This window comes from Streptomyces sp. NBC_01320, from assembly GCF_035974375.1.
GTDB classification, from domain to species: Bacteria; Actinomycetota; Actinomycetes; order Streptomycetales; family Streptomycetaceae; genus Streptomyces; species Streptomyces yanii.
The window spans coordinates 917,796-1,148,481 of sequence record NZ_CP108390.1 but is presented as its reverse complement, the minus strand read 5'-3'; the positions used below and the strand labels follow the sequence as shown (position 1 = coordinate 1,148,481).

Here is a 230,686-nt window from a genome sequence, read left to right as displayed (position 1 = left end):
GCGAGCCCGCTCCTATCGTCGCCCCGCGGGCCGACGGCAGGGCACCGGCCACCACCATTCCCACGGTCGACGCAGAGGAGTCGATGTGAACGCACTCAACGGAATTCGTGTTGTGGTCACCGGCGCCGGACAGGGCATGGGCCGGACACACTGTGAACACCTCGCGCGCGCCGGAGCGCTGATCGGCGCGCTCGACATCGACGCGGACGCCCTCGCAGAAACCCGCGAGCGTGTCGTCGGCCGGGGCGGACAGATCGAGGCCGTCACCTGCGACGTCTCGAACCGCGCGCAGGTCGAGTCGGCCGTGGCCCGGGTCGCCGGGCGTCTGGGAGGCATCGACGCCGTGGTCTCCAATGCCGGGACCATCCACACCGAGCAGGGGCTGGAGGACACCGACGACGAGGACTGGGACCGCACGATGGCCGTCCACGTCGGTGGGGCGCGCAACCTCTGCCGCGCCGCGCTTCCCTGGCTACGGAGAAGCGCGCACCCCCGCATCGTGATCATCTCCTCGCTATGGGCGCAGCGCGGTCCCGGATTCGGGTACGCCTACTGCGCGGCGAAGGGCGCGCTCCTGTCGTTCACCCGCAACCTCGCGGTCGAACTCGGGCCGGAACAGATCCTCGTCAACAGCGTCACGCCCGGCAGCGTGCCCACCCGGATGGCGGCCGACTACGGACCCGAGGAGATCGCCGAAGACTGCAAGGCGATTCCGATGGGCCGTTGGGGCGAGGCGGAGGAGGTTTCCAGGCTCGTGGCCCATCTCGCTTCACCGGAAGCCTCCTACGTGACCGGGCAGAACATCGCCATCAACGGCGGCCAGCACTTCAGCGGCGTCTGAGCGCCGGCACTCGGGTCAGGAGAAATACGATGCCGGTTCCTCTCAGAACTCCGGTGAGCGACGCGCTCGCCGCCCGTCGTCCGCTCGGACGGACGGGCCAGAACGTCTGCCCCGTGGCCTTGGGAACGATGCAGTTCGGCTGGACGGCCAGTGATGTCGACGCCATGCGGATTCTCGACGCGTACATGGCCGCCGGCGGCAACCTCCTGGACACCGCGAACATGTACGGCGGCGACCAGAGCGTCGAGTCCTTCGAGGTCAACAAGGCACACGTCGGGGTGTCCGAGGACATCCTGGGCCGATGGCTCGCCAGTCGCGGCTGCCGCGACGACGTCGTCGTGACGACCAAGGTGCGAGCCCGCATGTGGGACGGCCCGGACGGCGAAGGGCTGAACCGTGCCCACATCATGAAGGCCGTGGAAGCCAGTCTGCGCAGGCTCCGCACGGACCACATCGACGTGCTCTACGCTCACTGGCCGGACCCTGCCGCGCAGGCGGAGGAGTGGCTCACGGCATTCGCCGACCTGGTCGGTGCGGGCAAGGTCGCGGCCGTCGGGACCTCGAACTTCTGCGGCTTCGCCGGGTACGGCGACCTGTTGAGCCCGCTGCTCGAACTCGCCGATCGGGCGGGCCTGCCACGGATTCAGGTTGAGCAGCCCCGATACAACCTGATGAACCGGCACGAGTACGAGGAGACCCTGCAGCGCATCACACTCCGCGAAGACCTCGGCATCGTCACCTACTCCAGCCTCGCCGGTGGCTTTCTGAGCGGCGCGGTGGATCCCGGCAAGCCGCCCACCGGAGCCCGCGCCCGGCACCTCTCGCAGTACTGCACGCCGGAGGGGAGCGCGCTCCTGGCGCGATTGCGGCAGATAGCCGCGGCTCACCACGTGCCGGTGGCCTCAGTGTCCCTCGCGTGGACCCTCGCCCAGCCCGGTGTCACCGCGGCGCTGATCGGTGCGTCCACAGTCGACGACGTGGCGCAGGCCTCCTTCGCCCCGGCGGTTCGGCTCACCGACGAGGAGTCCGCCGCACTGAGCGCGCTCTCCTGGCGCGCCTCGCCACCCGAATTCGTCGACTGGTGACGCACACTCTTCTTTCCGAAAGGACGCCATGCCCCCGATCACCTCGGACACCGAGATCCTCTTTCACGGCGGCACCATTCTCACCATGACCTCGGACGGTCGTGCCGACGCGCTGCTCGTACGCAACGACCGCATAGCCGCTACCGGCACGGTGCAGGAGTGCCGGGAGCTGGCGCGGGCGGAACCGGCCGAGTTCGATCTCGCCGGAGCCACACTGATGCCGGGCTTCGTCGATGCGCACTGCCATCCCCTGATGTTCGGTCAGTTCACTTCCTGGGTGGACTGCGGCTGGGAGGCGGCCCCGGACATCGCGACGGTGATCTCACTGCTCGGATCGCGTGCGGAGCGCACCGGCAGCGGGCCCGTCCGGGGAAAGGGCTTCCACCACGGCAACGTCGCCGACGGCCGTATGCTCACCCGCCATGACCTGGACCAGGTCGCCACCGACCGTGAAGTACTCGTGTTCCACTCCAGTGGCCACGGAGTGATCGTCAACTCGTTCGCCCTCCATCAGCGAGGTATCACGAGGGAGATGCCTGACCCCCGAGGCGGGCACTTCGGACGCGAGTCCGATGGGACCCCCAACGGTCAGGTGTGGGACGCGGCAGCCGACGCGCTGACGCACCGCGAGGGGGTGAAGATCGGCAACAACGGCCCGAACTTCCATCTCGACGACGACGTCGACGTGCTCGCCGACATGCTCGCGAACGCCCAGAGCATCCTGCACTCGGCCGGCGTCACGAGCGTGGTCGACGCGCAGGTCACCTCCCGGGAACTGCGCACGTACTTCAGGCTCCGGGAACGCGGTGAGCTCACCCTGCGAGCCGAGATGCTCGTCATCTCCAGCCTGCTCGAGGACCTCGAACGGCTGGGGCTCGGCTCGCGACTGGGCGACGATCACCTGGCCTTCGCCGGAATCAAGCTCTATGTCGACGGGGCGCTCACCGGCGGCACCGCCCGGTTCAAGGAGCCGTACTGCTGCGACCCCAAGGATCACGGTTATCTCTACCACGAGCCGAACGAGCTCGCCGACATGGTTCTGCGCGCCGACCGTATGGGCCTGCAGACCGGGACCCATGCCCAGGGCGATGCCGCCATCGAGATCGTCCTGGCGGCACATGCGGCAGCCCGCTCCGCCGGCACCCGGTCCGACGCACGGCACCGCATCGAACACTGCGGGGCACCCACCAGCGAGCAGGTGAAGCTCATCGCCGCGTACGGAACCTGGCCGGTCACCCAACCCCAGTACTTGTACCGGTACGGCGACGAATTCGTCCGTGCCCTCGGCGACCGCGCCGCCCGGCTGACTCCGCTCGGTGAATTCCGTGATGCCGGCGTCCCACTCGTCCTCTCATCCGACGCACCCGTGTGTCCGCCCTCGCCGTTGGAAGCCGTGTACGCGGCGGTCACTCGCCGCACCCTCTCCGGCACGGCGCTCGCCGAGAACGCGGAGCCGTTGTCGGTCCAGGACGCGCTCACGGCGCACACCTGGGGAGCGGCGGCATCGGTCCACCGCGAGCACGCCGTGGGATCTCTCGCCCCAGGCCTGCTCGCCGATCTGGTGGTTCTGTCTGCCGACCCCACCGCGGTGCCCGTCGAGGAACTGCTCGAGATCGTGGTCCTGCGGACCTGGGTCGGCGGCCGACAGGTGTACTCACAGCACACGAGCGAGGTGGCCCCATGCTGAAGGGTGTGCCGAACCTGCCGGGCTTCCCCTGGCCGGACGGCAAACGAGCGGCCGTGACATGGTCCTTCGATCTCGATGCCGAGTCACCCGTCCTGCATGACGAACCCGCTTCGGCAACCCGGCTGGCGACGATGTCGCATCAGATGTTCGGTCCGCTCGTCGGCGTGCCCCGCTTCCTCGATCTGCTGGAACGCCACGGTCAGCGCGCGACGTTCTTCGTGCCGGGCTTCGTCGCAGAGCGCTACCCCGACATGCTGCGGGCCGTCATCGACGGCGGTCACGAGGTGGGGCATCACGGCTATCTGCACGAGCCGCTGCGCGGGATGACTATCGCCGAGGAGGCGGCGATCCTCGATCGTGGCCTCGACGCGCTGCAGCGGGTGGGCGATGTCCGGCCACGAGGTTTCCGGGCCCCGCTCGGCGAGCTGTCCTTTCAGACCCCCGCGCTCCTGGCGGACCGCGGCTTCCAGTACGACAGCTCGCTGATGGACGAGGACCGCCCCTACCTGCTGGACGTCGGCGACGGCAGCTCACGCACTCTGGTCGAACTGCCCTTCCACTGGTCGACCGACGACTGGGAGCAGTACGCCTGGATGCCAGGCTACGACGACGGCCGGCCGATCGAGACCACGCGCAAGGTCCACGAACTGTGGTGGACCGACATCGAGGCGCACATCCGCTATGGAGGGCTCTTCAATCTCGTCAATCACCCCTTCGTATCCGGCCGCGCGGCCCGCGTGGTCGCCATGGAGGAGATGCTCGAGCGTCTGCTCTCGGACGAACGGATCTGGTTCACCACCCTCGGAGAAATCGCGAACTTTGCCGCATCGCTCCCATTGCCTCCGAGGCACCACCGGCCCTACACGGTGGATTGACCCGAGCCTCCTCCAGCCGGACACGTGGCGGACAGAGCGCCGGAGCCTTCGCTCTCGGGGAATGAACGTGGGCTCCGGCGCCGGGAGCCGGCTGATGGCTCGCGTCACGCCGCTGTCCCTGCCCGCATCGGCCGAGCTGGGCGCCGCCGCCCTGGGTCCCGCCGGGCCGGACCACCCCTGGCACGGCCGCCGTTTCTCCCCCGGCTGGGGCCGCTCCGAGCCGCGTCACGATCGGGGCTCGAGTTGCCCGGCTTCGGTACGGATTACCGCCTGCCGTGCCTGCGCCGCAGACGGCCGGGCTTGTGTCAGGTTCCGAGCCAGGCGAGGGCGGCCACGGTCATGGCGCTGACGCCGGTGTCCAGGGTGGGCTGGATGACGGGGGCGAAGGTCGGGCTGTGGTTGACCGGGATGTCCTGGGCGATGGTGCCGTTCTTGGCGGCCTCGGCGTAGCGGTCGGGGTCGATGCCGCCGATGCCCCAGTAGGTGAACTGCGCGCCGAACGCGTTGGGGATTGGTAGTCGGATACGTCGCCCTGGCTATCGCGGGTGAGGTCACCGCGGAGTACGTCGCGCTTATCGGTCCGGTGCTCGGGGCTGTCGCGCTGATGACGCGGCTCGGGAAGCAGGACCAGGTCCTCGGTGAGATCCACGAGAACACCAACGGGGTGCTGAAGCAGAAGATCCGGGATGCGGTCAGCGAGGCGCTCAACGACCGAGACGGTAACTGACCACCACCGGACACGCCGCCCCGGTCGCGGCCTCATGACGGATCGCCCGCCCCCACGGCTCCGGGGGCGGGCGATCCCTTGCCCGGGGCTGACCACGGCCAGTTACCGAGGCCGTCCAGTCTCAACCCCAGTGCCATGCACTGGGACCGGGCCCTACTATCCCGGCATGAGCGACAGACCCGTACGCACCATCGTGATAGCCGCACTTCTTGGCGGCATCGTTGGCTCGGCCCTCACCATGGGGGCGGCACTCCTCTTGATGCCTTCGCAGGGCCCGCGCGGTCCCGAGGGGCCCAGCGGAGCAGTAGGGCCGGCTGGCCCTCCCGGGGCTGCCGCACCACCCGCGCAGTCCCTCACGGAGGCTGACGTCCGACGGATCGCCCCCGATCTCACGGGTTCGTATGTCGTGAAGGGTGGTGCGTCATGCCCGGACGGCAGTCAGACGAGCCGCGTGGTGACGATACCCAGCGGCGAGGCCACCATCGGCGAGACCCTGACGCTTTGTTACTTCGGTCTGGGAATGCGATAGACGCTCTCGTGCTCCGGCGGGATTCGAGCCTGTGATGCCCGTGGTAACACTGCTCGGAAAATGCGCCGCAATTGAGCAAGGCGTAGCCTGGGAGAGGGAATTACGATGCGGACACTTCAATTTCGAGGGTCGGCTGACGGGCACGACATTCAACGAAGCAGACCCGGAAGAAGCGGCCACTTGGTTTGCGACAACAGGCTGTTCGCCTAGTTTTCGGCGACACAACGCGGTTCGACCTGATTCGGCGATCAGATCTCCGTCAGTCTCCTGCGCCTCTGGATCACGGACTGATCCTTGTGCTATGGCACCGGCCAGGGGCTGCTGTCGGACCCGGCCGATACGTTGGTGGGGTCCTTATCCAGCTAGTGGCTCGTCACGCAGCCTTGGCCGGGTAATCAACGGTGATGCTGATCGGAAAATCGAGGTTCGGGAGGGCAGGCGCAGACCGAGCTGCTCAACCGCCGCCGGTGGCGCACCCGCCTGGAACTGGCCAACGCGATCTTCGAATACCTCGAAATCTTCCACAACCGGCAACGTCGGCACTCCCCGCTCGGCATGCTCACACCGATCGAGTTCGAACTGAGGGCAACCCCCTCCATCGCCTAGACTCCAACAACTCGACTCCACACAAGCCGGGGCACATCACCTTCACCGATCCCGGAGCGGTTCAGAGGGGCGGTCCGGTCTTTGGTTGTTGGCCTCAGCTATGCGATCGACGCCGGGTGAACCGGGGCCTCAGAGGCAGCTCAGAGTCTTACCCACCTCGTAGATGGTTGGCCGATCCTCGGGAGCATGGCTGAGCATCGCGTCGATCAACTCGCCCAGCTCACCGGACGCCTTCACAGGGCGGCGTTTTCCGTTCGCCACGGCATCTCTCTGCACTGGGCGCGCAGCGTCGTCCGGGTACTCGACGGCCCGCCAGCCGGTGGCGGAGATGAGCAGCGAGGCGCCCAGCGCGTAGATGTCGGCTTCCTGCGTCGGCTCGGCTTCTCCCATGGCGAGCACGCTGCGTGCGATCTCCGGCGCCTCGTAGTGGACGAGGCAGCCGCGGAACGGGAAGTCGTACCCTTCGGGCACGTGTCCGCCCCGGGCAAGGGCGAGGTCGATGAGGCGTGTCCGTTCCAGCCCGATGATGAAGTGGGCGGGCTGTACATCACCGTGGGCCCAGCCCCTGGCGTGGAGTTCGGCCAGCGCCTCGACACAACCCAGCGCCACGCTGGCCTGCGGTTCGATGGACGAATCCTGTCTACGGCAGGGCTCCCACAGTCGGTACAGGTCCGGCCCTTCATGCCACGGCTGGAAGTTCCACGTCCCTCGCTCCCACTCGCCGTACGCGATGTCATCGAAGCCAAGGCGATGCAGCACGGCCCCTTCGCGTGCGGGTGCGAGCGCGGTCCAGGGCTGGGCGGGCCAGTCGGCCGTGGCCTCGATCGGATAGCCGAGTTTCACGGCGTAGTGGCCCCGATGGCCCTCCACCTCCCAGACCATGGAGCCCCGGCGATTCACGACCAGGCGCTGAGCCGTGGGCATGAGCGCGTCGAGCACCACGATCGGCAGTTCAGAGGGTGACCCGGACAACGTCTCTTCTCCTTCCGAGCGAGCGCGGCCGACCGCGAATCGAGGCCAGCCGCGTCGCTGCTGTCGTGTGCTACGCCTGACCGTACGGTCGGCCGCAGTCCGAGTCGCACTGCGCGAGGTTCGTGCCGTCCACAATCCATAGACCGTCGAAGACCATGAGCCCGGCCGCCTTCGTGGCGCGGGCTGAGGCGGCGACCTTCTCCGGGTCGCGGGCTCCTCCGCCCGGCATCGGGTTGTGGTGCAGGAAGCGACCCGCGTACCGCTCGCACAGTGCGGCGTACTGATTCGTGTGCAGGATGAGCGCGTGCAGGCCGAGGTCCACGTCGTCCGACGGAACCATGGGGTCGGTGGCGGTGGCTGCGGTGACCACGAAGGCGACCGCCTGGTCCGCGATCTGCTCGGCACGCTCGGGCGACTGGCCGTTGTGGACGACCATGAAGTGGGCGAGGCTTTCGAACAGCTCCTCACCAGCCATCGCGCGACCGGTCCATTGACCGTTCGCCGTTGCCGTCATGCGACTACTCCTTCTGTGTGGTTGTGCGTGGGTTGGATGGCCGGCCCCGAACGGGGACGGGGGAGCCGGGGAACTGGCACCCGTTCGGGGCGGCCCGTCTACTGGCCCATGGCGAGAGCCATGCCGATCACCAGGCCGCACGACCCGCTGATCATGACGATGAACAGGACTCCTGCGAACCGGCCGATGGCGCGCATCACAGCCCATCCCGACTGTTGCCGTTCTTGATGGCCAGGCGTGCGCTCAGTTCCTCCCGCGCACTCAGCGCCACCACGTTGTCCGGCATGGCATCCCACTCCGTGCCGCCACCGATCGGCCTTATCTGCACACGGCCGCCGATCTCACCCATGACGACGCCGATACGTCCCCTGACGCTGTCCTTCGCCAGTTCACCGATGCCTGGTCTGGTCTGCTGGTTGCTTGCCATGCACAGGAGCATCGCGACCCGGGGAGGGTCGCCAAAAGGCCAGGCTGATTACCCAACTTGGGTAACATTGCAGCAAGTAGAGACCCAGCAACGTTGCGTAGCCCTCGCAGTGGGGAGCCTGCCCAATGCCCGACGCCGATCGGCCGCAGGAACTGCCTGCCAGGCTGCTCACCGATCCCGAGATGATTGATGCCTGTCGGGTACGAGACTTCGCCAGAGTCTTCCGGCTGGCGAAGACCAAGGCGGGCATCTACCCCTCCATGATCGCCAGGCGCTGCGAGCTGACCCCCAGCCGTGTCGGAGAAGTAATCGCAGGGCAGCGCCAGTTGCAGCACATGGACGTGATCGAGCGCATCGCTGACGGCTTGCGCATCCCAGGACACATGCTCGGGCTTGCCCGCCGAGCGTGGGAGACGCCTCAGGCCCTCGTGGTTGCCGAGCGAGAGGCACCGCAAGTGGTGGAGCCCGAGCAGCAGACGCCCCCGTCTTTGCCGGGGCCTGACGTGGACAGCATCTTGGCCCTGGCCACCCGAACGAGCCTGAGCGCAGCGACACTTGAGGCGTTCCGCTCCTCGATCGAGGACTACTGGCGACGGGACGACCAGCACGGTGGCGAGGCGCTGAGGCCGGCCATCGTCGGCCAGCTCCGGTATGTCGCTGGGCTCCTGAAGGAGAATCGGCCACCGTCCATCCAGAACGGCCTGTACGGCATCGCGGCCGAGCTGGCACGCCTCACAGGTTGGACCTACTTCGACGCCCGTCAGTACAACCAGGCCCGCGCCTACTTCACCGAGGCGCTGCAACTGGCCAAGGAAATCGACGATCGGCAGTTCATGGCCAACGTCCTGGCCTGCATGAGCTTGCAGGGCACGTACCAGGACAAGCCTGCGGACTCTCTGGCACTCGTGACCGCCGCCCAGGATCAGGCCCGCTCAGCACTCGACACCATCCCACGCGTCCTGTCGATGCTATCCATGCGCGAAGCCTTCGCTCACGCCACTCTCGGCAACCGGGATTCCACTCACCGGGCGATCGGGGAGGCGCACCGCCATTTCGAGCAGATCCGGGCGAGCGACCGGGACCCGTCCTGGGCCACGTACTTCGACGAGACGAAGCTGATCGTGGACACGGGCATTGCGCACGGCCGACTGGGCGAGGCTGCTACCGCCGAACCCCTGATTGCGGACGCACTGCGGCACGAGGCCCGCACTAATCAGCGCGGCCGGGCGTTTCACGCGTTCTGGCTTGCCCGTACGCAGCTTGACCAGGGCAAGCTTGATCAGGCGTGCCACACCGCCACGCAAGCTCTGGAGCCCGCGTCGGTCGTGGCGTCTGAGCGCGTGTCAGGCCACCTGAGGGAGTTTTACGACCAGTTAGCCCCTCACAGGCAGCAGCCCGTAGCCCTGGCCTTCGAGGCGCGGCTACGGGAACTCCTCCCACCGGTCAGCGGATCGCTTCGTCCATGAGCAGGTACAGGAGACCGACGAGCGATCCACTGCTCACGATCTCGCCGCGGTCGATCATGCCCCGCACCTGAGAGAGGGGAATCCACTCGATACGGTCGGACTCGTTCTTCTCAGTGGGCGGTCCGGCATAGGTCGCGCTGTCCACGCGGAAGACGTGGTGCTGCGAGTCGGTGATGCCGTTGGCCGGCTCGGCGTAGATCAGAGGCTTGATGGGGCCAGGACGCCAGCCTGTCTCTTCCAGGACTTCGCGGGCCGCGGCTTCCTCCGGAGTCTCGCCGTCCTCGACCAGCCCCATGGGCAACTCCCAGGCCCACGAGTCGGTGATGAAGCGGTGCCGCCACATCATCAGGACCTCTTGGCGGTCATTGACCACGGCGGCCACGGCCAGGTGCCGGAGGCGTACGACGTGGTACTCCCACCTGCGCCCGTCAGGCTGCTGGACGTCGACCAGACTCAGATTCACCCACTTGTTCGTGTAGATCTGTCGCTCACCATGGGTCTTCCACTCCATACCTGCGGCCCCTCTCGATCGGTCTCCAGGATCTCAGACCGATCCAGAAGCGGACACAGGTTCGGACTTTTTCGCGTCAGGCTGACGAGATGGCCCATCCAGGAGACCCGTGTTCTGGTGGTGGTCCGCTCTGGCGCCGGAGCAGCCGACCTCGCAAGATCTGGACCTGTGGTGGACCACAGCCCCCGCGCAACGCGTGAGGCCGGTTCGCTGTACCCGCTCCGCCCCTGGTGGACGGGGCAGGAGGTGGGTTGCCCGAGCCTGCTGGGCGCGGGCCAGGACGGCGATGGCCTGGGCGAGTTCGGTGTCGTCGGGCCACGAACGGCTGATCGGATGCAGGGCCATCGAGCCCTTCCATTAGGGAGACACGTGCCCCGGGGTCGAGGTGTACCGGGGCCTGATCGCGGCCGCGAACGAGCGGGACGCGCCTGCCTCCGCGCCACCGGCCGGCCCGTCTACGCACTCCCTACGGCGAACTCACCGCGTTCCCCATCCCACCAGCCCCGCACCCCGCACGACCCAGCGGCCCGCAGGACCCTCGGTCTGCTCCAGAGCTCGGCGGCTCCAGGCGTGGTGAGAGGTGACCCCTGTGGGCGGCTGAACCTCTGGGGGTGTTTAGCCGCAGTCGTTTCGGTTGATTTTCAGGGAGCGGGTCTGGTCGTTGAGGTTGTAGCCGCGCAGGTCGTGGATGGAGCCGCCGCTGCGGGTGACGCAGACCCAGCGGCCGCTGTAGTTCCGCTTCTCGTAGACGCGGGCGGTGCGGTCGGAGTTGTTGCGGATCGAGCTGCCGCGGTCACGGATCGCGGATGGCAGGTCCTTCACGTCACCGTCCACGGCACGCCGTACCCATGGTTGCCCGCCGAAGTTGATCTCGGGGTAGATACACACGTAGCCGGACGGGCAGTCGATACCGGCCCGTACCGTGCCGGTGCTGCCGGAGGCGGAGGCGGGAACGGCCGGCGAGGAGAGGGCCAGGGCGGCGACCGTCGCGGCACGCATCACGATTTTGATCACGGCAATAGACATGCGGGCTGCCGGGCGCAGGAAGAAGATTTGGCTTGCGGGTTCACTCTGGCGGAGGAGCGCAGCAGGGGGTGCGACCGGCGTGAGCACGGGCGTTACTGGTGACTGGGGTGGCGAGCAGGGCCAGCGAAGTGTCCCACAGCTGGATGGCTGCGGTGGTGTCCAGCGCCCATTCGTGTACGCCGCGGTGGTCGTTCGCCGGTGCGTCGTTCGTGATGGTCGGTGATCGGTAAGGGGTTGGAGTAGAGCCCGGACCCTGGTCGGCGTGGCGTGGTGGTGGTCTGCGGCCTGGACGCGGCCGGGTGGTGCACGGGAGCACGGGCGTGGCATGACGGATGGCTGGCTACTACTCGGGGTTGTCTCCTTCCGCTTCGTCGGCGTTGTAGACGGCACACAAACAAGCGGCTCTCGGGACAGAGCTGGCTGCGTCTGCCTGCCTGCCCGCGGTGGCCTCGATGCTTTCTGTCTGCGCCACCAGGCTGATGACGAGATCGTCCAGGTATGTGATGACGGCAGCAGGCAGGGGCGAGGAGGGCGTTCAGCAGAAGGTGGGTTGGTCGGCAATGTTGAGGGCGACCTTTCCAAGGGTCTTTTCGACGAAGTCGATGGCGGCGCGCCAGGCGACGTCCGGCGTGAGCGTGGTGGACACGACCTCGATCAGATTCGTGATCGGCGCAGGGGCGAAGAAGTTCAGACCTACGAGATAGCGTGGATCGCGTAGCTGGGTGGCCATGTTGGTGATGGGAAGTGCCGAGGTGCTGGTCACCAGTAGGGTGCCGGGACGGGTTACGTCCTCGACGGAGCGCAGGACAGCGACTTTGAGGTCCAGCAGTTCCGGCACAGCTTCGATGACGATATCGCTCCCCGACACGTCGGAAAGGCCGGCGGCGAAGGTCAGACGCCCGAATCGGACATCGCGTCCTGGACCGCCCCGCTCGTCTGGAGCAGTGGCGGGTCGGTGGGCGGCGGTGATGCGCTGGATGGCCGACAGCGCGGCATAGATGTTCGCGTCGTAGAGCACGACGTCGGTCCCGGCCGCAGCACAGACTTCCGCGATTCTTGTGCCTGTTGTGCCGGTGCCGACAACGGCTACCTGAGCCATGGGGGCGTACCTCCTGTTACCTGATCGGTGCCAGCGACCAGGTCTCTGGCCGAGCCCGTCCGGGGCCCGTCCGCGGTGCTGTGTGGCCGACGGTCAGTCCTTGATCTCGCAGATCACGGCGCCGGACGAGACCGAGCCGCCGACCTCGGCGGCCAGACCCTTGATCGTTCCGGCGCGGTGGGCGTTGAGGGGCTGTTCCATCTTCATGGCTTCCAGGACGACGATCAGGTCGCCTTCCTGGACCTGCTGGCCCTCCTCGACGGCGATCTTGACGATGGTGCCCTGCATGGGTGAGGCGAGGGTGTCGCCGGAGACCGCGGAGCCGGTCTTCTTCGCCGCGCGGCGCTTGGGCTTGGCGCCCGCGGCGAGTCCGGTGCGGGCCAGGCTCATGCCCAGCGAGGAGGGCAGGGAGACCTCGAGACGCTTGCCGCCGACCTCGACGACGACCGTCTCGCGGCCCGTGTCCTCCTCCGCCTCCGCGTCGGCGGGAGCGGCGAAGGGCTTGATCTCGTTGACGAACTCGGTCTCGATCCAGCGGGTGTGGACGCGGAACGGGTCGCTGGTGAACGCCGGGTCGGTGACGACCGCGCGGTGGAACGGGATCGCGGTGGCCATGCCCTCGACGTTGAACTCGGCCAGCGCGCGCGCCGCCCGCTGCAGCGCCTGCTCACGCGTGGCACCGGTCACGATGAGTTTGGCCAGCAGCGAGTCCCACGCCGGACCGATCACCGAGCCGGACTCGACGCCCGCGTCCAGGCGGACACCCGGACCGGTCGGCGGGGCGAACACCGTCACCGTGCCCGGGGCGGGCAGGAAGCCGCGGCCCGGGTCCTCACCGTTGATCCGGAACTCGAACGAGTGCCCGCGCACCGCCGGGTCGTCGTAACCGAGCTTCTCGCCGTCCGCGATCCGGAACATCTCCCGGACCAGGTCGATACCGCTGACCTCCTCGGTCACCGGGTGCTCGACCTGCAGACGGGTGTTGACCTCCAGGAACGAGATCGTGCCGTCCACACCGACCAGGAACTCCACGGTGCCCGCACCGACGTACCCGGCCTCCTTCAGGATCGCCTTCGACGCCGCGTACAGCTCCGCGTTCTGCGCCTGGGACAGGAACGGCGCGGGAGCCTCCTCCACCAGCTTCTGGTGGCGGCGCTGCAGCGAGCAGTCACGCGTCGACACGACCACCACATTGCCGTGGGAGTCGGCCAGGCACTGCGTCTCCACATGCCGCGGCTTGTCGAGGTAGCGCTCCACGAAGCACTCCCCGCGCCCGAACGCCGCGACCGCCTCACGGACCGCGGAGTCGTACAGCTCCGGGATCTCCTCCAGCGTCCGGGCCACCTTCAGCCCGCGACCGCCACCGCCGAACGCCGCCTTGATCGCGATCGGCAGCCCGTGCTGCTCGGCGAACTCCACAACCTCCGCGGAACCCGACACCGGGTCCGGGGTGCCGGCGACCAGCGGCGCACCGGCACGCTGGGCGATGTGCCGGGCGGCGACCTTGTCGCCCAGGTCGCGGATCGCCTGCGGCGGCGGACCGATCCAGGTCAGCCCGGCGTCCAGCACGGCCTGGGCGAACTCGGCGTTCTCCGACAGGAAGCCGTAGCCCGGGTGGATCGCGTCCGCCCCCGAGTCCTTGGCAGCCTGCAGCACCTTGGCCATGTCCAGATAGCTGGCGGCCGGGGTGTCACCGCCCAGAGCGAATGCCTCGTCGGCCGCACGCACATGCAGAGCGTCCCGGTCCGGGTCGGCGTAGACGGCCACGCTCCCGATCCCGGCATCCCGGCATGCCCGAGCAACACGGACAGCAATTTCGCCACGATTGGCGATGAGGACTTTCTTCAGCATGCCGGCTCCAGTGCGGTGTCGGTGGTGGTGAGCAGGCGGTCGACGGTCCGGACGATGCCGCCGATGTCCGCGCCCGGGGTGAAGACGGCGTGGACGCCCAGTGCCTCCAGCGCGGTGATGTCCGCTTCGGGGATGATGCCGCCGACCAGGACGAAGGTGCTCCCGGCGTCCTGCTCGCGCAGCAGGTCGATTACCCTTCGGGTGATGGTCAGATGAGCACCGGACAGGATGGACATCCCCAGGAGGGAGACGTCCTCAGCGATGACGCTCGACACGATCTGCTCGGGCGTCTGGTGCAGGCCGGTGTAGATGACTTCATAGCCGGCGTCGCGCAGGGCTCGTGCGATGACCTTCGCTCCACGGTCGTGGCCGTCGAGCCCGGGTTTGGCAATGACCACGCGTCCGCGTGGTGCGACAGGCGTGGTTCGGGGGTGCCGCGGGTGCAATGGTGTCTCCGGTCGGATGGATCAGCGGGGCCAGGCGGAAGTGCGCCAGGCGGTGGGCCCCGGGCGCGGGATGCGATGCATTGGTTCGCCCCGGCTGGCCCACGCGCAGGTGCGTGAAGTCGCCTGAGCCTGATGGGAAGCCGCCGCCCGGGCAGCCAGCAGCGCCATGACGGCGGCAAGTTCCTCGGGGGTGGGCTGCCCGTGCAGCACACGGATCGGTGTCATGGCGGTGGGTTCCTTTACAGGGGGATGTTGCCGTGCTTCTTCGGGGGCAGGGATTCCCGCTTCGTGCGCAGCTGGCGCAGCCCCTTCACCACGTGTGCCCGGGTGTCGGACGGCATGATCACCGCGTCCACGTAGCCGCGTTCGGCCGCCACGTACGGGTTGAGCAGCGCGTCCTCGTAGTCGGCGATCAGCTCGGCGCGGGTCGCCTCCTGATCCTCGGCGGCCGCGATCGTGCGGCGGTGCAGGATGTTCACCGCACCCTGCGCGCCCATCACCGCGATCTGTGCGGTCGGCCAGGCGAGGTTGATGTCGGCGCCCAGGTGCTTGGAGCCCATGACGTCGTACGCGCCGCCGAACGCCTTGCGGGTGATCACGGTGATCAGCGGGACGGTCGCCTCCGCGTACGCGTAGATCAGCTTGGCGCCGCGCCGGATGATGCCGCCGTACTCCTGGTCGACGCCGGGCAGGAAGCCGGGGACGTCGACGAAGGTCAGCACGGGCACGTTGAACGCGTCGCAGGTACGGACGAAGCGTGCGGCCTTCTCGCTCGCGTTGATGTCCAGACAGCCCGCGAACTGCATCGGCTGGTTGGCGACGATGCCGACGGGGTAGCCCTCGACACGCCCGAAACCGGTGATGATGTTCGGCGCGAACAGGGCCTGCGTCTCCAGGAACTCGCCGTCGTCCAGCACATGCTCGATGGCGGTGTGCATGTCGTACGGCTGGTTCGCCGAGTCCGGGATGAGGGTGTCGAGCTCACGGTCCTCGTCGGTCACCGTGAGATCCGCCTCCTCCGGGAAGGCGGGCGCCTCGGAGAGGTTGTTCGACGGGAGGTAGGACAGCAGCGACTTGACGTACTCGATGGCGTCCTTCTCGTCCCCCGCCATGTGATGCGCCACACCCGAGGTGGTGTTGTGCGTACGGGCGCCGCCCAGCTCCTCGAAGCCGACGTCCTCACCGGTCACCGTCTTGATGACGTCGGGACCCGTGATGAACATGTGCGAGGTCTGGTCGACCATGACGGTGAAGTCGGTGATCGCGGGGGAGTAGACCGCGCCACCGGCGCACGGTCCGACGATCAGCGAGATCTGCGGGACGACACCCGAGGCGTGCACATTGCGGCGGAAGATCTCGGCGAACAGACCGAGCGCGGCCACACCCTCCTGGATCCGTGCGCCGCCGCCGTCGTTGATGCCGATGACCGGGCAGCCGGTCTTCAGCGCGAAGTCCATCACCTTGACGATTTTCTCACCGTAGACCTCGCCGAGCGAGCCGCCGAAGATGGTGAAGTCCTGCGAATACACGCAGACGGGGCGGCCGTCGACCGTGCCGTAGCCGGTGACGACACCGTCTCCGTACGGGCGGTTCTTCTCGATGCCGAAGTTGGTGGAGCGGTGCCGGGCGAATTCGTCGAGCTCCACGAAGGAGCCCTCGTCGAGCAGGAGATCGACCCGCTCGCGGGCGGTCAACTTGCCCTTGGCGTGCTGCTTTTCGACCGCGCGTGCGGAACCGGCGTGTGTCGCCTCGTCGATACGGCGCTGCAGGTCCGCGATCTTGCCCGCGGTCGTGTGGATGTCGATGTCGTCGGCCTGTAGGGGCTCGGCATTCATCACTCGCTCCCGTTCTTGTCCATCGGCACCGGACACCGGTGTGGCGGGTGGTCGCCAAGGGCCATGGAAGGTCTCCTGAGTCGTTGGGGAAATGTCTCAGCCCGGGGATCTCCCAGGTCAGAAGGTTTCGAGCGGGACGTACGCGCCCCAGACGTCGCGCAGGGCGTGGGAGACCTCGCCGCCGGTCGCGCGGAGCCGCAGGGCTTCACGCATCGGGAGCAAGATGTTGCCGGTGCCCTGGGCGGCGGCCCGTAGGTCGTCGAGAGCGCGCTGGACGGCGTCGTTGTCGCGTTCGTTGCGCAGGGCAGCGAGGCGTTCGCACTGGTCGATCTCGATCTGCGGGTCGACGCGCAGCGGCTCGTACGGCTCTTCCTCGTCGAGGACGAACTTGTTGACTCCGACCACGGTCCGCTCGTCGTTGTCGATCTCCAGCGCGACCCGGTAGGCGGAGCGTTCGATCTCGGACTTCTGGAAGCCCTGCTCAATCGCCGAGACCGCGCCGCCTCGGTCCTCGACGGCCTGGATCAACTCCAGTACTGCCGCCTCGAGATCATCGGTCATCGACTCCATGACGTAGGACCCCGCGAAGGGGTCGACCGTCTTGGTCACGTCGGTCTCGTACGCGATGATCTGCTGGGTGCGCAGTGCGAGCCGCGCCGCCTTCTGTGTGGGCAGGGCGATGGCCTCGTCGTAGGAGTTGGTGTGCAGCGACTGGGTCCCGCCGAGGACCGCGCCCAGGCCCTGCAGGGCGACCCTGACAAGGTTGACCTCGGGCTGCTGCGCCGTCAGCTGCACGCCGGCGGTCTGGGTGTGGAAGCGCAGCATCTGCGACTTGGGGTTCTTGGCCTTGAATTCGTCGCGCATGATGCGGGCCCAGATCCGGCGGGCAGCACGGAACTTCGCGATCTCCTCCAGCAGCGTGGTCCGGGCGACGAAGAAGAACGACAGGCGCGGCGCGAAGTCGTCGACGTCCAGGCCCGCGGCGATCGCGGTGCGCACGTACTCCTTGGCGTTCGCGAGGGTGAACGCGATCTCCTGCGCGGGGCTCGCACCGGCCTCGGCCATGTGGTAGCCCGAGATGGAGATCGTGTTCCAGCGCGGCAGCTCCCTGTGGCAGTAGGCGAAGATGTCGCTGATCAGCCGCAGCGACTGCTTCGGCGGGAAGATGTAGGTGCCGCGGGCGATGTACTCCTTTAGCACGTCGTTCTGGATCGTGCCGGTCAACTGATGGCCCGCGATGCCCTCTTCGGCCGCGACCAGCTGGTACAGCAGGAGCAGCGTCGAGGCGGGGGCATTGATCGTCATCGACGTCGACACCTTGTCCAGAGGCAGGCCCTGGAACAGCGTGCGCATGTCCTCGATCGAGTCGATCGCCACGCCCACCTTGCCCACCTCACCGCGCGCGATGGGCTCGTCGGAGTCGTAGCCCATCTGCGTAGGGAGATCGAAGGCCACACTCAGACCGCCCGTGCCGGCGTTGACTAGCTCGTGGTAGCGCTCGTTGGACTCCTTCGCCGTGCCGAAACCGGCGTACTGCCGCATCGTCCAGGGCCGGCCGGTGTACATCGACGGGTAGACGCCGCGGGTGAACGGGAACTGCCCCGGGGCGCCCAGATCGGCGTCCGCGTCGAAGTCCGTGAGCGCCCAGCCGTCGTAGATCGGCCGGATCGGTAGGTCGGACTCGCTCCGTGCAACGGAACCCACGCCGCATCACCTCTTCATCGGTACCTAGTCCGTCTAGAACGGTACTCAGTACCATTGATGCGGGGCAAGTGGCGTCTGCGCAGTGAGACGGGGAAGGATGAGCGGTCATGAGTAAGCCACCTGCACGGATCCGACTCGCAGACGCCGCGTTCGCTCTCTTCGACGAGCGCGGATACGAGCAGACGACCGTCGATGACATCGCCGAGCGGGCGGGGCTCGGGCGTACGACGTTCTTCCGGCACTACCGGTCCAAGGAAGACGTCATCTTTCCCGACCACGACCGCCTCCTTGAGTTGATCAGAGACCGGCTGGCGACCTCGAGCCACAGCACCGCCCTGGTCGCCGTGTCCGACGCGGTGCGTCTTGTGCTGCTGCACTACCTCGATGAGGGTGATCTCGCGAGGTGGCGATACGCGCTCACCAGCAAGGTCGCCGCCCTCCGGGACCGGGAGATCGCCAGTGTGGCCCGCTACCAGCGACTGTTCCGGGAGTTCATCGCGGACTGGATGGGGGACCCGACGGAGTCGGCGTCGCTGAGGGCCGAACTCATGGCGGCGGCAGTGGTTGCCGCCCACAACCACGTGCTGCGCCGGTGGCTGCGGGGTGAGTCCTCCAACCCGGTCGCCGAGGTGGACGACGCGATGCGCGAGGTGCTCGCCCTCTTCCCGGCACCCGGTTCCCCGCCGGAGCCCGGCGGTGGCACCACCGTCGTCGCGTTCAGGACCGGGCAGGATATCGATGCTCTGCTCCCTTCACTGCGACGTCTCGTCGAGGGTGGCGCCGGGTAGCGAGAGTCCGACGCTTGATGGTTCGTCTTCCATATCGGGCGCGGCCGGCACGCGCAGAGCGGAGGCGGTAGTTGACGCAGTGCGGCTGTCCGGACTCCCGGCGAGTGATCGAGTGATGCCGCGCACAGGGAGGCGGGGGCTGTGTCTTGGCGTGTTAGCGTCCGGCCGTGACTTCCCCGGCTCTGGATACCTTCGTACCCGGCAGCGGAATGGCCGGGACGGGCTCTTCAGCCTGTCCCGGAGCGCTCGGTACCTGTGATCCGCTCGGTCTGCTCGATCTGTTCGGCGACGGCTTCGTCCGTGACCCATATCCCTGGCTGGATGTCCTACGGTCCGAGTCTCCGGTGCACTACGACGCCGCCACCGGGCTGTGGTTGGTCAGCCGTTACGACGACGTGCGCCGGGTACTGCTCGACCCGGCCCTGTTCCATCCGGACAACGCCCTGCGCGCCGTCACTCCTCTGCCGTTCGCTGTTCTGCGGATTCTCGCCCGGGCCGGCTTCACGCTCCCACCCGCGCTCGCCAACAACGGCACCCCCAGCCACCGCGGACTGCGCCGCGTGGTGACCCGGTTCTTCAACGCCGAGGGCGTCGCGGCAGCTGTACCGATGATCCAGCGCATTGCCGAGGAGTTGCTGGACATGGCACGGTCGGAGATCGACGCCACCGGCCGTTGCGAGCTGTTCACCTCTTTCGCGCAAGTTCTGCCGTGCCGGGTGCTGATGGAACTCCTCGGCATCCAGGGGGTTGCCCCGACCACCCTGATTCGCTGGAGTGATGCCTCGCTGGAGCTGTTCTGGGGCAGGCCCGCACTCGAAAGGCAACTGGAACTGGCGGAGCTTGTCGGCGAGTTCCACCAGTGGTTGACCGACACGGTGCGCGGCGGTACTGCCCCGCCCAGCTCGTTCATCGGGGCGTTGGCCCGCCATCGCCTGCCAGACGGCGAGCCGCTGGACGTCGAGACCGCGGTGGCCGCGTGCTTCTTCGTCTTCATCGCGGGGCAGTCCACCACCGGGCAGCTGATCGCCACGGTGCTGCGGCGAGGGCTCGCCGAGTCCGGAGTGTGGCAGCGCCTGGCTCGCCAGGCGGGTCTGGCCGAGGCATGGGTAGAGGAGGTGCTGCGGCGCGAACCGCCGGTCACCACTTGGCGTCGGAGTGCCGCGTGTTCGACCGAGCTGGGCGGGGTGAGCCTGCCGGAGGGTGCCCAACTGTTGCTGATGCTGCTGGGCAGCGGATCCGACCCGGGGGTCTTCCCCGATCCGGAGCGGATGCGCCCGCACCGGACGAACGTCCGCCATCACCTGGCGTTCGGCGCCGGCCGCCATCGCTGCCCGGGCGCGTCCCTGGCACGCACAGAGGCGGCGGTGGCCTTGCGGGCGGCGGCCGGTCGCCTGCCAGGAATGTGGCTGGAGGAGGGCGGGGCCGAAACGCCGATGCTGGATCTGCTGTCCTTCCGTGCACCCTTGCGCCTCACCGCCCTTCGGTGAACTGGCAGCTTGCCGTGTGACCGACGGCACGACCGCATGAGTGAGACTCGGTGTGCATAATTGGGTACTGAGTACCGAAGTTGTCGGCTGACCGCCGTACGAGTGCTGAATCGCGTCGACGGGACCCGCATACCGAACACTGCAAAGGGGCGCTCGGTGAGTTTGAGGATCGTTGTCACTGTGAAGTACGTGCCCGACGCCACTGGCGACCGGCACTTCGCCGATGACCTGACCGTCGACCGGGACGACGTGGATGGTCTGCTCTCCGAACTCGACGAGTACGCCGTCGAGCAGGCGCTGCAGATCGCGGAGAACGCGGACGACGCCGAGGTCACCGTGCTGACCGTGGGTCCGGAGGACGCCAAGGACGCGCTGCGCAAGGCCCTGTCGATGGGTGCCGACAAGGCGATCCACGTCGAGGACGACGACCTGCACGGCACCGACGTCATCGGCACTTCGCTGGTGCTGGCCAAGGCGATCGAGAAGGCCGGCTACGACCTGGTGATCTCCGGCATGGCCTCCACCGACGGCACCGTCGGCGTGGTCCCGGCGCTGCTGGCCGAGCGCCTGGGCGTCCCGCAGGTCACCCTGCTGTCCGAGGTCTTGGTCGAGGACGGCATCGTCACGGGCCGCCGCGATGGCGACACGGCGTCCGAGCAGCTCCAGGCGTCCCTCCCGGCCGTCGTTTCGGTCACCGACCAGTCGGGTGAGGCCCGGTACCCGTCCTTCAAGGGCATCATGGCGGCCAAGAAGAAGCCGGTTGACTCCTGGGACCTGTCCGACCTGGACATCGAAGCCGAAGAGGTCGGCCTGGAGGGTGCCTGGACGAAGGTCGAGGCCGCGGCCGAGCGGCCGGCGCGCACCGCGGGCACGATCGTCAAGGACGAGGGCGAGGGCGGCAAGCAGCTCGCTGAGTTCCTCGCGAGCCAGAAGTTCATCTAAGGCTCATCAGCCTGACTTCCCCTCAGGCTTCGTAACCCGCAAGGAGGTCCATTCCCATGGCTGAAGTTCTCGTCTACGTCGACCACGCAGACGGTGCCGTCCGCAAGCCCACCCTGGAGCTGCTCACCCTGGCCCGCCGCATCGGCGAGCCGGTCGCGGTCGCCCTCGGCGCGGGCGCGGAGAACACCGCCGCCACGCTCGCCGAGCACGGCGCGGCGCGGGTCCTGACCCACGACGCGCCGGAGTACGCCGACTACCTGGTCGTCCCGAAGGTCGACGCGCTGCAGGCCGCCTACGAGCAGGTGTCCCCGACCGCCGTCCTGGTCCCCTCCTCGGCGGAGAGCAAGGAGATCGCGGCCCGTCTCGCGGTCCGTATCGGTTCCGGCATCATCACCGACGCCGTCGACCTGGAGGCCGGCGAGGCGGGTCCGGTGGCCACCCAGTCGGTGTTCGCCGCCTCGTTCACCACCAAGTCCCGTTTCATCAAGGGCACCCCGGTCATCACCGTGAAGCCGAACTCGGCCGCGGTGGAGGCCGCCCCGGCCGTGGGCGCCGTGGAGACGCTGAGCGTTTCGTTCTCCGAGAAGGCGACCGGCACGAAGGTCACCGGCCGCACTGCCCGTGAGTCGACGGGCCGTCCGGAGCTGACCGAGGCCGCGATCGTGGTCTCCGGCGGCCGTGGCGTCAACGGCGCGGAGAACTTTGCGCTCATCGAGGCGCTCGCCGACTCCCTGGGTGCGGCCGTCGGTGCCTCGCGTGCCGCGGTCGACGCGGGCTGGTACCCGCACACCAACCAGGTCGGTCAGACCGGTAAGAGCGTGTCCCCGCAGCTGTACATCGCCTCGGGTATCTCGGGTGCGATCCAGCACCGGGCCGGTATGCAGACCTCGAAGACCATCGTGGCGATCAACAAGGACGCCGAGGCCCCGATCTTCGACCTGGTCGACTACGGCGTGGTCGGCGACCTCTTCGGCGTCGTCCCGCAGCTCACCGAGGAGATCAAGTCCCGCAAGGGCTGACGGCGTAGACGGACTCCGCCGGCGCCACGGGACCGAAGGCGGCACCGAGCAGAGCGCGGGTGCCGGTCTCGCAAAGCGCCACGAGTTTCAGCATGGGGTAGCCCTCCTGACCGTAACGATGCTTGATCTTGCCGAGCCAGCCGCAGACGCGGGGCCGGGCGGGGGCCTTGGCGGAACTGCAGCCGTCGAAGGCGACCGTCCGCCAGCGTCGGTAACGCACTCCGGGAGTCTCTGGCCGGGCCACCGAGCCGGCCAGAATGGTGAAGAGCAGCTTCAGTGGGGCCGGCCCCAGTCGGCGGCGTATGTCCCGCAAGGCCTTCTCCGACGGTCGGCATGGGCATACCTGCTGCAGTCCGGCCGTGAGTTTGTCCCATACCCGCATGTACCCAAGGCGCGGGAACAGAGCCATGGCCAGCACGAAGTAGATGCCGACCCGTGAGGGCAGCATCCGTAGCCTCGCCTGCGTGGTCCCGGTCCGCTCCAGGACGTCGTCGACAAGCTCGAAGGGGACCTGCTGGGTCAACTCCCCGAGGTGTCCGGGGGCATAGAGGCCCTCGGCAACGATGACCGTGTGGGTGAGCTGGGTGGTGGCAGACTGGTCGGACAACGGGACCCCTTCGGGCAGGAAGACCTTGGTCGGCTTCCTCGCTCTACCAGGGGTCCCGTCCTCGTGATCAACAGTTGCCCGAATCCCACGGATCCGCTTGACAGACCCGTCATCAGGCTAACTACGCGGCATTGGAAGTACGCACTCGTGCGCCACGAGGCGCCACTACCCGAGCGGGGGTGAAAGGACCCCGCCGCTGCTGGTCTGTCGCAGCAGGCTAGTCGGTGACTTCGCACATGGGGATTTAGGTCTCCAGCCAGCGGGGTCTGGTTTCATCGATGCCGAGGAGTTCGAGCAGGTGTGCTTGGACTCCTTGGCTGATGAGGATGGTGGGCGGGTCGGTGGCGGTGCCGGGGCGGAGCATGAGGCTGTCGAGGTGGTAGAGGATCATGCGTCCGGTGGGGCGGACCCTGCGGTTGTCGGGGTAGAGGCCGCTCATAGTCTGCTCGGGGCCCAGGGCCTGGCGTACTTGGCGTTCGATCAGGCAGAACACCAGCAGCGCGAGGCAGATCACGCTGATCAGGGCGGCGATGCGTCGATTGTGTTCCAGGAAGACCGGCGCGACCGCGAGCGGGCCCTTGAAGTCGCTGTAGCGGCGTTCGACTACGCCTTGGCCCTTGTAGCGCCGTAAGGCCTCGGCGGCGTCGGCCTGCTCGGGAGTGAGTCGGGTGACCAGGGCGTACCAGCCGTCGGCGGTGGCCTGCGCGTCCAGGACGTCCTGGTCGAAGTGCCAGGTCAGCGACGGGCGGCCGTCGGTATCGGTGGTGACGGTGGTGCGCAGGCAGCTCGCCACGCGGCGGGTCTTGGCGATCACGCCGATCCGGGCCTCGACCTTGGCGGCGGTGTTGTAGTAGCGGCCGCCGGCGGAACACTGCAGTTTGTCCAGGTCCTCCGCCGCCCTGGCCAGGCGTTTGGCACGGGCGGCCTGCTGGCCTTTGGCGTTGCCGGTGGAGTGGACCAGGATCCGCCGCAAGGTATGTACGGGATCACGCTTGCGGGGCCCGGCCATGACGTGGACGTCTTCCAGAACCCGGTAGGACTCCCGCTGATCGGCGGGGGTATTCCGCTCGCGGTCGCGGTCGTTGACGTAGCCGACCAGCTGAGCGGAGTCCACGTCCAAGGCGGCGTAGACCTCGTCCTTGACCTGGGCGGCCGGGAGCGGGGCGATGAAGTCGACCTTCGCGTCCAGCAGCGCGGTGATGTTCGGGTACGACACGAGCTTGGAGTCCGCGACCAGCAGGAAGTCCTTGCGGTCGGCGATCTTCCGCAGGGCCTTCATCGCGCCGACGACCTGGGCGACCTCGCCCGCGCCGCCGTCGTAGACCCGGTGGAAGAGCGGGATGCCGCCGTCGCGGCTGACGGCCAGCCCGGCCTGGATCTGCTTCAGGTCCACTCGCCGGTCCTTGGGGTGACCGTACCTGACCTGCGGGAAGCCTTCTTCCTGGTCCTCGTAGGCACCGAACAGCGACAGCGAGGTCATGTCCCAGTGAATCTGAGTGACATCGACGCCGAACTCCGTGATGGCCTGCGCGCCGACCGAGCCGGTGATCTCCTCCAGATTCGGCGCGATCGCGTCCAGCGCACGGACGAGCCGATCATCGTTGAGCAGCCCAGGCTCCACGCCGAAGACTTCCTCCACGGCCCACTTCCGTGCCCAGTCCTCCACCCGGACCATCGACGTGGGCGAGGACAGACGGTTGGCGACCAGCACCTCGATGACCTGCCCGTGGGTCAGATGCGCCACGTCCCGCACCGGGCACAGTTCGTCGATGATCCCGGCCACGTCCAGCCGGCGCAGAAACTCGGCAGAGGCAGGCAGAGCGCCCAGACGCCTCTCCACCACAGAGGTCAACTCCACCGCCATGCGGGGACGCTGGACCCGGGAACGACGTGTACGAGATATCGGCACATCCCACTCAACGAACCACACCCGTCCAGGTACCGGCCACATGACCGGATCATCCGATCCGGTCATGTGCGGAGGATGGGGCTAGTGCAGCTGAGGGCAGCCTGAACGCGGAGACGCGCGGGAGGGTGGCAAGCAGCCCTGACAAAGCCGGGACGTGTCGGCACTGCCAGACGGTGCGGGTCCGGCAAGCGAGACGAGAAGCCGTACGAGAGGAACCAGTGCTTGAAGCCCCGTAATACTTCCACCGGCTCGAATCTGGCAGATCTGGGCCGGGTGCAGTGCTCGCCACCTGGGATTGCGTTGGTGGCGTCTCCGAAGTCGGTTAAGTGTGCCGATCAGGAGGCCATGCCGAAGGTCTGCGGCGTAGGCATGGCGATGCTGTCGGGGCACAGCTGGGCGGCTCACTCGACGATCGGGTGGTGGTGAACGTGGGAAGCGGCCGGGTGTCGCCCTTCCCGTCCGGCAGCCAGTCGGACGGAGGGCAGGTTCGTCGTCGGCTGACGACACCGGGTCGTGGCGGAGTCCTCGTAGTAGTCGGAGCGCGCGAGAGGCGCGTACGTGGCGAAGGAGGACAGCAAGTCAGCAGTGGAAGGACTGGAAGGCCAGGAGGTTTTCGCCGGTGAATACTGACGAGCTGGAGTACGTCCTGATGAGGGCGGAGCGCCGGGTACTGGAGATCCAGACGAAGCTGCACCGTTGGGCCCGCGAGGATTCTCATCGCAGGTTCGATGATCTGTTCAACCTCGTTACCGATCCCGCGTTCTTGCTGGTTGCGTGGGTTCGGGTGCGGGGCAACAAGGGAGCCCGCACTGCCGGAGTGGACGGTGAGACCGCCTACTACGTGGAGAGCGTGCGGGGCGTCGAGAACTTCCTCGACGGGCTGCGGAACTCGATCAAGGACCGCAGTTTCTGCCCGCTTCCGGTCCGGGAACGGATGATCCCCAAGGCGGGCGGCAAGAAGCGCCGTCTGGGGATCGCGACCGTCCGGGACCGGGTGGTGCAGGCGTCCCTGAAGCTGGTGCTGGAGCCGATTTTCGAGGCGGAGTTCCTCCCGTGTTCCTACGGGTTCCGCCCGAACCACCGGGCTCATGATGCGGTGGCCGAGGTGCGTCATCTCACCTCCCACTCCTATGAGTGGGTCGTGGAGGGCGACATCAAAGCCTGTTTCGATGAGATCTCGCCTCCGGCCCTGATGGACCGGGTGCGCAGGCGCATCGGTGACAGACGCGTCCTGGCCCACGATGGGCCTGCGCCTGTCGCAGGAGAAGACCCTGATCACCCATATCGACGATGGCCTCGACTTTCTCGGATGGCGCATCCAGCGTCACCGCAAACGAGGCACCAACAAGCACTACGTCTACACCTATCCGGCCCGCAAGGCCCTCAAGGCCGTCACAGGCAAGGTCAAGACGCAGTGTCGCAGGACAGGCACGGACCTGCCGTTCGATGCCCTGCTCATCTGTCTCAACCGGATGCTGCGGGGCTGGTGCGCCTACTTCCGGCCCGGGGTGTCCAGCACGGCCTTTCAGTACCTGAGCTCCTACACCTGGGGCCGGGTCATCTTCTGGCTGCGGCGGAAACACCCGGGACTGAACTGGAAGCAGCTGCGACGCCGCTTCTGCGGCGGCGGCTGGTGGCCGGTCAGCGAGGAGAGAGAACTGTTCAACCCGGCTAAGGTGCGCACTACGCGCTACCGCTACCGGGGTTCAGTGATTCCCTCGCCCTGGCCGGTCACGGGATGAGACATCGGGCGGAACCCAGGGCGGGACTTGTGGAGCGCCCGTTGCGTTGAGAGGCGCACGGCGGGTGCGGGAAGCGGTCCGGAGAAACAGGCCGGTCGAAAGGCCGGAGCCGCGCTCCGGGCCGACTTCACGAGTTGCGTGAGCACGCGGGTCCGGATGTACCGCGCCGCCGAGCCGAAGCCGGTCATCCGCCGCATGGCCGAGGAACTCGGGGTGCATCACGAGGCCCTGCGTAACTGGATCCGTCAGGCCGAGGCCGACGCTAGCGAGCGGGACGACCTGCTCACCACCGAGGAGAAGGAAGAGCTCGCCCAGCTTCGTCGAGGGCGACCGGCAAAGCCGACGCGCGATCTCACGGACCCAATGTCCTGAGCACGTCACGCGGCGATGTCCTCGCGCTCTGAGAACGACAGATAGCGTCCCGACACCGTCGGCGAAAGGATCGGTCCCACGCCCCCAGCGTGGCGGAACCACCGTGTCCCGACCGTGAGCGACACCCCGACTTCGGCCGCCGCTTTCTCTGACCGAACCCCCCGGGCGATCGCAGCCCAAAACCGGACGCGATCCTCACGCCACGCGATCGTCGGCCGGCCCGGCGACGGCATCTGCCCCGGTATTCACGAACCCTGCGCTGCTGCGGACCAACACCCACGGTTCATCAGTCAGCAGCGCGCACGGGTCAGTCAGAAGGCCGCATAAGGGAGGACTCCACGCTTCCAGGGGATTGACAAGGTCGAAGTCCCCTCCGACCGGGAACACCTTGTCTGTCGGGACCAGCGCGACGGCCCGCACGGAACGGGTCCTCGTTATCTCGCGCAGGACCTCGGAAAGCGCAACGTGCAGTTCGCGGTCGACCCGGTTGAGCACCTCCGGTCGAGAGCAAGGTGATCTGGACGACCCTGTCGCTCGGGTACGTCAACTCCAGACAGCCACTGACCGACTCATTCGCGGATACCTCCATCATTGCGCATTGCCTTTATTGAGATTGCGCGTCTATTATTTCATAGGCAGTGCCCCGTGGCGAGACCCACCGATGAACGAGAGGAACGCCGTGAACGAGTCCTTGCAGGTCCTGGGATACCCGGAGCACCAGCCTTTCCGCCGCACCACCGATATGGCCACTCTCCCCGAGGCATTCCAGCGGACGGTCAACTCCTACCCGAAAGCAGTGGCGCTGCGCACGGCGGACGACTCCGTCCGCCTCACCTGGCGGGAGGCAGCGGACCAGGTCGAGCGCCTGGCCGGCTCGCTCACGAACCTCGGTATGAAGCGTGGTGACACCATCGCCCTGCTCCTGACCAACCGGCCGGAGCACCAGCTGATGGACCTGGCAGCCCTGCACCTCGGCACGGCCTCGACCTCGGTCTACTCGACCCTCCCCCCGATCGACCTCGCCTACAACATCGGCGACTCGGGCTCCCGCATCGTCATCACGGAGCCCTCGCTCGAGGCCGGGCTGCGCGAGGCGGTGACGAGTCACGGCCTGGCACTGGACCACGTCATCGTCCTCGACCGCGACGAGGTCGAGGCCCTCGACGGCGTGGAGGTGCACACCTACGCCGAGTTGCTCGACCTGCCGGCGCCGGCTGGCTTCGACTTCGAGCGCAGTTGGCGCGCGGTGTCGGCCGACGACGTCGCCACCGTCATCTACACCTCGGGCACGACGGACCTGCCCAAGGGTGTCGAGCTCCAGCACTCCGCGGTCCTGCACACGGTGGACACCTACCACGAGGCAGCACCGCTGGAGACCGGGCGCCGCCTTCTGTCCGGAATGCCCATGGCCCACATCGGGGAGCGCATCATCTCCTACTACCTCGCGGTCACGCAGGGGCACTGCGTGACCTTCTGCCCGGACCTGCGGCAGCTCAACAGCATGTACCTCCGGGTCCGGCCGGCGATGATCTTCCTGGTCCCGCGCTCCCTCGAGCGCTTCCGCAGCCTGATCGAGGCGCACATCGAGACTCAACCCGATGCCGACCGGCGTAAGCGCCTCCATCGGGCGGGCGAGCTCGGCCAGCAGCTCACCACCGCGAACCAGGAGGGCACCCCCCTGCCCGACGAGAAGCAGCGCGAGTGGGAGGACCTCGCCGAGGAGCGTTCGGAGCTGCTCTCGGTTGTCGGCCTGGACGGCGTCGAGTACGCGGTCGTCGGCGGCGCCTACGTCGACATCAACCTGCTCCTCTACTTCCTCGGCCTCGGGCTGCCCATCCGTGAGGGCTACGGCTCGACGGAGTGCTGCGCGCTGGCCACCCCCGGCAGACTCTCCGACGAGTACCGCATCGGCTACGCCGGGCCGGTCGCCACCGGGATGGAGCTCCGGATCGCCGAGGACGGCGAGATCCTCGTGCGCGGACCGCGCCTGATGCGCGGCTACCGCAACAAGCCCGAGGCGACGAAGAAGGCAATCGACGCCGACGGGTGGCTGCACACCGGCGACATCGGCGTGCTCAATGAGCTCGGCCAGCTCCGGATGGTGGACCGCAAGAAGGACCTCATCATCAACACGAACGGCAAGAACATCTCACCGGTCCGCATCGAGAGCCGCGTCGTCCTCGCCGGCTCGCTCATCGGCACGGCGGTCGCCACCGGCGACTCTCGGGAGTTCGTCTCAGCACTGCTAGTGGCGAACCCGGAGGGCGTGGCCAGCTACCGACGTGAGCACCCGGAGCTGTCCGAGTTCAGCGACGACCAGCTCGGCGAGGACCCCGGCTTCCGCGCGGCGGTGCAGGAGCAGGTGGATGCCGCCAACAGGGACCTCTCCGCCGTCGAGCAGATCAAGGCCTGGACGCTGATCATGCGCCCCTGGGGGTGGGGGGGCGACGAGATCACCGCGTCGAACAAACTCAAGCGCCGCGCGGTCCTGGCCAAGTACGAGTCGACGATCGACGCGATGTATCACTGAGGCCGAATTGGCCCCAGATCTCTCGGCCAAACCAGCAGGCTCTTGATACTTATCGTTTCGATAACCAAGAGAAGACGACATTTACGACCTGCCACCAAGGGAGTTACCCGTGAGCCCCACCAGCGGCGGAGCCGTTAAAGTCCAGCGGGCCGAGGTCGACCCCGAGTTCGAGCGCCAGCTCGTCTGGGCCCTTGAGGCCGCCAACCTTCCGACGATCCTCGCGGTCCTCGTTCACCTGACCGGCAACCGGGAGTATCTCGAGGGCGAGTTCCAGCTCGGCCCCATGCGCGGCTCCGGTGACCACGATGACGGCGGTCTCCCCGAGGCCACCCAGGAGAAGCTGCGAAGGGCCGCGTCTGAAGTCATCCTCGGGCACCTTGGCGGCACCCTCCCTGCCGTCGCGGACCCCTCGCCCGAAGACGTCGTGCAGATCCTCAGCATGGTGCTCGGCGACAAGGTCCCGGTGGACGCGGCGGGCCTCCTGGCCGAGGAGCTGGGGACCCTCAGCCGGGCGCCGACGCCGCTCCCCAAAGATCATCGGGACGAGGCTCCGCACACGCTCATCGTCGGGACCGGGTTCTCCGGTCTGGCCGCGGCCATCCGACTGGGAGAAGCCGGCCTGCCCTTCACCATCATCGACAAGAACGACGGCATCGGCGGCACGTGGCACGAGAACGTCTACCCAGGCTGCGGCGTCGACACCCCCGTCCACCTCTACTCCTTCGCCTTTGCGCAGCGGTCGGACTGGCCGAAGTACTTCGCTGGGCGGACAGAGGTGCGCGACTACCTCGTCGGCATCGCCGATCGCTACGAAGTCAACAAAAGGGTCCGGTACGGGATCGAGCTCACGTCGGCCGCCTGGGACGAGAGCACCCAGAAGTGGAACGTCACCCTCACGAGGTCGGGCGGCACGACCGAGCAGGGAGCCTACGACGTCATCGTCAGCGCCGTCGGACAGTTCAACCGCCCCAAGACGCCGTCGATACCCGGCCTGGACACCTTCCCCGGACCGGTCCTCCACACCGGGGCGTGGGACGACAGCGTCGACCTCGCCGACAAGCGGGTCGCGGTCATCGGCACCGGCGCGTCGGCGATGCAGCTCGTGCCTGCCGTACGAAGCATCGCCAAGGAGATCACGGTCTACCAGCGGTCCCCGCAGTGGATCCTGCCGAACCCCAACACAAACAAGGACGTCAGCCCGCAGAAGCAGTTCCTCATGGAACACGTCCCGTGGTATCTCGGCTGGTACCGCCTGCGTCTGGCGTGGAACTTCGGCGACCGGATGCACCCGATGCTGCGCATCGATCCCGAGTGGAAGCACATGGACCGCTCCGTCAACGCCATCAACGAGCGCCACCGCGTGTTCCTCACCAACTACATCCAGAGCCAGCTGGCCGACCGCCCCGATCTGGTCGACCGGTGCATCCCGGCCTACCCTCCGTACGGCAAGCGCCCTCTCCTCGACCACGGCTGGTTCGACGCGATCAAGAGCGACAACATTCACCTCGTTACCGAGGGAGTCGTATCGGTCGACGGGTCGACCGTCGTCTCGGCGTCCGGGCAGGAGCAGGAGGTGGACCTCATCGTCCTCGCCACCGGCTTCGACGCCATCAACATGCTCGGCCCGATGGAGGTCACCGGCAGGAGCGGGGCCAGCCTCAGGGACATTTGGGGCGCGGATGACGCCCGTGCCTACCTGGGCATGACGGTTCCGGACTTCCCGAACTTCTTCATGCTCTTCGGACCGAACACCAACGCCGGCCACGGCGGCAGCCTGGTCATGACTGTCGAGATGCAGGTCCGCTACCTCATCGAGATCCTCACCCGCATGGCGCAGAACGGCGTCACCGGAGTGGAGGTCCGTCCCGAGTCGTTCGAGCAGTTCAACGAGGACCTCGACAACGCGCTCGCTGGATCGGTGTGGAGCCATCCCGGGATGACGACGTACTACCGGAACAGCAAGGGCAGGATCGTGACCAACCTGCCCTGGACCAATACCGACTACTGGCACCGCACCCGTCATGTCAACGCTGACGACTTCTTCGAGGTCAGCGCGGCCACGGACACCCGGTCGGGCGCCCCACGCCGTGGGGGCCGGCGAGAGCCAGCCGTGATGTCGGAAAACGTCGCCACCCTTTCGACTTTCCTCGGCCGGTTGGCGAAGCGGGAGACGATGCGGCAGGCACTGGAGCTCGTGGACGACGACTTCGTGGCCCAGGAGCCGGCCAGCCTTCCCTACGGCGGTACCTACCGCGGGCCGGCCGGGCTCCTGGACATGCTGCGCGCGGTCAATGCCGTGGTCCGGCTGGACGTCAAGGACGTCCGGTTGAACGAGGTGGGCGAGTTCGTCATGGCCCGGGTCGAGGTCGACATAGTCGCCCGCGAGTCCGGCGAAGCGTTCCCGACCCGAGTCGTCGAGCTCTACACCGTGGCCAACGGGTTGATCAAGAAGCTGGACATCTTCTACCACGACACCGCCGCGATCCATCAGCTCATCGGGGCCGGGTCATCCGGGGGCCAACTCCTGTGAGCATCGCAGCGAACCGGTGCCGACACCCCGGGCCAGCCCAGCAGGAACACGGCCGCCGTGAGGCAGGCCACGCCGTCCCACCTGTGCCGCTCGACAATGCGATTCGGCGCTGTGAGCTGTGGCGATGCCTTTCGGCCAGGCAGCGTGGCGGTACTCATTGACAGCGTGGGCTTCGTTGTAGATCAGCAGGCGGTCGAGCGTCTCGCGGCGCAGGGGTGCCCACGGCTCGCTCGCAGATGTAAGCATTCAGCAGGTCGTGATCGGCTTCGCGACCTGACGATGTGACAGGTGGCGGGTGGGTGCGGCAGGAGAATCCGTGGTCATGTCGTCGGTTGGGAGTCTGCGTCGCGTGAGGATCTCCTCGCGGTACTCGGGTAAATCCTCGATGCTGAAGTTCCGCCCTGAAGTCGCGGCGGACCAGGTCCGGGGCGGTCTTGGCGTCCTGCCTGGTCAGATGGCGGCGCCTGCAGCGGGTGATGCCGCGGATGTCGCGCTCACGCGTGACTGCTCGACCTTCTTTCTGTTGATGCCGTGCCCCGCGCTCCAGTCGCTCGAACTTGCAGTGATGAGGCTGTGGCGGTGAGGGGCACCTCGTGGCCAAGGGCTTGGAGCCGCACACGTCTTCGGGTTCGGGTAGTCGAGTCAAGGGCACGGAGGTGGTAGTCGGCGCCGAGGTCGTGGAAACGGGTGTCGGGATCGCTGAGTAGGTGCCAGACGATGACGAGCATCGAGCGGGCACCCTCGCTCGAACGGGTCCTCGGCCGGCGTCTGGACCGTCCTGGCGGTGACCTGGCTCCTCGAACGCTACGAATCCCCGGCCGCTCTGCGGAAAGCCGGCCGCCGCAGATTCGTCGAGGTCATCCGGCCCAAGGCCCCGCGCATGGCCCAACGGCTGATCGATAACGTCTTCGACGCCCTCGACGAGCAGACCGTCGTCGTTCCCGGCACCAGCACCCTCGACATCGTGGTCCCATCGCTGGCACGCTCCCTCGCCGCCGTTCACGAGCAACGACGCGCGCTGGGGACCCAGATCGAGGCCCTGCCCGAGACTCACCCTCTGTCGAAGGTCCTGACGTCGCCGCCCGGCGTCGGCGTCAGGACCGCCGCAGTTCTCCTGGTCACGGTCGGCGACGGCAGCTCGTTCCCGAGCGCCGCCCACCTCGCCTCCTACGCGGGCCTCGCTCCGGGCCACGAAGTCGTCCGGGACCTCAATCCACGGCGAACACGCCCCCCGCTCCCAGAAGCGGAAACCGCCAACTGAAACGTGCGATGTTCCTCTCCGCGTTCGCTGCTCTGCACGATCCCGCCTCTCGCACCTACTACGACCGCTGCCGAGCCAGAGGCAAAACCGATACGCAAGCCCTCCTAGGCGTCGCACGCCACGCATCAGCGTCCTGTTCGCCATGCTCCGCGACAAAACCTTCTACCAACCCCGCCCCCCAGCTCACTTGACGAAGGACATAGAGGCCCCCGCCCGCGATCCGATGTGCCACCGGTTCACCTTCCGCGCTCGTCGGGGCCGATGCCAGGTGCTTTTGGATGCGGCAGCGGGTGATGAAGTTCGGGAGGATCCCAGCCCGCTACGCTCTTCACATCGTGGATCGCACGGCGGTAGGCGGCGATCAGCTTGTCCTCGCGGTCGTAGTCGAACGAATCGTTGAAGGCGATCTCCCGCTCGACGTCCGGCGGGTTCTCGGACAACCACGCGACCGTCTCACGGATCTGGTCCTTGGCGGATGTCGCCTCGGTGTACCCAAGCAGTACGCGTGCCTTGGTCATGTCGAAAAGCGTCTGCGGCGCGTAGTCGCGGAACGCGATGAGGCTCGCCTGCACCGCGCCGGCGATCTCCAGCGGGAGCGATACGATCTCCAGGGTCCCGCCCGCCGCATCGGCGACGACGTCGACCCACTGCCGCCACGAATACTGGATGTCGTCGGCGGCGTTGAACGCCTGCCCGTTGGCTGCCTCGGGGTGGTCGACGCAGCCCAGCAGAACCTCGGCAGCGTTGCGCGCCCCGCAGCGGGACATAATCCCCAGCCCGCCGTCGGGAAGGATCATGTGCTGCCGCCGATCGAGCAGCCGGCGCAGCACCATCCACTCGTGCGGATTCTGGTTCCGTGGCCCGTGGATAGCCGGGTAGCGCACCACGGTCCCGTGGAAGCGTCCCTCGGCTGCCCGGGACAGCACGGCCCGCTCCGCTGCAAGGATGCGGGCGGCGAAGACCGGTGCCTCTCCGTCGGCATCGGCCAGGGGGCCGTCCTCACGTGCCGGCAGCGCTGGGCCGTACGGGCGGAATCGCTCCGGTTCGAGGACGTTCTTGTACGCTGGGACCCCGCCGACGGCGATGAAGTGCCCGCACCGGTCTTCGAATGCCTCGGCCAAGAGCGCAATGCGGCCGTACATGCTGGCTACGACATCGAACTCCTCCCCCTTGAGCGCGGTCTGAATCGTCTCCGCGAAGTGTGGGTCGCCGTGGATATGCCGCACCTCGGGCAGGTCCGAGGGCTCGTGAACTCCCCGGTGGAACAGCGCAACCTCATAGCCGCGCTCCAGCAGACCACGGACGACGTGCGGGCCGGTGGGCCCCGTGCCTCCTACGACCAGTGCCTTCATGACTCGTGGCGGGCCAGACGTGCCCGCAGCGCCTCCATCGCGTCAATCGTGCGGGGATCGGTGAAAAGCATCCGCTGCGACAGCCACTCACGCTCCAGCTGTTCGAGCAGGGTGCTCTCCCAGCTCTGCCGCAGCAGGCGCTTCATCGAGCGGACCGATCGGTCGTGCACTGCGGCGAACGGCCGGGCCAACTCCAGCGCCGCCGGGAGCAGGTCCTCCGAGTCGACGACAGCGTCGACCAGCCCGAGGTCGAGCGCCTCCTCCGCCTTGATGGGGGTGCCTCGAGTCATCGTCCGGAAGGCCCGGGAGGGCCCGATCAGCCGTGGTAGCAGCCAGCTCAGCCCGAACTCCGCGCCCAGGCCGAGCAGCCCGAAGCTGGGCGCCAGCTTCGCGTCGCGCGACATAACGCGGAGGTCGTGCAGCATCGCCAGGCCGAGACCACCACCGGCGGCTGCCCCGTTGATGGCCGCGATCGTGGGTGTTCCCACTTCCAGGAAGCGGGTCACCCATCGACCGATGCCAAGGTGGTCCACTCTCCGGGCCTCCATCGGAAACACCCGCAGGCCGGTGCGCCCCGACGCTTCGTCTGTGCCGATCTCACCCAGGTCGATCATCGATCCCGACCAGCCGGTCAGCGTGTCGGCGTCGAGTCCGACGCAGTAGGAGGCGCCCGCCCCCGTCGTTACGATCGCGCGGATCTCCGGGTCGTCGTCGGCGGACTCGACCGCGTCGATGAGGTCGCCCAGCAGTTCGCCGCCGATCGAGTTGTGCTCTTCGGGCCGGTTGAAGGTCAGCACCGCGCTCGTTCCCACGGTGCGGACGAGAACGTCTGTCACAGCTCGCCCTTTCCTTAACGCGCTTTCATATGATGTGTCCGTTGTCGACGGGGCTTCGCGCTGTCCCACCAAAGCGTCGACTCATGCGGCTATTCCCTGTAGCGAGTGATGTCCGACCGGTAGGTCTCCGGCACCGCGAAGATCGCCACCGCCGCACTGATCAAATAGATGACGACGAGGAACAACGTGATGTACGTGGTTTTGCCGCCGCCCCATGCCATCAGGGCGCTCGCGATCAGCGGGCCCAGTCCGGCGACAGACGAGGTGAACTGGTAGCCGAGCGAGACGCCGGTGTAGCGGGCGTTCGAGGGGAAGAGCTCGGCGATCAGCACACCGTGCGCGCCGACCGCGAGGCCCAGGCACCCGTACCCCAGGATGAAGGCGACCAGCAGGAGGGCCGGTGAACCCGAGTCCACCAACGGGAACAGCAGGAACGCGGTCGCCAGCATCAGGACCATCCCGACGACATAGACCGGCCTACGCCCGAATCGGTCGGATAGCGCAGCCCCGATCAACGTCGTGACAGGGTTGACGAGGGACGCGATGAGGAGCGCGGTCAGCGCCGTACTGCTGCTGAAGCCCGCGCCAATCGCGTACGACAGGGTGAACACCAGCACCACGGTGCCGGTTATCGAGATGCTCAAGGTCAGCAGCACGACCAGTCCCAACGGCCGGCGATCACGTGTCAGCACCTGCATCAGCGGGATCCGTCCCCGCTGGACGGCCGGCTTAACCTTCTCGAACACCGGCGTCTCGTCGGTCCCGGCCCGGATCCATGTCGCGATCGCCACGAGGACGAGGCTGAGCAGGAATGGGATCCGCCAGCCCCAGCTCAGGAACTGCTCCTCTGGCAGGCCGGACACAAGTCGGAACACGAGCGTTGCCAGAACCACGCCCCCCGCCGGGCCCAACTGGGATGCCGCGCTCCAAAGTCCACGCCGATGAGCGGGCGCGTGCTCGACCGTCATCAGCAGCGCACCACCCCACTCGCCCCCGACCGACACACCCTGGATCAGCCGCACGACTATCAGAAGGATTGGCGCCCAGACGCCGATGGTGGCGTAGGTGGGCAGCACGCCGATGAGCGTCGTCGCGAGCCCCATGACTATCAGGGTCACGACGAGCACGCGTTTGCGCCCGATCCGGTCCCCTAGGTGGCCGGCGATCACGCCGCCCAACGGTCGGGCGATGTAGCCCACCGCGAAGGTCGCGAACGCCGCTATGAGGGCGGCGGCGGCATCCCCTTCCGGGAAGAACAGCGCCGCGAACACGATGGCCGACGCCATGCCGTAGAGGTTGAAGTCGTACCACTCGATCAGGCCGCCGAGGAAACTCGAGACGAGGACGCGGCGCTTCCTTGCGGCTACGACCGGCTCAGCCGGTCTTGATTGCGTCTCGGCCGGGGACTCCTCGTCCCTCGTTCCGTCGGCCATGTTCTGGGTCATGGGTGAACTCCCTGCGCCAGTGATGGGGCGAATTTTGAGCTCGCTGGTCGCAATACTAGCGACGGCGCCACACCATAACAGCAGTCACCCGGGTTGATACCTTTCGCGCGTCAGACTTTGCGGCCGGGCTCGTTTCTTGCGGGCCCTGCCGTGTGAAGGAGTCTGATCGATCATGGTGAGTCCGCCGGTCTTGCCGCCGGAGGAGAAGGTGCGGATCGTGCTGTCGATCCTGACCGGTGAGGTGACCGTCGCCGAGGCTGCGTGTCGGGCGGAGGTGTCCGAGTAGTCGGTTCGGGAAACGGAAGCGTCAGTCCCTGGAGTCCGGCCGGGCCGGGCTGGCGGCCGGGAAGTCCGGCCCGAGCAGCCGTGTGCAGCAACTCGAAGCGCAGATGGCCGACTTGACGCAGGCGTTGGGTGAGGCCGCGGTCGAGCTGCGGGTGTGGAAGAAGTCCGCCGAGGGTCGGCCGGATCCTTCGAGGGCCTCGAGATGATCCGCGTCGAGGCGGGCAGGCCGACCGCGAGGTTCTGCCGTCCGATCGGCGTGCCCGCGCGCACCTGAGCGCGTCCGCGATGCGGCGGCGAGGTGCACACACCTGAGGGCGCGATGGTGAGCTGGGACGCCGCTCACGGCGGTGGGAGGCGATGCCTCTCCCGGGGCTACGCCCTCGTGTCCACAACGGGCTGATCGTCGGCGGGTTCCGGCCCGGGCGTTCGGCAGCCTCGCCCAGGAGGGATTTACAGGCGCTCGATCTCAAAATGCTTGCGCCGTCGCGCACCGTCGTACATATTGTGAGACCAGGCGTTTCAGAACGGTGGGTTCTGGCTGACGCGGACGTCGATGGTGACACCCAGTGGCCCGGTGTCCCCACCAGCCCAACGAGGAGACACATGTTGCTCCCGATGCGCCAGGAGATGCGGTGACCGAGATCGCCGCCACGGGCGCGGATCAGCAGGACACCGCGCTCGAGGTGCGCGGCGTGGGTCAGAGGTACGGCGCGAACCAGGTGCTCAGCGACATCGGTTTCACGCTGCGACGCGGCGAGCTCCTCGCGACGGTCGGCCCGAACGGCGCCGGCAAGACGACGCTCTTCAACTGCATCACGGGCGTCTCCCGGCCCAAGGCGGGTTCGGTCCTCATCGGCGGGACGAACATCACCGGCCGGCGTCCGTCGGCCATCGTCAAGGCCGGGGTCGCGCGCACGTTCCAGCACCTGGCGTTGTTCGAGTCCCTGACGGTGCGGGACAACCTCCTCATGGGGCGCCGGCACGCGATGCACCCGGGACCCATCTCGACGACGTTGCGGCCGCTGCGCGCCCGGCGCGAGGAGGCCGAGAACCGCGAGGTCGTCGCGGACCTCATGGAAAGGTTCGCGCTGACCGGGGTGGCTGACCAGCTCGTCGAGACCCTGCCTCATGGTGTGGGCAAGGTCCTGGAGCTCGCCCGAGCCGTGGCGATGGAGCCGTCGGTGCTCCTGCTGGACGAGCCCGTTGCCGGGCTCAACCCGGAGGAGTCGCTCGAGTTCGCCGAGCACCTGAAGGTCATTCGCAGCGAGCGCCCCGATCTCGCGATCCTGCTCATCGAGCACGACATGCCCCTGGTGCTGACCCTCGCGGACCGGGTGCTCGTGCTCAACTTCGGCCGCGAGGTCGCCACGGGCACGCCATCGGAGATCCAGCAGGACCAGCGAGTCATCGACGCCTATTTGGGCCGAAGGAGCAAGGCATGACCCAGGCAGAGATCATCCAGGCGCTCGTATCGGGCCTGGCGCTGGGCGCCAGCTACGCGTTGCTGGCAGTCGGCGTCGTCGCGGTGTACTCGGCGACCGGGATCCTCAACTTCGCCCAGGGCGCATTCGTCCTCATCGGTGCGTACACGACGTACCAGGTCGGCGTGGTCTGGGGGCTGCCGTTCCTCTTGGCCGTCCTCAGCTCCCTCGTCATCGGAGCGGCGCTGTCGACGCTGACCGGGATGACGCTCCTTCGCCGATTCAGCAAGGACGCGCACTTCCCCGCCGTGATGGCGACGGTCGGCCTCCTCTTCCTCGTCCAGGCGCTGGCCGCGGGCGTGTGGGGCGACGAGGCTCGTGACCTCGGGGATCCCTGGGGCCTGCAGATCGTGAAGGTCGCCGGGGCCGTCCTGGCGCTTTCGGACGTGTGGACGATCGCGACCGGCGCCGTGCTCCTCATCGGCGTCTTCGCCCTCATCCGGTTCAGCCCGATCGGCCTGGCGATGCGTGCCACGGTCAGTGATGAGGAGGCAGCGGTGGCCCAGGGGATCAGCACCCGGTCGGTCACCGTCTTCGCGTGGAGTCTTGGAGGTGCGCTCGGGGCCGTCGCCGGCATCCTCCTCGCCACTGGCGCGTCCGGGGTCAACAGCACCTTGAGCGTCGCGGCGTTCGCCGCGCTGCCGGCGATGGTCCTCGGCGGCATCGACTCACCGTTGGGCGCACTCGTGGGCGGGCTCTTCATGGGAGTGGCCCAGCAGTTCGCGATCCTGCTCCAGCCGTCGGTGCTGGAGCCGCTTGGCGCAGGATTCCCCGGGGTCCTTCCCTACCTGATCCTCATCGTGATGCTGGTCGTGCGGCCCCAGGGCATCTTCGGCACCCAGTCCGTGCGGCGTTTCTGAGAGGGCAGGCATGATTCAAGAGCTTGTGGACACGAAGACGACGCCCTCGCAGGGGCGGCCCCGGTCGGGGCGGCGCGCACGACCGACCCAGCGATTCGGCAAGCGGGCGCTGCTCCTCGCTCTCGCCGTCGTCTACCTCGTGACCCCCTTCATCGTCCAGGACTACTTCCTCTTCCTCCTCTCCTACAGTGCGGTCATCGCACTCGCCGGCATGGGTGTGGTCCTGCTGGTCGGACGCGCGGGGAATGTCTGGATCGCCCAGCCGTTCTTCATGGGCCTCGGGGCCTACCTCGCCGTCGCGCTCGCCGACCGCTTCGAGACGAACTTCGTCGTGATCGCCCTCGGAGCCATCGCGTTGACGGCCGTGGTCGGGGCAGCGACCGGCTGGCTGGCCGTTCGGCTCGGAGGACTCGAGCTGGCGATCGTCTCGTTCGGGGTCGTCATCATCGGTGACTACCTCGCGCGACAGCTGAGCCCGCTGACGGGTGGCTCCGCGGGTACTGCGACCTCATCGGTCGAGATCGCCTTCGGCCCGATCAACTTCGAGCGCCTCGGGTCCTTCTCGGCCGAACAGGGCCTCTTCTGGGCCACCTGGGCCGCGGCCGCCGCCTCCTGTGTCCTCAGCACGTTCCTCATCCGCCGAGCGCCGGGCCGCACCTGGGTGGCGCTGCGTGACAACGAGCGGGCCGCCGAGGCCATCGGGGTCGACGTGCGACGGGAGAAGATCGGGGTCTTCGCGCTCGCCAGCGCCTTCGGCGGACTCAGCGGGGCGCTGCTCGCCGGCCTCCGGGAGTACGTCGCGCCGGAGGACTTCAGCTTCACGATGGTCACGTTGCTTATGGCGGTGGTGATCGTCGGGGGGGTGACCCGGCTCGCGGGCGCGGTCGTCGGAGCGCTCATCGTTCCCGGGCTCGAGTTCGTCGTCTCCACCTTCTCGGACAGCCCCGCGCTCGACTGGTTGATCAAGAGCACTGCGGAGGACAGCGGGTTCTTCACCGCCGGCTCCTTCAACCTCTTGGTCTTCGGCGCACTGATCCTGACGGTGCTCCTCGTCGAGCCGAAGGGCTTGATGGGCAGCGCCGCGCGGGCAATTGACTCAATGAAGAAGACGGCTGGCCACCAGTCCGTCCGCGATGAAGGAACCAGCACGTGATGCTCTCCACCAAGAAGACCATGCTCGTGGCGCTCGCCATGAGCACCACCCTCCTCGCCGCCGCGTGCGGTCGAGGTGACTCCGGAGGCTCGGATGGCACAGCGGCCACGGTGCCCGGGTTCGACGGCAAAACAATCAGCCTCGGCGTCCTGCACGTGACCTCTGGTCCGGCCGCTTCGTCCTTCGCCCCCATCGGCGCCGGCGCGAAGACCTACGTCGACGCCCTGAACGCGCGCGGCGGGATCGCCGGCAAGTACCCCGTCAAGCTGGTCACCCGCGACACCGCCTACGACCCGTCCAAGACCGCCCAGGCGTACGAGGCAACGAAACGCGACGTCACCACCTACGCCCTGGTGACGGGAACCTCGACCACCGACGCGGTGATGCCACAGGCGAACAAGGACGACATCCTGATATTCAGCGCGTCGGCGGACGGCAAGTTCTTCCACCAGAGCCATGCCATCTCGATCGCGATGCCGGCGCAGAGCCAGTTCCTCAATGGGGCCGAGTACCTCATCAAGCGCGACGGCAAGGACCAGAAACTCTGTTCAGTCGCCACCGAGGGGCCGCGGTTCGAGACGGCGACCGCAGTCGTCGACTACGCCGAGGAGACCCTGGGCATCTCGACCGGCCCGTCGCTGGCCGTGCAGCCCGGTGTGAAGCCGACGACGCAGGTCCAGCAGCTCAAGAAGGCCGGCTGCGACATGGTGATGATGAGCACTGCGCAGATCCCGGAGGCCCCCGACCTGCTGACGGCGGCCAATGAGCAGGACTTCGAGCCGACCTGGATCGCCAACGCCGGATCCTGGGGACCGTTCCTCAACAACGGTCCGCTGTACGACTACACCACCAAGCACATGGTGATCATCACCGAGGGACTCCCATGGGGAGCGGACAGCCCGGGGATGAAGCAGCTCACCGACGACCAGAAGAAGTACGCCCCAGATGCCACGCCGTCGGTGGGCTTCCTCTGGGGCTACAACCAGCTGGCGGCGGTCGAGGCCGTGCTCACGAAGGCTGCCGAGGACGGCGACTTCTCCCGCGCGGGCATCCTGAAGGCAAGTGAGTCGCTGACCTCCTTGGACCTGGCCACCTACTACCCGCGGTCGTGGGGAGCCCCGGCCGACCGCGGTCAGCACGAGCAGTACTGCGTCCTGGTGCCGTCGAAGTCGGGTCCAGGCGGGACCAAGGAGGTTGCGTGCGACCAGAAGGTTATCCCCGAGGTCCTGAGCTTCCCGTATCCAGAAGGAGACTGACGGTGGGGGCGAGTGCCATATCGTCGGGGCCGGCGGAGCTGCGCATCGAGGACCTGACGGTCGCCTACGGCCCGCGCAGCCCGGCCGTGCAGGGACTGTCAGCCCACGTGCCCGCGGGGACCACCCTTGCCCTCCTGGGCTCGAACGGCGCCGGCAAGACCACGGTGATGCGGGCGATCACCGGGCTGCTCGGCCAGCACGGCGGTCGGATGGTCTCCGGGTCCATCAGCCTTGACGGGGTGGACATCACACAGTCCACCCCGGCACAGCGGGTCCGGCTTGGTCTCGCGCAAACGATGGAGGGGCGCCGCATCTTCTCGGAACTGACCGTCGAGGAGAACCTCCGCACCGGAGCCTGGGCTCGTCCCGACCGGCCAGGTGTCGCCAAGGAGCTCGCCGCCGTCTTTGATCGGTTCCCCGAGATAGCCGATCGTCGTAAGGACAAGGCCGGGTACCTGTCGGGTGGTCAGCAGCAGATGATGGCGATCGGCCGGGCGCTCATGGCCCGGCCGCGTCTCCTGCTCATGGACGAGCCGTCGCTCGGCCTGGCTCCCAAGCTCGTCGACCGCGTCGCGGACATCATCGAGAAGATCGCCAACGAGGGCACGACCATCGTGCTGATCGAGCAGAACGTCGCCATGAGCCTCGCCGTGGCCGAGTACGCCATCGCGCTCGAGGCCGGGCGGGTGGTACTCGAGAGCGAAGCGGCTGCCCTCGCGGAGGACGACCGAATCCAAGCGGCCTACTTTTCGGCGGTCAGCTCGACGTGGCCGAAGCCTGATCTGAGCTGAGTGACCACGCCACGTGATGGAGCTGAAGAGACGAACGGAGCGCGCGCGGACCCGGTCCGCGCGCGCTCCATCTCGTGTGTCCCCGGCATGGACGATCGCTTGGGGGTGGAAGTCCCCTGGAGATCGTCGTCCCGGAGGCTAGACGGTGACCATTCCGCCGTTGACGTTCAACGTCTCCCCCGTGATGTAGGACGAGTCGTCGCTCACGAGGAACAGCGCTGCCCCAGCGATCTCATCCGGCCTACCCAGTCGGCCCATCGGGATGGCGTTCACCATGGATGCCGGTGCGCGGCTCAGCATCGGGGTGTCTATCGCCCCCGGGGCAATCGCATTCACCCGGACGCCGCGGCCGGCGACCTCCTTGGCGACGGCACGGGTGAGCCCAAGCACGCCAGCCTTGGCAGCGGAGTAGTGGGCGAGGCCGGGCTGGCCCACCACCCCCGCCGACGAGGCGATGGTGACGATGGAGCCCGACTCCCGGGGCAACATCTCCCTCAACGCGGCACGGACGACGTTGAAGGTGCCCTCGAGGTTGACTGACGACAACCGGCGCCACTGCTCGTCCGTGAGGTGGCGAGTGATGTCGATCGGCTTCCCTTGGGACAGCTGCTCACCGATCAGCCGCTTTGCGGCGGGATCGTCGATCGCAGCGGAGTTGACGACGCAATCCACCGGGCCCAGATCCAACGTGACCTGCTGGAAAGCGCGGTCGACCTCCTGAACGGAGGAGATGTCGACGCCTACCGCTATGGCACGCGCGAGGCCTTCCGCGTACGCCCGCGCGCCTGCGAGATCCCGGTCGAGGACTGCGACGGAGGCACCCTCGGCGCTCAACCGGCGGCAGATGCCGGCCCCGATGCCGGAGGCGCCGCCGGTGACGATGGCCACCTTCCCTTCAAGCCTCACCCTGCACACCCTTCCTGGAAAGCCTCGGGACCACGACCGACGGGCATCATTACTGTCGTCATCGCCCAGCTCAGCTCTTCGTCGGACCGGCATCGGTGCCGCCGACCGATCCGCGCAGTGTCGCGACGGCGACGGCGGCGATAAGCGCAACGCCCTGGAACAGCGGACCGACCCAGAACGCGCCCGCCCCGGCCTGAAGCATGAGGCCCTGGATGCCGAAGGCCAGCGCGAAGTACGCGATCAACGTGCCCCAGACATTGGGGCGCTGCCGCAACTGCGACGCCCCGAAGAAGACCGCGGCGAGCGCGGGGAAGAGGAAGCCGGAGCCGACGTCGCCCGAGTAGGGACCGACGTACGAGGTGTACATCACGCCCGCGATCCCCGCGACGACTGCGGACGCGATGAGCGAGGTCCAGACGATCCGGTCGGTGCGGATGCCAGCGAGCCTCGCGGCCTCCTTGTTGCCGCCGATGGCGAACATCCGTCGACCGACCGGGGTGTGCTCGAGGACGAACCACAGGACGACCGCGATGACGACCAGGTGAATGGCGATGTAGGGGACCCCAAGCAGGTCGCCGTTGCCGAGCTTGGTGAAGAACTCCGGGAAGGGTGCAGCCAACTGCTTGTTCTGCGAGATGAACAACTGCGCGGCAGTGAGCACCGAGAGCATGCCGAGCGTGGCGATGAGGGAGTTGACCCGGAGCCTGACCACGATGAACCCGGTCAGCGCACCGATCAGCCCGCAGATCAGCACGACCAGGGGAGCGACCATGGCGACGCTCAAGCCGGTGTTCAGGACGAACCAGTTCATGAGCACGATGGTGAGCGAGAGCATCGCGCCCACCGACAGGTCGAACGTGTCGGCGGTCAGCGGGATGAGGAACGCTAGGGCGAGCACCGCCGTGACCGCTCCCTGGGTGAACACGAGCTGGGCCATCGGCACGGTCAGGAACTCGTCCGGCTTGAGGACACCGAAGACCATCATGAAGATCGCCCACAGGTAGAGCGCGCTGTACCGATCGACACCAGGCAGGAGTCGCGCCAGGGACAGGACGGAGCGCTGCGCAGGGACCGAACTCCCCCTGTCCACGGAGCTGGCTAGTGCCCTGGTCTCGGTGTCATTGGACATTGCGGGTTCCCATTTCGTGGTCGTTACTTCGAAGGCGTGAGCAGGCCGGCATCGATGTCTCCAGCGGTCATCCCGTCTGCCCGGTTCAGGGAGTGCACGACGTGGCCCTCGGACAGGATCAGGACCCTGTCCGACAGGCGCGCCAGTTCATCGCTGTCGGTCGAGACCAGCAGGACGGCCATGCCATCTGCGGCGCATTTCTCCATCACTTGGTGCATCTGCTCACGTGCCCCTATGTCGACCCCCATCGTGGGGTCGTCCAGGATCAGCACCTTGGGGTTCAATCGCAAAGCGCGTGCGACGAGAACCTTCTGCTGGTTGCCCCCCGAGAGGCCCGTGATGGCCGCATCCGGGCCGGTGGTGACGATTCCGAGCTTGTGGATCCAGTCCCGGACCTCCTCGCGCTCCTGTGAGGGGCGGATGCGCACCCCGGAGCAGTGCCGGCTCAGGTCGGAGATGGTCATGTTGCCCCGAACGCCGAGGTTCGGGAAGAGCCCGTATTGCAGGCGTTCTCCGGGGACTGACGCCAGGCCCTGCCCGAGCGCGTGGCTCACGTTGCCCGGGGCCAGCCGCTGGCCGGCCACCTGGACCTCGCCGGAGAACCGCAGTCGTCCGGTGAGCAGAGGTCCCAGGGCCTCTCGGCCCGAGCCGGTGATCCCTGCCACGCCCACGATCTCGCCGGACATCACATCGAGGTCGATGCCGCGCAGCTTGGCTCCGGCGAGCCCACTGACCCTGAGCAGGGGTTCCTCGTCCTGACCGGTGGGCTGGGCCATGCCGCGCTGCGCCTCGCCCGTGACCAGCTTGTGGCCGACGATGAGCTCTGTCAGTCGGTCGTGATCGACCTCGGAGCGGGGCAGCGAGGCGACGACCTCACCGTCGCGCAGCACGGTGAGGTGATCGGCGATCTGCAGGACCTCGTTGAGGTGGTGGGACACGATGAGCACCCCGTGACCGTCCGCGCGCAACCGGTCCATGCTTGTCAGCAGCGCACCGACCTCGTCCGGTGGAAGCGCCGCCGTCGGCTCGTCGAGCACGATCATGAGCTTTTCGTGGATCGAGTCAGCGAGGGCCCGCGCGATGGCCAAGGCCGTGCGCTCGGCCAGACCAAGGGCCCTGACCGGGGTGGACAGCTTCTCGGTGATCCCCATCCGTCGGAGGAAAGGGCCCACGAGTTCTGCGGTCTTCCCCCACAGGATCCGCCCGCCGAAGCCGGTCTGGTACTCCCGGCCGAGCATGACGTTCTCGAGGATGCTCAGGTCAAGGACGAGCCCGAGATCCTGGTGCACGAAGCGAAGGCCCGCCTCGCGCGCGCGTTCCGCGCTGCCGAGTTGGAACTGCTGGCCGTTGAGTTCGACGACGCTGTCCTGGTCCGGGTGGTGGTAGCCCGAGAGGATCTTGATGAGTGTCGACTTGCCCGAACCGTTCTGGCCGAGCAAGGCATGCACCTCGCCATAGTTCACCGTCAGGTCGACCGACTTCAGGGCGGCCTGACCGGGGAACGTCTTGGACACGCCCACTAACCTGAGCGGGCCGGCCGAGACCTGCACATCGTCCTCCATACTGCGTCTGTCCTTTGAGACTCGTACCGGTGGGCGCGATGAGGGACCGGTTGCCGTGCTCAGCCCCTCGCCGAATGGGTGCGTGCAAGGTGCGAACGACTACTTCACGTTCCAGAGCTTGATGAACTGGTCCTGGTAGTCGGTCGGGCCCTCCCACACACCCTTGGTCGGCGAGTCGAGCAGTTCCTGCGCAGCCTCGGGAGCGTCGATGATGGGCACCCTGATCGCCTGGGTCTCCTTCAGTTGGGTGCCGGTGGGAAGCTCCTCGACGGAAACGCGAGCCGCATAGTCCACGGCGCTCCACGGAACTGTGAGTGGAACGGCGTTCCAGGCAGAGGAGGTCCCATCCACCAGGGACTGCATCTGCGGCTGGGCCTGCGAGTTGCCGACGGTCTTCACCTTGCCCTCCAGCCCAGCCGTCTTGAGCGCCGGGACCACGCCGGTGAAGAGGTCGGCGATGCCGAGGTAGAGGTAGTTCGTCTTGGGGTGGGTCTTCAGGTGACTGACGATGGCTCCTGGTACTGCGCCGGATGCCATCTGGTCAAAGCTGACGTCGAGCGTGGTGAGCTCACAGGCCGGGCAGTTCTGCTTCAGTCGCTCCTCGCTGCTCTTCTGGACGAGGTTCAGAGACGGGAGGGTCGGGATGTTCACCATCAGGACGTTTGCCGTGCCCTTCGAGTCCGCCGTCATCCAGTCGGCGAAGTCCTGACCCTCGAGGACGGGGGACTCATCGTTGAAGAAAACCGCGGACAGGCCGTTGCCGTCCCTGCCGGTCGGCTTGTCCAGCATGTACGTCCCGATTACGACGATGCCCTTCTCCTTGGCCTTGGCCATCTGCGGACCGACCGCAGCCATGTTGAAGGAGTTCAGGATGATGTACTCGTTGCCGCCATCGATCGCTTGCTGGAGTGCTGCACCGGGTGTGGCCGACTTGGCGGTGATCACCGTGACATCCCATCCCAGTGCCTTCCCTGCCTCCTCGACGGCTTGGCCCGACGGCGCGCAGCCGGGTGCCTCGCAGTTCAGGTAGGCCAGCTTGACACCCTTGGGCGGTGACTTCGTCAAGGGCTCGGTCTGAGTGATCGTCTCAGGCAGGGCGGTCGCCTTGTCCACAGCCGCTTGCGCGGCCTCGAGGTTGGCCGATCTGCCTGCGTCGGTGTTCGTTTCCGTCGAGGACGACGAACACGCGGCTAGTGCGATCAAGGGGGTGACGACCAGCGCGGCCAGAAAGCGCTTTGGAAGCATGGCAGTCTCCGGTCTGAGCAGGGGGATAGAGGGAAGGACCAACAGGGGTGGAGGCAACAACGTGCTGGGGTTCGTCAGAATGCGAGTTCGTTGGTGTGAGACCGGCTCGACGCGACGTCGACGTGACTCGCCTTCCGCGACGAGCCGACAGGTCGAGAAGGCGTCCGGTCGACGCGTCAGAGCCCAAGGCGACCTTGGAGGTCCGCGACCTCGCCCGCGATGAGCTGGTCCACACCGGCCTCGACTTCGGGATTGAGGACCGGCTGCCCCGTGGAGCCCTCGGCGAACGAGCGCCCACCCTCGGGCGCAGCAACCGTGCGGCGGTGGGTGAGCTCATCGAACCCGGCCTTGCCGTGGTAGGCGCCGTAGCCGGACTGCCCGACCCCCCCGAACGGTGCGCCGGGGACGGTCTGGTGCGCGAAGCAGTCGTTGCGGGTCACGCCCCCCGACGTGGTGCCCCGCACGAACGCCTGGAAGTCGTCGCCGTCTTCACCGTAGTAGTAGGCGCACAGGGCCGCCGGGCGGTGCTGGATGTAGTCGATCGCCTCGGAGATGTCGTCATAGGGGAAGAGCGAAATCACGGGGCCGAAGACCTCTTCGTCGTTGATCTTCGCCTCTGCCGGGACATCGGTCAGGATCGTCGGGGGGATGAGCCGCTTGTCCTGCGAGGGCAGCGACTTGGCCTCGTCCGCCGCAACGACCTGGAGCTTCGTCGCACCCTTGGCGGTCGCGTCGTCGATCAGTGCCGTAATGCGGTCGTAGTTACGGTCGTTGACGATGGCGACGGCTGCGGGGTTGTCCAGGAAGGTCGGGAAGAGCTTGCGGAACTCTTCCTCGAGCTTGGTCTTGAACGTGTCGAAGTTCGCGCGTGGCACAAAGACGTACTCGGGGCAGGAGCAGACTTGGCCACCGTTCATGGCCCGGGCGATGGCGAGGCGTTCGGCCGACTGTTCGAGATTCGCGTCGCGCCCGAGGACGACGGGGTTCTTGCCGCCGAGCTCGAGGGTCACGGGGACGAGGTTCTTGGCCGCGGCGGACGCGACTGCCTTGCCCACTGCCGGCGAGCCCGTCAGGACGATGTGGTCCAGCGGCAGGGTCGAGAATTCCTTGGCGGTCTCGAGGCAGCCAAGGAGGACAGCCACCTCGTCCTCGGCGAAGTACTTCGCCACGGCCTGCGCGAGGACCCTGCCGGTGCGCGGGTGGTTCTCGGGAAACTTCATCATGACCCGGTTCCCCGCGGCCAGGGCGGCGAAGGCGGGGTGAATCGTCAGGCTGATCGGGAAGTTCCACGCGCCCATGACGCCGACCACGCCCTTCGGCTTCTGCTCGATGAAGGCCGGGGGAGGACCCTCGAGGACGACCGGCTTCATCCACTCGTCGAGGTTCTCCCGGTTGACCTTTGCGTCACTCAGCCAGGAGAGCACGTCGAACATCTTCGACAGGGCGACGGGCCGCCTGCCGTAGTCCTGCTCGAGGGCCTCGGCGAGAGGGTCGGCGGCCTCCAAAATGGCCAGCATGAGCCGGTCGATACGGTTGCGGCGTACCTCCGCGCTCGGGGGGCCCTCCCGGAGGAAGGCCTCGCGCTGGACGGCGAGGATGCGCTCCAGTTCCTCCTTGCTCACGTGCTCAGCGGCGATAGTCCCAGCGGTCTGCGTGCTCATGGTCTGATGCCCATCCTGTCTGGGAAAGCGGGGTGTGGGTCCGTGGGTGGCGCGCCGCGACACTGGCGGTCGCGTGGTGGGCCAGGCGTCGGACCTGTCAGAACGACGTGATGACCACTCGGGTGACACTCGGGTCGTGGAGGGCCTGGTAGCCCTCGTTCACCTGGTCGAGGGAGATCTCCTTCGACACAAGGTCGTCGAGGTTGAACCTGCCGGCGAGGTAGAGCTCGGCGTACATCGGGAGGTCGCGCTTCGGGACGGTCGATCCCATGTAGACCCCTTGAACCCGCTTCTGCATGACGACGGCCTCGATGTTGGTGAAGGCGAGTGAGGTCTCGGGGTTGATCGAGCCGATCAGGTACAGGCCACCACCCTTGTTGGCCATCTCCCATCCCTGCTTCGTCGCCTCCGGGAGACCGACGAAGTCGAAGACGGCGTCGGCACCGTCACCGGTGATCTCCTGGACGGCGGCGACCGGATCGGTGGCCTTCGAGTTCACGACGTGGGTGGCGCCGACGCGGCGCGCGGTCTCGAGCTTTTCGTCGGCGATGTCCACGGCGATGATCGTCGTCGCGCCCGCCGTGATCGCGCCGCTGATCGCGTTGAGTCCCACACCGCCGCAGCCGATCACGACCACGGCGTCACCCGCCTGTACCCGCGCAGTGTTGATGACCGCGCCAGCGCCGGTCGCGACCCCGCAGCCCATGAGCGCAGCCTGGGGGAATGGCATCCCGTCCGGGAGGCGCACCAGCTGGCTCTCATGGATCAGGGAGCGCTCTGCGAACCCGCCGAGGCCCATGCCCTGGAACAGCGGCTTGCTGTTGAGGCTGAGCCGTGGCGGCTGGTCGGCGCTGCGCAGGGTGGCTTCGGGGTGGCGGCACTGATTGATGCGGCCCGACAGGCAGCGGTCGCAACGACCGCAGTACTGGACGAGGCAGCCGACGACGTGGTCCCCGATGGCGAACTCCGTGACCTCCGGTCCCAGGCCTACGACGACACCTGCGACCTCATGCCCGAGGACGGAGGGCACCGGGAGACCGAGGTCGTACTGTGCCGCGGCCAGGTCGCTATGGCACAGGCCGGACGCCTTTACCTCGACCAGCACCTCGCGACCGATCGGGTCGGCGAGATCGACATCAGCAAGTGTGAACGGGGCACCGAATGATTCGACCACCAGTGCTTTCATGAAGACTCCTTCTGTGCTTCGGGACGCGCCGGCTGGGGCGGACCCATCCACGAAAAAGCCCAGTACTAGGGACTTGAGTACCTGCCGATCGGTCGTCCCGTCCATAGCGGCACGGGTTGGTGCACCCCGACATGCGGGGGGTTGCGCGTAGAGATCGGCCACTCGTAGGTCCTCAATACAAGGCCAGCTAGTCGCGTGCGGCGCCTTTTTGAGGTATGGCGTCTCAGTATGCTCACGGCTTTCGCGGCTGTGTCAAGGAACTTCCACGGAGGAATGCACGAGCGTGCAGGCGGTGGTGATCCACTCGCCGCTCAAGTTCACTGTGCCCACGATGCGTGACACAGTCGGCCGGGGCGTCACGCGGGTGTGAATGCGGAGAGGCGAAGCTTCCCCGGTTTGAGGGACAACCTTTCGCTTTGGGACACCGGGTCCCGCAAGGAGGAGTTCATCGCGCCAGGACTACCAGCCTAAATTCCGTTGCCAGACAGTCGAGCTGGTCCGGGCCGACCGGTCGCCGGAGGAGCTGGCGAACGAGTTCGAGCCGTCTGCCCAGACCATCCGCACCTGGGTCAACCAGGACCGGGTGGACACCGGGGAACGCCCGGGGCTGACCAGCGCCGAAAAGGAGGAACTCGCCCACCTGTGCCGCGAGGTCAAACAGCTGCGCCAGGAGAAGGAGATCCTCCGCAAGGCCACGGTTCTCTTCGTCCGGGAGACCAGCCGGTGATCTGCTACGGCTGGTCGACGAGAACACGGCACACCACGACGTCTCCCCTGAAGTTCCGAACAGGGTGCCTGGTCGGGTGATCTTGACCGGGTGGGGGTATGAAGGCAGGGCCTCTGGTGCAGCACGAGGGCTGTTGAAGCCAACTCGTGGGACCGTAGGCCCTGTTGATGCAGTTGTACGCGGTTTCGTCCTACGAGTTCAACTCGGCGCCATCGGCGTGCGATTGCCTCGCTCACCGGTTCGGGAACGCAGCCGAGCGGCCGGAGAGGGTACGGAGGTACCCGTCGGACATGACCGACGCGGAGTGGGCGGTGGTGCGTGACGCGCTGCCGGTGCCGGCTTGGCTGGAGGGCCGGGGCGGCCAGCCGGAGGGCTATTGTCACCGGCATGCTGGACGCGGTCTTCTACGTCACCGACAACGGCGTCAAGTGGCGCTCCGTTCCCGCCGACTTCCCCGCATGGGACCGCGTCTATCCCTTCTTCCGCAGGTGGCGGAAGAACGGCCTGGTCAAGGAGCTGCACGACCGGCTGCGCGGCAAGGCCCGCGAGGCCGCGGGCCGCGACCGCCAGCCGACTGCGGCGATCATCGACTCGCAGTCGGTCAAGGCGGCCGCCTCGGTGCCCGTCGGCTCGCGTGGTTACGACGGCGGGAAGAAGATCAACGGTAGGCGCCGGCATGTCATCACGGACAGCCTCGGCCTGCTGTTGATGGTCCTGGTGACTGCCGCGGACGTCACCGACCGCCAGGCCGCCCGGGTCCTGCTGCCGCGGTTGCGTGAGCGGTTTAGGAAGATCACTCTGGTGGGCCGACGGCGGCTACACCGGCGGTTTCGTCACCTGGGCGAAGGGGAAACTCCGGCTCACCTTCGAGATCGTCAAGCGCAGTGATGACATGACCGGGTTCGTGGTGCTGCCGAGACGTTGGGTGGTGGAGCGAAGCCTGGGACGGCTGATGCGTTCGCGCCGCCTGGTGCGGGACTTCGAAACGCTGCCCGCCAGCAGCGAGGCGTTCATCCACTGGTCGGCGAGCGTGCTCATGGCCCGGCGCCCGGCCCGCACTGCCACCGGCAGGGCGGTCAACTCCCCGCAGCCGGCACAGGCGACGCTCGCGGCATGAACCGGCCCGACGGCGACGCCATCAGCCACTCCCGCTCGACCAGCCGTTTTGCCCTTGACCGCACTCCCTCGATCTTTGCCGGCACCAGCTCCAGCTCCAGTCGGGCCGCCAGTTCCTTCGCCGACACCCCCTCACCGTCGCCCGGTTCGGCCTGAACCAACACAACGATCCGCCGGTACTCCGGCGCGAGCGCCTGAACGGTCATCCCCTCCCGGCGCCGCACCACCGTCCCTCCGGCGACCGGCGCCTTGGGCATCCGACGACTACCGCTACGAGGGCGGGCGGATCTGCCCCAACAAGCCCTTCCACGCCGACTGCCTCGACGCGGTCGTCTGGGAGCACATCACCCTCTCCTCACCGACCCGCACCTGATCCGCACCGAGATTGACAAGCGCCTGGAGCGAGCCCGCACCTCCGACCCCGACCTACGCCAACGTGCCCGCCTCGAGTCGGCCCTGTCCAAGGCCGCCATAGCCATCACCCGCATGATCGAGGCCTACCAAGGAAAGCTGATCACCATCGACGAACTACGCACCCGGATGCCCGACCTACGGGCCCGCAAGTCCAACCTCCGCTGCCAACTCGACGCTCTCGAAGCCCAGCTCCCCGACCGTCGACACGCCTACCTCAAACGCCGCCACCGACCGGCACGAGCAACCGTACCTGGTCCCACACCAGCCCCTTGGCCAGGAACTTCAAGGTGAAACAGGCTCAATGCCGCCACAGGTCCCTTCCGCTGTGTCAGCCCGCGAGGTTGTCCGCCAGCTCCTCGCTGATGTTGGCCTCGGTGCCCGGGATACCGAGGTCCTGGGCCCGCTTGTCGGCCATGGCCAGGAGTCGGCGGATGCGGCCGGCGACCGCGTCCTTGGTCAGCGGCGGGTCGGCGAGCGCGCCCAACTCCTCCAGGGAGGCCTGCTTGTGCTCCATGCGCAGCTGGCCGGCCGCGGCGAGGTGCTCGGGCACGTCGTCGGCGAGGATCTCCAGGGCGCGCTGGACCCGGGCACCGGCGGCGACAGCGGCACGGGCCGAGCGGCGCAGGTTGGCGTCGTCGAAGTTGGCCAGCCGGTTGGCGGTGGCGCGGACCTCGCGGCGCATCCGGCGCTCCTCCCAGGCCAGCACTGACTCGTGGGCGCCCAGGCGCGTCAACAGCGCGCCGATGGCATCGCCGTCGCGGACGACGACCCGGTCGACGCCGCGCACCTCGCGTGCCTTTGCCGCGATGGAGAGCCTGCGGGCCGCGCCGACCAGCGCGAGCGCCGCCTCCGGGCCCGGGCAGGTCACCTCCAGCGAGGAGGAGCGGCCCGGCTCGGTGAGCGAGCCGTGGGCCAGGAAGGCCCCGCGCCAGGCGGCCTCGGCGTCGCAGGTTGCCCCCGAGACCACCTGCGGGGGCAGACCGCGGATCGGGCGGCCGCGGCCGTCCACCAGGCCGGTCTGGCGGGCCAGCTGGTCGCCGCCCGCCACCACCCGTACGACATAGCGGGAGCCGCGCCGCAGACCGCCGGGGGCCATCACGATCAGCTCCGAGCTGTGCCCGAAGATCTCGAGAATGCCCCGCTTCAGCCGGCGTGCCGCCATTGCGGTGTCCAGCTCCGCCTCGATCACAATCCGGCCACTCACCAGGTGCAGCCCGCCCGCGAACCGAAGAATCGCCGAAACCTCTGCCTTCCTGCAGCAGGTCCGGGTCACGGGAAGCCGAGAGATTTCGTCCTTCACCGCTGGCGTCATCGCCATGGGCCGATCCTTCCATGCATCCGAAAAATACGGTCGTACGCGGCGGCCGACAGCTCCGGATCGTGGATCGGAACGCCGTCGGGTGAGGCCACCGGCGCCAGCTCGACCGCGGCACCGAGCCGCTTGGCGGCATCGGCGAGGGACTCGCGATCGGGCACGGCGGCCTGTCGGCCAGCACCACGTCTTGGGCGAGTTTACGGGCGTGTCGCCCCAAAACCTCCGAATGACGTTGCGGGGAGACGCCGTCCGTTTCGCTCGGATACGGAGCGGGATTGAGTCCCCATTGCGAACCGGAACTCACCCGTCGCCCCCGAACCTCGGTGGGTTCAGACTGCCTGCGCACCACCGTCACCACCGGCCCCGACGGCCGCCGTCCCTGGCCTGGCACTTCGGCCTGGGCGTCCTGGACGCCCAGGCCGAAGCCGACGGCTGTACGCCCTGGTCACCAGTTGGTCTCCTTCGCGAAATACTTCGCGGCGGCCCGCCGCAGTATGTCCCGTTCCATCTCCAGCTCACGGACCTGCCGCCGCAGCCGGGTGATCTCCGTGTCCTTCGCCGACTGGGCGGGCGCCGCAGGTGGCGAGCTTTCGGAGTGCCAGGCCGTGTCCGTGGCCTTCTTCACCCACTGCCGCAGCGTCTCCGCGTTCACGCCCAGTTCCTCGGCGATGCGTGACACCGGTCCGCGTCGTGTTCAATGACGCGTTGCGTGCCCGCAAGGATGCCCACGAACAGGGCAGGGCGTATCCGAAGATCGGGGACCTGTCCAAGCATGTCGTCACCGAGGCGAGGAAGACCCCCGAGCGGGCATGGCTCGCCGAAGTATCCGCCGTGGTGTTGCAGCAGTCCCTGCAGGACCTGGACACCGCGTACTCGAACTTCTTCGCGTCGATGAACGGCACCCGCAAGGGGCCGAAGATCACCGAACCGCGTTTCAAGTCCCGTAAGGACAACCGGCACTTGATCCGTTTCACCGCGAACGCCCGGTGGAAGATCGCCCCCGGCGGGGACCTGTCGTTGCCGAAGATCGGTGATGTGCGGGTGAAGTGGTCCCGCGCTCTGCCTTCGGTCCCGTCCACGGTGACCGTGGTCAAGGACGCGGCCGGCAGGTACTTCGCGTCCTTCGTCGTCGAGACCGTTCCCCGGACGCTGCCCGGCGTGGAACCGGTCGTCGGTATCGACCTCGGTCTTGGACACTTCGCGGTCCTCTGCGACGGCACGAAGATCTCCGCCTGGCGCTTCCTGCGCCGGGCGGAGAGGAAACTCAAGCGGGAACAGCGACGCCTGTCCCGTAGGACCAAGGGCAGCAACAACCGGGACAAGGCCCGTATCAAGGTTGCCCGCGCTCACTCGCAGGTGGCCGACGCGCGGCGCGAGTTTCACCACCAGCTCTCCACACGGATCATCCGCGAGAACCAAGCGGTGGAGGGGCTCCCGGTCCTGAACCGCCACATCGCACCGTTGAACTGCCGGATCGGGCCGCGCTCGCCCACCGGCAAGAACGGCTCGACCAACTCCCACTCGGCATCCGAGAGATCACCACGCGCCACCTTCGACAACTACCAGGCCCAGGCAGCCGCGCACCGGCGAATCCAGAAACCGATGATCTGAACCTGGAACAGGCCTAGAAGACTCATGAAGATCTTGGTGAGGGGCTGTCCGGCCGTTAGGCCGGGCGGCCCCTTTGGTCATGCGCTGGCCGGGGCGAGGTGCCAGGTGCCGCTGGTGTGGGTGAGTCCGAGGTTGATCAGTCGGCGGAGGTTGAGGGCGGCGGCTCGGGTGTGGAGCCAGGCGTCGTTCTTGAGGGTGCCGCGGTAGCGGAGTTTGCGGTTGCCGTGGTGGACGAGCCAGGCGACGGTGCGTTCGACCGGGGGTCTCCAGCGGCGGTAGTCGGCCTGCCAGGCGGGGTCGGTGGCAGCCTGGTGGCGGGCGGCTGCTTGGAGGTCGTGGTGCGGGCGGATGGTCAAGATGCGTCCGGCCTTGGCTTTGGTGCACCGCTGGCGCAAGGGGCATCCGGTGCACAGATCCTTGAAGGTGGCCTTGCGCTGGTGGTGTCGGCCACCGGGCTCAGACAGGCCGACGGTGTGTCCGGCGAGGCAGGTCACGGTGGCGGCGGCGGTGTTGATGGGGAAGTCGTCGAGGGTGAAGCCGCCAGGGACGGCCGGCCGCAGCGGGGCGGGTTTGAGGAAGAGTTGATGCCCGGCCTCGTGGAGGGCCTGGCGGGCATCGCCGGTGGAGTAGGCGGTGTCGCCGAAGGCGTCCACCGGGGTGTCCTCGTCGGCGAGCAGGTCCAGGCCGACGGCCGCCTCGTGGTGCTCGGGTCCGGCGCCGGGCCGCAGGGCAACGGCGGTGTATAAGCCGGTCTCGGGCTCGATGGCCAAGTGGGCCTTGAAGCCGTCCTGCTGGTGGCTGCGGGTCTTGTGGACGTGCCGGGCTTCCGGATCGACGGTGGAGAGCATCCGGCCTGGGGCGGTGCCCCGCGTAATGCGCCAGCGGCCGTCGCGGCCGTCGGATTCATCGGCGGGCTCGACGTCCTGGCCGGCGACCAGGGCCAGGATGCCCACCGCGTTCGCGGCTTTCTCGCCGAGTTGTTGGTCGGGCAGGTGGCCCAGTAGCCGCAGCGCGTCCGTGACCAGCGCGTCGACCAGCCCGGCGCGGGCCTGTTCATCGTTCCAGGCAATCTTCGGTTTGCCCGGGTCGGTGTAGTCGTGGGCGGTGCACTGGGCGGCCGCGACCGTTTCGGCACCGGGAACCTCGCGGATCACCGCCCGGACGGCGGCGATGAGCTGGGTGACCGTGTCCTGGGTGGCGACCGCGTCGTCCAGCACGGTGGAGTCCAGCGCCCGGCGGTGCTTGCCCTTCAGGACCCCGGTTGCCTTCACCACCTCACGCACGGCCTCGAACACCCGGTTCGGTCGGGCGGAACGGGCCAGTCGGCGGCGGAAGTAGGCCAGCAGCGACGGATCGAACGCCATGTCGTGCAGGCCCAGACCGCACGCGGCCTTCCACCGCAGGTCGCACCGCAGTTCCTGGACCGTCTCAAAGTCCGACAGCCCGTGCAGGGCCTGCAGCGTGATTACGGCGGCCAGGATCTGCGGCGGCATACTGGGCCGCCCGTTCGCCGACGGATACATGTCCGCGAACATCTCAGCCGGAAACAGCCGACCCCGATGCTCGGCCAGAACGCGAACACGCTCCCAGCCGGAATCAGATCCCGACACGTCTCCCACACGTCCGGCCCGACGCTCTCGCCGATCCACTCGCCCATCGCCACAAGACGAGTCTGGCCCCGCCGCTCACGCGGCAGGGCCAGAACTCAAGATCTTCTGAGTCTTCTAGTCGACGTTCCAGCGCAGCGGCAGCGAGTTGAGGCCCAGCACCAGGCCGTGCTCGGTCGGCTCCTCGACCAGTTCGTAGTCGGGGATCTGCCGGTGCCACTCCTGCAGCATCACGGCCAGCTCTTGGCGACCCAGGTGCGAGCCGGGGCAGCGGTGCGGGCCGGCGCCGAAGGCGAGGTGCCGCGTCTCCTTGCGGTCCAAATCGACCTGTCGTGCGTTGGCATGCGCGTTCTCATCCCGGCTCGCCAGCGAGAGTGGGAAGTGCGCCACCTGTCCGGCCTTGACCGGGCAGCCATGGAAGTCCGCGTCCTGGGTGGCCTTGCGCGCGGTCTGCACGATCGGGTAGACGCGCAGCAACTCCTCTACGGCATGCGGGATCAGCTCGGGCTCGGCCACGATGCGGGCGCGGTCCTCCGGCTGCTTCGCCAGGTGGTACATGAAGTACGAGGCCTCGCCAGCCACCGTGTCCAGACCGGCCATGAACAGCTGCAGCAGGCAGTTGATCAGGTCGGTGTCAGGGATCAGCTCCCCGTCGATCTTCCACGTGATCGCGGCACTGACGATGTCCTGCGCATTCGGATCCGGGTTCGCCCGCCGTTCGGCGAGAAGCTCGCCGAAGTACTCCATTACCTTCTGTAGGGCGGCAGTCTGGAGCGACCGGTCTGGGTCGCTCTCGGTGTTGCCATGCAGGATCTGGTGCTCCCAGGCCATAAATTCGTCGAGCTTCTCCAGCGGCATGCCCATGATCTGCAGGAAGACGATCGACGGGAGCACCTGCGCGAACTCGCGGACGTAGTCGCATTCCCCCTTGGTGCGCAGCTGCTCGATCAGTTGTGCGGCCAGGCGGTGCTGGTTGTCCTTCAACGACTTCGTCCGTGCCGGCGTGAACCACGCACCGAGCAGTTGCCGCCACTTCGTGTGAAGCGGCGGGTCGAGCATGATCGGGATCCACATGTAGTCCGGGTCTTGTTGGGTCGGCTCGACGACCGCGCTGGACCACAAGTCGGGTTGCTGCAGCCCGTCGAGCAGCGTGTCGTGGTCGGTAAAAATCCAGTAGCCCTTGCCCTCCTCGGTCCACACGGCGGGCCGGGCTATGTCCTGGTACCCGTCCAACCGGTTGAACAGCCACCCGACCGGCGTTGGCGGCGGACTGTAGACGTATTCCACGACGGGACAGGTGGGAGTTTCGGTCGGTTGCCTCTGCGTCACCATAACTCCTCGTCGATACAACAACTGCTGTTTATGGACGTTGAATCTCATTATGCATGGGTCACGTCCGCGGATCAATGGGCCAGTGTCGTGCGGAAGCCGGGATCGTTGCTGCCTTGGGGGAAGTCTCGGGCCGGGGACTGGAAGGCACGGCGTGAAGCGGGTAGTAGAGGTTTTCCTCAGCCCAGCAGGTGGTCACGGTGACGATGCCGTTGTCGGTCTTGCCGGGCCGTCCCAGCCACTGGCGGCCGACGTGCGCGGCCGCGGTCCCGTCCTTACGGTCACCTGAGTCGTCAATCACCAGCACCCCGCCCGGATGCGGCGCGGTCGCAGGATCCGCCAGCAGCAACTCCAGCCGCTGGGCATTGATTTGCTCGTGGTCCCAGGCTGACTCGGACAGGAAGAACTGCAGCCGCTGTACCGAGGGGTGCTGGGCCCCGACCACGGGCTCGGTGCCGGCCAGGCAGGTCAGCGTCTTGCTGCGGTCCCGTGGCAGCAGCCCGGTCGGTACTCGCGGAAACCCCGGCGCTGTGCCAACGTGGACAGCAGGTCATCAAAGCGTGCGGCGTAGGCTTCCAACGGCCCCGGAGCGGGCGGACACGGCAAACGGCGGGTCATCACAGCCCCCAGTCGGCGACGCGACGTTCCTCTGCTACCGGCCTACCGCTGCCCTGACCCGCCGTCAGCAAACCACCGCTAGCGTGGCGCGGCGAGGGCCTGCACCTCGGTGACCGCCCCCTCGAAGCTCTCCTCGCGGGCCAGTAGCTTGCGGGCCAGCACGTTGGCCTTGGGCCAGTTGACGGTGGTCACCCCAACGAGGATGCCGGCGTCGTCGGCATACACGGCTGCCGCGCGTTGACGCTCGCCGACCGGCCCGTCGAGCACCTTGCAGCGCTGGGCCCGGGCGGGGCGTCCGACGACCTGCACCTTGTAGTCGTACTGGTCGCTCCACACGTAGGCGAGGGCGTCCTGACGAGTCAGCTGGTCCGGGTTGACGATGTTGTGGGCGACGGCGGCGGCCTGGTCGACCGCGTTGGTCCAGTGCTCGGTGCGGCGGACGTCAACGTGGTGGGGGCCGAGCCACCGTGCGACGTCGCCGACGGCGTGGATGCCTTCGGCTCCTACCGCTCGTCCGTGCTGGTCGCAGACCACGCCGTCGTCGACGTGGAGACCGGAGTCCATGAGCCACTCGACGTTCGGCACCGCGCCGATGCCGACGACGACGGTACTCGCCGGCAGGACGTCACCGTCGGTGAGGTGAACGCGAAGGTCGCCCCGCCGCCCTTCGACGTTCTCGACACCGACACCGAAGCGGGTCACGACCCCGCGCTGCTTGTGGACGTCGGTCAGCAGGGCGGCGATCTCCTGCCCGACGGACCGGGTCAGGGGCAGCGGCTCCGGGTCGACCACGGTCACCGAGTGACCGAGGCCGATGGCGGTCGCGGCCACCTCCATGCCGATGAAACCGCCACCCACGACCACGACCGGCCCGCCTCGTTCGAGGTCGCGTCGCAGGGCGACCGAGTGGGCGAGCTCGCGGATCACGTGCAGGCCTGACTCGACGCGCCAGGGCGCGGGGCGGGCTCGGCACCCCGTGGCGATGACGCATTGGTCGAAGGACAGGCTCTTTCCGTCAGCGAGCAGCACGTGCTTCCTGTGTGGGTCCAGGCTCTGGGCTGGGGAACCGAGGCGCAGCTCGATCTGGGCGTCCCGCGCTTCGTTCTCGGTGAGCAGGGAGAGCCGGTCGACGCCCCACTTGCCGGAGAGGAACTGCTTGGACAGCGGCGGCCGGTCGTAGGGAATCTCGGGCTCAGCCCCCACGAGAACGACCCTGCCCTGGAAGCCCTGCTCACGCAGGCCCCGGGCGGTACGCACCCCTGCGACGCTGGCCCCGACGACGACCGCGGTCCCGTCGTCCGCGGTCTGGAAACTGGTTGAGATCATGACGCGGGTTACGACTCCTCCGTGTCGACGACGATGACCCGGGCCGGGCACGCGTGAGCGGCGGAGCCAACGGCCGTCACATGCGCGACCGGGTTCTCGTCCAGGAGCACGACGATGCCGTCGTCATCCTGGTCGAAGACCTCGGGCGACTCGAGCACGCACTGACCCGCGCCGATGCACTTGTCGTAGTCAATCTCGATCTTCACCTTCATCACCTTTCACTTCCCCGCGTGACTGGTAGGGAGTGGACACCGTAGACGACCATGTCGCCACGGAAGTCGATCTTCTCAAGGGGCACCGCGAGGCGGAGGTCGGCGAAGCGCCGCAGGAGCGCCGGGTAGGCGGTCTGGAGTTCGATGCGGGCGATGGGCTGACCGAGGCACTGGTGGATCCCGTAGCCGAAGGCGACGTGGTGGTTCTGTTCCCGGAGGATGTCCAGCTTGTCGGGATCGGCGAACTGCCTGGGGTCGCGGTTCGCGGCGTCACCGGAGGCGATGACCCCTTCACCAGCCCGTATGAGGACTCCGTTGACCTCGACGTCCTCAACGGCCACCCGACGGCGTCCGATGTGGGTCACCGTGAGGAGCCGGAGCAATTCCTCGCACGCCGCGGCGATGGCCTTGTCGTCCCCGTCGCGCATGATGGCCGCGTACTCTGGATTTTCCAGCATGTACAGCACGCCGAGGGCGATCTGGTTCGCCGTGGTCTCGTGCCCGGCGACCAGCAGGAGGATGCCCAGGGAGGCGACCTCCTGCTGGGTCATCTCGCCCGTCTTGACCCGACGCTCGACGACCCGTCCGATGAGGTCGTCGGCCGGCTCCTTCATCTTCTTCGCAACGAGGTCGGTCAGGTAGGCGGTGAGCTCCTCGACGGCGCGCCCCGCCCTGGCCGGGTCGCCCTTGACGTCGAGCAGGGCATTGCTGTGATCCTGGAAGAACTCGTGCGCTTCCTGGGGCACGCCCAGCAGTTCACAGATGACCGTCGAGGTCATCGGCAGAGCGAACTCCGAGACCAGGTCGACGGGGCCGCCCTTTCTCTCCATCGCGTCCAGCAGCTCCCCGGTGAGCCGCTGGATGGTCGGGCGCAGCGCCTCCGTCCGGCGCACGGAGAACTCGCCGGTGATCATCCTGCGGTGCTTGGCGTGCTCCGGGTCGTCCATGGCGATGAACGTCGGGTTCGCCTTGTGCTGCTGCTTCATCCCGGCCGAGGTGACCGGGTAACCGTCTCGCCCCGCGTCCGAGCTGAACCTCGGGTCCGACAGGATCGCTCGGACGTCGTCATAGCGGGTGATCAACCACGGGATGCTGCCATCCCAGGTGCGCACGCGTGCGACCGGTTCCTCTTCCCTGAGCCGGCCGATCTCCTCCGGGGGAGCGAAGGGGCACTGCCGGGCCATGGGATACGGTGGTTCGGTGATCTTGTCGCTGATCATTCTGTTCACCTCGTCGTGTCGGACCAGTAGGGCATGGAGGTCTTCACCTCAGTCACCGAGGAGCGGGAACTCGTACGGGGGCGTCTGGACGTACCCGCCGTCCAGGTGCAGCACAGAGCCGGTGATGTAGGACGAGGCATCCGAGCAGAGCCACAGGTGGGCATTGGCGACTTCGCTCGGCTCACCGATGCGGTGAAGGTTGCTCATGATGCGTTGGTACGCGGCGATGTCGCGCCGCCGCATGCGAAGGCCCTCCTGGAGCATCGGCGTGTCGATCGCTCCCGGGGCCACGCAGTTGACCCGGATGCCGTACTTGCCGTAGTCCATCGCCGCGCTCTGGGTCAGCGACCACACCCCGGCCTTGGCCGCATTGTAGACGGGCGAGTTGCGGTTCGGGCGGAAACCGACGATGGAGGCGACGTTGACGATGGACCCTCCGTCACCCTGCGCGAGCAGCTGCCTGATCTGGTACTTGTTGCAATAGAACGTGCCCTTGAGGTCGACGGCCATGATGCGGTCGTAAGTGGCGTCCTCGAACTCGGCGACCGGCTCGTTGTCATTGGTCACGGCGGCGTTGTTGACCGCGCAGTCGAGCCGGCCGTACGCCGAGACCGTTGCTGCGACCATGGCCTCCACCTGCTCCGCCCGGGAGACGTCGCAGACGATGAACGTGGCTGTGCCCCCGTCTGCCTCGATCTCCTTGACGACCCGCCGGCCAGCCTCCTCGTTGAGGTCGACGACCGCCACCTTGGCGCCCGCTCGGGCGAAGAGCCTGGCGGTCGTCTCGCCCATGCCCTGAGCCGCGCCGGTGACGATCGCGACTTTGCCCGATAGGACCTGCTCGGTCATGTGCTGCGTCCTTCTGGTTCGAGGTGACGTGACTTGGGTCGGTAGGAACGGGTTGGCGGGGAGGGGTTCACCCGTCGGCCTGGCTGGCGCCAACCTCGTCCACGAGGAAGATGCGCTTCCTGCTCCGGTCGAGGAAGCTCAGCTCGTCTGCCCGCACCCGCTCCGCATGCTCAGGGTGTCGGAAGACCTCCATCGCCTGATCGAAGGCGGCCTGTTCCGCGTACCACGTCTCGGTGATGACGTCGAAACCCAGCTGCTCCTCCCCGGGTCCCGCGTTGACGCCACCCGAAGCTGTCGAGTGGTCGACGTAGCTGCGGCGGTAGTCGGCGAGGTGCGGCCCCACCAGTGACAGGATCAGCGGGACGTGGACCTGCTCGTAGTGACTCCGGAACTCCTCGACGGAGATACCGGGCTTCCGGGAGAGAACGGCAACCATCTTGATCAAGGGGCCCCTCGAGGTGAGATCCAGTCGATCCGGCTGGGTGATGGCGCAATTATGAGACTAAGAATCTCACTATAAATCCCGTTCCCCATAGGGTCAACAGGATCTGCCTGCACCCTGGTCAGAAGCGTCCGCCGTCGACGGAGATGACCTGACCGCTGATGAAGGCAGCCGCGTCGGAGGCGAGGAAGGTGGCCACGCCGACCAAGTCCTCGGGAAGGCCCCAGCGGCCCAGGGAGGTCCGCTCGAGCGCGGCGGAGAGCGCCACGTTCTGCGGGATCGTCTCGGGCGTGACGTACTGGTCGTCGACAATCAGCCCGGGGGAGAGACCGTTTGCCCGGATGTTCCAGGTGCCCCACTCCCTGGCCATGTACTTCGTGAGCATGATCAGGGCGCCCTTGGCGACTCCGTAGGCGTCAACTCCGGGGGAGGGGACGATCCCCGTCGGGGAGACGACGTTGATGAAGGATCCACCGCCGGTCTCAGCCATCCTCGGGGCCAGCTCCCGGCTCAGTCGCACCACGCCGAGGACCACGGGGTCGAAGAAGCGCAGCCACGCCTCGTCGGGAGTGGTGAGGAGGTCGCCCTCCTGCGGGCTCCCGGCAGGGACCGCCGAGTTCACGATGGTGTCGACGCGACCGAAGGCCGACCAGGCGTCCTCGACGAGCTTGGGGATCCCGCTGGCGTCCGTCAGGTCGCCCGAGACGTACCTGACGTCCCGACCGGTGTCCGACTGGATGCGCCGGGACATGGCCTCCAGTCGCTCGACGTTCCGCCCGCCGATGACTACCTTGGCCCCGGCGGCCGACATGGATCTGGCGAACTGCGAGCCGAGGTGGCCCGAGCCTCCGGTGACGAAGACGACCTTGCCTTCGGGGAGCAAGGCAGACGTCGTGCTGCTCATGGTTGCCTTCCGGTCGGTCAAGTGGGGTGGTGCGGGAGTCGATCTACTACCCGTCACTTGCCCTGGGCGTGATCCGAGACGGCCTTGGTGTCCTGGTAGAACACCTCGATCCGCTTGATCTTCCCGTCGACGACGTGCCACAGCTCGATGACCCGCATAGGCAGCACCTTGCCGGTCCTGCGGTTCCTCATGTTGAGGTCGGCATCGGCGAGGACGACGTCACCGGCGTCGCGGTACTTGACGTGGAAGGTGTTCACCGTGGACTCGAAGAGGTCGGTGATGTGGCCGATCATCCGGTCGAAGCCGTCGGCACCCTTCCATTCCCCGCCGTAGGGAAGGCCCTCAGCCTCCACGGTCACGCAGTCGTCGGCGAGCAGCTTGAAGGCGGCTTCCTTGTCCCCCTTGAAGAAGTACAGGTCGGAGAACTCCGCCACCACGCGGACGTTGTCCGTTGCCGAAAGGTTCTGGATGTTGTCGTTCAGGGCCATGGTGTCTCCCGGTGGTTCGACGTGAGTTGGCCGAGCGATGCTCAGGGCCGTCGCCGCCGATCGTCATCCGGCGGCATTATGCGACTAAGAATCTCAGATGAGGTGTGGCGGGTCAATCGTTACGAGGAGGGAGGTGGAGTTGCAGTCAGGCAGAGCCCCGGGGGGAGTCTCGCTCGTCCGGTTTGATCATGCAAGGCTCGGAGGAGTGCCGGACGTGAAGCGAGCACGGCGCTTGTAGATCATGGAGTTCTCGACGCTTCATGATCTGCAAGGTTGCCGTGCTCGTTGCTCCTTCATCCTCTATGGCCCTCGCGCCCGATGCGGCGCCCTCGCTCGTAGCCGCTGGGGAGACAGTGGTGCCGCCGGGGCTGCTGGACGCCTTGGCGCAGGTGCCAGATCCTCGCGACAGCCGTGGCTGGCGTGCGCTTCACGCCGGCGACACTGCTTGCCGTGGGCGTATGCGCTATGACGAGCGCGGGCCACAACTCCCGGACGGCGGCCGGCGAATGGGTTCGCCGCTGCCACCGGGATGTGCTGGCCCGACAGGGCTGCCCCTATGACCCCTTCAGCGGCCGTTTCCGGCCGCCGGGCGAACGGACCCTGCGCGACGTCTTCGCCCGGGTGGACCCAGCCGCATTGACCACAGCTGGCTTCGCCCGGCTGACCGCGCTAGGTGTTCTGTCCACGGAGGTTGGTGACAGGGTTCACGGCTGATTGATCTTGAAATGGGTGAGGGTCTTCTGGCCTGGTGTGGATTGCGACGTCTGCACCGGCGACCAGAAAGGCCCTCATGCCTCACCGTCATGCACCCCTGACCGAGACCGGACGGCTGCGTCTGGCCCGCTGCGTGGTCGAGGACGGCTGGCCCCTGCGCAGGGCCGCCGAACGCTTCCAGGTCTCCCCGACCACGGCCAAGCGGTGGGCCGACCGCTACCGCGAGCTGGGCCAGGCGGGCATGAGTGACCGCTCCAGCCGCCCGCACCACAGCCCGCGCCGGCCCCCGACCCGCACCGAGCGCAGGATCATCAAGGTCCGCGTCCTGCGCCGCTGGGGACCGGCCCGCATCGCCTACCTCCTGGGCCTGAACCCGGCCACCGTCCACCGGGTCCTGACCCGCTACCACCTGGCCCGCCTGACCCACCTGGACCGTGCCACCGGCCGCGTCATACGCCGCTACGAACGCAACCGGCCCGGCGAACTCGTACACGTCGACATCAAAAAGCTCGGCAACATCCCCGACGGCGGCGGACACAAAGTCCTCGGGCGCCAGGCGGGCCGCAAGACCCGCTCCGGCGCCGGCTACAGGTACCTCCACAACGCCGTCGACGACCACTCCCGCCTCGCCTACAGCGAGATCCTCGCCGACGAGAAGAAAGAGACCGCCGTCGCCTTCTGGCAGCGGGCCCACGCCTTCTTCACCGAGGCCGGGATCACCGTCGAACGCGTCCTGACCGACAACGGCTCCTGCAAGAGTCACCTGTGGCGCAACTCCCTTACCGCTCAGGGCATTTCACACAAGCGGACTCGCCCCTACCGGCCCCAAGCCAACGGGAAGGTCGAGAGGTTCAATCGCACCCTCCTGGACGAATGGGCCTACGCACGGCCCTACCGGACCGAGGCCGACAGACGTGCCGCCTACCCAGCCTGGCTGCATATCTACAATCACCACCGCGGACACATCGCGCTCAAGGGTCAACCACCCGCCAGCCGCGTCCCCAACCTCATGGGTCAGTACAGCTAGCACCCCCGGCCGCGGGCGCGCTGTCCCCGGGCGGCATTCCCGAGCGGGAACAGCGCCATGCCCATCAGGCGGCCGCCCGCGCCGCGGGGGCCGGATCACGACAGCCACGCTGTCGTGCCTCCGCCGTTGACGGCAAGTGCCTGTGCGGAGCAGCCCGGTCCGACGAGAGCCAGGTGTTCGTCCTGACCGCGGTACGCCATGACGGCGCCCTGACGCGGGCACTGCTGGACCGCTCTTCGGAATAAACCTACGTAAACGCCCTCTGGGAGTAGTCACGGAGGGCGAACATCGGCACGGTGAGGAATATCGTCCCGAGGCACATCGCTGCCGACGCCCAGAAAATACCTATGAGGGCGTCGGGGTGGGTGTAGCTCTCCGCGCCGACGCCGAGGAGGTAGGTCGTCGTCATGGCTGCGACCACCGCGCTGGCCAGTGACGTACCGACCGAACGGAGGAGGGTGTTGATCCCGTTCGCGGACGCGGTCTCGCTGCTCGGGACCGCGCGCATGATGAGGGTGGGCATGGCGGCATAGGCGAGCGAGGCCCCGACCGCTACGGCGACGGATCCGCCGATTACCTGACCCAGGCCGCTGCTGAATGCCGTTCTGACGAGCTAGGCGACACCCATGACGAAGGCGCCCGCCATCAGTGTCACCTGCGGGCTGAACCGTCTGATGACCGCAGCCGTCACCGGGGCCATGAGTCCGAAGGTGGCGGCGTTGGGGGCCAGCCACAGCCCCGCGTGGAGGAGGTCAAGGTCGAGGCCGATCCCGTCGTGGTTGGGCGCCTGGAGGAGCTGTGAGGTCACGAGGAGATCGGCGTACATCGCAAACCCCATGAGCATGGCGGCGGTGTTCACGAGAAGCACTGCGGGCCGCGCGGCGATGCGCAGGTCGACCACCGGCTGGCGCGCGCAGCTGCTGGGGCACCCACAAGGCGAGGACGAGCAACCCGCAGAGGGCCGAGAGGAGCGTGGGACGGGAGGCCCACCCCCAGCTCCCGCCCTTCGACAGGGCGAGCAGGAGGGCGCTCAACGCGACGGACAGCAAGATCGCCCCGAGGTAGTCGAACCTCCCGGCTGTCCGAATCGGGGACTCATCGACCACCAGGGCGATCGCGACGAGCACCGCTGCGCCGAGGCCGCCGGTGATCCAGAACAGCGCGTGCCAGTCCATGCGTGCCGCGACGAGGCCGAAGAGCGGCATCCCGACGCCGGCTCCCACCGCCATCGTCGCGCTCATGAGGGCGACCCCCAGCGGGACATGGTGCCGGGGGAGCATGTCCCGCATGATCGCGATGCCCACCGGGACGAGCGCCATGCCGGTACCCTGCAACGCCCGGGCGACGAGCATCGGCGCGAGCGAGTCGGCCAGCGCCCCGATGAGGGAACCTGCGACCATCGCGGCCAGCGAGACCAGCACCATCCGCCTCTTGCCGAACATGTCGGCGAGGCGGGAGATGTTCGGCGTGGCCAGGGCACCGGCCAGCAGGGTGGCGGTGACCAGCCACGAGGCGCTGGCCGCGCTCGTGTCGAGCAGTCGTGGAAGGTCCGACAACAGGGGCAGCATGATGGACTGATTCATGGCCACCGCTGTCCCGGCGAGGGACAGCACGACCAGCATCAGCACGGCGCGCAAGCCTGTCGTCTGCGTCATGTGCGTACCGAGTCTCCTGCACTGCGTCGTCTTCCCTCGCCGGGGGCCGTGGGGCGGTGGTGGGTCAGGCGTTCGTCCACGCGGGCGGACGCTTCTCGACGAAGGCGCGCGAGCCCTCGGCGGCGTCGGCCGACGACCGCACCCGGTCGACGTGACTCCGCTGGAGGTCGAACATCTTCGTCGCGGACCAGTCCTGGGCGGACTTGACGAGGAACTTCGCGGTCCGTACCGCCATAGGGGCGTTGCTGGCGATGGCACGAGCCACCTCCACGGCCCGGTCGCGGGCGGTCCCGGGCTCGACGACGCGGTTGACGAGTCCGAGGGAGTGGGCGCGCGCCGCGTCCACCGGCTCACCGGTCATGACCATCTCGAGGGCGATGGCGTTCGGGATCAAGCGGGGCAGGCGCAGGACGCCACCCGCGGCGGCCACGAGCCCGCGCTTGACCTCGGGGAGGCCGAATTGGGAGTCCTCGGAGGCGATGATGAGATCACAGGCGAGGGCGATCTCCATGCCGCCCCCGAGGGCCTTGCCCTCGACCGCGGCGATTAGCGGCTTCTCGGTGGCCCGCTCGCAGATCCCGAAAGCGCCCCGGCCCTCCACGAGGGGGCGTTCGCCCGTGGCGCTGAAGGCCTTGAGGTCCATCCCGGCGCTGAAGACGGGCCCCGCCCCGGTGAGGACCGCCGCTAGGACGTCCTCCCGCTGGTCGACCTCATCGAGCGCCGCCGCGATCTGCTGGGCGGTGGGGAGGTCGATGGCGTTGCGGACGTCCGGCCGGTCGATGGTGATGACCGCGACGCCGTTCTCGACCTCGACGGTGACGGTTCGGCTCATCGGGGGGCCATCCGGATGGCACCGTCTAGGCGGATGGTCTCGCCGTTGAGCATGCCGTTGTCGATGATGGCGACGGCGAGCCTCGCGTACTCGTCGGGATCGCCGAGGCGGCTGGGGTGGGGCACCGTTGCCGCGAGCGATCCGCGGACCTCCTCCGGCAGGCGCGCGAGCAGCGGGGTGTCGAAGGTGCCCGGCGCGATGGTGCATACGCGGATGTTCTTCGAGGCCAGGTCGCGTGCGGCCACGATGGTCATGCCGACGATGCCGGCCTTGGAGGAGGCATAGGGGATCTGGCCGATCTGGCCCTCGAAGGCCGCGACGGACGCGGTCAGGACGACCACCCCGCGGTCGCCGTCGAGCGGCTCGTTCCGCGCCATCCGGGCTGCGGCCAGGCGGAGCACGTTGAACGAGCCGATGAGGTTGATCTGCACGATCTCGGAGTAGGTCTCGAGCGACCCGGGGCTCCCGTCCTTGTTGACGAGGCGCACCGGCCCGCCGCGACCGGCGCAGTGCACGACGGCGCGCAGCGGCGCCGCGGCCTCGGCCGCGTCGAAGACCTGGCTGATGGCGTCGGCGTCGCGCACGTCGGCGGGGACGAACCGCACGCGGTCCCCGAGCTCGCCGGCGACCTTCTCGCCCTCGGATGCCGCCAGGTCGGCGATGACGACCGTTGCGGCGCCTTCCTTGAGCAGGCGACGAACCGTCGCCAGCCCCAGGCCCGACGCGCCGCCCGTGACGACGGCGGAGCTTCCCGTGATGTCCATGGCTGTTGTCTTCTTTCCGTCAGAGGCGTTCGATGATGGTGGCGTTGGCCATGCCGCCGGCCTCGCACATGGTGACCAGGGCGTAGCGGCCACCGGTCGCTTCGAGCCCGTGGAGCGCCGTGGTGAGCAGTCGCCCGCCCGAGCCGCCCAGCGGGTGACCGAGGGCGATGGCGCCGCCGCGCGGGTTGAGGCGCGCCGGGTCCGCACCGAAATGCTTGGCCCAGGCCAGCGGCACGGGGGCGAAGGCCTCGTTGACCTCGTAGTGGTCGATCTGGTCGATAGTGAGGCCTGACCGCGCGAGCACCTGCTCCGTGGCCGGGATCGGCCCCGTCAGCATCGTGATCGGGTCGTCGCCGGCCAGGGCGAAGGCGTGGAACCGGGCCCGCGGGCGGAGGCCGAGTGCCTGTGCCTTCGCCTCGGACATGATGAGCAGCGCAGACGCGCCGTCGGCCAGCTGTGAGGAGTTGCCGGGCGTGACCTTCCACTCCCCGATCTCGGGGAACCGCGCGCTCATCTCCGGGGTCTCGAAGGACGGCTTCAGGCCGGCGAGACCATGGACGGTCGTCTGCGGGCGGATCGTCTCGTCGATGCTCACGATCGTGCCGTCGGGAAGGGCCACCGGCACGATCTCGGCGCCGAGGTTGGTCTTTGCCGCGTTCGCATGCGAGAGAGTCGAGAACTCGTCGAGGTCCTGTCGGCTGATGCTCCGGCGGGCGGCGATGAGCTCTGCCGAAACGCCCTGCGGCACGAGCCCGGGTGCGTAGCGCTCGGCCACGGACTGCCCCCACGGGTCCTGACCGATGCGGGCGGTGAGCATCGGGATCCGGCTCATCGACTCGATGCCTGAGGCGACGATGATGTCGTGCACCCCGGCGATGATGGCCTGGGCCGCGAAGTCGGCAGCCTGCTGGCTGGAGCCGCAGGCCCGATGCACCGTAACGGACGGCACGCTCTCGGGCAGACCGGCCGCCAGCCAGGCCCAGCGGCCGATGGGTCCGGACTGCTCTCCGACCTGGCTCACGCAACCGGTGATGACGTCGTCCACGATCGCCGGGTCGATGCTGTTGCGGTCGATGAGTTGGCGCATGACCTGACCCAGGAGCTCGACCGGGTGCAGTGACGAGAGGGCCCCACCGGGCTTCCCATCCCTCGGCGGTTTCCCCTTCGCCATGGGTGAGCGGATCGCGTCGACGATCACAGCAGTGTTGGTCATGTCTTACTCCCCAAGAGGCTGTTCGGCTTGGTGGGTGACCCGTCGGGTCCGGCGCTCAGGCGCCCTGGCTGGTCAGTGCGGTGGTGTCCCAGTAGTAGGCGTCGATGGACTGGACGCGGTCGTCCCGGAACTGCCAGAGTTCGAGGGCTCTCGAGGGGAGCGGGCTGGCTTCGGGGGCGCCGACCCACTCGAAGGCCAGGCGTGCGACCGCCGTCGCTTCGTCCTGGACGACGCCGATGAGCCTGAGATTGTGCGGGCCGAGGGCGGAGCCACTTGTCGCTACGGCGGAGAAGAGGCGGGCGATCCTCGTCCGCCCCTCGTGTACGCCACCGTGTGGGAGCGGGGCGGGGACCGTCAGCACAGCGTCCTCGGCGAAGGCGTCGTTCACGAGGTGTGTGATCTCGGCGGCGTCCTTCTCGGCCACGGCCTTGTAGAAACGCTGGATGACGTCTCGTGGCGCGGGTGCCCAACTCAGGTCCAGGTTCTCGGTGGTCACGTCGCTCTCCATCCGTGGGCCATAGTTTTGAACTATAGTGTCTCATAAGAGCTCACGGCAAGATCCGTCGCGCTGCGGATTGCGGTCGGAGCCCACCTGGGACCCAACGGAAGGAGCGCCGTGAGCGCTGACACGAACCTTGGACGTGGCGAGCCGGCCACGAACATCTCCGAGCCCCCGCAGCCGGAGGCGGACGTCGAGGACTGGATAGATTGGGCCAACTCCATGCCGAGCCTGACCGCTCTCGGGTTGACCTGTACCGCGATGACCGAGCAGGCGACGGAGTTCTTCCTCGATCCGCAATTCTTCCCGCCCAACATCAACGGGGCCGTCAACGGGGGAGTGCTCGCCTGCGCCGCCGACCAGGCGATGGGCGTCATGGCCGTACGCGGTGCCCGTTCACACGCCTACGCGTTCACGATCAGCATGACGACACAGTTCCACCGGTCGGCCATGCCGCCGGTCGTCGTGCGCGCCGAGTTCGTGCCGGGGGGCAGCCGCATCGCCTTCGTCAACATCGAGATGGAGGGCGCGGACGGTGCCCGGTGTGCGTCGGCTCAGGGGGCCCTGCGCCTGAGCAGCGGGGGAGCGAGCTGATGGCGACGCGACGGGTCGACGTTGGTGATGGGGTCCTTCTCTTCGTGCAGGACCTGGGTGACGGTCCGGTCGTGGTCCTCGTCGGGGGCTTCGGGATGAGTCACCGGTTGTGGGACCGTCAGGTCCGGATGCTCACCGAGGCCGGCTTCCGTGTCCTGTGCGTGGATCAGCGCGGTCACGGCGCGTCCGATAAGCCCCTGGATGGGTACGGCATTGACGACCTCGGGGGCGACCTGACTCGGGTGTTGGACCGCGTGGACGTCGACCGGGCGACCGTGGTCGGGCACTCCTTCGGGGGTCAGGTGGCCTTCCGGCTGGCCGCGCGGTCCGACCGCGTGTCCGGGCTCGTACTCGTGAGTTCGAACGGCGTGCGCGCGAGCCGAAGCCAAGACTTCCCATTCGGGCTCGAGCCGGACGCGATGCTGCCGGGACTGGTGGAGGCAGAGAAGGGCGACCGTCTGGCGTCCCGTCGGGAGTCGATCGCCGGGTCGTTCGCCAGTCGACCCGACGACCTCACCGTGGACTGGCTCATGGCCTCGTCGCTCGAGATGCCGTCCTGGGTTGCGCTCGCCTGCTACGAGACGATGCTCACGACGGACCTCGTCGACGAGATCGCCGCCGTTGACGTCCCGGTTCTCCAGGTCATCGGGGACCGGGACCCCGTGCACTCGGCCCGGGGGGCCCGGTGGCTGAGCGAACGTCTCGCCGACACCCGGTTGATCTGGCTGGATGACTGTGGGCACTTCCCGATGCTCGAGGCCCCGGACGCCTTCGACGAGGCACTGCTGGGGTTCCTCGCAAACCTGTAGCCCAGGGGGCATCCTGAGCCACACTCAGCGGAAGTCCATCCAGCGGCCGTTGGGCGGGGGAGCCGAGGGCGAAGGGGAGGCCGATCGTGGGACTGGGCCCTTGGTGATGCCGTGGGTGCCGAAGATGAGGTACTGGCCCTTCTTCTCTGGATCCAGACGAAACCGCCTAGCTGTGCCGCGGGAGCAGGGCCAACGCGGCTTCCGTGATGACCTTGGCGGTGTACTTGCTCCGGGGTCGGTACCAGCGTGAGACCCAGAGGCACTGTCCGAGAAAGAGGCGGGCGGTGACCACTGGGTCCGCCTTCGCGAGGATGTCCTCCTCCATGGCGTCGGAGACCACCCCGACCCAAAGTTTTTCGTAGTTGCGGCTGAAGGTCCGCCACCGGGCATAGACGTCGGAGGGTAGTCCGCCGCCGCCGAAGAACACCGGTAAGTAGCCGCGCATCTGGATGGCCGCGTCGATCTCGAGCCGGATCAGTTCCTCGAGCTTCTCGCGGGTCGGCAGGTCGCTGTCGACGACGGATTTCGCGGATGAGGTGAGCGCGGCAGTGCTTCGTTCAAAGAGGACGCCGAGCAGGTCCTGCTTCGTGGGGAAGGCGCGGTAGAGCGTAGCCCGGGAGACGTTGAGCTTGTCTGCTGCGGCGGCGACGCTGACGCCCTGCTCGCCTTCCTCGGCGAAAAGCTGGGCAACTGCCTCCGCGACCTCGTCCGGATCGATGGTCAGCCGTGGCCGGCCCAACGGCCGCTTGTCCGGTGCGTCAGCCCTGTTGCTGGATTTTGGCATGGGCACCTCACCTTCGTAATCAGTGTTGCGGTTAATGATAGACGTCGTCTCTTCTCTCCACTCCATCTGTCCGCACCTGCGCGCTTGTCTGGCGTCGCGAGGCGGCGTGCCGCAGCAGGGTGCCCTGCTTGACGGCCCCCCCGCGTTATGAGTCAATGGGTCTCATAATCTGTGAGTCGGCATACCGTGTGCCTGGATCGTCGTGCCCAGTCGTGCTTGTAGAGGAGCCAGCGGAATGGCTGATCCAGCTGCCGACCGGAAGGGTTGGGAGCAGAACCAGCCCAGCGGACGTCACCGCCCGCTGCCCGAGCTCTCCGTCGTCGAACTGGAAGGAATCGGCCCCGGCCCATACGCCCCCATGCTTCTCGCCGACTTGGGTGCCGACGTCATCAGGGTGGAGCAGCCAGGCCTGCCGGCGTTCCGTCGATCCGATCACGGACGCCCTGCGAAGGAGCCGACGCTCCATCGCGGTCGACCTCCATGATCCGTCAGGTGGCGCGGCCGTCGAGAGACTGGTGGCCCGCGCGGACGTTCTCCTCGAAGCTACCGGCCGGGAGCCGCCGAGCGGCTTGCATGTCATCGGAGGCCAAGCTGGTCGCCGGCTTCGGGGCGCTCGGCCTCGGAGCCGAGTTCGGGCTGAGCTGGGTCCTGCCCCGCCTGGTCGGTTCGTCGGGTGCCCTGTGGCCCAATGACCCGCAAGGATCCCGTCGGCGCCGAGGAGGCGCTCGCCCTGGACGAGTAGTTCCGACGTTCGGGCCCCCGCAGGCACAGAGGATGTCCAAGATCCGTCTGTGACGACAGACCTGAACACCCTTTTGACTGCACTGCACATGAAGATCGACGACGAGATCGGAGGAACGCGATGGCTGGGCCGACCGCCGCAGCGCACGGTAGCCCAACGTGTCCTCGCCGTGGCGCAGCGATCTGGCACAACCACAAGATCGGCTCACCTGCCGTACGAATCCCTGATCGCATACGACCACTGAACACATCGGAACTACTCGTCCAAGGCTCGTCGACGAGGTCGTCGAAACCGCCGATCTCGTCCCGGCGGCGGGGGAGTTCGGGCACGGTTCGCGCAGGCGGAGGACAGGTCCGTGCGCTCGATGAAGCGACTGCTGCGGCAGTCCTGGGACAGCACGCTCCTCGAGTAGCCGGAGCTGGAGCGGGAGTGGCTGGCGCGGCGGCTGCTCTTCAGCGACCCCCGTACGAGCGGGACCGTCGACGCCTTGTGCAGTCGCCTCGGCCAACCCGGGGCCGTCTCGGAGAAGCCGACGGAACGAAACCAGCTGGAACCACTGCGGTCAGTTTGGCACCGACGTGCCGGTTGGCTCGAAACGAAGGGAACGGACCACATGACCACTGAGAGCAGCGCGATCGTGCCCGCACCGATCACGACCGAGTTCCTCTTCGACTACCTCGTCGAACTCAAGTCCCACAGCCGCCCGTCCTACCCCTTCGGGGCCACCCCCTACGGGCAGCGCATCGTGGGCGGCGTGGACGGGGGCTGGGTCGAGGGCCCCCGCATCAAGGCCACCATCCTTGAGGGGATGGACTACGGGATCCTCCGGACGGACGGCTACGTCGCGCCGGACGTGCGGCTGGTGCTGCGGACCGACGACGGCGAGCTGATCCTCATGACCTACACCGCCGGCCGGTTGGGCCCGTGGCCGAAAGTCATGGAGGCACGTGGGGGAGCGGGTTTCGACCCCGACGAGATCGACTGGATCCTGACCTACTCGTTCGAGACGGCGTCCAAGGAGTACGACTGGCTGAATCGCACCCTCGCCGTGGGACGCGGGGCGATCACCGAGGCGGGCTTCCGCTACCGCGTCGACGCCATCCGATGACCAGCGAGACCCTCTCGGCCTGCGGCTGCCCCAGGGGCCCGGTGGGCGAGGGCGACGACGTCCGCACGACGCGAGTCCACGCCGACACCGTGCTGGCCTGGGCCGATCGATGAGCGGGCCGTCCTCGGGCTCGGCAGACCTGTCGCGGCTCGGGCAGTGGGTGCCCTGCGCGCCGTTCACGATCGAACGCTCGCGGATCATGCAGTACGCGGCAGCGACGAACGACCTCACCCCCGCGCACCGCGAGGGCCGTGCGGCCAACCCGGTCTTCGCCGTCCTGCCTGCCTGGCCCACCCTCTTCCCGCTCCTGCGCTCGACGCTCGTCGGCCGGGACACGGCCAGGGCACTGCACGGTGCCCACGACATCACCCTGCACGGACCCCTGACCCCCGGGGTGGACCTCGTCACCCGGGCCGCCATCGTCGGGGCGGCACCGACGTCGACCGGCATGACGATCACGGGTCGGGCGACGAGCGAGGCCGCCGACGGCGGTCTCCTCGTGGACCAGTACATGACCGTGATCGTCCAGGGCCTGACGATCCCCGAAGCGGTGGGGTACGGAGCGCCCCCCCGTCCGGGCGAGGAGATCCCGCTGTTCGCGGAGCCCCGACCGCTGGGGTCCAGCACCCTCGACCAGGACCAGACGCAGCGCTATGCGCGGGCCTCGGGGGACCGCGAGGCGATCCACCTCGACCCCGTCGTCGCTCGGCAGGCCGGGTTTCCGGGCGTCATCAACCACGGGAACTGCACGTTCGCCGTGGCGGCGCAGCACGTCCTGAGCGCCACCTGCAGCCCGGACACCTCGCGGCTCCGGCGGATCGCGGTGCGGTACGCCCACCCCGTCCTCCCGCCGCAGACCGTGACGACGCGGAAGCTCGGCGAGGTGCACACACCCGAGGGCGCGGCCGTGAGCTGGGACGCCGTCCGCCGCGGCGGAAGGCCGTGCCTCTCCCGGGGCTACGCCCTCGTGTGCCCAACGAGCTGATCGCCGGCGGGGGCGCCGTGTATTGTGAGACATGGCGTTGCAGAATAGTGGGTTCTGGCTGACGCGGACGTCGATGGCGACACCCGGTGGCCCGGTGTCCCCACCAGCCCAACGAGGAGACACATGTTGCTCCCGATGCGCCAGGAGATGCGGTGACCGAGATCGCCGCCACGGGCGCGGATCAGCAGGACACCGTGCTCGAGGTGCGCGGCGTGGGTCAGAGGTACGGCGCGAACCAGGTGCTCAGCGACATCGGTTTCACGCTGAGACGCGGCGAGCTCCTCGCGACGGTCGGCCCGAACGGCGCCGGCAAGACGACGCTCTTCAACTGCATCACGGGCGTCTCCCGGCCCAAGGCGGGTTCGGTCCTCATCGGCGGGAAGAACATCACCGGCCGGCGTCCGTCGGCCATCGTCAAGGCCGGGGTCGCGCGCACGTTCCAGCACCTGGCGTTATTCCAGTCCCTGACGGTGCGGGACAACCTCCTCATGGGGCGCCGGCACGCGATGCACCCCGCAGAGACGCGGGTGGATGTCTTGATATTCCTTGGACGTTGAGAACAACGCGGACGGAGAGTGACCACGCGATGAGCACGGTGGCCCTGCACAACGACGGCGGGCAGTGGACCCTGACGCTGACCGACCCGGATCGGCGCAACTGCCTCGACGAGGCGATGATCCAGGAGCTCGGCGACGCCGTGTCGACCGTCGCCGGGGACGCGGGCGCCAGGACGCTCGTCGTGACCGGTGAGGGCACGGTGTTCTGCGCGGGCGCCGACCTGCCCGCCCTGTTCGGTGAGGCCGCGGACCACTCGGTCGCCGATCTGCGCCGTCACCTGCACACCGTCTACGACAGCTTCCTGAGGCTGCGGGCGCTGAAGATCCCGACCATCGCGGCGGTACAGGGCGCGGCCGTCGGTGCCGGGCTCAACCTCGCCATGGCGTGTGACGTCCGCATCGCCGGGCCGCGCGCATCGTTCGCGGCGACGTTCTCGAGGATCGGCCTGCACCCCGGTGGCGGCTGCACGTGGTTCCTCGTCGACGCCCTCGGCCCGCAGAAGGCGCTCGCGCTGTTGCTCGACGGCGGCGCCCTGGACGGCGAGGAGGCCGTCCGCCAGGGGCTTGCGCTCCAGCTGGCCGACGACCCGCTCGCCACCGCCCACGAGACGGCCGCACGCTGGGCCGGGCTCGACCCGGCGCTCGCCCGCGACATCAAGTCGGCGGTCGGCGTGGCGCGGTCCGGCGACTTTGGCACCACCTTGGAGTTCGAGTCGTGGGCACAGGCATCCTCGGCGACCGGGCCGGCGATCCAGGAGGCCGTCGCGAGGTTCCGCAAGCCGTGAGTCAGGTGAAGAGGCGGTCGAGGCGGTAGTCCACCGGCTCGACCGCCCAGTGGGCGGTGCCGGTGCCGATGAGGATGCCTGGCGCCGGCCCGTTGAACATCGCCCGTAGCCGGTCCAGCTGGCGCCGGATGCCGAGTCCCTTGTTTGAAGGTGCCGCGGTCCTGCGCCGCGGTGCGAACCGGAACGGGCCGGCTCGCGAGCTCGTGCGGGATTCGGTTGTCGAGCGTGGCGATCCCGGGTCGGTGATGCTCAGCGTCAGGCAGACGCCGTGAACCGTGCTCAGCTGGCAGCTGCGGGCGTCTGCCGGCAGCACGCCGACCAGGCAGGCACGCAGGATCGCCCTCGGATCCTCACGGGGCCGCCGCCGGCTCGGTCTGGATCCGCCCGAGGCCGATCGACCTCGGTCGGCCGGGTCAGGCGGCAGCGGACCATGGTTAGGGACGGGCGCGGCATCCGGTGGCGAGCACGCACCCGTCGACCGCACGTTGCGGGCCATCGGCGAGCTCGACCGTCCGATCGGCGCGATCGAGGCGGGTCGCGGCACCCCCCAGCCGCAGCTCGGTCCCGTTGCACTCCGCTTCCTCATCAACGAGCAGTCGTATGGCGCTCGCTGGCCGGCTGCCTGCCAAGGCGTCCGTGGACAGGGGCGGCTTGTCGTAGGGGCCCTCGCTCTCCTCGCCGACGAGTACGAGCGGGCCCTCGAAGCCCTTGGTTCGGAGGTCCTGGCACGTCCGGGACACCAGCGCGAGAGGAGCCGATCACAACGGTGGTCCGCAGCGGTCGATCGTTTACGGGAGATGCGTGTGCCGCCGCACGCACGGAGGGCGACAGTTCGTCCTCGGGCTGCCCATGGAACAGGACGACGCCGTCGTTCTCCCGGCAGGCCCTCGTCCCGCCCATTGATACCAAGTGTCGCAAAAATCATTGACCGGCCGGTCGCGCCCATTCATGCTGATACGCAGGTTCCCAATAAGGGTGACATGGAAGTCGCCGTGGAAGGACCGACGTGACTGACACGCAGACCAGCAGCGGCGCATGCCCCGTGGTCGACTACTCCATCCGGCAGCCTCCCGTTCCCGTGGGCAAGCTCTTCGAGCGTCTCGACGACCTCCAGGACATGTCGCGACCCGCGGTTCGTTCACAGGAGGCCTCTGGCTACTGGGTCTTCACCGACCACGACGCGATCCTCGAAGGCCTGCAGCGATCGGACCTCTGGTCGAGCGGGGTTGTCGACCCCACCGAACCCGACCCGGACTACAAGTGGATCCCGCTCATGCTCGACCCGCCCGAGCACGCGAAGTGGCGCCAGCTCATCTCCGCATGGTTCACCCCGGCTCGCACCAGGTCCGTGAAGGAGGACCAGCGCAGCCTGGCGCGAGAGATCGTCGAGAGGCTGCGGGACAAGGGCGAGTGTGAGTACGTGAGCGAGTTCGCCCAAGTCCTTCCGTCGATGGTCTTCCTCCGGATCATTGGTATGCCGCTAGAGAAGCTGGACCAGTTCATGGAGTGGGAGCACATGATCCTGCACCAGAACGAGGAGACCGACCCCGACCGGGCGACTCAGATGGCGGGTGTGCAGGCGGTGTCGGAGTACTTCGCCGGCCTCATCGCGGAACGGCGCGCACACCCCGACCCCGACGCGACCGACCTGATCAGCGCCGCGACGACCTGGCAGGTCGATGGCGAGCCGGCCTCCGACGCCGACATCATCGGCTGCCTTCTGACGCTTTTCATGGCGGGACTCGACACCGTCGCGGGCGAGATGGCCTACTTCACCTACCACCTCGTGACCCACCCCGAGGACCGGGCCCGGATCGTGGCCGAGCCCGAGTCGATCCCACACGCCGTGGAGGAGCTTCTGCGCGCCTACCCGATCGTGCAAACGGCGCGGCGGGCGACGCGGGACGCCGACTTCCACGGGTGTCCGGTGAAGGCGGGGGACGTCGCCCAGTTCCCGATCTCGGCCGCGGGGCGCGACGAGATGACCTATCCCGATGCGCGGCGCGTGGACTTCGACCGTGACCAGACGCGGCACCTCAGCTTTGGTGCAGGCCCGCACCGATGCCTTGGCTCGCACCTCGCCCGCCAGGAGCTGGTGGTGATGCTCGAGGAGTGGCACCGGGTGATTCCCGAGTACGAGGTGGTCGAGGAGCCGCTGGAGCACGGCTCGAAGGCGGTGCTCGGTCTCGAGTCGCTGCGAATCCGCTGGGAGGGCTGACATGCGCGCCCTTGTCAACCAGGGCCTGTGCTCCGGTCACGCCCAGTGTGCTGTCGCCGCACCGGACCTCTTCTTGCTTGACGACGAGGGCTATGCCCTCCCCGTCGACGGCGACCTTCCTCCGGATCAGGAGTCGCACGCCCGCGCCGGGGCAAGGGCGTGCCCGGAGCGCGCCATCACGATCCTCGAGGCGGACCTGGGGTCTGGAACCGGCTAGCTCGAGTCGGTTCAGCCGTGTGGCGAACCGGCTGAACCGCCTTGTCCCATCGACGTATCCGGATCTCACGAAGTCTCACCTCATCCGCCTCAATGGAGAACCCGTCCATGGACACCACACGTGTCGTTCCCACGACCTTCCGCATCGGTGACCGGACCCTGTCGGTCGCATCGGGCGGCGAGATGGAGCACGTCAATCCCGCGAACGGTGAAGTCACCGCCGCATTCCCCCTTGCCGCGACCGAGGAGCTCGACGAGGCCGCCAGTGTCGGGCGCAGTGCACTCGGCCAGTGGGCAGCCGTGCCCGGCGCCCGGCGGGCAGAGATCCCGCGTAGCATCGCCTCGACGATCCGCTCGGAGCACGCGCAGCTCAGCGCCCTGACCACCCTGGAGGCTGGGGCCCCCGTCGCGACAGCCGACTTCGTCACCGCGGGCAGCGCCGACTGGTTCGACTACTACGCCGGATGGGCCGACCGGCTCATCGGCGAGCAGATCCCGATGCCACGGATGCTCGACTACACCGTGCACGAGCCTGTCGGCGTGGTCGCGTTGGTGCTCACGTGGAACGCGCCCATCACTGGTATCGGCATGAAGGCGGCGGCCGCGCTCGTCGCTGGCTGCAGCGTCATCGTCAAGCCGCCGGAGCTCGCGCCGTACACCCTGCTCCGCTTCGCCGAACTCTGCAGCGAGGCCGGCCTGCCCGACGGGGTCCTCACGGTTCTGTCCGGCGACGGTCGGCTCGGCGAGGCACTCGTCTCGCACTTGGGAGTCGCCAAGGTGAGCTTCACCGGAGGTCCGGAGACCGGCCGGCGCGTGCAGGCGGTAGCGGCGTGCAACGTCACGCCGGTGCTGCTGGAGCTCGGAGGTAAGTCCGCGAACCTCGTCTTCGACGACGCCGACATCGAGCGTGCGGTCGGGGCCTCTGTTCGGGCTCATCACGATGGGCGGCCAGATCTGCGTGGCAGGGACCCGGCTGTTCGTGCAGCGTGGCGTCTACGAGCAGGTGGTCGGAGGCCTGCAGGCGTTCCTCGACCACGTCACGATCGGCGACGCCACCGACCCCGCGACCCTCATGGGGCCGTCATCTCCGAGGCTGCGGCAACCCGGCTGGCGGGCCACATCTCGTCTGCCAAGGAGCGCGGGGACGGCGAGCTTGTCTGCGGTGGCGATCGGCTGGAGCGAGCGGGGTCGTACCTGCGGCCGACCGTCTTCGCCGACGTCGACAACAACTGCTCCCTGGTACAGGAGGAGTTGTTCGGGCCCGTCCTGGCGGTCACACCGTTCGACGACGAGGACGAGGCCGTGGCGCTGGCGAACGACACGAAGTACGGGCTCGCGGCATACGTGCACACTAACAACCTGGCCCGCGCCCACAGGCTTGCCTCCCGGCTGGACGCGGGCTTGGTCTCCATGAACGGAGCGATGCCCGCCACCGCACCCCACGCACCTTTCAGCGGCTTCAAGGGCAGCGGCTACGGAAAGGAAGGGGGTCTGTCGGGGATCCTCGAGTTCTGCCGCACGAAGAACGTCTGCGTCGCGCTCTGACACGTGTCCGAGCGCTGACGATCCACGGGACACCTCAACGGCCCGTGGGCCCTCCGCAGCGCCCCCGGGTCGATCGGCGAGTTCCCCTGGACCCCAAGAGAATTCGGAGAAGTCTCATGTCCTCACAGAGGGTCAGCCTCGTCCTGCTCCTCAAGCGCAAGCCGGGCATCTCCATGGAGGAGTTCCGGCAGCACTACGACAACGTCCACGCGAAGATGGCCGAGAAGTGCTTCGACCACGTCTATGACCGGTACTCGCGCAACTTCATCACGGCGGACCCGGACCTCTGGGCCACGGGGGAGGAGGTCAACGAGGCCCCGTACGACGCCGTGACCGTCATCTCGTTCCTCAGCATGGAGGGGCTCGAGGAGATGCAGCGCCTCGTCCAGGAGCCGGAGCAGTTCAAGGCGTTCCTGGATGACGAGAACTCCTTCCTCGATCAGTCCTCGCGCATCTCGTTCCTGTGCGAGGAGTCCGTCTCCTGACTCCTGGGCTGCGAGAGCGAAGTTGTGCGACCCGTGAACGCCGAACGAAGCCGACGAGTCCTGCCCGGGCGGGCACTGACCGCCCGGGCGGTTCGAATGAGCAGACCGAAGGAGCCCTATGGCCTACGTGATCACTCAGCGCTGCTGCAACGACGCGAGCTGCCTGCCCCAGTGCCCCGTGGACTGCATTCGGCCGACCCGCGAGGACCCGGCTTTCGCGTCGGCGGAGATGCTCTACATCGATCCGGGCGCGTGCATCGACTGCGGTGCCTGTGTCGAGGCCTGCCCGGTGGGAGCGATCTACTCAGCCGACGAGTTGCCACAGCACCTCTTGCGGTACGAGGACATCAACGCCCGGTACTTCGAACGCCACCCGTTGCAGAGCAGACCCGAAGCCATCGGCGCCGGCCGGCCGAGGAGATCGCCCAGCCGACCTTTGCGGGTCGTGATCGTCGGGTCGGGTCCAGCCGCCTGTTACGCGGCCAACGATCTGCTGCGCCGCTCCAACGTCCAGGTCGACATGCTGGAGCGCCTTCCTACCCCGTGGGGTCTGGTGCGGGCCGGGGTGGCGCCGGACCACTCGGCGACGAAGGCCGTGTCAGGCATCTTCGAGCCCGCCTTCAAACGGGAGGCGATGCGGCTCCACCTGAACGTCGAGGCGGGCAGGGACGTCAGTCACGAGGAGCTCCTCGAGCACGCGCACGCGGTGATCTACGCCGTCGGCGCATCGTCCGAGCGCCGGCTCGGGATTCCCGGTGAGGACCTTCCCGGCAGCCACGCGGCCTCGCGTTTCGTGGCCTGGTACAACGGACACCCGGACTTCGCGGACACTGAGTTCGATCTCTCGGGTGAGCGCGTTGCCATCGTCGGGAACGGCAATGTGGCCCTCGATGCAGCGCGGATCCTGCTCACCGATCCCGACGTCCTCGCCACGACCGACATCGCCGACCACGCCCTCTACGCCCTGCGTGAGAGCAAGGTTCGGGAGGTCGTACTCCTCGGCCGGCGCGGGCCGCTGCAAGCGGCATACAGCAGTGCCGAGTTCCTGGCCCTCGGCTACCTCGACGACGTCGACGTGGTCATCGACGGCAAGGAGCTTGTGCTCGACCCGTTCAGCGAGCGGACGGCCGCCGACCCGGACCTTGATCCCGAGCTCGCACTGAAGCTCAGCCTCGCGGAGGAGTACTCCCGCCGACCCCTCGCCCTGGGCCGTCGCCGGATCGTGTTCCGGTACCGCGCGTCCCCGGTGGAGATTCTCGGGGAGGACAAGGTGGAGAGCGTCAAGGTCGTGAGGAACGAGCTGGTCGAGGTCGGCGGAGAGCTCGGATCGGTGGCGACCGACGACGCGGAGACCCTCGATGCCTTCCTGGTCCTGCGCTCGATCGGCTACCACGGTGAACCCGTCCCCGGTGTCCCGTTCGATGACACCCGAGGTGTCATCCCCAACCTGGCGGGGCGAGTCACGGATCAGGGGTCCCCAGTGCCCGGGGTGTACGTCACCGGATGGATCAAGCGCGGGCCCCGTGGGGTGATCGGGACCAACCGTGGTTGCGCGCTCGAGACCGTCGAGGCACTCATTGACGACTTCGAGGCCGGGGCCCTCGACGACCCGTCGACGGATCCCGGTTCACTCGGGGCGATGCTCAGGCAGCGACAGCCGGACGTTCTCGGCTACCCCGAGTGGAGCGTCGTGGACCGGCTCGAGAAGCAGCGTGGTCGCACGGTCGGCCGTCCCCGCGTCAAGCTGACCACCAAGGCTGAGATCCTGGACGTGATCGCAAAGTCCCGCGGTTGATGTCCGGCTGAGAGGCACTCGGCAGAACCGGAGCAGCCCGGCCCCGGACCAGGGTCATGGCGCCAGGCCCGCCAGCGGCGCATGGAGCCGCAGGGGTGCGTGTGAGACCGTCTCCGCCCGGCCTGCCGCCAGGGACAACCCCAGCCGGAGGAGCAAGAATTCTTCCGCCTCACCCAGCTCCAGCCCCGAGCACGCCGGGCCGGGCGGCTGTCTGCCCTGAAGCCCGCCCTCATAGGTGTGTCGACGCGGAATCCGGGCAGTGATCCCCGGGAAGGCAGACCAGGCGGCCCACCGCAAGAAGAAGGGCAGCGCAGGTGGCCGTCCGGTCTCCCACGACACCGAGCGGTACAAGGACCGCCACACGGTGGAGCGGCTGATCAACAAGAGGAAGGCGTGGCGGGGCGTGGCCACCCAGTACGACAGGACGCCCGACAGCTACCTGGCCGGACTCCGGCTTGGAGGCTCGAACATCCGGATCCGCAGCGTCCGCCCCGCCACATGATCACGTCTCCGGGCCGGCCCCGGTTGCAGTCTTCCTCGGCGTGAGCACGTAGTCGCCGAGATCCACGTGGCGGGTGCGGGTCCAGTACTCGGCGTTCGTCCAAGGGAGGTTCGTGACGATCCGGCCCTTGGCGTTCCGGTAGTAGCTCGTCATCCCCGGATGGCTCCACACCGCGCCCTCGAGGGCTTGGTCCAGCTCGGTCATGAACCGCTCAAAGGCCTCTGTACGCACCTCCGCACTGCCGATCCCCTCCACGCTCATGTGGGTGAGCAGTTCGAGGATGTAGCGGACCTGCATCTCGACGGTCATCACCAGGCTCCCGCCGTGGCCGGCGTTGGTGTTAGGGCCGAAGAGCATGAAGAAGTTGGGGAAGTCGGGCATGCTCATGCCGAGGTAGGCACGTGCGTCGTCGACGCCCCACGTGTCCCGCAGCGTGGCGCCGCTGCGCCCACGCAGCTCCATCGGGCCGAGCATGTTGATCGCGTCGAACCCGGTGGCCAGTACGATCACGTCGACCTCGACGTGCCGCCCTGACCTGGTGGTTACCCCGGTCTGGTCCACCTTCGCGACGCTCTCCGGGACGAGGTCGACGTTCTCACTCGTCAGGGACTCGAACCAGCCGTGGTCGAGCAGCGGCCGCTTGCCGTACGGGGGGTAGGCCGGGGTGCTGGCCTCGATGAGCTCAGGACGCCCCTTCAGCTGCCGCTCGATGTACCCCGTGAGGAAGACGCGGTGCCGTTCGTTGGCAGCGTTGACCGAGCGCTCGGGGTGCTCCCAACTGGGGTCGACGCGCAGGATCCGGTACATCCGGTCGCCGAAGTTCCAGACCTGCCGCAGTCGGTACCAGCCGAGGTACCAGGGCACGTGTGCCATGAGGAACTTCTTCTGCTCGCTGACGTCCTCGCCCGCGTTGGGGTTGGGCAGGATCCACTGGGGTGAGCGCTGGAAGACGGTGACGTGAGAAGCCTTTCGCCGGATGGCGGGCACGAGCTGCATGGCCGAGGCTCCGCTGCCGACGACCGCGACACGCTTACCAGCCAGGTCGAGCTGGGGGTCCCACGCCGCCGTGTGGACCACGGGCCCTGTGAAGGTGTCCAGCCCCGGGAGCTTCGGGCTTGATGGCCTGTTGAATTGCCCCACGGCGCTGACGATGACGCCGTAGTCGGCCTCCCGGCGGGTGCCGTCCGGCATGCGCAGCGTGACGCTCCAGTGCTGGGCCGTGTCGTTCCAGGTGGCCGACTCGAGCTCGGTACCGTACTGCACCTTCTCCCGTATGCCGTGCTGCTCGGCGACGCTTACCAGGTAGCCCTGCACATCCCCCTGCCCGGCGAAGTATCGCGGCCAGTCGGGGCGCTGCGCGAAGGCGAAGGAGTAGAGGTGGACCGGGGTGTCCACACCGCAGCCGGGATAGGTGTTCTCGTGCCAGGTCCCACCGACACCGTCGTTCTTGTCGATGATGGTGAACGGCAGACCGGCCTCCTCGAGTCGGATGGCGGCGGCGAGGCCGGAGAACCCCGTCCCGACGATCAGGGTGTGGGGTGCACCGTGGCGTGACGGCTCCGTGAGGGAGGCGGGCGTCCGGCTCGCTGTGCCGAGCTCTTCGGCAAGCAGTCCAGCCGTGTTCGCGGGCACGTCGTCCCCGACAACGAGACTGAGAATCTCGACGAGCTGCTCAGGGGTGGGAGCCGGGACCTGGGGGAGAGCGCCGCGCATATGGTCGAGGATCACCAGGTGTGCCGTCGCACGCAGCTCACGCTGGGACTCCTTCGCCAGCCCCGCGTCGTCATGGTCGCCTGGACCACGCATCGGCCCGGGCGCGAACTGGCTTTGCAGGTAGGACCAGTTGCCCGTGAGGTGCGTGAGGACCGCAAGGATCGTGGGCAGGTTGGCGTCCTCGAGGGCCCAGGCGAGTCTCTCCTCGAAAGCAGCGTCGTCGACGTCGTCGGTTCCGGTGTCTGGTGTCACAAGTGTCACGGTTCGTCCTTTGTCGATGAGGAGGCGCGCTGGGTGATGGTCCGTTCGACCCGCACTGGCCATGCGGCTGATGAGATAATAGACTGTGGGTCTCAATAAGATACCAAGACACTCGATACGAGAGGTCTCAGAATGGGTGAATCCAAGCTCGCTTGCATGCGGCTGAGTCGACCGGCTGATGGGGTTCTCCAGGTCACCCTGAGCCGGCCCGACCTGATGAACCGTGTCGACGAGGGTTTCCACAGTGAGATGATTGCGGTCCTGCGGGATGTCGCTGACGATCGCTCGGTCCGAGCGGTCGTGCTTGCCTCGACGGGGAAGGTCTTCTCGGCGGGCGGCGACTTCGATCTCATGCGGCTCGCCCACTCGAACGTCGCTGCGAGACAGCGGATTGTCGATGACGGACGGCGCCTCGTCGACGCGCTCCTGTCGATTCCCCAGCCCGTCGTCGCCGCGGTGCACGGGGCGGCGATCGGGGTGGGGGCAACGATCGTCCTGCTCTGCGACGCAGTCGTCGCGGCACGTGGCGCGACGATCGCCGACACCCACGTCGCAGTGGGACTTGTGGCCGGCGACGGGGGTTGTGTGGCGTGGCCTCATGCGGCCGGTATGCTGCGCGCGCGTCGCTATCTCCTGACCGGCGACTCTCTCGATGCGACCACGGCATACGGATTCGGCCTCGTCACCGACCTCGTGGACGCTCCGGAGGAGGTCCTGCCCCTCGCCCTCGACATCGCGGGACGGATGGCCGCTCGTGCCCCGCTCGCCGTCCAGGGGACCAAGAGGGCGCTGAACCGGCTTGCGGCGCAACGAGCCGGAGAGGTGCTCGACCTCTCCTTCGCCCTGGAGCAACAGACCCTCGCATCCGAGGACTTGTTGGAGGGGATCGCGGCCTTCCAGGAGCGTCGGGTGCCGGAGTTCCGAGGGCGTTGAGCACTGAGCGGGAGGCGCGCGCATGACACCCGGGTCACGCCCCCAGCCGACTACGTTAGGGAGACACCATGACCGATCGCAGGATCTCGACCCGATTCACTGAGCTCTTCGGAGTCACTCATCCCGTGGTGCAGGGGGGAATGCAGTGGGTCGGACGTGCTGAACTCGTGGCGGCGGTGGCGAACGCCGGCGCCCTGGGGTTCATCACCGCGCTGACCCAGCCGACGCCTCGCGATCTCGCTCGCGAGATCGAGCGCTGCCGCACTCTGACCGATCAACCGTTCGGTGTCAATCTCACGATCTTGCCGTCGATCACGCCGCCGCCGTATGCCGAGTACTGCCGGGCCATCATCGACTCGGGTGTCACTATCGTCGAGACGGCCGGCAACCTGCCGACCGAGTTCGTCGAGATGCTCAAGCCCGAGGGCATCAGGATTATCCACAAGTGCACAAGCATCCGGCACGCGCTCAAGGCCCAGGCGGTGGGCGTCGATGCCCTGAGCATCGACGGGTTCGAATGTGCCGGGCACCCGGGTGAGGACGACATCCCCGGACTCGTCCTCATCCCACGTGCGGCGAACACCGTGTCGATCCCGTTCATCGCCTCCGGGGGGATCGCCGATGCCCGCGGCCTGGTGGCCGCACTCGCCCTGGGCGCGGACGGAGTGAACATGGGCACCCGGTTCATGTGTACGGCGGAGTCTCCGATCGCCGGACCGATCAAGCAGGCGATCGTGTCGGCCACCGAGCGGGACACCGAGCTGATCTTCCGCCCCCTGCGCAACACGGCCAGGGTGGCGAGCAACAGCGTGAGCCGTGAGGTCGTGCGCCTGCTCGGGAAGGATCCACGCTTCGAGGTCGTCCGCGACCTCGTCGCCGGGGTGCGGGGACGCAGAGTGTTCGAGGAGGGGGATCCCGAACTCGGCATCTGGACAGCGGGAATGGTCCAGGGGCTGATCACCGACATCCCCACCGTGGCCGAGCTCATCGACCGGATCGTCGAAGAGGCGTGCGTGCTCATCGAGGACAGGCTTTCGTCGATGGCATCCGTCGGGCGGGAGGTCGCGGCATGAACGATGCGGTCATCGTCAGTGCGGTCCGGACACCCATCGGCACGGCATTCAAGGGGACGCTGAGGGACACCAGTGCCGCCGAGCTCGCCCAGCAGGTGCTCCGTGCGTGCGTGGAGCGCTCGGGCGTCGAGCCGTCCGACATCGACGACGTGATCCTCGCGGAGTCGCTCGCCGGCGGCGGGGTCATCGCTCGCCACGCCGCGGTGGCGGTCGGGCTGGCCGGGGTGCCCGGCCAGGCGGTGAACCGCCACTGTGCGGGAAGCCTCACCGCCCTCGGGAACGCGGCCGCTGCTGTGCGCTCCGGGGCCGCTGACGTCGTCGTCGCGGGCGGGACGGAGTCTGCATCGACGGCGCCCGCCCTGGAGTGGCGGGTCTCCGGCTCGAGCCAGCCACGTGTCGGGATGGCCCCCACGTTCCCCCACCACGACGGTGCCACGGACGACGTGACGATCACCGTCGGGTGGAGCACCGCGCAGGAGACGGGCTTGTCACGACGGGAGATGGACGAGTGGGCATTGCGCTCGCACCATCGAGCGGTTGCCGCGATCGACGGGGGCCTCTTCGCGGATGAGGTGGTCCCGCTCTCGGTGACGGTCGACGGGGGCGGGGCGCACTTCGCCCAGGACGAGCACCCACGTCGCTCGACGTCACTTGAGAAGCTCTCCGCTCTGCAGCCCGTTCACCCCGAGATCGAGGGGTTCTCGATCACTGCGGGCAACGCGAGCGGGATCAACGATGCAGCGGCCACGCTCGTGGTCGTGAGCGGCGACTACGCCCGCGAACACGGCCTCCAGCCGCTCGCGACGATCCGCGGATGGGACGCAGTCGGAGTCGAGCCGCACCGCACCGGTATGGCCGCGGTCGAGGTGATCCCCAAGATCCTCGGGCGCGCCTCCCTGGCGGTCTCGGACGTCGCCCTGTGGGAGATCAACGAGGCATTCGCCTCGGTGCCGCTCGCCGCCGTACGAGTGCACGGTATCGACGAGGAAGCGGTCAACATCCACGGATCAGGGTGCAGTCTGGGGCACCCGATAGCCGCCTCGGGTGCGCGCATGGTGACGACCCTCGTGCACGCCCTGCGACGACGGGGAGGTGGCCTCGGCGTCGCGGCGATGTGCGCTGGTGGAGGTATGGGCGGGGCGGTGGTCCTCGAAGTGTAGGCCGCGTCCGTGTCAGCTTGCTGTCCGGAGCCAATGCCCCGCCCTGGTGGTCGCGGTGCGGCCGAAGTCCCGGTTCCGGCGGCGGTGCGGTCTCTGCCGCGCCCGCTGCCCGCGCTACGACCACGGCGCGGGCAGCCGCCGGTGGTGGCACCTGGACGCCGCCCGCTGCCGCTGTTCCCGGAGGCGGACGTGCCGCATGGCCTGCCCGCGGCACGGGGTGGTGGTCGCCGCGGTGCCCTGGGCCCGGCACGGCGCCGGCCACACCCGCGACTTCGACCTGGCGCACCGTCGGCGCAGGTGGCCGGCCAGGCGGCCTGCTGGGCCCCGATCGAGCGCTCTCTCGCCCACCCGACCGCGCGGTCACCAGACACCGTCAAGGCGTATGCGCACGACCTAGGACCACTTCACCTTCCTCAGCCCTCGAGGAGACCCAGGAGGGCGTGGGTGTCGCGGTAGAAGACGTCGAGTCCGACGATTTTCCCGTCCTTGATCTGGTATAGCTCGAGCACCCTCGTAACGATCTCCGAACTGGACGAGCGTGACCTCACCCGGAGCTCGACGTCCGCGAGAGCGCGCCCGTCCCCGGCCCCGCTCACCCGGACGTCCTGGACCGTGAGTTCGAAGAGCTCGTTGATCTGCCGCAGGAGGGCACGCATGCCGCGCGGTCCGTGGTGCTCACCCCTGTACGGCAGGCTGTCGGGCTCGTGGGCGACGAACTCTTCAGCTACGAGGTCGAAGGCCTGACGAATGGTCGCCGGATCTCCGAGCCTGGTCATGAACTCCTGGAGGACATCTTGGGCCCTCGCCGTCACTGCTGGGCCTCCTCGCGCAGGACCCGGCGCAGGACCTTGCCGGTGGGGGACGTGGGAAGCACATCGAGGAAGCGGTAGCTCCGTGGGATCTTGTATCCCGCCAGAAGCCTCCGGCAGTGGGCGTCGAGCGCGTCCTGTGACGCGTCCCCGACGACGACGGCGGTCACCCGCTGGCCCCAGTAGTCGTCGGGCACCCCGACGACCGCGACCTCGCGCACGCCCGGCACCTCGAGCAGGACGTTCTCGACCTCGGCCGGGTAGACGTTCATCCCGCCGGTCACGATGAGGTCGGACCGGCGGTCCGCCAGGTACAGGTATCCGTCCTCGTCGACCCGACCCATGTCACCCGCGGTGACCCACCCGTTTCTGGCGGCGTTCTCCGGTGCGGGCACCGAGCCGTTGAAGCCGCTGGTCATGATCAGGCCCTGAAGGTAGATAGTGCCGATCTCACCTGTGGGGAGATTGTTGCCCTCGTCATCGAGGATGAGGGCCTGCGCGCCGAAGTGCGGGAGCCCTACCGAGCCCTCCCGGCCTGCGCTCTCCTCGCCGCGCAGCAGGGTGAGCATCCCCAGCTCGGACGTCCCGTACAGCTCGGTGAACTCGACGTGCGGGAATCGTCTGACAGCCGCCGACTTGAGCGTGGGGGGCAGCGAGGAGCCGACGAGGAAGACCGTACGGAGGCTCTTGGCGTCGCCGGGGTTCGGCAGCGCCGCCGCCAGCATGGTCGGCACCATGAACATCTGCGTCACGCCCTGCTCGTCGCAGTCCTGCCAGATGGTCTTCGGGTCGAACTTCTCGTGGAGCACCACCTTGGCCCCCACCTGCACCGCGGCCAGCGCGAAGTTGAACGCGGCGTGCGCGAGCGGGGCATTGACGAGGAACGTGTCGTCCGAGCGGTATCTCAGGTCGACTGCCATGTGGAGGGCCTGGAGGCTGATGTTGCGCTGGCTGTTCGGGAACATCCGCGGCAGGCCGGTCGTGCCGGAGGTGAAACGCACCCAGTAGGGTGAGGTCTCCTCGACGTCAGCCTCGTGCTCGACGCCACGCTCACCCCTGTCGATGATGTCGAGGACGGTGGGTCCCGCCGCTGAGATTGTCAGATCCGCCTCAGCCTCGGAGAGTTGGAACTCGATCTCCTTCGCGGAGCTCATCGGGTTCAGCGGGAGGACGACCATACCTGCCCGGGCGATGCCGAACATCATGGCGAAGGTCTCTGGCAGGTTCGTGGCACTGAGCGCAACGACAGAGCCCGGCTGGAGACCCGATCGCAGGAGCCCGTCCGCGGCCTGGTCGGCCAGCTGGTCGAACTCACGCCAGGTCAGCGACCGGTCCCCACAGATCACGGCGACGTCGGCCGGCCGGCGACGGGCGGCCAACCGCAGGATCCGCTCAACGAGCAGGCGACGCCACGGCGGCGGCTGGTTGCCGTACTCGGGGACGTAGTCCCACGAGGCGGGCTTCGAGTCACCGTCGAGCTGCTGACCGTGGTCCATGGCTCCAACTCCCCACTGTTCGCCTGCCTCAGCCACCCGTCACCTGGCAGGCGCCGCAAGTCAATCCATAACCGGCTCGGTGACCCACGGGGTGGTCATCAGTCGCCGTGGGCTCGCGGCGCCCCTCGACGCCGCATATTTTTGACTTCTCGAGTCTCATTATAAGTACCCGCAGCGCAGGGTCAACGGCGCTTACGGCTACATTTGACGGCCCGTTTAGACATTCAGAATCTCGGAACCATAGAATTGCCGTGGACAGGGGCCATGACCGTCGAGAGCGAGATCCCGAGTCCTCGTGAGGTGCCGAGCTGGGAGAGCTCCGGAACGAGACGTGGCCAAGCGTGTGCGAGGCCAGAGGTTCCGTCGTCCCGAGGACATGACTGGAGTCGTCACGGCGACCCACGAGCCGGAGGCACGCCACGCACAACACCACATCCGAGGAATATCCCCTCGTGCCGGTCGACGCGTCGGACGAGGAGTGGCGCACGTGGGCAGACACGCTACCCCTTGCGGCCGGCTTCGACGTCCGGTGCATCTGCCTCGCCCCGGGGTCGGGTGAATTCGTCGTCGAGAGCAGCCCCATCTCCGTCAACCCGAACGGCGCCGTCCACGGCGGGGTGGTCGCCGCTGTCATCGACCATGCGCTTGGCGTCGTGTGCGTTCGCATGGTCCATGCGGGTGACGGTGTCGCGACGGCGTCGCTCAACATCGACTACTACCGGCCCTGTGTTCTCCCTATGAGGCTGTCGGTGTCGGTCCAGCGATCCGGGCGCACCGTGGTCTTCGCACGGGTGCAGGTGACCGGTGCTGACGGCGAGCTCTACGCGGAGGCGAGCGGGGTGATGTCGGTGCGCCCGAGCCGAGAAGCCCGCCGCGCGCTGGAGCGCTCTCGTCTGCCATGACAGTAGCGCCAGCCGGCCGGACGTGGGCACTCGCCCCGTCGACACGTGCACCGAGTGGTCTTGACCTGCTTTGACGGACATCGAAGATCAGGGGCTTCGGCCCAGGAAGGACGATGTCCATCATGGAGAGCATGGAGAAGACGCAGCCGCATCCTCGCCGCGCCTTCACGCCGAAGTGCAAGGCTGAGATCGTCGAGCTGGGTCAGCGTGGTGACCGCTCTATCGGTCAGGTCGCCAAGGACTTCGACTTGACCGAGACCGCGATGCGCGACTGGGTCAAGCAGGCCGAGGCCGAGGCCGGCGAGCGGGCCAGCCTGACCAGCGCCGGGTCGGCACCGTAACACGATTCCGGATCCGCGGGCCGCCGTACGGCGACGTCACAGAAGCGAGACTAGCCGTATCATCTCATCACTACAGAATCGCTTCCAGCACGGGGGGTCTCAAAAGTGACAGAGTCAGGGCGTCAGGACACAAACGGCGATGGCAAGCGGCCGCTGGGCCGGCCGCGGCGGGTGATCGACCCGGACGCGCTAGCCGCCACCGTCGCCAAGCTTTACGAGGAGGAGGGGCACGATGGGGTCAGCGTTACCGCCGCGGCGGACAGATTGAACGTGTCCCGAGCCACGCTCTACCGCACCTATCCCACAAAGGAGCACATCATCGCCGTGCTCTTCGAACGGAGCACCAAGGAGCTCACGGCCTTGGCCGAGCAGATCGTCGGCAGCGACGACACGGCACGCGAGAAGCTCGAGGCCCTGATCACCCTCCAGGTGGACGCTTCGGTGCGCATGCGCGGCTACTTGCCCGTCTTCTTCGGCGGTGGGGGCCTGCCCCCGGACTCCTACGAGCGATGGCGTTCATTCAGCCGGCACTACGAGAACCTGTGGGTCAAGGTCCTCAAGGACGCCATGGCCAACGGCCTGCTGGCCGAGGCCGACCCGGTCGTCACGGCCCGACTGCTCCTCGGTCAATGCTTGTGGATCTCGAGGTGGTACCGCCCCAGCAGCAAGTACACGCGTAAGGCGATCACGGAAGCCGCGCTCGCGCTGCTCCCGCCCGCTCCGCGCCCGCGGTCTAGCCGCGCTCAGTCCCCGGGGCGTTCAGCGCGGTGAGGCTCGCCCGAGCCATCTGCAGCATCAACTCGGGCGCCGAGCCGAGTCGTCGGGTCTCCGGCGGGCGTAGGGCCTCCGACAGCAGCATGGTTTGAACGGCACGGGCGGCAACCACCAGCTCCTCGCGCGATCGCCCCTGGTAGCAACGGCCCAGACACTCGACCCACCGGTCGGAGAACCGGTGCAGGCGCCGGAAGTGTTCGCGCCGGTAGGGATCCGCCAACGAGCGCTGCTCCCGGACCCAGATCGCTGCGAGCTTCTCGTGGCTCATCGCGAGTTCGATGAAGCCTCGGAGCAAGGAGTCCAGCTCTTCGTACGGATCACTGCCGGGTTTGCCCGACTGGACGAGCAGCTCGTCGAGCATACGGCTGAAGAGCGCGGCCAGGATCTCGTCCTTGCCCGAGAAGTGCCGATAGATGGCCGAGCCGCTCGTCCCCGCGGCCTTGCCGATGTCATCGACCCCGACGCCGTCGAAGCTGCGCTCGAAGAACAGCTTCTCGGCGGCGAGCAGAATCTCTTGGTGACGGGGCATGACGGAGAGTCTACGAGACGCCCGCGCCGCCCCGCTCGGCACCATCAGAGGCCGAGCGACTTGGCGATGATGGACTTCATGACTTCCGAGGTGCCGCCGAAGATTCGGGTGACGCGCGCATCCGTGTAGAGGCCGGCGATCGGATACTCGTTGATGTAGCCGTACCCCCCGTGCACCTGAAGGCACTTGTCAACGACTCGCTGCTGCAGCTCCGAGACGAACAGCTTCGCCCGCGCGGCGTCCGCGGGGGTGAGTTCGTCACGGTCAAGCGCCTCGATCGCCTGGTCCACAAGCGCCTGTCCCGCCGCGATGTCGGTGGCGCACTCCGCCAGGACGAACTTGGTGTTCTGGAAGTCCTGGAGACGTTTGCCGAAGACGCTTCTCTCCTTGGCGTACGAGGTCGCCAACTGCAGGGCCCGCACAGCCGAAGCCATCCCTGCGACGGCTATCGTCAGGCGCTCCTGAGCGAGATTGTGGGCAAGGTACTCGAAGGCGCGCCCTTCTTCACCCAGCACATCCTCCACTGGAACCCGGACGTCGGAGAACGAGAGTTCCACCGTGTCCTGCGCCCGCAAGCCGATCTTGTCCAGCTTCCGCCCCACCTTGAATCCGGGGCTGCGTGAGTCGACGACAAGGATCGAGAGCCCTGAGCGCCTGTCGTCCTCCGAGGCCGGCGCGGTCCGGCACACGACAAGCACCCGGTCGGCGTTGGCGCCACCGGTGATGAAGGTCTTTGCCCCGTTGAGGACGTAGTGGCCGCCGTCGCGCCTCGCTGTCGTCATAACCCCTGCGACGTCCGATCCCGTCCCGGGCTCAGTGATCGCAAGAGCGAGGACGAGATCACCACGAGCGACGGCGGGGAGCCACCTGCGCCGCTGCTCCTCCGTGCAGTAGTGGAGCAGATAGGGCAGGCAGACCTCGGAGTGCACCCGCAGGGAGCCGAGGTTCGCGTCACCGAGGATCGTCTCCTCGATGAACACCGCGTTGAACTTGTAGCTCGTCGCTCCGGCTCCGCCGTACTCCTCGGGCACCTGGAGCCCTATGAGGCCCTGCTGGGCCGCCTTGGTGTACATGTCCCGGTCCACGAGGCCTCGCTCGGACCACTCGCGGTAGTAGGGCTGGATCTCGCGCTCCACGAAGGTGCGCACCGAGGCGCGGAAGGCATCGTGGTCCTCGTCGAAAAGAGTGCGTCTCACAAGTCCGCTCCTTGTATCCCGGCCGGATCCCCCGGCCACACGTCCTCGGGCCCTGCGTCCCAAAGGTCACTCGGTGGCTCCCACCACCCGGCCATTACGAGAGGGGTGCGACGTGGTTCCACAGACCACTACGGCTGGTCCGCACCGCAAACCTCGTCAGCTCGGCATCCCATTCGCGCATCGAACCGAAGTCGCTGCGCCATGCCAGCACCGGCGTGGTCAGAAGGTGCAGCGGGTGCTCCTCGGTCGTGCCGATCGCCCCCAGCACCTGGTGGGCCGAACGGACCACCAGCGACGAGGCATGCCCGACGCCCGAGCGGGCGGCCGCGATGAGGAACCGAGTGTGCTCGTCGCCCCATCCCCGCAGCATGACCGCCTGTGCCGCGGCGTCCGTTGCGGCGCGGGCGAGCGACACCTCGGCGGCGATCCCGACGACGAGGTGCTGGACGGCCTGGAACCGGCCGAGGGGTCGCCCGAACTGCACCCTCTCGTTCGCGTACGTCACGACCACGTCGAGGGCCGCCTCCATGGCTCCAGCCATCTGGGCGCAGCGAGCGAGGCTTCCGCGGAGGGCATACAGGTCCGCGACCTCGGGGGCGACCTCCGTGCCGGCCCTGAGGGCCTGGAGATCGAACTGGATGCTCGCGCGCGGGAGTCCCGAGAGATCTTTCTCCGGGGCCACGTGGAGGCCGTCTCCCTCGAAGTCCGAGACTCGCCACACTCCGTCGTGCTCGTCGTGCCACAGGGCGACGACGCCATCCGTCTGGCCTCCCCAGGGCACGGATCGGCTCATTCCGCCGGCGGCTGGACGAGCTGCGGTGCGGACTTCGCCATGGAGGGGGAGCCCGGCCTCCGCGAGGAGCCACGCGGCGAGCAGGTCGTGCTCCGCGAGAGGTACCGCGGCGCCCGCTCCAGCCGCGAGTCCGAGCAGCGCCACAGAGTCGAGGATGGTCCCTCCGCTGCCACCCTGCTGCTCGCTCGTCGACAGGAGGGTGAGACCGAGCTGGTCAAGCTGCTGCCAGAGGTCGCGGTCGAGGTCGACTCGGGCCGAGGGCACACATCGCGAGCGGTGCTTGTCCAGGAGATGGGTGAGCATGTCGACGAGGCCGGGATCGGCCGCAGGGCCCGTCGTCAGGTTCTCGTTGCGATGGGTCATCAGCGCAGCCCCAGTCCTCGGGCAACAACGCCCGTGAGAATCTCGTTCGTGCCGCCACGCAGTGTGTAGCCGGGACGCTGGAGCAGTGCGGCATCGAGCAGGACTCTCAACCCGTCGTCCAGGTGACCGTTGGCGGCGAGTGTCGCGACGTGCTCGGCGATGTCGCCCTCGGTCGCCGTCCCCAGCAGCTTCACGACGGCCGCTGCCGTGTCCGCGTCCTCCTGCGCCTCAAGGGCGCTCGAGACCGCCAACGACATCTGCCGCAGTGCGGCGACGCGACCGACGAGGCGGCCGAGCTGGGGGTCCTCCGGGAGGTCACCGCGCTCGACGGCCCCGACCGCAGCCGCCAGCAGCGCCCACGTGGAGAGGATCCGCTCGGGACCGCTGCGCTCGTAGCCGAGCTCGGACGTCACCTGCCGCCATCCGTCGCCGATCCGCCCGAGGACCCGGTCGTCGGGGACGAACACGTCTTCGAGGTGCACCTCGTTGAAGTGGTGGTCGCCACTCATGGACACGATCGGACTGATGGTCACGCCCTCCGCTCCCAGGTCGACAAGGTACTGGCTGAGACCCGCGTGCCTGGCCTGCGGGTCGAGCGGCGCACTCCGTGCGAGAACGATGAAGCAGTCGGCCCGGTGCGCCCCCGACGTCCAGACCTTGGTGCCGGTGAGAAGCCAGCCGCCCTCGGTCTGCGTTGCCCGGGTCTGGACGCTCGCGAGGTCCGATCCGGACTCCGGCTCGGACATGCCGATCCCGAAGAGCAGCTCGCCACGGCTGATTCCGGGCAGGAACGCCTCCTTGATCGACTCACTCCCGAACCGCAGGATCGACGGGCCGACCTGTCGTTCGCCGATCCAGTGCGCCGCCACGGGCGCCCCTCCGGCGAGGAGCTCCTCCGTCACGACGAAGCGCTCGAGGAAGGTTCTGCCCTGCCCGCCGTACCTCTTCGGGATGACCATCCCGAGCCAGCCTCGCCGTCCGAGCTCGCGGGTGAACTGACGGTCCCAGCTCGTCAGCCACGTGTCCACGTGAGGAACGAACATCCCCGCGGCGGCTTGCTCGGCTACGAATCCGCGCACCTCGGCCCGGAGCGCCTGCAGGCGTGGGCCCTCGCCCACGACGCGGGGAACGAGTGAACGCTGCACGGTGACCTCCCGTCACATTTCCTGTCAGTAGGCCGTGCGCTGCCTTCACGGGATCTGCGCACCGGATCGCCCGAACTATCTTTTGAATCATACAGTCTCATAATGATGGGTGAGGGCGGGCCTCAGAATCGCCTGGCTGCGGAGAGCACGTGCTCGGCGAGCGTCTCGATGATCTTCCTCCGGTCATCGGGCTCGGAGGCGGCAACCTGGAAGAGGACGTGCTCGACTCCGGCGTTCGCGAACTCCGCCAGGCGATCCAGCACTCGGCCGGGGGACCCGAGGAGAAGGTAACGATCCGCGAGCCCTGAGAAGTCCTGCCGATAGGTCGTGCTCACCGTGCCCAGGCCAGTCGTGCGTGCCCATTCACCGTCGTGATCAACCGCGGTCCAGGCCAGGAGGGCCGCACCGATCGCCTCCGGGTCGCGTCCCGCCGAGGCTGCATGGTCCCGGACCTTCTGGAGTCCCGTGCGCACCCGATCCGGGTCGAGGAGATAGGGCATCCAGACGTCAGCCCACCGGCCTGCCCGGCGCAGGGCTCCCTCTCCCCGGCCGCCCATCCAGATGGGCGGCCCGGCCTGTCGCGTCGGCGGCGGCTGGAGCGCGACACCGTCGAGCCTCGTGAACTCGCCCTCGAACGTGACCCGCTGGCCGGTGCTGAGCCGCCGGAGGACTCCCAGCGCCTCCTCGAGCCGGCGGAAGCGCTCGGTCACGTCCACGCCGGTCGCCTCGAATTCGGAGGCATACTCCCCACCGGCGCCGACGCCGAGGTCGAGCCGGCCTCCACTGACGACGTCGAGCGCCGCGGCGAGCTTCGCGAAGAGTGCGGAGGGGTAGACCGGCGCGAGCGCAATCGACGTGACAAGCCTGATGCGGCTCGTGGCACCCGCTGCCACCGCCAGGGCGACGAAGGCGTTGGGGGTCGGGCCGTGGAAGAAGACGTGCTCGCCGCAGCCGACGAAGTCGAAGCCTGCGTCCTCGGCATATCTCGCCTCGTCCGCCGTGTTCGCCAGCCCGCTGATGCTCAACCCGATCCGCATGGCTTCCCGTCCTTGGTCTCGTGGGTCACTCGAGCGTGGCCATGGCCTCCCGGCACACCCACGTCATGTCCTCCTTGGCGACGGCCGCCTCGACCCGTGCGAGCTCGGCCATCATCGTGCTGGCCCGCTCGTCGTCCTGCTGGGCGATCGCTCGCGAGACGGCAGTCCGGGCGTCGCGGTTGGCTGCACGGGGATCGGCAGGGTCGCTAGCCGTCCGAGGCTCACCCCAGGACTCGAGCAGCGCATTGAGGGCCGCGCTGTCGCGCACCACAGGGTCACCGGTCTCGAGCCGTTGCCGCAGCTCGAGCATGACGTGCGCCGCGGCGATCACCTGCACCCTGGCGAAGGGGTCCTCGACAGCAGGTGCGACGTTCTCGAGGAGGGACCGGCGCACGGTATCGATGAGATCCTCGGTCGTCATCCAGATCATCGTGCGCCCTCCTTGGCCCCGGAGACCAGGGCATCGACGAGTCGGACCATCGCGGGCTCGACGGCGGTCGAGGCGTTTGCGACGGACAGGAGCCGGAGATCCGTCGTCCCGCCCCGGGCCAGCGAGGCGGCTGACGCCATGCCCACGTACACCACCTTGACCAGCTCGACGAGCTGCCAGAAGAGAATGCGCCGGGGGTCAATCTCGTACCCGGTCAGCTCGGTGTACCGCTCGGCTGCCGGGCCCCCGATCCTGCACCATCCGGCAAGCGCCTTGTTGCGCGTGAAGGCAACGTCGGCGAGGGGGTCCCCGATGAACGAGCGCTCCCAGTCGAGCACACAAGCGATCTCGCCGTCCCGCCACAGCAGGTTCGACAGACGGAAGTCGCCGTGCACGAGGGCCTGGGGGTGGTCCCTCGGCGCGTGCTCCTCGAGGACGTCGAGGACCCGACGGATGATGGGCCGCGGCGACAGCTCCACCTCGGCGAAGCGCTGCCGCCAGTGCCGCACCTCGTCCCCGGCCCCCGTCCCGACCCCACCCGGTCCGCACGGCAGGCCCTCGACGGGGACGGTGTGGACCCGGGCGAGCATCTCCACGAACCGGCCGAGGACCTCCTCGCGCATGCCGGCGTCGTCAAACCTCGCCGAGGAGTGCACGAAGGCCTCACCCGGGACGAACTCTGCGATGACGAACGGACGGTCCAGCACGGCCGTGTCGGGCTCGTGGAGGTAGACCTCGGGAACGGGGACAGATGAGCCGGCGAGCGACCGGTAGATCTCGGCCTCGAATCCGATGTCGTAGGGAGCCAGCGGGCCACCCGTCGGCTCGCGACGCAGGATCAGCCGACCCGGTCCGTCCACCATCCTCGTGCTGACGGTGTAGGTCTCGAAGGAGAGGCCGCCAGAGAGACGGTCCACCGAGACGACCTCGCGCACCCCAAGCTCTGGGAGGCGCGTCAGGACGACCTCGCGGACCCGCTCGGTGAAGTAGGGCTCACCCATGAGGTCATGCCTGCCAACGCGGGCGCGGCGGGATCACGCTGTACTCGCACACGCCGACACCGCGCTCGCCGGTCTCCTCAACCTCGAAGGCCACGAAGGGCTCGTAGCAGTCGAAGCGGTTCTCGAGGTCGTTCTCGCCACGGTCCCAGAGCTTGATCGTGCCGAAGTGGTCCGTCGTCCGCACGTTGAGGACCTCGCCGGTGTCCAGCTCGATCCGGTACCCGAACTTCGACTGGGTCCGCAGGTCTCCCTCGACGGGGACCATGCTGGCCGACCTGACCTCACGCGAACCGTCCTTGTCGGCCACGAAACCGGCCACGACCGGCTCCTGCCCACCGGAGGTCCTCGTCGCGACGATCCCCATGAGGCTGATGTGCCGCTCGGGAAGGGAGATCGAGGGCCAGAAGTGGGCCTGCCGGTCAGGGCGGTTGGAATCCGCCCACGGCGACTCCTCCGAGAACCGAGTGGACCAACTGCGGTCACGGAAGCCGAACGAGTCGATCGTGCGCACGTCGCCACTATTCGGCCCGTGCCGGAGCTCGACCGTGCCGGTGACGGCCAGGGCCTGCTCCCAGTGACCTCCGTGCACCACGGCGGTCTTGCCGACGTTCTTCATCGGGTCACGCTCGAAGTTGTCGTAGTTGAAGGCCTGGAAGCGCCCGGTGAAGGTGAGGTCGAAGGCGAACCGGGTGCCGTCGAGCCGGATGCGGATCTCCTCGAAGGGCCGCACCACCTCGTACGAGATGCGCTCGTCGCCGAACGACGTGATGCCGCCCTGACCGGCGTCGAAGGGGACCTTGTTGCCGTACCACTGGTGCTCGCCGTCAATGACGTAGAAGGCGGTCAGCCGGGCGTACCCCTTGTTCGTCAGGTGGAAGTGGTTGACACCGTGGACGTTCGCCTCGGGGTCGACGACACTGACCCAGAAAGTGTCACCCCACAGCCCGTCGAACCCAGGGGGGCACAGGTGAGTTCCCTCGTCCGCGGGGGTCAGGCCCTCAGGAATCATCGTCGACATCGTCCGTCCCATCTTTGTGAGTCTATGCATCTCAATAATATGCCCGGGCTGCCCCACGGTCAACGGGGACCATCACGGCGCAGCGGAGATCGCGGTCACCGGGGTTCTTGCGAGGAGGCCCCGGCGTTCACCTGAGCCGTGAGGCGGCGGAGTTCTCTGCGTACTTGCCGTGACCTGTACTTTCGGGTGTTGTCAGTGGTCGGGGCTGGGTTGGAGGGGTGAAGATTGTGGTGCAGGTGAAGCTGCTGCCGTCGCCCGGGGTGGTGAGGGTTTTGGCTGTGACCCTGCCTGCGTGCAACCGGGCGGCCGATGCTGTATCGGTGGTGGCTTACGAGACGGGCACCACGTCCCGCAACGAGTTGCAGAAGCTGGTCTACGCTCGTGTGAAGGCCGAGTTCGGGCTCGCTGCCCAACCGGCCGTCCGCACGGTGAAGAAGGTCGTTGACGCCTACACGACGTTGCGTGCGAACATCCGGGCCGGGAACCTCGGCCCCGAGGGATCGAAGCGGCGCAGGCGTGCGGAGTCGAAGCCGATTGTCTTCCGTCCCGATGCGGCTCAGCCGTATGACGACCGGATCCTGTCGTGGCAGCACGACGCGCAGACCGTCAGCATCTGGACCGTGGGCGGGCGGATCAAGGGCATCCGGTACACCGGGCACCCCGGCCAGTTGGCGATGCCGGCGAAGTACCGGCGAGGCGAGTCGGATCTCGTCCACCGTGACGGTATGTGGTTCCTGATCTCCACGTGCGAGGTCCCCCAAGCGCCGCTCAGCACCGACCCGTTGGACTGGATCGGCGTGGACCGGGGCATTGCCAACCTTGCCACTACGTCCGACGGGGACAACTACCAAGGCCGCCGTCTTGGCCGTTACCGGCGCCGGCACGCCCGCAAACGCGCCGAACTCCAGGCGAAGCGGACCCGCTCCGCCACCCGGCGCGCCAAGCGGCGGGTCAAGCGCGAGTCCCGGCACGCCGCGCACATCAACCACAGGATCAGCAAGGAGATCGTGGCCGTCGCACAACGCACCGGACGCGGGATCGCCCTCGAAGAACTGAGCGGCATCCGTGACCGGGTACGGCCTTCCCGCGACCGGCGGGCCACGCTCTCCTCCTGGCCGTTCCACCAGCTCGAAGAACACCTCCGGTACAAGGCCCGGCGGGCCGGAGTACCGGTGATCGCGGTGGACGCCCGCTACACCTCGCAGATGTGCCCGCGTTGCGGACACACAGCGAGACACAACCGTCCCACCCGGGACGCCTTCTCCTGTCGTCGGTGCGGGCTCGCCGGCCCCGCCGATCACGTCGCCGGGGTCAACGTGCGCAACCGCGCACGCTCGGCGTGGGTTCTCGTCAACGGACCCGTACCACAAAGGGCTTGACCTCCCTGGCTGGTAGATGCGACCCGTGACCGCCCTGTCGTAGGGGGCAGTCGGGAGCGCGACAAGGTGTAAACGACTGAGCCAACAAACTCGGTCGTTCACGGCCGAGAAGTTGACAACACGCTCCAGGCGGGGTAGGGCATCAGTTCGATACCTCGACCTTCAGCTTCGCCAACCTGCCGTGCCGGCTCGTTTTCGACCAGCGCTAGTTCGAGACCTACCGCTTCCCCACGGGCGCGATGCCGTGCACGGTCCCGACATCCTGGCCCACCTCAGCCGACACCCTTGAGGATGTGGCAGCGACGATCGGCGTGCCCGCGACAGCCCTCACCGGAGTTGTCGCTCATTCCTGCCCCAGGGTTGACCCGCACACGCATGGCCGGCGGGGATGTCCCTGGAACCGTTACCCGCCGGCCGCGCCGCGTCGCCCGATCTGCTCCGTCAGCGGAAGTCGGCCCAGTGGCCGTGCGGGGTCCATCCCAGCGCGAAGGGCAGGTCGATGGTGCAGATCGGGCCCTTGGTGATGTCGTGGGTGTCGAAGATCAGGTACTGGCCACGCTTCTCGCTCCACCACGAGACAGGAACGATGATGTAACCATCTCCCTCGGGCGAGTCGGGCCGCCGGGGCGCGAACGTTGCCTCGAGCACCGCCGCCGGCTCGCCCCTGCGGATCTGGTAGACCTGCTCGCTCATGGTCCGCATGTTCGTCACCACAAGGCTGTTCATCGACATGCCCTGGCGCTTGACGACACCACCAACCTGGAAGCCGAACTCATACCCCTTGCCGTAGAAGCGCTCGTCGACCTTGGGCAGCTCGCTCGGCCGGTCGGACAGCTGCTCGGCCGACGTCACGCCGGTCTCGATGTCGACGGTCCACCGCCCCAGGAAGCTCTTGGCGACGGAGAAGAAGAGCGCGATCTCCTCGCCGACCTTCAAGTCCTGCTCGAAGGGGAAGGGCGGGCGGTTGAACACGGGGGCGTCGAGGATCAGTTTGCTCCCCTCGACGTTGGCCGACATCGTGTGCATGACGTACTGCGGCGGCAGATCCGTCTTGATCCACCTGACCTCTCCCTTGATGTCCGCCCGCGGGATGAGCGCGATGATGATCGGCAGTTTCTCGTCCCATCCCCAGATCCCCACCTGACGCTCGCGCACCTGCTCCTGCGAGATGAGGAAGGGCTGGAAGGGCATGACAATCCAGTCCGGAGTGAGCCAGATGTCGTGCGCCACGGTGTTGTACGGCGCATCGTGCAGGTCGCGGGACTCCACTCGACCGTCCCGGCTGATGACGTGGATCGTCACGTAGGGTGCGACGTCCCGGTAGTTCCAGCCGTACAGCGTGCCCGTCTCGTGATCCCACTTCGGGTGAGCGGCGAGGTCGGCGTCGCCGAAGGCGGTGGGCTCGTGGACCCCGGTGCTGAGCTTCGAGGACCACGGGACGATCCCTTTGGTCTCGAGCGTGATCGGGTCCAGGGCGATCGGCGGGCCCCCCTGCTCGCTCAGCGCGACGATCTCCCCGGCGAAGGGGAAGACGTTGATGTTGTTCGTGCCCTGCGGGACTCCGCAGGTGAGCGCATCCCGCTTCACGTCCCCGTACGCGAAGTCGCGCCAGTCGCCGAATCCGCTGTCGAGCCATTCGAAGACCCCGTGCTGGCGACCCTCCTCGAGGACGTACTTCGGGGTGCGGATCCAGCGGTTGCGGAAGTCGACCCGCCCGTTGTCGAAGACCAGCCCCTGGACCATGCCGTCCATGCTGAGCAGAGGGTTGGTCCCCTGTCGGGTCGGGCGTTTCCACGTCGGCCCGGTGCGATAGAACCCGCCGGAGAGTTCCTTGGGGATCTCACCCTGGCTGACGATGCACTCCTCGACTGTCGCCTCGAAGCGCATGGGCGCGAAGGGCCCCTTGAACGCGACCTCGTCCGGAAGTGGGTACCCCATGGCGTACCTCCAGGTTGTGACGGTGGGCCGTACGCGGCCCCAATCCTCGTGAACCTTGATGCCGCGAGGCTAGCACCGTGCGTCTCATGGCGTAAACGAACGTTCCGAATCTTCTTCCGAACAGTTGCCAATACCTGCTGTGCTGGTAGCTTCGATGCCAGTTAGTCGAGCATACTCGGCGCGAACGGTCGTTCTCATCGTCGTGAGTCATGTCGCGGCCGGTGGCGCCGCGACAACAGGAGGTGCCTTGACCACCCACGCATTCACCAGCGAGCAGCGAGACTTCGTGGACGCCGTGCGGGACTTCTGCCGACGCGAGTGCGGCACTCGCGAGAAGCGCGAGGCCCTCACGGATGGCTGGGAGGAGCAACACAACGCGGAGCTCTACGCCAAGCTCGCCGCAGTCGGCTACGTCGGAGTGTCCATCCCCGAGGAGTACGGCGGCAGCGGCGGCGGCCTGGTCGAGCAGGTCCTGCTCTTCGAGGAGTTGTGGCGAGGGCTCGCGCCGGTGCATGGCATGGGCCCGTCCCACACCGTCGCAGGGGTCTACAAGCGCTTCGGCTCCGAGACCCAGAAGGCCAGCGCGCTCGGTGCGATCTGCGAAGGGAAGGTCTACTCGATCAGCATCTCCGAGCCGGAAGCCGGCTCGGACGCCGCAGCCATCACGTGCCAGGCCGACCGGGTCGACGGCGGCTACCGCATCAATGGGCAGAAGACGTGGTGCTCGGATGCCCAGCATGCCTCAGCGCTCCTGCTCGTCGCCCGCACCTCTCGTGAGGATCGGCGGCATGACGGATTCACGATGTTCGAGGTCCCGGCGGACGCACCGGGTCTCGTGATTCGCCCCATCCCCACGCTGGGGGGGAGCGAGGTGAACGACGTCTTCTTCGACGACGTCTTCGTGCCGGACGAGGCAGTCGTGGGCACCGTGGGCGGGGCCTGGCACCAGCTGATGGCCTGCCTGAATGGCGAGCGCATCGTCTGCGCCGCCCAGCAGCTCGGGCTCGCCCAGCGCACGCTCGACGACCTTCTGGAGTACGTCCGCGACCGTCGGCAGTTCGGAGTGCCTGTGGGGAGCTTCCAGGCGGTGAGCCACCGCATCGCTGACCTGGCCATCGAGGTAGAGGCCACTCGGGCACTGGTGCACGACGTGACGCAACGGGTGGCTGCGGGGGTCGGCACGGAGAACGAGCGCGTGCGCGCCACGTCCATCGCCAAGGTCAAGTCGACTGAGACCGCCAAGCGCGTGGCGCTCGAGGGGGTGCAGCTCATGGGAGGCTACGGCTACAGCATGGAGTTCGAGATGCAGCGTCACCTCCGGCTGAGCATCGCTCCGACGATCTATGCCGGCACGAACGAGATCCAGCGGGACATCATCGCCGGCACCCTCGGGCTCCGGCACCGCTGATCTGGCCGGGCGGGTTGCCGCCCACCGACACTCGACCTCCAAGGGGATAGCCACGTGACACCAGGACGACACGACGGCGACGAATCCGCCCGACCAGCCGGGCCGCTCGCCGGGGTGACCGTGATCGAGCTCGCCGGGATCGGTCCCATCCCACACGCGGCCATGCTGCTCGCGGACATGGGCGCGGACGTCATTTGCGTCGAGCGCGCGGGCCCGCCGATCAGCTGGGTGACCCCGACGAAGGACGTCCTGCGGCGGAACCGCCGCTCGATCGTCGTCGATCTGCGCACACCGGAGGGTGTCCGCGTGGTCGAGGCGTTGGTTGCCCAGGCCGATGTGCTCCTCGAGGGCCACCGTCCGGGGGTCACCGAGCGCCTGGGCGTCGGGCCCGAGAGGTGTCACGAGCTCAATCCGCGTCTGGTCTACGGGCGGATGACCGGTTGGGGTCAGTCCGGTCCACTCGCCGCGCGCGCGGGGCACGACATCGGGTACGTCGCCGTGACGGGGGCGCTGACCCCGGGCATGGAGGGGACGAGACCCTTCCCGCCCGCGAACCTGCTCGGTGACTTCGGTGGGGGTTCCACCTACCTCGTCATCGGCGTCCTTGCCGCGCTCCTGGAGGCGACCCGGTCGGGTCAAGGCCAAGTGGTTGATGCGGCAATCGTCGACGGGGCGGCCTCGCTCACCTCCATCCTCCACGGCCTGATGGCCTCCGACCTGTGGACTGACAGGCGTGGGGCGAATCGGCTGGATGGTGCGGCTCCGTGGTACGACACCTACGAGACGAGTGATGGCAAGTACGTCGCCGTGGGAGCTCTGGAGCCGAAGTTCTATGCGGAGCTCCTGCAGGTGCTCGGCCTCGACGAGAAGCTCGCCGATCGGTCCGACCCGTCGTCATGGCGGGCGATCCGCTCGGCCCTCGCCGAGGCCTTCGCCTCGAAGACCCGTGACCATTGGGCCGAGGTCTTCATGGACAGCGACGCGTGCGTCGCCCCGGTGCTGACGCTCACGGAGGCACGCGAGCACCCCCAGCTACGCGATCGAGGAGTGTTCATCGAGGTGGGCGGCGTGTCGCAGCCGGCGCCTGCGCCGCGATTCTCCCGAACGCCTTCCGGTGCACCCCGAGCGCCCCGCGAGCGGGGTGCCCACACCCGGGAGATCCTGCAGTCCTTCGGGATCTCGGGGATTGATGATCTGCTTCGAAGCGGGGTTGTCACCGAGACGTCCGAGAAGGTCACGCGACCCGAGACATGAGACGCAGGGTTCTCACGTCATCGACGTGAGAACCCTGCACACCACGAGAGCGAGCGGCCCCGAGCTCGGGGGCCTCGTCACCGCGGCTCGGAGACGAACTGGTCGCACATGAAAGCGACCTTGGACGAACGGTCCAGGAAGGCCTCTTCGTCCTCGAGGAACCTTCTGGACGACCTGCTGCATCTCGGCGAGGTCGGCCCTTGTGCGGACCGTGATCGCGTCGTACGGCGAGTCGTCGACTGCCTCGCCGTCGGGCGCTGTACTCGCGTGGGTTCCCGAGGTCAGGATGAGGTTCCGGGTATAGCTGTCGAAGACGTGCCTGAAGCAGTCCTCGGCCATCTTCGCGTGCACCGAGTTGTAGTGGTCGCGGAACTGTTCCTTGGTCGTCCCCGGCTTCCGCTTGAGCAGGAGGACGATGCTGATCTTGTCTGCGTCTTTGCTCAGCATGGTGATGACCCTTCCTCGAAGCGCGTGTGTTGGCAGTCGTCCGAATGGGCCGTAGCGGTCCGCTGGGGCGTCAGGCTTCGCCGACGTCCACCGGAATCTGGTGGATCACCCGCCCTTGAGCCGCGCGGCGTTTGCTGCGTCCCGCGACGGCGTGGAGCAGACGAAGAGCGTCTGTCCTCGTCCCCCAGAGCGCAGGCGAAGACGTTGAAGGGGGTGAGGTGCTCGACGAGCATGTCTTCGATCATGGTGCTCGCAGCACCCGCTTGCGCGGCGGGTTGGTCAGCCAGATCGCGCCCTCGGAGTCCATGCAGATGCCGTCGGCGGAGACATCGATCTCCGCGAGCAGCTGTAGTGCGTCCGTCGTTGTCGGCACGGGCCCGAACTGGGCCCACGTCCTGCGGTTGATCAGCGCTCCGCCGTTGATGTCGAACGCCGTCAGGCGATTCGCGAACGACTCTGCGAGGACGAACGTCTTCCCGTCCGGTGTTATGACGCCCCCGTTGGGGAAGCCCAGGCCCTCAGCGGCTATCGAGACCGTGCCGTGGGGTGACACAACGACGAGGTTCGTGTTCGAGGCGGGCGCTCCGCCACGGAGGTCGAACCCAAGACTGCCGACGTATGCGCGACCGTCGGAGTCGACGACCATGTCGTTGAGTTCGCAACGTCACCGGGCTGCACCTTCGCGGCATCGATAGCCGAGCCCCAACCGGTGCCCACTCCGCAGCTCGTGAGTGCGGCGACGTCGAGCGGAATGTCCTTCGGGATCTTCACCCAGGAGTCCACACTCACCGTGCTCAGCTCCGTGAACGTGCCGATGCCGCTCATCTGGCCGACAGGCGTGCCGTTTGGCAGGCTCATCCGGAAGCTCGACGGGTCATCGAACCGGGCCCCGGTCAGGATGAGCGCACCAAGATGGCAGAGGTGCTGCATGTCGCTCGAGCACCAGTGGCACTGCCCGCACGCCGGCTGGAAGGAGAAGGCGACGTGGTCCCCCTCGCCGCTTCCATTCTCCAGGCCACCCTGGCCCGCACATGCGCCGGATCCCAGGGACTGGTGGTCACGAAATTGGCCAGCGCCTGCCGATTCCCGTCCTCACCCAGCCGGGCCGCCATCGGCTCGACCGGCTTGCGCCGCCCGTCGGTCAGCAGCCCCCGCAGGTAGACCTGCCCCCACCGACGCTGATCCTTCCGCGCGAACGGCTCGAACACCTCCGCCGCGAACGCCTCCAACTCACGGCTCCGGCTGTTAGTAGTGCTTGGTCAGGTTGGCTGTGATGGTGCGTGTCTGTCGGGTTCGGTTGGCGTTGGGGTCGGCGTCTCGCTGCATCTTGCCCATGACCACGCTTCGGCGGCGGTCAACTGGCGGCTGTTCCTGCCCGAGACATGGGACCCCCACTCGCCGAAGGCCGATCCGGACAAGGCCGCCCGGCGTGCCGTCTGCGGGATCCCCGAGGATGTCGGGCACGTGGAGAAGTGGCAGCTGGCTCTGGACATGCTCGATGAGACCCGCTCGTGGGGCATCGAGGTGCCGCTGGCCATCGCGGATGCCGGATACGGCGACGCCGCCGCGTTCCGGCACGGGGTGCAGGCCCGCGGCCTGAACTACGTGGTGGGAATCTCCAGCACGCTGTCGGCCCAGCCCGGCGACGCGGTGCCGGTGACCGAGCCGTACTCCGGGACCGGACGCCCGCCGGTGGCCAAGTATCCCGACAAGCCGCGGTCGGTCAAGGAGTTGGTCATCGCGGCGGGGCGGAAGGCCGCACGAGGGGTGCAGTGGCGGGAAGGCTCCCGGCCCGGCACCGGCCGCTCCGGCTTCAAGCGCATCTACTCCCGCTTCGTGGCCTTGCGCATCCGGCCCGCCGGACGTGAGGTCCGGCAGGCCACCGACGGCCCGGAGCTGCCGGAGTGCTGGCTGCTGGCCGAATGGCCCGCCGGCGAGCCCGAGCCGGTGCAGTTCTGGCTGTCCGACCTGCCCGCCGACACTGCGCTGACCACTTTGGTCCGGCTCGCCAAGCTCCGCTGGCGCATGGAGCACGACTACCGGGAGATGAAACAGGCCCTGGGCCTGGCCCACTTCGAGGGCCGAACCTGGGGCGGCTGGCACCACCACGTCACCTTGTCTCTGTTGCGCACGCCTTCTGCACCCTGCAACGACTGGCCCAAGCCCCAAAAGACGCGGCGCCGGCCTGAGCCTCTACCAAGTCGTCCGCGAACTCCAGACCCTGCTCGCAGTCTGGACCGGCGCCTGCCCCACCTGCCACCGCGACATACCCACCCCCATACCGACCTGACCAAGCACTATTAGTTCCCGCGGCAACAACGACGCCTACACCCTCGTGGCCGCCGCGCATCGGCAGCTTTCCTGCCGGGATGTACCCCGTGTCCAGGCGGTCGTCGGAGTGGCACAAGCCGGCCGCCGCCATCTTGATCTGGACCTCGTTCGGTCGTGGGTCGTCGGCGATGAGATCGGCCACCTCCCACTTCCCGGGAGACGTCCGCAGGATCGAACCTCTGGTGTTCACTGGCATGGGGAACCCATTCTCTGCGCCCTCACCGAGGAACGACGCCACACGATCTATATTGAAGCTTGCGTCTCATAATCTATAATGAGACTTTGAGTATCAAGAATTCCTCTGCTCCATGTTGGCCGCTCAATCCCCCTGAAACCAATACTCTTGGTACGCCGCCTTCTGCGCGCTGACCAGTGACTCCGGGAGGTACGCATCGAATGCGAGCAGTCGTGGCACGAGGCTGGGAGCCGAGTGAGTTCTCGACCGAGGTGGTGGACGAACGCGCGCCGAGGCCTGGTGAGGTGGCGGTCTCGATCACGCTGGCCGGCGTGAGCTTCGGAGACGCCCTCATCGCCACCGGCCGGTACCAGATCGTGCCGAAGCCGCCATTCATCCCGGGTTCGGAGGGAATTGGCGTCGTCACGTCGGTCGGCCCAGGGGTCACCGAGGTGACCCCTGGGGACAAGGTGATGTTCTACGGCTTCGTCCCTGGACCCCTTCGTCGGCGCTGCACCATCGGGACGTTTGCCGAACGGGCGGTAGTGCCCTGCACCAACCTCATCCGCCAACCGGAAGGGATGTCCGACGCTGCCGCGGTGCTGTTCCGTACAAGCTTCGAGACCGCCTTCTACGCGTTGACCCTGGGCCGGCTCAAGCCCGGTGAGACCGCGCTCGTTCTCGGCGCCGGCGGCGCGATCGGAAGCGCGGCCGTCCAGCTCGCGAAGGCACTCGGCGGGACCGTCATCGCCTTGGCATCGACCGAGAGCAAGCTCTCAACGGCACTCGACAACGGAGCCGACCACGCTGTCGACAGTCGCTCTCCGGAGTGGCGGCAGGAGGTTGAGGCCGTCGATCGAGGCGTCGACCTCATTGTCGACCCTGTCGGCGGCGACGTCACCGAGCGTGCACTCCGCACCCTGCGCTTCGGGGGCCGGCACCTCGTAGTCGGGTTCGCAGCCGGGCCGGTCCCTCGGATCCCGGCGAACCTACTGATCATGAAGGCGGCGACCCTGGTTGGCGTCAATCTCCTGCGCTTCAACGAGGAATTCCCGGACCAGGCCCGGGCCATGGTCACGGACCTTCTCGTACATGTCGAGCAGGGCAGGGTGTCCCCACCCACCGACTACGAGGAGTTCGGACTCGACGACGTCGCCGAGGTGCTGACACGAGCCGGCGACCGTGCAACGCCCACCCGGCTCGTGATCAACCCGGCTCCGTCACGGCATGTGCCGCGCCCCGGTCCGGGAGCCCCCTGATCAGGAGGGCAGCGTCGGCATGACGTTGCTCATGCCTCCGTCGACCGGCAACACAACACCGGTGATGTAGGCGCTCGCCTCTGACGCGAGCAGGACCAGCGCGCCAGCAGCGTCGTCGGCGGTGCCGGCGCGCCGCACCGGTAGGCCCGCGGTGAGGGCCTTGACGGCAGTCGCGGAGTACTCGCCGACGAATGAGTCGGTCGCGACAACTCCCATGAGCAGGGCGTTGACGGTGATGCCGCGTCGGCCGAACTCCGCAGCGCTCGACTTCGTGAACGAGTTGAGCGCTGCCTTCGACGCGGCATATGCGCTCTGCCCCAGCGCACCGAGAAGGGACGACGGTGAGGTGACGTTGATGATCCGGCCGTAACCGTGCTCGCTCATCAGGCGGGCGGCGTGACGACTGCACCGGAAGACCCCGGTGAGGTTCGTGTCGATCGTGCTAGCCCATGTCTCGTCGGACATCTTGGAAATCGACCCGGACGGGTAGATGCCGGCGTTGTTGACAAGGATGTCCAGGCGCCCGCCCCACTCCCGCACTTCCGCCATGACTCGCTGCACATCCTCCTCGGACGTCACGTCACCGGGGACCGCGAGGGCGCGTCCGCCCTTGTCCGTGATGGTCACCACCGTCTCGGCGAGCTGCTCCGCACGGCGCCCCATGACCGCGACCGACGCTCCGCTCTCGGCGAGAATGCGCGCGAAGTCCCGTCCGATGCCGCTGCCAGCCCCGGTAATGAGGGCGACGCGTGAACTGAGGTTGATCTCCACTGGTACTCCTGCACTGGGGCGGCCACGACTGTCCTCCAGTCATGGTGTCTTATGAGACAGGTCGTGTCTATAGTGGGGCGAGTAAGTCGCCCACACCGCAACAAGCCGCGCACCGAGACGAGTGCCGACCGCACACGCAGCGCGGAAGCCTAGGAGGAAACCGTGTCCGACGAGCCGGCGGTCCTGACAACAACGAAAGGGCACACGGCCATCCTCGAGCTCAACCGTCCGTGGCGGCGCAACGCCCTGGACCTGCAGGACCGGCGCGAGCTCATCGCCGCGCTCGACGGGGCGGCACAGGACTCCGACATCGTCGCCATCGTCCTAACCGGCGCGGGCCCGATGTTCTCCGCGGGGGGTGACATCCGGAGTATGCCGACAGACCCGGAGATCGCGCGGGTGCGCCTCCGCGTCCTGACCGAGCTCGTCAACAGGCTGGTCAACGGTCCGAAGCCGATCATCAGTGCGGTCGAGGGGGGCGCGTTCGGCCTCGGCCTCTCGCTCGTCGCAGCCACCGATTTCGTTGTGGCGAGCCGGGACTCGCGGTTTGCAGCCTCGTTCGGACGACTCGGCCTCGTGCCCGACACCGGACTGTTCTGGACGCTGCCACGGCGCGTCGGCTCAGCGCGCGCCCAGGAGCTCGTGCTCTTGGCGAACGACTTCACTGCAGAGGATGCAGTGACGATGGGCCTCGTGACCGAGCTCGTTGACCCGGGCACCGCTGTGGACCGCGCGCTTGATTTGGCTGAACGCCTCGCACAGGGCTCACCGGCGATGTATGCCGCAGCCAAAGGCATCTTCGCGCAACCGAACCAGGACCTCGCGTCAATTCTCGACAGTGAGGCGGAGACGCAGGTACGGATGCTGGCCACGGAGTACTTCAGCGAGGCGCAGGAGAAGTTCCTCAAGCGCTGAGTAGGGTCGGGGACTGGCGTAGGTGGCTGCCGCTCCGTTTCCAGTCCCCGCCGCTTCAAACCGGGCGTGCGTTGGTCCCGCACCCGGCTTTCCGCATCGTTCACCGGCTGGCATGCGCCGTCGCCCAGTGCACATTCCCGGTCAGACACCATCTTGGCGTCACTGCTCCACGGCTTGCCGCGAGAGGTGCTGCGCGGGATGCGACTGCTGGTGCGGCCGGACATGCTGCTGCGCTGGCGCCGTAGTCTCATCGCCCACGGGCGCGCGGCCCAGTCCCGCCCGAAGCGCGGGCGCCGGCCGCGCACCGCGCGCTCGATCCGAATGCTGGTACTGCGCCTGGCCAGGGAAAAGTCCAAGCTGGGGCTATCGGCGCGTGCGCGGTGAGCTGCTCGTGCTCGGGGTGAAGGTGGCGGCATCCACGGTCTGGGTGGCGGGCGGCAGAGATCGCGGAGCGGTCGGGGCAAGGGTGTGTACGGTTGACGGTTAGTTGGAGCAGGTCGCGAAGGAGTTCCTTGGCCTGCCAGGCCGCGTAAATCTGCCGGCCATAAGTGCCCATTTGGTCCAACTCGGCTTTAAAGATGGTGAGTTGGTCTTCGGGGAGATCTTCCTTGTTGCGTCGCAGGAGCTTGCGGACGGTTTAGATGACATCGCCCTTGCGGGCCCGGCGTCCGTACTGGCGCCATGTGAGGCGGCGGCGCAGGTCAGCGAGGTGACGCTGGGCGAGCTGAACGATGTGAAAGCAGTCCACGACCACGGCCACGTGCGGCAGGGCGCGCGGAAGGTGGCGCACATACCGATGGCGACGTAGCGGACCTGCGCGCGCCAGGCAGCGAGCTGGGCCATCAGCCAGTCGGTGACGGATGTCGCGTTGCGGCCCTCGACCTGCCCGAACAGACCGCGTCCGCCGATGGCGTCGACGAAGTCGATGTGCCAGGCGTCCGCGACAAGCTCCCACTTTTCAGTGTCCGGGTTCTGTTTCCAAACCGGCTTGCCGCGCCGGGTCTCGTCGATCCCGATCGCCGAGGTGTCCGGCGGGCTCTCGGGGAGCACCTCGGAGCCATAGGACTCGAAGCAGTGCTGCACGATCGGCCAGGACTGGCCCAGGTCGCGGCCGGCCTGCACCTGGCAGCGCACCTATGCGGGGCGGTCGGGGGGCGAGGGCACCGTGAGCGAACTCGTGCGAAGACCCACGTCGAGTATGTCCTGACCGCGATCGCCGTCGGCGTCGAACGTCTTGGTGAAGAGGGACCCGCATCATCGACCTACCGGACCCGCCCGCTGACGCCCTTTCAGCAGAATCTCGACGATCACGACCTGCCGAGGCCGCGCTGGTGACGTCAAGGGCTGCCCAGTGCAGGCTACGTGCGCATCCTGGTCGCCGTACGCGCTGCGGACCGAGCGCTTCACCACCGCCGCGCAGCGCGGGGCGACTGTAGAGCCGCCGGATCGTGTCGGTTCGTACGGTTTTGTCGCGCCTCCGACTCCGCGCCGACGTTCGTCATGTGTTCGTTACGTAAACCTGTTGACTCCTCAATCGTATCCCTTCTAAGTTTTGCAAACCGGTTTGGCAAACCGGTTTGCGTCCCCGGGGTCGAATACAGGGGGAGGCAGAGATCGTTCCTTACAAGTCCTTCCTTACAGGGGAGTCCGGGTGTCAGTCTCGATCGGTGACGTGGCGCGTCTTGCGGGCGTCAGCCGCACCACGGTGTCGCACGTGATCAGCGGCAAGCGACCGGTCAGTGACGCGGTTGAGGCCCGGGTGCGCTCGGCCATGGCGGAACTCGGCTACGCGCCGAGCCGGATGGCGCAGAATCTGGCCAGCGGCACCACCCGCACCATGGGACTGCTGGTCCCCGATATCGGCAACGGCTTCTTCGCAGACGTTGCCAAGGGAGTGGAGCGGACGGCGATAGCGGGCGGCTACAACGTGCTGCTCTGCAACACCGGCTGGAACCTCGAACGCGAACTCTTCTACCTGGAGACGCTCAAGTCCCGCGCCGTGGACGGAGTGGTGTACGCGGCGGGTGTCCCGGCGGCCACCTCGCAGCTGACCGGGCTGCTCGGCGGTCTCCCGGTGGTCGCGGTGGACGAGGAACTTGACGACGTGGCCCAGGTCACCGTGGTCTCCGACAACCTTGCCGGCGGCCGTCTGGCCGCCGAGCACCTGGCGGCGCTGGGTCATACCCGTGCGCTGGTGGCGGGCGCCACTCCGGGGCTGGCCTCCAGCCAGCTGCGGGTCGAGGGCTTCACCGACGTCTGGCGCGAACGGACCGGCCGGGCACCCCAGGTGGCCGAGGGGACCTTCGAAGTGGCCAGCGGTTACCGGCTGGCCCAGGAGCACCTGGGCGCGCTGCGCGACGGTGAGATCACCGCGATCTTCTGCCTCAACGACATGGTGGCCTTCGGCCTGATGCAGGCGCTGTCGGAGAGCGGGATCGACGTGCCCGGATCGTGCTCGGTGGTCGGCTTCGACGACGTGTTCGCCGCGCGGCACGTCGGCCCGGGGTTGACCACGGTCCGCCAGGACGCCGTCGGCCTGGGCGAGGTCGCCGCGCGACTGCTGCTGGAGATCCTGGAGGACGGCGAGGACCTCCCGCAGGGGGTGCGCGTGCTGCCGGTCGACCTGGTGGAACGGCACACCACGGGAAGCGCGGGAAGCGCGGGAAGCATGGGAGCCCGCCATGGCTGAGCCTCGCGCCGAGCTGAACGGAATATCCGTGCCAGCCATCGCGTCCGGCGGACCCGGAGCGCCCCGCGCTCGCGGCACGCCAGCCACCTCACCCCCGTACCTCCCTCACCACCCCGTACGCCGTGACACCCCTCCAGGGTTTCACCGCACGCAGCGTCGCACGGCCCCGGCTCACACGGCCCGGGATCGCGCCACCTCGGCTCGCACGGCCCCGGCTCACATGACCGCGGCTCGCATGGCCCCGGACCGCACCACCCGGCTCGCGCACGGCCCCGGCTCACAAGCCCCCCGGCTCGCACGGCATGGGCTCACACCACACACCGGGTCGGCCCGCACCATGCCCCCGGCTCCCGCGCGGAGCCGCCTCCCGCTTCCCTCGTTCCGCCCGGGCGTTTCTCACACCCAGGCCGGGGTCCTCTCCTTCTACCGCTCCGGTGTTCTCCGGACTATCGAAAGGCGCCACTGATGAACCGCATCCTTGCCCGCTCCGGCTCCCTGGCCGCCCTGCTGGCCGTCTCGGTAGGCGCGCTGACCGCCTGTGGCGGCGAGTCCGGTGGAGGCGCCAAGAGCGCCTCGGGTTTCGACGCCGTGTATGTGATGTCCGACAACCTCGGCGACAAGGGCTTCAACGACTCCGCCGCAGCGGGCTTCAAGAAGGCCCAGGGCGAGGGCGTGGGCACCAAGCTGCTCCAGGCCTCGCCGAGCGACCCGCAGACCTGGCGGCAGAACCTCGAAGAGGTGTCGGGCAGCGGGCAGTACGACTTGATCTTCACCGGCCCCGGCATGCACGACAACCTGGCCGCCGTGGCCCCCCAGCATCCCGACCAGAAGTACGTCTTCTTCGACGACGAACTGGACGCGCCGAACGTCCTCTCGGTGCGCTACGCCCAGAACGAGGGCTCGTACCTGGCAGGCATCCTCGCCGCGACCGCCTCCAGGGACACCAAGTCCTTCCCGCTCTCCAAGGACACCGACAAGGTCGGCGTGGTGGCCGGGCAGGACCTGCCCGGCATCCAGGACTTCATCGTCGGCTTCAAGCAGGGCGTGGCCCAGGTCGACCCCGCCATGAAGGTGCAGGTCTCCTTCGTCGGCAACTTCAACGACGCCCAGAAGGCGTACGACCTGACCAAGTCGATGTACCAGGGCGGCACCGACGTCGTGTACAACGTCTCCGGCCCGGCCGGCCTCGGCATCCTGAAGGCCGCCGCAGACACCGGCCACTACGCGATCGGCGTCGACTCCGACCAGAACGCCCTGTACCCGAAGAACGTCCTGGCCTCGATGCTCAAGCAGATCGGCACCTCGGTGCACGACTCGATCAACCAGGCCAAGACTGGCGAGATCGAGTACGGCAAGACCGTGATCTACGGCCTCGACAACGACGGCGTCGACCTGGTCTACAACGACGCCCTGGTGCCGGACAGCGCCAAGAAGGCCGTCAGCGACGCACGGAAGAACGTGGTCGACGGCAAGGTGAAGGTTGCCTCCGTCCTTAAGTGATCCCCCGCGACCTTCAGAAGAGAGACGCCTCCAGGCAGCGGAGCGGGGGTCAGCCCCCGCTCCGCCCGGCCCGGCGGAAGGAACCACATGGACAGCACGACCACCGGAGCCCCCGTGCTCCGACTGCGGGGAATCCGCAAGACGTTCGGCCCCAAGGTCGCCATCGACTCGATGGACCTGGAAGTCGCGGCCGGTGAGGTGCACGCGCTGTGCGGGGAGAACGGCGCGGGCAAGTCGACCCTGATGAACATCCTCGTCGGCATCCACCAGCCCGACTCAGGCGAGATCACCGTGCGCGGCCGGCAGGAGCACATCGACGGGCCCGCCGGAGCCTCCCGGCTCGGCATCGGAATGGTGCACCAGCACTTCACGCTCGTGCCCTCGATGACCGTCGCCGAGAACATCTACCTCGGCCGCCAGCCCCGCCGCTGGGGCCTGCTGGCCGACCGCCGCGCGATGCACAAGGCCGCCGGCGAGCTGCTGGAACGTTACGGCTTCCCGCTCGACCCCGGCCAGAAGGTGAGCGAGCTGACGGTCGGCCAGCGCCAGCGGGTCGAGATCGTCAAGGCCCTGGCCTTCGACGCGGAGATCCTGATCCTCGACGAGCCGACCGCGGTCCTCACCCCGGCCGAGGTCGACGAGCTGATGGACGTCATCGCTAAACTGCGCGAACGCGGCCGCACGGTGCTGTTCATCACCCACAAACTGCGCGAGGTCAAGGCCGTCGCCGACCGGGTCACCGTCATCCGGCACGGCCTCAGCGTTGGTACCCGTGACACCGACGGGCTGGCCGAGTCGGAGATCGCCGGACTGATGGTCGGGCGCTCCGTCTTCATGGCCGACCGCCGGCAGACCACCGCGGGCGCCTTCGACGCCGCACCCGCGCTGCTCGAACTCGACGGCGTCAGCTGCGAGAACACCGAAGGGCGCCGCATCCTCGACGAGGTCGCTCTCACCATTCGGCCCGGCGAGGTCCTGGGGATCGCGGGAGTCGAGGGCAACGGCCAGACGGAACTGGCCGAGGCGGTAACCGGCCTGCGCCGGGTCACCAGCGGCCGGATCCTCCTCGACGGCCGGGACGTCACCTCGGCGACGCCCCGCGAGCGCCGCGAGGCCGGCACCGCCTTCATCCCCGAGGACCGGCTCGACCGGGGACTGAGCCCCGAGATGTCGGTGGCCGAGAACCTCGGCGCCTCCAACTATCGCCGGGCCGGGCTCATCCGGCGCGGCATGGTCTCGCAGAGCGCCCTGCGGGAGTTTACGAGCGGCCGAATCACGGAGTTCGACATCCGGGGCGCCCAGCCGGACACCCCGGTGGGCACGCTCTCCGGCGGCAACATGCAGAAGGTCGTGGTGGCCCGGGAACTCGCCCGGGAGCCCAGTCTGCTGGTGGTCGCCCAGCCCACCCGGGGCGTCGACATCGGCGCCAGCGAGTTCGTGCACCGCCAGATCCTGGCCGCCGCCGCCCGCGGCACCGCCGTCCTGCTGATCTCCTCCGAGCTGAGCGAGGTGCTGGCCCTGTCGGACCGCATCGGCGTCATGCTCCAGGGCCGGCTGGTCGAGGTGATCGATACGGCGGAGGCCACCGAGACCCGTCTCGGACTCGCCATGAGCGGCGCGACCGGCGACGACGACGGCGGGCCCCGTACGGACGATCCGGACGGCACCGCGTCCCACCTCGGCGCGGGCACCGAGCGGAAGGCGGCGTCATGACGACGACCCTCACCACCAGCACGACCGGCCCCGGCATCCCGCCGGAGGCCCCCGGATCCGGGGGCCCGGCCGAGCCGTCCGCGTTCGCGCGCAAGACCCGCGAGACCTGGGCCTCGGTGCGCAAGCCGCTGTTCGCCGTCGCGCTGACCCTGGTCCTCGGCTTCGGAGTCGTCGTGCTCGTCTCCGACCAGCCGCTCCACGCGTACGAGCAGCTGTTCGTCGCAAACTTCTCCACGCCCGCCAACATGGGCAACCTGCTGATGCGTTCGGCGCCACTGCTGTTGATCGCCCTCGGTATCGTCTTCTCCTTCCGGGCCGGTGTCTTCAACGTCGGCGCCGAAGGACAGCTCTACGTCGGCGCGGTCGCCGCCGCCGCGACCGGACTGGCCCTGCCGGGCCTGCCCGGCCCGCTGCTGATCGCCGTCTGCATGGCCGCGGGCATCGTCGCGGGCGCGCTGCTCGCCTGGATCCCCGCCGTGCTCAAGGTCAAGTGGGGCGTCGACGAGGTCGTCATCACCCTGATGCTGAACTTCATCGCCGTCCTGTTCACCGGCTACCTCGTAGCCAAGCCGCTGCGCGACCCCGCGGCGTACGGCGCCACCAGCCGCATGCTGCCCGAGCAGTCCTGGTTGCCCGCGATCCCCGGACTGCCCACCGGCAACATCGGGTTCGTGCTAGCGCTGCTACTGGTGCCGGTCGCCTGGCTGGTGCTCTTCCGCACCGTATGGGGCGCCGATCTGCGCGCCGCCGGCACCAACCTTCGGTTCGCCGAGACGGTCGGCGTACGCGGCCGCCGCGAGATCATCCTGTCGATGCTGCTCTCCGGCGCCCTGGCCGGCGTGGCCGGCGCGGTGTACGTGCTCGGCACCGGGCACCGCTTCGAGCAGAACTTCTCCCCAGGTTTCGGCCTGATCGCGCTCACCGTCGCCCTGCTTGCCCGGCTGCACCCCGTCGGCGTCCTGCTCACCAGCCTGTTCTACGCGGCCATGCTCAACGGCGCCGCGTACATGCAGATCGCCACGAACGTTCCGCGTTCACTCGTCAGCCTGCTGACCGGCCTGCTGGTGCTGCTCATGACGATCGAGGTACGGCGCAGGCGCCGCCGCGGCCAGTTCAAGGAGGTTTCCGCATGAGCGGCTTCACCAGTGCCGTGCTGATCCAGACCGCGCCGGTGCTCCTCGCGGCACTCGCCGCGATGTTCACCCAGCAGGCCAGAATCCTCAACGTGGCGGTCGAGGGCATGATGCTGATGGCGGCGTTCGTCGCCATCGCCGTGGGCCAGGTCACCGGAAGCGTCGGTCTTGCCGTCCTGGCCGCCGTCGGCGCCGGGATCCTGATGTCCCTGCTGTTCGGGATCTTCACCCTGCTGCTCAAGGCCGATCCGCTCGTCGCCGGTCTCGGTATCAACCTGCTCGCCGGCGGTGTCACGGTCTTCCTGCTGGAACGCGTCTACGAGAACCCCGGCGGCCTGCGCCCGGACCGGTTCCCCGAACTGTGGACCGTCTCCGGCGACTGGCTGCGAGCCATCCCCTTCATCGGTCCCGCACTCGACGGCCAGAGCGTCATCGTCCTGCTCGCCCTCGCTCTCGTGCCGCTGTCCTGGCTGCTGCTCTACCGCACCCCGATCGGCTACGCGATGCGTGCCGCCGGCGAGGACGAGCACGCGGCTCGCGCCGCCGGCATCAGCGTGCCGAAGGCCCGGATGACGGCGGTCCTTCTGAGCGGTCTGCTAGGCGGTCTCGCCGGTGCGCAGCTGTCCATGGCGACCCTGCACTTCTTCCTGCCGGACATGACCAGCGGCCGCGGCTTCCTCGGACTGGCGGCCATGCTCTTCGGCGGGGCGACCCCGGTCGGCTCGCTCGGCGCCTCGGCGCTGTTCGGTGTGGCCGGCGCGGCGGGCGACCGTCTCCAGGGCGGGGCGATCCCCAACCAGCTGGTGCTCGCCGTTCCGTACATCGCGGCGATCCTGGCGCTCACCGCGGCGCGGATGGGGCTCTTCCGCAAGGTCCGTACCGCGCGCAAGGCCGCGGCCACCGCCGTCGTCTGATCCACCCCGCTTTCCCCGCTTCCCCCTCGCGGCCTCCACGGCCGCACCCTCACCCGGCGGCGCGCCGGTACCCACCCTCCGGCGCGCCGCCGCCCAGAAAGGCACCACCCGTCATGGCTGTCCCCCTCCTGTACGACTGCGATCCCGGCAACGACACCGCGCTGGCCATCCTCGCCGCCGTCGGCCACCCCGGGCTCGACCTGCTCGCCGTCACCACGCTGGCCGGCCACCTGCCCGCCGCGCGGACCACGCACAACGCCGCCGTGGCGTTGCACGCCGCAGGCGCCGACGGCGTCCCCGTCGCCCGGGGCAGCGAGCTGCCCCTCGTCCGCGACCAAGTGCTGGCCGGCGTTCTCGACCTCGAAAGCGGCCTGGACCGCCTCCGCGACGACCTTCCGGCCGTCGCTCCCGACCCGCGCCACTCCGTCGACCTGATCATCGACACTGCGCGGGAGAACCCCGGCTTGACCATCGTCACCACCGGCCCGCTCACCAACATCGCGTCCGCGCTGCGCCGGGACCCCGCCACCGGGCGGAACATCGGCCGGATCGTCAGCCTGGGTGGCGCCTGGGGCCTGGGCGGGAAGACTGCGGCAGCGGAGTTCAACGTCTGGTGCGACCCCGAGGCCGCCGCCGTCGTGCTCGGCAGTGAGGTTCCGGTCACGCTGCTGCCGGTCGAGGCCACCGGCGCCGTGCCCGTGGACGACGCGCTCGTCGAGCGGATCGCGGCCGGCCCCGCCGCCTGCGTCCCGCTCGCCTCGGAGCTGCTTGCCTCGATGCGCGGGATCCACCGCCCCGGCCCGTTCGGGCCCGTCCCCGTGCCGCTGCACGACCCGTGCGCCGTGCTCTACGCCGCCGACCCGTCGCTGGGCGAGACCCGCACCGTGCGCGTCGATGTCGAACTCGACGGCAGGCACACGTACGGCCGTACGGTCATCGACCTCGGCGGGCGCTCCGAGCTGGAGGCCCGTACCAGAGTCGTCGTCCGGCTGGACGCGCCCCGGGTGCACGCCGCTCTCACCGACGCGCTGGCCCGGCTGCCCGTCCCGGCCGCCGCCTGAGCCGCCGTCCCCCGACCACTGCCCACCCCGCCCCGGCCGCACCCGGGGTCACGCACCGAGGAGCCACCACAATGAGCCGCAAGTCCGTACTGATAGCAGGCGAGTCCTGGACCGTCCACAGCATCCACCAGAAGGGCTTCGACAGCTTCACCACCACGGAGTACGCGGAGGGCGTCCGCTGGCTGCGGGACGCGCTGGAGGCAGCCGGCTGGGATGTCACATACCAACCCGCGCACGTCGCCGCCACCGACTTCCCCTCCACCGCCAAAGAGCTGTCCGCGTACGACTGCGTCATCATCAGCGACGTGGGCGCGAACACGCTGCTACTGCACCCGGAGACGTTCACCAGGTCGGTGGCGCGTCCGGACCGGCTTGCTGTGCTCCGTGACTGGGTCCGTGACGGCGGTGGGCTGATCATGGTCGGCGGCTACCTCACCTTCCAGGGGGTCGACGCCAAGGCCCGTTACGCGGGTACGCCGGTGGAAGAGGCGCTGCCCATCACGATGCACCCCTACGACGACCGCGCCGAGAACCCGGCGGGTGTCGAGCCCAAGGTGGAGTTGGCCGGCCACCCGTCCATCGCCGGCGTCCCCGACGCATGGCCGCACCTGCTCGGCTACAACGCCGTCGTCGCCCGCCCCGAGGCCGACGTGGTGGTCTCCGCAGGTGGCGACCCGCTGGTCGCCACCTGGTCCTACGGCAAGGGCCGCTCCGTCGCCTTCACCTCCGACTGCGGCCCGCACTGGGCCCCGCCGGCCTTCACAGACTGGAAGGGTTACGGCCCGCTGTGGGACGGTATGGTCTCCTGGGCGGCGGGGGTCGACCGATGACGCCGACGACGCCCGTCACCCCCGGACCGGGCGCCGGTCCGGAGACCGTCTGGCTGAACCGGGCCTCCTGGGGCAGGCCCGGCGACCCGCTGGTCGTCTGCCTGCACGGCATCACCTCCAACGCCGCCTCCTGGACCGATGTCGGCCCCCGCCTCGCGGAGCTCGGCTTCCACGTCCTGGCACCGGAGCTGCGCGGACACGGCGAGAGCCCCCGGCCCGACAGCGGGTACGACACCGCCACCCTGCTGGCAGACCTGCGGCAGGTGCTCCCCGCCGACATGGACGTCCTGGTCGGCCACTCCTTCGGCGGCTACCTCGCGCAAGAAGGGGTCCTGCGCGGGATCTTCCGTCCGGGTGCCCTGCTGCTGGAGGACCCCGTCTCGCATCAGCCGGACCCGGAGACCCCCACCGACATGCTGGAGTGGGACCGGCTGAACCTGCCCCGAACCATCGAGGGCACGCTGGAGCTCAACCCCGGCTGGAGCCGCAAGGACGCCGCCGGCAAGATCCTCAGCCTGGAACAGGTCCGCTGGGACGGGGCGCGTGCGGCCTTCGCCGGGAACGCCCCCTGGGACCAGCGCCCGGCGGCGGCTCTGATCGCAGCCCGGCAGCCCACCGCCTGGCTGCTTCCCGGCACCAGCCGATTCGTGCCCGCCGAGGACGCAGCCGCGCTCGTCGCCGCCGTCGGACCGGACTCCGTCGTCACCGTGGAGAAGGCCGGACACAGCATCCACCGCGACGACCTCGGTGCCTTTACCGCGCTGGTCGTCCGGCTACACCGAAGGGCGGCCGGACGATGATCCGTATTGAACCCGGGCCGGAGGACTACGCCTTCACCGTCGGCGGCCGGCCCGCGTACGTGACGGTCCCGCTGTGGGAAGAGTTCGAGGTCTTCACCGAGGACTGCTTCTCCGGCCGGATCACCGCCGTCACCGACAAGCCCCGCGAGGTCGCGCCCTTCCCCCGGGTCAACCCGCTCACCGGCCCGGTGGAGTTGTCCGGGGTACGCGGCGGTGACATCGTCGCGGTGCACCTGGCCGCGCTGGAACCGGCCCGCACCTGGGGTGTGTCCACCCTGTCCCCGGGCTTCGGAGCCCTGTCCGGCACCCGCAACAGCCCCAACCTCCAGCCGGAGACCGGGGAACAGGTCTGGATCTGGCGGACCGACCCGGAGTCCGGCACGGTAGCGACCACCACCGAGGACGGGCGGCGGCTCCAGGTACCGCTGCGCCCCTTCCACGGCACCGTCGCCGTCGCCCCCGCGCACGGCGAGGTCCGCACCAGCACCGTGCCCGACGCCTACGGCGGCAACCTCGACATCCCCGCCGTGGCCGCCGGTGCCACCCTCTATCTGAAGGCCAACACAGACGGCGCGCTGCTCAGCATCGGCGACGGCCACTACGCCCAGGGAGACGGCGAGTTCGCCGGTACGGCGGTCGAGGGCGCGATGCGCACCCGGTTGCGGGCGGGGGTGCTCGCCGCCGCGCACCCGGACGCCGAGGGTTTCGACTGGCCCCGGCTGGAGACCGACGACGAGATCATCGCCATCGGCTGCGGCCGGCCGCTGGAGGAGGCCGTGAAGGTCGCTCTGAACACGCTGGTGCTCTGGGTCGCCACGGCCTGCGGACTGCCGCGGGCCGATGCCTACCAGCTGGTGTCCCAGGGCTGCACGACCCGCCTCGGGAACCTGGTCAACCCGTCGTACACCGTGACCGTCGCCCTGCCCAAGGCGCTGCTGCCCGGCGCTCCCCGGCTGATGTCGGGACTGCACGACCGGCTGCGCCACCCGGGGGAGGACCGATGAGCGGCTCCTTGTCCGCCGGTACGGCGGACTCCGTCGCCTCCGCAGGTCCGTGCGTGGTCGTCGTCGGCAGCGTCAACGCCGACCACCGCATCGAGACGGTCCGGCTTCCCGCTCCGGGAGAGACCGTACTGGGCGGCCCGCCGGCCGTACTCGGCGGCGGCAAGGGAGCCAACCAGGCCGTGGCGCTGGCCCGCCTCGGCCACCGTGTTGCGCTGGTCGGCGCGGTGGGCACCGACCCGGCTGGCGAGCGGCTGCGGCAGGACCTGGCCGCGGAGGGCATCGACGTCACCGGACTGACCGGCGCGGACACCGCGACCGGCCAGGCCGTGGTGCTGGTGGACCCGCACGGCGAGAACTGCATCGTGGTCTCGCCCGGCGCCAACACCCGCGTGGGCCCGGACACCGTACGGGCCCACGGCGGCACGGTCGCCGGGGCCGCCGTCGTGGTCGCCCAGCTGGAGATACCGATGGACGCCGTGGTCGAGGCGGCCCGGCTCACCGTCGGCACCTTCGTGCTCAACCCCGCCCCGGCCGCCGAGGTCCCCGAGGAGCTGTGGCCGCACATCGACGTGCTGGTCCCCAACCGGGTCGAGCTGGCCCAGCTCTGCGGAGCCCCGGTGCCACGGACCGCCGAGGAGGCCGCGGAGCTGGCCCTGCGGCTGCCCTGCCCGCGCGTGGTGGTGACGCTCGGCGGCGACGGCGCCCTCGTCGTCGACGAGGAGGGCACCCTGGTGCTCGCTCCGCCGGTGGTGCGCGCGGTGGACACCACGGGCGCGGGTGACTGCTTCTGCGGCGCCTTGGCGGGTGCGCTCGCCGAGGGGCGCACCCTGCGCGAGGCGGCGGCCCTCGCGGTCCGGGCGGCCGGATACAGCGTCCAGCACAGCGGGGCCCAGGCGGCGATGCCGACGCGGGAACAGGCCGGCCTGCCGGAGACGGCCGGACCACCGGCCCCGGTGGCACGCTGACGTTGTGGCTGTGGTGTCGGCGTGCAGGAGTACGTCCGGTGCTCCGGCAGGGTGCCTGGCCGCCGTGGATCCCTTGGCCCGGGTCGCCCGGCCGGTCGGGGCAGGGGTGTACGGGGCCGCCGGCCCGGAGGGCTGCCCGGTCCGCCCTCCTGGGCGCCCGGCCGGTCTAGAAGGGCTGCCTGCCCCCGCGGCCGGGTGGGCGGGGGCTTCTCCGGGCGGGGCCCTGAACGACAAGGGCCCCCTCGGCCGCCCGCTCGCCCGGCACCGGCCTTCGGCCGGAGGCAGCGGGCCGGATGAAGGGCCCGGCGGGGCGGGAGACCGGCCACGACCTCGCCGGCAACCGAACAGCGTTCCGACAGACTTTGTGAGGCACACGTGAGTACAACAACGGCAATCGAGGCGGCCACGAATCCCGGCCTGCCGGAAGACACCACCGCCGACGGCCTGTACGAGGTCACCGAGGCCACCACCCGCGCCGCCCGCACCGCCCCGGTGCTTGCGGCCCTCGGGCGGGCCGGCCGGGGCCGTCTGCTGGCGGCCATGGCGGACGCCCTGTGGGCGGACCGCGAGCGGCTGGCCGCCACCGCTGACGAGGAGACCGCGCTCGGCGTCCCTGCTCTGCTCGCCGAGGTCGCCCGCACCGCTGATCAGCTCCGGCTGTTCGGCCGTGTCCTCGACGAGGGCTCCTACCTCGGTGTAACCGTCGACGCCCGCAGCGCGGACGGCACCGCCTTCCCCCCGGTGCGCCGCTGGCTGGTGCCGCTGGGCCCGGTTGCCGTCTTCGGCGCCAGCAACTTCCCCTTCGCGTACGGCGTAGCGGGCGGTGACACCGCCTCGGCGCTCGCCGCCGGGTGCCCGGTCGTCGCCAAGGAACACCCCTCCCACCCGCGGACCTGCGCGCTGGTGCTGGACACCCTGCGCCGCGCCGCGACCGGGGCGGGGGCGCCCGCCGACGTCGTGACCATGGTGTCGGGGTTCGAGGCCGGCGCGGATCTCGTACGGTCCCCGCACCTCGCGGCCGTCGGGTTCACCGGCTCCGTCGGCGGCGGCCGCGCCCTGTTCGACCTCTGCGCCGCCCGGCCGTCCCCGATCCCGTTCTACGGCGAACTGGGCAGCGTCAACCCCGCCGTCGTGCTGCCCGGAGCGGCCCGTAACCGCCCCGTCGACCTGGCCCGCGTGCTGGCCGACTCCGTTCTGACCCGCGGCGGCCAGGTGTGCACGAAGGCCGGGCTGCTCTTCCTGCCGAAGGACGCCGACGGTGACGCCGTCCTGGAGGCGCTGCTGGCCCGGGTCACCGGGACCGCCTGGCCGGTCCTCCTCAACTCCTCGATTTGCGCCGCCTACGTCGCCGGCACCGCCGCCCGCGCCGCTCTTCCCGGCGTCCGGGTGCTGACCCGTGACGAGCCCAGCGCGGGGGGCCGTCTCGACCCCGTACCGCCGGTGCTGCTCACCACCGACGCCGCCACGCTGCGAGAGAACCCCGGGAGCGCCTTGTCCGAGGAGTGCTTCGGCCCCTGTGCGCTGGTCGTCCGCTACCGGGACACCGAGGATCTGACCGCCGCCCTCGCCGCCCTCGCCCCGTCTTTGGTGTGTGCCCTGCACGCCGACGACGCCGACGGGGACACCGCACGCGCCGTGCTGCCGCTGCTCGCCGCCGGCGCCGGCCGGGTCGTGTGGAACGACGCCACCTGCGGTCTGCGCGTCGGCTGGGCCACCCAGCACGGCGGCGGCTACCCCGCCTCCACCGCCTCCGGTACCACCAGCGTCGGCGCCGCCGCCATCGGCCGCTGGCTGCGCCCCGTCGCCTACCAGGGGGTCCCGGCCGGATTCCTGCCCGACGAGCTGCGGGCGGGCGACGAAGGAGACAGCGCGGGCGAACACGCCGTGCCCTTCCGCCTGGACGGAGTCCCGCTGCCCTCCCCCGAAAGGAAGAACCGATGAGATACGCGATCGCCGGTGCCGGAATCGTTGGCCTGGCCGTGGCACGGCGCCTCCTGCTGGACCGGCCGGGCTGCGAGGTCACCGTCCTGGAGAAGGAGGCGGAGGTGGCCGCCCACCAGACCGGTCACAACAGCGGTGTAGTGCACGCGGGCCTCTACTACACGCCGGGTTCGCTGAAGGCGACCCTGTGCCGACGCGGCGGGTCGCTGCTGCGCGAGTACGCCGCCGAGCACGGCATCCCGTACGAGGAGGCCGGGAAACTGGTGGTCGCCGCCGACGCGGAGGAGGAGCGCCGGCTGCGCCCGCTGTACGAGACCGCCCGCGCCAACCAGGTGCCCGGCCTGACACTGCTGGGCCCGGACGGCCTGCGCGACATCGAGCCCGAGGCCCGGGGCCGGGCAGCGCTGCACTCCCCGCACACCGCCGTGATCGACTTCCGGCAGGTGGCCCTCGCTCTGGCGCGGGACATCCGTGACCTGGGCGGCGAGGTGCGCACCGGCCGGGCCGTGAACGGCGTGCGCCAGGACGCCGCCGGTGTGCTGGTGACCACCGGGCCGATGAGCGCGGAACCGGCCGGTACCGGACCGGGGAGCACCGAACTGCGGGCCGACCGGCTGATCCTCTGCGGCGGGCTGCACAGCGACCGCCTCGCCCGCCTGGCCGGCGGATCGCCCGACCCGCGGATCGTTCCGTTCCGAGGCGAGTACTACCGGCTGGTCCCGGAGCGCGCGGGACTCGTGCGGGGCCTCATCTACCCGGTGCCCGACTCCCGCTACCCGTTCCTCGGCGTCCACCTGACCCGTCGGATCGACGGCACGGTCGACGTGGGCCCCAACGCCCTGCTTTCCCTCGCCAGGGAGGGCTACCGGCGACGGGACCTCGTGCTGAAGGACCTCGCCGAGACTCTGTCGTGGCCCGGCACCTTGCGGATGGCCGGCCGCCATTGGAAGGCGGGCGCCCGCCAGCTGCCAGGCGCCCTGGCACGCGGCCGGTTCGCCGCACAGGCACGCCGCTACGTACCCGCCCTCGAAGCCGCCGACCTGCGGCGGGTGCCGGCCGGGGTCCGCGCACAGGCGGTCGGACGGGACGGCGCCCTCATCGACGACTTCCGCATCGAGACCACGGGCCGTGTCACCGCCGTACGCAACGCACCGTCGCCCGCGGCCACGTCCTGCCTGGCCATCGCCGAGCACATCACGGCCCGGCTGGACGAGCCCCTTCCTTGACCGGACGGCCCCGCACCCGTACCCGCGTCACCACCGCACCGAACCAGTGAAAGGCCTCCGACATGGCCAGGACACCGGGCACAAGCATTCCGCCCCGCACGCGCGACGAGGTCCTCGTCGCGCTGCGCCGTACCGTGCGGGGTGAGGTGACGGCCGACGCCGGCCGCCTCGCGCAGTACTCCGCCGACGCCTCCAACTACCGCCGCACACCCCTGGCCGTGGTCTTCCCCCGGGACCGCGAGGACGTCGTCGCCGCCGTCGCGGCCTGCCGGGAGCACAGCGTACCGGTGACCAACCGCGGCGCCGGCACCAGCACATCGGGCCAGGCGGTCGGCTCCGGAGTCGTCCTCGACTTCTCCCGGCATTGCAACCGGGTCCTCGCCCTCGACCCCGAGTCCCGCACCGCCCGGGTGGAACCCGGCCTCGTCCTGGACGACCTCCAGGCCGCAGCGGCCCCGTACGGCCTGCTCTTCGGCCCGGACCCCTCCACCCACAGTCGCTGCACCATCGGCGGCATGATTGGCAACAACGCCTGCGGCTCGCACTCCCTGGCCTGGGGGCGCACCAGCGACAACGTCGTGGAGCTGGAGGTGCTCACCTACAGCGGCACTGTGCTGACCGTCGGTCCGACGACCCGCACCGAACTCGACGCCGCCGTCGCCGAGGGCGGCGAACGGGGTCGGCTGTTCGGCGCTGCCCGTGACCTGGCCCTGGGCAATCTCTCCCTGCTCCGTACCGAACTGGGCCGCTTCCCGCGCCAGGTGTCCGGCTACGCCCTGGAGCATTTGCTACCGGAGAACGGTTTCAACCTCGCCCGCGCCCTCGTCGGCTCCGAGGGCACGTGCGCGGTCATCCTGTCCGCCACCGTCTCCCTGGTCGAGCGGCCCGCCCACCGGGCCCTCGCCGTCCTCGGCTACCCCGACGCCTGCCAGGCCGCCGACGCCGTTCCGGCACTGCTGGAGCACGCGCCGATGGCGCTCGAGGGCCTGGACCGCACCCTGGCCGGTATGGTGCGCGGCGCCGACGCCAAGCGGGCCGTGGAGGAGCTGCCGACCGGCAACGCGTGGCTCTTCGCCGAGGTTGGTGCCGACACCCCCGAGGAGGCGCTCGCCCAGGCGGAGGCCCTGGCCGAAGCCGCCGCCCGTACCACCGGATTCACCGACTCCCGCACCACAGGTGACCCTGCCCGGCAGCGCTCCCTGTGGCGGGTCAGGGAGGACGGGGCGGGTCTGGCCACCCGGCTCCCCGACGGGTCCGAGGCCTGGCCCGGCTGGGAGGACGCCGCGGTACCGCCCGGTCAACTGGGCTCCTATCTCCGAGAGTTCTACGCACTGATGGACCGCCACAGCCTGCGTGGCGCGGTCTACGGGCACTTCGGCGAGGGCTGCCTGCACGTCCGTATCGACTTCGACTTCGCCACCCGCGAGGGGACCGCGGTCTTCCGGTCCTTCCTCGCCGACGCCGCTCGCCTGGTCGCCGCGCACGGCGGCTCGCCCTCGGGCGAGCACGGCGACGGCCAGGCCCGCTCCGAGTTCCTGCCCCTGGTCCACAAGCCCGCCACCATGGCCCTGTTCGAGAGGTTCAAGGACACCTGGGACCCCGCGGGCGGCCTGAACCCCGGCATCATCGTCCGCGCCCTGCGCGCCGACCACGACCTACGCCGGGACCCGGACCGACCGCTGATCCTGCTGGAGACCGTCCTGTCCTACCCCGAGGACGGCGGGGACTTCGCGCGCGCCGTCGGCCGCTGCGTCGGCGTCGGCAAGTGCCGCACCACGGCGGTCGGCGGTTCGGTGATGTGCCCCAGCTACCGCGTCACCCGTGACGAACGCGACTCCACCCGGGGGCGGGCACGGCTCCTGTACGAGATGGCACAGGGCGAGGTGATCACCGACGGGTGGCGTTCCACCGAGGTGCGCGACGCGCTCGACCTGTGTCTTTCCTGCAAGGGATGCAGCACCGACTGCCCTGTCGGGGTCGACATGGCCTCGTACAAGGCCGAGTTCCTGCACCACCACTACCGCCGCAGGATCCGTCCGCTGTCCCACTACTCGATGGGCTGGCTGCCACTGTGGTCCCGGGCCGCCTCGGTGGCACCCCGCGTGGTCAACGCCATCACCCGGTCCCGGCTGGCGCCGCTGATCAAGCGCGCGGGCGGCATCGCGCCAGAGCGGCCCATCCCGGCCTTCGCCGAGGGGACGTTCCTGAACTGGTTCCGCGCGCGCCGGGCGGTGGAAACCGGCGGGGAGCGTGGCCCGGTGATGCTCTGGGTGGACTCGTTCAACAACCACTTCAGCCCCGAGGTGCTGCGGGCAGGTGTCCAGGTACTGGAGTCGGCGGGCTTCGAGGTCCACGTTCCGCCAGGCACCCAGTGCTGCGGTCTGACCTGGATGACCACCGGCCAGCTGGGCGTGGCCCGCAAGGTCGCCGGGCGGGCCGTCGAGGCCCTGTCCGCGGCGCCGGACATGCCGGTCGTCGGACTGGAGCCGAGCTGCACCTCCGCGCTGCGCTCCGACGTGCCCCGCCTGCTGGACACCCCGCAGGCGCACGCCACCGCGGCCCGGGTACGGACCTTCGCCGAGTTCCTCCTCGAAGAGGCCCCGGACTACGTTCCGCCGCAGGTGGGCGCCCGATCCCTGAGCCAGACGCACTGCCACCAGCATGCGGACGGCGGCTCCGGCGCCGACGCGGAGCTGCTGCGCCGCGCGGGCGTGGACAACACGGAGGTGCCGTCCGCCTGTTGCGGACTGGCCGGCAACTTCGGCTTCGAGCGCGGGCACTACGACGTCTCGGTGGCCGCCGCCGAACAGGCCCTGCTGCCGGCGTTGCGCGCCGCCGACCCGGACACCGTGGTCCTGGCCGACGGTTTCAGCTGCCGGACCCAGATCCAGCAGCTCGGCGACCGCACCCCGGTCCACCTGGCCGAACTGCTGGCCGCCTCCGGTGACACTCCCGCCGTCCCCTGACCGGGCACCCGAGGCGCCCCGGCACCCGGGCACCACCGCCGGGGTGCCGGGGCGCCACGTCCTCGGCCGAGGAAGCCGACGCGCATGTGGTCGCGGATGTCGGCGTCCTCCGGGCTCAGGGGAGTCGCCGTGATCGGGGCTCCGGCGGCCGGTTCACCCTCGGGCTCGGGGCCCCTCGGGAGAACCCGATGACCCGTGGCAGCAGCCAGCTCACGCCGATGCGGCGATCGGCGCTGTCGTCGCCTGACCGCCATCCGCGCCACAGAAGGCGCGAACAAGACCTCATATCCATCAGTGCCCCAGAGATCCGCCGGTTGATGGGCCACATCGTCGTCACGCGCCACTGCCACAGCAACGAGCGCCATCTGCACTGGTCACGCTTCCGACGACGCAGCCAGGCCCGAGTCGCCGCTCCCACTACAAACGCCAAGGCCACATCAGTAGCGGGCGCCTCCGACCGTCGGCCCTGTGTGGCAAGGCTTGGCTGCTTCGTTGCCTTGGCCGGTAAGCAACTCCATCGGTGTCGCGGCTGGGGCAGTCGGACAGCCCGCCGTGGAAACGTGCCAGGCCAGAATGCTTGTCGGCAATCTATGAGCATGATAAGAATCATTCGAATCTGATTAACCGATGTGAGCTGAGGAGCTGAGCGCATGACGCAGCGGGAGTTCGAGGACGGATGGTTGGAACTGGATGGCTTGCGCATCCACTACACCGAGTGGGGGAATCCGGCCGCCGAGCCCGTGGTGATGCTGCACGGGTTGAACGTTCAGTGCCACACCTGGGATCCGATCATCCGAGAGCTGCCCGGGGACCCTCATGTGATCGCGATGGATATGCGTGGCCACGGTGACAGTGATTGGGCGCGTTCGGGCTACCGGGTGCGGTCGATGGCCCGTGACGTCCACGGATTGATCGACGCGCTTGGACTCGGGCCGGTCAACCTGGTTGGGCACTCCGCCGGCGTGCGAGTCGCCATCGCGGTCGCTGGGGAGCGGCCTGAGACAGTTCGCCGTCTGGCCCTCTCCGACGCGGGGCCTGCCAACTCGCCCTCGGGCGCGGTGGCGATGCGCGACTTCATCCAGGCCACAACCAACCTGAAGGGCTTTCGGAACGAGAAGGAGGCCCGCGAGTTCTACCTGGGCCACCACCCCGAGTGGCGTGAGGACTTCATCGATCTGCACGTGAAGTACCAGCTGCGACGCAACTGGGCGGGCAAGCTTGTCCCCAAGGCTGACCCCGACGTCCAGTGGATCACTGGATCGGTTTCGCTGCCGGATGTGAAGTACCTGTGGGAGATGTCCCGGCTGCTCACCATGCCCACGTTGCTCATGGTGGGCAGGACCAGCAACGTCCTCGACGAGGCCGTTGTCGACAGGATGCTGGCGACGATGCCCAACGCGACGACGCGCTGGTTCGACACCGGACACTACGTGCCGCGTGAGGCTCCCGAGGAGTTCACCGGTGTGCTGGGCAAGTTCCTCGCCGCGGAGGCGTGACCATGGCCACCGGGCGTGAGCTCTATGCGCGCATGCGCAGCGTTCTCGAGGTTCCGATCCTGAACGACAAGTTCTGGTCCAAGGTGCCCACGGTGCCCGCGGACGCGATCATGGTCGACCTGGAGGACTCCGCGACACCGACCACCAAGTCGCTTGTGAGGGAGCGAGTGATCGCGGAACTGGGCGATCCGAAGCATTTCGGCGGTCGGCACGTCATCGTGCGGGTGAACAACCTGGATACGCTCTGGGGCCGAGCGGACCTCGAGGCCCTTGCCGAAGCGGAGGGCGACTTCCTGGTCTGCTACCCGAAGGTTGACACGGCGGAGGAGCTCGCGGAGGTCTCCGCGATCCTGCGAGCCGGCCGGGCCCCCCGCGGGCTGCATGTGATGATCGAGACCGCTCGCGCCGTGCAGAACCTCGATGCCATCGCGGGGTCGGAGGGTGTCCACGGACTCCATTTCGGGTACGTGGACTACGCCTCGGACGTCGGATCCCGTGCCTTCGACGAGAGCGGGGCCGACCTGTACGGGCCGGCCAATCACTTCGCGCGGGCCGCGATCTCGGTCGCCGCCGCGGCACACGGACTCTTCCTTACCGGGGGGTCCCTCATCCCGGAGTACAAGGACCTGGAGAAAGTCGAGCGGTTCGTCAGGGTCTGGGCCGACACCGGCTACACGGCATGCATCGCCGTCTCCCCGGCACATCTCCCCGTCATCAACTCTGTGATGACACCGTCCGGTTCCGAGGTCGAGGCCGCACGCGAGGTCTGCGGCAGCTATGAGGACGCCGTGAAACAAGGCGCCCCTGCAGCAGTGCTCAACGGACGGGTCATCACCCTCCCCGACTATCGCGTGGCGGCCCGGCTGATGGCCCGGGCGGCGCACCCCGGTGACGGAGAAAAGTAGATGCGCAACATCATCATCGCAGGCGGAGCCAACGCCGGTCTGAGCGCCGCCCGGGAGCTGAGGCTCTCCGGATTCGACGGATCCATCCAGGTCGTCGATCGGGATCCCCGCGGGCCGTACCGCAGGCCCGAGACATCCAAGGGCATGCTCGACGGACGCACGACCAGGGCGAAGGCCGCCATCCCGTGGCCCGAGGAACTCCAGGTGGAGCGCTTCGTGGGTGTGACCCTGACGGCCCTCGACCCGGCGTCGCGAACGGTCCTGATCAAAACCGCAGCCGGGACAAGGGCGTTTCCGTTCGACGGACTCGTGATCGCGACCGGTTGCGAGGCACGCCCTTCTCCCTTCGGCCCGTCGATCGGTGGCGTACACACGCTGCGTGACCTCGAGGACTCGGAGGCCATGCGTCCCGATCTCGACACGGCACACAGGGTAGTGATCATCGGAGGCGGCTTCATCGGCCTTGAGGTGGCCTCGGTGGCGCGGGGGCTCGGCAAGGACGTGACCGTGGTGGAAGCGGCCCCGCAGCCGCTGGCCCGCCTGCTCGGCAGGGGGTTCGGTGAGTATGTCGCGCAGCGGCATCGCGACCGCGGCGTCCGGCTGATCACCGACGTGACCGTCAAGGGACTTGCCGCAGGCCCGTCGGGCCGGGTGGCCTCGGTGGTGCTGTCCACCGGTGAGTCACTCGACGCGGACGTGGTCCTGGTGGCCATCGGCTCGGCACCGGCGACGCGCTGGCTCGAGGGGTCCGGTATCGACCTCCACATGGGCGTGTCATGTGACCGGACCTGCGCGGTGCCCGGCGTCGCCGGCGTGGTCGCGGCCGGCGATGTCGCGAGCTGGATCAATCCGCGGTACGGCCGCCGGATGCGCGTGGAGCACTGGACGAACGCAATCGAACAGGGCACCTATGCGGCCCGCCGCCTGCTGGGGGTGCACGATCCGGACGGCTTCGCCAGTGTCCCCTACTTCTGGTCCGACCAGTACGGAGTCAAGCTGCAGAGCATCGGCTCCACCGTAGGCCATGACGAGGCCGTCGTCCTGGAGCAGACCGATGAGCGTCTGCTCGTCGCATACGGCCGTGAGGGCCGACTGGTCTGCGTTGCCGGCTGGAACGCGGGCGCAGTCGTGATGAAGCAGCGCCCTTTGGTGTTGGAGGGCGTCCCGCTGGACGAGGTGCTGACGGCCGTCACCGCGCCGCAGCGGAGCCACTGATTTCGAAGGGTGCTGGGAGGAGACATAGTGGACAAGGTTGTGGACAATGCCCGGGCTGCGGTAGCCGGAATCCGAGATGGTGCCTTCCTGTCGGTCGGCGGCTTCGGACTCTGCGGGATCCCGAGCGTGCTCATCGGGGAGCTGCACGCCGCCGGAGTGAGCGACCTCGAAGTGGCTTCGAACAACTGCGGGGTCGATGACTTCGGCCTGGGAATCCTGCTTCGGGATGGGCGGATCCGCCGGGTGATCGCCTCGTATGTGGGCGAGAACAAGGAGTTCGAACGGCAGTACCTGTCCGGTGAACTCGAATTGGAACTCACCCCGCAGGGGACGCTCGCCGAGCGGCTGCGAGCGGGAGGTTCCGGGATCCCGGGCTTCTACACCACCACGGGTGTCGGAACCGTCGTGGCCAAGGGCGGTTTGCCCTGGCTCTACGGGCGTGACGGATCGGTGATCAAGGCGTCTCCTCCCAAGGAGTCGAAGACCTTCCGCGTCGCCGGAACGGAGCAGGAGAGCATCCTCGAGCACGGCATCGTTACGGACTTCGGTCTGGTGCGGGCCTGGAAGGGCGATCGCCACGGCAATCTGGTCTTCCGTCAGAGCGCACGCAATTTCAATCCGCTGTGCGCGATGGCAGCCCGGTTCACCATTGCCGAGGTCGAGGAGCTGGTGGAACCGGGCCGACTGACCCCGGACGAGATTCACCTGCCGGGCATCCACGTGCACAGGGTCCTTCCGCTCACCGAGGAGCAGGCCGCCGACAAGCACATCGAGCGTCTCATGGTCCGCGGACCAGCCCTGAGGAAGGTTGCCGAACATGGCACTCACGCGTGATGAAATGGCGTCCCGTGCGGCACGCGAACTCACTGACGGCTCTTATGTGAATCTTGGGATCGGACTTCCGACCCTGATTCCGAACCATATCCCCGACGATATGGAAATCGTCCTTCAATCGGAGAACGGAATACTCGGAGTCGGACCGTACCCATGGGTCGGCGAAGAGGATCCGGATCTGATCAATGCAGGCAAGGAAACGGTGACACTGCACCGGGGAGCGTCATTCTTCGACTCTGCCGACTCCTTCGCAATGATCAGAGGCGGGAAGGTCGACGCGGCCGTTCTGGGTGCCATGCAGGTATCGGCCCGGGGCGATCTGGCCAACTGGATGATCCCTGGCAGGATGGTCAAGGGTATGGGCGGCGCCATGGACCTGGTGCACGGCGCCAGGAGGGTGATCGTGCTGATGGAGCACAACGCCAGGGGCGGGGAGTTCAAGATCGTCGATGAGTGCAGCCTGCCGCTGACCGGCAGGGAAGTGGTGCACCGGATCATCACCGACCTTTGCGTCATGGATATCGCCGACCGCACCCTTGTACTGCGAGAGCTTGCCGTGGGTGTCACCGAGGCGGAGGTCCGGGAGCGTACCGGCGCGCCGTTCGATGTCCGCCTGGACTGACATACCCCCTTCTTGAGTCGTTCGCGCCCCTTGGGGACGGATGCGAATTTGAGCATCGGCACACAACCCACCGTGCGTGGGTGCAACACAACCCCCGCATTCGGCATTGCGCCATGCGGCATGGGCCGGTCAGGTATGCCCGTCTGAATTCTGGCACTGGCCGACCTTTGTCGAAGATATCGGCCTTGTAAGTATCTGCGGACCATTGTTCTAAATGAAGAATCCGAGTAATGTCCACCGCCATGTACTGGATGTCCCATTCTGCTTGTGCGGGACGACCCCCAGAGCGCGGTAAATCACCGAAGAGGACTGAGAGTTAGAGATGAAAACGGATCCGGAGGGAACAACTGCCGTGCGAACAACTGCAGTTCGCGGATTGATGCATCTGATCGACGGTGAACTGAGTGCTGGCACAGGTACATTCGAGATTATCTCGCCCTGGACAGAGCAGACAGTTGCCGAGACCCCGTGCGCCACCCTCGACGAGGCTGAGCGGGCGGTCGCGGCGGCACGACGGGCCTTCGACGAGGGCCCCTGGCCCCGGATGAAGCCCGCGGAGCGAGCCGAGATCCTCCGGCGTTTCGCCGACCGTCTGCAGGTCCGGCGCGACGAGCTGGTCGGGATTGCCATCCACCAGGCCGGAGCCGTGCGTTCGCTCGCACAGGGGCTGCAGACGGACGCTCCGCTCAAGGCCGCCTTCGAGTACGCCGACACGGCCGCGACATTCGAGGAAGTCGAGTCCCACGTCGTCGACGGCCAGCCGATGTCGGGGGCCGTCGGTCGACGCAAGCTGCGTCTGGTGCAGCGGGTCCCCGCGGGAGTCATAGGCGCCATCACGCCGTTCAACTACCCCTTCCGGACAAGCGTCCAGAAGGTCTTCCCCGCGCTCGCCGTCGGTTGCACCGTGGTACTCAAGCCGCACCCGACCACATCGTGGGACTCGGCCCTGATGGCACAGGCCGCCCAGGAGGCTGGGCTTCCTGCCGGCGTCCTCAACATTCTGCTTGGCGCGGGCGCCGACGTCGGCGAGCTACTGGCCCGGGACGCACGCGTGGACAAGGTCAGCTTCACCGGCAGCACGTCTGTCGGGCGGCGGGTGATGGAGCTGGCTTCTGCCACCGTGAAGAACGTCGTCCTTGAACTCGGCGGCAAGTCGGCCAACATCGTCTGTGCGGACGCCGACCTGGACAAGTTCTTCGCAAGCGAGCCCGGAAACCTCAGGCACGCCGGGCAGGGCTGCGGCCAGCTGACCAGGCTGCTGGTCGAGCGGAGTATCTACCGCGAGGTGGTGGCACGGGTGGCGGAGCAGATGCAGCGGATTCCGCTCGGCGCACCCGAGGACCCCGCCACCGGGCTCGGACCCGTCGCGAACAGCAGCCAGTACAAGCGGGTGCTCGAGTACATCGAGATCGGGCGTCAGGAGGGAGCCACCCTCGTCTGCGGTGGGCAGCCGTCGCAGGCGCATGATGTCGGCTTCCACATCCAGCCCACGCTCTTCTCCGATGTCGACAACAGCATGCGGATCGCAAGGGAGGAGATCTTCGGGCCGGTGCTCGTGGTCATTCCCTTTGACGACGAGGCCGACGCCGTCCGAATCACCGAGGACTCCGACTACGGCATCAATGCGTCCGTCTGGAGCCGGGACACCGAGAAGGCGTGGCGCGTCGCCGCCAGGATCCGAACCGGAAGCGTGGGGATCAACTGCCTGGCCAATGTCACGGCCGGCCCGCACGGCGGGTTCAAGCAGACGGGCATCGGCCGTGAGTGGGGCAAGTACAGCCTCGACGAGTACGTCGAACTGCGCGCCTACGAAGTCCACGAATGACATGACGCAGCCGTCTGGGGGACGACTGCACTCCATCCGAAAACCATGCCCGAACAGAAGCAGGGAAAAAAATGAAGGAACTTGAAGGCCGGATCGCGTTCATCACCGGTGCGGCGTCCGGAATGGGGCGCGCCAGCGCCCTGCTGATGGCCTCCGAAGGGGCCACCGTGATCGTGTCCGACATCAACGAGGAGGGCGCCGAGGCGGTCGTCAAGGAGATCGAGGCGAGCGGCGGCTCGGCCGTCGCGAAGGTGCTGGACGTCACCAAGCCCGACCACGTCACCGCGTGCATCCAGTCCGTGGGTGACCAGTTCGGCCGCCTGGACGTGCTCTATGCCAACGCCGGGACTCCGGGTGCGACGGGAAGCAACGTCACCCAGGAGGAGTACGACTTCTCGACCGGCGTCAATCTCACCGGGGCCTACTTCGCGGCGCAAGCGGCGATCCCGCTGCTCAAGGAGTCCAAGCACACCGCGTCGATTCTCTTCACCGCGTCGACCGCCGGACTCGTCGGGTCCTTCCTGTCCCCCCTGTACTCGATGTCCAAGGGCGGCGTGGTGATGCTCGCCAAGGCGCTCGCTCTCTCCCTGGCGCCGAAGATCCGCGTCAATGTGATCTGCCCGGGACCGATCGACACCCCGATGCTGCCCAAGTTCTGGTCGCGTGAGCAGCAGGACGGCGTCGAGGAGCGGCTCGACAACTGGGTGACCAACGACATACCCCTGGGGCGCCGCGGACGCCCCGAGGAGATCGCCCAGGCCGCCCTCTTCCTGGCAAGTGACCGGGCGAGCTTCATCACCGGTGTCGCGCTGCCGGTCGACGGAGGCTTCGTCGCGCGATGACGTGCAGATCCGCTGAGCGATCCCGTCCGCCGAAGGACATCCACCACCGCCCACAACACCCATACCAAGCAGAGAGCTGGAAACGGTCACATGACGAAGGACCGAATAGCATCATCGAACGATTTCTCGCGTCGTAACTTCCTGCAGGTCGCCGGACTCGGGGGGATGGCCCTCGCAGGCATACCCGCCCTCGCCGCCTGCGCAGGTGATGCCACGATCAGCGGTGCGGCGGCATCCGCAGGCGCCGGCCCGATGCTGATGGATCACCTCATCGCCAACGTGGCAGCCTTCGACTCCACCGACCGGGCTTTCAAGCTGTCGGCGAAGGCCCTCCAGTGCGCGCACACGTTCACCTCACACGACGGTGACATGCAGAAGGCGTTCTCGCAGGAGCTGCTCTTCCCCTCGCTCAATGTCAAGGGCGTGCACTCCTACCTGGTCGCGGACGCCGCCCTGGACCGCTACACCAAGGTGCTCGCCGACGCGAAGATCGCGCACAGCAACCTGTCCAACCGGCTGCCCTGGTTCGCTCCCAACGACCCCAAGTTCAAAGGCTACTTCATCGGAAATGTGGGCGGCCCCTTCGCGGAGGAGGCCTACATCATCACCAAGCTGCTGCTCGAGCGAGGCGGCGGCAAGGGACAGGCCATTTTGCTCGGAGGCCCCAAGGGCGGCCTGTCGGAGACCGCGCGCAGGTTCGGCGTGAACCTCGCGCTCAAGGAATTCCCCGATGTGAAGGTCGTGGCCAACGCCTACACGGACTGGGACACCACCAAGGCGCAGACCCAACTGGCAGCACTGCTGCCGACCTATCCGGACGTCAAGTTCGTCGTGGCGCTCAACGACGGTGTGGCACTCGGCGCCCTCGCGGCACTGAACGCGGCCCGGAACACCACCGCTCTGGTCTGCGGCATGGACGGTGACCCCGCTTTCCTCCAGCGCATGCAGAAGGAGGAGCGCATCGTGGCCACGTCGGCCGGCCTCATCGCCTTCTCCGGAGTCCTTGCTGCGGTCCGGCTCTACGACTTCCTCAACGGTGTGAAGTTCCACCCGCTGGAGGTCTTCATCGACACCGACTCGGTGATCGTGGACACCCCGGAAGCGGCTGCTGAACTGCATAAGATCACCGGTCCGGACGCGCCCCTGCTCTGGGATGCCACCAAGATGTCGCGCCACCTCCAAGGCGACAAGTGGATCCTGCCGCACCAGTGTCTGGTCTCGAACCCCACGAACTTCGCGTGGGGCGACAAGCCCGGCACCAACCCCACGCCGCGTCCGAAGAACTTCAGCTGGCCCGACCCCTACCAGGCGGCGCTGGACAAGGGCGACTTGGACGTGGTCAACGCCGACTGGCAGAAGCGCTTCGTCGACCCGTACGCCTCCGTGCGAGCCAAGGCCAAGACCAAGGAAGGCGCTCTGGGCACCTTCAAACGGATCGGTCTGATCTGAACCGGTACCCGTTCCCGCGAACACAGAGAACAGTGAGGATTTCCATAATGCAGAAGCGGCTTGCAGGCAAGACCGCCCTGGTGACGGGGGCCGCGCACGGCCAGGGGCGGTCGCACTGCCTGAGGCTCGCCTCCGAGGGTGCCGACATCATCGCCATCGACCTGTGTGCGCAGGCCCTGGATGTGGCTTACCCCCTCGGGTCATGGGAGGCTCTGAAGGACACCGCACGGCAGGTGGAGGCGCTCGGCCGGCGCTGTTTCATCGCCAAGGCCGACATCCGCGACCGCGCCGCGCTCGATAAAGTCGTCGAGGACTCGGCGGGGGAGTTCCCCGCACTCGACATCCTCGTCGCCAACGCTGGCGTGGGTTCCTACGGACGCGTTCTGGAGACTCCCAAGGAGGTCTGGGACCAGGTCATGTCGGTGAACATGACCGGCACCTTCAACACGATCCAGGCATTCACGCCGCGCATCGTCGAGGGTGGTAACGGCGGATCAGTGATCATCATCAGCTCGGTCTCGGGAATCAAGGGGCTGCCCTTCACCGGTGCGTACGCGGCGTCCAAGCACGGGCTGCAGGGCCTGGCCGCGGTGCTCGCCCAGGAGCTGGCCGAGCACAACATCCGAGTGAACACCGTCAACCCTGGTCCGGTATCCACCCCGCTGACCAGCGACAAGACAGGGCCGGCCCTTCTGACGGGCGACCACCCCGACACCCTGCTCTTCAAGGGGTCCTTCTCCCCGATGCTTCCGCTGGACGGGGGCTTCATGGACGCCAAGGAGATCAGCGCCGCGGTCGCGTGGCTTGCCTCGGACGACTCGCGGTTCGTGACGGGACTCGCGGTGCCGGTGGACGCCGGCGTCATGGTCCGCTGATCCATCGCCGGCCCCGCCGCGGCGGCAGCCTCCTGGAACACGAAAGAAAACGAACAGGACAGGAAGAACGCGAATGTCGAAGATTGCTCCACGACTCTCTGCCTACGCAGACAAGTACCAGCGCATCCGATTCGAGCGCAACGATGCTGGTGTCCTCGTGGTCACGCTGCACACCGCCGGCGCTTCGCTGGTCTGGGACACCACCGCCCACGACGAGCTCGCCTACGCCTTCACCGACATCGCCTGTGATCCGGAGAACCGCGTCGTGGTCCTCACCGGTGAGGGCGATGCCTTCTGCGACGCGATCGACTTCTCGAGCTTCGTGCTCAACGGCCCCAGCGACTGGGACAACTCGGTCTTCGAGGGACAGCGCCTGCTCAACAACCTGCTGAGCATCCGGGTCCCGGTGATCGCCGCCGTCAACGGTCCGGTCAGCCAGCACTCCGAGATCCCGATCCTGTCGGACATCGTCATCGCGGCGGACACCACCTTCTTCCAGGACGCGCCGCACTTCCCCGGCGGCATCGTGCCGGGTGACGGCGTGCACATCGCATGGCTCTACACGCTCGGCCCCAAGCGCGCCAAGTACTTCCTGCTCACCGGCCAGAAGCTGGACGCGGCAGCGGCCCTGGCCGGCGGAGTGGTCGACGAGGTACTGCCCGCTGACCAGGTGCTGCCCCGTGCGCTCGCACTCGCCAACGAGATGGCGCAGAAGCACACCCTCGCCCTGCGCTACACGCGTGAGGTCCTGACCCGAGGAATCAAGGGCCTCATGCACGACCAGCTCGGCTACGGCCTGGCCCACGAGGCGCTCGCCGCCCTCGACTTGTAATCACGCTGCCAGGAACTGATAGGAGACGCATATGCGTGGCTACTCGGTGGAAGCGCCGCAGCCGGTGGGCGGTGACAAATGAGCACGGGCACCGTTCCGGCCGCTCCTGTACTCCAAGCACGCGGTATCACCATGGCCTTCCCAGGCGTCAAAGCGTTGACAGATGTCTCCCTGCACATCGATGAGGGGGAAGTCATCGGGCTCGTCGGGGAGAACGGAGCCGGCAAGTCGACGTTGCTGAGCATCCTCTCCGGATCGCTGAAGCCGAGCTCCGGTGAGATCCACGTCCGCGGCGAACTGTGCAACCCGTCGAGCTACTCCAAGGCCAATGAGGCAGGAATCTTCCGGGCCCACCAGGACCGCGGACTGATCGACAACCTCACCGTCGCGGAGAACCTCTATCTGGGTCACGAAAGGCGCTTCACGGTGTCCGGCCTCCTGCAGCAGCGCAAGCTGCGAGCGGCGGCCCGTGACCAGATCGAGGCGGACGACATGCTCCGGGGCAGGGTCGGGGAGCGGGACGTGGTCGCCGACCTGCCGTTGGACCTTCGGCAACTCGTCGAGATCGCACGCTCCTTCGCCGTGGCCGAGCTCCTGGACGTGGCCAAGCCGCTCGTCCTGCTCGACGAGACGACGGCTTCGCTCAACCAGGACGAGGTCATCGATCTCTACAAGCACATCCGGTCCCGCCGTGACCGCGCTTCCTTCGTCTTCGTCAGCCACCGGCTGAACGAGATCCTCGACCTCTGCGACCGGGTCTACGTACTCAAGGACGGCGTGCTCGTGGCCGAGCGCAAGGTCAGCGAGACGAGTGAGGACGAGCTGTACCGACTGATGGTCGGGCGGGACCGCGAGGAGAACCACTATTTCGAGAACCGCAAGCGCACCGAGTTCGGCGAAGTCCTCCTCAGTGTGAAAGACCTCGGCGCCGGCAGCGACTTCGTGGACGTCTCGCTCGACGTGCGTGAGGGCGAGATCCTCGCCGTCGGCGGGATCGCGGGCTGCGGCAAGTCGCATCTCGCCCGTGCCGTCGCCGGTGACCTGCGCTCGACCGGCGAGATCCGGGTCAAGGGTGTCCGCCTGCCCAACGGCCGCCCGGCGACCCGGGCCGGGAAGGTGGCGTACGGGCCACTGGACCGGCACGCCGAAGGGGTCAGCCTGCTGCAGAGCATCCGCTGGAACATGACCTGGTCGTGTCTGCAGAAGGTGCGCAGGGGCCCGTTCCTCGACACGGCTCGTGAACGCCGCATGGTCGCGGAGGCCATGGAGAGGTACCGCGTCGCCGCCCCCTCCATGGAGACCCAGGTCGGGTCGCTGAGCGGTGGCAATCAGCAGAAGGTGATGCTTGCCCGGCTGGCTCATTCGGGGGCGCGGGTTCTGATACTCGACAACCCCACGCGCGGGGTGGACGTCGGAGCCCGGCAGGAAATCTACGGGCACCTGCGGGACCTCGCGGACGAGGGTTTCTCCATCCTGGTGATCAGCGACGACCTGCGTGAGCTGATCGGTATGGGAGACCGGGTCGCGGTGATGCGTGACGGTCGAGTGGTGCACACATGGAGCCTCGAGGAATCCCGAGAGCTCACCGAAGAGCAAATCGTCGCGAGGATGGTGTAGAAGTGTCGAAGGTACTCACCGGAAACCCGGTGGAGGCTCCACCAGGTCCCCGCCGCATCGACAAGAATGCCTGGTACAAGGTCCTGGGATCGCGGCTGCTGCCCTATGCCCTGCTGATCGCCCTGGTTGTCTACTTCACTGCGAAGACCGACCTCTTCCTGACCGCGGACAACCTGAACACCATTCTGCGCTCCTCGGCCGTGCTGGCGGTCATAGCGTGTGCCTCCACGCTCGTGATCGTGGCCGGCAGCATCGACCTGTCGGTGGGCGGGGTCGCGGCCCTGACCGGAACGATCGCGGTCTACCTGACGACCGAAGGGCACCCCAACGGGGTCTGGCTGGCGCTGCCGATCGGCCTGTTGTGCGGCCTGCTGAACGGCTTCCTGGTCGCCTACGTCAAGCTGCCGTCGTTCCTGACGACGCTCGGGGTGCTCTTCATCCTCAACGGCCTCGCCCTCCGTATCACCGGAGGATCCTCCCAGATGCTGGCCAACCCCACTCTGGACGGCTTGATCAATGACTCCGACGTGCTGGGGATCCCCAACATCATCTGGTGGGCCGTCATCGCCTTCGTCATCGTCTCGATTCTCGCGTACCGGACCCCGTTCGGGCGTCATGTCTACGCGATCGGGGGCAACGAGCGGGTCGCCCGTCTGTCGGGCCTCAACGTGGAGCGGACCAAGCTGCTGCTCTTCAGCCTGTCGGGCCTGCTTGCCGGCGTGGGCGGTCTCATGCTCATCGGGCAGGGCAGCGGCTCGTCGCCCGGGATGGGTGACTCGTTCCTCTTGAACGCGATCGCAGCGGTCGTGATGGGCGGCACCGCTCTCAACGGAGGCAGCGGCGGGCCGAGCCGGACCATCGTCGGCGTCCTGGTTCTGGGGATCGTGACCAACGGCATGACGTTGACCCATGTGGACCCGAACTACCAGACCGTCATCTTCGGCGTGATCGTCCTGCTGGCCGTCGTCGTGACCGTGCGCCGCTCCGAGACTGGCGTCGTCAAGTAGCAGCGGGGCGCCCGACGGATCCGGGTACGACGCAGCCCCAAGGCACGCGTCACCGGTGACTGTGAGCAGTATCGAGAGAAGGAGTGAAGGATGACCGACGTACGCTTCGACGACCGCGTGGCACTCGTTACGGGGGCCGGCGGCGGAATCGGACGGGCGCACGCGCTGTCGCTCGCCGAGCGCGGGGCCAAGGTCGTGGTGAACGACTACGCCGTGAACATCAAGGGCGACTCGGAGCCGGACGACCGGGCCCAGGCCGTCGTGGACGAGATCAGAGCCCTCGGCGGCGTCGCGGCCGCCAATCGGGACAGCGTTGCCGACGCGACAGGTGCCCAGGCGATGGTGCAGCAGGCGATCGACGAGTTCGGCCGCATCGACGTGATCGTCAACAATGCCGGGATCAACGCCTCCGACAAGATCGAGAACGAACCCGGTCCGGCCTACCAGCAGCACATGTCGGTGCACCTGGAAGGCCAGTTGATGACTGTCCGGGCTGCCTGGCCGTACTTCGAGCGGCAGAACTACGGCCGCATCGTCAACACCAGCTCTGCGGCGGCGCTCGGTTTCGTACAGCCCGACGGCACATGGTACGGCTCCTACGCGATCGCCAAGGGCGGCGTGCTGGCGGCGACCCGCCAGATGGCCGGCGCAGGGGCCGGCCTCAACATCAAGGCCAACGCGATCCTTCCCCTGGCGATCAGCCGCATGGTCTCGCCCCTGATCCCGGGGACCTCGGTGCTCGACTACATGGAGCGGCACACCGGTCCGGAGCACGTCGCCCTGGCCGCGGCGGTCCTGGCCTCGGAGCAGTGCCCGTCGACCGGCCAGGCGTTCAGTGTCAGCGGCGGCCGCATGGCCGTGCTGGTCTTCGCATCTCCGCTCGGCTATGCGGACCCCGAGCTGACACCCGAGAAGGTGCTGGAGAACTGGGGACAGGTGATGGGTGAGCAGGACAAGGAGCACCAGCTGCTCAACTACTACGAAGCCGTTGACAACGCATTCGAGTACACCCTGCTGCAGCGCGCGGGCATCGGAGCGGAGATCGCCCTGTGATCCGGCACATCGCGGTGATCACACTCAAGCCGGAGTGTGCGGACGCACAGGCACAGCAGCTCATCGACATGATCGCCGACCTGGCCGAGCACATCGCAGAGGTCAAGTGCTTGAGCGTGGGGAGAAGTGTCGGCCTCGACGGGTCGGCTACCCATGATGTCGCAATGGTCGCTGACTTCGTGGGTGTCGCCGAGCTGAAGACCTACCTCGAGCACCCCCGTCACCGGGCGGTCTCCGCGTTCGTGGCGACCATCAAGGAGAAGGCGACTGGGGCTGACTTCGAGGTCGTCGGCGCCTGAACCGGCGCCTCCGGGATTCGGCGGCAGCACACCGGTCCCACCCACCGCACTGCAGAGACAAAGTCGACAGATTGGAAGAGGTTCATGGGAGAGAAGGTCGACCGACCCGTCTGGCCCTTCGAGCGGATGGATCCGCTCCTGCCGCCCCCCGAGTTCAACGAGCTCAGGTCGAAGTGCCCGATCAGCCAGGTGGAGCTCTGGGACGGTTCCACGTCGTGGCTGGCCACCCGGCACGATGACATGCGGGCGCTGCTGCGTAATCCGGTCATGTCCGCCGACTCCAGTCTCGACGGCTACCCGAACTCCAGCGCGAACCACCAGGCATCGCGTGGTGGCCAGAAGGGGTTCATCCGGATGGATGCCCCTGAGCACGACATCCAGCGGCGCATGCTGACGCGCAAGTTCTCCGTTCCCCAGGTCACGCGGATGCGCGGCTACCTTGAGAAGCTCATCGATGAACTCCTCGAGGAGATGGAGGCGAAGGGCGGGCCAGTTGACCTGCTCGAGACGTTGGCCGAGCCGCTGCCGTCCAAGGCGATCTGCGAGATCATGGGGCTTCCGCCCGAGGATGCGGCGTTCCTCCTGGACCGCGTCAACGCCTGGATGAACCTCGACAGCACGCCGGATAAGTCGGCGGCCGCTTCGGCCGAGCTGACCGCCTACCTCGACGACCTGATCACCCAGCGGTTGCAGAGCAGGGGAGATGACCTGGTCAGCCAGTTGGTGACCGAGCAGCTCGAGACGGGCTGCATCTCCAGGCCCGATCTCGTCGGCATGCTGAACCTGCTGATCGTCGGCGGATTCGACACCACCGCCAACATGATCGCCCTCGGCACAATCCTTCTGCTCCGTCACCCGGACCAGGCGGAGGACCTGCGTCAGAACCCCGACCTCGCCCCCGGGGCGATCGAGGAGATGCTCCGCTACCTGAGCGTCGCCCATCACGTGGCCTCCAGGGTGGCCAAGGAGGACGTCGAGATCCGCGGGGTCTGCATACATGCCGGCGAGGGGGTGCTGGCGCCGATCCCCGCTGCCAACCACGACCCTGACGCGTTCGAGGAGCCGCAGCGCTTCGACATCCGCCGCGATGCCCGGAACCACGTCGCGTTCGGCTTCGGTATCCACCAGTGCCTGGGCCAGAACCTGGCGCGGCTCGAACTTCAGATCGTGTTCACCAAGCTGCTGACACGTTTCCCGAGCCTGCGCCTGGCCGTACCGGAGGACCAGCTCGACTTCCGGAATTCGATGATCTACGGGGTGAGCGCACTCCCTGTGGTCTGGTGAAGGCCCTCACTTCAGGCGTTTCGTGGTGTTCGGCACTCGGGGCATGGCCACGAGGCCCCCAGCCGTCAACGGCAAACAGTCATCCGCTGCACCCGGTCCTCCCGGACCCCCAGCACTACCAGGGAACCATGATGATCGATATCGAGATCCTGCAGGACCGCTGCATCGGCGCGGGGAACTGCGCCGAGGTCGCGCCGAAGTACTTCGACCTTGATGACGAGGGCCTGGTCGTTGCCCTCCACAACCAGATCGAACCCGGCGACGAGGCAGAGACGGAGCGCGCGGTAGACATGTGTCCCGCCGTGGCGATCCTGCTCCACCAGTCCAAGTAGCGGGCATCCCGCCCGGTCGGCCTCCAGGGCAAGTTCCTGCTCAAGCCCCCGAGTGCCCCACCGGCAGGGCAATCCATGTCGGTCTGGGCTCCCGCTGCCCCAAATCTTTCCTGCCGTTGAATCTGTTCATGAATATAAATTCCAAAGGATGTCAGACATGGTTGCGCAGGGAGCCCTGGCCGGGCTGAAGGTCGTCGAGTTCGCTCATGTGATCGCCGGACCGCTCGCAGGAACCCTGCTCGCAGATCTCGGAGCGGAAGTCATCCACGTCGAGGATCCGAGGGCAGGGGATCCGCAACGCAACGCGGGTCCGGCCAAGAATGGTGCCCACCTGTGGTGGAAGGTCGCGGGCCGCAACAAGCGGTCCGTCACCCTCGACCTGCGCACCGAGGCTGGACGCGGGGTGGCCCGCGAGCTCGCCGCCTGGGCCGACGTGGTGATCACGAACTTCCGCGTCTCGACCCTGAACGAGTGGGGCCTGGACTACGCCAGCCTGCAGGCGGTGAACGACAAGGTCATCGTGCTGCAGGTGACGGGGTACGGAGCGAGGTCGAGTAAGCGGAACCAGCCGGGATTCGGCAAGGTCGGCGAGGCGATGAGCGGCGTCGTCAACCTCACCGGGTTCCCGGACGGCTCCCCGGTCCACACCGGTTTCTCCCATGGAGACTCGGTGACGGGCCTGATGGGTGCCTTCGCGATCCAGGCCGCGCTCTATCGGAAGACGACCGACCCGGACTTCGCCGGGGAGTGGATCGATCTGGCGCTCTACGAGAGCCTCTACCGCCTGGTCGAGTGGCAGGTCGTCTTCTACGACCAACTGGGCGAGGTTCCCCAGCGCGCCGGAAACCGCCTCGCCGCAGCGCCGGCCGCCGTCATCAACACCTACCGCACCGGTGATAACCAGTGGATCACGGTCACCTCGGGAACACCCCGCTCGGTGCGTAACGTCGCGGCTCTGGTCGGTGAACCGGCCGAGGACTATGCGACGCCGGCGGACCAGGTGGCGCGCCGGGAGCGCCTGAACACCCTGGTTGCCGAGTGGATCGAGAAGCGCTCCCTGATCGACTGCATGAAGGTGATGCAGGAGCTCGAGGTGGTGGCTTCACCGATCTTCACAGTCGAGGACATCCTCAAGGACGACACGTACCGCGAGAACGGCAACGTGGTCACCCTGGACGACCCTGACCTCGGCCCCCTGCGGATGCAGGGCGTGGTGCCCCGCCTTACCAACCACCCCGGGGCGGTGCGCCACTCCGCGCCGCCACTGGGGGCCGACAACGCCCTCGTGTATGGCGACTACCTGGGCAGGTCCTCCGCGGAGATCGAGATCCTGCGGCACGACGGCACCATCTGACTGCTGCCCACCGGCCGCGGGTGGCAGAACCGGACGGGAGCCCCGGCAGCCTTCGGGTATGCCGGGGCTCCCGGGTGTGTCAGAGGCCGCGGGCCTCCCGCCATCCGGCTGCCAGGGCACTGCGGTCCTCCGGGTGTGCCACAGCCACCAGAGCTGCCGCGCGTTCGTCGGCTGTGCGGCCACGCAGTCGCGCCACGCCGAACTCGGTGACGACGAAGTCGAGGTCGCCACCGGTGGTCGTGACCGTGTGAGCGGGCGGCAGCAGGGAGACCACACGCGGCCGGCCCTGGCGGGAGCGGGCGGGCAGCACCAGGACGGCGGCACCGTCACCGTTCGCGTGGGCGGCGCGGATGAAGTCGGACTGGCCGCCGCCGTTGGCGATCCGGTGGCCGCCCGCGAACTCGGTATTGACCTGCCCGGCGAGATCGATCTCAAAAGCGGAGTTGATCGCCCAAAGGCCCCGCAACTGCCGCAAGGAGACAGGGTCGTGGGTCTCCTGAACCGGAAGCAGGCAGACGTCCCGCTCCCAGGCCGTGGGGTCTCCGCCGAGGACGCCGGTGGCCACGTGGCAACCGGCATGCAGCCCTTTGCGGGCTCCGGTCACCCGTCCGCTCGCGAGGAGCCGCTGCATTGCCCCTGGCAGGATTCCTGAGTGGATCCCGAGATCGGACTTGGAGTCAAGTGCCTCGATCACTGCATTCGGGACCGATCCGAGCCCCAGCTGCAGGGTGGCTCCGTTGGGGACCAGGTCGGCGACAAAGTGGGCGATGCGTCGCTGATCGGCGTCGAGCTGGACCGGGGTTACTCCCCCGCCACTGCCGACGGGGGGTGCACCAGCGACGATCACCTGGGCCCGCTCGACCGGGACGCCAGGGGTGCCACGTGGCGCCCCCGGACTGTCCACGAGTTCGAACCCGGCTCGCGCGTCTGTGGCGAGCGCGGCATCGGAGTAGCCGACCATCTCGCCGTAGCCGACTTCGTCAGGCACCGCGCTCCGCGCCATCCGGGCCAGGAACACATCGATCCGCAGCTGCCCGGTACGGATGAGGCGCTCGGTGTCCCACAGCGAGTTTGGCAGGAAGTCCACCAGCGCGCTGAGGTCCCGAGGAACCGCCCCGGCGATGGTCACCAGCCGCAGTCGTCCGCGAGCCACATCGGCGCGCGCCGTCGAATCGAGAAACGGCCAGCGGCCGGTGAGATCGGCGGCCAACAGGGTCAGACGCTGATCACTGCGCCGCGATTCCCGAATGACGGCGGCGACGAGCTCGACGGGTAGCTGGGGAGACATCGCGGCCAGAACCACTGGGTCGGGTAGTCCGTGGAGCAGCTCATGGGCGGCATCGTCGTAACTGGGAGAGAGCATTTTGGAGTCCTTGTGCATCGGCTTGCAACTGTCCTAACGAATCAATATAATCATGCGCATGGTAAGAGACGCGCGAAGAGAGCTGGAAGCCGCCAGGTCCCTGCTGTTCGTGCCGGGGGCTGACCCTCGAAAGCTGGATCGGGCATGGAGCAGTGGCGCGGACGTTGTCGTCCTCGACCTCGAGGACGCCGTGGCGGCTGTCGCGAAGGATGAGGCGCGCGCCCTGGTCACCGCCGCGGTCCGCCGGCGCGCTGGGTCCGGCGGACCGCTGTGCGCAGTCCGGGTCAATGCGTTCGATACCCCATGGGGTCCAGACGACCTGGCGGCTCTGGTCAACTGCCGTCCGGACGCCGTCATGTTGCCGAAGGCGTCCGTGGAGGCCGTCGACGCCTGGACAGCCCATGGGCCGGACTCGGTTTCCGTGATCGCCCTGATCGAGACCAGCCAAGGCCTGCGGCAGGCCTATGAAATCGCGGCTCACCCGCCTGTCGTGGCGCTCGCGCTCGGTGGAGCCGACCTCGGCGCCGAGCTCGGCTGGATACCCACCGACACCGGGTATGAACTCATGCATCCCCGGTCCGTGCTGACCCTCGACTCGGCGGCGGCCGGGATCAGGGCACCCTTCGACGTGGTCCACCTGGCTCCGGGCAGGCCGGAGCTCGGACGTCGAGAGGCGATGCAGGCCCGGAGCCTAGGGCTGGCAGGCAAACTCTGCATTCATCCGGACCAGGTGCGCTGGGTCAACGAGGTCTTCTCGCCAACTCCCGACGAGCTTGCACAGGCCGCCCGGGTGGTAAAGGCCCTCGACACGGCGCTGGAGGCGGGCCTTGCCGTCGCCGTCGTCGACGGCAAGTTGGTTGATGCCCCGGTCGCTCGACGTGCGCGCGCAATGCTGCGCGCAGCCCAGCTGCATGCAGACCCGAGTAGTTGATGAATGGATTTCCCTTGAACGACCGTCCGGGTGTACCGGCGGACTATCCGAGAGAGGCAGAATAATAGTGCAGCTGACCGCAGAGCAGCGCGACATCCTGGCTGTTATCCGGGATTTCGTGGACGCAGAGGTGGCACCCCACGCTTCGGAATTCGATCACCGGGACGAATTTCCCGAAGAAATGGTGGCCAAACTCAAGGAAATGGGCCTGTTCGGCATCACCATTCCCGAAGAATACGGCGGGCTGGGGCTGGACCTACTCACCTATGCTCTGGTCGTGAAGGAGCTTTCGCGGGGCTGGATCAGCCTCTCCGGTGTGGTGAACACGCACTTCATGGCCGCGTGGATGATCCAGAACTTCGGCACCGAGGAACAACGGCGGTCATACCTCCCCCGAATGGCCACCGGCGAACTGCGCTCGGCGTACTCCATGACCGAGCCGCACGCGGGATCCGACGTGCAGGCCATCCGGACACGCGCCGTGCGCGACGGAGACGCGTATGTCATCGACGGCCAGAAGATGTGGGCCACGAACGGGCTCCGTGCCGGCATGGTGATGCTCCTTGCCGTCACCGACCCCGAAGCCAAGCCCCAGCACCGGGGTATGACCGCCTTCATCATCGAGAAGGAACCGGATGTGCACGAGCAGCCCGGCCTCGTGGTACCGCCGCAACTGCAGAAGCTGGGTTACAAGGGAGTCGAATCCACCGAGCTCGTGTTCGAGGGGTTCCGAACTCCCGCAGCCTCGGTTCTGGGTGGGCAGGACGGCCTGGGCCGCGGGTTCAAGTACTTCATGGCTGCCGTCGAGCTGGGCCGCGTCAACGTTGCCGCCCGTGCTCTCGGACTGGCCACGGCCGCCTTCGAGGCGGCGATCAAGTATGCGCAGGAGCGCGAGGCCTTCGGCCGCCCGATCTGTGACCACCAGGCAATCCAGCTGAAGATCGCCCAGATGGGCACGAAGATTCGTGCGGCCGAGCTGATGGTCCTGGACGCGGCTCGTCTGAAGTCAACCGGAGCGCGGGCCGACCTCGAGGCGGGCATGGCCAAGTTCTTCGCGACCGAGGTCGCGCAGGAAGCCACCCTCGAGGCGATGCGCATCCATGGCGGGTACGGTTACTCCCGCGAGTTCGTGGTGGAGCGTCTCTATCGTGACTCACCTCTGCTGATCCTCGGCGAGGGGACGAACGAGATCCAGCAGACGCTTATCGCACGTCGTCTACTGGAGCGGCACAAGATCTGATGCGCCCAGAGTCAACAAGCGATGGCAATCGATAGGGTTTGAAAATGACGAAGAATCCCAGGAAGACCGCAGATGACACAGTGGGCAACCGTCCGCCAATGCGGTTCCTGACCACCCCGTCGGAGCAACTCCGGCGCTCGGTCAAGACCTCCGAGCGCATTGCCGCAGCGCTCGTCGAGGACGTGATCCGCGAGGGACTCCAGCCAGGCGATCGGCTGCCCAACGAGGCTGCCATGACGGAGCGCTTCGGGGTGGGGCGCGGTTCGCTCCGAGAGGCCCTCCGGATCCTAGAGGTGTACGGCCTCATAAGCCTCAAGGCCGGGCCAGGCGGAGGACCTGTCCTGCAGGCCGTCGATCCGCGCGAGGTCGGGCGCACCTTTTCGCTCTACCTGAGCCTGCGCGGGGCCCGCATCGCCGAACTCATCGAGGCCCGTTTGTTCATCGAACCCATGGTGGCGCGTCTGGCAGCAGAGAACCGTGACCCGGAGGCGCTCCGCCGCTTGGAGAACGTCCTGAAGGCGGAGGCAGCCGCGGACGGCGAGGAGTACCGCTACCTCGATGCCGCCAACGACTTCCACTACGTGGTGGCCAGCATGACCGGCAACAACGTGTTTGACCTCGTCGCCACGGCGCTCAAGGAGTTGTACACGACCAAGGTGGTGGCAGCGGGAATCGCAGCGCTCACTGTCCAGCCGAGCATCTGTCTCGAACATCGCGAGATCGGTCAGGCCGTCCTTGATGGAAGAGCTGATGACGCCGAGCGTCTGATGCGCGAACACATGACCTTCTACCTCGGCAGTTTGAGAAACACTGAGCCGAACTTCACCCGCTCGCAGATTACTTGGGGGTGAGCACGTAGGGAGAGGCAACCGGAACCGGTTGCCTCTCCCTACGTGTTCGGAGCCCTCGACCTCTCAGTCGTCCAGGGCGAGAGGGCCGCTCTTGGCGACGGGAAAGTAGTCCTGACCTTCGCCGCTCTCTCGGCTGGGAAGCATCACGGACCTCCCCCAGGAGAGGATCTCATCCCCGTCCTGATTCAACCCACGGGTGTTCATCGAGACAATGCCGAAGCCCGGTCGACTGGTGCTCGCCCGAGTGCCGGTGCAGATGCTCTCGGCGTAGATCGTGTCTCCAACGTAGACCGGGTGCGTCAGTGACAGGTTCGTCATCCCGAGGTTGGCCACCGCGTTCTGGCTCATGTCGATTACTGACAGCCCGAGCACGAGCGCGATGGTGAACCCGGAGTTCACCAGGATTCGACCATTGGAGATCGGATTCTGCTGCGCCAGATGCGCGTTGAAGTGGAACTGGTTCGTATTGCAGGTCAGCAACGTGAACCAGGAGCAGTCCGTGTCGCTGATGGTGCGTCCGAACGGATGTTGGAAGACGTCGCCGGTTCTGAAGTCTTCGAAGAACCTGCCAAGTTGGGCCTTGTGAACGGTCATGTCTCGCTTCCCTCTAGCCATCGAAAACAAGATCTATCATACGATCTATGCGCAGAGATTCCAACTGTGTGGTGTCGTCTGTCACTGCGTCCGGGGGCCGGATCACCGCGTACAGCTCGACCTTCGACCAGGCCTGCTCGCCGATCTGGTGGTTCTGTCTGCCGACCCCACCGCGGTGCCCGTCGAGGAACTGCTCGAGATCGTGGTCCTGCGGACCTGGGTCGGCGGCCGACAGGTGTACTCACAGCACACGAGCGAGGTGGCCCCATGCTGAAGGGTGTGCCGAACCTGCCGGGTTTCCCCTGGCCGGACGGCAAACGAGCGGCCGTGACATGGTCCTTCGATGTCGATGCCGAGTCACCCGTCCTGCATGACGAACCCGGCTCGGCAACCCGGCTGGCGACGATGTCGCATCACACCCACGGGGCCACGACCGGAACAGGGGACCGGTCGCGGCCCCGCGCCGTGCTGCCCGCGCTGTGCACCACCCAGACCACCAGCTGGGGAATCGTCTACTACGCCTTCCCCGTCCTGAACCCCCAGATCACCGCCGACACCGGCTGGTCCACGGGCATCACGATGGCAGCGTTCTCGCTCGCCCTGGTTTCTCCGGCATCGCCGGAATCCGTGTCGGCAGGATCATCGACCACCGCGGACCCCGCACGGTCATGACCGCAGGCTCGGCCATCGGCACCCTGAGTCTCGTGATCGTGGCCCTGGCCCCGAACCTGCCGGTGTTCTTCGTCGGCTGGATCCTGGCAGGGCTCGCCATGGCCGCCACCTTCTACCACCCCGCCTTCGCCGCCGTCACCCGCTGGTGGGCCCCCGACCACGTCCGCGCCCTCACCATCGTCGCCCTCGCCGGCGGCCTCGCCTCCACCGTCTTCGCCCCACTCACCGCCACCCTCGCCGACCACCTGTCCTGGCGCACCACCTACCTCGTGCTCGCCGCGATCCTTGCCGCCATCACCATCCCCGCCCACGCCCACGCCCTCGCCCTCAAAGCCCACTGGCCCCCGGCCCCACCCGCACCGGCCCACACAGACGGATCGCCCCGGACAGTCGTACGCAGCCGACCGTTCCTGCTGCTCGCGGCCGCATTCACACTCTCCGCGTTCGCGATGTACGCCGTCGTCGTCACCCTCGTCGCGCTCCTGATCGAACGCAGCTACACCACCAGCCAGGCCGCCTGGGCCCTCGGCCTCGGCGGCGTCGGCCAGACCCTCGGCCGCACCCTCTACGCCCCGCTCGCCCGCCACACCGGTACGACCGCCCGCACGGCGGCCCTCATCGCGCTCGGCGGCTTGACCACCGCGGTCTTCGCCTTCACCTCCGGCCCGTACGGCCTCGTGATTGCCCTAGCGGTGGTGGCAGGCATGGTCCGCGGCAACCTCACGCTCCTGCAGGCCACCGCCATCACCGACCGCTGGGGCACACGGCACTACGGCAGACTCTCCGGACTCCTCAGCGCCCCCGCCATGACCGCATCCGCCCTTGCCCCCTTCGCGGCAGCCCTCCTCGCAACCACGATGGGCGGCTACCCACGGCTGTTCGGACTGCTCGCCGCCCTCGCCTTGCTCGCCGCACTCATCGCCACAGGAACATCCGTCCGCGCAGGACGGCGGAGAGCTTGAACCCGGGACCCGTCAACCTCCAAGTCGATGCGCCTGGGCTCGCCGCTGCGCACACCAACATCGGGACGGCGCGGTGCGCAGCCAGAAGGGAGGACCCGGGGCCGCGGTAGCCCGAAGCTTTCTGGGGAGCTGGCCGGCCAGCCCGGCCCTCAGGGCGGTTGGGGGCGGCGAACGCGGCAAATTAGCATCGTGTTTTCGCACACAGCGCCCATAACGCACACCATTCGCGTCACGGAGCCAGCCCCACAAGGCTCTGACCTGCGGTTTCCTTCCACCTGTTTCGAATGGACCTGTTTCTTGTGACCCACCACGTGGAGTGTGTCGCCATCCTCGAACCGGCCGCGAAGGGCTCCTGACCTGCGGTTTTGCCCGTGCGCATTATGTGCGGTGTGGGCGTTACGGGCGATATCTTGACGCTGAAATGACGCTCGTGACGCTCATTTGGCGCTCGTCCTGATGGGGTGTCAGGAGGTTCTGAAGGCAGGTCAGGGCTCGTGCTGCGGAGACTGAGGACAGTGCAGCGTTGGAGAACAGCAGCAGCGCGCGGGTGCCATCCTGGTCGGTTGTCCCGGAAGAGACCAGCCAACGCCGTGACCTGCGATGTCTGGCCGTCGCAGGTCGTTGACCTGCATGAATGCCCTTTCGGTTGTTTCACGCTCGTACTGGCTGATGCGGCCGGAAGTCCCAGGAAAGTCCCAGAGAACTCCCACGGGCAGGAGCCACTTTTTCGGCTCTGTATAGGGCATCTCGACTTTCGTCGTTCTGACCAACTGTCAGATAGGTAGCTCGCACGGGTGACCTGTGGCCATCGGCCCGGCCGGGAGGCAGACGCCAAGGAAGCATCGGCGGTGCTTATGTCGCCTGCTGTGAGGGACCCGCCGATGCTTCCGGATCCGACCGTACCCGCATCTCTGCTCGCTGTGCTGGGCGCTTTGCGCGGCAGTTTCACCTCGCCGACCTTCTCCACGTTCGCCGCGCTGGTCACTGGGCTGATCGCGAACACCGGTCGGGGCACGGTCACCGGGATGCTGCTGGGCGCGGGGTTGACCCGTTGCTGGTCCCATGACCGGGCCCACTCCTTCTTCGCCCGCGCCCGCTGGGAGCCGCAGACGCTGGGCGCGTCGCTGTCCCACCTTGTGGTGCGCTCTGTGGTGCCCGACGGCACCCCGCTGACGGTGGCGGTGGACGACACGCTGTTCAAACGGCGTGGGAAGAAGGTCTTCGGCGCCGCCTGGCAGCACGACGGCTCCGCCGCCGGCCGCGACGGGATCGGCTACGGCACCTGCTTCGTCGTCCTCGGCCTGATCGTGGACCTGCCGTTCCTGCCCCGTCCGGTGTGCCTGCCGGTGGCCGCCCGGCTGCACCGCCCGAAAGGCGAGCAGACCAAGGTCGAACTGGCCGCTTCCATGATCCGATTCCTGGCCGCCTGCCACTGGAGCCGACGTATCGATGTGGTCGCGGATGCCGCCTACCACGGCAAGGCGCTGCGTGACCTGCCCGTATCTGTCACCTTCACTACCCGGCTGCCGTCCCACGCGGTGCTCTACCGCCTTGCCCCACCGCCGACCGGACGGCGCGGTAGGCCCCGCCTGAAAGGCGACAGGCTCGGCACTCCGGCCGAGCTGGCCGCCACGCTGGCGTTCACCCCGCAGGCCGTGACCCGCTACGGCCGCACCGAGACCGTGTTCACCGCCGAGACCACCTGCCTGTGGTACGGCTCCTTCCACACCCAAACGGTGAAGGTGCTGCTGCTCCGCGAGGATGCCATCGACACCGGCTACGACCTGGCGTTGATCTCCACCGACCTGACCGCGTCGGCCGGGCAACTGGTGGCCCGGTATGCCGCGCGATGGTCGATCGAGGTGACCTTCGGCGAAGCCCGCGGCATCCTCGGCGTCGGCCAGGCCCACCACCGGACCCGGCGCGCGGTCCAGCGAGGGGTTCCGTTCGGCCTGTACTGCTACACGATCACCGTGGTCTGGTACGCGCTGCACGGCCACCACCCCCAGGACGCGGCCGAGCACCGGGCACGGGCCCCGTGGTACCTCACCAAGACGCACCCGGCGTTCTCCGACATGACCGCCAAGCTCCGCCGAACGATCATCGCGGCCCGATTTATGCCCATCGACGCCGGTCAGCCCACAGATACCGAAATCCGCGCCGTGCAAGAGGCATGGGCCGCAGCCAGCGCACACCTGGCATGACGATCAATCAGAACGTCGAAAGTCGAGGGGCATGTGAGTGCGTTGTGGGTTGGTGATCGTGGATCGACGGTCTGACCCGAATGAACGGCAACGCGCACTGCTCGAACGGCTCGCAGCCGGTGAGGAGCATCCCGCAGCCTGGGCGCCGGGGGATTGGCGGTCGGCTTATGCCTTGCGTGATCGAGGGTTGTTAGGGGGCAGTCGGAGTGGCAGGGAAGCGCTCGTGTGGAGGTCACCGAGTACGGCCTCTACTACCTTCGACATGGTCATCGTCCTGAGGGGTTGACGCCGACTGAAGGGGGCGACCAGGCGGCATCCGGCGGACATGCTGGGCGCAGGCGTAGCTCCGTGCCCTACGCCGAACGGCTCGTCGCTCGTGCGCGACGAGCCAAGGCGACCGAGTTGGTCGAACGGCTTCTCACCGAGGAGCGTGTCCGTGTCGCCGATGACAACCAGTTCGCCGAGTGGCGGAAGGTCATCGACTATGCGAAGCGGCACGGACTGGAACCTCCCGGCAAACGCATCGAGAAGGTCCGCCCCGGGGCAAGTGGGTGGAAGCTATACCTCGCAGAGGGATCACACCCCAACTCGCGGAGCCGGAAGCCGGCGGGTGACGCCTCGGTGGTTCCGGTTCCCGCGCGGCTTACTTCTCCTCATCCGATCGTCGCCGCGCTCAGAGACATGGAGGAGCGGCTCCTGATGCCTAGGCCCGTGATCCGCCGATTGCTGATGATCACCGCACGCGTCGAGTTCCCCACCACCCGACCATGATCAACCATCCAGGCCCGACGTCTCGCCGCCAACCGTGCACGAGCTCGTTGAACTTGACGTTCAACCCCGACTCATCTCGCGCTGGAGTTGAACGTCAAGGTCACAGCAGGTACGAGAAGCGCAGTGCCCCGCCCTCCTCGCGGTAGCGGCCCCGGCCGCGCTTTCCGTAGGGGTTGGGGAGCATCTGGATGGCCATCTTGTGAGGGGCGAGGACGTGTGTGACCACCAGGAGGCGCCAGCGGTCGTTGCCCGCGTGCTGGCGGGCCGCGCGGACCTCGCTTTCTCCCAGTTCGAAGCGGCCGCCTTCGCCCCCGGTCGCCTTCACCTCGTACAGGTAGGGCCGACTGCCGGAGCCGACCCGGAAGTCGAAGCCGAGGCCGTCGTCGCCGGACGGGCCGGGGAAGGCTTTGCGGCGGTTGCCCGACACCCAGCCGGTCTCGTCCATGCGGTCCGGGTAGCGCGCACACAGCCACTGGTACGCGTACCACTCGCCCACGTACCCGATGGCCTCCCGCTGGGCCGTGGTCAGCCCGCTGTCCATGCCGCCCCCGTACCGCCGCCCACGCGTGCGGCCGGTGGCCTGGGTGCGCCCGGTCTGGGGACGGGGGTCCGTGAAGCGGAGCGGCCCGGCGGCGGTGATGCCCGGCGCCGAGCCGCTCTGCAGGACCCGGTCAAGTTCGCGGGTGAGGGCGGTGAAGTCGCCGGAGGACACCTCGAAGTCGCGGCCGCCGACGGAGATTGACCGCCGTTTGCGCTCCCGTTCGCGGCGCTCGTGTTCCGCCGCGTTGCGCACCCGTTCCAGGTCGGCATCGGACAGCCCGTGCCGCTCGGGATCCGTCGCCACCGCCATCCCGTCGGGCCACTGGCCGAGGGCCGCCAGCCAGCCGACGACGTCGGCGGGGGACAGAGGTCGAAAGTCCAGCGCGCCCGCAGCCTCCAGCCGCGCGGTGACCTCCTCGGCGGGCTCGCCTCCGGTCAGGGCCGCGGGCAACGGGTGTCCCGCCGCCCTGACCAGGACCGCGAGTTCGGCAGCCAGGCCGGTGATCGTACGGAGGTTCGCGCCGCGTACCTGGTCAGGGGCGGGCAGGCGTTCGCCCGACCGGGGCAGCGGCACCGGGCGGCCCAGACGCAGGGCCAGCTGCTCCTCCACGTGCGCCTCCAGGCTCTTCGTGTCGGCCGTGTCCACGGTGTACTCCCATGCTTCCGGCGCGGTGATCCAGTCCAGGGCCCGGACCGAGGGCCAGTCGGGCATCGGACGGCGCGCGTCGAAGTCCTCCAGCACCGCCCAGCGCAGCCGGTTGACGAGCTCCTTCTTGCGCAGGTCCAAATAGGTGCGGAGCGCCTCCTCGTGCTCGGCGGCGTGGCTGACCGGGTTCAGGGGCGGGCTCATCGCGCGCAGGGTGACGTTCAGCTCGGCGAATCCGATGCCCAGGTCGCGCCGCAGCTCGTCCGTACCGCGGGCCGCGCGGGCTCTGGTGATGAACTCGGATACGGGGACCGGGAGCTCGGCGGCGTACTCCTCGAGGTGAGTCTGGAACTCCCGGGTGTCGCCCGGCGGCGGCAGGAACAGCGAGTTCGTCGTCTCCGTGCCGAGCAGGTGGACGAGGAAGGGCCGGCAGCGCTCCAGGACCACGCTGATGGCCCCGTCGATCCGGCGGCTCGTCTCCTCGACCTGGTGGACTGTGACTTCCAGGGCGTCGGCGAGCTCCTCCTGGCCAGGGTCGCGCAGGTCGGCGTGGCGGGAGGCGAGCTGGTGGGCGGCGAGGCGCAGCCGGTCGCTGAACTCCCGCCGTCCCAGCAGCTCGGCGACCGCCACCACGATGCGGGTGGTCTCGGGCCAGCCCGGCTCGCCTGCCGGGGTGAGGACGAGCGGATGCTTCGGATCGGGCAGCGGCAGCACTCCGCCGAGGCGGCCCGGCAACGTCACGGGCTGGCCGTCGAGTTCGATGTTCCAGGAGCGGTAGCGGTGCAGACGTACGCTCCGGACCAGGGACGTCAGCTCGCTCAGCTCGGCCTCGCTCGCCCGGGGGCCGCGCGCCAGGTGGTCGCAGAGGACGCCCACGGCCAGCGTGAGCCAGGGCAGCTGCTGAACCAGTGGCTCTCCCATGGCCGCGGGGTCCACCCGTGCGCCGTCCACGGTCACCGTGAACATCAGGTCGTCCGTGTGCCGGACGGTGGCGGGGTGTTCGGCCGCCAGCAGCTCGGCGGCCTCCGCCGAGACACCGGGAAGGGTGAGCAGGGGGCGCGCCATCTCCCGTACCAGCAGGGCCGTCAGGCCGTCCCGTTCACCGCTGACGTAGAGCACGGCCCCGGCATCACCATCGCCATCGCTCTCCCCGCCGTCCAGGGCGGACAGCGGTACGCTGATCAGCCGGTCCCCGGACTCAGCGAGCAGACTGGCGCCCTCGGGCAGTGCGGGACGGGGACGCCGTACGAGGTGCCTCCAGGCGCGTTCGTTGGCGCGCTGCGCGGCGGGCCTGTCCTCGGCCCCCAGCGCGCCCTCCGCCGCAAGCCGTCCCAGCGCGGCGATGAGGCGGGCGCTGTCCCGCGGGTCGTCCCAGGTCGGCAGCCGCATTTCCCGCAGGCGGTCGCCCGCCTTCCCGGGTTCCAGAAGGTGGCGCAGCCGATGGTCGACGGTCGGCGCGTACGAGGGCTCCTCCTCCAGCCCGGGCGGGCAGTGCCAGGCGTCGGCCGGCCGGACGAACCGGACGGCCCGGTCGCGGCCCCGCACCGGGAGCCACGGCTGCTCCCGGACGAAGGCGCCCAGCGGGGTCGGGACCCGTTCCCTGTCCGGGGAACTCTGGCTGCCGGCACTGGTCCAGACGCTGGCGAACCTCGCGTCCTCCCAGCTGGCCAGGCCATGCAGGACAAGCCGTGCGTACGCCAGCCGGGCCTCCTGCCCGAGGCGTCCGACGACGTCCTGGCCGGGGAGCCGCCAGGCGGGGGTTCCCCGGTACGGCGTCCGGGGGTAGTAGACACCGGGCCAGTGGACGTACGGCTCCCACTGCTCCCGCACCTCGGCAGACACCTTCGCCATGCGGACCAGCTGCCGAGCGCTGAGCTCCCGGCCTTGCTCTACCCAGCTCAAGGCGTCGGAGGACCTGACCGGGACCAGCCCGTCGGCCACCCCAGCCTCCAGCAGGAACGCCCGCCACCCCTCGGTCTCGCCCCGCTTGGCGAACTCCTCGGGCGCGGCAAGGAGGCGTCCAGCGATCGCCTTGAGGCTCTTCGACACGTCCTGCCCGGCGGCGACCACCGCCGCCAGGTCCTCACCGACGGACGCGCGGCCCCAGCCCCGGCCGAAGACGGCGTCGCTCGCCCTGATCAGCTGGCCGTCCGCCGACGGTACGTACAGTCCGAGTGAGGAGATCTCCGTCCCGCCCAGCGAACGCCGCGGCTGCCACAGCCGGAAGACGAACCGCAGGGCCTGGAGCCGCAGCCGGAGATCGGTGCTCGCGCTGAGCGCCTGCCGTACGTGGTCCAGCAAGCCCCTCGTGTCGTACGGCCGGACGAGCCCCTCCTGCTCGAGGAAGGCGCGGGCGGCCCGCCCGCGCGTACGCTCGCCGCGGTCCTTCCAGACCAGCCCCGGGTGTAGGGAGAACAACCGCTTGCCGAGCAGGAGGGGGACGGACGGGGCCTCGGTCTGGTTCGCCTCCGTACGCACCGGCTGGAAGAACGCCTCACGGCGGACACCCTGACCGCTCGGCTTGCCCTGTGTACGCGTGCTTGTGCCCGTACCCGCCCTGTCGAGTGGACGGTTGGCGTGCCGCAGTGTGCAGTCCTCCGCGAGCAGCAACTGCCTGCCGTGCAGGACGTGCCCGTCGTCCTCGAAGAGGGCGGCCAGGTCCTCGTACAGCGCGCTCCACTGCTCGGGGGACTCACCGGACCGGGGGAGGGGAAGGCCCCCGACGATCCGTTCCACGTACTCGGCGAGGATCTCCGGGCCCGGCTCCCACGGGCACGCGAGGGCCTTGCACAGGGTGGCCAGCCGCTTCAGCCGGTCGCCGCCGATCCCGGGGTCCGCCACCACGATCCCGGCCTCGTGCGCGCGGTGCGCCGTGAGGACGGTCAGGTCGAGGTCCGGCCACAGGACCGCGCCCCGGGGCGGGGCCCAGCCCGCCTCCGGCGGGGCGCCGTCCGCGGTGAGGACGGGCGAGAGCGGTACGTCGGCGAGTTCGCTCCCGTGCACGCGCAGGGCCGCCGCGCGGAGCCGCCCCGCCGAGCCCTTCTCACTCTCCCAGCTCACCAGGTCCACGGCCAGCTGCCGCATGGAGGGTTCGGGCACGGTACGCAGTACCGCGGCGGCCGCCAGACAGGTCTCGGCGACCACGTCGAGCAGCAGCACGTTGAGGGGGTTGTCGGAGGGGAGCCCGGTGCGGTCGAACTTGGTGAAGAACGGGGCGTTTACGTGCCCCGGGAACGGCGCGGCCTGGTCCTCGCCCATTGGCAGGAAGGTGTAGATCTGCCCGCGTCGCGGTCGGCGCGGGGCGGGCAGCGGGAGCGCGACCTCGACGACGGCGGACCGCTTCCACTCCTGCCACGTGTCGTCGAGGAGCCCTGAACCCACGGCCTCGGCGAGCGTGCTGTTCAGCCGTTCCTTCTCCACGGTGCCCCGGGCTATGAGAAAGGTGCCGGACGGCCCCAGGTCCACGGTCGCGCAGGAGACGGGGAGTCCGTGCCCGGCGCCGTCCTGCGCCACCGCGAAGCGCTCCTCGGAGCGGGTCAGCTCGTGCCGCTCGTGCGCCTCGTCGCGGTCGTCCAACTCGCCGTCGGCGGCCCGCCGTTCCAGCGTCAGGCCAGCGAGCCGGTCGAGGAACAGCATCACGGGTACCTTCGCCTCCGCGAGCTCGCGCATCCGCAGCCGGACCTCGGCCCGGGCAGCCTCGCTCAGCAAGGGCAGCCGAACGATGGTTACATACCCCTGGGCGGCGAGCTGCCGACAGGTCGCGGGCACATCGTCCAGCGGCAGGGGTGCCTGGAGCGGCGGATACTTGGCGGCAACCTCGTGGGCGTTATCCTCACCGGCGAGGAACTCCTCCACGTCGTCCTTCTGCGCGAAGCGGAAGCAGTACCCGTCCATTTCCGGGCCGAGCGGGCTGTCAGGGTCCGCGCTGTAGATCTCGGGCGCGTCGCTGATCAGCAGGATGCTGCGGAACCCGACGCCCTTGTTCCCGATGCCCTCTCCGACCTCCTTCGAGCTCTGCGCGAGCTCACAGACCCGCTCGACGTCCCGCCAGGTGAAGGGCGTGCCGCCATTGGCGACGTACAACGTCCCCCACTCGCCCTCCGCCTCGTCCAGCAGGACATGGACCCGTCCGCCGCGGCGGTTCCTCGGATGCGCGTCGTAGCCGTTCTGCAGCAACTCGAAGAGCGAGCGGCCGGCGTACTCCCGCGCGCTCGTGTACGACACGGCGTTCACCTGCCGTGCCATGCGCAGGACTTGCTCCGACCGGGCCCCCTCCAGCACGGACCGGCCGTACTCCCGCAGCTGCTCGGCCCGGGCGTTCCTCGCCATGGTTCTCCCCTCACCTCAGCGTGATGAGGACGGTATCCCGCCGCACTGACATCGGGGGGCGCGAGGACCACCGTGTGGAGCGCGGCTCGGAGCTGAGCTTGACGTTTTGGACCGCCGTCGAACGGGCTCGAATTTGTTCAAGGGTTCCCCTGTTCACGGCGTGTCCGTGAGGCCGGGGCCTGATCCTGCGAGGAGAGGCCGGCGCGGCGCGTAAAGGCCAGACCGTGGAACGGGTTGAGCACGGGGTTCAACGGGACGCGTTCGCAGCGGTGACGGCATTCCGGACCGAGTTGTACTCCTGCCTGCTTCGCGCGGCGATGCCCTGTTCGAGCTGTGCGACGCGTTGCTGTGCACGGACGGTCCGGTCCGCACGCTCGTGGACCTGGCCCTCGCCCCCGAGCACCGGCGTGGACACGGTGCCCTCTACTCCGAACTGAACCAGGGCCGGATCGATGTCGCTCGGCTGCGTCGGGCTCTGGTCGGGGTGCCGTTGCCCCGGGCAGCCGACGGCCGCCTGCCACGCCTTCGGCCGGGCCTAGCTAGCCACGGAAAGCACGTCTGCTGGCCTACCTAGGTGTGCCGGTTCAGCTTCGCCGTGCCGCGTCCGCTTTCCGCACCATCTTCGCCGCGTGGTCAGCCGAGTCGGCCAAGTTCCGGAGTGCGCGGGAGACCCGGCTGAGGAACTCCACAATGTGGTCGGCGAGGGTGTCCTGCTTGGTGCTGGTGCGGAAGGTGGTGCTCTGGGACACGGTCGGCTCCTCGAAAAAGGGGTGCTGGGTGTGCTGCGCCCACTGTGGCACTGGGGACTGACGTGTCGGGCGGAAACACGACACCTCCCACCCGAACCGGGCAGGGGGCTCTGGCACCAGGTGACGCAGCGAGGGGCGGTCAGCGGTGGCCGATAGATCACGCCTCATGCTTCCTGCGGCACGAGAAGTGCTCTGGCAGCCCTTCGGGTCCTGGAAGGCTTGCGGGCTGACCGCAGCCGAAGCGGCAGAGCGGGATCGCTTGACCCGACGCGTCGACCGGAACCCTGGCAGCCTCGGTTTCCCGCGGTCGGGACTCAAGGACGATCGCGCGGCTGCCACGTCTCTGCTTCGGTTCAGCCCGCACCTCTGAAGCCGGACGGTCCTCGGTGCACCTGTCGCGCCGGTCCCCCTGTCGTACGGATGGCTGGCGCTCCTTGTCGTCCAGGGCGGGCCCGTTCGCCTCGAGGTACTGCTGCCACTGCTGTGCGGGGAGCCAACCGTGGTGGCCGCCCCGCTGGAAGGGGATCCGCTCACCGGCCGCAGCTTCCACGATGAACCGGGTTAGGGTCAGGCCGCCTTCCCCTGTGAAGGTGCTCGACTGATGGGCGGGCATGAGGACGCGGTGCCACCCCCCGCAGTACCCGGAGTCGGTGGGGTTATCCGGGTCGTAGGGCTTCTCCGGGCACCGGGTGAGCGCGCCGTTTTGGCTGCACTGGCCCTCCTCCAGGACGAAGTTGCCGTCCTGGACCGCGATGGGGTTCTTCTGCACGCGAATGACGGAGGCCGGCAGGTTGGGCGTGCGGACGTAAGGGACGGTGCCGATACCTGCGTGGTCGGGGCCGACGAAGTCCCAGACCGACTGAATACCGCCGCGGCGTCGGAACCCCTCCCGTGCACGCATTCCGCGGGCTGTCGGGGCGCTCAGCTGAGGCTCGTAGCCCAGGACGATGCCGTTGGCGCCGTTGATGCGTACATCGAGGCGCGCGTGCCCGTCGGCGGTCTGCGACTCGATGTCGGCGTGGAAGCCGTGATCTTCGGAGTCCTTCGCGACGCGTTCCTTGCGGGCGAGGTGCTCGTCGGACTCGTGGCTGATGGGCTTCTCCCCGGGTTTCCGGTAGTGGGAGGCAAGCCATACACCGTCACGCTGGACGAGGTACATGGGGACGCGTCGGCCGCGGAGGTCCCGGCAGTCGGGGCAGATGAGCCCGCGCTTTTCGACGGGGACACGTCCGCGCATGCGCAGGAGCACGTTCAGGAGGTCTTGGCCTTGCGGGACACCGAGGTCGGAGCGGTCCAGGTCGAGGTTGCGGCCGGCCGGTTCGTAGTAGACGGGGTTACGGAAGAGGTCTTCGTCGCTGTCGATCTGAAGGTCGTCGTCCATTGGTACTCCCCGCAGCCGCCACGAGTAGGACTCACAAGGCTACGGGGAGGTTCTGACAATCGGGGCTGACCTGCGTAAACGCTTCCGGGCGCTGTCCCCCGGGGCGCGGGGGACGCATGGGGGAATCGTAGATTCCCGGTGGCCGGGGGACGCGAGCGTTCTCCGGCCGGGCCGTACGCAGGGCCTCACCTATCTTCACGCCTCCGTAGCCTCTCGCGGAAACACTCCCGCACCTCATCGGCGTTGGTGATCTCCGAGCCGAGGAGGGGAAGGTGTCGGGTCTGAAGCTGTTCCGCACGGATACGACGAATAGCGGCGTGACTGAGGTCACGCCGCGTCTTGCTGAGGTCGAGGCAGATGTGCAGGGACTCGTCGAGGCGCACATGGAGACGCTGCTGGGTGTCCGGTTTCTGGCGAGCGAGTACAGCACCGGGCCGTTGCACGGGGGCCGGATCGATTCGCTCGGGCTGGACGAGAACGGATCGCCAGTCATCATCGAGTTTACCGACCGCAGGTAGTCCTGCCCGTGATGTCCGTCTGGGACTGTGACCAGCACGTCCCTGGCTTGTTTACCGACCGTGTCCGGGACGTCTGTCATGTTCTGGAGTCGGTATGGAGGACGAGTGGCACGGCACGTGGTGGTCGGGGACCTGAGGGTCCAGCAGATCGAGCGGAAGGACGGGCGGCGGTCGTGGACGATCGTGTGGCCCGAGGGGACGGTGCACACGGAGGCGGACCGGTTCCTGCGTCTGCATGATGGTTCGGGAACGCAGAGGACGTACGCGTATCTGCTGGTGGACCATCTGCGGTGGCTGGAGCGGGAGTGCCTGGCCTTCGCCGCAGTCCAACTGCGGGACCTGGAACGGTATATGGGCATGGTCGGCGCCGAGGTCCGCATGCCGCTCGGCGAGCCGTGGCGGGTCGGAAAGCGCCCCTATGGCCGCTCCGCGTTGTCGATCGCGGCGGCTTGTCTGAAGGGCTTCTACCTGCATCAGTCCTCCCTCGGCGTGAACGGGGAGCTCGGCAGGAGGCTCGATAAGTCGCGGCTGCCGTCGCGGGTGGACCGGCGCCGTTCGTTCCTCGGGCACGTGAAGTCGTCGCTGCCCACCAATCCGCTGGCGCCGAAGGGGCCGCACCGCCGGCATCCGAAGATGCTGCCGGACGGCGCTCGGGAGAGGCTGCTGGAGACGGTGAACGCCGCCCGGGACCGGCTGGTTGTCACCTGGCTCGCCGACGGCGGGCTTCGCATCGGAGAGCTCTGCGGCCTGCACCTGGTCGACCTGCACCTGCGCGAGAACGCGGCCTGCGGCGAGTGCCGCGCCCCTCACCTGCATGTTTGCCACCGGCCCGATAATCCGAACCGGGCCGAGGCCAAGAGCAAGCACCCCTGGCGGGTCGAGCACGGCATCGTGATCGGCGGGCTGATCAAACGGGTCAGCCCAGCGATGGTGCACACCTACTTCGAATGCGTCACCACCGAGTACCCTCGCGGCGCCGGGCACGGCATGCTCCTGGTCCAGTTGCACGGCGCCGATACCGGACAGCCGTGGGCGCCGGTCGGGGCCCGGCGGATGCTCGGCCGGGCCGGGAAGCGCGCTGGTCTGGGGCTGGTGAAGCCCCATGCCTTTCGGCACTCGTTTACTTCCGCGGTTCTCGACGCCGCCGACGGCAACGTGTTGATCGCCCGGGACGCCGGCGGCTGGGCGTCGGCGGCGATGGTGGATGAGGTCTACGGACACGTCGATGTCCACGACCCGGTCTTCGACGCCGCCCTGCGCACGGTCTGGGGTGGGACGAAGTGACAACGCCGTCGCTGCTGCGGCAGCAGGATGCCCGCACGCAGCGGGACCGGCTGGAGGTGCTCACCGCGCTGCTCAACGGGCCCGACTTCGACCCGGTGCTGCGCGGCGGGGTGTTGAAGATCCCGCCGTCGCATCCGGTCTATCCGTGGAGCTGCACGGTCGTCGACTGCGCGCGGCCCCGCTGGCGGCGCTACGCGATGTGCTCGGTGCACGCCGAGCAGTGGCAGGAGGCGGAGGCGCGCGGCATGAACCGGGCTCTGTTCCTGCGAACCGCGGAGCCGCTGTCGGCCACGGAGATGCCGGAGGCGATGATGTGCCGGATCTGCCCGCAGCTTCCGGCGTTCAGCCTGCAGCTGGTGCTGTGCTTCCGGCACCGCAACCGGTGGCTTGGCCACTTGAAACGGCACCCCGGCGGGGGCGAGGCGGAGTTCGAACGGTGGCTGGCCGACCAGCCGTCGCTGCCGGGCTACGGTGAGTGCCGAGCGGACGTGTGCGACGAACTGGCCGCCTCGCCGCTGGGGTTGTGCGGCGCGCACGAGCGCGGCTACATCCGGGCCGCGCGGCCGGGCGGGGCGACGCTGCCGAAGAACTTCTTCGCCACCTACGAGCGCGGTGATCGTCCTGTCCCGGTGACCTGCGAGGACGAAGTCGCCTTCCGTGCCTGGTGCCGCTCCCAGCTGCCGGTGCACCGCACTGGCACGGTTAACCTGCGCGGGCTGCGGCCCTTGCTGAGGGCGGAGGTGCAGTGGGGCATGTATGTCCACGGCCTGCAGCCCGTCGCCGTGTGGCACCTGACGTGGGTGCAGTCGCTCGCGGACGAGTGCCAGCGCCACGACGTGGCGTCCCTGGCCGGCCTGGATGCGTCCGTCTTCCGCCGCGCCTATCACCAGCGCATGGTCCAGGAGATGCAACAGGCCCTGCGGAAGATCTACTTCACCCCCTCCGACACCCGGGACGCCGGCTATATCGAGACCGAGCACTTCGGGGTGCGCTTTCCCCACCGCTCCAGCTACGTCGACCTGACCTGCATCACCCAGCGGTGGCTGCGCGATCTCTTGTGGGATCACATCGCCGACGTGCTGCGCTCGCCCACCTGCCCGCGCAGCGCCCAGCCGGTGGACTTCGTGCGCCGCGCGGGCGCCGAGCTGTCCGCGTTTTTGGGCTCTCCTGTCGCTTCCGTGGGTAGGTTCATGCAGCTTGACGCCCTGGTAGGTGGGGTCGGTGGCCGCCGAGGCTGAGCATGGCCAGTGCGATGAGCGCTGCGGGGTCCTTGAAGCCGAAGGCCATGCGGGTGATCAGGCGGATCTTGGTGTTGATGCTCTCCACGATCCCGTTGCTCATGGAGTGCTCGGCTGCCGCCGTGATGGCGTCCCAGTGCTTGACGATGGCCCGTTGCAGCTTGACGAAGGGCTCCAGTCGGGAGCGGCGGGCCCAAGACACCCAGTCGAGGAGGGCCTCGGGGGTGTCGGGGCCGGACTTCAACGCCAGGCGAAGGGCCTCCTTGAGCAGGTATGCGCGGTGCAGGACGGGGTGGGCTTTCGCGATGAACTCCAGTTGCGCGCGCTGGTGTTCGGTGAGGTCCTCAGGGCGTTTCCACAGGGCCCAGCGGGCCTTCTTCAGTGACTTCGAGCCCGGGGTGGCGCGGCCCTTGCCGCCGCGCTCGGCGTTCCAGACCTCGCGGCGCACGGTGTCCAGGGCGTCGGTGGCCCACTGCACGACGTGGAACGGGTCCATCACCCGCACCGCCTGCGGGCAGCGCTCGGCGACTACCTTCGCTATCCAGTCGGCGGCATCCGCGGACACGTGGGTGATCTTCGCGGAGCGTTCAGGTCCGAGCAGGTCGAAGAAGGACCGCAGTGTCTCCTTGTCCCGGCCGGCCGCCGCCCACACGAGCCGGCCGCTGTCGTGGTCGACCACCACGGTCAGGTACTTGTGGTGCCGCTTGTAGGAGATCTCGTCGATGCCGACCCGGGTAAGGCCCGCGAGCAGGTCCACGCGCTGTTCGACGTCCGACCACACGCGGGCGCAGATGCCGCCGACCGTGCGCCAGCCGATCCTCAGCAGTTGGACCACCGTGGTCTTCGAGCAGTGCGTGGCCAGCCAGGCCACCGTGTCGTCGAAGGCCAGGGTGTGCCCGGCACCGTGGCGGGCCCAGGGCACGTGGGCGACGACCACACCGTGCTGGGGACAGGATACCCGCGGCGCGTCGGCCTCGATGAACGCCCGGACCACCCCCAGGTCCAGGGCACGCCAGCGCCGGCGGCCCTCGCCGTTGTCGAACCGGGCGCACCGGCGACCGCAGACCCCGCACCGCTGCCGCCGCCTCTTCGCCGGGCGGGCATGGGCCACGATCACCACATCCCAGGGGCCCGCCTCCGCGCCGTTGCCCTCCTCGGCCTCGACCGACGCGACCACCGTGTGTTCGACTCCGAGCAGCCGAGTCCATATGCTTGCAGATCGCACGCCGTATCCAGGTTCTTCCGTTTCGTACTGTCGCAAGTCGAAACGTAGCCGGGCTACGGCGTGTTCTGCGTATCAGCCCTGGTCAGCGACCCACGGAAGCGACAGGAGAGCCCGTTTTTGGAGGCGGAGGCGCCGGGTGGCGGCCACGACCCGTCCGTGCTGCGCGGAGAGCACGTCCACCGTTTCGTCGCGGACCTGCGCAACCGCGAACGTCTCGGCCTGGCCTTCCGCGGCCAGGCCCGCCTGGACGGCAAGAAGGCGAAGGTCACCGAGAACGCGCGCCGGATGGTGTTCAACTACGGCCGGGCCCTGCTGCGCGGCGCGCTGGACAGCGGCAGCGCCGAGAGAATCGGCCTGGACCGCACCTTCATCGCCGCCATGCCGGTCGGCGGCCCAGGCACGCCCCGCAGCCGCAACCCCTTCCCCGACGAAGTCGCCCGGGCGCTTGCGGACGAGGCCAACCTGCAGCAACTCGCCGACGGCTACGACCCGCACGACCGCGGCCTGAGGGACATGTGGGAGACCATCATCGTCACCGGCCGACGCGCCGGCGAGGTCATCCAGCTCCGCCTGGACTGCGTCGGCCGCTACGGCAGGCTGCCCCTGCTCTGGCACGACCAGACCAAGGTCGGCAACCTGAACGCGGCCGTCCGCATCCCCGACCCGCTTCTGGACCGACTCGAAGAACGCCGCCGCAAGACCCTGTCCCGGTTTGCCGACCGGCACGCCGGCCGCCCGCCCACTGCTGCCGAGCGCGCCGATCTGGCCTTGTTCCCCACCGACATCCTCAACCCCGACGGTCACCGCGCTTTGTCCTACACCTGGTTCCACACCGGATTCCGCAGCTGGCTCGCCGATCTTGACCTCGGCGGTCACTACGTCGCCCACCAGGCCCGGCACACCCTGGCCACCCGGCTGCTGCGGCACGGCGCGAGCCTGACGCACATCCGCCGCTACCTCGGCCAGGTCTCCGACCGCATGGCCGAGCACTACGTCCACCTGACCAGCGCGGACCTGGAGAACGTCCTCCAGCATGTGTGGGTCGCCGGGCCCGGCACCGCCGACCCGGGCGAACTCCTCACCAGCGACACCACCCCGCTCACTCGCGAACAGGCCCAGGCCCTGGCCATCGACCTGTCCCGCCGCAGCACCCCCGCCGAGGGAGGCTTCTGCACCTTCCAGCCCGTCGTCGACGGCGATGCCTGCCCCTTCAGCCTCGACTGCCACAACTGCGACAAGTTCGTCCTGTCCGGCGCCGACCTGCTCTACTGGCGGCGCAAGCGCGAGCAGTGGCGGCTGCTGGCCGAAGGCGCCCCCGACGACGCCACCGCCGACTACCTCCACCGCTACTTCGAGCCCACTGCCCGCGCCATCGACGGCCTGGAGAAGGCCCTGGCCGGCCTCGGTCTTCTCGACGACGCCCTGGCCCTGGACCTGCGCAAACCCCAGGACTACTTCCACCGCGTGTGGTCCACCGCTTTCCGCGCCGTCGACCTCGCCGACGCGGGCAGCGACGAGCCGGACGTGTACAGCGATACGTGCACAGCTGAGGGAGACGACCCCGAACAGGAAGCTGCATGAACACCGCCACCGTCACCGAACCCCGCACCGCGGCGGCCCTGGCCGCCCGCCGCCGCAAGACCGAAGCCGCCCTTGAGCGCGTCCACCAGGCCATCGCCCGGCTCCGACGCGAGAAAGCCCAGGTCAGTGTCGCCGCCCTCGCCCGCCGAGCGGACGTCTCACGCACCTTCCTCTACGACAACGTCGAGGCCAGAGCCGCGGTCGCCGCAGCGATGACGCAGCCCGGCGAACTCCAATCCCGCACGCTCGCTGAACAGGACGACGAACGCGAGGCGACCTGGCGCGAACGCGCCCTGAACGCCGAGGACGCCCTCAAGACCGCCCACACCGAGATCCTCACCCAACGCACCCGGATCGGCGAACTCCTCGGTCAGATAAGCGACTTGCAAGCTGAGTGGACCGAGGGCACCATCCAGCGGATCACCACCGAGAACACCACCCTCAAACAGCGCGTCCGCCAGCTCACCACCGACAACCGCACCCTCGACGAACGACTCAAGGCCGCCCGCTCGAACCTCCGCTTCCAAGACCGCCGCGTCGCCGACCTCGAGGTCCAGCTCACCGAACACGCCCAAGGCCCGCCATGACCCATGGCTCCACAGCACCTCGCCAGATCACGCTCGACGACCAGCACCGGCGAACCTCGTCGAACTGCTGCGCGAAACTCAACCGCGCCGATGCCTGTGGGGAGGGTCGCGGCGAGCGGGAGCGCCAGGGCTTCGCGGAACGGAGAGGCCAGCGAACTGCCGGAGGAGGGCGTGGTATGCGTCGGCGCGATCCCGCGGTGACCCGCTCTGCACGCCGTCGGCGATGTGGCGAGGGAGTTCTCCAGGGCCGGGCGACCGCCGGGACTCGTAGCCCTGCCGCCGTTGGTGGTGCTCACGGTCCCAGTCGTATACGACCCCCACGCGGGCGAACTGGAACAGCGTTCCCAGGATCAGGATGAATGCGATGGTCGCTGCGACAAAGCCGACGTCGTGCAGGAACACCCCCATCAGGCACACGTATCCCAGGACAAGCAGCAGTCTCGTCACGCTGCTGAACACGACACCGGGGGACGCGTCTTCGTGATGGAGTCGGAAGATTTCGCGGGGGTTCCGCAGAGGCGGGCGATACGCACCGCCGAGCCGCAGCACTGCTGACACCCGGGACACAAGGACCGTCGCGGCCAGCGCCGCCAATTGCCAGGTGATCGTCACGGCGTAGTCGGGATGCGTCCACCCCCACAGGAGCCATGGGACGCACAGGGTGGCCGCGGTCCAGGGCCCGAACCAGAGCGTCATACGGGCGACCGCGGCCAGCCGGGAGGCGGCCGACAGGCGCCGGGCCTCGTACTCGGTCCACTGCTGGTCGCGGTGGGCGGCGGCGGAGTCGTAAGCCTCCTGCAGGCGTCGGCTCTCCCTGTCGCGGGCGGCCTGCTTGTTCCACTCCCGCACCTGGACTTCGGCGAACCGCGCGTAGTCGGTGCGCAGTAGGATCCCGATCGGAGAGTCCGGACCGGGCTCTCGCGCGCGCAGCCAGTCGTACCACTCGACGGCGCCCTCGGCGGGCGGTGTGACCCGGTCGCGGGCCGTGCGCAGCCAGGCCGTCGCGTCGGAGCCGGGCAGCAGGGCGGCGAGCAGCAGTCCGCGCGCGTTGTTCTGCGCCCAGTCGAGGTACTCCTGGGGCATGGTGGGGGCCCGCGCCACCAACTGCCGCCAATCTGACCAGGTTTCGTCCCATATCTGCTGGACGCCGTTCAGTCGGTGCAACTGGGTGAAGCCGGCCAGCGCATCCAGCAGAGATCCCTTGCAGAGGTCCCGGTAGAGGTCGAAATCCGCGGCGGGTCCGTTGGCGTCGTCGAAGCGGCCGTTGCGGCACGCCTCCGACAGCGACTCGGTAGTGACGCGGGTACCGCGCCAGACCGGTGTCCCATCGGGTTCGAGCCAGCGCAGCAGGTGGAGCAGCTTGAGGTCGGGTGTGAGTTCGGGGCTTGCCAGTCGGCGGTCGATCAGTTCCAAGCGGCCCTCGACGTCGTCGGTGGCGGGGTCGTCGAACTGGCGCAGCCAGACCAGCAGGGTGCGCCAGCCCTCAGAGGGAGAACTGGCCGTGCCCATGACATCGAAGAACTGACGGCGAGCTGTGGTCCAGTGGGCCCGTATTGTGGCGGCGAGGTCGCGCGGGGTGGAGTGCAGGGTTCCGGCCAGGGCCAGAGGAATGCGCCGCCGGGTGTCAGCCGACAGCTCGTCTGTGACGGGGGCACCGTCGCCGTGCCGGACCAGAGCGGATACGAACTCCGGATCGTCGAGCAGGGCCCTGCTCTTGACAGCCTCAAGCCGCTGGTGGCGCCAGTTCCGCGGTGCCTCGGTGACGATGCCCAGCAGATACCCGTACGCGAACAGCGCGGCCCCTGACATCCCCTCCCAGGGTGACCCGTCGTGCGTCAGTTCGGGCGACACGTCCCGGATGTCCAGCACGTACCGGCCGCGCACCAGCCCCGATCCGGGACGCAGTGCACACTCGATGTGCTCCGTGTCTAATCGGTCATGCCTCCGCGCGGCCCGGGGGAACCCCATCACCTGGCAGTCCGCGAGGGGATACCCACCTGAAATCCTGGCCCAGCGCACCGGGCCCAGACGGGCCACTGTCTGTGGGTGGATAAGGTCCTGCTCGGCGAGCAATAGAGCGGCGTCGCACTCGTCGTCCTGCCGTAACCACACGACCTGGCAACGCTGGGTTCCTGTGCCGCGCACGGCCTCCGCCCGCGGCGCGCTCGCGCCGCTCACGACATGGCCGGCGGTGAGGACCAACCGGGCCGTGAGGAGATAACCGCTGCCACTGCGACCGCCTAGTGTCCTGCGCCGGGAATTCGTTGAATAAGTAGACTGCTTTCATGGCGAAGATGGGACGGCCGATGGCCGAGCTGGTGTTGTCCGAGGACGAACGGGCGACGTTGGTGCGCTGGTCGCGGCGGGCGAAGTCTTCGCAGGCGTTGGCTCAGCGGTGCCGGATCGTGCTGGGGTGCGCGGACGGGAAGACGAACCGGCAGGTTGCCGACGAGTTGGGTATCTGGCCGCAGACCGTGGGCAAGTGGCGGCGGCGCTTCCTGGAACTGCGGATGGAGGGGCTGGTGGACGAGCCCCGGCCCGGCGGTCCGAGGAAGATCACCGATGAGCGGGTCGAGGATGTAGTCGTCGCCACGCTCGAGAGGTCCCCGAAGGACGCCACCCACTGGTCGAGGGCTTCGATGGCGGCTGAGAGCGGACTGTCGAAGTCCACGGTCGGCCGGATCTGGAAGGCATTCGGCCTCAAGCCGCACCAGGTGGACACGTTCAAGCTGTCCAACGACCCGCAGTTCATCGAGAAGGTCCGCGACGTGGTCGGCCTCTACCTCGACCCGCCCGAGCGTGCCCTGGTCCTGTGTGTGGATGAGAAGTCCCAGATCCAGGCACTGGACCGGTCCGCCCCGGTGCTGCCGATGATGCCGGGTATGCCAGAACGCCGCACCCACGACTACATCCGTCACGGCGTCACCACCCTGTTCGCCGCCCTGGACGTGGCCACCGGCGAGATCATCGGCTCCATCCACCGCCGCCACCGGACCGTCGAGTTCAAGAAGTTCCTCACCAAGCTCGACAAGGAGGTCCCTGCCGGCCTGGACGTCCACCTGATTTGCGACAACTACAGCACCCACAAGTCGCCGGCGGTCAGGAAATGGCTGGAGGCCCACCCTCGGTTCCACATGCACTTCACCCCCACCTACTCCTCCTGGCTCAACCAGGTCGAGCGCTGGTTCGGACTCCTGACAGACAAGCAGATACGGCGCGGCACCCACAAATCCCTCCACGCGCTGGAGAAGGACATCCGAAACTGGATCAAGACCTGGAACGACAACCCCCGCCCCTTCGCCTGGACGAAGAGCGCCGACGAGATCCTCGAACGCCTCGCCTCATATCTTGATCGAATTCCCGGCGCAGGACACTAGGAGGACGGCGGTGACCCTTTCATGCTCAGGCCCGGTCCCGCGGCCACCCGTCATGGCGCGCCTGCCCCGGCAAGGCCGGTGGCGTCGCCCTCGCCGTCCGCCGCGATCAGCAGCGGATCACCAGTCGCCGCCCGCCGGGGCTCAAGGGTGAAGGAGATCCGATGAGTGCGCGTCCGGCCCACCGCACCCTCGGTCTCTGCTGAGACGACGAACGCCTTGATCCCTCCGCGTGCACGGGCGTCCTTGCGCAACTCGACGGCGAACTCCATCTGGATCGGTCCCACTTGGAACGCCACGTCACTGCCGACCCCCTGCGCGGCGGCACTCATCAGCTCATCGCGCAGAATTTGAACGGCCTGCGCCAGCTCCATGTCCCCAGCCCCGGGTCCCAAACCGTTCCCCCGATTGGTCACACTGCGTGGGCGGATCAGAATTGACTCGTAGACAGGCTAACAGGACGGTCAACGATCGGTCAGTACCGGATGCTGTTCACCGCAAGCCCACCCCCGGTCGCCAACAGCGTCCGGGGCTCCGGCACGAGACCACTTGGATGAGCTACAGCAACGGCCCCAACTCTCCGTCACGAACATGTAGTCTATGAATAGTCGCAGTTCAGAGCCGGTTCACGAGCTCCAGCGGTCGGTAAAGTCGAGTACAAGCGTGGCGTCGACGCCGGCGTCATCAACCAGGGTCTCTTCTACCTGGCGTGGCTGATGGACCATCGCGCCGAGTTCGAGCACCTGGTCCGCGACCGGCTCGGGGTGACGGCCGCGTCCCAGGTCCTGTGGAGCGGCCCGCGTCTGATCTGTATCGCTGGCGACTTCACCCGCTACGACGTGCATGCTGTGCGCGAGCACCGGAGGTCGATCGACCTGGTCCGCTACCGACTCTTTGGCAGCGATCTGCTCGGGCTTGAGACAGTGGCCTCCGTGGGCTACGGCCTGCAGGTGGGCCGTCGGGCACGGCGCCAGGCGGTTGCCCGGGCGGCGGCCGGGGTCCAGGGCGCGTCGATGGTGGAGTTGGCGGGCGCGGTCGACGAGGTTCTGCTTGGGCTCGGGGACGGTGTGAACCGGGTTGAGCGCAAGACTTACCGGGCGTATCAGCGGCTGCGGAACTTCGCCTGCCTGTGCCCGCCGCAGCGGAGCAAGCTGCTGGTCTACCTGAAGGTCGACCAGAAGGACGTCGACCTCGTTCCGGGCTTCACCCGGGACGTGTCTGGTCTCGGTCACCACGGGACGGGCGACTTGGAGGTCCAGCTCCGTACGCCGAGGGACGTGGAGTGGGCGCAGGATCTGTTCCGGGCGAGCTACGCGGCGGCGTGATCGCTTGCTGTTGCCTGCCTCCTGGCGGGCTGCGCTCGTGTCGTGTCTGCGGTCGTAGGTGGAACCCTTCGACGTACGGGAGGGCGTGGCGGTGGACTATCTATGGTGCGCGGGGTCGCCGGTTTGGCCAACCGGCGACCCCGCGCTATCTTGCCCGGCTCTCGTAGGTCGCTGGTCGGTGTGCCTGGTGACTGAATCGGCTGCGAGCAGAGGCGGTTCGCAACACGGGCGGCTAGACACACGACTTGGACCACGAGCGAGCGAACCACAGCTGGCCGCTCTTCACCGTTGGTCGTCGAGGGGACGCGCCTTCTCGGACATCCCTCCCGACAACGCGTCCTCCGTTAGTCGTCGGCGGCTTCGTCACCCTGCTCTTCGGGCGGCGCCGACCGCCGGTACTGAGGGTGGTCGAGGTCGAGCTGTTTGGCTGCGTGCAGGGGCACGGGATAGCGCGAGCGGTCGGACCAGGCGATGGTCTGGTGGCACAAGCGCGCGGTCGCCCGTACGAGCATCTTCCGGTCGACCCCATCGGCCACACCGACCGGGTAGATCTCGGTCGCCGTGATCGCCCACCACGGCGTCTTGAGCTCGTTCGTCTCCCGCTCCCCCTCCTCCCCACCCTTGCCCGGGTCGGCGTCCCAGCGGGTGATGGTTTTACCCAGGTCTCCACCCTTGGCGTGGTAGTTGCGCGGGACATTGAAGAGGACCCAGAAGGGGTTACCGAAGTCGACGTCGGCGCGGTGCAGCTTGGCCGATGCGAACGTGATGGACTCTTTTTCGGTTTCCGGGTCACTCTCGCGGGGGACAGGGACGTACTGAGGTACCTCGTCATCGGCGATGTTCATGCGGATGACCGCGCTTGGCTTCTTGCGCGGTGCGTTCTTGCCTTTGCCGTACCCCGGCAGCCAGGTGCGCGGATCGGTGATGTCCTCTTCCTGGTAGCTCTGATTCTCGTTGTGCAGGCCCGTCCACATCCGTCGGCAGGCGTGCCCGTCGACCATGACGACATAGCCCATGCCGGGTTCCAGCTCGTCGCGGACGAGGCTGGAGAGGGCGTCTTCGACGTGTGCTGCTGCTTCCGCCCAGCGTTCCTTGTCCGTCTCGCCCTTGCCGTCGACGTGGAGTGCGTAGTCACTGGCGTGGAAGGCGGCGATTGCCTCCCGGTAGGGCACCCAGGCCCCGATTTGGGGCGTCCACGCTCGCATCGTCCAGGCGTCGCCCTCCTCCTCCGGCGGGAACAGGGCTGTGGCAACGATGATGCGTTTGGTGTGCTTGCCATCGGCGGTCTTGGCCTGCCGGCGGGCGTGGATCCCGCAGTAGACGAGTTTCCCCGCCTCGTGGCCCTTCCTGTCCTTCGCGATGGCCCGCGCGAGGCGCTGGTCGACGATCCCGAGTGAGCGGTACAGGTCGAGGAGCGCCATGTAAGCGGCGTGGTCTTTCCCCGGCTTCGGAGGACTGATTTCTGTTGCGGGTTTTCCGAAGGATCCCGGTTTCATTCCCGCGGTGAACTGGCAGACGAAGTCCTTCTTGGCTAGGAAGCGGCGGACTTGGAACTTTCCGTCATAGCGCTCCCTGCGGAGAAGGAAGGCGTTTCGCTTCTCTCCATCCTTCTTCTTCAACGCCGGGATCTCGGTTTCGCACCAGACGCCGACCATTACCCGCGACTCGCTGTCGGCGAAGTCGTCTTCGAGCGATTTGAACTCCACGGTCCGATTGATGTCGTCGCCGTGTGACAGGAAGCGCTCAGCCTGACGGAACACCACGCTGATGCCGGGAGCGAGGAAGACCTCCTCACCTGCCTCAGGATCGCCGATGGGCGAGCCGTCCGGGAAGGCCAGGGACAACGCGTTGATCATGCGAAGGCGGGTGTTCCAGCGGTACCACAGGCATACGATCCGCAGGTGCTCGAAGCCCTGGGCCTTCACGGAAGCGGTGATCTCTTCGGGCGGGGGAAAGCCGATGGTGTGGAGGAGTTCGCCGGCCTCGATGCGGCTGGCACGCTCCTGCGGGGCCATCTTCTGTTTGTCCGTGGGGCGCGGCTCGAAGGTCATCGGTTCCACCGTGAAGTCGACCCAGGTGGCCTTCTCGCCCAGCACCTTGGAGACGTGTTCGGCCAAGAGTCGCAGGTGGAGGGTGCCAGGTCCCGTGCCGACAGCGAAGTTGTCGTTCTGCGGCATGAGCGGGCGGATGACGCCGGCGTCAGGGGTGATGAACGAGGGGAATTCCCCCTTCTCGGCGGCCTTTTCCAGCAGGCCCCGCTCTTCGGTGACGCGCGTCTGCAGTGCTTGCAGGACGCTGATGTCCATCTCGTCGCGTGCGAGCAGTTCCAGGGCGCGCTGGTTGACTGCGCGGACGACGCCGTTGCGTACCAGCTCGGTGTGCAAGATCGGAAGGCCGTCGCTGCCCTGGTAGATGTGCGTGGACTTGGCATAGACCATGTTGCTGTGGACGCGGGTGACGTGGGCGTCCAGGAAGATGACGGGGTGGACGACGTTGGGCTCGGTCTTCATGACCACCGAGAGTCTGGACATCGCGTACTGGGCCTTGGTGGCCTCGTTGACCTCGCTTGCGTCGTCACGGAGGTTGTACTTGCGTCCGAAGGGGTGATCCCAGGCGATGAGGCCGCCCCGGCTGTCGGGAAGGTAGGTGACTTCCCTTTTGTTCGGGTTGGCCTTCCAGCCGATCGTGCGGTTCTTGTAGACCTGTTCGCCGTTGGCGTCGAGCTTGGGGGAGCCGTCCTTCTCCTTGTCGGCGACCTTCTTGGTGATCGGGACGAGGTCGTAGATGGTGAACTTCTCTTGGGCGAGCTTCTTGGAGATCACCCAGGGCACGGCCACGTACATCCAGTCGGGACACTTCGGCTGCCTGCCCGGCACCGGCTTAAGGAGCCGCACCATGTCGAATTCCTGCTCGGGCGTCTTCGCGATGGCTTCGGCCACCGGCGGTACGTCGAGGAGGACGGCCTGGTCGGTGTTCAGCCCTTTGCTGTAGCCGACGACGCACCGGAAGACGTGGCGCAGGGTCTCGTCGTCAATCTTCTCCAGTGAGACCAGGAAGTTGAGGTACCGGTCGAGGTGGACGTATCCGCCGGTCTTGAACTTCAGGTAGGTCAGGGCGGTTGAGTACGGCAGGTTCTTCTTCTCGTCCGGATGCTGCTGGCTTTTCTGCTCGTCGTCTCCGTCGCCTTTCAGCTTCTCCCATTCTTCCCGCACGCTGCGCGGGAAGATCCGTACGTACACCTTCTGGCCCTCGACGAGTTCGGGGGTGCAGCGCAGGGTGAGGGTGCTCGGGAGATTCGCGGTGGTGTCGCTCAATGCTGTGATCTCTTTCGGGAAGAAGCGCTGGGCTATGCGGAGAGGGCGAGGTCGACGCCTGCGTAGGTCAGGAAGGCGTTGACCGCTTCGCCGTACAGTTCGGCCATCTGCCGGCGTTCTTCCGGCAGCCACCGGCCGGCCATGCGTTCGATGATGCTGGCCAGGTCGGAGCTCCACGTCTCGTCGTGGAAGGCGTAGTCCACGAAGTGCAGTTCCATGTTGGTACCGCCGCGTCGTGCTCGGCCGGCGAGCTGGATGAGGGACACCAGCATTCCGGCGACCATCTGTTCCTGGAGGACGAGGTCCATGGTCGACAGCTGCGGGGAGGAACGCAGAATGGTGGCCAAGTGGTCGCTTGCTGCGGTGCGAGCCGTCTGCAGAGCCTGGACGGGATCCGACGCACCGGATGCGGGCAACGAGTTGATGCCTGCGGCGTTGACACTGCCGTACATCCAGGTGGGATCGTCGATGATCAGTGGGGGCCTCACGCACAGGTAGATGGAGTGGATGGCTGAGCGGAGATTGACGACGATGTTGAGTCCTCTGGCGATGTTAGCCAGGGGGGCGATCAGGATGTCGCCGAATTGGGGGAATTCCTCGACCTCTTCGACGGTGATGCGGCGGACCAGTGACGGGTCGGGGAGGTAGCGGACGTTGCTGAGGCGGTCTTCTTCCCGGACGAGGACGCACACGCGGTGGGAGAGCCCTTTCGCCTTGGCGATGCCGGTGGCGATGTGGCCGCACTGTTCGTAGCTGTTGGCGGTGAGGATCACGCGGGCGCGGGTGCGGGTCGATTCCGATTTGGCCAGGCGCGTGAGTTTCCTCGACAGCTTTGTCTCGTACAGGCGTTCGCCGATTTCGCGCAGGGCTTCGGGCTTGTCGGAGGGGAACTGGCCGGCGATCGGGATGCGTTCTCCGGCCTTTCGGTGGCCGTTGCCGTAGGTGACGGCCGAGGACTCGACCAGGATGGATTCTTCCTGGGCGTCGGTCATCCACCACATCACGGGGGCGTGGACATGTTCCTTGACCGCCTGGGGGAAGTAGGCCGTGGCGGAGAGCCCGAAGACGGGCCGCTCCACGCCGGCGGTGATCAGTGAGACGAGTCCGCCGAGTTCCGACACGTAGGTGTGCGGGTCGCCGGCCATGTGCTGCGTGGAGAGCTTGGCGTCCTTCTCCGGGTTCTTCGTGCCGGTGACCCGGTAGCCGTTGATCGGCCTGCCGATTGTTCCGTGCGGAAGTACGTCGGCGATGCCGCCGGAGCGCATCGAGTCGATGATGCGGTTGGCGCTGAGCAGCCCGGAGTGACGCAGGGACTGGGCGGTGTCGCGCAGAACGGCGAGCGACACGTCCAGTTCGCTCATCAGCGTGCGGATGAGGAGGTGGTCGATGGCCCGGTTGCGTGTGCGGCCGTCGCTGATCATCGGAGCGAGGGCCTCGTGGAGCCTGAGTTTGAGCGCATCGCGCTGGTTGATGCCGCGCGGCGACACGACGGCCCCGAGGACGCTGCTAACTCGTTCCCACTCGGGGTCAAAGAGCATGGGTGTAGGAGCCGTCTCGTCGTCTTCGCCGAGGTCGGGTGCCGGTACCAGGGCGTTGAGCCGGTGGATGGCCTCGGCGGGAAGCGGCTGGCCGTCGCTGACCTGGTATTCGGGGAACAGGAGGCTGATGAGCTCGCGGTCCTTGGAGCGTGGCAGGCGCCAGCCCTCGTAGTCGTATTCGTGCCTCAGCCGCGGGACTCGGGCGTCGTCGTGGTGGTTGAGGCGGAATGCCTTGGTGCACAGGCCGGTCAGCAGGGACTCGGCCATGAGCCGGACGTGGCTGACCGGTTCGATGAGCTGATCCTCGAAGCGCAGAGGAAGATGCTTGGCCGCGGTGTCCAGGACCTGCGGTTCTGCGGTCCACGGGCGCCGGGAGTGCAGGTCGACCGTGGTGGCGCAGCGGTCGACGGCGACGGCCTGGAAGGCGTCCCTCTCTGTCAGCCTCGGGTGAGACGTCCCGTTCTGCGGGGTTAGCCTGAGAGGGCACGACAGGAGAACCGCCCCTTATGCCCAGCACTGAGCCCGTCGGGTCCGACCCGGCACCGAGGCCGAAGCGCCGTACCTTCACCTCGGAGTACAAACTGCGGATCGTCGCCGAGTACGACGCCGCGCCCAGGAACGAGAAGGGCGCGGTCCTGCGCCGGGAACGCCTCTACCACTCGCATGTCAAGGAGTGGCGGGCCGCCCGGGATGCCGGGGCCCTGGAAAACCTGGTCGACCGCCGGACCAGCCCCGCCCGCACGAAGAAGTCCGCCGCGGAGGTGGAGAACGAGAAGCTGCGACAGCAGGTGGAGCGGCTGCAGAAGGACCTGGCCCGGAACAAGGCCGCACTCGAGGTGATGGGAAAAGCCTCCGCGCTCTTGGAAATGATCTCCGAGAGCGCGGACTGAAACACGCCACCGACCCCGTGGTGGACACCGCGTTCACCGGCGTTCAGGGCCAGCTGGGCATCACGGCCGCGTGCCGGCTGACCGGCCGCTCCCGGGCCACCCACTACCGCAGGCTCAAGCCCCCGACCGACCGCACGCCCCGCTCCCACGTCCAGGCCCAGCCCTCGGCGCTGACGGATCAAGAGCGTGCGGCAGTACTGGAGTTGATGAACAGCGCCGAGTACGTGGAGCTGCCGCCCGCGCAGATCTGGGCCCGTGAGCTGGACGCGGGCCGCTATCACTGCTCGGTCTCCACGATGTACCGGATCCTGCGTGACAAGGGCCAGTCCGGCGAGCGTCGCCGTCAGGCCACCCACCCGGCCAAGACCGTGCCCGAACTGGTCGCCACCGCCCCATCCCAGGTCTTCACCTGGGACATCACCAAGCTCGCCGGACCGGCCAAGGGCACCTGGTACCACGCCTACGTCGTCATCGACATCTTCAGCCGCTACATCGTCGGCCACACCGTCGAACGCGCCGAATCAGCAGAGCGTGCCGAGGAGTTGATCCGGGACACCATCGAGCGCAACGGCATCGTGCCCGAGACCGTCCACGCCGACCGGGGCACCTCAATGACCTCCAAGAAGGTCTCTCAGCTGCTGATCGACCTCGGCGTCACCCGCAGCCATTCCCGGCCGAAAGTCTCCAATGACAACCCCTACAGCGAGGCCCATTTCAAGACCACCAAGTACATGTCCGACTACCCCGAGCGGTTCGATTCCCTGGCCCACGCCCGTGATTGGTTCGACGCGTTCATCGCGTACTACAACCACGAGCACCGGCACTCGGGCATTGGATGGCACACGCCCGCCAGCGTCCACTTCGGCACCGCCGAGGAGGTCCGCGACCAGAGAGCCGTCACGCTCGCCGAAGCGTTCGCCCGCCACCCCGAACGCTTCGGTCGCCGCCCCACACCGCCCGAGATACCCCAGCAAGCGTGGATCAACGACCCCGCCAAGCGCAGGGAAACCACACCACAGATCTCATAGCCACACAAATGTCTCACTGGACTTGAAATCCACCGCGTCGATCTCGTCGATGATGACGAAATCGCTGGCGCGGAGCACGAACTCGCGGACGGTGACGGACCGGACCGGGCGGCCGTCGATCTGGATGCCCACCCGCATGGTGCCCTGGATGAAGTTGTGGTGGTTGGTGACGATCACCGTGGCGTTAGCGGCCTGGTAAGCGGGGGTGAATTTGCCGCAGGTCGGGATCCAGGGGCAGGCCAGCATCTCTCCGCCGCCGCGCAGGCTCAGGCAGTTCTCCTTGCCGGGGCGGTAGATGCCGGCGGAGTCGAGCCAGTGCTGCTGTGCGCATCCATAGGCGAGGTGGTCGACGTCACGGCGGCCTCGCTTGCCCCATTCCCCGGGGGCGTCGGGGTCCTCCTTGACGAGGGCCGCGTGCTTGAGGGCCCGCTCGTGCCGTGAAGACGGCGACATCAGCGGAGCGCACGTCGCCAGGTGCTCGGTCTTGCCCGCCTCGTGCAGGATCTCGAGGTCGCGGCTGATGTCCCAGACGGAGGCGAGCGTGGCCTTCACATCAGGGACGAGGAGGGTGATGCGGTAGTCATTGAGCGCGGCCCACGAGCCCAGGAGACGGACCAGCACGGACTTACCGGTTCCGGTGGGCGCGTGGAAGATCTGGGTGCTGCCGGCCAGGAGGGCCAGCACGTTGACGGTGTCGGTGTCGCGGGCCTTGACCCGGTCGAGCAGGCCCGTCAGCACCTTGTGCAACCAGGGGCCAGCCTCTGTGTCCTCGTACTGGGTGTCCAGGAGCTGTGCGATGTCCTTGAGATCTTGGACGTAGACCGGGACCGTGCCGACGTTGGGCCGGGTGGTGAGGGCGGGAAGCGTGTCGTGGCCGAGGGGCTGGGTGAAAGCGGGAAAGCGGGGGATGGTCACGCGCCCGTGGACGATCTCGCTTCCCTCGGTGCGTTCACTCGTCTCGTACGTCTGGCCCGGCGCTGCGAACTCGTGGGGCTTGCGCCGGCTGCTCGGCCGCCGGTAGGGCGCGAGAAGGCTCTTGGTGTAGCCGAGGTAGTCCCCTCCCAACAGGGGGTAGGCCGCGGTGGCGGTGAGAGGATCACCGGCCAGGGTGAACAGCTGGAGGGTGGTCTCCTCGTCCTCCTCGTCGGCGCTGTCCATGGCGCCCAGGAGGATCCGCGCGGCGGAGGCGAACCGCTTTTCGTCGGCGAGGTCGGGGTTGCTGAGCTTCATCACCTCGGCCACGAGTAGGCGTTCCTCACTGCCCAGCTCATTCCACCTCTCCCATGCCTGGGGTTTGCAGCTGGCGAAGAACGCCGCGTGGCGGAAGGAGGCCAGCGGCTTGCCGTCGCCGTCCTGCTGCGGGAAGTAGTGGGCGGCCAGAGCCAGCGCGGCGCGGACGAAGGCGTCCCTGACAGTCATCTGGCTCATGCCCACCCCACCCCGGCGCTCTGGCAGACCATCTTGGCGAAGTCGGTCATGGTCGCGGCCTTCATTCCGTACTTGTGGCAGGTCACGGTCAGCAGGGGGATCTGGTCGGCTCGGTGGTCGGGAACGACGAGCCATTCGGCGCCGCCCTTGTCGCCCTCGTTGCGGTGCAGGCTTTCGGCCAGGACGCGGCCGTGGGTGTAGTCCTTCACATCCACGGTGAAGACGTGCGTGCTCCCGTCAGGGCCCTTGACCTCGATGCGATGGTCGTAGGCATCGCTCATCGGCCAGAGCCTGACGGCTTCGTCCACATCGGCCAGTGCGGCGGCCAGCCGCTTCCGCAGAACGGTGTGCAGACGCAGTTCGTACAGGCCGGGCACGCAGGTGTAGCGCCACACACCGCGCTTGAGGGCCAGATGCCCCTCAACCGGCTTCGCCTCCGGCACGGCACCGGTGGTGCCCAGCGCGAGCGCTGCCTCGTGCGGAGCCGGGGTGTCGGGGCTGTCCGGATGCAGCTGCGGCGCGTCTCCGGACGTGGGCCGGAACATGAAGCTGGCACCGGTATCGGCGTGACGGCTGTAGAGGCAGGCGACGCGGTAGTACTCGCGGCCCGCACTCATCCACTTGCTGATCTTCATGGGCCACTTGCACACCGTGCAGGGGAACCACCAGGTGCGGTAGACGGCGTGGTAGGGGATCGGCTCGTAGAAGCCGATCGCGTTGAGGGGCAGGCCGCGCTTGTTCAGCTCCGCGGCAGTGCCGGCCGGGCATTCCACCAGCGTGGTGCGGTCCTTGACGTACTGGGCGTCACCGCGGCCTTTGAGGATCTCGTACATCTGATCCTGGTCGATCTCGTCCTGAAGCTGCTCCTCGGTGAACCGCATCCGGCCGATCCGCCGAAGCCGCTTCAAAATCCGGTGCAGCTGGGAGGTCTCCCACTGCAGATCGAAGGCGTTCCCGGTGACGCAGCCCTCGGCGTCGACAACGGGAAAGTCGAGATCGCCGAAGCCGGACCGGTCCAGCCACGGCGGGAGCAGGCCGTCGATGGGACCGCGCAGCCTTCGGCGGAACTCGCCGAACGACAGCGGCACTCTGGGGCCGTACGCGGCGAGCAAGTCCCCGTGGTACCGCATCAGCTTTTCGGCCCGGTCCCTCGGGGTCAGGTCCGGTGCGGTGATCGTCTGACTGGCTTTGATGAAGGTGAAGTTGATCAGGCGGAACGCCTCGAAATGCGAGAACGTCAAGCCGTCATCATCGACATGGGTCGTCACGGGAGACGACGGTAGAGCACGGGTCTGACAATGCCCCCGGAACGGCCTCGGACCGCCCTAAATGATCATTGCGCTGGAGACGCCGCAGCTGGGCACATCTCCGTGTAGACGTGCAGGTAGGAGGCAATGTGCTGCCGCCCAAGAGCGGTGGTGTGCCACCGGTAATCGAGGGCGTGCGTTTCGCCCGGTGCCATCCGGGGACGTAGTTCGATGAAGCCTCTGCTGGGATGCGCCTGGCGCTTTGGCCGATAGCCGACAGCCAAGTAGAACAGGGACTTACCGGTCAGCTCGCTCTCGTGGAGACCCTCCGGGCCGGCTGCGGCGACACGCAGCAGAACGCCCCACAGCCATTCAGACAGCAGATGCGCGGGAGGCGCCGACTCCGCGGGCTCTCCAAGCCCAGCGCGGGCGCAGGCACGGCCGCGGCGCGTAATCTCCACCAGGGTCCGGTCTACCTCGCCGACTCCCGGAACCTCTACGCGGTCCTTGGTCACTTTGATCAGTCCCAGCCGCTCCAGGGAGTGGAGGGTGGCCCCGGCCCCTTGATCGTGGACGCCAGCGCTCCGCAGGCGCTGCTGAAGGCGCGTGTGGCCGACTACTTCGGTGGGTGCGTCGAGAGCGAACGGCAACTTCCGCCACTGCTTGGCCGGCGGAACCCTGGCCATGCCCCGCGGGCTGACCTTCTCGCCGGACTTGGCCAGCGTGATGGCGCCGGAGAACAGCTCGGCCGTACTGTCAGCGGTGAGATGTGTCATCGGACGGATACTCCTTCGCCCTGGGGCGACGCAGAGGCCGCGCCCGAGGCATCGTGGTGGACGGAGTCGGATGATCTGGCGGAGGTTTCGGCGCGCTGGGTGATGAGGTGAGCGACCTGGGCCGCGCTGTCGCCGCGCCACCGGCATACCGCGTCCATGGCCGTCTTCGGGGCGGGCGTGCCCGGTTCACGTAGTGCGGAGAGCGCTTCGGCGAGGTCACCGGCGTTGTGGCAACGGGTCGCGAGGCCGTGGCCGGCCAGGTCCAGCGTGCGTTCGCCCGGCGTGCCGATTTCGAGGACCGGGACGTCGAGCAGCGCGGCCTCGATCCCGCACGTCGAGTACGCACTCGTCAGAGCGTCGGCCCCGGCGAGGCAGCCCCGCGCGCCGACCCGCGGGTCGGCCACGGCCACGAGCGGCCTGCCGTCCCGCTTCAGCAACGCGGCGAAGGCATCGGCGCCCTGCGCCGGGTGCGGAGCGATGACGAGACCCCAGTCGCCGTCCGCCGCACTCAGGCCGTCCAGGAGGAGGTCCGCCTGGGCCTTGAGGCGACCGGGGCTGAACGGCTGACAGGCCCACACCGCGATCCGGGCAGGGGCGCGGCGGTTGCCCGGAGCCAGCACCTTCTCCAGGTACCGCCGCTGTGCCTCACGGCCGAGGCTGGCGAGCACGTCGAAGCGGGGCTGTCCCAGCACGTGCACCTCGGCTGCGGGGTGGCGCACCCACGCGCGGGCCAGGGGAAGATCCCGTTCGCCCATGACGACGATGTCGCGGCTGTGCAACGCCGGCCAGGCCACCGACTCCGCCGTCCACGCTCCGTGCTGGACGTGGACAGTGTTCGCGCCGTGACGCTCGGCCGCGTGCGCGGCCAGTGCGCCCAGCGGGCTGGTGTCGTTGCTCAGGAGGACGGTGTGCGGCCGGGTCGCGGCCAAGACGCCGTCGATCCAGCTCTCCGCTCGAAGGAGGGTCCGCCATGACGGCTGGGTGCACCCGCCGCTGGTTTCAAGGAGTACGGACAAGAGCCGTACGAGACGTGCGAGTTGGACGTCGTATCCCTTGACGCGAACGAGGTGCTCGTCGTCGGGCAGATGCAGGCCCTCTGCAGTGCCGGAGAGGGTGAAGAGGTCGCTCGGCGCCGAGCGCAGGTCGATGCCCGTGGCTGCCGGCGCGGGGCACCGCTCCGCCGGGTCGGTGGCGAGGTCGAGCAGGAGGCTCGTCCGTCCGCCGCGCTCCAGCTCGGCGAGCACTGGCATCAGGGTGGCAGCGTGGCGGGACGTCCAGGACAGCGCCACGACGTCTCGCTGCTGCAGGTCCGAGGGGAGCGGGCTCGATTCCGCGTTCGCCGTGCTGGAACGGGAGCGGTTGCGTAACTGGGCGGAGCGGGTCGGGTTGTACGGGGCCGCTGCTCCGAGCAGGTAGGCGATGCCGGACCAGGTGACGGAGTAGGCGAGGTACTCCCGCGAGCTGCTGGTGCGAAGTCCGACGAGCCCCTCGTACGGGGCGAGAGCCAAGGGCCCCGGAGCCGACGCGAACGGCTCCCAGGTATCCAGGGCCAGCAGCTTGCGCAGGATCTCGGCCACGAAGCGCCGAACGGGAACGTGCTGGACGTGCAACCAGCCAGCGCCTCCCGGTGTGGAGGCGAGCGCAGAGCCGTAGCGTTCCAAGGCGCCCATGACGTTCTCGACGAGAACGCGCAGCTCCTGCCGGTCGACGGGGATGGCCTCAAGCTCCCCGGTCCGGATGTGGTCATTCTCCACGTGGTCCAGGGCGCCGCTGCCGACGAGAGCCCATCGGGGCTGGCTGGCGAAGTCGGACCGGACCAAGCCCAGGCCACTGGTCGCGCGGGTGCTCACACCAGGCTCCCCTCGACGAACGGCTCTGCGGGGCGCAGCAGTTGCAGCAGCTCCTCCGGCGCGGCGGCGACTTCGGGTACGGGCGAGGTGGGCTGTCCATATCCCCACCCGGCATGAACGTAGGCGACACCGGCGCGGGCCGCCGATTCCTGGTCGACCGCCATGTCCCCCACGTACACGGCCGCGGCGGGGTCGACTCCGAGGTCGACCAGTGCCAGGAGGATCGGGTCGGGGGCTGGCTTCGCCCGGCCAGTTCCAGCGGGGGTGCGGACGGCGGCGAAGGGGCATCCGAGGTGCGCGAGGAGCGGGGCGGCGCGGTCGACGTGCTTCGACGTGACCACGCCCAGCCGCCAGTCGGCGGCCACGAAGGAATGGAGCACTTCGGCAACGCCGGTGAATTCGTGTGCGAGGTGTGCGGCGGCGACGGATTCCGTCTCGTACGTCCGGCGGACTGCGTCGATGTCGGCGACGCCCAGCCGCTGCATGATGTCGCCGAACTCGCGTCCCAGGTGACGCTCGTAGTCGGTGAACGGAAGGGTGATGCCGTGGGCCTCCTGGACTGTCCGCCACGCCTTCTGCATCACCGGACGGGTGTCGATTAGGACGCCGTCGAGGTCGAGAAGCAGTGCACGCTGCGCGCGGTCGGCGTGCTGGCTCTCGACGGCTGTGATTTCGGATGCGGCCGGAGCCGGTGGTGATATCGGGGCGGGAACGGTCATGGTCGTACTCCTCATCAGGGTGGCTAGGGGCAGCAAGGCGGCGCGACTCAGAGGGCCGAGACCGGTTCGAGTTCGCGGAGCTGGCGAGTGGACGCGCCGGTGCCGGCGGTCACAAGGTCCGGTGGCGCGGGTCGGACAGGAACAGTGCGGTGTGTCTGCCGAGCCAGCAGCGTTCCTGTTCGGCCCACCCGTTCTGGAGTTCTTGCACTTGTTTCTCGGTGAAGCCGCGTTGCCACGGCCTCTCGTCTGGTTCGCCGCCGCGCTCGGACCAGACACGAGCAAGGACGTACAGCTGCCCACCAGGGCGCAACCAACGGCGTGCGTCGACCATGAAACGCGTGTGGTCGATGAACGGCAGAATGTTGCGGCAAACGATGAGGTCGAGCGAACCGGGCTGCAGCCGGGGCGGGATCGACTCCGCGTCGAAGTCGTGAACGCCGTAGTCCAGCCGACCGTTGACGCCTTGCCGATGCGCAGTCCGGATCGCGACCGGCGAGAAGTCCAGGCCCAGTACGTCATAGCCCCAACGGGAGAGCTGCCGACTGAAGCTGCCGATGCCGCAGCCGACGTCGAGTACGGATGCCCCGGCGGGCGGGTCGACGTGCTGGAGGAAGCGGTCGGCCTCGGCTCGGTCACGAGGCGGTCTATGGCCCGGCCCTCGCTGTACCAGGTATCCCACTGGGCGGGGCCGAGGCGGTCCAATAGCGACGTCACGCTGCGTCCTGCGGGTCACTTGAATCCGGTGACGCCGCGTTTCCCGAAGCCGGCAGGCGGGAGAGCCGGTGGAAGCGGGAGAGGCCGAAGCCGCCACTCTGCACCTTGCCGGCGGGGACGGCGAAGAGACCGATCCCGGCCTCGCTAGGCAGTTCCGGGGCGGCTTCCTGGATGGCGAGGAGTACCTCGCCCTGCTCGCGGTGCGGCAGGAGCCGCGGTGCCCGGTCGGTGTGTCTCTCGAATGTCATGGTGGCCCCCTGATCAGGTGAAGTCGTAGGTGATGGCGAGCACGGCGAAGACGGCGGCGATGAGGAGGACCTGAGCGCTGATCTGTCTCCAGCCCCAGCCCTTCTCGTCCATCCAGCGCAGCGGACGCCTTCAAGTCGGCGCAGTAGGCTCCTCGGGGATCACGAGGTGCACGAACGCCTTGTACCGCTCGCCCAGATGCTTGATCACGGCGTGGTATTCGTCGTCATCGGAGCTGATGTTGTGCCGGTCGAGGACGATCACGCCCTCTGCGAATCCGTCTCGGATCTGTCGCTCGACTTCCCTCCATCCAGGGCGCTGCCAGGGGGGCGTGTAGACGCTCCGGCCCGTGCGAGAGCTGGGGAAGTACGTCGTGGGCACGGGTACGGCAACATCGTGGAGCCTTGCTCCTATCGCGTAGCCGTGCTGCTCGGCCTCGGCTTGGAGGGTGTTCCAGTCCTCGTCGGGGCTGGCCCCCGGACTCGGCACCAAGCTGTACGCCAGGACGCGGAGCTGCTGGTCGCTGTTTTGACGATCGCGCTTTCCGACAGCCTCTCGATGGAAGTGCTGGCGGAGCTTACGGAGCTGCCCATTGCGGGACTGGCGCTCCAACGGGTCGGGGCTGCGGTGCCGCCACCGGATCCGGTCATTGCCGGCATTCGGCCAGTCGCCGGACGACTGCACCTTCCGATCCAGGCCAGGGTCGGCCACGGGGCTCAACACGTCGGATCCAAGGTTGGTTACGTCGTGCGGCGACATGGGGGTGCCTCCGTAAGAGTGGGAATGACCGCATATGTAGTCCGGCCGTTGTCGGCCACGCCCCACCGATGTGACACGTCCGCGACTAGGAGCAGCCCTCGCCCGCCCAGGTCGTTGGCACCTGCGCGTCGTCGCTTGGCCGGGGTGGTGCTCCCGTCGGTGACCTCGATCCGAAGCTGGTGGTTGCCGTACCGCACCCGCAGCCGCACAGCCCCAGAGCCGTGGCTGATCGCGTTGGTCACCAACTCGGAGACGACAAGCTGGGCATCTCCTGCCGGGGTGTCCGGCAGAGCCCACTGCCTCAGCAAGGCCGCTGTAGTGCCTCGTGCTTGAGCGACGTGAATACTCGCCGGCGTCATGACCATCTCGAAGGCACGGGACGCCAGCGGAGACACGGCCGGTGCGCTGCCGGCGGCGGTGGTTCCGCCGTCAGCCATCCCAGGTTGGGGAGGCGTTGCTGCACGGTGCGTGGTCATGTGCCTATCGCACCGTGGTGTCGCGATCCGGAACAGGGGAAACCTAAGGGGGGAAAACTTTGTCAAGGGGGGGAAAGTAGGGGGGAGTTGGGGTCAGGATGGGATTCCCCCACCGATAGAGGTCACACTCATGCCAGCAGATCCGTTCGCCGAACTACTCCGTCAGCTGCGCCGTAACGCGGACCGATCGCAGGATGAGCAGGCGGACGCGATCAACACGGCCTCGGGCCGGGCGACGGTGACCCGCCGCGAGGTCAGTCGGTACGAGAACGGTGAGAACGTCCCTACGAACCACACGCTTGGGCACATCGCAGTTGCCTGCGGCGTCCCGTTGGAGCCGCTCCTGCGGGAGGCGAAAGCCGCCCGGGTCAGGCGGAGGAAGAAGGACGACGCTGAAGGGGAGGACCTGGACGACGTGAAGCGCCGAACGCTGCTGGGGGGCGCCGTCGTCGGCGCAGCTGCCGCGGCCGAGCCTTGGGGCCGACTCGCCTACGCGCTCAGTAAGGGAGCCAGGATCGCCCCCGAGTCCGCATCCGTGCTCATCGATCACGCGGCTGGGTTGCATGTGGACGAGTTGAGTGAAAGCGCACGCAGTCTGCAGAACCGGGTCGAGTCACACCTGGACGCGATCACCGCGGCCCTTCCCCGTGCCGGCGCCCACGAGCGAGCGCTGACCATTGCGGCGGGGGAAACCGCAGCCCTTGCCGGATGGGTCGCCTGGGACCTGGGGGAACACGACAAGGCTGCTGCCTATTACCAGGTGACCTCGGAGTGCGCGAAGGAGGCCGGGCACCCGCCTCTGCGCGCCCTGGCGCTGGGCTACGCGAGCTATGGTGCCGCTACCCCGGGTAAGGCGCTGGAGATGCTGTCACAGGCGGCTCAGGATGTGCGTGGGCACGGCAACGCGACCGCAGCGGCGTGGGCATTGGGGCGGTATGCGGAGGAAGCGGCTCAGTCAGGGGACGATGCCGGTGCTCTCCGGGCCCTGGAGCAGGCGAGATTTGCGTATGACTTCGCGAACCACACCAGCGAGCAGGCGTGGGTTCGATTCTTGACGCCGTACCGGATGGACTCACTTGCGCTTTCGGTATATGGCGAACTCAAGCGCCAAGAGCTGACGGTCACAGCCGACTCCGCGGTCGAGCGCCTCGGTAAGGAACTGCCTGACTCTGGAGTGGTGGTCCTCGGGGACCTGGCGTCGGCGCTTCTGCGCGGCGGCGACGTAGACCGTGGGGTCTACGTCGCGCGCCAGTTCGCCGCAGCAGCGGAGTCAAAGCCGAACACCATGGGACGTCAACGAGCGCAGAGCATCGCCGCCTGGCTCCCCGACACGGAGCGCGACCTGGCCGGCCACTTGCTGGCGTTCGCGTCGTGAGCCATCGCGGCGCGCAGACTCGGTGACGGTGAGGTGCCCGGTAGCGTGCTCTACTGCGGGTGAGTCTCCTCGACCACCCAGGACAGGTACGCCTCCGACCCTCCGGTCACTGGCAGCGTGATCCACTGGGGGACGTCATACGGGTGCTTCTCGTGCAGCCACGCCTCCAGTGCCGGGAGACGGTCCGTCGTAGTCATGTACGAGATCCGCCACTCCTGCGCCGTCTCGACCTTCCCCTTCCACCAGTAGAAGGCAGTGATCGGCGCATCGATGTGAACGCCCGCTGCCAACTTGCTCTCGACCGCGCCCCGGGCCAGCGCCTTCGCCTGATCCTCGTCGTCACTGGTCGTCTGCGCGATCACAATCTCGTGGGCCATGCAACTACCTCTCCAGCTCGGGTACCGCGACCCTAATTCCTTCGCAAGGACTGCAGTGGTGCCGGGTGGCTTCACGGCAGTGTTCGAGTGGTGAGGTCCGTTACGCCTGCTGCGACCCTGGCCCGTGAGGCCTCTGGGTAGACCGTGTGGACGGCCGCGCCGCGGTGGTGACGGCTCGTGAGTGCTGGATGGATGCCTTGGGTGCCCCGGGCAGCCGATGTCTACACATAGAGCGGCGACGTCCGGTTTTCCCGTAGCCGTCACCACCGATCGCCTTGATCACTCGTTGGAGTGGTGGTGCGAGCCCGTCCCACGGTGACCTCTTGATACGCCCGAGCCGTCCGAGCTCCCGCATAGACCGAGGCCCGCGGGATGCGCTGGTGCCACGAACGGCTAGTGAGGTGGCGGCCCGGCCCTGGCGGCCGAGGCCTGGAATTAGGTCGCTGCGTGGCCCGCATGCGCTCGTGACCAGCGCAAACACATCCGTACCCCTGGGGAGGGAACATCTTGATCTACTGCGGAATCGACTGGGCGGAGAAGACGCACGACGTCGCCCTCGTCGACGACAGCGGCCAGCTCCTGGCCAAGCGGCACATCACCGACGACGCGGCCGGCTACAAGATCCTGCTGGACCTGCTCGCCGAGTACGGAGACACCGAAGAGAACCCGATCCCCGTCGCGATCGAGACCAGCCGCGGCCTGCTCGTCGCCGTGCTGCGGACCGGGAAGCGGCCGGTGTTCGCCATCAACCCGATGGCCGCCGCCCGATACCGCGACCGGCACGCCGTCTCCCGGAAGAAGTCCGACCCCGGCGACGCCCTCGTCCTGGCCAACATCCTCCGCACCGACATGCACGCCCACCGGCCCCTACCTGACGACAGCGACCTAGCCCGCGCCATCGCGGTCCGGGCCCGGGCCCAACAGGACGCCGCCTGGAATCGACAGCAGCTCGCCAACTAGCTCCGCTCCCTGCTGCGCGAGTACTACCCCGCCGCGTTAGCGGCTTGCGCCAAGTGGGACAACGGTCTGTGCCGCCCGGAAGCCCGCGAGCTCCTCAAGCTGGTCCCCACGCCGACCAGAGCCGCCCGCCTGACGCCCCCGCAGATCACCGCCGCACTCAAACGAGCCGGCCGTAAGCGCGGCATCGAGGCCGAAGCCGAGCGGCTCCGCGAGGCCTTCCGCCAGGACTGGGCCCACCAGCCGCCCCTGGCCGAGGACGCGCTGGGCAGGCAAATGCTCGCTCTCCTGGGCCAGCTCACGGCCGCCTGCACCGCCGCGGACGAACTCGCCCAGTCGGTGGAGGAAGTCTTCCCGCAGCATCCTGACGCGGAGATCATCCTCAGCTTTCCCGGCCTCGGCACCCAGCTCGGTGCCCGTGTGCTGGCCGAGATCGGAGACGATCGCACCCGGTTTGCCGACGCCCGTGGCCTGAAGGTCTACGCCGGCGCCTCACCCATCACCCGGGTCTCGGGGAAGAAGTCGAGCATCACCCGGCGCTGGGTGAAGAACGACCGTCTCAACCATGCGGGATATCTCTGGGCTTTCGCGTCCCTGACGGCCTCCATGGACTCTGCTGCGCAATTCCTGGGTCAGGCCGTGAGCCGGTAGGCGAGGCGTTCGAGGCGGCTGCTGCGGGTGTGATGCTGGTCGTGTCCGGTCCAGTAGGCATCGAGTCTGATCACGTTGAGCGCGGTGGCGGAGAAGGCGTGCTGGAGGCGGACTTTCGGCAGCCCGCGGTAGCGGGCCCGGCGGATGCCGGTGATGTCGAGGGCCTGGTTGATGGTGCCCTCGACGCCCGCTCGCAGGGCGTACTTGGTCTTCCAGGTCTCGGTCTTCTGCTCGGCGCGAGCTCGGGCGAGGGCCTCCTCTGGTTCCCGGGGGCGCAGGGTGAGCATGCGGCGGCCCTTCGCGGAGCTGGTGCACTGCTCCCGGAAGGGGCAGGAGCGGCAGGTGCGGACGCCGAAGGTGATGACGATCGCGTCCGTTCCGTGCTGTTTGACCGGGTTCCAGTGCGCGCTGCTCTGGCCGGCGGGGCAGCGGACCTGGCGGGCCTTCCAGTCGATGGTGAAGGCGCTCTTGTCGAAGCCGGTAGCGGCCTTGGCCTGGTGCGAGTGGTCCAGCAGGACCGGGGTGACCATACGGATGCCCTTGTCCAGCGCGGAGGCGATGAGATCGGCCGAGGGGTAGCCGGAGTCGAGGCAGTGCTCGGCGGGCCTGATGCCGTGCTCGGCCAGGCGCTGTTGGACCGCGGCGGTCGCTTTCACATCGGGCACGGTGGCATCGGTGGTGCACACGTCCGTGATCAGATTCGGTGCCGCCCGGACACCGGCTTCGGCTTCGGCTTCGGCTTCGGTGGGAGTGTCGCAGGTCTCGGTGAGGTGGACCTTGTAGCCCATCCAGAACAGATCCTCGCCCTTGGCCGCCCAGCGTGCGTTCGCGTCGTAGGGGGAGGCGAGGCGGCGATGACCGGGCGGGACACCCTCGTCGTCGGCGGCCCGCTTCTTGATCACCTCCCGTCCCCTGGTGTCGGTGCTCAGGCAGTAGGTCTGGACGAGGATCTGCCGCAGGATCTGTACGGACTCGATCTCACGGATCCATGGGGGTGTGCCGGGTGACCAGGCCGCCCGGCACAACGCCAGCGCGTCCTGGCCGAAGACCTGCGCGAGCCGGTCGCGTTTCGTCTGCGAGGCGGGCATGCGCCAGCCGTCCACCCGCGGCCCGTACCGGTGAGCGAACTCGGCGACATCGACCTGCCCGGCCAGCCACGACGGCGCCGCGACAGCCAGGGCCTCCAACGCCGCCCGCACACTCTCCCCGGCCAGCTCGAGGCGGTTCAAGTCCCGCACCGCACTGATCACATGGGTGGAATCGGTCCGCTGCTTGCCCCCGGCCGCGACCAGCCCCTCCTCCTGGCAGTACTCAAGGAGACGATCGAAGATCACCCGTTCCATGCCGTTGCCGACCAGCCGGGAACGGAACCTGCTCAGCACGCTGGCATCGAAGCCGGTGTCCGTCAGCTCCGCCCCGAGCGCGTACTTCCAGTCGATCGCCCGCACCACCATCGCCGCGGCCTGCCGATCGGTCAGATCCTCCGCGAACTGCAACACCGTGACCAGGCACAACACCCCCGGAGACAGACCCGGAGCCCCACGCACCCCGAACGCCGACGCGAACGGCTCGTCCGCGAAGACCTCCGCGAGCCGGTCTCGCACCCGCATCGCCAGGCTCCCCCGCGGGAACGCCGCCCGCGCCACCAGCACGGTCTGCTCCGGGACTTCCGGCAGCCCCTTCGGCCGCATCGACATCCACACCACCCCCACGGCCGCACGACAGGACAACGACCACACGAACGATCATCGCGCGCCCACCCTCACCCCCGCACGGAATTGCGCAGCAGAGTCTCCATGGGAGCCAAAGCCCACTACCGGCGCCGACGCGACGAGCACTCCGACTGGCACGCCGCCGCCCAGCGCAATCTCTTCAACCGGCTGCTCGGCCAGCTCTACCACTGCCTCAAAGCCCGCCAGCTGTTCGACGAACGCGTCGCCTTCCCCACAGCGTTGACCGTTGCGGCCTGACGGATCCGCTGGACAGCCGGTGAACGCCGAAGTCAGGCAACCCTGTGAGGCATGACCCCGAGAACGAGGCCGTCCAAACCTGCCGGAAGCCGCCCGAAAGTGGCCAGGCGAAAGGGCTGGACTGAATAGAGCTCCCCGAGTTCGTCGATTCCGAGAAGAGCATGGCCGTGGTCGAGCTCACCAACAGGGAAGACCATGACCCCTCTGGCCTCGTTCCAGGCTGCGAAGCGGTCCTCCTCACTGCACCAGAGGTTCATGGGGTCCAGGTCGAACGCCTCGTGAGCACGCGTGATCCCGGCACCCCGCGACCCGACCTGCAGACCACCGAACTCCGCCAAGAACGCTTCTGCGGCCGGGTGCATCACCAGCTCGGCCTCCGCGAAGCTCACACGCCAGAGGCTGGTGTCCACACGGCGCCCAGGAAACCAGCCTGCCGAACGCAGGGTTGCCTGGGTGACGGGGTCGAGATCGCTCATGCCCGCACATTCTTACGCTGCCAGGACACCCACGCAACAAACCCTTGACTCGAACACAGCACCAAGCGACTTGACTGCTTACCACCGTGAGGTGTCTACCCAGCCGTTCAGCGCACGCCGAAAGTCGGTTGCTACCGGTGAAGGTGGGTGGGACTCACCCACCGACCTGGATCAGTCAGACGGCAGCGCGTCATTCAGGGTGGCGCGTCGCTTCGACACCATGGTGAAGGTCCTCTCGTCGACGAGGTCGTGTAACGGCTTCATGATGCAGGTGCCGGCGTATGTCTCGCGCCTCAACGGGTCCGTGCCAGAAGGGCTCCACGCAGCTGTCGGCAGGCATTCGCCCACGGCAGACAAGAAAGAACTCCAAAGGACTGGAAACCTCCGCCGGGAGCATGTCAACGTACAACGTCCCGGAAAACACCAGGTCAGGCGGGTGCAGATTCTCCGGTGTGGCCGGGTTGCGATTGACAAGTGTTGCTGGCTCTGCGGATTGCGCCCGCTGGTCCATCCGATATCGCTGACCAGGGCGAGCTCTTCCGAACCGGACTGCTGAACCACCTGGCCTGCTGCCGACGAGGGCGTCCCCGAGCGCGAGAGCCGTCGCCAGGAAGCCAACGGGAGAACGAGGCCGGGGTGCATCATCTCGACGACGAGACGATCGAGTACGTCAGCCAGGGGCTGCGTCAGAGATCTCACGACTGATCAGGTGTTCGGCACAGATCCCCGACCGAACACCGGCCGCGTCGTCCTCACCGGCTCCGACCGCGCCTTCGCAGCCGGAGCCAGCTTCAAAGAGGTGCAGCCCCGGGGGTACCTGGACATGTGCATGAGCGCCTGGTTCTCCGCATGGGACCGATTGGCGCATGCCCGATCCCCCACCGTCGAAGCCGTGGCCGTCCGTGCCCTCGGCGGAGGCTGCGAACTTCGCCGTTCCCCGGCTTCGCCCGCGCCTACCGTAGCGGCGTCGTGCGCACTACAGCCGCCCACGACCAACGAGCGGGGCAGGCGGGGACGCGCATGAACGTGGGGCTAAATCCACCATAAGCCTGTGCGTGATCCATTCAATGAGGTACGAATGGCTTCAATCGCCGCGGCGAGCTGGCGGCCGTCGTCGGTGGGCGACTGTCCGGGGGAGGGAGCTGCCATGGGGCTTTCCGAGGGAGAGGGCACGCTGTTCGGTCCGGAAATCCTTTTAGGCATCGACGCGGTCTCGAAGGCTGACAGAGATCGGCTGGTCGATCGTTTGGAGGCGGTGCTGGAAGCCCGAGGCGGCCTCCTGCATGCCAATAGCGCTTTCAACTGCCTCTACTTTGGCTACGACTCGGATCGGCTTCGATACACGGCCGACGTCGATCCGGCCGACTTCGTACTGGTGGCCGTGGGCGGTCCTGCGCCTTCCCTGCCTCCGGGCGTGTTCGTGCGACTCACGCGTGGAACCCGTGAAGTGTGGGGCGAGGTGGCGGCGGCGTTCGGCAGTTGTGACGGAGCGGAACCGGACGGCTGGACTCCTGCAGCGCTCTCCGGTGCTCCTCCCGGGGCAGGGCTCGCCGAACAGTGCCTCGTCATCGACACCACGGTGTTCGGAGCGTTGAGTGCCGAGGAGGCAGTGGAGCAAGGGCGGTGGCAGCGCCCAGGTGGTGGGTTCGAGCGGGGTCAACTCACGGGATCTGCCGCGATATTCGCACCAGAGGTGCCGGTCCAGGACGCGATTGGTGCCTACGCTACGTTCTTGGGCGGGCCCGGACGGTCACTTTTGGACTCAGGCCCATTATGCGACTGGCTGGGCGGCAGGTCGGAGCCGGAGTCCGTCGCCCGAGCCGTGCGAGCAGCCGTGACCTGTGTGGCCGACATCATGGCCGACTCCCGGACACTCCGCTGCTGGAGCTTCTACAGTCGCTCGACGCGACGCTACGAAGAGTTCGCCTCGGGCGCCCTGGCCGCCGAGATACGCGCGGTCGTTGCCCGTCCGGCACCGGGTGGGGGCGCCCGCTATACGGCATTGTGGCCCTTGCTGAACGCTCTCGCCGGCGTAGACGACAGTGGCCAGGACGTATTGGCTGGCGTTCCCGGTGCGGCCCTTCTCACGGACGCCAATCTCGTGCTGGCCGAGACCGCCACTACGGACCAACCGCCTGCCTCGACCGACCTGCGCATCGACGATCAATGGCAGCAGGGCGGGATTTGGCGGGCGCAGTCCCACCCCCTGCCTGAGTTCCTTCAAGGACTCGATCCTCTGAACCCGGCTGGCCTCGGGTTCTCCAAGACGCACTCCCGCGGAACCAGGGACCGTGCACGAACCCCCAGCAATCCTGCACGCAGCTCCAGTCGCGTGGATGTGCAGCACCTTGACGACGAGCTGGTGGTGCTCACCATCGCATTGAGCAAGGACGATCTCTCCGCCGGTAGACTTGAGTTGACCAAACCGGTCAAGCAGCTGCTTCCAGCTGGTCCACTGGTCATTCGACTGCACCACGACGACGCCGAGGAACCGTCCGCGGAGGTCGAGCAACAGGTGACGCCCACGCCCTCCGGTGTTGCGGGCGTACGGTGGCCAGCAAGCATGTATCCAGGAATCCGTGTGACCGTGGCTGCAGCCCGGGCGGGCCGACGCCTGGTGGCAACCACGGTATGCCTGCCGGAACCGCTGACCGTACCCGACTTCGGGCCGGTGCGGTGGGAGTGCGACTGGGAATTGTTCAGCTTCCGCCCCGGCGCGGAACCCTGGCGAGACGCGCTTCACGGGTCCAGTGAAGAGTGGCCGGCGACCGTGGCCCGAAGCTCCTGGCGGCCTGCGGTGGCCTGTTTGGAGCAGCTCATCATTGCCTCACTGAAGCAGGACGGCGAACCTGGTCCAGCGGACAGCCGAGCGCTCGACGGCCGCCGCCTCACTGCCTCCCTCTTCGGTGCGGACATCCGATCCCCTGCCCTGCTGTGGACCGTCATCCATACCTGCGAGGACATGGCCGTTCTCGGCCTCCTCACTCGGGCTCCCTGCCCGCGGCACGGCCCGGACATCTTCACCTGGTGGCCAGATCCGTTCGAGGCATCGCGCATACTCGCGCCCGGTGTATGGGGCGGATCGGGCATGACGGAGGCATCCGTTCCCCGGCACTGGGTGCGTCCGAGGGAGAGGCGCCTTCCAACCGGCCACCAGGCGTCGCCACAGGCCAAGTCGGACTACGCACGCTGGCGCGTCGAGATCGAGGGAACAGAAGCCGACACCGAGCTCCCGGCCGGTACCACATTCGTGCATGGCCACCTTCGGGGTACGGGCGCCGGTAAGCCGTGGCACCGACACCTCCCGCAATGACATGAAAGCGATCCAGGATCGGATGACGAAAGCCAGGATGATGGCGAAGCCCCGCAACAAAGACGTGGAAGCTCCTGGCGCTCTCCGGGAGGAGGTTGCGGAGGGGCTGGATCGACTCGGCGATCCCTTGGGCGACGTGTTCGCGGTTCTCGACCAAGCCGAGCTGAACGACCTGCTCAACAGGGTGGGTAAGACCCAACGCACTCAATTGCTGCAGCGCTTACGGGTTCCGGCCATGGGTCGGCTGACTCCCATGATCTGCGGTCACGCCCTGGCACAGCTGCGCTCACAGCAGTCGGCGAAATACCGGCTGCTCGCTGCTCAGGTCCTGGGAGGTCCCCTGTACGAAGGGCTCTCCCACACCAAGGACGTGTGGGTGGCCGGCACAGGCGACGAAGCCCTGGTGGACAGCCTGGAGCAAGCTCCGCGGGCTGAGCTTCTCCTCACGGCGCTCGCGTTCTGGAATCGCGACCCTGGTCATGCGAGGGTGCTGGCCTGGGCAATGCGGCACCGGGCGTTGCCTTCGTGGCCGGCCGCGCAGGTAGCTGGCATCGCCGACGCGTGCGACCGGCTGGCAGCCGAGTGGGCGGACCTCCATTCCGGCGCCGTTCCTGGACAGCGGGGCGCGAGCCCCGCCGAGGACATCGGCCAGCGCCCGATGGAACAGCAGCTGCTGGCGCTGGATGACGCCAGGGACTGTGAGGCCGCCGCGGCGCACCTCGACGGTCTCTTCAACCGAGCGGCCGAATCCGCACGTCAAACAGCAGACCACCTCGAAGCGGGGAAGACTCCGGTTGCCGACTGCTGGCAGCCGATCGAGGAGCTGCTCGAAGGACTGGCGGCCATCCGGGCCGGGCTGAACGCCTCAGGCGCGGGCCCCGATCAGCAATTGCCCGCCGACCGGGACGGTCTGTGCGACCTTCTGAGGGAGCGCGCCCGTCTCCTTGACGACCGCCAGCGCTTACTCCTCGCCCTGGTCAGGTGCGAGAGGGCAGTGTCCGTCCAGGAACACCCGGGGTTGTCGCTCCTGAAGGAAGAATGCGCACGTCTTCGGCAGACCGACACCTGGGACACCAACGACACGCGTCAGGCGGAGCTGGTCGCCGAAGTGATCGCCTTGGCAGACGCGGTGGCCAGGGACGATGAGGCATTGATCGAGGAGTTGGACGCGCGGCTGAGGAGCACACTGCCTACCGAGGTCCGCCCGGTGGTTCTACTGGTGCTGAGGGGCAAGGTCGGCTTTCCCCCCTTTTCCGAAACCCCCCTAGCCCCGACGTCGACACCGACAGCAGAAGAAGATGAAGCCGAGCGCGTGAGCGCCTCAGCGGCACCTCCGCACGTGACCCCCGCTCTGTCCGCGGAACCCGACACGGCACTGCGCGCCCCCGCCGTACCGCCGCAACCCGAAACCGAACCGGCGCAAAGCGTCCCCGCGCCTCCTGCCCAGGACGCGTCCGGGGACCAGGCGGGCCTTGTCCCGCAACCTCAGGAAGATGGCCCCGACCTCGCCGGCGACCACGTTGAAGCAGTAGACCCGATGCCCGAGGCCCAGGGCGGTCAGCGACAGCATCCGACAGCAGACACACCACCGGAACCACAGCCGGAGGGCTTCGGGCAGAGCGACGGCCCTTCGCGCGACCCTGCCGCGCCCCTCGAGGGGGCTCCCGCGGGCCCGGGTCCTGCCGTGCGGTCTGATGACCTGGTCGCGCGTATCCTGCGGCAGGACGAGGCACCGCTGGCCTATCACTGTGCGTGTGCACTGGGTGCGTCGGATGCGACTGCCAGTTTGCGGCTGTTCGTCCTCGCTGACGCCATGAGAACCGCCACTGGGAGTTGCGCGGAATCCGTGAGGCTGGAGCTCGTGGCTCTGACGGGGGTGCCGCTGCCCGAACACCTGTCAGACCGGCTACTGCGGGCTGCCGCGCTCTTCCGCACCTGTCTGGTTTCGGCGGACCCTGCCGCTGGCGAGCTACTGCGCCCTCTAGCAGATTCGCTCTATGAGCTGCCAGCCTTGCGGGCCACGCTCGCTGTCGTTGCCGAGGCATGCGCCCGAGGGCAGTTGAGCGTGCACGTGGTCGGCAGGAGCGAGGAAGCAAGCGCCCAGCATCCGGATGCCGATGTCGATGTCAGTTCCGTGACAGAGCTTGCGAGCAAAAGCCTTGTCGAACCGCGCAGCCTGCACTTTCCTCGGGCGAACGAGATCATCAGGGAGTGGTGGAGCGAGATCGGACCGATCGGCTGCTTGTTGCACGCTGTCGCGCGGGACGACAGAGCCCGACTGGACGTGGTCAGGTCGGCACTGCTGGCCCTGCGGAAACCGGACGCACTGGAGCAGCAGCTCACCACCATCGACAACCAGAAACGGCACAAGAAGCCGCGACTGCAAGGCGCAGCACGCCGGCGCATCCTCCAATATGCACAAGAATCCCTCGACTACGTCCATCAATGGCTGACCGCGGTACAGAACCTCGACTCGTTCGAACCCCCGGCGCTCTTCGCCCACCTGGCCGAGCGCATTGCCCCACACGCCGCCGAAGTGGAGGCGGAACTCTCCGAGCTTCATTCGGCCTCCCAGCCGATGGTGGCCGCGGCTGCCGAGCGCTGCCGGACGGCGATGCGCACGAGTGTGACGCTTCTCCGCACCGGCCGGCTCCCCGGGGCGGAACCCACACCCATGCTCGCGCTCAACGCGGATCTGCTGCGCTGTAGCGATCTCGAATTCGACGCCGAGTTGATCCCCCGCCGCGAGGTGACATGCGAGCACGTGCAGCGGGCGCTGGAAACCGAGTGGGAAGCCGCGGCTCACGAACATGCCGCTGCCGAGAACTACGCGACGGCGCGGACCGCTCTGGACATGTTCGAGCTGCACGGTGGTCCCGCAGAACGCGTCGGAGAACTGCGGGAGGAGCACCACCGTTTGCGTGCGGCAACCCGGCAGGAAGTGGGTGCCGTGCACCGGGAGGTCCAGCTCAAGGCCGAGACCGCCGCGCGCCTCGGCCAGCTCCGCGAGCCGGGACGCTCCCTGATCACCGCGCGACTCGAAGCAGCCCGCGCCTCGTTCGGCGACGACAACCTGGGAACCATCCGTCGCGAGTGCGATCAGATCGTTTCCCGACTGGAGCAACTGTCCGAACACGCGAGGAACGAATTCCAGACCAAGGCCACCAAGCAACTGAACGAATGGAACGCCTCGGCCTCGTTGGCCGATGAGATTCGGGCCCTGATCCGCAGCGGCGATCTCGCCACCGCGGAGGAGTTCCTGATCGCGGCACGCGCGGGTGACGAACCACCTACCGTCGATCCCGTCACCGACTTCGACGCCTTCTACCCGGCAGTCTGCGAGGCACTGCCTGGCGGGGTCAGCCCCGAACTGATCAAGGACGCCGCCAACGGCGCGCACCATCGCGGGCTCGACTTCTCTGCGCTCACCCCCGCCCAGTGCTCGCAGGCGGCAGAAGCTCTCACCGCGTTCCTCCAGATGCACAGCCAGTGGAACTCTCCACGCTCGAAAGCCAGGCATCATCTGCGGCTTGCTTTGCGGCTGGCGGGGATCGAGTACGACAAAGAGGACGAGGCCGGCCTGACCAACCCTCCCAACCGGCGATGGTTCGACATCACCGACGTCAAGCTCGTGGGAGCCGCCCGCCTGCCCCAATTCGGTTCGGGCACCAATGGCCGGCTGAGGGTCATGACAACCAGGTCCATGCCTGATGCCCGCACCCTCATGGGCTGGATCGAGCAGGACGTCAGTCAACTGCCTGTGCTCGTGGCTGTTGCCGGGGCGATAAGCGTCGCGCAACGGCGGGCTTGGGCAAAGGAGTGCGTCTCCCGGCGCGACAAGCCGATCTTGATCCTCGACGCGTGCGCGCTGGCCTTCCTCGCATCCCGCGGAACGGGCCTGTTCGCCACGACCGAGCGGATTCTCGCCCCGTTCAGTGCGGTCAGCCCGTACTTCCCCGAGGCCAGCGACACCCTGCCGGAAGAGATGTTCTACGGTCGGACCGAGGAACTGTCTGCAGTGCTCAACGACCAGGGCTCGAGCATCCTTTACGGTGGCCGCCGACTCGGCAAGTCCGCCCTGCTCAAAGCGGCCGCCGCCCGGTACCGGAACACTCGGCACCACGAAAGCCTCTACATCCCGCTGCCGTCCGGCATGGGGCTCACTCCGGAGCAGCTCTGGGACCTCCTGACCACCAACCTGGAGCGATCAGGGATTGCGCAGCGCAGGAAGCACCGGGCCAGCACGGTGCACCAGGTGGAGAAGGACATCGACGTCTGGCTCAACGAGGACAAGGCCCGTCGGCTGCTCATCCTCTTCGACGAGTGCGACGAGTTCTTCGACGGCGATGCCCGAACGGGGTTCCAGCACACCACCGCCCTTCGGAACCTCATGAGTGCGAACAACCGCCGGTTCAAGCCGGTGTTCGCCGGGCTTCACCAGGTACAGAGGTTCGCCGCCCTGCCCAACCAGCCTCTTGCCGGGGCACACTTCGGCGAACCACTGGTGATCGGGCCCCTCAGCCCCAGCGCCGCCTACCGGCTGCTGCACGAGCCGATGCAGGCATTGGGCATCCGCTTCCAAAACGACAGGCTGATCCATCGGGCCCTGGCTTATTCGAACTACCACCCCAAGATCATCCAGCACATCGGTCTGGCGCTCGTCCACGAGACCCACAGCTGCCGAACAGCGGACGACGGCCCTCCATGGATCATCGACGATGACATGCTCGAGCGAGTCATCGGATCGGCCACGCTCGACAAGAGCATCCGGGACACCGTACGACTCACCCTTCACCTCGATCCCCGGTACAAGCTGATCGCCCTCGTCCTCGCCTTGCACGCCTACCGCAACGGAGTGGATCAGCCCGTCGCAGGCAGGGAACTCCGCACCGAATGCACCGACTGGTGGCCCCATGCTCTGTCGGCCACGACGCCAGACGAATACCGAGCCCTCCTCGAAGAAATGGTGGGGCTCGGCGTGCTGGCTGCCGACGAGACGGGCTGGCGACTTCGCTCATCCAACGTCCTGCGTCTGCTGGGCACCCCTGCCGGGATCGAAGAGGAGCTGTCCTCCCAGGAAAGTGAAACCGTCACAGCACTCTCCGCCACCCACGCGCGGAGACTTCTGACTGGCAACCGCATCAGCCCCCTGACAGAAGCCCAGATCGCCGAGTTGACCGCTCGACGAAATGGACTGCGCATCGTGATCGGCACCCCTGCCTCCGGACTGGACGACGTACTCACCGCTCTAACCAGTCAGCAGGAGCGGGTGAGCGGCAGGATCGCTCCGCTGATCACCCCCACGAAGCGGGGGGATTACCGCAAGCAGCTCCAAGCGGGGACCCCCGGTCGCAGTCACCGCATTATCGTCAGCGACATGCGAGAGTTCTCCCCCGCAGCCATGCGGACGGCCTTGAAACAGGCAGTGCTCGATCAGCCTCCCGAGGGTGTCAGCCGTTGCGTCATCGCCCTGATCGATCCCTCCAACCTCGGGCATCTACGAGAGCTCGGCCCGGAAGATGAAGAGCACATGGTGTTCCTGCGGTTGGCCACGACGGACGGCCTGCGGAGCTGGACAGCCGAGCAAGATCCGATGGCACCGTTCTCGGACCCCACACAGTGCGTGGCGCTGCTCAAGGCCACCGGCGGATGGGCCAGCCTCCTCAACCACACGCTTGGACTGGCGATCAGTGGTCAGTCCCCGCAGAAGGTCCTCGCGAAGCTCACTGCCGATCTGGAAGGGCCTGCGGGAGCCCAGCTCGTCGAGGACTCAGGACTCGGCGGGGCCCATCCCCTGCATCCGCTGATCCAGCAACTCAGCGAGTTCGACGAGCCCCTGCCGTTCGACGACCTCGTCGAACTCCTTGGACCCGAGCACCCACACATCGAATTCCATCTCGGCGTCTTGCGCAGAATGAACATGCTCGTGGACGTCGACCCGCGTGGACTGGCAGTCGAACCAGTCCTGGCCAAGGCCTGGCAGCAGCACGGCACACGATGAACTGTGAGGGCGGGCCCGAGGCTCGGGCCCGCCCTCACCAAAGGGAGCAGCCCCCGCTGCCCGGCGCTGTAGCCGTGGCTACAGGAAACCATGCACACCACGAGGGAGACTGAAGCCGATAGCGGCAAGTCACCCCCCAACGTGAGGGCAGAGGGTGACTGACGTTCGGTCTCGGCGGCCCCGCCCCTTTGAGGGCTGGTGGCTGTCGCGGTTCAGGCGATGTCGATGTCCGCGAGGATCTCCTCGGTGATGTCCTCGACGCTCGTCTGGATCGCTGTGACGGCCGCCTGGCAGATGAGCCGGGACAGCAACTTGAAGTAGCCTCCGGTGCGTTCGTACAGGACCCTCTCTGTCAAAGTAGATCGAGTCAGGCATACTGGATGATTCATTGAGTCGAGGGCGGAGAAGGAGTAGTGCCCGGGTGGCCAGCACGAATGACCACGGGACCCCTGATCCGCAGGTAGAAGCCCGTTCGACCGGTCCGCGCCGGTATACCGCGGAGTACAAGGCGAGGATCCTCGCGGAGTACGAGACGTTGGACAAGAAGGGCAAGGGCGCTCTGCTGCGGCGGGAGGGTCTGTACTCGTCGTTGATCACGACGTGGCGGCAGCAGCGGGACAAGGGCGCCCTGGACGGGCTCGCCGCGTCGGCCGGACGGCCGAAGGCGGACCCGAGGGACAAGGAGATCGCGAAGCTGAAGGCGGAGAAGGCCCGCCTGGAAGCCGACCTCGCGAAGGCCCGCACCGTCATCGAGGTCCAGGGAAAACTCTCCGCGCTGCTCGACCAGTTCGCCACGGACAGCGCCCCGAACAGGAACGGCGAGAAGAACCAGTGACCGGGGCCCAGTTCGCGGCCGTGGCGTTCAACACCGCCCGCAACCAGGCCCTTGAAGAGCTCACCGGGCTGGTCGGACGCGTCCAGGCATGCGCCGCGCTCGGCGTGAGCCGTGCCACCTACTACCGCCAACACCGCCGAAGCCCCGCCCCGGCCAAGCCGCAGCGGGAACGGCGCCGACACCCCCGCGCTCTCGCACCCGAGGAGGAGATACGGGTCCTCGATGTGCTCCATTCCCCGGAGTTCGCTGACATGGCGCCCGCCGAGATCTACGCGGTCCTCCTGGACCGGGGTGTCTACCTGTGCTCGCAGTCGACGATGTACCGGCTCCTGCGACGACATGGCGAGGTCCGTGAACGCCGCCGTCAGGCCGTCCACCCACCCCGGACCGTTCCCGAGCTGGTCGCCGAGGGCCCGAACCGGGTCTGGAGCTGGGACATCACGAAGCTGAAGGGGCCGGTCAAGGGCGTCTACTACTGCCTCTACACGATCATCGACATCTTCAGCCGCTACACGGTCGGCTGGTTGATCGCCGCCCACGAGAACAAGGACCTCGCCGAGCGGTTCCTGTCCGAGACGATCGCCAAGTACGGCATCGAACCCGGGCAGTTGACGATCCACTCGGACCGCGGGTCCCCGATGGTCGCGCAGAACGTCGCCCAGATGATGGCCGGTCTCGGCGTCACCAAGTCGCATTCGCGGCCGAAGACGTCGAACGACAAACCGTTGCCATCACACTGCGCTCCTTCGGGATTCTGCGGACAGAGCGGCCTGTTGGGCCGCGATGCGGTCGCTGAGCCTGATGCCCTGGGCGACCTCGGGTGCGGGGTGGTCGGGGCCGGGTGGGTGGAAGAGGTAGCAGTTCTTGTCGTTGTAGGCGATGCCGTGGATGAGGCCGGTGCGCCGCCAGATCTTGACGGTGGTTTCGCTGACGCCGATCGCGTCGGCGTACTCGGTGAAGCTGAGCAGGCCGCGTGCCCGCAGACGGTCGTAGCGGTGGGTGAGGTGGTAGACGTCGCGGATGTTGCGGACCAGCAGGGCGGTGAAGGGCTGGCCCTTGCCGCTGGCGTGACCACGCGCGTTGAGAATCGCGGCGATCTCGCGGTGGGTGTGGTCCTCCAGGAGCTGGTCGATCAGGTCGACGGTGGCCGCGGGGGTCTTCCAGACCTTCCCGCCGGCCAGCGGCATGGGGAGGTTCAGGGTGTGGTGCTGCCCGGCGGACAGCCGGATCTGCGCGGTGATCTGGTCGGTGCGAGTGAGGGTGACATCGGTGATCAGGAGGCGGGCGATGCGTTTGCGTTCCCGCATCGGGGTGTCGGCATCGGCCCACAGGCGGTGGACGTCGGCGGCCAGGGTGCCCAGCCGGTCGCGGACGGCTGCCTCGAGCGGGGCGGCCTCGCTCTTGGCGCGTTCGTAGGTGTCCTTGGCCTCGGTGACCTCGCGCAGGGCGCGGTTCCAGTCGGCTTCCAGGGCGTCGGCGACCAGGCGGTTGTCGGGGTCGACGGCGAGGTAGCGGCGCCGGGCGAGGTCGGCGTGGTGCTGGGCCCGTTTCACGTGGCTGGCCCTGAGCTGGTCGGCCTCGGCGGCGCGGGCGGTGAGCTGGTCGGTGACTTTCAGGGCGGCGTCGATGGCCAGCGGGGTGAGAGCGCCCAGGACGAGGCGGGCGACGGCGGCGTCCAGGGCCTTGCCGGGCAGGCGTTCGCAGATCCGGGCGCCGTCCTGGATGGCATGGGTCATGCACCGGTAGTCGGGCAGGAGTTCGCCGCGGTGCAAGCGGTAGCCGACCGTCATCCGCCGGCCGCACTTCCCGCAGATCACCAGCCCCTGCAGCAGCGCCGGCCCTTCCCGCGGCGGCCCGGCCTTGCTCCCCTCGCCCCGGCCGGTCGCGTTGGACAGGAGCAGTCGGCCGTTGTCCTCCCACTGCTCGAAGGAGGGGTAGCCCTCGTGGTGGTCCTCGATCAACGCGGTCCACTGCTCGCGCGGGACGTCGGACAGCGTGGTCTTCCCCTCCGGGGTGCGGCCGGAACGTTTCCGTCCGTAGACGAACGCGCCCGCATAGCAGGGGTTGTGCAGCATGTTCAGTACCCGCCAGTGCTTCAGCGGGCCCCAGACCAGCTCACCCTTGTGGGCGCCGGTGCGGATCCGGGCGGGGAAGGACAGCTGGTCGGCGGCGAAGGCGATGACGACCTGGCGGGCCGAGCCACTCGCCGCGAACAGGGTGAAGACCCGCTCGACAGCGCCGCGGACCGCGGCATCAGGGTCCTTGACGATCCGGTCCAGTGGATCATGGACATAGCCGATCGGCAGGCACTGCTTCAGCTCCCCGCGCCGGGCCTTGGACAGCTGACCGCCCCGAAGACGCGCCTTGAGCAGGTGCAACTCCGCTTCGGACATGGTGCCTTTGAGCCCAAGGACGAGACGGTCGTTGAACGAGCGGGGATCGTAGAGACCGTCCTCGTCCAGGATCAGCGTCCCGGTCATCGCGCAGATCTCCAGGAGCCGATGCCAGTCGGTGTTGTTCCGCGCGAGGCGGGACACCTCCAGGCCGAGCACGATCCCGGCCCGCCCGAGCGAGACCTCGGAGACCAGCAGCTGGAAGCCGTCCCGGCCCGCCGCGGAAGCCCCGGACTGTCCCTGATCGGTGTCGATCACGGTGATCTGGCCCTCGCCCCAACCCAGCGCGATGGCCCGGCCCCGCAGCGCGTACTGCCGCTGGGTGGACTCGGTGTTGTTGACGACCTGCTTCAGCGAGGACTGACGGACATAGAGATACGCCCCTCGCCGGAGTTGATCAGCGGTGACCTTCCCCGCTCCGGACGGCTGATCCTGCATGACGGACTCCCTTACGAGCGCAACACTCCCGGTGACGGTGACGGTGACGGTGACGGTGACGGTGACGGTGACGGGATCAGGGTGGCTGGAGGCGTCCCAGGACCAGCGAGGCCAGGGCGTCGACGAGTTCGGCTGCGACATCAGCGGTGACATCGCCCCCGGCCGCCGGGGCCGCAGGCCCCGGCGGCTTGTCACGGACGGCGACCAGAGCGAGGATCGCGCGATGACCTGCGACAGCGAAGATTGATCTATTGCCACCGAAGTTTGACTACCAGTAGGTTCCTGCCATCGAAGTTTGACTGGTGGGGTGCTGATGGTCTGGGGGAACGGTGGGGGCACCGGCGCTTTCGTACGGCGACGCCGCGTTATCGGCCTTTGAGCTGGACTTTTTCGATTCGGGAGTGCGTCGGCGGGAGCCGTTGGGGCGGGCCTGGAGTACACGGTTCGAGGTGGGAGAGCCCGTCCGCACCTTCCGCTGGGCAATGGATGCCGAGGGCTTCGCGGGGTGGTACTACTCGGTGACCGTGGGCGGCCATGTCGGCTACGAGTCGTGGCTGGAGCGAGACCGGCTGATCTTGCTGGACCGGGATCCGGACGTGGTCGGGATCGCCTCGCAGCCGTTCTGGCTGCACTGGCACGAGGGCAAACGCGTGCGCCGTCACGCTCCGGACTACTTCGTACGGCTCGCGGACGGCCGTGCCCGGGTAGTGGATGTCCGTGCCGGTGACCGAATGGACGAGGCGACGGCGGAGTTGTTCGCCGGGACCAGGGTGGCTTGCCGGGCGGTGGGCTGGGAGTTTTCCCACGTCGGGGTGCCCGATCCGGTGCTGATGGCCAACGTCCGGTGGCTGTCGCGCTATCGCAGGCGCCGCTGCGGCCGTCGCCGCGATGTCGCCGACCGGTTGACGGAGATCTTCGCGGAGCCGACTCCGTTGTTGGCTGGGGCCGCCCAGGCCGGGGACCGGCTGCTGGTGCTGCCGGTGTTGTTCCACCTGTTGTGGTCGGGGATTCTGGTCGCGGATCTGGAGAGCGGACTGCTCCAGACCGAGAGTCTGGTCTGGTCGGAGAGGCGGCTGCGTTGAGTACGTTGCGACGGCCGGCGGGCATCGCGGTCGGTTCCTGGGTCCGCTTCGGCGGTCAGGTCCGCGGGGTGGTCGCCGTGGCCACGAAGACGGTGACCCTGACCGACTCCGGCGGGGACCCTCACGAGGTGGCACTGGCCGACATGCTCGCGGAGGCCGACTTCACGGTGGTCGACAGCCCGGTTCGTATGCCGCTGCCGGCCGCGTCGCTGCTGGAGACGTTTCCCCCGCAGGTCGTCGAGAGGGCCCTGTGGTGGGAGGGGCACATCCTCGAAGTGCTGCACGGCTTGCCCCCGGATGCGGGTGAGGACGCGGTGCCGCGACCCGAGTACGGCCCGGACCGGTCACTGACTACCCGGCAGAAGGCCAAGGCCGCCGAGCTGACCTTGATGGGCCACAAGGTCTCGGCGAGTACGGTCGCGCACCGTCGCCGCCGCTACCAGGCCGAGGGAGTGTTGGGGCTGGCCGACCATCGGCCGGTCCGCAAGCAGGCCGAGTTCGGCTCGGTCGACGAGCGGATTGTCGCGGCCATGCGGCAGGCGATCGCCAAGGGGGTCGACGCCTCGACCCGCAACGGAGCGTTCATCCTCTGGAAGACCGGCGAGATCCTCAAGGAATCCCCGGAGGGGCGGGGTGTCGAGCTGCCCTCCGAGCGCACGCTCTACCGGCTGCTGGCCAAGCTGACCTCGGGCACCCACACCTTCGGAACGGCCGCCAACCGCCGCTCCAAGGCCCACGGGGCGACTGCGCCGTTCGGTGAACTGCCCGCCTTCGCGCCCGGCGAGGTCATGCAGATCGACTCAACCCCACTGGACGTGCTGGTCCTCCTGGACAACGGAGTGACGGGGAGAGTCGAACTCACCGCCATGATCGACGTGGCCACGAGGACGCTGACCGCGGCCGTGCTGCGGCCGAGCACCAAGGCTGTTGACGCCAGCGTCCTGCTGGCCCGCACCGTCACCCCCGAGCTGATGCGGCCGGGCTGGGTCGACGCGCTGAAGATGTCCCGCTCGGTGCTGCCGCACCGCAGGCTGCTGGACCTGGACGAGCGCCTGGCGCACGCCGCCGCACGTCCGGTGATCGTCCCGGAGATGATCGTCTGCGATCACGGGAAGGCGTTCATCTCCCGGAACTTCCAGTCGTCCTGCAGGTTCCTGGAGATCGACGTGCAGCCGACCCATAAGGCGGCGGGCTTCGAGAAGGGGCACATCGAGTCGACTCTCGGTTCCGTGGCCACGCTTTTCGCGCAGTTCCTGCCGGGATACACCGGCCGCTCCACCGACCATCGCGGACGGCATCTGGAATGCGAACGTCTTTGGTCCCTGTTGGAGTTGCAGGAGTACTTGGACGAGTGGATCGTCGCGAAGTGGCAAAATCGCAAACACGACGGTCTGCGTGACCCCTCGCATCCGGGGCGGCTGTTCACCCCGAACGAGAAGTACGCCACGCTGGTCGAGATCTGCGGCTACGTTCCGGTCGCGCTCAGCGGGGACGACTACGTCGAACTGCTGCCCGCGGACTGGCGGGTGGTCAACGACTACGGCATCCGGATCAAGAACCGCACCTACGACAGCCCGGAGCTCGGCCCGATGCGCCGTCGGCACTCCGGCGTCCAGGCCAAGCGGGGCCTTTGGGAGATCCACCGCGACCCCTACGACGTCTCCCGGATCTGGGTACGCGACCACCGCGGCGACAACTCGTGGGTCCAGGCCACCTGGAAACACCTGAACCGGGCCCCGGTGCCCTTCGGTGACCTGGCCTGGGACCACGTCAGCCACCAGCTGCCCGGCGCCACCGAGACCGAGATCGCCGACGCGGTCGCCGACCTGCTCACCCGAGCCCACGCCGGTCCGGAACCCGCGGACAGGCCGGCGAAGCCGGTCAGGTCCAGCAAGCGGGACCGGCGGGTGACCGCCCGCACCAAGGCCGCCGGACCCTCGGTCCCCACTCCTCGCCCCGAACCTGCACCGCACCCCTCCACCAACGAGCCGGATGAGTCGGCCGAGGCGGAGGAGACGCTGGCCGAGGTGATCCCGCTGGGCCTGTTCGATCCGCGCGAAGACCCCTGGAGACGCACGTGATGCTGCCGGATACCACGACCGAGGACACCGGGCGGCACCTGACCACGCTGACCGGCTGGCGCCAGTTCGCCGTTGACCCCCCAGAGCCTCCGGCGCTGCTGACCGCGGCCGAGTACGCCGCGCTGTCCGCGCCGGACAAGTACCTCTACGACGAGGCCCGCCTCGATCATCACGCCCGTCTGCTGGTGGTGGCCACCTCCACCGTCCGGCACACCGTCGCCACCGGCCGCCGCCTGGTCGTCCTCAACCGGCACGCGATCAGCGCACGCCGCGGGCTGATCGTCTCCGGGCCCGCCGGGACCGGGAAGACGATCGCGATCACCCAGCTCGGTCTCGCGCATGAACTCCTCGACCGGTCCCGCCATCCGCACGCCCAGGACCGGATCCCGGTCCTCTACATCACCGTCCCGCCCGCCGCGACGGCCCGCATGATCGCGGCCGAGTTCGCCCGCTTCCTCGGGCTGCCCGTGAGGCCCCGGTTCAACATCACCGACATCATCGAGGCCGTCGTCGGCGTCTGCACGGACGCCCGCAGCGGCCTGGTTTTGGTCGACGAGCTCCACAACATCTCGTTGACCAGCCGCAACGGCGCTGAAGTCGCCGACACCCTGAAGTACTTCTCGGAGCGGATACCGGCGACGTTCATCTACGCGGGCATCGACATCGAGGGCAGCACGCTGCTGTCCGGCACCCGCGGCGCACAGATCGCCGGACGCTTCACCCTCATCCCCACCCACCCCTTCCCCTACAACCGGGAATGGAAGGGCCTGGCCGCGCAGATGGAAGACACCCTGCTGCTGCACCAGCACTCGGCCGGCAGCCTGGCCGCGCTCGACCGCTACCTCCACGACCGCACAGGCGGCATGATCGGCGCCCTGTCCCACCTCGTCCGCGGCGCCGCGATCGACGCGATCCTCACCGGCACCGAGAAGATCACCCAGAACGGACTGGAAGCAATACCTCTGGACTTCGCAGCCCAAGAACCCAAGACCCGCAAGCCCGGGGCGGCCCGGTGAACCTCAACCTCGCCCCCGACCCCTCGGTGACCCGGCTGCCCGTCCAGATCCGTCCCCTCCCGCGCGAAGGCACCGAATCCTTCATCGTCCGCCTCGCCCACGCCAACCACCTCAAGGCCGCCTACCTGCGGGACTACCTCTGCGAACCGCCCCACCACAAAGGCGCCCCCAGCTTCAGCCGTCTCGGCGCCGCGACCGGCCGGGACCCCTCCGCCCTCCGGGACACCCTGGAAGGAACCCGCGGCACCTGCGGTGAGTGCGACGCGCCGCTGCCCGCGACCAAGCCCGGCGCCCGCAGCCCCCGACAGCACTGCTCCGCCCGCTGCCGTCAGCGGGCCCACCGCAGACGCCACCGCACGGACCAGGCCCCTCACCCACAGCCACTGGCCTGCGAGTTCTGTGCGAGACCCATCGCCTCGACAGCACAGGGAGAAGCCCGCCGTTGGTGTTCATCCCGTTGCCGCCACCGGGCACACCTCCAACTCCCCGACGAGCCCGCCGTCGCTGTGCTGGTGCCTGTCCTCTCCGAGGCGCGGCCCACGGCCGGCTGCCAGCACTGCGGGACTCCCATCGACCCCGGACGGACAGGAGCCCGCCGCTACTGCTCCGCCGCCTGCCGCCAGAGGGCCTTCCGGCGGCGCAAGAACGTACGGAATAACGTCCCCGCCCGCGACAGCCTGATCAGTTCATGACCGATCCACGAACAGGTGCGGTCTCCTTGCGGCCCACCCGGCTTGCCCGCCTGCCCATCCAGGTGAAACCCCGCCTCGGCGAAGGGACAGCATCCTTCATCCGCCGCCTCGCCCTCGCGAACCACCTGCCCCACAAATACCTGCTCAGGATCCTTTGCCGCCCCGGCAGTCACGGAGCCCTGGACCTCGACCTCCTGGCCCAGGTCACCGGACGATCCGTCACCGACCTGCGGCGAACGCTTCCAGACGCCCCGGGGCGCGTCGAGACAGACCCCGATCGGCGCTGCATCTTCTCCACGGCGCTCGACGGCCGGATCACCGACTCCTCGGTCAGGCTCAACCTCGTCACGTTGTTGTTCGACGCTTTCCAGGACGGAGTCCACCGGCACCAGCTCACCGCCCGCTACGGACTCGACCGACGCATCGTCCGCATCGCCCTCCAGCACCAGAAACCACGCGAACCCATGCGCCGCACCCCCGACCCCATCGCGCTTCTGGCCTCGCTCGACGATCACAACCTGACCATGCTGAACAACATGCTCAGCCGGTGATTTCAGGCCGGTTGACCAGACGCGGCAGCAGAGGCCGTTGTCCGCCGTGGGTTGAGCTTCTCCATGACACGGTCACGGAGAAGCTCGTACTCCTCACGGAGCCTGCGCCACTCGGTTACGGGTGGGCGGGGAATGACGATGCCTCCGGTGACGGACTCGTCCGGCCCAAACTGTTCGCGGGTGAGGTCGATCTCAATGCCCATGCCCAGGCGGTTCCACCAGTGGTAGTCCACGCGCTCTCCGTTGACGTGGACCTCTCCCCGGATCAGCTCGCCTCCCAGCAGGTCATTGAGCACCATGGCGGTCACCCCGCACTGGTCGCGGGCCGGGTTGTCCTTGGTCCAGCGTGATCGGAACTCAGGGGTGCACGTCTCGGCACTCCAGCTGCTGCGAACGGCTCGTTCGATGTCGGCGAGAAGCAACGGTGTCATGCCGGTGATCCTGCCAGCGAGCACTGACAACGGCCGGACCTGATGTGGTCAAACTTCGATGACAAAGGGTCAATCTTCGCTGTCAGAGGTCACGCGACTCCAGGCGGCCATGCCCGAGCGGGCCAGCACCGCGAAACCGTGCCGCCATCCACCGCCGTGACCGTGAACGACCGCGGACCGCAGCCGCTCGTACTCCTCCGAGGTCCTTGTCCCGCCGTCCGCCTCAGCGGTCGGCGCCTCGTATGTTCTCCTCCTGGCCGTGGGCCCGGGCCTCGCGCCTGCGGGCCAGGGCCCGCTCGACGGACCGCGGGTGCACGGTGATCCCGAACGACTCGGCCACCACGACCGCCAAGGCCGGCGCCTTCAGCCCGGGGTTGGTCTCCAGCAGGGCCTCGAGGTGTTCCATGACCGGCCCGGTCAGCTTGCTGGGGCCCTTCGGGCCGGGCTTGCCCGGCGCCAGAGCCGCCGGGCCGCCCGCGTCCAGCGCGGCGGCGATCGCATAGAAAGACTGCCGGCAGAACCCGAACGCGGGCGCCGCCCGCGCCACGGGCACCTTGTCCACCCGCACCCGGCGCACCATCTCGTACTTGACCTGCACCAGATCGTACGGATCCAGGAACGGCGAGTTGATGAACGCCTCGTCCACCACCTGCTCGGGCCGCGGGTTGAGCGTCCGGGACTCCTCCAGGGCCCGCACCTTCGCCGGATCGACCACCCTCGTCGCCATGCCCGCCTCCTCTCCCGATGCCTGTCACCAGGATTCCGGCGCCACCGGGCCCGGCCAACCCCCAGGCCGATACCACGAGGAGTGAAAGAAGCAGGCCAGCGCATACCCCGGCGAAGAACGCGCCCCCATCCGGACCGGCGAGCTCCCCGAGCCACGGCACGAACACCACGACGCTCACGACGTGATCTCCCCGACACCCCGCAGCCGGTCGATCAACCCGGCCAGCTCCACCAGATCCTGCGTCCGGAACGGACACGAACCCTCGGCGGCGACCACGAACGCGTCCACCGGCGCCACCGACGTCCACTCCGTCGGGATCTTCGACCGGCCGCCCACCTCGTCGAAGTAGTACACCCGGTCCCCACGCCAGCACTGCCGACGCTCGATGAACTCCAACTCCAGCCCCGCCAGGGGATGGAACGGATGCGTCACCCGCACCCGCCCCTGACCTCCGTCTCCAGAGTCGGGATCACTTGCAGTTGACGGATCACGCCAACCCCTACAGCGAGGCCCATTTCAAGACCACCAAGTACATGTCCGACTACCCCGAGCGGTTCGATTCCCTGGCCCACGCCCGTGATTGGTTCGACGCGTTCATCGCGTACTACAACCACGAGCACCGGCACTCGGGCATTGGATGGCACACGCCCGCCAGCGTCCACTTCGGCACCGCCGAGGAGGTCCGCGACCAGAGAGCCGTCACGCTCGCCGAAGCGTTCGCCCGCCACCCCGAACGCTTCGGTCGCCGCCCCACACCGCCCGAGATACCCCAGCAAGCGTGGATCAACGACCCCGCCAAGCGCAGGGAAACCACACCACAGATCTCATAGCCACACAAACGTCTCACTGGACTTGAAATCCACCGTTCCGCACGCAGGCCGATTGACAACTTCTCCAGTATGCGTCGGTACACATCGCAGTGGACGACGATGCGCAAGTGGCAGACACGCGTAACGTCCCAGTGTCGCATTCTGGACGAGGAGGTCCGTCCGCGCGTCACCGACTCCGGGTTGCCCTGGCTGGCGCAGAACAGGGCATCTGATGTGCGGCAGGCCGCCAGGTGGCTCTTTATGGAGGGTCGTAACCCCTGGAAGCCGCGAGCTCAGCAAACGGACGACGGCAGAGACGGGGCAACCATGGCCGCGATGAACTATTTCCGGCTCTCCTGTCGCATCCGTGGTTCGTTGACCAGGGCTGATACGCAGAACACGCCGTACCCGGGGTACGTTTCGACTGCTGAAGGTACGAAACGAATAAACCTGGATACGGCGTGCAAAGTAAGAGGATATGGGTTCGGTTGCTCGGTGTCGAAAAGACGCTGATCGAGCAGGTCGAGGCCGAGGAGGCAGACCCCGAGGGCGGTGTCCGGGGTGAGCTGGTGATCGTGGCGCATGTCCGACCGGCGAAGGGCCACAGGGAGCGGTGCGGGATCTGTCGGCGCAAGGTGGCGAAGTACGACGCTGGTGAGGGACGCCGCCGCTGGCGGGCCCTGGACCTGGGCGTCATCCAGGCATTCCTCGAGGCCGACGCGCCCCGGGTCTCCTGCCCCGAGCACGGCATAGTGGTCGCCTCGGTTCCCTGGGCGAGGCACGGCGCCGGACATACCCTGGCGTTCGACGCGCAGGTGGCCTGGCTGGCGACCTGCTGTTCCAAGACGTCCGTCACCCAGCTCATGCGGACCGGTTGGCGCACGGTGGGCAACATCGTCGCCCGGGTCTGGGCGGACGTCGAGAAGTCGGTGGACCTGTTCGCCGGGCTACGACGGATCGGTATTGACGAGATCAGCTACAAGAAGCGCCACAAGTACCTGACCGTCGTGGTGGATCACGACTCCGGGCGTCTGGTCCGGGCTGAGGCCGGCCGGGACAAGGCCACCCTGCGTAAGTTCTTCGACGCCCTGGGGAACGAGCGCGCCGCGAAGCTCACCCACGTGTCCGCGGATGCGGCCGACTGGATCTCCACGGTGGTCGCCGAGCGCTGCCCGCAGGCGGTACGGGTGATGGACCCGTTTCACGTCGTTCAGTGGACCACCGACGCCCTGGACGTCGTGCGCCGTCAGGTGTGGAACGCCGAGCGCGGAGGCAAGGGCAGATCCACCCGAGGCTCGAAGTCCCTGAAGAAGGCCCGCTTCGCGCTGTGGAAGAACCCCGAGGACCTCACGGCCGGGCAGCGGGCCCAACTGCTCTTCATCGCCAACGCTCACCCGCTGCTCCACCGGGCGTACTTGCTCAAGGAAGGTCTGCGCACCGCCCTCAAACAGGGCCCCGACACCACCGGGGCGCTGTGGGACTGGGTGCTCTGGGCCCGCCGCTCACGAATAGCCGCCTTCGTCGAGCTGCAGCGCAGCATCGTCAGACACTTCGACGCCATCACCGCCGCCGCCGAGCACGGGCTGAGCAACGGCCTGGTCGAGTCCATGAACACCAAAATCCGACTGATCACCCGCATCGCCTTCGGCTTCAAGGACCCCAAGTCCCTCATCGCCCTCGCGATGCTCAGCCTCGGCGGCCACCGACCCCAGCTACCAGGCCGTCAACTCACGAACTGACCACCCACGGAAGCGACAGGAGAGCCCTATTTCCTTGATGACCTGATCGGGCTATGCGCTGGAGCTGAAGCCCTTGCATCTCTCTACCGTGCGTAACGGGTAACGGGCGAAGGCAACACGGCCAGAATTGACTCAGAATCTGTTTGGCCGGATGTCCTGCGTCCCCTGGCCGGCTGCCGCGGCATTGGCCAGCGGCGCGCCAGGCTGTGCTGCGCCGGTACGACTTTCCCCTCGGCCGGGTGACGACACAGCGGTTCGGCGCAGGCCGGGGGTTCGCAGTCGGTACCGAAAGCGCATGATCACCAAGACGGTGCAGGGCTTCGCCGCCGCTGCACTCACTGTCCTGCCGTTGCTCGCCGCCACTCCGGCCCACGCCCGCGCCGACGTGCTAACGCTCGCGGACGGGATTCAGTAGCTGCCGCTCGCCGCCGAGTCCCGTGACGGCTACCAGCGCACCAGCTTCAAGCACTGTCTCGCTGCACCTGGCCTTGGATCATGCCTCGGCGGCGGTCGACTGGCGGCTGTTCCTGCCTGAGACCTGGGCGCCCGGGTCCGCGAAGGCCGACCCGGACAAGGTCGCCCGACGCACCGCGTGCCAGATCCCCGACGATATCGGGCATGTGGAGAAGTGGCAGCTCGCACTCGACATGCTGGATGCGACCCGCTCGTGGGGGATCGAGGTGCCGCTGGCCATCGCGGACGCCGGATACGGCGATGCGGCTGCATTCCGCCTCGGCCTGCAGACCCGCGGCCTCAACTACGTCGTGGGCATCTCCACCACGTTGTCGGCTCAGCCCGGCGAAGCCGTGCCAATCACCGAGCCATACAGCGGGAACGGACGTCCGCCCGAGCGGGAGCGGTCATGACGCCATCTTGAACGTCCCGATGCAAGCAGTGTTGCTGTCCACTACGTGATGGCTCTGAACGTACAGTCGACGGGTTCCGGTTGGTGATCAAAGTGAAGGAATGGACAAAGGGAGTTCCATCGTTGGGGAACTCCGAGAAGCTGGAACGCACAAGTGCACAAGCCCGGCTGACGGAGTGACAGGGAAGAGGGGCGGCCGGTGGCGTGGCTGACGAGGATCACGGCGGATGAGCAGGTCGAGTACCGGCTGCGGGAGCAGGCCGGGTGCTCGGTAGCGGAGGCGCCAGCCGCCGAGACCGTTGTGCTGAAGGGGGCCGGGGACGAGGCGGTCGACCACCGGCTGCGGACCGAGGGCGACGCCGTGCTCGTGTGGATTGGCACGGGCCTGTCGACGGTCGGTCTGGTCGATGGGGCGGTGCTGGACGAGGAGGGCAAGGACGCCGCCCGCCGGTTGATGAACGGGTGTCACCCGGCGACTGGGGCCCGGCTGATCCGCTCGCGCACGTCGGCCCGCGCGCACGAGAAAGCGAAGCTGACCACCGCCCGGTTGACCGAGGCGATCGAGGCAGCGGCCGCGAAGCGGGAGGTGGAGCCCGCCGACCTGCTGGAGGGCAAGCCCAAGCAGCAGAAGGTCCTCGCCACCCAGCAGCGGATGGTGCACCGGCTCGGTGAGATGCACCGGATACAGGTCGGCACCCTACACAAGCTGGCCCGGGCCGCCGGCATCGACCTGGCCGACGTCTACGGCGAGAGCGAGCTGGCGGAGGCGTGGGCGCACAAGGATGTGCGGGTCGATGACCGGGTCCGCGGCTGGGACCTGGTCCTGGATCTCCCCAAGTCCGACAGCGTGCTGCAGGGCTTAATGGGCAGCCCGGACGAACGGGAGCTACGCGGCCTGGTCCACCAGGCCAAGCGGGACATGTTTGCCCAGCTCGAATCGTGGGTCGGGTACGCGGTCGGCAGCGAGGACGGGCAGCCGGTAAGGATCGCGACCGGCGGGTTGATGGCCTGGTCGGTCGAGCACCAGGCGGCCCGGCCGATGGGCGACGGACAGCCTGGTGACCCGCACCTGCACCTGCACGTCACGATCCCCAATATGGCGTTGTGCGAGGACGGGCAGTGGCGGTCGATCGCGAACTCGGGTCAGGACCTGCACCGGCACGCCTCCGCCCTCGATGGGTTATTCAAGGCGCGGGTGCGTGCGCTGATGTACCAGCGGTTCGGGGTACGGCGTGAGCAGAATGAGCGGACCGGCGCCTGGGAGATCGTCGGGATCCCCGAGCACGTGCGCGATGAGTTCTCGCGCCGGGCCGCCCTGGTCGACGCGATGGCCGGGGCCGGCGCCAGCCGGGAGGAGAAAGCCGCGGTCTCGCTGCAGACCAAGCGAGCCAAGCACGCGGTCGACGCCACGACGATGCGGGACAGCTGGCGTCAGCGGGCCGAGGACCTCGGTGTTGACGTCGACGCGATGGTCTCGGCCGCGGCCCCCAGACCACCCGGACCAGGCGACGGCCCGGGCATCGAGGGTCCCGGCAACGGCCCGCGAACCCCGCCGCCCTCCGACCTCGCCGCGATCGTGTTCGACCCCGACACCGGCCTCACACGGTCGGAGAAGTCGTTCAGCCGCGCCCAGCTCCTTGCCGCGTTGGCGAACGCGTTGGAGTACGGCATCGACGACGGGCCGGGGCGGCTGGACGAGCTCGCCGACCAGGTCCTGGCCGTGGAGGGCTACGCGGTGCCGGTGCCAGCCTTCGGCTCCACCGTGATGTCGTCCACCGCCCGCTACACCACCCAGGACATCCTCGATGCAGAGGACGTCGTCACCCGCCAGGTCCTGGCCCGGGTCGACCAGGGCACCGCAGTCCTGAGCCCGGACGAGGCCGAGCGGGCGATCACCACCTACCAGCGCGCCGTTGGATACGAGCTGTCCGGTCAGCAGCGCGAGGCGGTCATCCGGCTGCTGACCGCCGGGCACGGCATCGACACGGTGGTCGGCATCGCCGGGGCGGGCAAGTCGACGTTGATGGAGGCGTGCCGGATCGGCTGGGACGCTGCCGGCACCACGTATGCGGGCGCCTGCCTGAGCGCGGTCGCCGCCCAGAACTTGGCCAGCGCCTCCGCGATCCCGTCGCGCACGGTCGCGGCCTGGCTGGAGCGGATCACCAGAGGCAAGGGCCTCGCCGGCATCGACGTCCTGGTCCTCGATGAGGCGACGATGGTCGACGACCGGTCCGCGGCCCTGCTGATGACCGAGGCCGCCCGCACCGGTACCAAAATCGTCGGGATCGGCGACCACCTACAGCTCCAGGCGATCGGGGTGGGCGGCTGGTTCCGCGAGGCGCACCGCCTGGTCCACGGGCTCACCCTCACCGAGAACTACCGTCAGGAGGACGCTGCCGAGCGCCAGGCGCTGGAGGTGTGGCGGACCGGCGACCACGAGCAGGCCCTGAACCTGCTCGCCGCCGGCGGCCGGGTCCACGCCGCCAGCAGCGCGGACGAGGCCCGCTCGCAGATCCTCACCGCGTGGGACGAGCTGCGCGGCCGCTGGCCCGACATGCACGACCTGATCGCGGGCATGGTCGTCCTCGCCGCCCGCAACACGGACGTCGATGTCCTCAACGCCGGGGCCCAGCAGATCCGCCGCGCCGCCGGTGAGCTCGGTGCCGAGCACACCTTCGCGCTGCCCGGCGGTCATCAACTCACCCTCGCGGTCGGCGACGCTGTACGGGTCCGCGCCAACGACTACCGTGCCCGCCGCGGGCAGGGCCCGGACCTTCTCAACGGCTACCGCGCCGTAGTCACCGCGATCGATGACGAGCGCCGGGTCCAGATCAGCTGGCGGCTCAAGGGCCGCAGCGGGAAACCGCGAGAGGAGTCGGCCTGGCTGAGCCCCGATCAGATTGCCTCCGGGGCCTTGTCGCTCGGCTACGCGATGACGATCGCCGCGAGCCAGGGCATGACCGTGGACACCTCCCTGATGTACGGGCACGGAGCGAACGCCTTCGCGACCTACCCGGGCATCACCCGGGCCCGATCCGAGAACCATCTGTGGCTACCGCTGGCGGTGCTGGAGGACGAGACGACGCAGGCACGCCTGGGAGCTGCCCGCAGCGAGAAGGAGCTCCTGCAGCGCGCCATCCGGGCCTTCGCCCACTACTTGGGACAGTCGCGGCCTGACGGCATGATCTCCGACCTGCTGCGCGAGCCGCCCGCCCCGGCCGTGCTGCCCGTGCAGGCCACCCAGGAGCGGCCCGTCGTCCACGGGCCGCCTGCCGAACGGGCTCCCGCAGCAGGAGCGGTGCCGCCCTCTGTCGAACAGGCGGAACGGGAACAGGCCCACCGGGCGCCGGTACCCCGCGAGCAGCCGGTGCCCGAACACGCCGTGGATCACGAGACAGTGCCGGAGCTGAGCGAGGACCGGCAGCAGCAGCCGACTGAGTTTCAGCGCCAGCGCGCGATGCGGGCGATCCCCTCGTGGACGGACCGCCCCTACGGCACGACGTCCGACGCCGACCTGCACTGGAAGCCCGGCGACGTCCTGCAGCGGGCTGAGACCTGCGACGAGGGTGCCCTGCAGGATGGTGAGAAAGCCCGGGCCCTGGCCGAGCGGCTCACCCAGGAAAAGGCCCAGGGACAGACCAAGGGCCAGCGCCGCGCCGCCGACGCCATCGTGCTACTGGACCATGCGGACAACCATCTCCGCACCGCCCGCGAGGAACTCGGCAAGGCGGCGCTCGCCCAGGCCGCGGTGAGCGAAGCTAGCACCGCACTGGAACGGCTGGAGGCCAACAACAGCAAGGGCCGCCTTGCGCTCTGGCTGGCCAGCACCTCGAAGAAGGAACACCAGGAACTGACCGAGCGCTACCGCGTCCAGCGCGCCGCAGGATGGAGCGAGGACAGCCGGGCCACGTCCGCGGCGAACACCGCCCAGACCGAGGCGTGGGAGACCATCCGCAGCAGCGAGTTCGCCGACATCTTCCGGGAGATGGGCGCCACCCAGCCCGCACCCCGCAACATCGACAACGCTGCCCGAAAGCTTGCTGCCATGCGGGCCCACGTGCCCGCGTTCGCGCAGCGCGTCGACACGAACGACCTCATGCAGCTTGCGCGCCTGCACGGCCAGATCACCAAGTACCGGAACTCAGCAGCGATCTACCGGGAAAATGCCGCGCTGATGGTCGAGGAGCAAGCGCTGCGCCGGACCATCGCAGAGAAGTACGGCGAGCTGCACACCGCAGAGACCAGAGGCAGGCACCTCCACGAGCAGCAGCAGGCCGCCGCATCCGTACGGCACGAGCCCGGCTACCGGCCGTCGGCACAGAGCCGCTCCGGACCGTCCCGAGGGCTATGACACTTCCAGCTCCGTGGAAAGGCACCTCATGCTGAGTGCGGAGAAGGCCGACGAAGGCGAACGCTGGGAATACTCCGCCACCGACAGCATCGGTCTCTGACATCAGCAACCGGCCCCCGGGAGAGCACTCGTCCCCCGGGGCTACCGTGTGCCCGGCCGCTGTCCTGGGCCGAGCACTTCCCTGTAGCGCGGAATAGGTGATGGGTTAGTCGAGGGACTGCAACCTCTTGAGGGTCCGCTGGGCGACGGCCGCCTCTGGGCCGTGGATGTCGGTGACGGCGGCGAGGAGTTCGTTGCCGAGCCTGCGCGCGTCATGGGCCGGGACCGTGCGCCAGAGGCCGTAGACGCGTCGGGTGGCTTCCTCGGTGTCGGGGTGACCAGGGCCTTGGATCGTGGCCCGCAGGCGCGCGGTGTGCAGGTACCATCCCAGCGCGGTGGCGTGATCATCCATCAGGTGAGCAATGTGTCCCCGGACTTCCCGGATGTGGACGGTGTTCAGGTGCTCGACGCCACACTCGGCGGCAATTTCGATATCGAGCTGGTAGGCCATCCATGCGGCGTCCTGCAACTCGCCGCCGGTGGCCGCAGCGGCGACGGCGGCCAGGCGCTCGCGCAGCACTTCCGGAATCTGGGCCTGAGGGCCGGTCTGCGCGGCGGGGGCGAGTGCCGGGGCACCCCAGAATGCCGGAGTCACGGTGCCCCAGGGGCGGAACAGCTCTTCGTGCTCGTGCAAGGCGTTACGCCCTTCGGTTGTGCGGGTCACCAATTCACCACCCGGCGGACTTCGGTGATTCGGGTCATGGCGCTCGTGGAGTTGCGCCAGCTGCTGTACGAGACGATCCGGGTCCGCACGCCGGTGCGGGGCGCCTCGATGATCTTGCCGTCGCCGATGTACATACCGACGTGCCCCGGGCGCGCGTCCGATCCGTCGCTGCCCGGATTGAACACCAGGTCCCCAGGCTTGGGGTCGTCGATACTGACCCGGTCGCCGATGTTGACCTGGTCGTAGGTGACCCGGGGGATGGCGACCCCGGCGGCCCGGTAGGCCTGCTGCATCAGAGACGAGCAGTCGCACCAGCGGGCAGACCTCTGGCCGTGGGCATTGGTGCAGTCGCCACCGAGGTGGTACCAGCCGCCCCTCTGCTGCAGTGCCCAGGCCACCGCGGTGCGGACCTTGGGCGGTGTTCCGGCGGACAGAGTGTATCCGGCAGGCAGTTCCACCTCCTCGCTGGACACGGGGGCGGTGAACTGCCGGGCGGAAGCCATGATGATCTGGACGTAGTTGTATGTCTGGCCTTTGGCGAACTGCTCGTCCGGAACGCCCTGGTACTGGTCGACGCGGCCCCAGCCAGCGTTGTAGCCGGCGAGCGCGAGTTCGAGGGGTGAGCCGTTGTACTGGGGGTGTGCCTTGCCCTTCTTGAGCAGGCTGCACATGAACTTCCCCTGCCCGGCGATGGCGTCCGCGGGTTCCCAGACGCTCTTGGTCCCGTTGTCGTTTCCGTCCACGGCCCACGTCGGCCAGGTATCCGGCATGAACTGGGCGATGCCCTGCGCACCGACGTCGGGAGACTCAGCACTCGGGTTGAAGTTCGATTCCTGTTTCAGCTGGGCAGCCAGGATCGACGGCGGCAGCCCTTGGTCACAGTCCGCCGAGGCATTGAGGACCATCGACGCGTACTCGCCTGGGACGCCTCCCGTGCCGATCCTGAGGCTGCCCGCTGTCGGCTCCACGCTGCCCCCGGCCCTGTCGTCGTCGAACGTCGCGATGAGCAGCACGATTCCCATGCCGAACGCGACCGGTGTCATGACCGCCCCGCCGACGGCAACGGCTAGCCATCGCTTGACGCGCACAGTCCCCCTAGACCTGCACTCTAGATTTGCGTAAAAGAATCCTGCTGCGTGGTCTGTTCTACTGAGAACCGGCCGCGCTCGGTTCGGGTGATGATGCGTAACACTATGCCATCACAGCTCTATGTGACGCAGATTGACAATATGTTTAGTTGTTACGCGCATCAAAGCGATATGGTTCCGAGGTGCTTGTGAACGATGGACGGCGCGCTAGATTAGCCATCGCAAAGAATCGAATCTGCTGTGTGGGGGCAAGGGTGGGCAAATGGGAAGGCGCGCTGATGGCGCTACCTGCCGGATCCCGTCTGGTGCTGCCGGTGATGGCAGCGACCGGGGGCAGCGGGCGCTCCACCGTGGCCGATCTGCTCGCCGGAGCGATGACGGTGACCGGGACCGGCACGGTCGTGCTGGACACCGCACCGCGCCTGTCCTCGCCCTGGCCCTCGTGGACGGTCGGGCAGGAGGCCGGAGGCCTGGCTGTGCTCCCGCCCGACCGGCCGCTGACCCGATCCGAGGTCCAGTCCGCGGCCGCCTGGCGGCCGGCCGGGCGGGGCGCGGGCTGGCAGGTGCTGACCGACAGACGTGACTGGCACAGTCCGCCGCTCGCGCTTCCGCAGTACCCTGCCGCCTGGCTCCAGCTGGCTGCCATCGGCGGATGGCAGGCCGTCATCGCCGACACCACACACCCCGTCGCCCACGACATCCTTGACGCACGCTGCGCCGGGCGGATCGGACAGACCCGGGCCTGGTGCGAACTCCCCTACGCGGTACCGGTGCTGTGCGCGGCCGCCACCGCCAGCGGCGTCCAGGCCCTGCAGCAGGCCGTGATGGCACTGCACGCCGACGGTATGCCGCTGCAGCGCACGGTGGCCGTACTCGTTGCACAGACCGACGGACGGCTGCCCGCCGTCGTCCGGGCAGGCGCGACGATGCTGACCTCCCGCACCGCCGCCGTGGTGCACCTCCCGCACGACCCGCACATCCGCACCCATGGGCTGCGGACGGCATGCCGGCTGCGCTCACGCACCCGGCAGGCCGCCCACTCGCTCGCCCAGGCAGTCCTGACAGTGGCCGGCGCCACCTGGGGCATGCCGCTTCCCGAAGCGCCGTGCCCCGCGCCGCTCGCCGTCGTTTCCCCCGCTTCCAGACCACTTTGACGAGGTGTCGGCTATGACCTTGATGACCATCCTGCACACCTTGGCCACCGACCCGGACCTGCACGTACTCGCCGACGGTAAGGGCCCGATTGTCCCGAAATACAGCCCGGAGCTTCCCGACGCGGTGAACACCCAGGTCAAGACGATCCTGTCCTGGACGGCCGGGCTCGGTCTCGCAGCATCCGTAGGCGGCGGACTGTTGGGATGGCTCCTGGTGGCGGTGGGCCACAACAGCGAACGCGCACAGCTGGCCGCCCGCGGCAAGCAGTCCGTGCTGTGGAGCTTGTTCGGGGCCGGAGGTATCGGTGTGACCAGCAGCCTCGTCCTCGCGTTCTACAACATGGCGAAGTGAGGCGGCGGCAGATGGACACCCACGACCGTGGCGCCCGGAAGGCCAGACTCACTCTCGCCGGGCTCGCCGTACTCGCCGCTGTAGGACTGATTGCCAGCGGAGTCGCGGCCTACTCCCTTCTCGGAAACGACGATTCAGCGAAGGGAACGGCAGGCCACACGGCGACCGCGAAACCAGGCCCGTCCGGCTCTGGCGCAGATTCGAATGGGCAGGCGATGACGCCGGAGAAGAAGGACAAGCTGCTTCTCTCCGTACCCACTGGCCAAAAGGACGGCGTCTCGACCGGCTTCCCCCACACCGCCCGGGGCGCCGTCTCAGCTGCGGTCTACTTCTGGGAGGAGTACGCCTGGCTGGATGATCAGAAGGCCCGTCAACAGCTAGAGGCCGTTGTCTCACCTGACGCCACCGGCTACATCGACGAGCAGATCTCCGAGATCCGCAAAGGACGCGAGGCCGCCAATCTCCCGACCTCCGGTGGTACGCCCGCTGGTCTCACCATCAGCACCACCGTCGAGGCCGCGCGTCCGACGTCCATCACACTGCCAGGCGCGACCCGGGGTGACGTAGTACAGGTGTGGATGTCCTTCGATCGCTACGCAACCACGCCCGAGAAAGCAACTGACGACGATCCGATCAAGGGCGACACAGCCGACCTGATCGTCAAGTGGCAGAACGGAGCGTGGAAACTCACCAACGAACCTCAGTACTGGCAAAAGCGGTCCTTCCCCGTCGCCTACGACCCGGACTCGCCATACGCCAGCCGGGACGGGTGGGTGCAGGTGCGGCATGCGGACTGACCACGTCACACAAACCGCGCGCGCTCTGACGCTGCTGTTCTGCTTCAGCCTCGGCGGGCTAGGCGCACATGCTGC

The 230,686-nt window shown here is 68.1% G+C and carries 191 protein-coding genes and 29 pseudogenes (2 of these 220 only partly in view); 125 read left to right on the top strand and 95 right to left on the bottom strand.

Annotated elements, in window-relative coordinates; genetic code table 11:
* The 5 genes in view from OG395_RS05750 to OG395_RS05730 are tightly spaced (at most 29 nt apart) and all read left to right on the top strand, a layout consistent with a single transcriptional unit that may run on beyond the window.
* Positions 1 to 89: the end of a purine-cytosine permease family protein gene (locus tag OG395_RS05750; protein ID WP_327241904.1), read on the top strand. Its footprint begins 1,480 nt before the window's first position; 89 of the gene's 1,569 nt are visible here — the last part of the coding sequence; its start codon lies off the left edge, out of view; it ends in the stop codon at positions 87 to 89.
* Positions 86 to 841 (top strand): SDR family NAD(P)-dependent oxidoreductase, encoded by a 756-nt coding sequence (locus tag OG395_RS05745; RefSeq protein ID WP_326791673.1) that lies wholly within the window; start codon positions 86 to 88, stop codon positions 839 to 841. Before OG395_RS05750 ends, OG395_RS05745 begins: the two co-directional genes overlap by 4 nt.
* 29 nt (positions 842 to 870) lie before the next feature.
* Positions 871 to 1,926 carry an aldo/keto reductase gene (locus tag OG395_RS05740; protein ID WP_327241903.1) on the top strand — a complete coding sequence of 352 codons (1,056 nt, stop codon included), beginning with the start codon at positions 871 to 873 and terminating at the stop codon, positions 1,924 to 1,926.
* A gap of 28 nt (positions 1,927 to 1,954) precedes the next feature.
* Entirely contained in the window at positions 1,955 to 3,613 is a 1,659-nt protein-coding gene (locus OG395_RS05735; RefSeq protein WP_326791671.1) for an amidohydrolase, read from the top strand.
* Entirely contained in the window at positions 3,607 to 4,488 is an 882-nt protein-coding gene (locus OG395_RS05730; protein ID WP_327241902.1) for a polysaccharide deacetylase family protein, read from the top strand. The genes OG395_RS05735 and OG395_RS05730 overlap by 7 nt, the downstream gene beginning before the upstream one ends.
* Before the next feature lie 305 nt (positions 4,489 to 4,793).
* Here the strand turns inward: OG395_RS05730 and OG395_RS05725 are convergent.
* A pseudogene (locus OG395_RS05725) lies at positions 4,794 to 5,000 on the bottom strand (amidohydrolase); the annotation flags it as partial.
* On the opposite strand from OG395_RS05725, the gene OG395_RS05720 reads away from it, so the two are divergent.
* Positions 5,000 to 5,215 carry a hypothetical protein gene (locus OG395_RS05720; RefSeq protein ID WP_327241901.1) on the top strand — a complete coding sequence of 72 codons (216 nt, stop codon included), beginning with the start codon at positions 5,000 to 5,002 and terminating at the stop codon, positions 5,213 to 5,215. The pseudogene OG395_RS05725 and the gene OG395_RS05720 overlap by 1 nt on opposite strands.
* A 970-nt stretch (positions 5,216 to 6,185) precedes the next feature.
* Positions 6,186 to 6,350 (top strand): annotated as a pseudogene (locus tag OG395_RS05715) (IS3 family transposase); the annotation flags it as partial.
* A 129-nt stretch (positions 6,351 to 6,479) separates the two neighbouring features.
* On the opposite strand, the gene OG395_RS05710 reads toward OG395_RS05715, so the two are convergent.
* The 3 genes from OG395_RS05710 to OG395_RS05700 all read right to left on the bottom strand — a co-directional run bounded on the left by OG395_RS05710 (position 6,480) and on the right by OG395_RS05700 (position 8,275).
* Positions 6,480 to 7,322: a protein kinase domain-containing protein gene (locus tag OG395_RS05710; protein ID WP_327241900.1), complete on the bottom strand. Its 843-nt coding sequence runs from the start codon at positions 7,320 to 7,322 to the stop codon at positions 6,480 to 6,482.
* Between the two features lie 70 nt (positions 7,323 to 7,392).
* Positions 7,393 to 7,836: a hypothetical protein gene (locus OG395_RS05705; RefSeq protein ID WP_327241899.1), complete on the bottom strand. Its 444-nt coding sequence runs from the start codon at positions 7,834 to 7,836 to the stop codon at positions 7,393 to 7,395.
* Between the two features lie 196 nt (positions 7,837 to 8,032).
* Positions 8,033 to 8,275: a hypothetical protein gene (locus tag OG395_RS05700; RefSeq protein WP_327241898.1), complete on the bottom strand. Its 243-nt coding sequence runs from the start codon at positions 8,273 to 8,275 to the stop codon at positions 8,033 to 8,035.
* Between the two features lie 113 nt (positions 8,276 to 8,388).
* Between OG395_RS05700 and OG395_RS05695 the strand changes: the two genes are divergently transcribed.
* Positions 8,389 to 9,729, top strand: a complete 1,341-nt coding sequence (locus OG395_RS05695; RefSeq protein ID WP_327241897.1) for a hypothetical protein — start codon at positions 8,389 to 8,391, stop codon at positions 9,727 to 9,729.
* Here the strand turns inward: OG395_RS05695 and OG395_RS05690 are convergent.
* The 8 genes from OG395_RS05690 to OG395_RS05655 form a co-directional block, all read right to left on the bottom strand.
* Entirely contained in the window at positions 9,707 to 10,240 is a 534-nt protein-coding gene (locus OG395_RS05690; RefSeq protein ID WP_327241896.1) for an NUDIX hydrolase, read from the bottom strand. The two genes, OG395_RS05695 and OG395_RS05690, sit on opposite strands and share 23 nt — an antisense overlap.
* 615 nt (positions 10,241 to 10,855) lie before the next feature.
* Positions 10,856 to 11,266, bottom strand: a complete 411-nt coding sequence (locus tag OG395_RS05685) for a peptidase inhibitor family I36 protein (RefSeq protein WP_327241895.1) — start codon at positions 11,264 to 11,266, stop codon at positions 10,856 to 10,858.
* 535 nt (positions 11,267 to 11,801) lie between these two features.
* Positions 11,802 to 12,365, bottom strand: a complete 564-nt coding sequence (locus tag OG395_RS05680; protein ID WP_327241894.1) for a 3-hydroxyacyl-CoA dehydrogenase family protein — start codon at positions 12,363 to 12,365, stop codon at positions 11,802 to 11,804.
* A gap of 93 nt (positions 12,366 to 12,458) precedes the next feature.
* Entirely contained in the window at positions 12,459 to 14,213 is a 1,755-nt protein-coding gene (locus tag OG395_RS05675; protein ID WP_327249256.1) for an acetyl/propionyl/methylcrotonyl-CoA carboxylase subunit alpha, read from the bottom strand.
* A complete protein-coding gene (locus OG395_RS05670; RefSeq protein WP_327241893.1) occupies positions 14,210 to 14,614 on the bottom strand; it encodes a cobalamin B12-binding domain-containing protein in 405 nt (134 codons plus the stop codon). The genes OG395_RS05675 and OG395_RS05670 overlap by 4 nt, the downstream gene beginning before the upstream one ends.
* A 69-nt stretch (positions 14,615 to 14,683) precedes the next feature.
* Complete coding sequence (locus OG395_RS05665) at positions 14,684 to 14,887, bottom strand: acyl-CoA carboxylase epsilon subunit (RefSeq protein ID WP_327241892.1); 204 nt, start codon at positions 14,885 to 14,887, stop codon at positions 14,684 to 14,686.
* 14 nt (positions 14,888 to 14,901) lie between these two features.
* Entirely contained in the window at positions 14,902 to 16,497 is a 1,596-nt protein-coding gene (locus OG395_RS05660) for an acyl-CoA carboxylase subunit beta (RefSeq protein WP_327241891.1), read from the bottom strand.
* A gap of 117 nt (positions 16,498 to 16,614) precedes the next feature.
* On the bottom strand, positions 16,615 to 18,201 hold the full coding sequence (locus OG395_RS05655; protein ID WP_327241890.1) for an acyl-CoA mutase large subunit family protein: 1,587 nt from the start codon (positions 18,199 to 18,201) through the stop codon (positions 16,615 to 16,617).
* A gap of 107 nt (positions 18,202 to 18,308) precedes the next feature.
* On the opposite strand from OG395_RS05655, the gene OG395_RS05650 reads away from it, so the two are divergent.
* The 4 genes from OG395_RS05650 (at position 18,309) to OG395_RS05635 (ending at position 22,437) form a co-directional block, all read left to right on the top strand.
* Positions 18,309 to 18,989, top strand: coding sequence for a TetR/AcrR family transcriptional regulator (locus OG395_RS05650; RefSeq protein WP_327241889.1), 681 nt, complete (start codon positions 18,309 to 18,311; stop codon positions 18,987 to 18,989).
* Positions 18,990 to 19,156: 167 nt separating this feature from the next.
* Positions 19,157 to 20,476 carry a cytochrome P450 gene (locus OG395_RS05645; RefSeq protein WP_327241888.1) on the top strand — a complete coding sequence of 440 codons (1,320 nt, stop codon included), beginning with the start codon at positions 19,157 to 19,159 and terminating at the stop codon, positions 20,474 to 20,476.
* Between the two features lie 156 nt (positions 20,477 to 20,632).
* Positions 20,633 to 21,418, top strand: coding sequence for an electron transfer flavoprotein subunit beta/FixA family protein (locus tag OG395_RS05640; protein ID WP_327241887.1), 786 nt, complete (start codon positions 20,633 to 20,635; stop codon positions 21,416 to 21,418).
* Positions 21,419 to 21,474: 56 nt separating this feature from the next.
* Positions 21,475 to 22,437, top strand: coding sequence for an electron transfer flavoprotein subunit alpha/FixB family protein (locus tag OG395_RS05635; RefSeq protein ID WP_327241886.1), 963 nt, complete (start codon positions 21,475 to 21,477; stop codon positions 22,435 to 22,437).
* A 1-nt stretch (position 22,438) separates the two neighbouring features.
* Here OG395_RS05635 and OG395_RS05630 read toward each other — a convergent pair.
* Together OG395_RS05630 and OG395_RS05625 are read right to left on the bottom strand one after the other, a co-directional pair.
* Positions 22,439 to 23,044 (bottom strand): annotated as a pseudogene (locus OG395_RS05630) (transposase domain-containing protein); the annotation flags it as partial.
* Between the two features lie 244 nt (positions 23,045 to 23,288).
* Positions 23,289 to 24,908 carry an IS1634 family transposase gene (locus tag OG395_RS05625; protein WP_327241885.1) on the bottom strand — a complete coding sequence of 540 codons (1,620 nt, stop codon included), beginning with the start codon at positions 24,906 to 24,908 and terminating at the stop codon, positions 23,289 to 23,291.
* A 694-nt stretch (positions 24,909 to 25,602) separates the two neighbouring features.
* Between OG395_RS05625 and OG395_RS05620 the strand changes: the two are divergent.
* The 3 genes and pseudogenes from OG395_RS05620 to OG395_RS58095 form a co-directional block, all read left to right on the top strand.
* Positions 25,603 to 26,100, top strand: a pseudogene (locus tag OG395_RS05620) (group II intron reverse transcriptase/maturase); the annotation flags it as partial.
* Positions 26,101 to 26,170: 70 nt separating this feature from the next.
* Positions 26,171 to 26,695: a group II intron maturase-specific domain-containing protein gene (locus OG395_RS05615; protein ID WP_327241884.1), complete on the top strand. Its 525-nt coding sequence runs from the start codon at positions 26,171 to 26,173 to the stop codon at positions 26,693 to 26,695.
* A 156-nt stretch (positions 26,696 to 26,851) separates the two neighbouring features.
* The gene (locus OG395_RS58095) at positions 26,852 to 27,067 is read left to right on the top strand and encodes a transposase (RefSeq protein WP_442818732.1); all 216 of its coding nucleotides are present in this window, start codon (positions 26,852 to 26,854) and stop codon (positions 27,065 to 27,067) included.
* On the opposite strand, the pseudogene OG395_RS05605 reads toward OG395_RS58095, so the two are convergent.
* Positions 26,999 to 27,347: pseudogene (locus OG395_RS05605) on the bottom strand (helix-turn-helix domain-containing protein); the annotation flags it as partial. The gene OG395_RS58095 and the pseudogene OG395_RS05605 overlap by 69 nt on opposite strands.
* Before the next feature lie 399 nt (positions 27,348 to 27,746).
* Here OG395_RS05605 and OG395_RS05600 point away from each other — a divergent pair.
* From OG395_RS05600 to OG395_RS05590, 3 genes and pseudogenes are all read left to right on the top strand, one after another.
* Positions 27,747 to 29,597, top strand: a complete 1,851-nt coding sequence (locus tag OG395_RS05600) for an AMP-dependent synthetase/ligase (RefSeq protein WP_327241883.1) — start codon at positions 27,747 to 27,749, stop codon at positions 29,595 to 29,597.
* 109 nt (positions 29,598 to 29,706) lie between these two features.
* Positions 29,707 to 32,127 (top strand): FAD-dependent oxidoreductase, encoded by a 2,421-nt coding sequence (locus OG395_RS05595; RefSeq protein WP_327241882.1) that lies wholly within the window; start codon positions 29,707 to 29,709, stop codon positions 32,125 to 32,127.
* 666 nt (positions 32,128 to 32,793) lie between these two features.
* Positions 32,794 to 33,569, top strand: a pseudogene (locus tag OG395_RS05590) (transposase); the annotation flags it as partial.
* Between the two features lie 55 nt (positions 33,570 to 33,624).
* Here the strand turns inward: OG395_RS05590 and OG395_RS05585 are convergent.
* From OG395_RS05585 to OG395_RS05575, 3 genes are all read right to left on the bottom strand, one after another.
* Positions 33,625 to 34,740: an NAD(P)H-binding protein gene (locus tag OG395_RS05585; protein WP_327241881.1), complete on the bottom strand. Its 1,116-nt coding sequence runs from the start codon at positions 34,738 to 34,740 to the stop codon at positions 33,625 to 33,627.
* Complete coding sequence (locus OG395_RS05580; protein WP_327241880.1) at positions 34,737 to 35,576, bottom strand: enoyl-CoA hydratase/isomerase family protein; 840 nt, start codon at positions 35,574 to 35,576, stop codon at positions 34,737 to 34,739. The genes OG395_RS05585 and OG395_RS05580 overlap by 4 nt, the downstream gene beginning before the upstream one ends.
* Before the next feature lie 89 nt (positions 35,577 to 35,665).
* Complete coding sequence (locus OG395_RS05575; RefSeq protein WP_327241879.1) at positions 35,666 to 37,021, bottom strand: MFS transporter; 1,356 nt, start codon at positions 37,019 to 37,021, stop codon at positions 35,666 to 35,668.
* Positions 37,022 to 37,938: 917 nt separating this feature from the next.
* Here OG395_RS05575 and OG395_RS05570 point away from each other — a divergent pair.
* Genes OG395_RS05570 through OG395_RS05550 form a run of 5 tightly spaced genes read left to right on the top strand, consistent with a single transcriptional unit; the run spans position 37,939 to position 42,847 of the window.
* Positions 37,939 to 38,748, top strand: a complete 810-nt coding sequence (locus OG395_RS05570; protein WP_327241878.1) for an ABC transporter ATP-binding protein — start codon at positions 37,939 to 37,941, stop codon at positions 38,746 to 38,748.
* Positions 38,745 to 39,647 carry a branched-chain amino acid ABC transporter permease gene (locus OG395_RS05565; RefSeq protein WP_327241877.1) on the top strand — a complete coding sequence of 301 codons (903 nt, stop codon included), beginning with the start codon at positions 38,745 to 38,747 and terminating at the stop codon, positions 39,645 to 39,647. Before OG395_RS05570 ends, OG395_RS05565 begins: the two co-directional genes overlap by 4 nt.
* A 10-nt stretch (positions 39,648 to 39,657) precedes the next feature.
* Complete coding sequence (locus OG395_RS05560) at positions 39,658 to 40,800, top strand: branched-chain amino acid ABC transporter permease (protein WP_327241876.1); 1,143 nt, start codon at positions 39,658 to 39,660, stop codon at positions 40,798 to 40,800.
* Positions 40,800 to 42,056 (top strand): ABC transporter substrate-binding protein, encoded by a 1,257-nt coding sequence (locus tag OG395_RS05555; protein ID WP_327249255.1) that lies wholly within the window; start codon positions 40,800 to 40,802, stop codon positions 42,054 to 42,056. Before OG395_RS05560 ends, OG395_RS05555 begins: the two co-directional genes overlap by 1 nt.
* A gap of 2 nt (positions 42,057 to 42,058) precedes the next feature.
* A complete protein-coding gene (locus tag OG395_RS05550; protein WP_327241875.1) occupies positions 42,059 to 42,847 on the top strand; it encodes an ABC transporter ATP-binding protein in 789 nt (262 codons plus the stop codon).
* Positions 42,848 to 42,985: 138 nt separating this feature from the next.
* On the opposite strand, the gene OG395_RS05545 is transcribed toward OG395_RS05550, so the two are convergent.
* The 6 genes from OG395_RS05545 to OG395_RS05520 form a co-directional block, all read right to left on the bottom strand.
* Complete coding sequence (locus OG395_RS05545) at positions 42,986 to 43,753, bottom strand: SDR family oxidoreductase (protein WP_327241874.1); 768 nt, start codon at positions 43,751 to 43,753, stop codon at positions 42,986 to 42,988.
* A 70-nt stretch (positions 43,754 to 43,823) separates the two neighbouring features.
* Positions 43,824 to 44,882, bottom strand: coding sequence for an ABC transporter permease (locus tag OG395_RS05540; RefSeq protein WP_327241873.1), 1,059 nt, complete (start codon positions 44,880 to 44,882; stop codon positions 43,824 to 43,826).
* Between the two features lie 23 nt (positions 44,883 to 44,905).
* Positions 44,906 to 46,396 carry a sugar ABC transporter ATP-binding protein gene (locus tag OG395_RS05535; protein WP_327241872.1) on the bottom strand — a complete coding sequence of 497 codons (1,491 nt, stop codon included), beginning with the start codon at positions 46,394 to 46,396 and terminating at the stop codon, positions 44,906 to 44,908.
* Between the two features lie 147 nt (positions 46,397 to 46,543).
* Entirely contained in the window at positions 46,544 to 47,689 is a 1,146-nt protein-coding gene (locus OG395_RS05530; RefSeq protein ID WP_327241871.1) for a sugar ABC transporter substrate-binding protein, read from the bottom strand.
* 176 nt (positions 47,690 to 47,865) lie between these two features.
* Complete coding sequence (locus OG395_RS05525) at positions 47,866 to 49,350, bottom strand: aldehyde dehydrogenase family protein (RefSeq protein WP_327241870.1); 1,485 nt, start codon at positions 49,348 to 49,350, stop codon at positions 47,866 to 47,868.
* 97 nt (positions 49,351 to 49,447) lie between these two features.
* A complete protein-coding gene (locus OG395_RS05520; protein ID WP_327241869.1) occupies positions 49,448 to 50,536 on the bottom strand; it encodes a zinc-binding dehydrogenase in 1,089 nt (362 codons plus the stop codon).
* Positions 50,537 to 50,999: 463 nt separating this feature from the next.
* Between OG395_RS05520 and OG395_RS05515 the strand changes: the two are divergent.
* The 3 genes and pseudogenes from OG395_RS05515 to OG395_RS05505 all read left to right on the top strand — a co-directional run.
* A pseudogene (locus tag OG395_RS05515) lies at positions 51,000 to 51,263 on the top strand (transposase); the annotation flags it as partial.
* Positions 51,264 to 51,650: 387 nt separating this feature from the next.
* The gene (locus tag OG395_RS05510; protein ID WP_327241868.1) at positions 51,651 to 52,151 is read left to right on the top strand and encodes a transposase; all 501 of its coding nucleotides are present in this window, start codon (positions 51,651 to 51,653) and stop codon (positions 52,149 to 52,151) included.
* A gap of 4 nt (positions 52,152 to 52,155) precedes the next feature.
* Complete coding sequence (locus OG395_RS05505; protein WP_327241867.1) at positions 52,156 to 52,380, top strand: hypothetical protein; 225 nt, start codon at positions 52,156 to 52,158, stop codon at positions 52,378 to 52,380.
* On the opposite strand, the gene OG395_RS05500 is transcribed toward OG395_RS05505, so the two are convergent.
* The 4 genes and pseudogenes from OG395_RS05500 to OG395_RS05485 all read right to left on the bottom strand — a co-directional run bounded on the left by OG395_RS05500 (position 52,340) and on the right by OG395_RS05485 (position 54,787).
* Positions 52,340 to 52,585, bottom strand: coding sequence for a hypothetical protein (locus OG395_RS05500; RefSeq protein WP_327241866.1), 246 nt, complete (start codon positions 52,583 to 52,585; stop codon positions 52,340 to 52,342). The genes OG395_RS05505 and OG395_RS05500 overlap by 41 nt on opposite strands.
* Before the next feature lie 536 nt (positions 52,586 to 53,121).
* Entirely contained in the window at positions 53,122 to 54,111 is a 990-nt protein-coding gene (gene whiA, locus OG395_RS05495) for a DNA-binding protein WhiA (RefSeq protein WP_327241865.1), read from the bottom strand.
* Positions 54,102 to 54,388 (bottom strand): annotated as a pseudogene (locus OG395_RS05490) (hypothetical protein); the annotation flags it as partial. The pseudogene OG395_RS05490 and the gene whiA, both read right to left, overlap by 10 nt.
* Positions 54,389 to 54,553: 165 nt before the next feature.
* A complete protein-coding gene (locus tag OG395_RS05485; RefSeq protein ID WP_327241864.1) occupies positions 54,554 to 54,787 on the bottom strand; it encodes a transposase in 234 nt (77 codons plus the stop codon).
* On the opposite strand from OG395_RS05485, the pseudogene OG395_RS05480 reads away from it, so the two are divergent.
* Positions 54,688 to 55,533: pseudogene (locus tag OG395_RS05480) on the top strand (RNA-guided endonuclease InsQ/TnpB family protein); the annotation flags it as partial. The gene OG395_RS05485 and the pseudogene OG395_RS05480 sit on opposite strands and share 100 nt — an antisense overlap.
* Positions 55,534 to 55,796: 263 nt before the next feature.
* Here OG395_RS05480 and OG395_RS05475 read toward each other — a convergent pair.
* From OG395_RS05475 to OG395_RS05430, 10 genes and pseudogenes are all read right to left on the bottom strand, one after another.
* Positions 55,797 to 57,376 (bottom strand): annotated as a pseudogene (locus OG395_RS05475) (IS1182 family transposase).
* A gap of 67 nt (positions 57,377 to 57,443) precedes the next feature.
* Positions 57,444 to 58,613, bottom strand: a complete 1,170-nt coding sequence (locus OG395_RS05470; protein WP_327241863.1) for a cytochrome P450 — start codon at positions 58,611 to 58,613, stop codon at positions 57,444 to 57,446.
* A gap of 125 nt (positions 58,614 to 58,738) precedes the next feature.
* Positions 58,739 to 59,273: pseudogene (locus OG395_RS05465) on the bottom strand (transposase); the annotation flags it as partial.
* Between the two features lie 78 nt (positions 59,274 to 59,351).
* Complete coding sequence (locus OG395_RS05460; protein WP_327241861.1) at positions 59,352 to 60,599, bottom strand: NAD(P)/FAD-dependent oxidoreductase; 1,248 nt, start codon at positions 60,597 to 60,599, stop codon at positions 59,352 to 59,354.
* An 8-nt stretch (positions 60,600 to 60,607) separates the two neighbouring features.
* The gene (locus OG395_RS05455) at positions 60,608 to 60,805 is read right to left on the bottom strand and encodes a ferredoxin (RefSeq protein WP_327241860.1); all 198 of its coding nucleotides are present in this window, start codon (positions 60,803 to 60,805) and stop codon (positions 60,608 to 60,610) included.
* A 5-nt stretch (positions 60,806 to 60,810) separates the two neighbouring features.
* Positions 60,811 to 62,031, bottom strand: coding sequence for a cytochrome P450 (locus OG395_RS05450; RefSeq protein ID WP_327241859.1), 1,221 nt, complete (start codon positions 62,029 to 62,031; stop codon positions 60,811 to 60,813).
* A gap of 48 nt (positions 62,032 to 62,079) precedes the next feature.
* Positions 62,080 to 62,880: an SDR family NAD(P)-dependent oxidoreductase gene (locus tag OG395_RS05445; protein ID WP_327241858.1), complete on the bottom strand. Its 801-nt coding sequence runs from the start codon at positions 62,878 to 62,880 to the stop codon at positions 62,080 to 62,082.
* Positions 62,881 to 62,947: 67 nt separating this feature from the next.
* Positions 62,948 to 63,316 (bottom strand): EthD domain-containing protein, encoded by a 369-nt coding sequence (locus OG395_RS05440; protein WP_327249254.1) that lies wholly within the window; start codon positions 63,314 to 63,316, stop codon positions 62,948 to 62,950.
* 127 nt (positions 63,317 to 63,443) lie between these two features.
* Positions 63,444 to 64,226, bottom strand: coding sequence for an SDR family NAD(P)-dependent oxidoreductase (locus tag OG395_RS05435; RefSeq protein WP_327241857.1), 783 nt, complete (start codon positions 64,224 to 64,226; stop codon positions 63,444 to 63,446).
* 53 nt (positions 64,227 to 64,279) lie between these two features.
* Positions 64,280 to 64,714 (bottom strand): nuclear transport factor 2 family protein, encoded by a 435-nt coding sequence (locus tag OG395_RS05430; protein ID WP_327241856.1) that lies wholly within the window; start codon positions 64,712 to 64,714, stop codon positions 64,280 to 64,282.
* A 790-nt stretch (positions 64,715 to 65,504) separates the two neighbouring features.
* Between OG395_RS05430 and OG395_RS05425 the strand changes: the two genes are divergently transcribed.
* The gene (locus OG395_RS05425; protein WP_327241855.1) at positions 65,505 to 66,455 is read left to right on the top strand and encodes an IS481 family transposase; all 951 of its coding nucleotides are present in this window, start codon (positions 65,505 to 65,507) and stop codon (positions 66,453 to 66,455) included.
* 20 nt (positions 66,456 to 66,475) lie between these two features.
* Positions 66,476 to 66,676 (top strand): annotated as a pseudogene (locus OG395_RS05420) (ISAs1 family transposase); the annotation flags it as partial.
* A 26-nt stretch (positions 66,677 to 66,702) separates the two neighbouring features.
* Here OG395_RS05420 and OG395_RS05415 read toward each other — a convergent pair.
* The 7 genes from OG395_RS05415 to OG395_RS05385 form a co-directional block, all read right to left on the bottom strand.
* The gene (locus OG395_RS05415) at positions 66,703 to 66,978 is read right to left on the bottom strand and encodes a hypothetical protein (RefSeq protein WP_327241854.1); all 276 of its coding nucleotides are present in this window, start codon (positions 66,976 to 66,978) and stop codon (positions 66,703 to 66,705) included.
* A gap of 90 nt (positions 66,979 to 67,068) precedes the next feature.
* The gene (locus OG395_RS05410; protein WP_327241853.1) at positions 67,069 to 67,263 is read right to left on the bottom strand and encodes a hypothetical protein; all 195 of its coding nucleotides are present in this window, start codon (positions 67,261 to 67,263) and stop codon (positions 67,069 to 67,071) included.
* Positions 67,208 to 68,110: an MFS transporter gene (locus tag OG395_RS05405; RefSeq protein ID WP_327241852.1), complete on the bottom strand. Its 903-nt coding sequence runs from the start codon at positions 68,108 to 68,110 to the stop codon at positions 67,208 to 67,210. Before OG395_RS05405 ends, OG395_RS05410 begins: the two co-directional genes overlap by 56 nt.
* Positions 68,111 to 68,174: 64 nt before the next feature.
* On the bottom strand, positions 68,175 to 68,942 hold the full coding sequence (locus tag OG395_RS05400; protein ID WP_327241851.1) for a crotonase/enoyl-CoA hydratase family protein: 768 nt from the start codon (positions 68,940 to 68,942) through the stop codon (positions 68,175 to 68,177).
* Positions 68,939 to 69,706 (bottom strand): SDR family NAD(P)-dependent oxidoreductase, encoded by a 768-nt coding sequence (locus OG395_RS05395; protein WP_327241850.1) that lies wholly within the window; start codon positions 69,704 to 69,706, stop codon positions 68,939 to 68,941. Before OG395_RS05395 ends, OG395_RS05400 begins: the two co-directional genes overlap by 4 nt.
* A gap of 19 nt (positions 69,707 to 69,725) precedes the next feature.
* The gene (locus OG395_RS05390; protein WP_327241849.1) at positions 69,726 to 70,919 is read right to left on the bottom strand and encodes a thiolase family protein; all 1,194 of its coding nucleotides are present in this window, start codon (positions 70,917 to 70,919) and stop codon (positions 69,726 to 69,728) included.
* Positions 70,920 to 70,974: 55 nt separating this feature from the next.
* A complete protein-coding gene (locus OG395_RS05385) occupies positions 70,975 to 71,415 on the bottom strand; it encodes a nuclear transport factor 2 family protein (protein WP_327241848.1) in 441 nt (146 codons plus the stop codon).
* Between the two features lie 120 nt (positions 71,416 to 71,535).
* Between OG395_RS05385 and OG395_RS05380 the strand changes: the two genes are divergently transcribed.
* Positions 71,536 to 72,012: a PaaI family thioesterase gene (locus OG395_RS05380; RefSeq protein ID WP_327241847.1), complete on the top strand. Its 477-nt coding sequence runs from the start codon at positions 71,536 to 71,538 to the stop codon at positions 72,010 to 72,012.
* On the top strand, positions 72,012 to 72,821 hold the full coding sequence (locus tag OG395_RS05375) for an alpha/beta fold hydrolase (protein ID WP_327241846.1): 810 nt from the start codon (positions 72,012 to 72,014) through the stop codon (positions 72,819 to 72,821). Before OG395_RS05380 ends, OG395_RS05375 begins: the two co-directional genes overlap by 1 nt.
* Before the next feature lie 166 nt (positions 72,822 to 72,987).
* Here the strand turns inward: OG395_RS05375 and OG395_RS05370 are convergent, their stop codons facing one another.
* The gene (locus OG395_RS05370; RefSeq protein WP_327241845.1) at positions 72,988 to 73,671 is read right to left on the bottom strand and encodes a TetR/AcrR family transcriptional regulator; all 684 of its coding nucleotides are present in this window, start codon (positions 73,669 to 73,671) and stop codon (positions 72,988 to 72,990) included.
* A 169-nt stretch (positions 73,672 to 73,840) separates the two neighbouring features.
* Between OG395_RS05370 and OG395_RS05360 the strand changes: the two are divergent.
* The 6 genes and pseudogenes from OG395_RS05360 to OG395_RS05340 all read left to right on the top strand — a co-directional run bounded on the left by OG395_RS05360 (position 73,841) and on the right by OG395_RS05340 (position 77,782).
* Positions 73,841 to 74,297, top strand: a pseudogene (locus tag OG395_RS05360) (CoA transferase).
* 99 nt (positions 74,298 to 74,396) lie between these two features.
* Positions 74,397 to 74,525: pseudogene (locus OG395_RS58090) on the top strand (IS982 family transposase); the annotation flags it as partial.
* A 435-nt stretch (positions 74,526 to 74,960) separates the two neighbouring features.
* Entirely contained in the window at positions 74,961 to 75,455 is a 495-nt protein-coding gene (locus OG395_RS05355) for a DUF3237 domain-containing protein (protein ID WP_327241842.1), read from the top strand.
* A 109-nt stretch (positions 75,456 to 75,564) separates the two neighbouring features.
* Complete coding sequence (locus OG395_RS05350; protein WP_327241841.1) at positions 75,565 to 76,440, top strand: MaoC/PaaZ C-terminal domain-containing protein; 876 nt, start codon at positions 75,565 to 75,567, stop codon at positions 76,438 to 76,440.
* A gap of 152 nt (positions 76,441 to 76,592) precedes the next feature.
* Positions 76,593 to 76,997, top strand: a complete 405-nt coding sequence (locus tag OG395_RS05345; protein WP_327241840.1) for an ATP-binding cassette domain-containing protein — start codon at positions 76,593 to 76,595, stop codon at positions 76,995 to 76,997.
* Positions 76,998 to 77,026: 29 nt separating this feature from the next.
* Complete coding sequence (locus tag OG395_RS05340; protein ID WP_327241839.1) at positions 77,027 to 77,782, top strand: enoyl-CoA hydratase; 756 nt, start codon at positions 77,027 to 77,029, stop codon at positions 77,780 to 77,782.
* Position 77,783: 1 nt separating this feature from the next.
* On the opposite strand, the gene OG395_RS05335 is transcribed toward OG395_RS05340, so the two are convergent.
* Positions 77,784 to 78,095 carry a hypothetical protein gene (locus tag OG395_RS05335; RefSeq protein ID WP_327241838.1) on the bottom strand — a complete coding sequence of 104 codons (312 nt, stop codon included), beginning with the start codon at positions 78,093 to 78,095 and terminating at the stop codon, positions 77,784 to 77,786.
* Positions 78,096 to 78,216: 121 nt separating this feature from the next.
* Positions 78,217 to 78,522 carry an FAD-dependent oxidoreductase gene (locus OG395_RS05330; RefSeq protein WP_327241837.1) on the bottom strand — a complete coding sequence of 102 codons (306 nt, stop codon included), beginning with the start codon at positions 78,520 to 78,522 and terminating at the stop codon, positions 78,217 to 78,219.
* Between the two features lie 266 nt (positions 78,523 to 78,788).
* Here OG395_RS05330 and OG395_RS05325 point away from each other — a divergent pair, with 266 nt between their 5' ends.
* From OG395_RS05325 to OG395_RS05300, 6 genes and pseudogenes are all read left to right on the top strand, one after another.
* Positions 78,789 to 80,000, top strand: coding sequence for a cytochrome P450 (locus OG395_RS05325; RefSeq protein ID WP_327241836.1), 1,212 nt, complete (start codon positions 78,789 to 78,791; stop codon positions 79,998 to 80,000).
* 1 nt (position 80,001) lies between these two features.
* Positions 80,002 to 80,217 (top strand): ferredoxin, encoded by a 216-nt coding sequence (locus tag OG395_RS05320; RefSeq protein ID WP_327241835.1) that lies wholly within the window; start codon positions 80,002 to 80,004, stop codon positions 80,215 to 80,217.
* Between the two features lie 92 nt (positions 80,218 to 80,309).
* Positions 80,310 to 81,761: pseudogene (locus OG395_RS05315) on the top strand (aldehyde dehydrogenase family protein).
* A 116-nt stretch (positions 81,762 to 81,877) separates the two neighbouring features.
* Positions 81,878 to 82,246, top strand: coding sequence for an EthD domain-containing protein (locus tag OG395_RS05310; RefSeq protein WP_327241833.1), 369 nt, complete (start codon positions 81,878 to 81,880; stop codon positions 82,244 to 82,246).
* Between the two features lie 118 nt (positions 82,247 to 82,364).
* Positions 82,365 to 84,041: an FAD-dependent oxidoreductase gene (locus OG395_RS05305; RefSeq protein WP_327241832.1), complete on the top strand. Its 1,677-nt coding sequence runs from the start codon at positions 82,365 to 82,367 to the stop codon at positions 84,039 to 84,041.
* Between the two features lie 241 nt (positions 84,042 to 84,282).
* Positions 84,283 to 84,543 (top strand): annotated as a pseudogene (locus OG395_RS05300) (IS5/IS1182 family transposase); the annotation flags it as partial.
* On the opposite strand, the gene OG395_RS05295 reads toward OG395_RS05300, so the two are convergent.
* Entirely contained in the window at positions 84,544 to 86,517 is a 1,974-nt protein-coding gene (locus OG395_RS05295) for a flavin-containing monooxygenase (protein WP_327241831.1), read from the bottom strand.
* Between the two features lie 156 nt (positions 86,518 to 86,673).
* Here OG395_RS05295 and OG395_RS05290 point away from each other — a divergent pair, with 156 nt between their 5' ends.
* The 3 genes from OG395_RS05290 to OG395_RS05280 all read left to right on the top strand — a co-directional run bounded on the left by OG395_RS05290 (position 86,674) and on the right by OG395_RS05280 (position 89,683).
* The gene (locus OG395_RS05290; protein WP_327241830.1) at positions 86,674 to 87,450 is read left to right on the top strand and encodes an enoyl-CoA hydratase/isomerase family protein; all 777 of its coding nucleotides are present in this window, start codon (positions 86,674 to 86,676) and stop codon (positions 87,448 to 87,450) included.
* 68 nt (positions 87,451 to 87,518) lie between these two features.
* Positions 87,519 to 88,523, top strand: a complete 1,005-nt coding sequence (locus OG395_RS05285) for an NAD(P)H-dependent flavin oxidoreductase (protein ID WP_327241829.1) — start codon at positions 87,519 to 87,521, stop codon at positions 88,521 to 88,523.
* Positions 88,520 to 89,683 (top strand): thiolase family protein, encoded by a 1,164-nt coding sequence (locus OG395_RS05280; RefSeq protein ID WP_327241828.1) that lies wholly within the window; start codon positions 88,520 to 88,522, stop codon positions 89,681 to 89,683. Before OG395_RS05285 ends, OG395_RS05280 begins: the two co-directional genes overlap by 4 nt.
* A gap of 413 nt (positions 89,684 to 90,096) precedes the next feature.
* Here OG395_RS05280 and OG395_RS05275 read toward each other — a convergent pair whose 3' ends face one another.
* Positions 90,097 to 90,495, bottom strand: a complete 399-nt coding sequence (locus OG395_RS05275) for a nuclear transport factor 2 family protein (protein ID WP_327241827.1) — start codon at positions 90,493 to 90,495, stop codon at positions 90,097 to 90,099.
* Entirely contained in the window at positions 90,492 to 91,988 is a 1,497-nt protein-coding gene (locus OG395_RS05270; protein ID WP_327241826.1) for a class I adenylate-forming enzyme family protein, read from the bottom strand. Before OG395_RS05270 ends, OG395_RS05275 begins: the two co-directional genes overlap by 4 nt.
* A 452-nt stretch (positions 91,989 to 92,440) precedes the next feature.
* On the opposite strand from OG395_RS05270, the gene OG395_RS05265 reads away from it, so the two are divergent.
* From OG395_RS05265 to OG395_RS05255, 3 genes are all read left to right on the top strand, one after another.
* Positions 92,441 to 92,890: a PaaI family thioesterase gene (locus OG395_RS05265; RefSeq protein ID WP_327241825.1), complete on the top strand. Its 450-nt coding sequence runs from the start codon at positions 92,441 to 92,443 to the stop codon at positions 92,888 to 92,890.
* Between the two features lie 131 nt (positions 92,891 to 93,021).
* Positions 93,022 to 93,231: a transposase gene (locus tag OG395_RS05260; RefSeq protein WP_327241824.1), complete on the top strand. Its 210-nt coding sequence runs from the start codon at positions 93,022 to 93,024 to the stop codon at positions 93,229 to 93,231.
* Positions 93,232 to 93,336: 105 nt separating this feature from the next.
* Entirely contained in the window at positions 93,337 to 94,002 is a 666-nt protein-coding gene (locus OG395_RS05255) for a TetR family transcriptional regulator (protein ID WP_327241823.1), read from the top strand.
* On the opposite strand, the gene OG395_RS05250 is transcribed toward OG395_RS05255, so the two are convergent.
* The 8 genes from OG395_RS05250 to OG395_RS05215 form a co-directional block, all read right to left on the bottom strand.
* Positions 93,965 to 94,534, bottom strand: a complete 570-nt coding sequence (locus OG395_RS05250) for a TetR/AcrR family transcriptional regulator (protein WP_327241822.1) — start codon at positions 94,532 to 94,534, stop codon at positions 93,965 to 93,967. The two genes, OG395_RS05255 and OG395_RS05250, sit on opposite strands and share 38 nt — an antisense overlap.
* 44 nt (positions 94,535 to 94,578) lie before the next feature.
* Positions 94,579 to 95,730 carry an acyl-CoA dehydrogenase family protein gene (locus tag OG395_RS05245; protein ID WP_327241821.1) on the bottom strand — a complete coding sequence of 384 codons (1,152 nt, stop codon included), beginning with the start codon at positions 95,728 to 95,730 and terminating at the stop codon, positions 94,579 to 94,581.
* A gap of 94 nt (positions 95,731 to 95,824) precedes the next feature.
* Positions 95,825 to 96,886, bottom strand: a complete 1,062-nt coding sequence (locus OG395_RS05240; protein WP_327241820.1) for an acyl-CoA dehydrogenase family protein — start codon at positions 96,884 to 96,886, stop codon at positions 95,825 to 95,827.
* Positions 96,886 to 98,031 (bottom strand): acyl-CoA dehydrogenase family protein, encoded by a 1,146-nt coding sequence (locus OG395_RS05235; RefSeq protein WP_327241819.1) that lies wholly within the window; start codon positions 98,029 to 98,031, stop codon positions 96,886 to 96,888. The genes OG395_RS05240 and OG395_RS05235 overlap by 1 nt, the downstream gene beginning before the upstream one ends.
* A gap of 122 nt (positions 98,032 to 98,153) precedes the next feature.
* Positions 98,154 to 99,068, bottom strand: coding sequence for an LLM class flavin-dependent oxidoreductase (locus OG395_RS05230; protein WP_327241818.1), 915 nt, complete (start codon positions 99,066 to 99,068; stop codon positions 98,154 to 98,156).
* Positions 99,069 to 99,093: 25 nt separating this feature from the next.
* A complete protein-coding gene (locus tag OG395_RS05225; RefSeq protein WP_327241817.1) occupies positions 99,094 to 99,498 on the bottom strand; it encodes a hypothetical protein in 405 nt (134 codons plus the stop codon).
* Entirely contained in the window at positions 99,495 to 100,499 is a 1,005-nt protein-coding gene (locus OG395_RS05220; RefSeq protein WP_327241816.1) for a phosphotransferase family protein, read from the bottom strand. Before OG395_RS05220 ends, OG395_RS05225 begins: the two co-directional genes overlap by 4 nt.
* Positions 100,500 to 100,503: 4 nt before the next feature.
* Positions 100,504 to 101,508, bottom strand: coding sequence for a hypothetical protein (locus OG395_RS05215; protein ID WP_327241815.1), 1,005 nt, complete (start codon positions 101,506 to 101,508; stop codon positions 100,504 to 100,506).
* Positions 101,509 to 101,735: 227 nt separating this feature from the next.
* Between OG395_RS05215 and OG395_RS05210 the strand changes: the two genes are divergently transcribed.
* On the top strand, positions 101,736 to 102,896 hold the full coding sequence (locus OG395_RS05210) for an RNA-guided endonuclease InsQ/TnpB family protein (protein ID WP_327241814.1): 1,161 nt from the start codon (positions 101,736 to 101,738) through the stop codon (positions 102,894 to 102,896).
* Between the two features lie 441 nt (positions 102,897 to 103,337).
* On the opposite strand, the gene OG395_RS05205 is transcribed toward OG395_RS05210, so the two are convergent.
* Complete coding sequence (locus tag OG395_RS05205) at positions 103,338 to 104,834, bottom strand: carotenoid oxygenase family protein (protein ID WP_327241813.1); 1,497 nt, start codon at positions 104,832 to 104,834, stop codon at positions 103,338 to 103,340.
* A gap of 247 nt (positions 104,835 to 105,081) precedes the next feature.
* Between OG395_RS05205 and OG395_RS05200 the strand changes: the two genes are divergently transcribed.
* Both OG395_RS05200 and OG395_RS05195 read left to right on the top strand, forming a co-directional pair.
* Positions 105,082 to 106,242 carry an acyl-CoA dehydrogenase family protein gene (locus OG395_RS05200; RefSeq protein WP_327241812.1) on the top strand — a complete coding sequence of 387 codons (1,161 nt, stop codon included), beginning with the start codon at positions 105,082 to 105,084 and terminating at the stop codon, positions 106,240 to 106,242.
* A gap of 54 nt (positions 106,243 to 106,296) precedes the next feature.
* Positions 106,297 to 107,496 (top strand): CaiB/BaiF CoA transferase family protein, encoded by a 1,200-nt coding sequence (locus OG395_RS05195; protein ID WP_327241811.1) that lies wholly within the window; start codon positions 106,297 to 106,299, stop codon positions 107,494 to 107,496.
* A gap of 12 nt (positions 107,497 to 107,508) precedes the next feature.
* Here the strand turns inward: OG395_RS05195 and OG395_RS05190 are convergent, their stop codons facing one another.
* The 3 genes and pseudogenes from OG395_RS05190 to OG395_RS05180 form a co-directional block, all read right to left on the bottom strand.
* On the bottom strand, positions 107,509 to 107,943 hold the full coding sequence (locus OG395_RS05190) for an EthD domain-containing protein (protein ID WP_327241810.1): 435 nt from the start codon (positions 107,941 to 107,943) through the stop codon (positions 107,509 to 107,511).
* Between the two features lie 241 nt (positions 107,944 to 108,184).
* Positions 108,185 to 108,589 carry an SMP-30/gluconolactonase/LRE family protein gene (locus OG395_RS05185; RefSeq protein WP_327241809.1) on the bottom strand — a complete coding sequence of 135 codons (405 nt, stop codon included), beginning with the start codon at positions 108,587 to 108,589 and terminating at the stop codon, positions 108,185 to 108,187.
* Positions 108,590 to 108,938: 349 nt separating this feature from the next.
* Positions 108,939 to 109,172, bottom strand: a pseudogene (locus OG395_RS05180) (transposase); the annotation flags it as partial.
* Positions 109,173 to 109,251: 79 nt separating this feature from the next.
* Between OG395_RS05180 and OG395_RS05175 the strand changes: the two are divergent.
* Positions 109,252 to 110,132, top strand: a pseudogene (locus tag OG395_RS05175) (IS701 family transposase); the annotation flags it as partial.
* Here the strand turns inward: OG395_RS05175 and OG395_RS58085 are convergent.
* Positions 110,132 to 110,365: pseudogene (locus OG395_RS58085) on the bottom strand (alcohol dehydrogenase catalytic domain-containing protein); the annotation flags it as partial. The pseudogenes OG395_RS05175 and OG395_RS58085 sit on opposite strands and share 1 nt — an antisense overlap.
* Positions 110,366 to 110,670: 305 nt before the next feature.
* Between OG395_RS58085 and OG395_RS05170 the strand changes: the two are divergent.
* The gene (locus tag OG395_RS05170; protein ID WP_327241808.1) at positions 110,671 to 111,708 is read left to right on the top strand and encodes an NADPH:quinone oxidoreductase family protein; all 1,038 of its coding nucleotides are present in this window, start codon (positions 110,671 to 110,673) and stop codon (positions 111,706 to 111,708) included.
* On the opposite strand, the gene OG395_RS05165 is transcribed toward OG395_RS05170, so the two are convergent.
* Positions 111,709 to 112,479, bottom strand: coding sequence for an SDR family NAD(P)-dependent oxidoreductase (locus tag OG395_RS05165; protein WP_327241807.1), 771 nt, complete (start codon positions 112,477 to 112,479; stop codon positions 111,709 to 111,711).
* Positions 112,480 to 112,641: 162 nt separating this feature from the next.
* On the opposite strand from OG395_RS05165, the gene OG395_RS05160 reads away from it, so the two are divergent.
* Positions 112,642 to 113,394 carry an enoyl-CoA hydratase/isomerase family protein gene (locus OG395_RS05160; RefSeq protein ID WP_327241806.1) on the top strand — a complete coding sequence of 251 codons (753 nt, stop codon included), beginning with the start codon at positions 112,642 to 112,644 and terminating at the stop codon, positions 113,392 to 113,394.
* Between the two features lie 198 nt (positions 113,395 to 113,592).
* A pseudogene (locus OG395_RS05155) lies at positions 113,593 to 113,821 on the top strand (helix-turn-helix domain-containing protein); the annotation flags it as partial.
* Between the two features lie 56 nt (positions 113,822 to 113,877).
* On the opposite strand, the gene OG395_RS05150 reads toward OG395_RS05155, so the two are convergent.
* Positions 113,878 to 114,516, bottom strand: a complete 639-nt coding sequence (locus tag OG395_RS05150; protein ID WP_327241805.1) for a hypothetical protein — start codon at positions 114,514 to 114,516, stop codon at positions 113,878 to 113,880.
* 529 nt (positions 114,517 to 115,045) lie between these two features.
* Here OG395_RS05150 and OG395_RS05145 point away from each other — a divergent pair.
* The 30 genes from OG395_RS05145 to OG395_RS05000 all read left to right on the top strand — a co-directional run bounded on the left by OG395_RS05145 (position 115,046) and on the right by OG395_RS05000 (position 149,977).
* Positions 115,046 to 116,083 carry a LacI family DNA-binding transcriptional regulator gene (locus OG395_RS05145; RefSeq protein ID WP_327241804.1) on the top strand — a complete coding sequence of 346 codons (1,038 nt, stop codon included), beginning with the start codon at positions 115,046 to 115,048 and terminating at the stop codon, positions 116,081 to 116,083.
* Positions 116,084 to 116,548: 465 nt separating this feature from the next.
* Positions 116,549 to 117,583, top strand: a complete 1,035-nt coding sequence (locus OG395_RS05140) for a BMP family lipoprotein (RefSeq protein WP_327241803.1) — start codon at positions 116,549 to 116,551, stop codon at positions 117,581 to 117,583.
* 87 nt (positions 117,584 to 117,670) lie between these two features.
* Positions 117,671 to 119,296: an ABC transporter ATP-binding protein gene (locus OG395_RS05135; RefSeq protein WP_327241802.1), complete on the top strand. Its 1,626-nt coding sequence runs from the start codon at positions 117,671 to 117,673 to the stop codon at positions 119,294 to 119,296.
* Positions 119,293 to 120,429 carry an ABC transporter permease gene (locus tag OG395_RS05130; RefSeq protein ID WP_327241801.1) on the top strand — a complete coding sequence of 379 codons (1,137 nt, stop codon included), beginning with the start codon at positions 119,293 to 119,295 and terminating at the stop codon, positions 120,427 to 120,429. Before OG395_RS05135 ends, OG395_RS05130 begins: the two co-directional genes overlap by 4 nt.
* Positions 120,426 to 121,343 carry an ABC transporter permease gene (locus OG395_RS05125; protein WP_327241800.1) on the top strand — a complete coding sequence of 306 codons (918 nt, stop codon included), beginning with the start codon at positions 120,426 to 120,428 and terminating at the stop codon, positions 121,341 to 121,343. Before OG395_RS05130 ends, OG395_RS05125 begins: the two co-directional genes overlap by 4 nt.
* Before the next feature lie 113 nt (positions 121,344 to 121,456).
* Positions 121,457 to 122,404, top strand: coding sequence for a nucleoside hydrolase (locus OG395_RS05120; RefSeq protein WP_327241799.1), 948 nt, complete (start codon positions 121,457 to 121,459; stop codon positions 122,402 to 122,404).
* A gap of 71 nt (positions 122,405 to 122,475) precedes the next feature.
* Positions 122,476 to 123,234 carry a glutamine amidotransferase gene (locus tag OG395_RS05115; protein WP_327241798.1) on the top strand — a complete coding sequence of 253 codons (759 nt, stop codon included), beginning with the start codon at positions 122,476 to 122,478 and terminating at the stop codon, positions 123,232 to 123,234.
* Positions 123,231 to 124,034, top strand: a complete 804-nt coding sequence (locus OG395_RS05110) for an alpha/beta fold hydrolase (RefSeq protein ID WP_327241797.1) — start codon at positions 123,231 to 123,233, stop codon at positions 124,032 to 124,034. Before OG395_RS05115 ends, OG395_RS05110 begins: the two co-directional genes overlap by 4 nt.
* Positions 124,031 to 125,038, top strand: coding sequence for an acetamidase/formamidase family protein (locus tag OG395_RS05105; RefSeq protein ID WP_327241796.1), 1,008 nt, complete (start codon positions 124,031 to 124,033; stop codon positions 125,036 to 125,038). Before OG395_RS05110 ends, OG395_RS05105 begins: the two co-directional genes overlap by 4 nt.
* On the top strand, positions 125,035 to 126,003 hold the full coding sequence (locus OG395_RS05100; RefSeq protein ID WP_327241795.1) for a ribokinase: 969 nt from the start codon (positions 125,035 to 125,037) through the stop codon (positions 126,001 to 126,003). Before OG395_RS05105 ends, OG395_RS05100 begins: the two co-directional genes overlap by 4 nt.
* A gap of 375 nt (positions 126,004 to 126,378) precedes the next feature.
* On the top strand, positions 126,379 to 127,944 hold the full coding sequence (locus tag OG395_RS05095) for an aldehyde dehydrogenase family protein (RefSeq protein ID WP_327241794.1): 1,566 nt from the start codon (positions 126,379 to 126,381) through the stop codon (positions 127,942 to 127,944).
* Positions 127,941 to 129,170 carry an L-2-hydroxyglutarate oxidase gene (lhgO, locus tag OG395_RS05090; protein WP_327241793.1) on the top strand — a complete coding sequence of 410 codons (1,230 nt, stop codon included), beginning with the start codon at positions 127,941 to 127,943 and terminating at the stop codon, positions 129,168 to 129,170. Before OG395_RS05095 ends, lhgO begins: the two co-directional genes overlap by 4 nt.
* A gap of 62 nt (positions 129,171 to 129,232) precedes the next feature.
* Positions 129,233 to 132,136, top strand: coding sequence for an FAD-binding and (Fe-S)-binding domain-containing protein (locus OG395_RS05085; protein ID WP_327241792.1), 2,904 nt, complete (start codon positions 129,233 to 129,235; stop codon positions 132,134 to 132,136).
* A gap of 650 nt (positions 132,137 to 132,786) precedes the next feature.
* Positions 132,787 to 133,632, top strand: a complete 846-nt coding sequence (locus tag OG395_RS05080; protein WP_327241791.1) for an alpha/beta fold hydrolase — start codon at positions 132,787 to 132,789, stop codon at positions 133,630 to 133,632.
* 2 nt (positions 133,633 to 133,634) lie between these two features.
* Positions 133,635 to 134,537 (top strand): HpcH/HpaI aldolase/citrate lyase family protein, encoded by a 903-nt coding sequence (locus OG395_RS05075; RefSeq protein ID WP_327241790.1) that lies wholly within the window; start codon positions 133,635 to 133,637, stop codon positions 134,535 to 134,537.
* Positions 134,538 to 135,752, top strand: a complete 1,215-nt coding sequence (locus tag OG395_RS05070; RefSeq protein ID WP_327241789.1) for an NAD(P)/FAD-dependent oxidoreductase — start codon at positions 134,538 to 134,540, stop codon at positions 135,750 to 135,752.
* Positions 135,753 to 135,779: 27 nt separating this feature from the next.
* Positions 135,780 to 136,586 (top strand): CoA transferase subunit A, encoded by an 807-nt coding sequence (locus OG395_RS05065; protein WP_327241788.1) that lies wholly within the window; start codon positions 135,780 to 135,782, stop codon positions 136,584 to 136,586.
* Positions 136,570 to 137,208 (top strand): CoA transferase subunit B, encoded by a 639-nt coding sequence (locus tag OG395_RS05060; RefSeq protein WP_327241787.1) that lies wholly within the window; start codon positions 136,570 to 136,572, stop codon positions 137,206 to 137,208. The genes OG395_RS05065 and OG395_RS05060 overlap by 17 nt, the downstream gene beginning before the upstream one ends.
* A 379-nt stretch (positions 137,209 to 137,587) precedes the next feature.
* A complete protein-coding gene (locus OG395_RS05055; RefSeq protein ID WP_327241786.1) occupies positions 137,588 to 139,033 on the top strand; it encodes an aldehyde dehydrogenase family protein in 1,446 nt (481 codons plus the stop codon).
* Positions 139,034 to 139,104: 71 nt separating this feature from the next.
* Positions 139,105 to 139,875: an SDR family NAD(P)-dependent oxidoreductase gene (locus OG395_RS05050; RefSeq protein WP_327241785.1), complete on the top strand. Its 771-nt coding sequence runs from the start codon at positions 139,105 to 139,107 to the stop codon at positions 139,873 to 139,875.
* Positions 139,876 to 139,965: 90 nt separating this feature from the next.
* On the top strand, positions 139,966 to 141,324 hold the full coding sequence (locus OG395_RS05045) for a sugar ABC transporter substrate-binding protein (RefSeq protein ID WP_327241784.1): 1,359 nt from the start codon (positions 139,966 to 139,968) through the stop codon (positions 141,322 to 141,324).
* A 47-nt stretch (positions 141,325 to 141,371) separates the two neighbouring features.
* The gene (locus OG395_RS05040) at positions 141,372 to 142,199 is read left to right on the top strand and encodes a mycofactocin-coupled SDR family oxidoreductase (RefSeq protein ID WP_327241783.1); all 828 of its coding nucleotides are present in this window, start codon (positions 141,372 to 141,374) and stop codon (positions 142,197 to 142,199) included.
* Positions 142,200 to 142,272: 73 nt separating this feature from the next.
* A complete protein-coding gene (locus tag OG395_RS05035) occupies positions 142,273 to 143,031 on the top strand; it encodes an enoyl-CoA hydratase/isomerase family protein (protein WP_327241782.1) in 759 nt (252 codons plus the stop codon).
* Between the two features lie 78 nt (positions 143,032 to 143,109).
* Positions 143,110 to 144,648 (top strand): sugar ABC transporter ATP-binding protein, encoded by a 1,539-nt coding sequence (locus tag OG395_RS05030; protein WP_327241781.1) that lies wholly within the window; start codon positions 143,110 to 143,112, stop codon positions 144,646 to 144,648.
* Between the two features lie 2 nt (positions 144,649 to 144,650).
* On the top strand, positions 144,651 to 145,655 hold the full coding sequence (locus tag OG395_RS05025; protein ID WP_327241780.1) for an ABC transporter permease: 1,005 nt from the start codon (positions 144,651 to 144,653) through the stop codon (positions 145,653 to 145,655).
* A gap of 90 nt (positions 145,656 to 145,745) precedes the next feature.
* Positions 145,746 to 146,708 (top strand): SDR family NAD(P)-dependent oxidoreductase, encoded by a 963-nt coding sequence (locus tag OG395_RS05020; RefSeq protein WP_327241779.1) that lies wholly within the window; start codon positions 145,746 to 145,748, stop codon positions 146,706 to 146,708.
* Positions 146,705 to 147,007 (top strand): Dabb family protein, encoded by a 303-nt coding sequence (locus OG395_RS05015; RefSeq protein WP_327241778.1) that lies wholly within the window; start codon positions 146,705 to 146,707, stop codon positions 147,005 to 147,007. The genes OG395_RS05020 and OG395_RS05015 overlap by 4 nt, the downstream gene beginning before the upstream one ends.
* Positions 147,008 to 147,091: 84 nt before the next feature.
* Positions 147,092 to 148,291: a cytochrome P450 gene (locus OG395_RS05010; RefSeq protein WP_327241777.1), complete on the top strand. Its 1,200-nt coding sequence runs from the start codon at positions 147,092 to 147,094 to the stop codon at positions 148,289 to 148,291.
* A 128-nt stretch (positions 148,292 to 148,419) separates the two neighbouring features.
* On the top strand, positions 148,420 to 148,623 hold the full coding sequence (locus OG395_RS05005; protein WP_327241776.1) for a ferredoxin: 204 nt from the start codon (positions 148,420 to 148,422) through the stop codon (positions 148,621 to 148,623).
* A gap of 148 nt (positions 148,624 to 148,771) precedes the next feature.
* A complete protein-coding gene (locus tag OG395_RS05000; RefSeq protein WP_327241775.1) occupies positions 148,772 to 149,977 on the top strand; it encodes a CaiB/BaiF CoA transferase family protein in 1,206 nt (401 codons plus the stop codon).
* A 79-nt stretch (positions 149,978 to 150,056) separates the two neighbouring features.
* Here OG395_RS05000 and OG395_RS04995 read toward each other — a convergent pair whose 3' ends face one another.
* Positions 150,057 to 151,340, bottom strand: coding sequence for an acetyl-CoA hydrolase/transferase C-terminal domain-containing protein (locus tag OG395_RS04995; RefSeq protein WP_327241774.1), 1,284 nt, complete (start codon positions 151,338 to 151,340; stop codon positions 150,057 to 150,059).
* A 58-nt stretch (positions 151,341 to 151,398) separates the two neighbouring features.
* Here OG395_RS04995 and OG395_RS04990 point away from each other — a divergent pair, with 58 nt between their 5' ends.
* From OG395_RS04990 to OG395_RS04980, 3 genes are all read left to right on the top strand, one after another.
* Positions 151,399 to 152,271 (top strand): HpcH/HpaI aldolase/citrate lyase family protein, encoded by an 873-nt coding sequence (locus OG395_RS04990; RefSeq protein WP_327241773.1) that lies wholly within the window; start codon positions 151,399 to 151,401, stop codon positions 152,269 to 152,271.
* 67 nt (positions 152,272 to 152,338) lie between these two features.
* Entirely contained in the window at positions 152,339 to 153,511 is a 1,173-nt protein-coding gene (locus tag OG395_RS04985; protein ID WP_327241772.1) for an acyl-CoA dehydrogenase family protein, read from the top strand.
* A gap of 44 nt (positions 153,512 to 153,555) precedes the next feature.
* Complete coding sequence (locus OG395_RS04980) at positions 153,556 to 154,362, top strand: FadR/GntR family transcriptional regulator (protein ID WP_327241771.1); 807 nt, start codon at positions 153,556 to 153,558, stop codon at positions 154,360 to 154,362.
* Positions 154,363 to 154,425: 63 nt separating this feature from the next.
* Here the strand turns inward: OG395_RS04980 and OG395_RS04975 are convergent, their stop codons facing one another.
* On the bottom strand, positions 154,426 to 154,956 hold the full coding sequence (locus tag OG395_RS04975) for a MaoC family dehydratase (RefSeq protein WP_327241770.1): 531 nt from the start codon (positions 154,954 to 154,956) through the stop codon (positions 154,426 to 154,428).
* On the opposite strand from OG395_RS04975, the gene OG395_RS04970 reads away from it, so the two are divergent.
* From OG395_RS04970 to OG395_RS04955, 4 genes and pseudogenes are all read left to right on the top strand, one after another.
* Entirely contained in the window at positions 154,955 to 155,230 is a 276-nt protein-coding gene (locus OG395_RS04970; protein WP_327241769.1) for an amidohydrolase family protein, read from the top strand. The genes OG395_RS04975 and OG395_RS04970 overlap by 2 nt on opposite strands.
* 131 nt (positions 155,231 to 155,361) lie before the next feature.
* Positions 155,362 to 156,590, top strand: a pseudogene (locus OG395_RS04965) (MFS transporter).
* Positions 156,591 to 157,471: 881 nt separating this feature from the next.
* Positions 157,472 to 158,794 (top strand): IS701 family transposase, encoded by a 1,323-nt coding sequence (locus tag OG395_RS04960; protein ID WP_327241768.1) that lies wholly within the window; start codon positions 157,472 to 157,474, stop codon positions 158,792 to 158,794.
* Between the two features lie 225 nt (positions 158,795 to 159,019).
* The gene (locus tag OG395_RS04955; protein WP_327241767.1) at positions 159,020 to 159,565 is read left to right on the top strand and encodes a hypothetical protein; all 546 of its coding nucleotides are present in this window, start codon (positions 159,020 to 159,022) and stop codon (positions 159,563 to 159,565) included.
* Between the two features lie 100 nt (positions 159,566 to 159,665).
* On the opposite strand, the gene OG395_RS04950 is transcribed toward OG395_RS04955, so the two are convergent.
* Entirely contained in the window at positions 159,666 to 165,080 is a 5,415-nt protein-coding gene (locus tag OG395_RS04950) for a sacsin N-terminal ATP-binding-like domain-containing protein (RefSeq protein ID WP_327241766.1), read from the bottom strand.
* A gap of 224 nt (positions 165,081 to 165,304) precedes the next feature.
* On the opposite strand from OG395_RS04950, the pseudogene OG395_RS04945 reads away from it, so the two are divergent.
* A pseudogene (locus OG395_RS04945) lies at positions 165,305 to 165,597 on the top strand (transposase); the annotation flags it as partial.
* Positions 165,598 to 165,664: 67 nt separating this feature from the next.
* Here OG395_RS04945 and OG395_RS04940 read toward each other — a convergent pair.
* Both OG395_RS04940 and OG395_RS04935 read right to left on the bottom strand, forming a co-directional pair.
* The gene (locus OG395_RS04940) at positions 165,665 to 165,829 is read right to left on the bottom strand and encodes a hypothetical protein (RefSeq protein ID WP_327241765.1); all 165 of its coding nucleotides are present in this window, start codon (positions 165,827 to 165,829) and stop codon (positions 165,665 to 165,667) included.
* A gap of 157 nt (positions 165,830 to 165,986) precedes the next feature.
* Entirely contained in the window at positions 165,987 to 167,210 is a 1,224-nt protein-coding gene (locus OG395_RS04935) for a hypothetical protein (RefSeq protein ID WP_327241764.1), read from the bottom strand.
* A 272-nt stretch (positions 167,211 to 167,482) separates the two neighbouring features.
* On the opposite strand from OG395_RS04935, the pseudogene OG395_RS04930 reads away from it, so the two are divergent.
* The 3 genes and pseudogenes from OG395_RS04930 to OG395_RS04920 all read left to right on the top strand — a co-directional run.
* Positions 167,483 to 167,713: pseudogene (locus OG395_RS04930) on the top strand (DUF5655 domain-containing protein); the annotation flags it as partial.
* Positions 167,714 to 167,833: 120 nt separating this feature from the next.
* Positions 167,834 to 169,012, top strand: a complete 1,179-nt coding sequence (locus OG395_RS04925) for a tyrosine-type recombinase/integrase (RefSeq protein ID WP_327241763.1) — start codon at positions 167,834 to 167,836, stop codon at positions 169,010 to 169,012.
* Complete coding sequence (locus tag OG395_RS04920; RefSeq protein ID WP_327241762.1) at positions 169,009 to 170,250, top strand: hypothetical protein; 1,242 nt, start codon at positions 169,009 to 169,011, stop codon at positions 170,248 to 170,250. Before OG395_RS04925 ends, OG395_RS04920 begins: the two co-directional genes overlap by 4 nt.
* Here OG395_RS04920 and OG395_RS04915 read toward each other — a convergent pair.
* A complete protein-coding gene (locus OG395_RS04915; protein WP_327241761.1) occupies positions 170,201 to 171,475 on the bottom strand; it encodes an ISL3 family transposase in 1,275 nt (424 codons plus the stop codon). The two genes, OG395_RS04920 and OG395_RS04915, sit on opposite strands and share 50 nt — an antisense overlap.
* A gap of 117 nt (positions 171,476 to 171,592) precedes the next feature.
* Here OG395_RS04915 and OG395_RS04910 point away from each other — a divergent pair, with 117 nt between their 5' ends.
* On the top strand, positions 171,593 to 173,056 hold the full coding sequence (locus tag OG395_RS04910; RefSeq protein WP_327241760.1) for a tyrosine-type recombinase/integrase: 1,464 nt from the start codon (positions 171,593 to 171,595) through the stop codon (positions 173,054 to 173,056).
* The gene (locus tag OG395_RS04905; protein WP_327241759.1) at positions 173,053 to 173,643 is read left to right on the top strand and encodes a DUF6262 family protein; all 591 of its coding nucleotides are present in this window, start codon (positions 173,053 to 173,055) and stop codon (positions 173,641 to 173,643) included. Before OG395_RS04910 ends, OG395_RS04905 begins: the two co-directional genes overlap by 4 nt.
* 78 nt (positions 173,644 to 173,721) lie before the next feature.
* Here the strand turns inward: OG395_RS04905 and OG395_RS04900 are convergent.
* Positions 173,722 to 175,860 (bottom strand): annotated as a pseudogene (locus OG395_RS04900) (S1 family peptidase); the annotation flags it as partial.
* Between the two features lie 68 nt (positions 175,861 to 175,928).
* On the opposite strand from OG395_RS04900, the gene OG395_RS04895 reads away from it, so the two are divergent.
* The gene (locus OG395_RS04895; RefSeq protein ID WP_442818514.1) at positions 175,929 to 177,020 is read left to right on the top strand and encodes an IS630 family transposase; all 1,092 of its coding nucleotides are present in this window, start codon (positions 175,929 to 175,931) and stop codon (positions 177,018 to 177,020) included.
* A gap of 50 nt (positions 177,021 to 177,070) precedes the next feature.
* Here the strand turns inward: OG395_RS04895 and OG395_RS04890 are convergent, their stop codons facing one another.
* Positions 177,071 to 177,391: a trypco2 family protein gene (locus tag OG395_RS04890; protein WP_327241758.1), complete on the bottom strand. Its 321-nt coding sequence runs from the start codon at positions 177,389 to 177,391 to the stop codon at positions 177,071 to 177,073.
* A gap of 276 nt (positions 177,392 to 177,667) precedes the next feature.
* Here OG395_RS04890 and OG395_RS04885 point away from each other — a divergent pair.
* Positions 177,668 to 178,342, top strand: a pseudogene (locus OG395_RS04885) (DUF5655 domain-containing protein); the annotation flags it as partial.
* A 344-nt stretch (positions 178,343 to 178,686) separates the two neighbouring features.
* On the opposite strand, the gene OG395_RS04880 reads toward OG395_RS04885, so the two are convergent.
* Both OG395_RS04880 and OG395_RS04875 read right to left on the bottom strand, forming a co-directional pair.
* Positions 178,687 to 181,656, bottom strand: coding sequence for an RNaseH domain-containing protein (locus OG395_RS04880; RefSeq protein ID WP_327241757.1), 2,970 nt, complete (start codon positions 181,654 to 181,656; stop codon positions 178,687 to 178,689).
* 32 nt (positions 181,657 to 181,688) lie between these two features.
* The gene (locus OG395_RS04875; RefSeq protein WP_327241756.1) at positions 181,689 to 183,461 is read right to left on the bottom strand and encodes a hypothetical protein; all 1,773 of its coding nucleotides are present in this window, start codon (positions 183,459 to 183,461) and stop codon (positions 181,689 to 181,691) included.
* A gap of 239 nt (positions 183,462 to 183,700) precedes the next feature.
* Between OG395_RS04875 and OG395_RS04870 the strand changes: the two genes are divergently transcribed.
* Complete coding sequence (locus tag OG395_RS04870) at positions 183,701 to 184,084, top strand: hypothetical protein (RefSeq protein ID WP_327241097.1); 384 nt, start codon at positions 183,701 to 183,703, stop codon at positions 184,082 to 184,084.
* A 20-nt stretch (positions 184,085 to 184,104) separates the two neighbouring features.
* Positions 184,105 to 185,112, top strand: a complete 1,008-nt coding sequence (locus tag OG395_RS04865) for an IS3 family transposase (RefSeq protein WP_327241096.1) — start codon at positions 184,105 to 184,107, stop codon at positions 185,110 to 185,112.
* Here OG395_RS04865 and OG395_RS04860 read toward each other — a convergent pair.
* The 9 genes from OG395_RS04860 to OG395_RS04820 form a co-directional block, all read right to left on the bottom strand.
* The gene (locus OG395_RS04860; protein ID WP_327241755.1) at positions 185,107 to 186,540 is read right to left on the bottom strand and encodes a hypothetical protein; all 1,434 of its coding nucleotides are present in this window, start codon (positions 186,538 to 186,540) and stop codon (positions 185,107 to 185,109) included. The two genes, OG395_RS04865 and OG395_RS04860, sit on opposite strands and share 6 nt — an antisense overlap.
* Complete coding sequence (locus OG395_RS04855; protein WP_327241754.1) at positions 186,537 to 187,781, bottom strand: restriction endonuclease-related protein; 1,245 nt, start codon at positions 187,779 to 187,781, stop codon at positions 186,537 to 186,539. The genes OG395_RS04860 and OG395_RS04855 overlap by 4 nt, the downstream gene beginning before the upstream one ends.
* A 92-nt stretch (positions 187,782 to 187,873) precedes the next feature.
* Positions 187,874 to 188,563, bottom strand: a complete 690-nt coding sequence (locus tag OG395_RS04850) for a hypothetical protein (RefSeq protein ID WP_327241753.1) — start codon at positions 188,561 to 188,563, stop codon at positions 187,874 to 187,876.
* Positions 188,560 to 190,413, bottom strand: a complete 1,854-nt coding sequence (locus tag OG395_RS04845) for a hypothetical protein (RefSeq protein WP_327241752.1) — start codon at positions 190,411 to 190,413, stop codon at positions 188,560 to 188,562. Before OG395_RS04845 ends, OG395_RS04850 begins: the two co-directional genes overlap by 4 nt.
* Positions 190,410 to 191,132: an HAD family hydrolase gene (locus OG395_RS04840; RefSeq protein ID WP_327241751.1), complete on the bottom strand. Its 723-nt coding sequence runs from the start codon at positions 191,130 to 191,132 to the stop codon at positions 190,410 to 190,412. The genes OG395_RS04845 and OG395_RS04840 overlap by 4 nt, the downstream gene beginning before the upstream one ends.
* A 109-nt stretch (positions 191,133 to 191,241) precedes the next feature.
* Positions 191,242 to 191,811, bottom strand: coding sequence for a class I SAM-dependent methyltransferase (locus tag OG395_RS04835; RefSeq protein WP_327241750.1), 570 nt, complete (start codon positions 191,809 to 191,811; stop codon positions 191,242 to 191,244).
* A 31-nt stretch (positions 191,812 to 191,842) separates the two neighbouring features.
* Positions 191,843 to 192,094, bottom strand: coding sequence for a hypothetical protein (locus OG395_RS04830; RefSeq protein ID WP_327241749.1), 252 nt, complete (start codon positions 192,092 to 192,094; stop codon positions 191,843 to 191,845).
* A 130-nt stretch (positions 192,095 to 192,224) separates the two neighbouring features.
* Positions 192,225 to 192,851, bottom strand: a complete 627-nt coding sequence (locus OG395_RS04825; protein WP_327241748.1) for a hypothetical protein — start codon at positions 192,849 to 192,851, stop codon at positions 192,225 to 192,227.
* Entirely contained in the window at positions 192,833 to 193,210 is a 378-nt protein-coding gene (locus OG395_RS04820; protein ID WP_327249252.1) for an ATP-binding protein, read from the bottom strand. The genes OG395_RS04825 and OG395_RS04820 overlap by 19 nt, the downstream gene beginning before the upstream one ends.
* Before the next feature lie 247 nt (positions 193,211 to 193,457).
* Here OG395_RS04820 and OG395_RS04815 point away from each other — a divergent pair, with 247 nt between their 5' ends.
* Positions 193,458 to 194,702 carry a helix-turn-helix domain-containing protein gene (locus tag OG395_RS04815; protein ID WP_327241747.1) on the top strand — a complete coding sequence of 415 codons (1,245 nt, stop codon included), beginning with the start codon at positions 193,458 to 193,460 and terminating at the stop codon, positions 194,700 to 194,702.
* A gap of 50 nt (positions 194,703 to 194,752) precedes the next feature.
* Here the strand turns inward: OG395_RS04815 and cutA are convergent, their stop codons facing one another.
* Positions 194,753 to 195,079 (bottom strand): divalent-cation tolerance protein CutA, encoded by a 327-nt coding sequence (gene cutA / locus OG395_RS04810; protein ID WP_327241746.1) that lies wholly within the window; start codon positions 195,077 to 195,079, stop codon positions 194,753 to 194,755.
* 507 nt (positions 195,080 to 195,586) lie between these two features.
* Here cutA and OG395_RS04805 point away from each other — a divergent pair.
* Positions 195,587 to 196,663: pseudogene (locus tag OG395_RS04805) on the top strand (IS110 family transposase); the annotation flags it as partial.
* Positions 196,664 to 196,668: 5 nt separating this feature from the next.
* Here the strand turns inward: OG395_RS04805 and OG395_RS04800 are convergent.
* Positions 196,669 to 198,384 (bottom strand): IS1182 family transposase, encoded by a 1,716-nt coding sequence (locus tag OG395_RS04800; RefSeq protein ID WP_327241745.1) that lies wholly within the window; start codon positions 198,382 to 198,384, stop codon positions 196,669 to 196,671.
* Positions 198,385 to 198,480: 96 nt separating this feature from the next.
* On the opposite strand from OG395_RS04800, the pseudogene OG395_RS04795 reads away from it, so the two are divergent.
* Positions 198,481 to 198,657: pseudogene (locus tag OG395_RS04795) on the top strand (IS110 family transposase); the annotation flags it as partial.
* Positions 198,658 to 198,689: 32 nt separating this feature from the next.
* On the opposite strand, the gene OG395_RS04790 reads toward OG395_RS04795, so the two are convergent.
* Positions 198,690 to 199,133 carry an SUKH-3 domain-containing protein gene (locus tag OG395_RS04790; protein WP_327241744.1) on the bottom strand — a complete coding sequence of 148 codons (444 nt, stop codon included), beginning with the start codon at positions 199,131 to 199,133 and terminating at the stop codon, positions 198,690 to 198,692.
* Between the two features lie 709 nt (positions 199,134 to 199,842).
* Here OG395_RS04790 and OG395_RS58080 point away from each other — a divergent pair.
* The 3 genes from OG395_RS58080 to OG395_RS04775 all read left to right on the top strand — a co-directional run bounded on the left by OG395_RS58080 (position 199,843) and on the right by OG395_RS04775 (position 208,447).
* Positions 199,843 to 200,157, top strand: a complete 315-nt coding sequence (locus OG395_RS58080) for an enoyl-CoA hydratase-related protein (RefSeq protein WP_442818513.1) — start codon at positions 199,843 to 199,845, stop codon at positions 200,155 to 200,157.
* A 123-nt stretch (positions 200,158 to 200,280) separates the two neighbouring features.
* A complete protein-coding gene (locus tag OG395_RS04780; RefSeq protein WP_327241743.1) occupies positions 200,281 to 202,446 on the top strand; it encodes a hypothetical protein in 2,166 nt (721 codons plus the stop codon).
* Between the two features lie 22 nt (positions 202,447 to 202,468).
* The gene (locus tag OG395_RS04775; protein ID WP_327241742.1) at positions 202,469 to 208,447 is read left to right on the top strand and encodes a hypothetical protein; all 5,979 of its coding nucleotides are present in this window, start codon (positions 202,469 to 202,471) and stop codon (positions 208,445 to 208,447) included.
* Between the two features lie 212 nt (positions 208,448 to 208,659).
* Here OG395_RS04775 and OG395_RS04770 read toward each other — a convergent pair whose 3' ends face one another.
* Entirely contained in the window at positions 208,660 to 208,803 is a 144-nt protein-coding gene (locus tag OG395_RS04770) for a hypothetical protein (RefSeq protein WP_327241741.1), read from the bottom strand.
* Positions 208,804 to 208,868: 65 nt separating this feature from the next.
* On the opposite strand from OG395_RS04770, the gene OG395_RS04765 reads away from it, so the two are divergent.
* Positions 208,869 to 209,282: a transposase gene (locus tag OG395_RS04765; protein ID WP_266977831.1), complete on the top strand. Its 414-nt coding sequence runs from the start codon at positions 208,869 to 208,871 to the stop codon at positions 209,280 to 209,282.
* 251 nt (positions 209,283 to 209,533) lie between these two features.
* Positions 209,534 to 209,929: pseudogene (locus OG395_RS58075) on the top strand (DDE-type integrase/transposase/recombinase); the annotation flags it as partial.
* A gap of 84 nt (positions 209,930 to 210,013) precedes the next feature.
* Here OG395_RS58075 and OG395_RS04755 read toward each other — a convergent pair.
* On the bottom strand, positions 210,014 to 212,113 hold the full coding sequence (locus OG395_RS04755) for a recombinase family protein (protein ID WP_327241740.1): 2,100 nt from the start codon (positions 212,111 to 212,113) through the stop codon (positions 210,014 to 210,016).
* On the opposite strand from OG395_RS04755, the gene OG395_RS04750 reads away from it, so the two are divergent.
* The 6 genes from OG395_RS04750 (at position 212,112) to OG395_RS04725 (ending at position 217,535) form a co-directional block, all read left to right on the top strand.
* Positions 212,112 to 212,360, top strand: a complete 249-nt coding sequence (locus tag OG395_RS04750; protein WP_327241739.1) for a hypothetical protein — start codon at positions 212,112 to 212,114, stop codon at positions 212,358 to 212,360. The genes OG395_RS04755 and OG395_RS04750 overlap by 2 nt on opposite strands.
* An 82-nt stretch (positions 212,361 to 212,442) precedes the next feature.
* Positions 212,443 to 213,195, top strand: coding sequence for a TnsA-like heteromeric transposase endonuclease subunit (locus OG395_RS04745; protein WP_442818512.1), 753 nt, complete (start codon positions 212,443 to 212,445; stop codon positions 213,193 to 213,195).
* Positions 213,192 to 215,276 (top strand): Mu transposase C-terminal domain-containing protein, encoded by a 2,085-nt coding sequence (locus OG395_RS04740; protein WP_327241737.1) that lies wholly within the window; start codon positions 213,192 to 213,194, stop codon positions 215,274 to 215,276. The genes OG395_RS04745 and OG395_RS04740 overlap by 4 nt, the downstream gene beginning before the upstream one ends.
* On the top strand, positions 215,276 to 216,292 hold the full coding sequence (locus tag OG395_RS04735; protein WP_327249251.1) for an ATP-binding protein: 1,017 nt from the start codon (positions 215,276 to 215,278) through the stop codon (positions 216,290 to 216,292). Before OG395_RS04740 ends, OG395_RS04735 begins: the two co-directional genes overlap by 1 nt.
* Positions 216,289 to 216,984 (top strand): TniQ family protein, encoded by a 696-nt coding sequence (locus tag OG395_RS04730; protein ID WP_327241736.1) that lies wholly within the window; start codon positions 216,289 to 216,291, stop codon positions 216,982 to 216,984. The genes OG395_RS04735 and OG395_RS04730 overlap by 4 nt, the downstream gene beginning before the upstream one ends.
* Complete coding sequence (locus tag OG395_RS04725) at positions 216,981 to 217,535, top strand: hypothetical protein (RefSeq protein ID WP_327241735.1); 555 nt, start codon at positions 216,981 to 216,983, stop codon at positions 217,533 to 217,535. Before OG395_RS04730 ends, OG395_RS04725 begins: the two co-directional genes overlap by 4 nt.
* 2 nt (positions 217,536 to 217,537) lie before the next feature.
* On the opposite strand, the gene OG395_RS04720 is transcribed toward OG395_RS04725, so the two are convergent.
* The 3 genes from OG395_RS04720 to OG395_RS04710 form a co-directional block, all read right to left on the bottom strand.
* The gene (locus OG395_RS04720) at positions 217,538 to 217,966 is read right to left on the bottom strand and encodes a YunG family protein (RefSeq protein ID WP_327241734.1); all 429 of its coding nucleotides are present in this window, start codon (positions 217,964 to 217,966) and stop codon (positions 217,538 to 217,540) included.
* 223 nt (positions 217,967 to 218,189) lie between these two features.
* Positions 218,190 to 218,693, bottom strand: a complete 504-nt coding sequence (locus tag OG395_RS04715) for a helix-turn-helix domain-containing protein (protein WP_266977828.1) — start codon at positions 218,691 to 218,693, stop codon at positions 218,190 to 218,192.
* Positions 218,694 to 218,867: 174 nt separating this feature from the next.
* The gene (locus OG395_RS04710; protein ID WP_266977827.1) at positions 218,868 to 219,125 is read right to left on the bottom strand and encodes a DUF5372 family protein; all 258 of its coding nucleotides are present in this window, start codon (positions 219,123 to 219,125) and stop codon (positions 218,868 to 218,870) included.
* Positions 219,126 to 219,172: 47 nt separating this feature from the next.
* On the opposite strand from OG395_RS04710, the gene OG395_RS04705 reads away from it, so the two are divergent.
* From OG395_RS04705 to mobF, 4 genes and pseudogenes are all read left to right on the top strand, one after another.
* Positions 219,173 to 219,523 (top strand): integrase core domain-containing protein, encoded by a 351-nt coding sequence (locus OG395_RS04705; protein WP_327241733.1) that lies wholly within the window; start codon positions 219,173 to 219,175, stop codon positions 219,521 to 219,523.
* Between the two features lie 440 nt (positions 219,524 to 219,963).
* Positions 219,964 to 221,241: an ISL3 family transposase gene (locus OG395_RS04700; RefSeq protein WP_327241732.1), complete on the top strand. Its 1,278-nt coding sequence runs from the start codon at positions 219,964 to 219,966 to the stop codon at positions 221,239 to 221,241.
* Positions 221,242 to 221,711: 470 nt separating this feature from the next.
* Positions 221,712 to 222,089, top strand: a pseudogene (locus OG395_RS04695) (transposase); the annotation flags it as partial.
* Positions 222,090 to 222,305: 216 nt separating this feature from the next.
* Positions 222,306 to 226,457, top strand: coding sequence for a MobF family relaxase (mobF, locus tag OG395_RS04690; RefSeq protein WP_327241731.1), 4,152 nt, complete (start codon positions 222,306 to 222,308; stop codon positions 226,455 to 226,457).
* Positions 226,458 to 226,662: 205 nt separating this feature from the next.
* Here the strand turns inward: mobF and OG395_RS04685 are convergent, their stop codons facing one another.
* Both OG395_RS04685 and OG395_RS04680 read right to left on the bottom strand, forming a co-directional pair.
* Positions 226,663 to 227,220, bottom strand: coding sequence for a hypothetical protein (locus tag OG395_RS04685; RefSeq protein ID WP_327241730.1), 558 nt, complete (start codon positions 227,218 to 227,220; stop codon positions 226,663 to 226,665).
* On the bottom strand, positions 227,217 to 228,263 hold the full coding sequence (locus tag OG395_RS04680; protein ID WP_327241729.1) for a C40 family peptidase: 1,047 nt from the start codon (positions 228,261 to 228,263) through the stop codon (positions 227,217 to 227,219). The genes OG395_RS04685 and OG395_RS04680 overlap by 4 nt, the downstream gene beginning before the upstream one ends.
* A 299-nt stretch (positions 228,264 to 228,562) precedes the next feature.
* Here OG395_RS04680 and OG395_RS04675 point away from each other — a divergent pair, with 299 nt between their 5' ends.
* The 4 genes from OG395_RS04675 to OG395_RS04660 form a co-directional block, all read left to right on the top strand.
* Positions 228,563 to 229,462 carry a hypothetical protein gene (locus tag OG395_RS04675; protein ID WP_327241728.1) on the top strand — a complete coding sequence of 300 codons (900 nt, stop codon included), beginning with the start codon at positions 228,563 to 228,565 and terminating at the stop codon, positions 229,460 to 229,462.
* Positions 229,463 to 229,475: 13 nt separating this feature from the next.
* Positions 229,476 to 229,814, top strand: coding sequence for a hypothetical protein (locus OG395_RS04670; protein WP_327241727.1), 339 nt, complete (start codon positions 229,476 to 229,478; stop codon positions 229,812 to 229,814).
* Between the two features lie 215 nt (positions 229,815 to 230,029).
* Positions 230,030 to 230,611, top strand: a complete 582-nt coding sequence (locus tag OG395_RS04665; RefSeq protein WP_326791558.1) for a hypothetical protein — start codon at positions 230,030 to 230,032, stop codon at positions 230,609 to 230,611.
* On the top strand, positions 230,601 to 230,686 hold the 5' end (the start) of the coding sequence (locus OG395_RS04660) for a hypothetical protein (RefSeq protein WP_327241726.1). Its footprint extends 1,768 nt past the window's final position; the window shows 86 of its 1,854 coding nt (coding positions 1-86); its start codon is at positions 230,601 to 230,603; its stop codon lies off the right edge, out of view. The genes OG395_RS04665 and OG395_RS04660 overlap by 11 nt, the downstream gene beginning before the upstream one ends.

Excerpts from the sequence above, each read along its gene's own strand:
- OG395_RS05740 (WP_327241903.1), top strand. The coding sequence starts at position 871 with ATGCCGGTTCCTCTCAGAACTCCGGTGAGCGACGCGCTCGCCGCCCGT.
- OG395_RS05735 (WP_326791671.1), top strand. The coding sequence starts at position 1,955 with ATGCCCCCGATCACCTCGGACACCGAGATCCTCTTTCACGGCGGCACC.
- OG395_RS05730 (WP_327241902.1), top strand. The coding sequence starts at position 3,607 with ATGCTGAAGGGTGTGCCGAACCTGCCGGGCTTCCCCTGGCCGGACGGC.
- OG395_RS05705 (WP_327241899.1), bottom strand. The coding sequence starts at position 7,836 with ATGACGGCAACGGCGAACGGTCAATGGACCGGTCGCGCGATGGCTGGT.
- OG395_RS05700 (WP_327241898.1), bottom strand. The coding sequence starts at position 8,275 with ATGCTCCTGTGCATGGCAAGCAACCAGCAGACCAGACCAGGCATCGGT.
- OG395_RS05695 (WP_327241897.1), top strand. The coding sequence starts at position 8,389 with ATGCCCGACGCCGATCGGCCGCAGGAACTGCCTGCCAGGCTGCTCACC.
- OG395_RS05690 (WP_327241896.1), bottom strand. The coding sequence starts at position 10,240 with ATGGAGTGGAAGACCCATGGTGAGCGACAGATCTACACGAACAAGTGG.
- OG395_RS05685 (WP_327241895.1), bottom strand. The coding sequence starts at position 11,266 with ATGTCTATTGCCGTGATCAAAATCGTGATGCGTGCCGCGACGGTCGCC.
- OG395_RS05680 (WP_327241894.1), bottom strand. The coding sequence starts at position 12,365 with ATGGCTCAGGTAGCCGTTGTCGGCACCGGCACAACAGGCACAAGAATC.
- OG395_RS05665 (WP_327241892.1), bottom strand. The coding sequence starts at position 14,887 with ATGACACCGATCCGTGTGCTGCACGGGCAGCCCACCCCCGAGGAACTT.
- OG395_RS05660 (WP_327241891.1), bottom strand. The coding sequence starts at position 16,497 with ATGAATGCCGAGCCCCTACAGGCCGACGACATCGACATCCACACGACC.
- OG395_RS05650 (WP_327241889.1), top strand. The coding sequence starts at position 18,309 with ATGAGTAAGCCACCTGCACGGATCCGACTCGCAGACGCCGCGTTCGCT.
- OG395_RS05635 (WP_327241886.1), top strand. The coding sequence starts at position 21,475 with ATGGCTGAAGTTCTCGTCTACGTCGACCACGCAGACGGTGCCGTCCGC.
- OG395_RS05625 (WP_327241885.1), bottom strand. The coding sequence starts at position 24,908 with ATGGCGGTGGAGTTGACCTCTGTGGTGGAGAGGCGTCTGGGCGCTCTG.
- OG395_RS58095 (WP_442818732.1), top strand. The coding sequence starts at position 26,852 with ATGTACCGCGCCGCCGAGCCGAAGCCGGTCATCCGCCGCATGGCCGAG.
- OG395_RS05585 (WP_327241881.1), bottom strand. The coding sequence starts at position 34,740 with ATGAAGGCACTGGTCGTAGGAGGCACGGGGCCCACCGGCCCGCACGTC.
- OG395_RS05575 (WP_327241879.1), bottom strand. The coding sequence starts at position 37,021 with ATGACCCAGAACATGGCCGACGGAACGAGGGACGAGGAGTCCCCGGCC.
- OG395_RS05565 (WP_327241877.1), top strand. The coding sequence starts at position 38,745 with ATGACCCAGGCAGAGATCATCCAGGCGCTCGTATCGGGCCTGGCGCTG.
- OG395_RS05560 (WP_327241876.1), top strand. The coding sequence starts at position 39,658 with ATGATTCAAGAGCTTGTGGACACGAAGACGACGCCCTCGCAGGGGCGG.
- OG395_RS05555 (WP_327249255.1), top strand. The coding sequence starts at position 40,800 with ATGCTCTCCACCAAGAAGACCATGCTCGTGGCGCTCGCCATGAGCACC.
- OG395_RS05540 (WP_327241873.1), bottom strand. The coding sequence starts at position 44,882 with ATGTCCAATGACACCGAGACCAGGGCACTAGCCAGCTCCGTGGACAGG.
- OG395_RS05530 (WP_327241871.1), bottom strand. The coding sequence starts at position 47,689 with ATGCTTCCAAAGCGCTTTCTGGCCGCGCTGGTCGTCACCCCCTTGATC.
- OG395_RS05525 (WP_327241870.1), bottom strand. The coding sequence starts at position 49,350 with ATGAGCACGCAGACCGCTGGGACTATCGCCGCTGAGCACGTGAGCAAG.
- OG395_RS05520 (WP_327241869.1), bottom strand. The coding sequence starts at position 50,536 with ATGAAAGCACTGGTGGTCGAATCATTCGGTGCCCCGTTCACACTTGCT.
- OG395_RS05510 (WP_327241868.1), top strand. The coding sequence starts at position 51,651 with ATGCTGGACGCGGTCTTCTACGTCACCGACAACGGCGTCAAGTGGCGC.
- OG395_RS05505 (WP_327241867.1), top strand. The coding sequence starts at position 52,156 with ATGACCGGGTTCGTGGTGCTGCCGAGACGTTGGGTGGTGGAGCGAAGC.
- OG395_RS05500 (WP_327241866.1), bottom strand. The coding sequence starts at position 52,585 with ATGACCGTTCAGGCGCTCGCGCCGGAGTACCGGCGGATCGTTGTGTTG.
- whiA (WP_327241865.1), bottom strand. The coding sequence starts at position 54,111 with ATGGCGATGACGCCAGCGGTGAAGGACGAAATCTCTCGGCTTCCCGTG.
- OG395_RS05460 (WP_327241861.1), bottom strand. The coding sequence starts at position 60,599 with ATGATCTCAACCAGTTTCCAGACCGCGGACGACGGGACCGCGGTCGTC.
- OG395_RS05450 (WP_327241859.1), bottom strand. The coding sequence starts at position 62,031 with ATGATCAGCGACAAGATCACCGAACCACCGTATCCCATGGCCCGGCAG.
- OG395_RS05445 (WP_327241858.1), bottom strand. The coding sequence starts at position 62,880 with ATGACCGAGCAGGTCCTATCGGGCAAAGTCGCGATCGTCACCGGCGCG.
- OG395_RS05440 (WP_327249254.1), bottom strand. The coding sequence starts at position 63,316 with ATGGTTGCCGTTCTCTCCCGGAAGCCCGGTATCTCCGTCGAGGAGTTC.
- OG395_RS05435 (WP_327241857.1), bottom strand. The coding sequence starts at position 64,226 with ATGAGCAGCACGACGTCTGCCTTGCTCCCCGAAGGCAAGGTCGTCTTC.
- OG395_RS05430 (WP_327241856.1), bottom strand. The coding sequence starts at position 64,714 with ATGGCCCTGAACGACAACATCCAGAACCTTTCGGCAACGGACAACGTC.
- OG395_RS05425 (WP_327241855.1), top strand. The coding sequence starts at position 65,505 with ATGCCTCACCGTCATGCACCCCTGACCGAGACCGGACGGCTGCGTCTG.
- OG395_RS05415 (WP_327241854.1), bottom strand. The coding sequence starts at position 66,978 with ATGCCCACCCTCATCATGCGCGCGGTCCCGAGCAGCGAGACCGCGTCC.
- OG395_RS05405 (WP_327241852.1), bottom strand. The coding sequence starts at position 68,110 with ATGACGCAGACGACAGGCTTGCGCGCCGTGCTGATGCTGGTCGTGCTG.
- OG395_RS05400 (WP_327241851.1), bottom strand. The coding sequence starts at position 68,942 with ATGAGCCGAACCGTCACCGTCGAGGTCGAGAACGGCGTCGCGGTCATC.
- OG395_RS05395 (WP_327241850.1), bottom strand. The coding sequence starts at position 69,706 with ATGGACATCACGGGAAGCTCCGCCGTCGTCACGGGCGGCGCGTCGGGC.
- OG395_RS05390 (WP_327241849.1), bottom strand. The coding sequence starts at position 70,919 with ATGACCAACACTGCTGTGATCGTCGACGCGATCCGCTCACCCATGGCG.
- OG395_RS05375 (WP_327241846.1), top strand. The coding sequence starts at position 72,012 with ATGGCGACGCGACGGGTCGACGTTGGTGATGGGGTCCTTCTCTTCGTG.
- OG395_RS05370 (WP_327241845.1), bottom strand. The coding sequence starts at position 73,671 with ATGGAGTGGAGAGAAGAGACGACGTCTATCATTAACCGCAACACTGAT.
- OG395_RS05355 (WP_327241842.1), top strand. The coding sequence starts at position 74,961 with ATGACCACTGAGAGCAGCGCGATCGTGCCCGCACCGATCACGACCGAG.
- OG395_RS05350 (WP_327241841.1), top strand. The coding sequence starts at position 75,565 with ATGAGCGGGCCGTCCTCGGGCTCGGCAGACCTGTCGCGGCTCGGGCAG.
- OG395_RS05340 (WP_327241839.1), top strand. The coding sequence starts at position 77,027 with ATGAGCACGGTGGCCCTGCACAACGACGGCGGGCAGTGGACCCTGACG.
- OG395_RS05320 (WP_327241835.1), top strand. The coding sequence starts at position 80,002 with ATGCGCGCCCTTGTCAACCAGGGCCTGTGCTCCGGTCACGCCCAGTGT.
- OG395_RS05310 (WP_327241833.1), top strand. The coding sequence starts at position 81,878 with ATGTCCTCACAGAGGGTCAGCCTCGTCCTGCTCCTCAAGCGCAAGCCG.
- OG395_RS05305 (WP_327241832.1), top strand. The coding sequence starts at position 82,365 with ATGGCCTACGTGATCACTCAGCGCTGCTGCAACGACGCGAGCTGCCTG.
- OG395_RS05290 (WP_327241830.1), top strand. The coding sequence starts at position 86,674 with ATGCGGCTGAGTCGACCGGCTGATGGGGTTCTCCAGGTCACCCTGAGC.
- OG395_RS05285 (WP_327241829.1), top strand. The coding sequence starts at position 87,519 with ATGACCGATCGCAGGATCTCGACCCGATTCACTGAGCTCTTCGGAGTC.
- OG395_RS05280 (WP_327241828.1), top strand. The coding sequence starts at position 88,520 with ATGAACGATGCGGTCATCGTCAGTGCGGTCCGGACACCCATCGGCACG.
- OG395_RS05270 (WP_327241826.1), bottom strand. The coding sequence starts at position 91,988 with ATGGACCACGGTCAGCAGCTCGACGGTGACTCGAAGCCCGCCTCGTGG.
- OG395_RS05260 (WP_327241824.1), top strand. The coding sequence starts at position 93,022 with ATGGAGAAGACGCAGCCGCATCCTCGCCGCGCCTTCACGCCGAAGTGC.
- OG395_RS05250 (WP_327241822.1), bottom strand. The coding sequence starts at position 94,534 with ATGCCCCGTCACCAAGAGATTCTGCTCGCCGCCGAGAAGCTGTTCTTC.
- OG395_RS05240 (WP_327241820.1), bottom strand. The coding sequence starts at position 96,886 with ATGACCCATCGCAACGAGAACCTGACGACGGGCCCTGCGGCCGATCCC.
- OG395_RS05230 (WP_327241818.1), bottom strand. The coding sequence starts at position 99,068 with ATGCGGATCGGGTTGAGCATCAGCGGGCTGGCGAACACGGCGGACGAG.
- OG395_RS05225 (WP_327241817.1), bottom strand. The coding sequence starts at position 99,498 with ATGATCTGGATGACGACCGAGGATCTCATCGATACCGTGCGCCGGTCC.
- OG395_RS05220 (WP_327241816.1), bottom strand. The coding sequence starts at position 100,499 with ATGGGTGAGCCCTACTTCACCGAGCGGGTCCGCGAGGTCGTCCTGACG.
- OG395_RS05215 (WP_327241815.1), bottom strand. The coding sequence starts at position 101,508 with ATGATTCCTGAGGGCCTGACCCCCGCGGACGAGGGAACTCACCTGTGC.
- OG395_RS05205 (WP_327241813.1), bottom strand. The coding sequence starts at position 104,834 with ATGGGGTACCCACTTCCGGACGAGGTCGCGTTCAAGGGGCCCTTCGCG.
- OG395_RS05190 (WP_327241810.1), bottom strand. The coding sequence starts at position 107,943 with ATGCTGAGCAAAGACGCAGACAAGATCAGCATCGTCCTCCTGCTCAAG.
- OG395_RS05185 (WP_327241809.1), bottom strand. The coding sequence starts at position 108,589 with ATGGTCGTCGACTCCGACGGTCGCGCATACGTCGGCAGTCTTGGGTTC.
- OG395_RS05170 (WP_327241808.1), top strand. The coding sequence starts at position 110,671 with ATGCGAGCAGTCGTGGCACGAGGCTGGGAGCCGAGTGAGTTCTCGACC.
- OG395_RS05140 (WP_327241803.1), top strand. The coding sequence starts at position 116,549 with ATGAACCGCATCCTTGCCCGCTCCGGCTCCCTGGCCGCCCTGCTGGCC.
- OG395_RS05135 (WP_327241802.1), top strand. The coding sequence starts at position 117,671 with ATGGACAGCACGACCACCGGAGCCCCCGTGCTCCGACTGCGGGGAATC.
- OG395_RS05130 (WP_327241801.1), top strand. The coding sequence starts at position 119,293 with ATGACGACGACCCTCACCACCAGCACGACCGGCCCCGGCATCCCGCCG.
- OG395_RS05125 (WP_327241800.1), top strand. The coding sequence starts at position 120,426 with ATGAGCGGCTTCACCAGTGCCGTGCTGATCCAGACCGCGCCGGTGCTC.
- OG395_RS05120 (WP_327241799.1), top strand. The coding sequence starts at position 121,457 with ATGGCTGTCCCCCTCCTGTACGACTGCGATCCCGGCAACGACACCGCG.
- OG395_RS05115 (WP_327241798.1), top strand. The coding sequence starts at position 122,476 with ATGAGCCGCAAGTCCGTACTGATAGCAGGCGAGTCCTGGACCGTCCAC.
- OG395_RS05110 (WP_327241797.1), top strand. The coding sequence starts at position 123,231 with ATGACGCCGACGACGCCCGTCACCCCCGGACCGGGCGCCGGTCCGGAG.
- OG395_RS05105 (WP_327241796.1), top strand. The coding sequence starts at position 124,031 with ATGATCCGTATTGAACCCGGGCCGGAGGACTACGCCTTCACCGTCGGC.
- OG395_RS05100 (WP_327241795.1), top strand. The coding sequence starts at position 125,035 with ATGAGCGGCTCCTTGTCCGCCGGTACGGCGGACTCCGTCGCCTCCGCA.
- lhgO (WP_327241793.1), top strand. The coding sequence starts at position 127,941 with ATGAGATACGCGATCGCCGGTGCCGGAATCGTTGGCCTGGCCGTGGCA.
- OG395_RS05085 (WP_327241792.1), top strand. The coding sequence starts at position 129,233 with ATGGCCAGGACACCGGGCACAAGCATTCCGCCCCGCACGCGCGACGAG.
- OG395_RS05080 (WP_327241791.1), top strand. The coding sequence starts at position 132,787 with ATGACGCAGCGGGAGTTCGAGGACGGATGGTTGGAACTGGATGGCTTG.
- OG395_RS05075 (WP_327241790.1), top strand. The coding sequence starts at position 133,635 with ATGGCCACCGGGCGTGAGCTCTATGCGCGCATGCGCAGCGTTCTCGAG.
- OG395_RS05070 (WP_327241789.1), top strand. The coding sequence starts at position 134,538 with ATGCGCAACATCATCATCGCAGGCGGAGCCAACGCCGGTCTGAGCGCC.
- OG395_RS05060 (WP_327241787.1), top strand. The coding sequence starts at position 136,570 with ATGGCACTCACGCGTGATGAAATGGCGTCCCGTGCGGCACGCGAACTC.
- OG395_RS05055 (WP_327241786.1), top strand. The coding sequence starts at position 137,588 with ATGCATCTGATCGACGGTGAACTGAGTGCTGGCACAGGTACATTCGAG.
- OG395_RS05050 (WP_327241785.1), top strand. The coding sequence starts at position 139,105 with ATGAAGGAACTTGAAGGCCGGATCGCGTTCATCACCGGTGCGGCGTCC.
- OG395_RS05045 (WP_327241784.1), top strand. The coding sequence starts at position 139,966 with ATGACGAAGGACCGAATAGCATCATCGAACGATTTCTCGCGTCGTAAC.
- OG395_RS05040 (WP_327241783.1), top strand. The coding sequence starts at position 141,372 with ATGCAGAAGCGGCTTGCAGGCAAGACCGCCCTGGTGACGGGGGCCGCG.
- OG395_RS05035 (WP_327241782.1), top strand. The coding sequence starts at position 142,273 with ATGTCGAAGATTGCTCCACGACTCTCTGCCTACGCAGACAAGTACCAG.
- OG395_RS05030 (WP_327241781.1), top strand. The coding sequence starts at position 143,110 with ATGAGCACGGGCACCGTTCCGGCCGCTCCTGTACTCCAAGCACGCGGT.
- OG395_RS05020 (WP_327241779.1), top strand. The coding sequence starts at position 145,746 with ATGACCGACGTACGCTTCGACGACCGCGTGGCACTCGTTACGGGGGCC.
- OG395_RS05010 (WP_327241777.1), top strand. The coding sequence starts at position 147,092 with ATGGGAGAGAAGGTCGACCGACCCGTCTGGCCCTTCGAGCGGATGGAT.
- OG395_RS05005 (WP_327241776.1), top strand. The coding sequence starts at position 148,420 with ATGATGATCGATATCGAGATCCTGCAGGACCGCTGCATCGGCGCGGGG.
- OG395_RS05000 (WP_327241775.1), top strand. The coding sequence starts at position 148,772 with ATGTCAGACATGGTTGCGCAGGGAGCCCTGGCCGGGCTGAAGGTCGTC.
- OG395_RS04995 (WP_327241774.1), bottom strand. The coding sequence starts at position 151,340 with ATGCTCTCTCCCAGTTACGACGATGCCGCCCATGAGCTGCTCCACGGA.
- OG395_RS04990 (WP_327241773.1), top strand. The coding sequence starts at position 151,399 with ATGGTAAGAGACGCGCGAAGAGAGCTGGAAGCCGCCAGGTCCCTGCTG.
- OG395_RS04980 (WP_327241771.1), top strand. The coding sequence starts at position 153,556 with ATGACGAAGAATCCCAGGAAGACCGCAGATGACACAGTGGGCAACCGT.
- OG395_RS04970 (WP_327241769.1), top strand. The coding sequence starts at position 154,955 with ATGTCTCGCTTCCCTCTAGCCATCGAAAACAAGATCTATCATACGATC.
- OG395_RS04975 (WP_327241770.1), bottom strand. The coding sequence starts at position 154,956 with ATGACCGTTCACAAGGCCCAACTTGGCAGGTTCTTCGAAGACTTCAGA.
- OG395_RS04960 (WP_327241768.1), top strand. The coding sequence starts at position 157,472 with ATGCTTCCGGATCCGACCGTACCCGCATCTCTGCTCGCTGTGCTGGGC.
- OG395_RS04950 (WP_327241766.1), bottom strand. The coding sequence starts at position 165,080 with ATGGCGAGGAACGCCCGGGCCGAGCAGCTGCGGGAGTACGGCCGGTCC.
- OG395_RS04935 (WP_327241764.1), bottom strand. The coding sequence starts at position 167,210 with ATGGACGACGACCTTCAGATCGACAGCGACGAAGACCTCTTCCGTAAC.
- OG395_RS04905 (WP_327241759.1), top strand. The coding sequence starts at position 173,053 with ATGAACACCGCCACCGTCACCGAACCCCGCACCGCGGCGGCCCTGGCC.
- OG395_RS04895 (WP_442818514.1), top strand. The coding sequence starts at position 175,929 with ATGGCGAAGATGGGACGGCCGATGGCCGAGCTGGTGTTGTCCGAGGAC.
- OG395_RS04890 (WP_327241758.1), bottom strand. The coding sequence starts at position 177,391 with ATGGAGCTGGCGCAGGCCGTTCAAATTCTGCGCGATGAGCTGATGAGT.
- OG395_RS04875 (WP_327241756.1), bottom strand. The coding sequence starts at position 183,461 with ATGGCCGAGTCCCTGCTGACCGGCCTGTGCACCAAGGCATTCCGCCTC.
- OG395_RS04870 (WP_327241097.1), top strand. The coding sequence starts at position 183,701 with ATGCCCAGCACTGAGCCCGTCGGGTCCGACCCGGCACCGAGGCCGAAG.
- OG395_RS04860 (WP_327241755.1), bottom strand. The coding sequence starts at position 186,540 with ATGAGCCAGATGACTGTCAGGGACGCCTTCGTCCGCGCCGCGCTGGCT.
- OG395_RS04850 (WP_327241753.1), bottom strand. The coding sequence starts at position 188,563 with ATGACACATCTCACCGCTGACAGTACGGCCGAGCTGTTCTCCGGCGCC.
- OG395_RS04840 (WP_327241751.1), bottom strand. The coding sequence starts at position 191,132 with ATGACCGTTCCCGCCCCGATATCACCACCGGCTCCGGCCGCATCCGAA.
- OG395_RS04830 (WP_327241749.1), bottom strand. The coding sequence starts at position 192,094 with ATGACATTCGAGAGACACACCGACCGGGCACCGCGGCTCCTGCCGCAC.
- OG395_RS04825 (WP_327241748.1), bottom strand. The coding sequence starts at position 192,851 with ATGTCGCCGCACGACGTAACCAACCTTGGATCCGACGTGTTGAGCCCC.
- OG395_RS04820 (WP_327249252.1), bottom strand. The coding sequence starts at position 193,210 with ATGACGCCGGCGAGTATTCACGTCGCTCAAGCACGAGGCACTACAGCG.
- OG395_RS04815 (WP_327241747.1), top strand. The coding sequence starts at position 193,458 with ATGCCAGCAGATCCGTTCGCCGAACTACTCCGTCAGCTGCGCCGTAAC.
- cutA (WP_327241746.1), bottom strand. The coding sequence starts at position 195,079 with ATGGCCCACGAGATTGTGATCGCGCAGACGACCAGTGACGACGAGGAT.
- OG395_RS04800 (WP_327241745.1), bottom strand. The coding sequence starts at position 198,384 with ATGTCGATGCGGCCGAAGGGGCTGCCGGAAGTCCCGGAGCAGACCGTG.
- OG395_RS04790 (WP_327241744.1), bottom strand. The coding sequence starts at position 199,133 with ATGAGCGATCTCGACCCCGTCACCCAGGCAACCCTGCGTTCGGCAGGC.
- OG395_RS04780 (WP_327241743.1), top strand. The coding sequence starts at position 200,281 with ATGGGGCTTTCCGAGGGAGAGGGCACGCTGTTCGGTCCGGAAATCCTT.
- OG395_RS04775 (WP_327241742.1), top strand. The coding sequence starts at position 202,469 with ATGACGAAAGCCAGGATGATGGCGAAGCCCCGCAACAAAGACGTGGAA.
- OG395_RS04750 (WP_327241739.1), top strand. The coding sequence starts at position 212,112 with ATGACGGACTCCCTTACGAGCGCAACACTCCCGGTGACGGTGACGGTG.
- OG395_RS04755 (WP_327241740.1), bottom strand. The coding sequence starts at position 212,113 with ATGCAGGATCAGCCGTCCGGAGCGGGGAAGGTCACCGCTGATCAACTC.
- OG395_RS04735 (WP_327249251.1), top strand. The coding sequence starts at position 215,276 with ATGCTGCCGGATACCACGACCGAGGACACCGGGCGGCACCTGACCACG.
- OG395_RS04725 (WP_327241735.1), top strand. The coding sequence starts at position 216,981 with ATGACCGATCCACGAACAGGTGCGGTCTCCTTGCGGCCCACCCGGCTT.
- OG395_RS04720 (WP_327241734.1), bottom strand. The coding sequence starts at position 217,966 with ATGACACCGTTGCTTCTCGCCGACATCGAACGAGCCGTTCGCAGCAGC.
- OG395_RS04715 (WP_266977828.1), bottom strand. The coding sequence starts at position 218,693 with ATGGCGACGAGGGTGGTCGATCCGGCGAAGGTGCGGGCCCTGGAGGAG.
- OG395_RS04680 (WP_327241729.1), bottom strand. The coding sequence starts at position 228,263 with ATGACACCGGTCGCGTTCGGCATGGGAATCGTGCTGCTCATCGCGACG.
- OG395_RS04670 (WP_327241727.1), top strand. The coding sequence starts at position 229,476 with ATGACCTTGATGACCATCCTGCACACCTTGGCCACCGACCCGGACCTG.
- OG395_RS04665 (WP_326791558.1), top strand. The coding sequence starts at position 230,030 with ATGACGCCGGAGAAGAAGGACAAGCTGCTTCTCTCCGTACCCACTGGC.